The organism is Klebsiella sp. HMSC16C06 (assembly GCF_001808325.1).
In the GTDB taxonomy this organism is placed as follows: domain Bacteria; phylum Pseudomonadota; class Gammaproteobacteria; order Enterobacterales; family Enterobacteriaceae; genus Klebsiella; species Klebsiella variicola.
Genome location: NZ_KV793024.1, coordinates 153,536 through 345,073, shown reverse-complemented (window position 1 = coordinate 345,073; position 191,538 = coordinate 153,536). Strand labels below are relative to the sequence as shown.

The following is a 191,538-nucleotide window of genomic DNA, read 5'->3' as shown; positions in this document are numbered from 1 at the left end:
GCTGTTTTGGCGGATTTGAGAGAAGATTTTCAGCGTGATACAGATTAATCGATGCGTCCGCAGGACGTGTTGAAAACAGAATTTGCCTGGCGGCGATAGCGCGGTGGTCCCACCTGACCCCATGCCGAACTCAGAAGTGAAACGCCGTAGCGCCGATGGTAGTGTGGGGTCTCCCCATGTGAGAGTAGGGAACTGCCAGGCATCAAACAAGTGAAGAGCCCATCCTGCCGGATGGGCTTTTTGCGTTTCAGTGGTCCGGCAACCGTGCCGGCATGTCTCCCCGGTGGCGCTGCGCTTACCGGGGCTACGGATTCGCACCCGCCCTGCACGACCTGTAGCCCGGACAAGGTGCGCAGCACCGCCTCCGGGGAAAACCCTGCCATACCCGCCCCATTATCTTCATTCAAAGCAACATAAAACCCCGTCATGGTAATCCCTTCATCATAATCTACTTTTTCCTTGCCCCTGCGCTGGCGTTAATCGCGAAAACCACTCTTACGAAAAAAAATGTGAATACAGTCACATATAAAGATATAACAATTATATAACATTTAGTTCACTAACTAATTTGTCTACGTGACGTGGTACGCCCGACAAGACAGATTGCAGTCTTTGCTGGAGCAATATAACAATGACAGAAAGTAGCATTACCGAACGGGGTGCGCCGGATCAGGCCGATACCCGTCGTCGTATTTGGGCAATAGTTGGCGCTTCCTCGGGGAATCTGGTTGAGTGGTTTGATTTTTACGTTTATTCATTCTGCTCGCTCTATTTCGCCCATATCTTTTTTCCATCTGGCAATACCACCACCCAACTGCTGCAGACGGCAGGCGTATTTGCCGCCGGATTCCTGATGCGTCCCATCGGCGGATGGCTGTTTGGTCGAATCGCCGACCGCCGCGGACGTAAAGCCTCCATGCTTATCTCGGTGTGCATGATGTGCTTTGGCTCACTGGTGATTGCCTGTCTGCCGGGTTATGCGGTCATCGGCACCTGGGCCCCGGCGCTGCTGCTGCTGGCGCGTCTGTTCCAGGGGCTGTCTGTTGGCGGAGAATACGGCACCAGTGCGACCTATATGAGTGAAGTCGCGGTGGAAGGTAAGAAAGGCTTCTATGCCTCCTTCCAGTACGTTACGCTGATTGGCGGTCAACTGCTGGCGGTATTAGTGGTTGTCGCGCTCCAGCAGGTGCTCAGCGATGAAGATCTCCATGCCTGGGGATGGCGTATTCCTTTTGCTCTTGGGGCGGTACTGGCTATCGTCGCGCTGTGGCTGCGTCGCCAGCTGGACGAAACCTCAAAGCAGGAGACCCGGGCGCTGAAAGAGGCTGGATCATTTAAAGGGTTGTGGCGCAATCGCCGGGCCTTCGTGATGGTGTTGGGCTTTACCGCCGCCGGATCGCTGACCTTCTACACCTTTACTACCTATATGCAAAAGTATCTGGTCAACACGGCGGGCATGACGGCTAGCACCGCCAGCGTGATCATGACCGCGGCGCTATTCGTTTATATGCTGGTTCAGCCGCTGTTCGGCGCCTTTTCGGATAAAGTTGGCCGTCGCACCTCCATGCTGTGCTTTGGCGTGCTGGCGACGTTATTTACCGTGCCTATTCTCAGTGCTCTGCAGAAGGTGAGCTCACCGTATGCCGCCTTCGGACTGGTGATCTGCGCCTTGCTGATCGTCAGTTTCTATACCTCTATCAGCGGCATCCTGAAAGCAGAGATGTTCCCGGCTCAGGTCCGCGCGCTTGGGGTAGGGCTTTCCTATGCCGTCGCGAACGCGCTGTTCGGCGGCTCTGCGGAGTATGTCGCGCTGTCGCTTAAGTCGGCGGGGATAGAGCACGCGTTCTACTGGTATGTGACGGTGATGGCGGCCATCGCCTTCCTGGTTTCCCTGATGCTGCATCGCAAGGGAAAAGGCCTGCGCCTGTGACGCTTACTGGTGCGCCAGTTGCCACACAGCATAGCCGGTGGTCGCACCGGCGACATCCCAGGCGAAATCTTTCCAGCTCCAGCCGCTCCCTGCCGGGCGGCTGTCCCAAAGCTCTTTTGATGCGCCAAGACTGATGGAAAACATCAGGCCAATGGCGGCGCTGCGGTCCCGGCTGTAACCCTGATGTTGCGCATACTCATTGCCGGCGGCAGACAGCATCGCCGAGGCCAGAAAATGCTGGGCTTTGTCCTGACCGGACCATGCATCATTTGCCATGTGGCTGCAGCCCGTTAACAGCAGCGATGTCATCACTATTATCGAACGCATAGCGCTTCCAGAAAAAAGCCCCGTCGACGCGGGGCTGATAGTCAGAGAATACGGCTGATCAACCGGTCAATGCGGATCCGTCGCAGGCGGCGGATCAGTTTTCGCACTTTCACCGGATAGTCGGCGATACTTTGCAGATCCCGATAATGTTTCACTACCGTGGTGTGGGTGCGGATGAGCTTCAGCTCTTTTTCCCGCATGGCCCCCAGCTGCCGCTTTGGATCGTGGATCAGAATGGCGTTTTCCAGATCGAGCCGCCAGGCGCGTGGGTTAAGGTTGTTGCCAGTGAGCAGCATCCACTCATCGTCAACCCACATGCCTTTCAGATGGTAGCTGTTATCGTCATCCTTCCACAGGCGAACGATCAGCTGATCGGTATTGACATAATATTGCAGTCGGCTGAGGAAACGCCGCAGGTTGATCTCATACAGATAGGGAAGCGCACCGATAATTTTAAACGGTTGATCTTCCGGAATGTAGAAATCGTTAGCGGTTTTATCGCCGACAATAATCTCCACCTGTTTACCGTCCCGCAGCAGCTGGATGATATTTCTCACCAGTACGGCAGGGAGGTTGAAGTAGGGGGTACAGATCGTCAGCTTGTGCTCGGCACAAGGCATCAGGTGAAAAATAGTTTTGTTCAGCAGGCTGGATTTCCCCAGTCCTACCAGCGGGGTGACGGAGAGTTCTTCGTCACCAGCGGTGCCGACAAAATGGTAGCTGCGGTCGCGGAGCTCCTGACGGTACTGGCGAATGTCGTTTTTGATTTCCGGGCTTTTTGGCCGATCCGGTCTGTCGAGACGATTAACGCCGCGCCCCTGAACCAGATTATTGTCGACCCAGTCGAACATGACGTCCGCCATTTTGCCGTTACGGATGCACTGATAGCGGTCATAACGGTACTTGTCGTGCTGATGCAGATAAACATCGTTCAGGCTGGCGCCACTGTAGAGGACGCTGTCATCGATAATAAAGCCTTTGAAATGGAGAACGCCGAGCGCCTCCCGGGTATTAATCGGCACGCCGTAAACGGGGATATCCACACCTGGGTTTTCATCGGCCATCCGGCAATACCAGTCGGCATTGGTGTTGGAGGCGGCGGCGCCGATACGACCACGTTGAGCACGGTGCCAGTCTACCAGAACGCGGACATCCAGTTCCGGACGCTGGCGTTTGGCGTCGTAGAGAGCCTGCAAAATTCCTTTTCCGCCATCATCTTGCTCCAGGTAGAGCGCAATAATGCATATACGCTGAGTGGCGTGGGCAATCCGGGTCAGTAACGCTTCCCTGAAATCCGCAGGGGCGTAAAAGAACTCTACATCATCAACTGACTGAGAAAGCTTAGGGAGTTGGGCAAGGTGTTGTTGATGTTTATTACGCTTAAATTTTGACAACATCACAGTGCGTTTCTTCTCTGTTTATTGAAGGGTCTTCTGTACCATGCAGACGACGTAAGCGGGCAATAATACCATTACTACCCGCTAATGTGGTCAACAATTGCGGTCAGCGTGACGCGATTATCCCTGATTCAGGGGCAGCGATAGACTGACAATCCCATCTTCCAGCTGAATATCAACGGTGAATCCCAGCTTTCTGGCCAGGCCGATCATGCCTCTGTTATTCGGCATCGTAATGCCATTAAGGCGTTGCAGGCCATGGCTTTGCGTATAGGCGATCAGCTTTTCCAGCAGCCTTCGCCCCAGGCCTAACCCTTTTAAATCTGAACGGACCAGAACGGCAAACTCGGCGTCAATATTGTCGGGATCGGAGATCGCCCGCGTCACGCCGAGAATTTCGCTCTTCTCTGCAGTGGTCCTGACGGCAACAAACGCCATTTCACGATCGTAGTCGATCTGCGTCATATTGGCTAAATCGTCATGGGTAAATTCGTTGATCTCACTAAAATAGCGATAATAGAGATCTTCTTTGGTGACCTGAGCGATAAACGCGAGCAGCTGCGGCTCATCTTCCGGAAGGATCGGCCGAAACAGGCAGCGATCGCCATTTTTCATCACCACCCACTCCTCCTGCTGGTGCGGATAGGGACGAATCGCAAGGCGGCTTTCACTGTCGCCGTCAAAGGGGGCCAGGCCCAGCGTGACGTCCAGCGCCGTAAACTCGTTGCCGGAGGCGAGCAGGGGATGAATGTCCAGGCGCTGGATCTCCGGGCAGTCGACGATCAGATTCGATACCTGAACCAGTAGCTGGCTCAGGCCCGCGATATCCAGCGGGCGCAATGCGCTGCGACCGCGGATCTTTTTATTTTTGATCGCCTGGATCACCAGATAACGCGCCAGGTTCATATTCAACGGCGGCAGCGCCACCGCGGCCTGATCCTCGGCCCGCCACTCCACGCCGCCTTCGCCCAGCATAATCAACGGGCCGAAGACGGGATCGTGCTCAACAACCACTCTCAGCTCCTGGGCGCCGGCGCGATTAGCCATACTCTGCACCAGCAGACCATGGATGCGCGCCTGGGGCCAGGCCAGTCTGACGCGATCGATCATCGCATCTGCCGCTTGCTGCACTTCGGCGGCGGTACGCAGATAGAGCATGACCCCCTGTACTTCCGATTTGTGCGGGATATCCGGAGAACGCAGCTTCAGCGCGACCGGATAGCCTATCTGCTCAGCGATATGCACTGCTTCTGCGCTGTCAGCGGCAATCCATGTCGGCAGAGTATGGATGCCATAGGCCCGGAGCACCGGGCTGACCTCATGGGTATCCAGCGTGGTGGCGCCGTCATCTATCGCTTGCTGCAGCAGAGCATGTGCTTCGCTGGTATTGGCGGTTAACGAATCCGGTAGCACCGGCGTCTCGCGCAGTTGTTTCTGGTTGCGACGGTATTCCACCATATGCATAAAAGCGGTGATCGTGCCCTCTGGCGTACGGTAGGTTGGGAGGCCGGCATCGCTGAATAAACGTCGCGCTTCCTGCGAGGAAAATTCGCCGCACCAGTTGGTCAGCACGGTGACATATTTACCGCGCGGATGATGCTTCAGAGCGTCAATCAGGGCCAGCGCACTCTCCGTGCCCGGCGCGGCCGCGCTGGGCGAGTGGATCACCAGCAGCGCGTCATAGTCCTGACTGTTGAGCAAAATATTCACGGCCTGCTGATAATGTTCGCTGCTGGCATCATCCCGCAGATCTAACGGGTTGGCGATCTCGACGCCAACCGGCAACGCCTGGCGCAGGGCGTCGCGGGTCTCCTCGCTGAGGACCGCCAGTTTGCCATTCCGCAGCCAGAGTTCATCCAGCGCCAGCGCCGCCGGAGCCGCGCCATTACTGACGATCATCAGCTTTTCACCGCGTAGCGGGCGCATATGGCTGAGCGTTTCCACGGCGGAGAACAGCTCATGGGTGTCCTGCACCCGCAGCAGGCCAGCACGCTGGATGGCTGCATCCCATGCCGGATCCATCCCGGAGTTGACGTGCAACAGCTTTTGCGCCGCGGGGCTACGGCCGCTTTTAATCACCAGGATAGGCTTGTTTCGCGAAGCGCTGCGCGCGGCGGAGACAAACCGACGCGCATCGCTTAGATGCTCGAGGTAAAGCAAAATGGCGCTGGTCTTGCTGTCGCGGGCCAGGAAGTCCAGCAGGTCATCGACATCAATGTCCAGGCTATCGCCCAGCGCGATGAAGTAGGAAAACCCCATCTCGCGCTGCTGCGCCCAGTCAAGGATGGTATTAGAGACGGCAGCCGACTGCGAGATAAAGGCCAGTTTACCGCGGTGGATCGCGACCGGCGAGAAGCTGGCGTTCAGGCCTTGCCACGGCGCCAGCAACCCCAGGCTGTTTGGGCCGAGCAGGCGCATCTGATAGCGGGCGGCGCATTCGAGCAGCGCCGGATACTGTTCCGGCTGCGAAGAGAGAATGATGCAGGTTTTACACCCTTTCTGCCCTAAGGCTTCGAGCAATTCGATATTACGCCGGGCGTTAGTACAGAGCACCGCCAGATCCGGCGTAAACGGCAGGCTCTCAATCGTGGGCCATGCCAGCACCCCGAGCACCGCCTTCCAGGCGGGGGTCACCGGCAGTACCGGGCCATTGAAACCGCCGGCTAACAGGTTGCGCATCATGAGATAGCCAGCGCGCTGCGGCTTCATTGATGCGCCAATAACGGCGATGGACTTTGGTCGCAGCAGTGCTTCCAGGCCTCGTTGGCTCATACCGGTCTCCTTTCATCCCAGTGACCGAATGATTTTAAACGTTTTCCACCTGGTCCGCTGTGATACTGCCCTTATGCTGGGTTTTTCCCGCCAGATAGCGGGTCCGGAAGCGGGTGAAGTGCTCGCCAAGCGCAGCGGCGGCCGGGGCATCGTCCGCCAGATCCAGCAGGGCGATGGCTACTTCCGCGGTACAGTATTGTCCGTCGGCGTGCGCCTCGCGCAGATGATAGGCAGAGATGCGTGACAGATCGACGGAGATTATCGGTAGCGCGTCAAGATAAGGGCTCTTGCGGAACATTTTGCGCGCTTCGGTCCAGGTGCCGTCGAGCATAATAAATAGCGGCGGCTTGCCGGACGGCGGCGCGCTCAGGATCTGGCGCTCCGGCCCGGCATAGGAGGCAGGGAAAACCACCATCGGTTGATAATCAGGATGCGCGACCAGATCGAGCAGCGCCTGCGGCGGCTCGGTTCTCGACCATTGAAAAGCCTCGGTATCAGGCAGAATATCGGCGATGAGCCGGCCGGTGTTGCTGGGCTTCATCGGTTCTGTATCAAACATCACCAGGCAGAAGCGGCTGGTGGCCTGCGCTGGCACTAATGTTGCGCACAGGCACTGCTTGAGCGGCAGCAGGCAGCGCTGACAGCGGCGGATGCGGTTGCCGCGAGCAAGGAAAGGCCGGGTAGCACGCGCGAGGCGTTCAGCGCGCAGGCGAAGGACTGCGTTTTCAATCATGGGAGTCGCTAGAGAAAAACGCTATTGTCGCAGAGGTGAAAACGGGGCACAAGCGGTGCCCCGGAAGGATTACTGTTGGCCGGCTTCGTTCAGCCAGCTATCAAATGGCGCTTTTGGCACCGCGCCATTGAGCATGTCGATCACTTCGCCATTTTTGAACATCATAATGGTCGGGATGCTGCGGATACGAAACCGGGCGCTAAGCTCACGTTCCGCTTCGGTGTTGACTTTCACAAAACGCATCTTCCCGCTACGCTCTTCCGCGACATCTTCAAAGATCGGCGCGAAGCTACGGCAGGGGCCGCACCATGGCGCCCAGAAATCGACAACGACCGGCAGATCGTCCTTTAAGAGTTTATCCAGCGTTGCCCCGGTCGCGTTGATGACGTCGCCGTCAAAAAGATCGTGACCGCAGCGTCCGCACTTTGCGCCATCCGCGCTACGATCGTCCGGGAGGCGGTTCAGAGCCTGACAACTGGCACAAACGGTATTCATAACTAACCTCTGGTTATGGGTTGCAACGTGGCACGTGGCCGATATGTTTCTGTGATGTTACATATTATCGATTAAGTGTTATTTAAGGACAATGCGTTTTGTTCGATGAGTGCAATAGAGGCCGGCTTTTAAACGAAATCATGGCGAAGCGATGACACATCGGGTAATCTGCGCGCTTCGCGCAGCGCAGGTGGAGAAAATTGATGAGCGACGAACTGAAAAATAAAAGCGGCAAGGTCAAAGTGATGTATGTCCGCAGTGATGATGATTCTGACAAACGCACCCATAACCCACGTACCGGGAAAGGGGGAGGTCGTCCAGGAAAATCTCGTGTTGACGGCCGCAGCCGCCCTGCGCGTGACGAACGAAACAGCCGCGGCGACGATCGCAAACGTGACGACCGTAAGCGTGACGATCGCAAGCGCGATGATTTTCATCGTGACGATGCGTCTCCGTGGCGTACCGTTTCCCGTGCTCCTGGCGATGAGACGCCGGTAAAAGAAGATCACGGCGGGATCAGCGGGAAGAGCTTTATCGATCCGGAAGTACTGCGTCGTCAGCGTGCGGAAGAGACCCGCGTGTATGGCGAAAACGCCTGCCAGGCGCTGTTCCAGAGCCGTCCGGAAGCTATCGTTCGCGCCTGGTTTATCCAGAGCGTCACGCCCCGCTTTAAAGAGGCGCTGCGCTGGATGGCGGCCAACCGTAAAGCCTATCATGTGGTGGACGAAGCCGAGCTGGCGAAAGCCTCCGGCACCGAGCACCACGGCGGGGTCTGCTTCCTGATCAAAAAACGCCACGGCACTTCTGTTGCCCAGTGGGTCGCGAAGGCGGCAGAAGACGATTGCGTTCTGGCGCTGGAAGACGTGGGTAACCCGCACAACCTCGGGGCGATCATGCGCAGCTGCGCGCACTTCGGCGTGAAGGGCGTGGTGGTTCAGGATGCTGGCGTGCTGGAGTCCGGGGCGGCGATCCGTACGGCGGAGGGCGGGGCGGAGCATGTTGAACCGATCACCGGCGACAGCTTTATCGATACCCTGGATCAGTTCCGCAAAGCGGGCTACGCGATTGTCTCAACGTCCAGCCATAATGGTACGCCGCTGTTTAAAGCCGAGCTGCCGAAGAAAATGGTGCTGGTGTTAGGCCAGGAGCGTGATGGTCTGTCCGATGCGGCGATTTCCAGCTCCGATCTCAGCGTTGCCATCAACGGTACCGGCAATGTCGAAAGCCTGAACGTCTCTGTGGCGACCGGCGTCCTGCTGGCAGAATGGTGGCGTCAGAACAAGGCGTAATTCGCCTGCCTGAATGCGAAAAAGCCAGCTGATGCTGGCTTTTTTTATGGCTGTCGATCACTCGCTTTCGGCGGGGAGGACCGGCATCCAGTCGATCGGCGCTTCGCCGCGGTCAGCCAGCCACTGGTTGGTCTGTACGAAATGGTTGCTGCCAAAGAAGCCGCGATGCGCAGAGAGCGGCGATGGGTGCGGCGCTTTCAGCACGCAGTGGCGCTGACGATCGATAATCGCGCCTTTCTTCTGCGCATGAGAACCCCACAGCAGAAAGACCACCCCCTCGCAATGCTCATTGATTAACGCGATAACTTTATCGGTAAAGGTCTCCCAGCCAAGGCTGGCGTGCGAGTGCGCCTGCCCGGCGCGGACGGTCAGGACCGTATTAAGCAGAAGTACGCCCTGACGCGCCCAGCTTTCGAGATAACCGTGAGTGGGGCGAGTAAAACCGGGGATCGTGGCCTCCAGCTCTTTGTACATGTTCAAGAGCGAGGGCGGGATCGCGACGCCCGGGCGAACCGAGAATGCCAGACCATGGGCCTGACCCGGGCCGTGATAGGGATCCTGGCCGAGAATGACGACTTTGACGTCGCCCAGCTCGGTAAAGCGAAACGCATTGAAGACGTCTTTTTGCGGTGGGTAGATGGTGATCCCGGACTGGCGCTCTTCGGCGACGGTCTTCAGTGTATTGAGAAAATAGGGTTGTTGCTTTTCATCCGCCAGCACGTCATGCCAGGTTAAAGAGGTGGTCATCTTGCTCTCCTGCAAAGGGTCATCGCTATAGCTTAACGGCTTCTTTCTACAGAACAAAATCGGCACGGCTTGATGTGGGCTTTTATGCAAAAAAAATTGAAAATTTACAAAATTATTTATGAGACCCCATGGCCTAACTTGATGTAAAACAATAAAATCCCCCTATACCCACTTTGTGTGAGTGGTTTTTATTGATTTATATCAAGGAATGCCGAGGGTGCGGCTGATATATATACACTCATACAACAATGGTTTTACCAATTGGCCGCGAAGAGGCCAAAATCGAATAAACACTGCCTGGGAGGCATCAAATGATTACTGGTATCCAAATTACTAAAGCGGCAAACGACGACCTGCTGAACTCTTTCTGGCTGCTGGACAGCGAAAAAGGCGAAGCGCGCTGCCTGTGTGCCAAAGGTGGTTTTGCGGAAGACGACGTGGTGGCGGTGAGCAAACTGGGTGAAATCGAATACCGTGAAATTCCGGTAGACGTGAAACCAGAAGTTCGCGTGGAAGGCGGTCAGCACCTGAACGTGAACGTGCTGCGTCGCGAAACTCTGCTGGACGCGGTTGAGCACCCGGAAAAATACCCGCAGCTGACCATTCGTGTTTCCGGCTATGCGGTACGCTTCAACTCCCTGACTCCGGAACAGCAGCGCGACGTTATCGCCCGTACCTTTACCGAAAGCCTGTAAGGCTGAAGCCAGATGTGAAAACGCCGGGATGTCCCGGCGTTTTTTTTACTCTTCAGTGGACGTTGATGGCGTCCCGGCCGCGCTTGGCTTACGGCGCTTACCGATATTTTTGGTGTCGCGGTGGCGTTTCTTCACCCGCGGTTTCTCTTTTTCTTTCTCTTTTTTCTCGGCGCGCTTCGCCAATACTTTCTTCGACGGTTTACCGGTTAACTTCTCGCTCGGCGCGCGGGTTTTCGGTCGCAATTCATCAATCACGCGGGCTTTCAGCGGTTCTTCAACGTAGCGGCCGATCTTGCCCAGCAGCAGGTGGTCATGCGCTTCAACCAGCGAAATGGCGATGCCTTTTTTACCGGCGCGGCCGGTACGACCGATACGGTGCAAATAGATATCGGCGGTGCGCGGCATGTCGAAGTTAAACACGTGGCTGACATCCGGGATATCAATACCGCGTGCGGCGACGTCGGTGGCGATCAGCACGTTCACGCGACCATCGGTCAGGCGTTTAATCGCTTCGTTGCGCTTAATCTGCACCATCTCGCCCTCCAGCCAGCAGGTGTTAATCCCTGCTTCGTGCAGCTTAGCGGCGAGTTCGTGAACGCGCTCGCGCTTACGCACGAAGACGATGGAGCGGGTTGCTTCCGGCTGCTTCAGCAAATGAATCAGCAGCGCGGTTTTATGCTCGATATCGTCGGCGCGATAGTACCACTGATGAATTTTTTTACGTTCGCGGGTCGATGGGGTAGCGGAGACTTCAACCGGCTCTTCCAGCAGGCGTTCGGCAAAATCTTTGATCGCATCGCCTTCCAGCGTGGCGGAGAACAGCATGGTCTGCTTACGCCAGCGGGTTTCACCGGCGATGGTTTCGATATCCTGAGCAAAGCCCATGTCCAGCATGCGGTCGGCTTCATCGAGGATCAGGGTCTCGACGGCGCGGCAGTCAAAGTTCTCTTCTTTAATATACTGCAGCAGGCGACCGGTGGTAGCGACCACGATATCCTGGTTTTCGCTGAACACTTCCGCGTGGTTCATGTACGCTACGCCGCCGGTAATGGTGGCGATATCCAGATGGGTATGCTTCGCCAGCTCGCGGGCGTGGTCAGCCACCTGCATCGCCAGCTCACGGGTCGGCGTCAGGATAAGAATGCGCGGCGGCCCGGATTTCTTACGCGGGAAATCGAGCAGGTGCTGCAACGCTGGCAGCAGATACGCCGCCGTTTTACCGGTGCCGGTCGGCGCTGAACCGAGAATGTCACGGCCATCGAGCGCAGGCGGAATAGCGGCGGCCTGAATGGCTGTCGGGCGAGTGAAACCTTTATCCTGGAGGGCCTCCAGCAGGTTTTCGTCGAGTTCAAGTTCGGAAAAAGTCGTTACAGTCATGTTCTACCTCTGAGTGGGCCGCCGATTATAGACGTTACTGACGTAATGTTCATCTGTTTGTAAGGCTATCTGTTCTCCGGTATTGTGCATAGCCTTACGTTCAGGAGTTTTGTCGGCAAGGTTATTGAGGATGTCTCAGTCGAAGTTTGCGCTGCCGCGCAATGGTTTTACCTTCAAACAGTTCTTTGTCGCCCACGATCGTTGCGCGATGAAGGTGGGCACTGATGGCATTTTGCTTGGCGCCTGGGCGCCGATTGCCGGGGTGAAGCATGTGCTGGATATTGGCGCGGGCAGCGGCCTGCTGGCGCTAATGCTCGCCCAGCGTACCGGTCACGATGTGCAAGTCGATGCGGTCGAACTGGACGAGGAGGCAGCCGCTCAGGCGCGGGAAAATGCCCTCGCGTCACCGTGGTCTTCGCGCATAGAAGTCTGCCAGGCCGATATCCATCAGTGGCAGCCGTCGCAAACCCGACGCTATGAACTGATAATCAGTAACCCGCCTTTTTTTGCCGAAGGCGTGCCATGCGCTACCTCGCAGCGGGAGCAGGCGCGGTATACCACGACGCTCGATCACGCCTCCCTGCTGACCTGTGCCGCAGAGCATATCACCGAAGAAGGTTTTTTTTGCGTGGTGCTGCCGGTGGATATCGGTAATGCGTTTATCGAGCGGGCAACGGCGATGGGGTGGCATTTGCGACTGCGCACTGACGTGGCGGAGACCGAACTGCGGCCGCCGCACCGGGTGCTGCTGGCGTTCTCCCCGACGGCAGGAGAGTGTTTCTGCGACAGACTGGCGATCCGCGGGCCAGAGCAGCAGTACTCTGAAGGGTTTACTGCTCTGACCGGGGATTTTTATCTCTTTATGTGAGCCAGGGGCGACAGTATCGACGGGCCGCTGTTCGGCAGCGGCTGCGGATAGTCGAGGGTATAGTGCAGCCCGCGGCTCTCCTTACGTAACATCGCGCAGCGTACGATAAGCTCCGCCACCTGCACCAGATTGCGCAGCTCCAGCAGATTATTCGAGACGCGGAAGCGGGCGTAATACTCATCCAGCTCCTGCTGGAGCATGGTAATGCGCCGCAGGGCGCGCTCCAGTCTGCGCGTTGTGCGCACAATGCCGACATAATCCCACATCAGCAGGCGCAGCTCGTGCCAGTTATGCTGGATAACCACCAGTTCATCCGGGATCTCCACCTGACTTTCATCCCACGCCGGCAGGGTGGTGACCTTCTGAGCCAGCGGCAGGCGCCGGGCGATATCCTCCGCGGCGGACCAGCCGTAGACCAGACACTCCAGCAGCGAGTTCGAGGCCATGCGGTTGGCGCCGTGCAGCCCGGTATAGCTGACTTCGCCGATGGCGTATAAGCCATCGACGTCAGTACGGCCATTATCATCCACCATCACGCCGCCGCAGGTGTAATGCGCGGCGGGGACGACCGGCACCGGATCTTTGGTTAAATCAATTCCCAGACCGAGCAGCTTTTCGTAAATCATCGGGAAGTGCTGGCGAACAAACGCCTCGGGTTTATGGCTGATATCAAGGAACATACAGTCAACGCCCAGGCGCTTCATTTCATGGTCGATGGCGCGGGCGACGATATCGCGCGGGGCCAGCTCGCCGCGCTCGTCAAAGTCCGGCATAAAGCGGGTGCCGTCCGGGCGTTTAAGGTGGGCGCCTTCGCCGCGCAGCGCTTCAGTAAGCAGGAAATTGCGTGCCTGTGGATGATACAGCGCGGTGGGGTGGAACTGGTTGAATTCGAGATTCGCTACCCGGCAGCCCGCCCGCCAGGCCATCGCAATGCCGTCTCCGGAAGAGACGTCAGGGTTAGTGGTATATTGATAAACCTTGGCGGCCCCGCCGGTCGCAAGCACCACCGCCTTCGCGCTGCAGGTTTCTACCCGCTCTTTATTGCGGTTCCAGATCCAGGCCCCGACCACCCGGCGCGTGCCCGGCAGGCCAATCTTGTCCGAGACAATCAAATCAACGGCATTGCTGCGCTCAATGATGCGGATATTAGGATGAGCAAGGGCTTTATCGACCAGCGTTGTCTCTACCGCTTTGCCGGTAGCGTCGGCGGCGTGAAGAATGCGTCGATGGCTGTGCCCCCCTTCGCGAGTGAGATGGTAGCTCTCTTCGCCATTGGCCTGGACCTGGGTGTCAAACAGCACGCCCTGATCGATAAGCCATTGTACGCACGGTCTGGCGTTGCTGGCGACGAAGGTGACCGCATGGCGATCGCAGAGTCCCGCGCCGGCGATCAGCGTATCTTCAACATGGGATTCGATACTGTCCGTCTCATCGAAGACGGCGGCAATCCCGCCCTGCGCATAGAACGTCGAACCTTCGCTGATCGGCCCTTTACTCAGCACCGTCACCGAACTGTGCTCCGCCAGGCGCAGCGCGAGGGAGAGACCGGCAGCGCCGCTGCCGATAATCAACACATCACAAGAGAAGTCAGGAGTGGTATTCATCGTCTTTGTTTAATTTACTAAACACATTTAGCTCACAATAGCACCAGCGCGTGAGGAATCGTACATATTTTTTTGCCTGGTGTTGTGACGGCTAAACAGAAGGGGCCGGGAAAAGGGGCGTTGTGCGGTAAAAAAGAGAAGTGGAGCAGGTTGTTAGCATTGGATTTTATAGTGAAATAAACACTGTGTTACGATACCCTTCAGTCGGGCCTGCGCTTTTTCTTATTGACTAACCTGTTGTTTAGCAACCTGGGCATATAATGATTGATAACGATCTGCCGCCGTTGCCAGACAAAAAACAAAAGCGTAACGGAACTTTATTGTTTTCATGCACTCCAACAGTCAGCTTGCTCATAATGCAGATTTTGGGTGGTGTTTTGAAGACGCATGGGAATTGGGTTTGGGGAGACATTACCTCGGATGAGCGAGCAGTTAACGGATCAGGTCCTTGTTGAACGGGTCCAGAAAGGAGATCAGAAAGCGTTTAATTTGCTGGTGGTGCGCTATCAGCATAAGGTCGCGAGTCTGGTTTCCCGCTATGTACCGCCGGGCGATATCGCTGACGTTGTTCAGGAATCGTTCGTTAAGGCATGGCGTGCGCTGGACTCTTTCCGGGGAGATAGCGCTTTTTACACCTGGTTATACCGTATCGCCGTCAACACGGCGAAGAATTATCTGGTTGCTCAGGGACGCCGTCCGCCGTCCAGCGATGTTGACGCCAACGAGGCGGAAAACTTCGAAAGCGGCGGGGCGTTGAAAGAAATTTCGAACCCTGAGAACTTAATGTTGTCAGAAGAACTGAGACAAATAGTTTTTCGTACCATTGAATCGCTCCCGGAAGATTTACGCATGGCAATTACGTTACGGGAGCTGGATGGCCTGAGCTATGAAGAGATAGCCGCTATCATGGATTGTCCGGTTGGGACGGTGCGTTCGCGTATCTTCCGGGCGCGAGAAGCTATTGATAATAAAGTTCAACCGCTTATCAGGCGTTGACGATAGCGGAATACTGGAAAAGGGTATCAGGCATGCAGAAAGAACAACTTTCGGCTTTAATGGATGGTGAAACGCTGGATAAAGAACTGCTCAACGAGCTGAGCCGTTCCTCTGAGATGCAAAAAACCTGGGAGAGCTATCACCTCATTCGCGATACGCTGCGTGGCGATACCGCAGAGGTGCTGCAATTCGATATCTCCGCCCGGGTGATGGCCGCCATTGAAAATGAGCCCGTTCGTCAGACGGCGCCGCTTATTCCTGAATCTCAGCCCGCACCCCACCAGTGGCGGCAGATGCCGTTCTGGAACAAAGTGCGTCCATGGGCCAGCTCACTCACCCAAATGGGCGTTGCCGCCTGCGTATCGCTTGCGGTTATCGTCGGCGTCCAGCACTATAATGGGCAATCTGATGCGACTCAGCAGCCAGAGGCGCCAGTGTTCAATACCCTGCCGATGATGGGTAAAGCGAGCCCGGTAAGCCTTGGCGTGCCGGCTGACGCATCAGCGGGTAGCGGCCAGCAGGCGCAAGTCCAGGAACAGCGCCGCCGGATTAACGCCATGTTGCAGGACTATGAACTGCAGCGCCGCCTGCACGCTGAGCAGCTGCAGTTTGGCCAGGCCCAGACTCAGCAGGCAGCAGTCCAGGTGCCGGGTTATCAAACTTTAGGAACGCAATCGCAGTAATGAAGCAACTTTGGTGTGCCATGTCGCTCATGGCAGGCAGCCTGTTGTTCTCTGTCAACGCCTCGGCTGATACATCGTCCGGGGCGTTGTTGCAGCAGATGAACCTGGCCAGCCAGTCCCTCAATTATGAGCTGTCTTTCGTCAGCATCAATAAACAAGGCGTTGAGTCGCTGCGCTATCGTCATGCGCGACTGAACAATCAACCGCTGGCGCAACTGCTGCAGCTGGACGGTCCGCGCCGGGAAGTGGTCCTGCGCGGCACGGAAATCAGCTATTTTGAACCCGGTCTCGATCCTTTCACCCTCAACGGCGACTACATCGTCGATTCGCTGCCATCGTTGGTTTATAGCGATTTCAAACGCCTCTCCGCTGCGTATGATTTTATCTCCGTTGGCCGTACCCGTATCGCTGACCGCCTCTGCGACGTGATCCGCGTCGTAGCTCGCGACGGTACGCGCTATAGCTTTATCGCCTGGCTGGACGCCGAGACCAAACTGCCGCTGCGCGTCGATTTGCTCGACCGCGACGGTGAAACGCTGGAGCAGTTCCGGGTTGTCTCCTTCAACGTTGGCGATAACGTCAGCGCCAGCATGGAGACGCTGGCAAAAGCGAATCTACCGCCGCAGCTGTCCGTCCCTGAAGGGGGCGACAAAGCCAACTTCAACTGGGCGCCAACGTGGCTTCCCCAGGGGATGGCTGAAGTTTCCAGCAGTCAGCGCCGTTTGCCCACTTTTGACGGTCCAGTCGAATCACGTCTCTATTCCGACGGCTTGTTCAGCTTCTCGATCAATATCAACCGCGCCACGGCGGCCAGCAGCGACCAGCTGTTGCGCACCGGCCGACGTACCGTCAGCACGACGGTACGCGATAACGCGGAGATCACCGTGGTGGGCGAACTGCCGCCGCAGACGGCGAAGCGTATCTCTGACAGTATTAAATTCAAGGCAGTACAATGATTAAAGAGTGGGCCACCGTGGTTTCCTGGCATAACGGCGTGGCGCAGGTGCACTGCGACGTTAAAGCCTCCTGCAGCAGCTGCGCTTCCCGTGCCGGCTGCGGTAGCCGGGTGTTAAACAAGCTGGGGCCGCAGACCAGCCATACCATTAGCGTGCCCTGCGAGCAGCCATTGGCCGCGGGGCAAAAAGTGGAGCTGGGGATCGCTGAAAGTAGCCTGCTGGGCTCAGCGCTGCTCGTCTATATGGCGCCGCTGGTGGGGCTGTTTGTGATGGCGTCCATTTTCCAGGTGCTGTTTGCCAGCGATATCGCGTCACTTTGCGGCGCGCTGCTGGGCGGCGTCGGCGGCTTCCTGGTGGCGCGCGGTCTGTCGCCGCAGCTGGCTGCTCGCCAGTCATGGCAGCCGGTGATTTTAAGCGTCGGTTTGCCGCCGGATCTGCTGCGTGTTGATACGCCCTCCTCTGAAATGGGGCAGTGATTTCACTGCCCCTCATCTTTATTTACTCTTCCTGTAACAACGCCACAATTTCTGCCGTTATGCTGGATCTAACAGCATTTCCTGGTTTCACGGATGTAGTGTAGAATGCGGCGTTTTCGGATTAAAAAACGTCAGGCACAGTACAGCGGCCTCATGATACTCGTAAGGCATAATTAACTCTAAATATGAAGAATATACGTAACTTTTCGATCATCGCTCACATCGACCACGGTAAGTCGACGCTGTCTGACCGTATCATCCAGATTTGCGGTGGCCTTTCTGATCGCGAAATGGCGGCCCAGGTTCTGGACTCCATGGACCTTGAACGTGAGCGCGGGATTACCATCAAGGCGCAGAGCGTCACCCTGGACTATAAAGCCAGCGATGGTGAAACTTATCAGCTCAACTTTATCGACACCCCGGGCCACGTTGACTTCTCCTATGAAGTATCGCGCTCCCTGGCGGCGTGCGAAGGCGCGCTGCTGGTGGTTGACGCCGGGCAGGGCGTAGAAGCCCAGACCCTGGCGAACTGCTATACCGCCATGGAAATGGACCTCGAAGTCGTTCCGGTGCTCAACAAGATCGACCTGCCTGCGGCCGATCCGGAGCGCGTAGCGGACGAGATTGAAGATATCGTCGGTATCGATGCTCACGACGCGGTTCGCTGCTCGGCGAAAACCGGCGTTGGCGTGCCGGACGTGCTGGAACGTCTGGTGCGCGATATTCCGCCGCCGGAAGGCGATCCGGACGCGCCGCTGCAGGCGCTGATCATCGACTCCTGGTTCGATAACTACTTAGGCGTCGTGTCGCTGGTGCGTATTAAAAACGGCACCATGCGCAAGGGCGATAAAATTAAGGTGATGAGCACCGGCCAGGTCTATAACGCTGACCGTCTGGGCATCTTCACCCCGAAACAGGTCGACCGTACCGAGCTGAAATGCGGCGAGGTAGGCTGGCTGGTCTGCGCGATCAAAGACATCCTCGGCGCGCCGGTGGGCGATACCCTGACCGCGGCGCGTAATCCAGCGGATAAAGCGCTGCCGGGCTTCAAAAAAGTGAAGCCGCAGGTCTATGCCGGTCTGTTCCCGGTGAGCTCTGATGACTATGAAAACTTCCGTGATGCGCTGGGTAAACTGAGTCTGAACGATGCTTCCTTGTTCTATGAGCCGGAAAGCTCAACGGCGCTGGGCTTTGGCTTCCGCTGCGGCTTCCTCGGCCTGTTGCACATGGAAATCATTCAGGAGCGTCTGGAGCGTGAGTACGATCTTGACCTGATTACCACGGCGCCGACGGTAGTCTATGAAGTGGAAACGACCTCCAAAGAAGTTATCTACGTCGATAGCCCGTCCAAGCTGCCGCCGCTGAATAATATTCAGGAGCTGCGTGAGCCTATCGCCGAGTGTCACATGCTGCTGCCGCAGGAGTTCCTCGGCAACGTGATCACCCTGTGTATCGAGAAGCGTGGCGTGCAGACCAACATGGTTTACCACGGTAAACAGGTGGCGCTGACCTACGAAATCCCGATGGCGGAAGTGGTTCTCGACTTCTTCGACCGCCTGAAGTCTACCTCCCGTGGCTATGCGTCGCTGGATTATAACTTCAAACGCTTCCAGGCCTCGAACATGGTGCGCGTTGACGTGCTGATCAACGGCGAGCGTGTCGATGCGCTGGCGCTGATCACCCACAACGACAACGCCCCTTATCGTGGTCGCGAACTGGTCGAGAAGATGAAAGAGCTGATCCCGCGTCAGCAGTTCGATATCGCCATTCAGGCGGCTATCGGCAACCACATCATCGCGCGCTCTACTGTGAAACAGCTGCGTAAAAACGTCCTGGCGAAATGCTACGGCGGCGACGTCAGCCGTAAGAAAAAGCTGCTGCAGAAGCAGAAAGAAGGTAAGAAGCGTATGAAGCAGGTCGGTAACGTTGAACTGCCGCAGGAAGCGTTCCTCGCCATTCTGCACGTTGGTAAAGACGGCAAATAATTAAGGAGTTGGCATGGCGAACATGTTTGCCCTGATTTTGGTCATTGCGACCCTTGTGACAGGGCTGTTGTGGTGTCTGGATAAGTTCATCTTCGCACCAAAACGTCGTGAGCGTCAGGCCGCTGCTCAGGCAGCGACCGGCGAGCAACTGGATAAGAAAACGCTGAAGAAAGTGGGCCCGAAACCGGGCTGGCTGGAAACTGGCGCCTCGGTCTTCCCGGTGCTGGCGATTGTGCTGATTGTGCGTTCGTTTATCTATGAACCTTTCCAGATCCCGTCAGGTTCGATGATGCCGACCCTGCTGATTGGCGATTTCATCCTGGTGGAGAAATTCGCTTACGGCATTAAAGATCCGATCTACCAGAAAACGCTGATCGAAACGGGTCATCCAAAGCGCGGCGACATCGTGGTGTTTAAATATCCGGAAGATCCGCGTCTCGACTACATTAAGCGCGCGGTGGGATTACCGGGCGATAAAGTCACCTACGATCCGGTTGCCAAGCAGGTCACTATTCAGCCGGGCTGCAGCTCCGGACAGGCCTGCGGCAACGCGCTGCCGGTGACCTATTCCAATGTTGAGCCGAGCGATTTCGTTCAGACCTTCTCCCGCAGCAACGGCGGCGAAGCGTCCAGCGGTTTCTGGCAGTTGCCGAAGGGCGAAACCAAAGCGGACGGCATTCGTCTGACCGAGCGTCAGGAGACGCTGGGCGACGTCACGCACCGTATTCTGATGGTGCCGATCGCCCAGGATCAGGTTGGGATGTACTACCATCAGTCCGGCCTGCCGCTGGCCACCTGGATTGTACCGCCCGGTCAGTATTTTATGATGGGTGACAACCGGGATAACAGCGCCGACAGCCGCTACTGGGGCTTTGTGCCGGAAGCGAACCTGGTCGGAAAAGCGACCGCTATCTGGATGAGTTTTGAAAAACAGGAAGGTGAATGGCCGACCGGCGTGCGGTTATCGCGCATTGGTGGAATTCATTAATTTCCCCTGTTGAATTCACGTCGCTGCGATAACCGCAGCGACGTGAATTATTTAATATTTAAATCCATTCAAACTAACGACATCACGTGTCGTTGCGTATAGAATATCCCCCCGAAGTTTTTGGTTGTCGCTCTGCCGGGTGACACTGCACACGAAAGCGTATTGGACTGTTTCAACTTGCTGTATGAAGCGTATGCTCAGGTCGGTTTCGTGTGCTGCATCTTTGACGCATTCATTTATTGGTAACGCATGAACCCCATCGTAATTAATCGGCTTCAACGAAAGCTGGGCTACACTTTTCATCATCAGGAGCTGTTGCAACAGGCATTAACTCACCGCAGTGCCAGCAGCAAACATAATGAGCGCCTGGAGTTTTTAGGTGACTCCATTTTAAGTTTTGTGATCGCGAATGCGCTCTATCATCGTTTTCCTCGCGTAGACGAAGGCGATATGAGCCGCATGCGCGCGACGCTGGTGCGTGGCAACACGCTGGCGGAGATCGCTCGCGAGTTTGAACTGGGTGAGTGTCTGCGCCTCGGGCCGGGCGAACTGAAAAGCGGCGGTTTCCGTCGCGAATCCATTCTCGCGGACACCGTTGAAGCGTTAATTGGCGGGGTTTTCCTCGACAGCGATATTCAGAACGTTGAACGCTTAATCCTCTCCTGGTATCAGACCCGTCTGGACGAAATCAGTCCGGGCGATAAGCAAAAGGATCCGAAGACGCGTCTGCAGGAGTATCTGCAGGGACGTCATCTGCCGCTGCCGTCCTACCTGGTGGTCCAGGTGCGTGGCGAAGCGCACGATCAGGAATTTACTATCCACTGCCAGGTCAGTGGCCTGAGTGAACCGGTGGTTGGCACAGGTTCCAGCCGTCGCAAGGCGGAGCAGGCTGCCGCCGAACAGGCGCTGAAAAAACTGGAGCTGGAATGAGCGAAGAAAAAAGTTATTGCGGATTTGTCGCCATCGTTGGTCGTCCAAACGTTGGCAAATCCACGCTGTTGAATAAGCTGCTTGGGCAGAAGATTTCGATCACTTCCCGAAAAGCGCAAACGACGCGTCACCGCATCGTCGGTATCCATACCGAAGGGCCGTATCAGGCGATTTACGTCGATACCCCGGGCCTGCATATGGAAGAGAAGCGTGCCATTAACCGCTTAATGAACAAAGCGGCCAGCAGCTCAATTGGCGATGTTGAACTGGTCATTTTCGTGGTGGAAGGCACTCGCTGGACGCAAGACGACGAGATGGTGCTCAACAAGCTGCGTGACGCGAAAGCGCCAGTGATCCTCGCGGTCAATAAGGTGGATAACGTGCAGGACAAAGCGGAGCTATTGCCGCACCTGCAGTTCCTCGCCAGCCAGATGAACTTCCTCGACATTGTGCCGATCTCTGCGGAAACCGGCACCAACGTCGATACTATCGCGGCGATCGTGCGTAAGCATCTGCCGGAAGCGATCCATCACTTCCCGGAAGATTATATTACCGATCGTTCCCAGCGCTTTATGGCCTCCGAGATCATCCGTGAAAAACTGATGCGTTTTCTCGGTGCTGAGCTGCCGTACTCCGTCACTGTGGAAATCGAACGTTTCGTAACCAATGAGCGCGGCGGCTACGATATCAACGGCCTGATCCTTGTCGAGCGCGAAGGGCAGAAGAAGATGGTGATTGGCAATAAAGGCGCCAAAATTAAAACCATCGGTATCGAAGCGCGTAAGGACATGCAGGACATGTTTGAAGCGCCGGTACACCTCGAGCTGTGGGTCAAAGTGAAATCCGGCTGGGCCGATGACGAGCGCGCCCTGCGCAGTCTCGGTTACGTTGACGACCTCTGAGTTAACGCAACGTGGATGGATGGCAGCGCGCCTTTGTCCTGCATAGCCGACCGTGGAGCGAAACCAGCCTGATGCTGGACGTCTTCACGGAAGAATCGGGTCGTGTGCGCCTGGTGGCCAAAGGCGCACGCTCCAAACGCTCTAATCTCAAAGGCGCTTTACAGCCCTTTACCCCCTTACTGGTTCGCTTCGGCGGCCGCGGCGAAGTCAAAACCCTGCGCAGCGCGGAAGCCGTCTCGCTGGCGCTGCCGCTCAGTGGTATCACGCTCTACAGCGGTCTCTATGTGAACGAGCTTATCTCCCGCGTGCTGGAGCACGAAACACGCTTCTCCGAACTCTTTTTTGACTATCTGCACTGCATTCAGGCGCTTGCCGGAACCAGCGGCTCGCCGGAGCCCGCGTTGCGACGTTTTGAGCTGGCGCTGCTCGGGCACCTGGGCTATGGCGTGGATTTTCTTCACTGCGCGGGCAGCGGTGAGCCGGTGGATGACACCATGACCTATCGCTATCGCGAAGAAAAGGGCTTTATTGCCAGCCTGGTGATTGATAACAACACGTTTACCGGGCACCATTTGAAAGCGTTGGCGAGTCGCGAATTTCCAGATGTTGATACGCTGCGCGCCGCGAAGCGCTTTACCCGTATCGCCCTGAAGCCCTATCTTGGCGGCAAACCGCTTAAGAGTCGGGAATTGTTTCGCCAGTTTATGCCCGCGCGAAAGGTGCGGGCGGATAATACGAATAATGATTAATGAGGATTGTCATGGCTGAATTACTGTTAGGGGTCAATATTGACCATATCGCGACCTTGCGTAACGCGCGCGGCACCGCCTATCCGGATCCGGTTCAGGCAGCGTTCATTGCCGAGCAGGCCGGCGCTGACGGCATCACCGTGCATCTGCGCGAAGACCGTCGCCATATTACCGATCGCGATGTGCGTATCCTGCGCGAGACGCTGCACACCCGGATGAATCTTGAAATGGCGGTCACCGAAGAGATGCTGACGATCGCCTGCGAAACCAAACCACACTTCTGCTGCCTGGTGCCGGAGAAACGTCAGGAAGTCACTACCGAAGGCGGACTGGACGTTGCCGGGCAGCGCGACAAGATGCGCGATGCCTGCCAACGTCTGGCGGATGCCGGTATCCTGGTCTCTCTGTTTATCGATGCGGATAACGAGCAGATCAAAGCGGCGGCAGACGTTGGCGCGCCCTATATCGAAATTCACACCGGCTGCTATGCCGATGCCAAAACCGATGCTGAGCAGGCGAAGGAGCTGGAACGTATTGCCAAAGCGGCCACCTATGCCGCCAGCCTTGGCCTGAAGGTGAATGCCGGCCACGGTCTGACCTATCACAACGTGAAAGCGATTGCTGCGCTGCCGGAAATGCATGAGCTGAATATCGGCCATGCGATTATCGGTCGCGCAGTGATGAGTGGCCTGAAAGAGGCGGTCGCGGAAATGAAGCGTCTGATGCTGGAAGCGCGCGGCTAATGGCCATTCTCGGGCTGGGTACCGACATCGTCGAGATCGCCCGCATCGAAGCGGTGATCGCCCGCAGCGGCGATCGCCTTGCCCGCCGGGTGCTGAGCGACCATGAATGGAGCATCTGGGAGCAGCACCAGCAGCCGGTGCGTTTCCTGGCGAAACGCTTTGCGGTCAAGGAAGCGGCGGCGAAAGCGCTGGGAACCGGGATCCGTAACGGACTGGCGTTTAATCAGTTCGAGGTATACAACGACGAGCTGGGCAAGCCGAAGCTGCGGCTATGGGGCGAAGCAAAGCTTTTGGCGGAACGAATGGGGGTAAGGGCTATTCATGTCACCCTCGCCGATGAACGCCACTACGCCTGCGCCACGGTGATTGTCGAAAGCTAGCCAGGATGGCGGTTAAATTTTATCCGCGTGGTGCATCAGCACGAATTTGTCCCACAGCTGTTCTTCACTCTCGACGTGTGCCGGATCTTTCAGGATCGTATTCGGGATCGGGCACACTTTCTGGCAGGTTGGCGTGTCGTAATGACCCACGCACTCGGTGCAGCGGTCGCTGTTAATTTCATAAATGCTATCACCCATCGAAATGGCCTCATTCGGGCACTCCGGTTCGCACATATCGCAGTTGATGCATTTTTTGGTAATTAACAGCGCCATCAGGAAAGTCTCAGAAACAACACAAACAGGGCGGGCATTATACGCCCATTTTCTGCTCAGACCAGCTTTTTCACCAGCGCTTCGCTATGGCGAATGCGCTCCGGCGCCCGCTCCAGATCCTGCTGCACCAGCCCCATAAACAGCAGGTCGGTGAGCATCATTTGCGCGCTGGTGGAGGAGATGGCCGCGCTGCGCGTCGCCTGCTCTTCGGCAATGGTATACAGGCAGTGGGTTGCCTGCTGCTGCAGGGCGTTAGGGCTAAAGCCGGTGATCGCCAGGATCTTGCAGCCCACGCGCAGCGCTTCACCTGCCGCCATATTGATCTCCCGGCGCTCGCCGGAGTAAGAGATCGCCAGCAGCAGATCGTCGCTGGACATGGCCTGCACTGTCGCCAGCAGGGCGTGCATATCCTGCTCAGAAACCGCGTTGATGCCGATCTTCATCAGCTTCCAGCTAAAGTTACGCGCCACCAGACCGGACGCGCCGATGCCGGTGACGATCACCCGCCGGGCGTTGCGCAGCAGCGTGACGGCTTCCCGCAGCGTCTCTTCAGTATTGACGTCCAGCGAGGCATGCATGGCGGCGACATTGTCTTTAATGAGTTTCTCGCCGACCAGACGCAGCGGGTCGTCACCGCGAATGTGGTTATGTACCGGAACCGAGTGCGGATCCGGGCTGCTGGCCAGCGCTTCACTCAGCGCCAGCTTCAGCGCCGGAAAGCCTTTGAACCCCAGTTTCTGGGCAAATTTAACCACGCTGGACTGACTCACACCGGCTTCCGCCGCCAGCTGCTGCGAGCTGAGGTGCCGGGTCTCATCGGGCTGGCTCAGAATATAATCGGCCAACTTTTTGTCGCTCGCCGCCAGGGTGGGATAGCGCTGACGAATACGCGTTAAACAGTTCATTGGAGCTCCGCTGGAGCCGTCCGGCTCGTGACTGACAGAATTTTTATTCGATTATAAGGGGTATACCACGAATTAAAAATTCTTGAGCCACAATTTTTCCTTCGCCTGCTAATTTAATTGTTCCTTAACGGCAGGGGATGTTTTCCCTCTTCGCGGCGTAAGGCTGTTAAGCTTAACCTAACGAGAAGCGAGTCCTGACATAAGGAGGCAGTTTGCAGCACAATGAACGGAAAGTGGTGTTTTTCGATCTGGACGGAACCTTGCATCAGCAGGATATGTTCGGCAGTTTCCTGCGCTACCTGCTGCGTAATCTGCCGCTAAACCTGCTGCTGGTGGTGGCGATGGGGCCGGCGATCCTTGCCGGGCTGGCGGTGTGTGGGCGGGCGGCGCGCTGGCCAATGAGCCTCCTGCTGTGGGCGTCAACCTTTGGCCGTCGCGAGGCGGTACTGAAGCGGCTGGAAGCGGAATTTGTCGGCTGGTTTCGCCATCATGTGACGGCGTTTCCGGTGGTTCATGCGCGGCTCACGGCCTACCTGACCAGTACCGATGCCGACGTCTGGTTGATCACCGGCTCGCCGCAGTCGCTGGTGGAGCAGGTCTATCGCGATACTCTCTGGCTGCCGCGGGTGAATCTGATAGCCAGCCGCACCGCGCGCCGCTGGGGCGGCTGGGTATTGACCCTGCGCTGCCTGGGGCATGAAAAAGTGGTGCAGCTGGAGAAAAAGATTGGCGCGCCGCTGCGGCTGTACAGCGGCTATAGCGACAGCGAGCAGGACAACCCGTTGCTCGGCTTTTGCCAGCATCGCTGGCGGGTAACGCCTCAGGGAGAGCTCCAGCAGCTGGAGTAATAGTGTGTAATTGATAGCGCCCATGTATAATGCGCCCCGCTTTTTCTGCTGGAGTGGCCGCTGTGTCTGACCTCGAACTCAATGATGAATACTGGATGCGTCATGCCCTGACGCTGGCAAAGCGCGCCTGGGAAGAGGGCGAGGTGCCGGTGGGCGCGGTGCTGGTGTATAACAACCAGGTCATCGGCGAGGGCTGGAACCGGCCGATCGGCCGTCACGACCCCACCGCTCACGCGGAAATTATGGCTTTACGCCAGGGCGGGCTGGTGCTGCAAAACTATCGCCTGATCGACGCCACGCTGTACGTGACCCTGGAGCCTTGCGTCATGTGTGCTGGCGCCATGGTGCACAGCCGTATCGCCCGCCTGGTCTTTGGCGCCAGGGATGCCAAGACCGGCGCCGCTGGCTCGCTAATAGATGTCCTGCACCATCCGGGAATGAATCATCGGGTTGAAATAAGCGAAGGTGTGCTGGCGGAGTCCTGCTCTACCATGCTGAGCGACTTCTTTCGCTGGCGGCGGGAAGAGAAAAAAGCGCTGAAGAAAGCCCGGGAGCAGACCGGAGAAGGTTAATACAGGTGGCCGGGGAGTTTTAACCGGGCATTATCCATCTGCTTATCGGCGCGAAACTTGAAAAAGGGCAGGGTGGTCTCCTGCGGCTGTTCGAGTTCATTCGGGAGCACGGCCGGGTAATCCTCCGCCAGGGCCAGCGTTTGCTGTTGCTGGCGCTCCTTCTCTGACAAATAGCCGACAAGGCTTATCTGATATTTGCGGATGTTTTCCACATAGGCGTAGGCCTCATGGCCGCGCGCGTAGCCGTATTTAAGTTTGCTGTAATAGGGCTTCTGGCTCAACAGGGGTAAACGCAGCTTAACGTCTGCCCAGCTGTTGGGATTGCCTTTTTGTTTGCGGGTGAGCGCCATGGCGTCCAGCATATGGGCATAGCCCATATTGTAAGCAGCCAGCGCAAACCAGATGCGTTCGTCTTTCGGAATCGAATCCGGCACTTTATCCATCATATCCTGCAGATAGCGCATGCCGCCGTCGATACTCTGCGCCGCATCGGTCCGGTCAGTCAGTCCCAGACTTTGCGCGGTGTTGCGCGTTAGCATCATCATGCCGCGCACGCCGGTGGGGGAAGTGGCCTGCGGATCCCAGTGGGATTCCTGCCAGGCGATCGCGGCCAGCAGGCGCCAGTCAATCTCGCGGGCGTACTTTTCAAATAGTGGCTGCACGTCCGGGAGAATATTTTCCACTGCACGGAGGAAGGTGCGGGTGTCGACATAATCGAAGTCGTTGCCGTGGCCGAGGTATTTCTCCTCCAGGCGCGCCAGCGTCCCGTCTTCATTAATGTTATTGAAGAAATCAAGCATTGCGGCCGACAGCGAATTATCTTCGCCCCGGGCGCTAAACCAGGTGACCGGCTGTTCGTCGGTGATATCCAGGGCCACCGCCAGCTCCGGATGGACGCGCTGAAACAGGCTGACGGCCACCGAATCGGCGACGGTGTAATCGAGTTTGCCGTCAATCACCGCCTGCATCAGCGCCGTGGTACCGCGCTTCTCGTCCACGCGCCAGGTAAGATCCGGATATTTCTCCGCTTTTAAGGCCTGCAGGTCGTTGATCGCCACGTGGCCCGGAGCGATAGTGAGTTGCTCGGCGGTTAGCGACGCGAGAGTGCGCGGCCGGATATTACCGACACGATAGACCAGCTGTTGGGAAACAGAATAGTAGGTGGGGCCAGCCTGGTAGTTTTTCACCCGCTCCTGGTTATAAACCAGACCGGCAGCCAGCATATCGGCCTGACCGTCGTCGAGGTCGTCAAACAGCTGGCTGATATTCTGCCGGACGGTTATCTTAAGCGTCACGCCCAGATAGTCAGCAAACTGCTTCGCCAGTTCATAATCCAGACCGAACGTTTTATCGTTCATGGTGGCGAAGGTCATCGGCGAGTTGATGGTGCTGATGCGCAGCTCGCCGCGAGCGATAATACCCGCCACCCGGTTCTCGGGTTTACTGGACCAGGGGATTGACGGCCACAGGGCCGCCGCCAGCAAAAGGGTGACAATGCCGATCAGCAGATAATTAATCTTTAATTTTTTCAGAGCGTTAATCTTCTGCAGCTTCAGGTTCCTCAGCAGGCGATGTCCGGAAAAAACGCAAGGTTGTCGTCGAATGTGCGGCATTCTGCTTAAGAATGCGCCAGTTGGCAACTTATTCGCGATGGTCGTCACATTTATTGATAAACAGCATCAATGATTTTATTTCTACGCAAACGGTTTCGTCGGGGCGCAGGATTCACTATAATGACGCCCGTTTCCCCCCCTGGCTCACCCTGAAAGCTTCGAAGACGAGAGACTTATGATGGAAATTTTGCGTGGTTCACCTGCACTGTCGGCATTCCGTATTAATAAACTGCTGGCACGATTTCAGGCGGCCAACCTTCCGGTAAGCGCCATATATGCCGAGTATATTCATTTTGCCGATCTGAACGCTCCGCTGAGCGCTGACGATCGCGAGCGCCTGGCGCGACTGCTTCAGTATGGCCCGAGCTTAAGCAGCCATACCCCGACCGGTAAATTACTGCTCGTGACCCCTCGCCCTGGCACCATCTCTCCCTGGTCTTCTAAAGCTACCGATATCGCTCACAACTGCGGTCTGACTCAGGTCGTGCGCCTGGAGCGCGGCGTGGCGTATTACGTTGAAGCCTCAACCCTGACCGAAGCGCAGTGGACCGCGGTGGCGGCGGAACTGCACGACCGCATGATGGAGAGCGTCTTCGACGCCCTGGAAGCGGGCGAGACGCTGTTTGCCCATCATCAGCCGACGCCGGTCACCAGCGTTGACCTGCTGGGCGAAGGCCGTCAGGCGCTGATTGACGCCAACCTCCGTCTGGGGCTGGCGCTGGCAGATGATGAAATTGACTACCTGCAGGATGCGTTTACCCGTCTGGGCCGCAACCCGAACGATATTGAGCTGTATATGTTCGCCCAGGCGAACTCTGAGCATTGCCGCCACAAGATTTTCAACGCCGACTGGATCATCGACGGCGAACAGCAGCCGAAGTCGCTGTTCAAAATGATCAAAAACACCTTCGAAAAAACGCCGGACTACGTCCTGTCGGCCTATAAAGACAATGCCGCGGTGATGGAAGGGTCTGAAGTGGGGCGCTATTTTGCCGACCACCAGACCGGGCGCTACGACTTCCATCAGGAGCCGGCGCACATTCTGATGAAGGTGGAAACCCATAACCACCCGACGGCCATCTCTCCATGGCCGGGCGCGGCAACCGGCTCCGGCGGCGAAATCCGTGATGAAGGCGCCACCGGCCGCGGCGCGAAGCCGAAAGCGGGCCTGGTGGGCTTCTCGGTTTCCAACCTGCGTATTCCGGGCTTCGAGCAGCCGTGGGAAGAAGATTTCGGTAAACCGGACCGCATTGTCACGGCCCTGGACATCATGACCGAAGGCCCGCTGGGCGGCGCGGCGTTTAACAACGAGTTTGGTCGTCCGGCGCTGAACGGCTACTTCCGCACCTATGAAGAGAAAGTCACCAGCCACAATGGCGAAGAGCTGCGTGGCTACCACAAACCGATCATGCTGGCCGGCGGTATCGGCAACATCCGCGGCGAGCATGTGCAGAAGGGCGAGATTACCGTCGGGGCGAAGCTGATCGTGCTGGGCGGCCCGGCGATGAACATCGGCCTCGGCGGCGGCGCGGCCTCTTCTATGGCCTCCGGCCAGTCCGATGCCGACCTCGATTTCGCCTCCGTACAGCGTGACAACCCGGAAATGGAACGCCGCTGTCAGGAAGTGATCGACCGCTGCTGGCAGCTGGGCGACGCCAACCCGATCCTCTTTATCCACGACGTTGGCGCGGGCGGTCTCTCCAACGCCATGCCGGAGCTGGTGAGCGACGGCGGCCGCGGCGGTAAATTCCAGCTGCGCGATATTCTCAGCGATGAGCCAGGGATGAGCCCGCTGGAGATCTGGTGTAACGAATCGCAGGAGCGTTATGTTCTGGCGGTCGCCCCGGAGCAACTGCCGCTGTTCGACGAACTGTGCCGCCGCGAACGCGCGCCTTATGCCGTTATCGGCGAAGCTACCGCGGAGCAGCACCTGAGCCTGAGCGACAGCCACTTTAACGATCAGCCGATCGACCTGCCGCTGGACGTTCTGCTCGGCAAAACGCCGAAAATGACCCGCGATGTGCAGACCCTGAAAGCCCAGGGCAGCGCGCTGGATCGCCAACCGATTACCCTTGCTGATGCGGTAAACCGTGTTCTGCACCTGCCGACGGTGGCCGAGAAAACCTTCCTCGTGACCATCGGCGACCGCACCGTGACCGGTATGGTCGCCCGCGACCAGATGGTCGGCCCGTGGCAGATCCCGGTGGCCAACTGCGCGGTGACCACCGCCAGCCTCGACAGCTACTACGGCGAAGCGATGGCGATGGGCGAGCGCGCCCCGGTTGCCCTGCTGGACTTCGCGGCCTCTGGCCGTCTGGCCGTCGGCGAAGCGCTGACCAACATCGCCGCCACGCAGATTGGCGAGCTGAACCGCGTGAAACTGTCAGCTAACTGGATGGCCGCCGCAGGTCACCCGGGCGAAGACGCTGGCCTGTATGAGGCGGTGAAAGCGGTAGGCGAAGAGCTGTGTCCGGCGCTGGGCCTGACCATTCCGGTCGGTAAAGATTCGATGTCGATGAAAACCCGCTGGCAGGAAGGCAGCGAGCAGCGCGAGATGACCTCCCCGCTGTCGCTGGTGATCTCCGCTTTCGCCCGTGTCGAAGATGTTCGTCATACCGTCACGCCGCAGCTTTCTACAGAAGATAACGCTCTGCTGCTGATCGACCTCGGTAAAGGGCACAACGCGCTGGGCGCGACGGCGCTGGCGCAGGTCTATCGCCAGCTCGGCGACAAGCCGGCAGACGTGCGTGATGTCGCTCAGCTGAAAGGCTTCTGGGATGCGATGCAGGCCCTGGTGGCGCAGCGTAAACTGCTGGCCTATCACGACCGCTCCGACGGCGGCCTGTTGGTGACCCTGGCGGAAATGGCCTTTACCGGCCACTGTGGCCTGGAAGCAGATTTCGCCGCGCTGGGCGATGACCGTCTGGCCGCGCTGTTCAACGAAGAGCTGGGGGCGGTGATCCAGGTGCGCGCTGCAGACCGTGAGGCGGTGGAAGCCATTCTGGCGGTTAACGGCCTGGCAGACTGCGTGCATTACCTTGGTAAAGCGGTCGAGGGCGATCGCTTCGTGCTGACCGCCAACGGTCAGACGGTGTTTAGCGAGAGCCGCACTACGCTGCGCATGTGGTGGGCGGAAACCACCTGGCAGATGCAGCGTCTGCGCGACAACCCGGCCTGCGCCGATCAGGAGCACGAGGCGAAAGCCAATGACGCCGATCCGGGCCTCAATGTGAAGCTTTCGTTTGAGATTAATGACGACATTGCGGCGCCGTACATTGCCACCGGCGCGCGTCCGAAAGTGGCCGTCCTGCGCGAGCAGGGGGTGAACTCCCACGTTGAAATGGCGGCAGCCTTCCATCGCGCCGGCTTTGACGCCATCGACGTGCATATGAGCGACCTGCTGGCGGGCCGCACCGGTCTGGGGGATTTCCATGCCCTGGTGGCCTGCGGCGGCTTCTCCTATGGTGACGTGCTGGGCGCGGGTGAAGGCTGGGCGAAGTCGATTCTGTTCAACGAGCGCGTGCGCGATGAGTTCGCGACGTTCTTCCATCGTCCGCAGACGCTGGCGCTCGGCGTGTGCAACGGCTGTCAGATGATGTCCAACCTGCGCGAGCTGATCCCGGGCAGCGACCTGTGGCCGCGCTTTGTGCGTAACCAGTCTGACCGCTTCGAAGCGCGCTTTAGCCTGGTGGAAGTGACGCAAAGCCCATCCCTGCTGCTGGAAGGCATGGTTGGCTCACGGATGCCGATTGCGGTCTCCCACGGCGAAGGTCAGGTGGAAGTGCGCGACAGCGTGCATCTGGCCCAGCTGGAGAGCAAAGGTCTGGTGGCGCTGCGCTTCGTGGATAACTTTGGCAAAGTGACCGAAACCTATCCGGCGAACCCGAACGGTTCCCCGAACGGTATCACCGCGGTGACCAGCGAAAGCGGGCGCGCGACCATCATGATGCCGCACCCGGAACGCGTCTTCCGCACCGTAAGCAACTCCTGGCACCCGGAGAACTGGGGCGAGGACAGCCCGTGGATGCGTATCTTCCGTAACGCGCGTAAACAGCTGGGTTAACCTTCCGGCAGCGCCTCATGTGAATGTATCAGCCCCCTGCTCAGGCAGGGGGCTTTTTTTATCTGTGATGGCCGGCACGCCAGGGTGTCGGGAATTGCCGACAACCCCTATGTTATGGTGTCGTCAATAGGAGACACTTAACATATTGATTTTATTGAGCAGTGGTGCGACGCCTGTTTAGTGTCGTCAATTAGCGACAATATGAATAAAAAATGTACGGTTCCGGTATGGCAATGATCGTGAGCTAATATCATATATATCAGCGTGTTAATAAAATGTTTTGAAAGGTGGCATAGTTCATGCATAATATTAACCAGTGGCTCATTCACCTTCTTATGTCAGCCCCTTCGGGACGCGCTACATAAACTTCGAATGACGCACAAACAGGTGCCTGCCGTCCAACTCCTGATAACAGCCTGGCTTTATCAGACATCGGGCGAAACGTCGAGTAAGGCACCGCCTCATTCCTGAACAAAGCCAGGCCTTGCGCCTGGCTTTGTTGTTTCTGCGGCGCAGTAACCAGCGGTAGCGCTTTTCTCCGGCGCGCTCCTCAGTTAGCATCGACCAGAGCTAATGATTGAGACAACATCCTTGAAGCGACTCTCTCTTTTTCCCCGTTCGCTGCGTCAACTGGTGACGCTCTCCTTTGTGCTGATCCTGCTGCCGCTGTTGGTGCTGGCGTGGCAGGCCTGGCAGAGCCTGAATGCCCTTAGCGCCCAGGCGGCGCATATTAACCGCACTACGCTGGTCGATGCCCGACGCAGCGAGGCGATGATCAATGCTGCGCTGGAGATGGAGCGCAGCTATCGCCAGTACTGCGTGCTGGACGATCCGACGCTGGCGCGGGTGTATCAGAATCAGCGACAGCGCTACAGCCAGATGCTGGATGCCCATGCCGGCGTGCTACCGGACGAGAAACTCTGGCAGGCGCTGCGTCAGGACGTCAGCGATCTGGCGCAGTTGCAATGTAAAAATAGCGGCCCCGATGCCCAGGCGGCCGCCAGACTGGAAGTTTTCGCCAGCAATAACAGCGATATGGTGCAGGCGACCCGGGCAGTCGTCTATTCCCGCGGCCAGCAGCTGCAGCAGGAGATTGCCGAACGCGGCCAGTTTTTCGGCTGGCAGGCGCTGGTGCTGTTTCTGCTGAGCCTGGCGCTGGTGCTGCTCTTCACCCGCATGATTATCGGTCCGGTGAAAGGCATAGAAAGAATGATCAATCAGCTGGGAGCAGGGAAGTCGCTGGACGACGCCGCATTGTTTACCGGCCCGCGCGAGCTGCGCTCGGTGGGCAAGCGCATCATCTGGCTCAGCGAGCGCCTGGCGTGGCTGGAGTCGCAGCGGCATCAATTTCTTCGTCATCTGTCGCATGAGCTGAAAACCCCGCTGGCCAGTATGCGTGAAGGTACCGAGCTGTTGGCCGACCGGGTCGCCGGGCCACTGACCCCTGAGCAGCAGGAGATCGTCGAGATCCTCGACAGCAGTAGTCGTAACCTGCAAAAGCTGATTGAACAGTTGCTGGATTACAACCGAAAACAGGCCGACAGCCCGGTGGCTCGCGAAGCGGTGGATCTGGTGGACCTGGTGGAAAACGTCGTGGCGGCGCACAGCCTGCCCGCGCGGGCTAAACTGATGCATACTGAACTGACGCTGCAGGCGCGGCGTTGCCTGGCAGAGCCTGCACTATTGATAAGCGTAATGGATAATCTCTACTCCAATGCGGTGCACTATGGCGCTGAATCCGGTAACATCCGTATCCACAGCTACCGGCACGGAGAGCAGGTGCGTATTGATGTCGCCAACAGCGGCGAACCGATCCCGGCCGCGGAAAAGAATATGATTTTCGAGCCTTTTTACCAGGGGAGTCACCAGCGTAAAGGGGCCGTTAAGGGCAGTGGGCTGGGGTTGAGTATCGCCCGCGACTGCGTCCGGCAGATGCAAGGGGAGCTCAGCTTAGTTGACGCGCCCGCCGGGCAGGTCTGTTTTCGCATTACGCTTCCCTCAGCGCCGGAATAATCCAACTTATGAATCGATATCGGGGAACTATGTCCCAATTCCTGGCCTGGCGCCGTTCCCTTCGCGGATGGCTGCTTTCAGGCATTGCTTGTCTGACGCTGGCGGGGTGTTCCGCCGGCTTTTCACCGCATACCGCGGAAGGTACCGCCGCCCCCGGGCAGGCGCAGCATCAGGTGGCCGATTTTGTCGCGGTAGACTGCGCGGACATCTGGGCCCACAGCAGCGATGCCAGCGACAAAAATCCCCTCTACTGGCTGCGGGGCATTGACTGTGCCGATCGCCTCGCACCGGCGCAGGCGCGGGCGGAGGCGAAACGCCATACCGACGACAGCTGGCAGGACGCGTTCCGTCGCGGCATCCTGCTTGCTGATGCCAAAATTACTCCCGACGAGCGTCGCGACCTGGTGGCGCGTCTCGATACCTTCAGCCCGCAAATCGCCGTTCAGGTCCGCCCGCTGTATCAGCTTTGGCGCGACGGCCAGACCCGTCAGCTGCAGCTGGTGGAAGAGCGTGCCCGTTACGCGAAGCTTCAGCAGTCCAGCGATAGCGAACTGGAGACGCTGCGACAGCAGGAGCAGGCGCTGCGCGAACAGCTGGAGCTGACCACCCGTAAGCTGGAGAACCTGACGGATATCGAACGCCAGCTCTCCAGCCGCAAGCCGGGCGGCAACTTCGGCAGCGAAAAAGTGCCGGAGGTGATCCATGACGATCCGTAAACCGGCGCGTTTGCTGCTGGTGGATGACGATCCGGGGCTGTTGAAGCTGCTGGGCATGCGCCTGGTCAGCGAAGGCTACAGCGTGGTCACCGCCGAGAGCGGGCCGGAAGCGCTGCGCGTGCTGGGGCGTGAGAAAGTGGATCTGGTGATTAGCGATCTGCGGATGGATGAAATGGATGGCCTGCAGCTGTTCAGCGAGATCCAGAAGGGGCTGCCCGGCATGCCGGTGATTATTCTCACCGCCCATGGTTCGATTCCCGACGCCGTGGCCGCGACCCAGCAGGGGGTGTTCAGCTTCCTGACCAAGCCGGTCGATAAAGATGCCTTGTATAAAGCCATTGATGAGGCGCTGGAGCAGCGCTCGCCGGCCACCGACGAAGCCTGGCGCCAGGCGATTGTGACCCGCAGCCCGCTGATGCTGCGTCTGCTTGAGCAGGCCGGGATGGTGGCGCAATCGGATGTCAGCGTGCTGATTAACGGCCAGAGTGGGACCGGGAAGGAGATCGTCGCCCAGGCAATCCATAACGCCAGCCCGCGTCATGATAAACCGTTCGTGGCGATCAACTGCGGCGCGCTGCCGGAACAGCTGCTCGAATCCGAACTGTTTGGCCATGCGCGGGGCGCCTTTACCGGCGCGGTCAGTAACCGTGAAGGATTATTCCAGGCCGCTGAGGGCGGTACGCTGTTTCTCGACGAGATCGGTGATATGCCGGTTGCGCTGCAGGTGAAGCTGCTGCGCGTCCTGCAGGAGCGTAAGGTGCGTCCGCTGGGCAGCAACCGCGATATCGAGATCAACGTGCGGATCATCTCCGCCACCCATCGCGACCTGCCGAAGGCGATGGCCCGCGGCGAGTTCCGCGAAGATCTGTTTTACCGACTCAACGTGGTGAATCTGAAGATCCCACCGCTTTCCGAACGGGCTGAGGATATCCCGCTGCTGGCTAATCATTTGCTGCGCCAGTCCGCCGATCGCCATAAGCCGTTTGTCCGGGCGTTTTCCAGCGATGCGATGAAGCGGCTGATGGCCGCCAAGTGGCCGGGTAACGTGCGCCAGCTGGTGAACGTGATTGAGCAGTGTGTGGCCCTGACCTCGTCGCCGGTGATTGGCGACGCGCTGGTGGAGCAGGCGCTGGAAGGAGAGAATACCGCGCTGCCGACCTTCGTGGAGGCGCGCAATCAGTTTGAGCTGAACTACCTGCGCAAGCTGCTGCAAATTACTAAAGGCAATGTCACCCACGCCGCGCGGATGGCAGGGCGCAACCGCACCGAATTCTATAAACTGCTGTCGCGCCATGAGCTCGACGCCAACGACTTTAAAGAGTAGCTCCGCAACATAGCGCAAGTTATGATACGGTAAGCAACCGGTTACGCGACTAAGACAGGAACACCATGAAAAAGATTGATGCGATTATTAAACCTTTCAAACTGGATGACGTGCGTGAAGCGCTGGCCGAAGTCGGCATCACCGGGATGACGGTGACGGAAGTGAAGGGCTTTGGCCGCCAGAAAGGTCATACCGAGCTGTACCGCGGTGCGGAGTACATGGTGGATTTTCTGCCAAAAGTAAAAATTGAAATCGTGGTGACCGACGATATCGTCGATACCTGTGTGGATACCATCATCCGTACGGCGCAGACCGGCAAGATTGGCGACGGCAAGATCTTTGTCTTCGACGTCGCGCGGGTCATTCGTATCCGTACCGGTGAAGAAGACGACGCGGCGATTTAATCCTCGCCGCTCGCTGCAGTATTGCCGGGTGAGGCTGCGCTTACCCGGCCTACAAATCCCCGCGTCGTCGGGGCTTACAGGACCTTATGCGGGCCGAAACATTCGTAATGAATGTGGTCTTTATTAACCCCTAATTCTACCAGCTGCTTCGCTGCAAACTGCATAAACGCTACCGGGCCGCAGAGATAGAACTGCATCTGCGGGGCGCGAATATTGTCCGCCACTGCCGCTAAATCCATCAAACCTTCGCTATCAAAACGTCCAGTCTGACGGTCGGCTTCGCTCGGGTTGCGATACCACACGTGAGAGGTAAACGCCGGCAGCGCCGCGCCAAGCGCACTCACTTCATCGGCAAAGGCGTGAACGTCGCCATTTTCCGCCGCATGGAACCAGTTCACCTGACCCTGATGACCGCTCTTCGCCAGCGCATCCAGCATCGCCAGCATCGGCGTTTGCCCGACGCCCCCGGAGAGCAGGGTGACCGGCGTCTGCGGTTCAACGTTAAGGAAGAAGTCACCCGCCGGGGCGGCTAAATAGACCACATCGCCTTCGCTGGCATGGTTATGCAGCCAGCTGGAAACCTGACCGCCGTCCTCACGTTTTACCGCGATGCGGTAGCCTTTGCCGTCTGCTTTGCGGGTTAAAGAGTATTGACGAATTTCCTGATATTCGAAGCCTTCCGGTTTCAGCCAGATGGCCAGGTACTGGCCAGGCTGGTAATCGGCGACCGGCTGGCCATCAACCGGTTCGAGCTCAAAGCTGGTGATAAGCTGGCTGCGCGGGGTTTTCTTCACGATGCGGAACGCGCGGGTCCCTTCCCAGCCGCCGGTTTTACTGGCGTTTTGCTGATAGATCTCGGCTTCGCGGCCGATAAAGACGTTCGCCAGCACGCCGTAAGCTTTTCCCCAGGCATCAAGCACGTCCTGACCCGGGCTGAACATTTCATCGAGGGTCGCCAGCAGATGGCTGCCAACGATGTTGTACTGCTCCGGTTTGATCTGGAAGCTGGTGTGTTTCTGGGCAATTTTTTCCACCGCCGGCAGCAGGGCGGGCAGGTTATCGATATTGCTGGCGTAGGCGGCAATGGCGTTGAATAACGCTTCGCGCTGATCGCCGTTGCGCTGGTTGCTCATGTTGAAAATCTCTTTGAGCTCCGGATTATGCGCGAACATACGATCGTAGAAATGGGCGGTGAGCTTTGGGCCGGTCTCTACCAGCAGGGGGATGGTGGCTTTGACCGTGGCGATGGTTTGAGCGTCGAGCATAGCGTGCTTCCTTGTGTGTTATCTTATTGATGCATTTTAAATGCATCTTATAGAAATAACCCTGCTATGTAAATGGTTCTTTAACACTTAACCCCGATGCCGTTACAACATGAAGAATTTGCATCACAAACCTGAAAAGAAATCCGTTGATAATGAGAGAGACGTTATTGCTCAAAGCCTTGTGTCATGCGGAGCCAATCGTTTGCGTAAAATCCTTTGTCAAGACCTGTTATCACAGAATGATTAGGTTATACTGTGGGCCGTTGTCCAATCGGACCGCCTTTTTAGGCCGAAATTTTATTGTTAGCTGAGTCAGGAGATGCGGATGTTAAAGCGTGAAATGAACATTGCCGATTATGATGCCGAACTGTGGCAGGCTATGGAGCAGGAAAAAGTACGTCAGGAAGAGCACATCGAACTGATCGCCTCCGAAAACTACACCAGTCCGCGCGTCATGCAGGCGCAGGGCTCTCAGCTGACCAACAAATATGCTGAAGGGTATCCGGGCAAGCGTTACTACGGCGGCTGTGAATATGTCGACGTGGTTGAGCAACTGGCTATCGACCGCGCGAAAGAACTGTTCGGCGCTGACTATGCTAACGTCCAGCCGCACTCCGGCTCTCAGGCTAACTTTGCGGTCTACACCGCGCTGCTGCAGCCGGGCGATACCGTGCTCGGTATGAACCTGGCGCAGGGCGGCCACCTGACTCACGGCTCTCCGGTGAACTTCTCCGGCAAACTGTACAACATCATCCCTTACGGTATTGATGAGTCCGGTAAAATTGACTATGACGACATGGCGAAGCAGGCTCAGGAACACAAACCGAAGATGATCATCGGTGGTTTCTCCGCTTACTCCGGTATCGTTGACTGGGCGAAAATGCGTGAAATCGCCGACAGCATCGGCGCTTACCTGTTCGTCGATATGGCGCACGTGGCTGGCCTGATTGCCGCGGGTGTGTATCCGAACCCGGTTCCGCATGCTCACGTTGTGACCACCACCACCCACAAAACCCTGGCGGGTCCGCGCGGCGGCCTGATCCTGGCGAAAGGCGGTAGCGAAGAGCTGTACAAAAAACTGAACTCTGCCGTGTTCCCAAGCGCGCAGGGCGGCCCGCTGATGCACGTTATCGCGGCGAAAGCGGTGGCGCTGAAAGAAGCGATGGAGCCAGAGTTTAAAGTTTACCAGCAGCAGGTTGCGAAAAACGCCAAAGCGATGGTGGAAGTGTTCCTGAACCGCGGCTACAAAGTGGTTTCTGGCGGTACTGAGAACCACCTGTTCCTGCTGGATCTGGTGGATAAAAACCTGACCGGTAAAGAAGCTGACGCCGCCCTGGGCCGCGCCAACATCACCGTGAACAAAAACAGCGTGCCGAACGATCCGAAGAGCCCGTTCGTGACTTCCGGTATCCGTATCGGTTCTCCGGCTGTGACTCGCCGCGGCTTCAAAGAAGCGGAAGTTAAAGAGCTGGCTGGCTGGATGTGTGACGTGCTGGACAATATCAATGACGAAGCGGTCATTGAACGTGTGAAAGGCAAAGTGCTGGATATCTGCGCCCGTTTCCCGGTTTATGCGTAAGCGTTAACGTTGCAATAAAAAAGGCCGCGATTGCGGCCTTTTTTGTGCCTGCCGATTAGCGGCGGTCGAGCGAAATCGCGCCGGGGCCGGTAATCGCCAGCAGCAGAAAAGCGCCGGCAATACTGACGTTTTTCCAGAAATTAATCATGTTCGGCAATACCGCATCGCCGGTCATATCCCAGTAATGATGGCCAATCACCGCCGTACCCAGCGTATAAAAAATAAAGATGACCGCCAGCGGGCGGGTGAAAAAGCCCAACACAATTAAGATCGCCGCAGGGACCTCCATTATCACAGCGATAATCGCCGCCAGCGTCGGCATCGGCGCGCCGGAGGCGGCCATGTACTGCACCGTACCGCCAAAGCCTAACAGTTTCGGATAACCAAAAAGGATAAACAGGACCACCACGGCGATGCGGGCGATGAGCAGCAGCAAGGAGCGGGAAGCGCCAAAATCAAAATAGCGGAGTGTGTTCATAATCAGCTCGTTATGAGAGAAGTGTGATCTAAACGTAATACACAAATTTGCCCGCCGCCATGGTGAGAAAATAATAATGTTGCGCGTCGTTTCATCAGGATTTGGCTGCGGGGTTGCTCGCACTTTGATACCCGGTTATCGGATTTTATTTAATACAACCGGCGATGGGATGGTGCTCGCTCTGTGATGTGCGTCACGATTTAAAGACAAATGTACTCAACTTCCATATAGAGAGTGAGACACCGGTTTACTCAAGATGGGGTTTGTCGCCAGACTGTCGCCACCATTCGGGAGGAAATCATGGTCTTGCACTCCACGCGCTGGCTGGCGCTCAGTTATTTCACCTACTTTTTTAGCTACGGTATTTTTCTGCCCTTCTGGAGCGTCTGGCTGGCCGGAAACGGGCTGACTCCGGAAACCATCGGCCTGTTGCTTGGCGCTGGCCTGGTGGCTCGTTTTCTTGGGAGCCTGCTGATTGCCCCGCGGGTCAGCGATCCCTCCCGGCTCATTGCCGCGTTGCGCGTGCTGGCCCTGTTAACCTTACTTTTCGCGCTGGCCTTCTGGGTCGGCAGTCACGTGGCATGGCTGCTGGCGGTCATTATCGGCTTCAACCTGTTCTTTTCGCCGCTGGTGCCGCTGACGGATGCCCTGGCCAATACCTGGCAAAAGCAGATCACCATGGACTATGGCCGGGTGCGGCTATGGGGCTCCATTGCCTTTGTCATCGGTTCGGCGCTGACCGGCAAGCTGGTCAGCCTGTTTGATTATCGGGCGATCCTGCTGATGTTAAGCCTGGGTGTCGCCTCGATGCTGCTGGGTATGCTGCTTAAGCCGTCGGTGATGCCCCACGGGGAGTCGCGCCAGCAGCAGGGAGCAGGACTGACGGCCTGGCTGACGCTGGTACGCCAGAGCTGGCGCTTTCTCGCCTGCGTCTGTTTGCTACAGGGGGCGCACGCCGCCTACTACGGCTTTAGCGCCATCTACTGGCAGCAGGCCGGCTATTCTGCCTCGGCGGTCGGTTATCTGTGGTCGTTAGGCGTGGTGGCGGAAGTGGTGATCTTCGCGTTGAGTAAAAAGGTGTTCCGCCGCTTCAGCGCACGCGACCTGCTGCTGCTCTCCGCCGTCTGCGGGCTGATTCGCTGGGGACTGATGGGCTGGACCACGGCGCTGCCGGGACTCCTCCTTGCGCAGATCCTTCACTGTGGCACCTTCACGGTGTGTCACTTGGCGGCGATGCGCTATATCGCCGCCCGTCAGGGCAGCGAAGTGATCCGCCTGCAGGCCGTCTACTCCGCGGTGGCGATGGGCGGGAGTATTGCCATCATGACCGTCTTCGCCGGTTTCCTCTATCAGCACCTGCACCAGGGCGTGTTCTGGGTAATGGCCCTGCTGACGATCCCGGCGCTGATTATCCGGCCAAAAGCGGTGGCGGCCTAGTCCTCAAGCATCGCGCAGATATGCTGCTGTTGGCGTTCAGTGAAGCAGTTCTCCGCGTGGATCAGCGGCGGCGAAAACAGCGGTAGCGCCGTCGCATAAGGGGTGACGATAAGCGTCACCCCTTTGGGCGCACCTTCCTTCTGAAAGCGCTCTACGGTCTGGTATTTGATATTCAGCGGCAGCAGCGTGAGTTCGCGCAGCTGCTGTTCCAGAGCCTCTTCTATAGCCGGGTTGTCATCGGTTAGCAACAGCACCTGTTTTTCGTGCAGGTCGCTTTTCTGCATCAGCCAGGCGCCAAAGATCACCGCGATTAAGCCAGTCTCTTCCTCATTAAAACGGATGTGCCAGGCTTCCTCGAATTCGCTCAATGCCGCCTGGGTGGTACGCAGTAAGCGAGGATAGAGCCGGCTCACTTCCTCCGTGAGCGTGCTGTCGATGCCGATGGCAAACACGCTGCGGATCAACGCCTGCGATAAATGAATATAGAGTTGATCGCTGAGCCCCTGCTCATCACTGAAAGCCCTGCCGGCGAGGACCTGGAAGCGATGGATCAGGCAGGAGATAGCCAGTCGCAGGCGGCGATCGTGCGGGTGACCGTCGCGGACCGGGTCGGGGGTTTTGAGCAACATAAACAGTAGCGAGAGGAAGAAGGGCTCTCCAACATGCGGCGGAGCGCCGACCCGGCGCTGCCAGTGGCGGACAATCTCCTGCGCCAGGGTAAACTCGGCGGCGGTCTGGGCCCAACGCTGCTGTTCATCATTGAAGTCCGGAGAGTATCCCCGGTGATGCTCAAGCAGACAGTACTGCAGATATAAGCGCAGAAACTGCACGTCGCGGCAGTCAAACTGGCGATTGAGCGCCCGCGCGCAGCGGTTCACCAGCGCCTGCAGATTGGTATCATCGTATAAGGTACGGGCAATGCCTTCCTGTTTAAGCTGCGTTTTCAGGGCAGGGGTAAAATGATGATTGACGAACTGCGGGCAGAGGCGTAGCCCCCGCCGCAGCGCATGCAGCAGACATAAACGTTGGTCGAGCGCGGCGCCTTCAATCCGATAGCTGCCGTCCACCTCTGACCGGAGGGTCAAACGGTGGTAACGCTGAATTTCGCGTCCGGTCTCCTCAATATCCTGCCGGGCCGTGGTCTCATCAACGAGGTTGATCCTGCCAAGCCGTTCAGTCGTCACCGACTGTCCGGGCAGATAAAACATCAGGAGCACCTGGCTACGGCGCTGTGGACTGGAAAGCGCAGATGGTGGTTCAATGACGGTCATCATCTGGTAAGTTCCAGTTAGGGTTTTCGCTAAGAATAGACAATGGCAGAGGCGGGGGCAGGGCGAAACGCCCGCTTTAGCTCAGGATTGCTGGTGAAGTTCACAGAATTTTTCACGTGAGGAACAGATGAACAGAGTGAAACAATGCACCAGCGCGGCGTTTTTCATGGTTTTATCATTTTCAGCCGCCGCGCATCCGCATAGCTTCATTAGTTTGCAGAGCGAGCCGGTGGTTAAAGATGGTCTGCTGAGCGGGTTTAAAATGCGCTGGACCATGGATGAAATTACCTCATCGGATCTGCTCTATGACGCCGGTAACGCCAAACCGGGCAGCGAAGTATGGAAAAAGCTGGCGGCGGAGGTGATGGCCAACGTACTCGGCCAGCACTATTTCAGCGAGCTGTGGCACAACGGCCAGCGGGTGAAATTTGAAAATCGTCCCGACGGCTATGGCCTCGAGCGTGACGGACTGCAGGCGGTACTGACCTTTACGCTGCCGCTGGCGACGCCGCAACCCGTTGCCGGGCAGACGTTTACCTTTTCCACCTTCGACCCGACCTACTACGTCGACATGTTTTATGACAAGGATAGCGATTTTTCCCTGCCCGCCGCGCTGCGGGCCGCCTGTAAGGCAACGGTGATGACGCCAAAACCGAACGACAAAATGCTCTCGTACGCTCAGTCGCTGGATAAAGCGGATGCGCCGCCGGAGGATATGGCGCTGGGCAGCTATTTTGCCCAGAAGGTGACCCTGACATGTCAGTAATTTTCACCCCCCGCGCGCGATCCTCGCGCTGGAAAGCGCTGTGGCCGCTGGCGCTGTTGCTGGCTGTGAGCATCATCGGCGGCATTTGGCTATGGCGGGTGTGGCCGCAGGTGCTGATGCAGAGCGCGGTCTGGCAGCGCTCGTTGAATCTGGAACTCAGCCGCCTGCTGCAGGCGGTGGCGGAGAACCCGGCAGCGGCGGGCCTGTCGCTGCTCGGGTTCAGTTTCGTTTATGGTGTAGTGCATGCCTTAGGGCCCGGCCATGGCAAAATTGTCATTACTACCTGGCTCGCCACCCATCCCTCGAAGCTGAAATCAAGCATTAACCTGACGCTGGCCGCCTCTTTATTACAGGGGCTGGTGGCCATCGCGCTGGTGGTCGTGGTGCTGGCGCTGCTGCAGCTGCCGGCGCGCCAGCTGCATCTCAGCAGTTTCTGGCTGGAGAAGGGCAGCTATCTGCTGGTGGGCGCATTAGGCTTGCTGCTGTGCTGGCGGGCGTTAAAAAAGCTGCGTCTGCTGCTGAGCCGGCCAACGTTTACCGCTTTTACCCCACATCATGTTCATCACGAGCATTGCGGCTGCGGGCATCAGCATCTCCCGGCGCCGGATCAGCTTCAGAGCGGCGACGACTGGCGGGCACGCGCCGCGATCGTCCTGTCGATGGGCATGCGCCCCTGCTCGGGAGCGATCATGGTGCTGCTGTTCAGCAAGGTGATCGGGGTGTTCAGTTGGGGAATGGCGGCGGCGCTGGCGATGGCGGCGGGAACCTCGTTGACCATCACGGCGCTGGCGCTGCTGGTGCACAGTTTTCGCCAGCTGGCGGTGAAGTTGGGTCAGCATCAGGCGCCGCCGCTGTGGCGTCAGGTGGGCTGGCTGACGCTGGCGCTGGCCGGCGGCGTGATTTTGCTGGCGGCGGCAGGAGTGATGTGGTTCACCGCGGTCCCGGCCGGCGGTGGGATCCGCCCGTTTTAGTCAGACGCCGGGCGCAAATCCGAAAGTGGGCGCCTGTGCTTGCCGCTGGCGAAGCGATGCTCTAGTTTTCCGCTTTTCGGCGGATGACAAGGAGTCGCTATGGCCGCAAATATCGTTTCTTCCGCACCGAGCGGGCGGTTTTATTATGGCTGCGCCGGTGCCGCCGGGCTGCTGGCGGGCCTGGCGATCGTCTACTGGTTTCCGGCGCTGGCCAGCTGGTGGCCGTCAGATCTGGTGCGCGTTTACCACGCCATGTCGTATGTCATGGGATTCGGGGTGTCGCGTATCGGGGATATCCCGCTGGTGGCCTACGCCACCTTAACGCTGTCGGGTTTCGTCATGGCTTTTTGCCACCCCGGGCACAGTAAACTGCCCATTGTTGCCTGGGCTGTGCATAATCAGCCTTCGCCACGGGAGATGGTCGATTGGATCCTGCGCAGCTGGGTATTGCAGTTCGGTTTCCTGGTGATCATTTTCTGGCGTTTTGCTTTCATGGGGAAGCTGACCAGCTATCGGCTGATGCAGTTCGTGGGCATCTTTAACGACGTCTGCTATCTGGCCACGCTGGTGCTGGCTGGGATACTGCTGCGCGATAGCTGGCGAGACTTTCAAGGCGTTTCCGCACCGGCAAGCAATATTCGCATTCCGCTGATCTTTGCCCTGAGCTTTTATCTGCCGTTTCAGCTGGTATGGATTTTACTCAGTGCGCAGCAGTTCGAGTTGCCGCTGTGGGGATGGCTGCTGCTGGTTCCGGCGATGGTCGGCGTGCTGTTAGCCCGCCTGGCGACAGTAGGAATAGCGTTGTGTTTCCGGCGCTGGCTGGGACCGCAGGGCTGCCTGCGCTGGCGCGGGCCGCTGGCCTTGTTTAGCGGCCTGACGGTACTGTGCATCGGCGGCAATGCGGTGATTCGCCAGATCCTCAACATGATAAAATGACATAAAAAAAGGAAGCCGCGGCTTCCTTTTTGACATCTGTAAGAGATTAACGCTTCAGCGCATCGCTCAGCTGCTCACGCATATTCGCCAGCATCGCTTTCACCACGCGCGGGTTACCGGCAACGATGTTGCCCGTCAGCAGGTAGTTATGGCCACCGGTGAAGTCGCAGACAATCGCGCCAGCTTCACGGGCGATCAGCTCGCCTGCGGCGAAATCCCAAGGCTTCAGGGCGATCTCAAAGTAACCGTCAACGCGGCCGGCGGCTACATAGGCCAGATCCAGCGCGGCAGAGCCGGTGCGACGGAAGTCGGCACATTCGGTAAACATGTTGCCGAGAATATTCATGTAAGTGGTGGCGTGCTGCTTCGCTTTGAACGGGAAGCCGGTCGCGATGATGGTGCCGTCGAGGTCGCGAGCGTTGCTGCCGCGCAGACGGTAGCCGTTCAGCTGCGCGCCCTGGCCGCGGGTCGCGGTAAACAGTTCGTTACGCATCGGATCGTAAACCACCGCGACTTCAGTACGACCTTTGATGCGTACGGCGATGGAAACAGAGAAGTGGGGCAGACGTTTAACGAAGTTGGTGGTGCCATCCAGTGGATCGATAACCCATTGAACATCCTGCTCTTCACCAGCGTGTTCACCGCTTTCTTCGGTGATAATGGTGTGCTGCGGGTAAGATTTGCGAATGGTTTCGATAATAATCGCTTCAGCGGCTTTATCGACGTTGGTCACAAAATCATTGCTGCCTTTCTGGCTGGTTTCTACGGTGTCTGGCGTTTCGTAGTGCTTGGCAATTAAATTACCCGCCTTGCGCGCGGCGCGCACGGCGATGTTCAGCATCGGATGCATCGGTCTCTCTCACTGGATGTTAAAGAACGGGAAAAAACGGCGCATATAATAACAGCGAAATCTGCTTATGTCTCCGTTTTATGGTAGCATGCCCGAATAATCTTTAGCCGAAGAACCATAATGCTGCAAAATATTCGAATCGTACTGGTAGAAACCTCCCACACCGGCAATATGGGCTCTGTAGCCCGCGCGATGAAAACCATGGGCTTAACTAACCTGTGGCTGGTCAACCCACTGGTCAAACCCGATTCACAGGCGATAGCCCTCGCCGCGGGCGCCAGCGATGTGATCGGCAACGCGCAGATCGTCGATACCCTTGATGAAGCCCTGGCGGGCTGCAGCCTGGTGGTGGGTACCAGCGCGCGCTCCCGCACACTGCCGTGGCCAATGCTCGATCCGCGCGAATGCGGCCTGAAAAGCGTCGCCGAGGGGCAGCATGCGCCGGTGGCGCTGGTCTTTGGCCGCGAACGCGTTGGCCTGACCAACGAAGAGCTGCAGAAGTGCCACTACCACGTGGCGATCGCCGCGAACCCGGAGTACAGCTCGTTGAACCTGGCGATGGCGGTGCAGGTTATCGCTTATGAAGTGCGGATGGCATGGCTGGCGACGCAGGAGCAGGCGCAGCCTGCGGTTGACCATGAAGAGGCGCCGTACCCGCTGGTGGACGATCTGGAGCGTTTCTACGGCCATCTTGAGCAGACGCTGCTGGCGACGGGCTTCATCCGCCCGAATCATCCGGGGCAGGTGATGAACAAGCTGCGTCGTCTGTTCACCCGCGCGCGTCCGGAAAGTCAGGAGCTGAACATTCTGCGCGGCATGCTGGCGTCTATTGAGCAGCAGAATAAAGGTAAGTAAGCGCGTTAACGCCGGATGGCGCTTCGCTTATCCGGCCTACGAATCTACATCTCTGTTGTAGCCCGGGCGAGGCCTTTGGCCGACCCCGGGAGCGGCTCGAAATTAATAACGGCACGGAAAGCCAAATACCTGACTAAAACAGTCAAGTAAATAGTTGACCAAATTACTCGGGAATGTCAGACTTGGCCCTGCTATGCAATACCCATATTAATAAAAAGCCCGGCCAGGGGCGAGTTTGAGGTTAAGTAAGACATGAGACTGACATCTAAAGGGCGTTATGCCGTGACCGCGATGCTTGACGTTGCGCTCAACTCTGAAACGGGCCCGGTGCCGTTGGCAGATATTTCAGAGCGTCAGGGAATTTCGCTTTCCTATCTGGAACAGCTGTTCTCTCGCCTGCGTAAAAATGGCCTGGTTTCCAGCGTTCGTGGTCCAGGCGGTGGTTATCTGTTAGGTAAAGATGCCAGCAGCATCGCCGTCGGCGAAGTGATCAGCGCGGTAGACGAATCCGTTGACGCGACCCGTTGCCAGGGCAAAGGCGGCTGTCAGGGCGGCGATAAGTGCCTGACTCACGCGCTGTGGCGCGATTTGAGCGAACGCCTGACCGGCTTCCTGAACAATATCACCCTGGGTGAACTGGTGAATAACCAGGAGATCCTTGATGTGTCCGGCCGTCAGCATCAGCACGAAACCCAGCGCAATGCGCGCACCCAGGACGCGATCAACGTTAAGCTGCGCGCCTGAGTGACCCGTCCCGTTTCGGACTGCGGCTGACAGGGCGAGGCAGCACGAAACGGTCGGGACAACGATTATAAAGAGCTTTCAGAATCAGGCCGGGATGCGCCAGCATTCCGTGTACTCGGTCGTACATCAAGCCGGTTGCCTGATTCCTTGCATTGAGTGATGTACGGAGTTTAAGAGCAATGAAATTACCGATTTATCTCGATTACTCCGCAACCACGCCGGTGGACCCGCGTGTTGCCGAGAAAATGATGCAGTTCCTGACCATGGACGGGACCTTTGGTAACCCGGCCTCCCGTTCCCACCGTTTTGGCTGGCAGGCTGAAGAGGCGGTTGATATCGCCCGCAATCAGATTGCCGAGCTGGTCGGTGCCGACCCGCGCGAAATCGTCTTTACCTCTGGTGCGACTGAATCCGACAACCTGGCGATCAAGGGTGCAGCCAACTTTTATCAGAAAAAAGGCAAGCACATCATCACCAGCAAAACCGAGCATAAAGCGGTTCTGGATACCTGCCGTCAGCTGGAGCGTGAAGGCTTCGAGGTGACCTACCTGGCGCCGCAGCGCAACGGGATTATCGATCTCAAAGAGCTGGAAGCGGCGATGCGTGACGACACCATCCTGGTTTCCATCATGCATGTGAATAACGAAATCGGCGTGGTGCAGGATATCGCTACCATCGGCGAGATGTGTCGCGCCCGCGGTATCATTTACCACGTAGACGCCACCCAGAGCGTGGGCAAGCTGCCTATCGATCTGAGCCAGCTGAAGGTGGACCTGATGTCCTTCTCCGGCCATAAAATCTATGGTCCGAAAGGCATTGGCGCGCTGTACGTTCGCCGGAAACCGCGTATCCGTATCGAAGCGCAGATGCACGGCGGTGGCCACGAGCGCGGTATGCGTTCTGGTACTTTGCCTGTTCACCAGATCGTCGGCATGGGTGAAGCTTACCGTATCGCCAAAGAAGAGATGGAAAGCGAAATGGCGCGTCTGCGCACGCTGCGCAACCGTCTGTGGAACGGCGTGAAGGATATGGAAGAAGTTTATCTCAACGGCGACCTCGAGCAGGGCGCGCCGAACATTCTTAACGTCAGCTTCAACTACGTTGAAGGTGAGTCGCTGATTATGGCGCTGAAAGACCTGGCGGTTTCCTCCGGTTCAGCCTGTACTTCCGCGAGCCTTGAGCCATCCTACGTGCTGCGCGCGTTAGGCATGACTGATGAACTGGCGCACAGCTCTATTCGTTTCTCTTTAGGTCGTTTCACTACCGAAGAAGAGATTGACTACACCATCAAACTGGTTCGTAACTCCATCGGCCGTCTGCGCGATCTTTCTCCGCTGTGGGAAATGTTTAAGCAGGGCGTGGATTTGAACAGTATTGAATGGTCACATCACTAATTCGGCACCGATAAGGAGAATTCAACATGGCATACAGCGAAAAAGTTATCGATCATTACGAGAATCCGCGCAACGTCGGCTCTTTTGACAACAGCGACGAGAACGTCGGCAGCGGTATGGTCGGCGCGCCGGCCTGCGGCGACGTGATGAAGTTGCAGATTAAAGTCAACAATGAAGGTATCATTGAAGACGCGCGCTTCAAAACCTACGGCTGCGGTTCCGCCATCGCTTCCAGCTCCCTGGTCACCGAGTGGGTGAAGGGCAAATCCCTGGACGAAGCGCAGGCGATCAAGAACACCGATATCGCCGATGAACTGGAACTGCCGCCGGTGAAAATTCACTGCTCTATTCTGGCGGAAGACGCGATTAAAGCCGCGATTGCGGATTACAAAAGCAAACGTGAAGCAAAATAATTAGTTGAGGTTTTGTTATGTCGATTACTCTTAGCGACAGTGCTGCAGCGCGAGTCAATGCCTTTCTGGCGAACCGCGGTAAAGGGTTTGGCCTGCGCCTGGGCGTGAGAACCTCCGGCTGCTCGGGAATGGCCTATGTACTGGAGTTTGTTGACGAGCCGGCGGCAGAAGACACCGTGTTTGAAGACAAAGGCGTGAAGGTCGTGATCGACGGCAAAAGTCTGCAATTCCTCGACGGCACTCAGCTGGACTTCGTCAAAGAAGGCCTCAACGAAGGGTTCAAGTTCACCAACCCTAACGTCAAAGACGAGTGCGGCTGCGGCGAAAGCTTTAACGTATAATCGGTCATCCCCAACCCCACCGCGGTTACGCCGCGCGTGGGGTTTTCATTTAGATGCATGACCCTGAGGTTACTATGGACTATTTCACCCTCTTCGGGTTACCAGCCAGCTATACCCTCTCGCTTGAACAACTGGCTGTCCGGTATCAGGATCTGCAGCGCCAGTACCATCCGGATAAATTTGCCAGCGCGCCTGCTGCGGAACAGCTTGCGGCGGTTCAGCATTCCGCGACCATAAACCAGGCCTGGCAGACGCTGCGCCATCCGTTGACCCGGGCGGAATACCTCCTCTCGCTTCATGGCTTCGATCTGGCTAGCGAGCAGCATACCGTTCGCGATACCGCATTCCTGATGGAACAGCTGGAGCTACGCGAAGAGCTCGACGAGATCGGTAAGGCGAAAGACGATGCGCGGCTGGAAGCCTTTATCAAACGAGTGAAAGCGCTGTTTGATACCCGCCATCAACTGATGGTTGACCAATTGCATAATGAGAGCTGGGAGGCGGCGGCGGATACGGTACGTAAGCTCCGTTTTCTTGATAAACTGCGCAGCAGTGCTGAAGAACTCGAAGAAAAACTGCTCGATTTTTAATTTTCGGAAGCAATTATGGCCTTATTACAAATTAGTGAGCCCGGCCTGAGCGCCGCGCCGCACCAGCGTCGTCTGGCGGCCGGTATCGACCTGGGCACCACCAATTCTCTGGTGGCTACCGTGCGTAGCGGCCAGGCCGAAACCTTGCCCGACCATCAAGGCCGCTATCTGCTGCCGTCGGTGGTGAACTACCACGCTTCGGGGCTGACCGTCGGCTATGATGCCCGGCTTAACGCCGCCCAGGATCCTGCCAATACCATCAGCTCGGTGAAGCGAATGATGGGGCGCTCCCTCGCCGATATTCAAAACCGCTACCCGCATCTGCCGTATCAGCTGCAGGCCAGTGAAAACGGCCTGCCGATGATCCAGACCGCCGGCGGCCTGCTGAACCCGATTCGCGTCTCCGCCGACATCCTGAAAGCGCTGGCTGCCCGGGCAACCGAAGCGCTGGCTGGTGAACTCGACGGCGTGGTGATCACCGTTCCCGCTTATTTCGACGACGCTCAGCGTCAGGGGACCAAAGACGCGGCGCGTCTGGCGGGGCTGCACGTGCTGCGCCTGCTCAATGAGCCGACCGCGGCGGCTATCGCCTACGGCCTCGATTCCGGTCAGGAAGGGGTAATTGCGGTCTACGATCTCGGCGGCGGCACCTTTGATATTTCCATTCTGCGCTTAAGCCGCGGGGTGTTTGAAGTGCTGGCGACCGGTGGTGACTCGGCGCTCGGCGGCGATGATTTCGACCATCTGCTGGCCGACTATCTGCGCGAGCAGGCGGGCTTCAGCGACCGCAGCGATAACCGCCTGCAGCGTGAGCTGCTGGATGCCGCCATCGCGGCGAAAATCGCCCTCAGCGATGCCGAGGCAGTGCACGTCGAGGTCGGCGGCTGGCAGGGCGATATCACCCGCAGCCAGTTTAACGATCTGATTGCCCCGCTGGTAAAACGCACTTTACTGGCCTGCCGTCGCGCGCTGAAAGACGCCGGCGTTGAGGCGCAAGAGGTGCTGGAAGTGGTGATGGTCGGCGGTTCCACTCGCGTGCCGCTGGTGCGCGAACGCGTTGGCGAATTCTTTGGCCGCACCCCGCTGACCTCCATCGACCCGGACAAAGTCGTCGCCATCGGCGCGGCGATTCAGGCGGATATTCTGGTCGGCAACAAGCCGGACAGCGAACTGCTGCTGCTCGACGTTATCCCGCTGTCGTTAGGGCTGGAGACCATGGGCGGCCTGGTGGAGAAAGTGATCCCGCGTAATACCACCATTCCGGTGGCCCGCGCGCAGGAGTTTACCACCTTCAAAGATGGTCAGACGGCGATGTCCATTCATGTGATGCAGGGCGAGCGTGAGCTGGTGCAGGATTGCCGCTCGCTGGCGCGTTTTGCGCTGCGCGGGATCCCGGCTCTGCCAGCGGGCGGGGCGCATATTCGCGTCACCTTCCAGGTCGATGCCGACGGTCTGCTGAGCGTCACGGCGATGGAAAAATCGACCGGCGTGGAAGCCTCTATCCAGGTGAAACCGTCTTACGGTCTGACCGATGGCGAAATCGCCACCATGATTAAAGATTCGATGAGCTACGCCGAACAGGATGTCCAGGCGCGCATGCTGGCTGAACAGAAAGTGGAAGCAGCCCGCGTCCTGGAGAGCCTGACAAGCGCGCTGGCCGCCGACGCCGCGCTGTTAAGCGCCGCGGAGCGTCAGGTTATCGATGCCGCTGCGGAGCAGGTACGCGCCGCGGCGGCAGGCGACGACGCCGACGCCATTAAAGAAGCGATTAAAAATATCGACACACAAACCCAGGAATTCGCCGCCCGCCGTATGGATCAGTCGGTCCGTATCGCGCTGAAAGGCCAATCCGTGGACGAGGTTTAAAATGCCAAAAATTGTATTTCTGCCCCACCAGGACCTGTGTCCGGATGGCATCGTTGTGGAAGCTGAGACTGGTGAAACTATTCTGGATGCGGCGCTGCGTAGCGGCATCGAGATTGAACACGCCTGCGAAAAATCCTGTGCCTGCACCACCTGCCACTGCATCGTGCGTGAAGGCTTTGACTCGCTGGCGGAAAGTACCGAAGATGAAGACGATATGCTGGATAAAGCCTGGGGACTGGAACCGGACAGCCGCCTGAGCTGTCAGGCGCGCGTCACCGACGAAGATCTGGTCGTTGAGATCCCGCGTTACACCATCAACCACGCACGCGAGCATTAATATGGCACTGAAATGGACCGACAGCCGTGAAATCGGCGAAGCGCTGTACGACGCTTATCCGGATCTCGATCCGAAAACCGTTCGCTTTACCGACATGCATCAGTGGATTTGCGATCTGGAAGAGTTCGATGACGACCCAAACGCATCCAATGAAAAAATTCTCGAGGCGATTCTGTTAGTCTGGTTAGACGAAGCCGAATAATTTTCGCGTTATGATTTATGCGACGGTATTAAGTCGGATAAATCATCGAGCGAGAGAACATTACGGGCTGCCATACGGTGGCCCGTTTGCTAAGAAGGATAATGATAATGACCGAAGCCATGAAGATTACGCTTTCTACTCAGCCAGCCGATGCGCGCTGGGGAGAAAAGGCGTCTTACAGCATTAATAACGACGGCATCGCCCTGCACCTCAACGGCAAAGACGACCTGGGCCTGATTCAGCGCGCGGCGCGTAAAATTGACGGTATGGGCATCAAACATGTCGCGTTAAGCGGCGAAGGCTGGGACACCGACCGCGCGTGGGCGTTCTGGGCGGGTTATAAAGGTCCGAAAGGCACCCGTAAAGTTGAATGGCCGACCCTGGACGATGCGCAGCGTAGCGAGCTGGACAACCGTCTGACCATTATTGACTGGGTGCGCGACACCATCAACGCGCCGGCGGAAGAGCTGGGCCCGGAGCAGCTGGCACAGCGCGCCGTGGACCTGCTGTGCAGCGTGGCGGGCGAGCAGATGAGCTATCGCATCACCAAAGGCGAAGATCTGCGTGAGCAGGGCTATCTCGGTCTGCACACCGTAGGCCGCGGCTCCGAGCGTCCGCCGGTCCTGCTGGCGCTGGATTATAACCCGACCGGCGATAAAGAAGCCCCGGTATACGCCTGCCTGGTGGGCAAAGGCATCACTTTTGATTCCGGCGGCTACAGCATCAAACAGAGCGCCTTTATGGATTCAATGAAATCCGATATGGGCGGCGCGGCGACCATCACCGGCGCGCTGGCTTTTGCCATTACCCGCGGGCTGAACAAGCGCGTGAAGCTCTACCTGTGCTGCGCCGACAACCTGATCAGTGGTAACGCCTTTAAACTCGGCGATATTATTCATTATCGTAACGGCAAAACCGTTGAAGTGATGAACACTGACGCCGAAGGCCGCCTGGTGCTGGCGGATGGCCTGATTGACGCTTCGGCGCAGAAGCCGGCGCTGATCATCGATGCCGCCACCCTGACCGGCGCGGCGAAAACCGCGTTGGGTAATGACTACCACGCGCTGTTCAGCTTTGACGATGCGCTGGCGAATCGCCTGCTGGCGAGCGCCCAGGCGGAAAACGAAGCCTTCTGGCGTCTGCCGCTGGCCGAGTTCCACCGCAACCAGCTGCCGTCGAACTTCGCTGAACTGAACAACACCGGCAGTGCCGCCTATCCGGCTGGCGCCAGTACCGCGGCGGGTTTCCTGTCCCACTTCGTGGAAAACTACCATCAGGGCTGGCTGCATATCGACTGTTCGGCAACCTACCGTAAATCTGCCGTTGAGCAGTGGTCGGCGGGCGCGACGGGTCTTGGCGTGCGTACCATTGCTAACCTGCTGACGGCTGAGTAACGGCCTTGCCGGGGGCGCTACGCTTACCCGGCCAGGAAAACCGTATGCCCGCGTGGACGAATGGCCGCCGGGCAATTCATTGTGAAGTAGCCAAACTATGTCTGATACGAAAAATGAATTAGAAACCCTGCTGGAGAAAGCGGCGACCGAGCCTGCCCACCGTCCGGCATTTTTCAGCGCGCTGCTGGAGGCGACCGTCTGGGTACCCGGCAGTGCAGCCGATGGTGAGCAGATTGTCGAAGACAGCGCGCTGGATCTGCAGCACTGGGAAAAAGATGACGGCAGCTCGGTGATCCCGTTCTTTACCTCGCTGGAGGCGCTGCAGCAGGCGGTGGAAGACGAACAGGCTTTCGTGATGATGCCGGCCCGTACGCTGATGGCGATGACGCTGGGCGAATCGCTGTTCCTCAACCCGAAGCTGCCGAGCGGCAAAGAGTTCACCCCGCGTGAAATCAGCCATCTGCTCGGGGAAGAGGGCAGCCCGCTCAGCACCCAGACGGTGCTGGAAGGGGGCGAAGCGCTGTTATTGTCTGAAGTCGCTGACCCGCCGGCGCAGATGGTCGATTCGCTGACCACGCTGTTCAAAACGCTGAAAACCGTCAAGCGGGCGTTCCTGTGCTCGATCAAAGAGCACGCCGACGCGCCCGCTAATCTGCTGATCGGTATTGAAGCGGAAGGGGATATCGAGTCCATTATTCAGACCACCGGCAGCGTGGCGACCGATACCCTGCCCGGCGATGAGCCGATCGATATTTGTCAGGTGGTGGAAGGCGAGAAGGGCATCAGCCACTTTATGATTGCCCATATCACACCGTTCTATGAAAAGCGCTGGGGCAGCTTCCTGCGCGATTTCAAACAAAACCGCATTATCTGACAGCGGGGGCGGCTGCCCCCGCTGTTTCTTTATGCTTCCAGTGTGAGGCCGAAAATCGGCTTTGCCAGGGTTAATGCAGCGCAGCAAAGATCCGCGGATAGGCTGACACCATGTTATAGATAAGGAATCCCGTCACACACAGCGTGACAATGCCGTTGAAGAGCGCCATATCCCCACGCCATGCCCGACATCTCTCCTCACCCAGCAAAGAACGTAGCGCTGCCACCAGCCCGCCGATCAGCATAAACGCCAGTAACACCCCTGCCATCTGGGCGATAACAATGTACCAGCCCAGCGGCGTATTCACGCCCCTGGCGCTCATCAGCGCGATCTGTGCCGGCAAAATCGTCTGGAACCCCAGCGTGAGTATCATGAGAAGGCGCAGGTCCGCCAGCTGAGCGTCGAACGTGCGGGCCAGACGCCGGGCGTCACGCAGGAGCAGCACCCCTGACGCCACCGCCGCGGCAACGCTGACGTGCTGGAGAATAAAAATATATAACGCCAGGGTCCCGGATCCGACCCGGGATAAAAAGAACAGATTGCAAAAGACGATGATCAGCAGGCCAAATTTTATGCCCCAGGCACGGAGTACCTCGCCGGGCCAGCGCCGGCTTGACGCAGGGTTATGCATCATCCACGCGGCAAGGGTCGACTTACCGTAACCGGGCGCGAGCAGCACCATCAGAAAACCCAGCAGCGCCTGATGGCCATAGGTGATCAGCGGGACCTCTTCCAGAGTGACCCCGAGAAAGCGGGTATAAACAGAAACCGGCGCAGGCACCAGGCTTAACCATGTCCGGTTCCATTGCGGCCAAAAATAAAGAATGACGCCGCCCGCCAGCAGGCCAGCTATGCCTCCCAGCCAGGGACGGCGCGGTGAATCAGCAGAATGTGGGTTGGAGACTAATGCCATTTTCACTCCTTGTGGTGACATCAGGTTACGGATAAAACGCTCCCTCCTGGAGCAGGCCCCGGCGGCGCGCGTTAATCGCGTCATCCGGGGTGAGATAGTGAATTAGTCAGGACAGCCTTCGAGCCTGGCGTAAAGATCCTCATGAATATATTCCAGCTCCAGCAAGGCGCCATCGCGTGCCTCATTGAGGGTCTGCTGATGCTGCCATTTGTCGTGACTCTCCTCGCTGCCGGCAAAGATCCCCTGCAGATATTCAATCAGTGACGATTCTGCCAGCCAGAGATCATTCTCTTTACCCTCGAAGCGGACAACAGGATATTCACCTTGTTCATCACGTTCAGTGACATAGATAAATACCTGCTGATCGCCGGCGTGGCTGATGCGAATCAGGGCAGGAAGACGCGGATCGTCGTTCCAGACGGGCATCAGCTCTTCAAAGTCCAGTCCGGCCATATCAAGACCATTCATGTAATAAGCATCTTCATCCAGCGAGTCGGAAAGCAGGACGCCATGTTCATCAATGGAGTCCACAACCCATTCCAGTACCAGCTGTCCGTGGGGGCTTTTCAGTTGGCAATCGTAGACCAACAGCGCTTTCAGACTCTCCGGAAGCGCCACGGTTTCGCTATTTTGCGGGTTACGATATTTCCGTACCCGCAGGCGATCCACTTCATCTACGGGCATCGGTTTCGGAGTGGGATTGCGGTTGTACTTATGTACGACATCCATGAGATCCGGTAATGAAAATGCCATTATTCAATTTCCTTATATAGTGAGTGGCAGTAAAGCGAATACGGCAGGTACAAACCCTGCGGCAGCACAGAGTAACCGGTTTAGCGAGAAGCAGAAGGAAGGGAGAGGGAAAATCAGAAATTATTTAGTGACCGCGGGACGGGAGGCCCGCGGTCACGCCGTGTTTACGGAGCGGCAGGGGCCGGTTCAATCGGCAGATCGCTCCGCGCGCCCCATTCGCTCCAGGAGCCGTCGTACAGGCAGACGCCGTTCACGCCAAGCGTGGTGAGCGCCAGCACGACCACCGCCGCCGTCACCCCCGATCCGCAGCTGGCGATGATTGGCCGTTCAAAATCGACACCCTGACGTAAAAAGATGTCGTTCAGCTCGTCGACGGTTTTCAGTTCGCCGTTAATCACCAGCTCCGTCCACGGCACGTTAAGCGCGCCAGGGATATGCCCGCGACGCAGGCCCGGGCGCGGTTCGTCGGCCTGGCCGTTAAACCGGGCCGCCGGACGCGCATCGACAATCTGCGCCGACCCTTCATGGCTGACCAGCAGGACGTCGGTCAGGCGCTTAATTTGTTGGGGATCGAAACGCACGTCGAATTCCCCTTCGGCCACCTCGGGCACGCCTTGCTCCAGCGGCAGTTCGTCACGTCGCCAGCCCTCCAGCCCACCGGCCAGTATGGACACCTTCTCCACGCCAAAGGTGCGCAGCATCCACCAGGCGCGAGGCGCGGAAAACAGATTGCCTTCGTCATAAACCACCAGGTGCTTATCGCTGCAGACGCCCAGCTCGCGCATGGCGACGGCAAACGCCTCGGCGCGCGGCATCATATGCGGCAGCGGGCTGGTGTGATCGGACAGCGCCTCGATATCGAAAAACAGCGCGTTCGGCACGTGGCCGGCGCGGTATTCCGCGGCCATATCGCGCAGGGCCTCCTGCCCGGCGGGCGCCATACGGGCGTCGATAATCTGGATCTCCGGGTCATCAATATGTTCTGCCAGCCAGTCGGCGGCGACAAAAAACGAGGTGGACATGGGTGCCTCCGTTTTACAATTCATGACTGAATTGTCGGCGTTTTATCTCACGCTGACAAGTTAAGGACGTCAGAGTGGGGACGACGTCACGGCACTTTTCTGATTAATCGGCAGAAACCCGCGTCATCACTGTTGAGAAGTGCCGCCTTAACGCATAATAAAAAGTGATAATTTGCATCAGGCCCACCGGCCGAGGGGTTAGAAGGATGAAACCATTTCGTTTAGCGGCGCTGTCACTGGCGCTCCTTACCGCATTTTCATTAACCGGGTGTGATGACAGCGGTACGCCGCAGGCCACGGCCCCGGCGCCAGCTGCGGATAGCAACCCAGGCGCGACGGCAAAACCGGACCGCGCCCAGCTGGCGGCGCTGGCGGAAAAAAGCCAGGGCAAAGCGCTGACGCTGCTCGACGCCTCGGAGGTGCAACTGGATGGCGCCGCGACCCTGGTGCTGACGTTTTCCGTGCCGCTGCAGCCGGACCAGGATTTCTCCCGCAGCGTGCATCTGGTCGACAAGAAAAGCGGTAAGGTGGACGGTGCCTGGGAGCTGGCGCCGAATCTGAAAGAGCTGCGTCTGCGTCACCTTGAGCCAAAGCGCGAGCTGATTGTCTCGGTCGACCCGACGCTGACCGCCCTGAACAAGGCCACGCTCGACAAACCGTTCGAGAAGACCCTGACCACCCGCGATATCGCACCGAGCGTTGGTTTCGCCAGCCGCGGCTCGCTGCTGCCGGGCAACGTGGTCGCCGGGCTGCCGGTGATGGCGCTGAACGTTGATAATGTCGACGTTAACTTCTTCCGTATTAAGCCGGAATCACTCTCCGCGTTTGTCAGCCAGTGGGAATACCGTAACTCGTTAAGCAACTGGGAGTCTGACGAGCTGCTGAAGATGGCGGATCTGGTCTATACTGGCCGCTTCGATCTCAACCCGGCACGCAATACCCGCGAAAAGCTGCTGCTGCCGCTGAACGATATCAAGCCGCTCCAGCAGCCGGGCGTCTACGTGGCGGTGATGAACCCGGCGGGCCATTATAGCTACAGCAACGCGGCGACGCTGTTTACCCTCAGCGATATCGGCGTCTCGGCGCATCGCTACCACAATCGGCTGGACGTCTTTACCCAGAGCCTGGAAAACGGCGCCGCCCAGTCTGGTATCGACGTCCAGCTGCTCAACGCCAAAGGACAGACCCTGGCGGAGGCGAAAAGCGACAGCCAGGGCCACGTTACTCTGCAAACCGATAAAGAAGCCGCGCTGCTGCTGGCGCGTAAAGAGGGGCAGACGACGCTGCTCGATCTCAAGTTGCCGGCGCTGGATCTGGCGGAATTCTCTATCGCAGGGGCGCCCGGCTTTAGCAAACAGTTCTTTATGTTTGGCCCGCGCGATCTCTATCGGCCGGGCGAAACGGTAATCCTCAATGCGCTGTTGCGCGATAGCGACGGCAAGCCGCTGGCGGAGCAGCCGGTGAAGCTGGAGGTGGTTCAGCCGGACGGCCAGGTGATCCGTTCGGTGATGAGCAAACCGGTGAATGGTCTGTACCAGTTCACTTATCCGCTCGACAGCGGCGCGGCTACCGGCATGTGGCACATTCGCGCCAGCACCGGCGATAACCAGCCGCGCGAGTGGGACTTCCACGTCGAAGACTTTATGCCGGAACGCATGGCCCTGAACCTGACGCCGCAGGCTGCGCCAGTCGCGCCGGATGCCGACGTCACCTTTGCCGTCAGCGGCGCTTATCTCTACGGCGCGCCGGCCAGCGGCAACCAGCTGCAGGGCAAGCTGTTCCTGCGCCCGCTGCGCGACGCCGTCGCCGCGCTGCCGGGCTTCCAGTTCGGCGATATTGCGGAAGAAAACCTCTCCCGTAGTCTGGATGAAGTCCAGCTGACGCTGGACGAAAAAGGCCATGGCGAAGTGACCACCTCAAGCCAGTGGCAGGATAGCCATTCGCCGCTGCAGGTGGTGTTGCAGGCGAGCCTGCTGGAATCCGGGGGGCGTCCGGTGACCCGTACCGTACAGCAGCCGATCTGGCCCGCCGGGGCGCTGCCGGGGATCCGCCCGCAATTTACGCTGAAGGACGTTTACGATTACCGCACCGATACCACCGTGAAGCAGCCGGTGGTCGATGAGAACAGTAACGCTGCGTTTGATATCGTCTATGCCGACGCCAAAGGCGAGAAAAAAGCGGTCTCGGGCCTGCAGGTACGGCTGATCCGCGAGCGCCGCGACTACTACTGGAACTGGTCCGATAGCGAAGGCTGGCAGTCGCAGTTCGATCAGAAAGATCTGCAGGAGGGCGAGGAGTCGCTGGATCTGCAGGCCGGACAAACCGGCAAAGTGAGCTTCCCGGTAGAGTGGGGCTCCTATCGCCTGGAGGTGAAAGGGCCGGACGACGTGGTCAGCAGCGTGCGCTTCTGGGCCGGCTATAGCTGGCAGGATAACAGCGAAGGTACCGGCGCGGCGCGTCCTGACCGGGTCACCATGAAGCTGGATAAACCGAGTTATAAACCGGGCGACACCATCAAGCTGCATATTGCCGCCCCGGCGGCGGGTAAAGGCTACGCGATGGTGGAATCCAGCGAAGGGCCGCTGTGGTGGCAGGAAATTGACGTCCCGGCGGAGGGGATGGATCTGTCTATTCCGGTGGATAAAGCCTGGAACCGCCACGATCTCTACCTCAGCACGCTGGTGGTTCGCCCCGGCGATAAATCCCGCTCGGCGACGCCGAAACGCGCGGTGGGTCTGCTGCATCTGCCGCTGGGCGATGAAAACCGCCGCCTGACGCTGGCGCTGGAAGCGCCGGACAAAATGCGCCCCAACCAGCCGCTGACGGTGAAAGTGAAAGCCAGCGTCAAAGAGGGCGAGGCGCCGAAACAGGTCAACGTCCTGCTCTCGGCGGTGGATAGCGGGGTACTGAATATCACCGATTACGCTACCCCGGATCCGTGGAACGCCTTCTTTGGCCAGAAGCGTTACGGCGCAGATATCTATGACATCTACGGCCAGGTGATCGAAGGGCAGGGACGTGTGGCCAGCCTGCGCTTCGGCGGCGATGGCGACGAGTTAAAACGCGGCGGCAAACCGCCGGTCAACCACGTGACGATCGTCGCCCAGCAGGCGCAGCCGGTGGTATTGAACGATCAGGGCGAAGGCACGGTGACGTTACCCATTGGCGATTTTAACGGCGAGCTGCGGGTGATGGCCCAGGCGTGGACGGCGGATGACTTCGGCAGCAGCGAAGATAAAGTGGTGGTGGCCGCCCCGGTCATCGCCGAACTGAACACCCCGCGCTTCCTCGCCAGCGGCGATACCACACGGCTGGCGCTGGATCTCAGCAATCTAACCGATAAACCGCAAACCCTGCAGGTACATCTTACCGCCAGCGGGCTGGTGACCTTGACCGATGGCCAACTGCCACCGGTGCAACTGGCGCCGGGGGCGCGCAGCACGCTGTTTATACCGGTGAGCGCGCTGGCGGGATTCGGCGATGGTCAGGTCAATGCTACTATCAGCGGCCTGAGTCTGCCGGGAGAAACCTTCGCCCCGCTGCAGAAACAGTGGAGAATCGGCGTCCGTCCGGCGTTCCCGGCCCAGACTGTCAACAGCGGCGCGGTGCTACAGCCCGGCGAAAGCTGGCAGGCGCCGGCGGCGCAGAGCCAGGGGTTCGCCCCGCAAACGCTGCAGGGCCAACTGCTGCTCAGCGGGAAACCGCCGTTGAACCTCGCGCGCTATATCCGTGAGCTGAAAGCCTATCCTTACGGCTGCCTTGAGCAGACCGCCAGCGGCCTGTTCCCGTCGCTGTACACCAGCGCGGCGCAGCTAAAAGCGCTGGGCATCAGCGGCGATAGCGATGAAAAACGCCGCGCGGCAATCGATGTTGGTATCTCACGCCTGCTGCAGATGCAACTGGAAAACGGCGGCTTTGCGTTGTGGGATAAAGAGGGGCCGGAAGAGTACTGGCTGACCGCCTACGCCATGGACTTCCTCGTCCGCGCGGGCGAGCAGGGCTATAGCGTACCGGTCAACGCCATTAATAAAGGTAACGAACGCCTGCTGCGCTATCTGCAGGAGCCGGGGCTGATGACCGTGCGCTACAGCGATGACGCCCAGGCCAGCCGCTTTGCCGCCCAGGCATACGCCGCGCTGGTGCTGGCGCGTCAGCAAAAAGCCCCGCTCGGCGCATTGCGTGAAATCTGGAGCCGTCACGACCAGGCGCGATCCGGCTTGCCGCTGCTGCAGCTCGGCATTGCGCTGAAAACCATGGGCGATGCGCCGCGCGGCGATGAGGCCATGAAGCTGGCGGTTGCCACCCCGCGCCAGGATGAGAATCGTTGGCTGGGCGATTACGGTAGCCCGCTTCGCGATGACGCCCTGAAGCTGGCGCTGCTGGAAGAGAACAGGCTGCTGCCGGAGGTGCAAAACACGCTGTTGAGCACGCTGTCGGAAGAGGCCTACGGCCAGCGCTGGCTGTCGACCCAGGAAACCAACGCCCTGATCCTTGCCGGACGTACGCTTGCCGACCTGCCGGGCAACTGGCAGGCGCAAACCTCGCTGCAGGCTGAGCCGCTGGCCGGCGACAAAGCGCAAACCCGTAACCTCGACGGCGATCGGCTGGCGACGCTGCAGGTGAGTAATACCGGCAGTCAGCCGCTGTGGCTGCGTCTCGACAGCAGCGGTTATCCGCAAAGCGCGCCACAGCCGGGTGGCAACGTGTTGGGGATTGAACGCGCTATTTTCGATACCCACGGCCAGCAGAAATCGCTGACCTCGTTGCGCAGCGGCGAACTGGTGCTGGTGAAGCTGGAGGTGACCGCCAAACGCAATGTGCCTGACGCGCTGGTGGTCGATCTGCTGCCGGCCGGTCTGGAGCTGGAAAACCAGAATCTGGCCAACAGCAGCGCCAGCCTGCAGGAGAATGGCGACGCGGTGCAAAATCTCCTTAACCAGATGCAGCAGGCGGATATTCAGCATATCGAGTTCCGTGACGACCGTTTCGTCGCCGCTGTCGCTGTCAATGAAGGCCAGCCGGTGACGCTGGTCTATCTGGCGCGGGCGGTGACGCCGGGCACTTATCAGGTCCCGCAGCCCCAGGTGGAATCGATGTATGTGCCGCAGTGGCGGGCGACCGGGGCGGCCAGCGGTCCGCTCACCGTGACGCCGTAAATGCGCGTATTGTCTCGGGTTAAACGCCGCTGGCGCTGGCTGGCGGCGTTTATTTTTCTGCTGTGGCTGGCGGTGCTGGCCGCCGATCGCCTGTGGCCGCTGCCGCTGCAGGACGTCACGCCTGCCCGCGTGGTGGTGGCGGAAGACGGCACGCCGCTCTGGCGCTTTGCCGATACGCAGGGCGTCTGGCGTTATCCGGTGACTCTCGCCGACGTGTCGCCGCGCTATCTGCAGGCGCTCATCCAGTATGAAGACCGCTGGTTCTGGAAACATCCAGGGGTCAATCCCTTCGCGGTGCTGCGCGCCGCCTGGCAGGATTTAACCTCCGGGCGGGTCATTTCCGGCGGCAGCACGCTCACCATGCAGGTCGCGCGTCTGCTCGACCCTCATCCGCGCACCTTCGGCGGCAAGCTACGCCAGCTATGGCGAGCGCTGCAGCTGGAGTGGCATCTGTCAAAAAACGACATTCTTACCCTCTATCTGAACCGCGCGCCGTTTGGCGGCACCTTACAGGGGATCGGCGCGGCCAGCTGGGCTTATCTTGGCAAACCGCCCGCTCAGCTCAGCTACGGCGAGGCGGCGCTGCTGGCGGTGCTGCCCCAGGCGCCCAGTCGTTTGCGCCCGGACCGCTGGCCGCAGCGGGCCCAGGCGGCGCGCGATAAAGTCCTCACGCGTATGGTCAGCCAGGGCGTCTGGCCGCAACGGCCGGTACAGGAAGCGATGGAAGAACCTGTATGGCTATTCCCGCGGCAGATGCCGCAGCTGGCGCCGCTTTTTTCACGCCGGGCGCTGGCGACCAGTGGCGACGAAAAGGTGACGACAACGCTCGATGCCGGGCTCCAGCGGCAGCTTGAGGATCTGGCGCTGAACTGGAAATCGCGCCTGCCGCCGCGCAGTTCACTGGCGATTGTTGTCGTCGATCACACGGATATGAAAGTCCGCGGCTGGGTGGGATCGGCGGATATCACCGACGACAGCCGCTTCGGCCATATTGATATGGTCTCGGCGGTGCGTTCGCCGGGATCGGTGCTGAAACCCTTTGTCTACGCGATGGCGATGGATGACGGGCTGATCCATCCGGCGTCGTTATTACAGGATGTTCCACGACGCTTTAGCGATTATCGTCCCGGCAATTTTGACAGCGGATTTCATGGCCCGGTGAGCGTCAGCGAGGCGCTGGTGCGCTCCCTGAATCTGCCGGCGGTGCAGGTGCTTGAAGCCTACGGGCCCAAACGTTTCGCGGCGAATTTACGCAACGCCGGGCTGCCCCTGACGCTGCCCGCGGGCGCAGAGCCGAACCTGTCGCTGATCCTCGGTGGGGCCGGGGCACGGCTGGAAGATATCGTCGCGGCGTACAGCGCCTTTGCCCGTCACGGCAAGGCGGCGTGGCTGCGCCTGAAGCCCGACGACCCGCTGGTGGAAAGATCGCTGATGTCACCCGGCGCGGCGTGGATTGTCCGGCGCATTTTGGCCGGCGAAGCGCAACCGGTTCCCGATGCCTCACTGCCGCAAGTGGTGCCGCTGGCGTGGAAAACCGGTACCAGCTATGGCTATCGCGATGCGTGGGCGGTCGGCCTCAATGCGCGATATCTGATAGGTATCTGGACCGGACGGCCCGACGGTACGCCGGTGGTGGGCCAGTTTGGCTTCGCCAGCGCCGTGCCGCTGTTAAACCAGGTCAATAATCTGTTGCTGGCGCGCCAGGCGATGAGCCGCGGCGGGCTGCCGGTCGACCCGCGCCCGCAAACGGTGAGCCGCGGGGCTATTTGCTGGCCAGGCGGGCAGGATCTACCGGCCGGTGACAGCAACTGCCGCCGGCGCTTAGCCAGCTGGCTGCTGGATGCCAGCCAGCCACCGACGCTGCTGCTGCCCGGGCAGGAGGGCGTGCGCGGGATCCGCTTCCCGGTGTGGCGCAACGCAGCAGGGGAAAGGGTGGCCGCGGATTGTCCGGGTGCGACTGAAGTCGTTATTGATGTCTGGCCGCTGCCGCTGGAACCGTGGCTGCCGGCCAGGGAGCGCCGTCGCGCGCGTCTGGGGCCGGTATCGAAAGTGTGCCCACCGTTGCAAACTCAGAATGCCGCGCCGCTGGTGTTGTCAGGTATTCGCGAAGGGGCGTTAATAAAACGTCTGCCGGGCGAGGCGCGGGTGATGTTACCCGTGCAAACCAGCGGTGGAGAAGGGCGGCGCTGGTGGTTTATCAACGGCCAGCCGTTAGACGCCGCCGGTGCGACAACCACGCTAACGCTGGATAAGCCTGGCGAGTGGCAGCTGGTGGTCATGGATGAGGCTGGGCAAACGGCGGCCGCCAGTTTCACCTTGCAATAACCAGGGTAAATTTGTTGTTGGCGGTTTGTGTTTCCAATACTCATCTTATTTTAACAAAATGTTACCTTCATCCGTAGGCATCGCCGACGTTGCTCATTATAATGCGCGCCAGGCCATACGATCGTATGCGCAACAACAGAACATTTAATTAGAGGTAATCATGGCTATTGAACGTACTTTTTCCATCATCAAACCAAACGCGGTGGCAAAAAACGTTATTGGCAGCATCTTTTCTCGCTTTGAAGCTGCAGGGTTCAAAATCGTCGGCACCAAAATGCTGCATCTGACCGTTGAGCAGGCTCGCGGTTTCTATGCTGAGCACGAAGGTCGTCCGTTCTTCGATGGTCTGGTTGAATTCATGACCTCCGGCCCGATCGTGGTTTCCGTACTGGAAGGCGAAAATGCGGTTCAGCGTCACCGTGACCTGCTGGGCGCCACCAACCCGGCGAACGCTCTGGCCGGTACCCTGCGCGCTGACTACGCTGACAGCTTCACCGAGAACGGCACCCACGGTTCCGATTCTGTAGAATCCGCTGCTCGCGAAATCGCGTTCTTCTTTGCTGAAGGCGAGGTTTGCCCGCGCACTCGCTAATCTCCTGCGTCTTTCATGCCACAGCATTGTTGGCTTCCTTCGCGCACCCCGGTCACATAGTTATCTATGCTCCCGGGGATTTGCGAACTCGCCGCCTCGCTGTGACCTGAAATACTTTGGAGATACAAACCTCGTCTTTTCGACCGTCGCGGCGTTGGCTGCGCGCGTTCACCCCGGTCACATAGTTATCTATGCTCCCGGGGATTAATGAGAGGCTCCTGCCTCTCACCGGAGGCCAGCCTACGGCTGGTCAAATTCGTTCCCGACGAATTTGTCACTTGCTTGCCGCCTTGCGACAATCGAAAAGCCTTAGAGGATTGAGCAGTCAGTAACAGATTTTTTTTCATTGCTTTGTGCAAACGTGGCAATGATGCGCCAGAATTTGTAGAATATAGCGCCCCTGGACGAGCAGTCGCTCTCCGGGGCGTTTCTTTTTTCAACCCACCTGGGGCCATAACGTGTAATAACGAGGCCGGAAAACATTATGTCTGAACAAATTGTCACGCCTGATACCGCCGCTCTGACGGTGCCGAACAAAGATGCCAAAATCAACCTGCTGGATTTAAACCGTCAGCAGATGCGCGAGTTTTTCAAAAACATGGGCGAGAAGCCTTTCCGCGCCGATCAGGTGATGAAATGGATGTATCACTACTGCTGCGACGACTTTGATGAAATGACCGACATCAACAAAGTCCTGCGCGGCAAACTGAAAGAAGTCGCCGAGATCCGTGCCCCGGAAGTGGTGGAAGAGCAACGCTCAACCGACGGCACCATCAAGTGGGCTATTGCCGTTGGCGATCAGCGCGTCGAGACCGTCTATATCCCGGAAGAAGACCGCGCCACCCTGTGCGTCTCTTCTCAGGTAGGCTGCGCGCTGGAATGTAAATTCTGCTCCACCGCTCAGCAGGGCTTTAACCGCAACCTGCGGGTTTCCGAAATTATCGGCCAGGTCTGGCGCGCGGCGAAAATCGTCGGCGCGGTGAAGACCACCGGCGTGCGTCCTATCACCAACGTGGTAATGATGGGCATGGGCGAGCCGCTGTTGAACCTCAACAACGTCGTCCCGGCGATGGAAATCATGCTGGATGACTTCGGTTTTGGTCTCTCCAAACGTCGCGTCACCCTGTCGACGTCTGGCGTGGTGCCGGCGCTGGATAAGCTCGGCGATATGATCGACGTTGCGCTGGCGATTTCCCTGCACGCGCCGAACGACACCATTCGTGACGAAATCGTCCCGATCAACAAAAAATACAACATCGAGACCTTCCTCAACTCGGTGCGTGGTTATATTTCGAAGTCCAACGCCAACCAGGGCCGGGTGACCATCGAGTACGTCATGCTGGATCACGTCAACGACGGTACCGAGCATGCCCACGAGTTGGCGGCGCTGCTGAAAGACACCCCGTGCAAGATCAACCTGATCCCATGGAACCCCTTCCCGGGGGCGCCTTACGGCCGTAGCTCCAACAGCCGCATCGACCGTTTCTCCAAGGTCCTGATGGAATATGGATTTACGACCATCGTGCGTAAAACCCGCGGTGACGATATTGATGCCGCCTGCGGCCAGTTGGCGGGCGATGTTATTGACCGTACCAAGCGCACGCTGCGTAAGCGGATGCAGGGTGAAGCGATTGACGTAAAAGCGGTCTGACAAATGATGACCCGTGCAGCACAGGCGGCGCGGGTCATATTTATGACCAATAACCAGGCGAAATACGCTGATTCAGTTAATAATTACGGTGCGTTTTTGTCGACTTTGAGGCAGTATGTAGCGGCACAACAACCGCTTAGCATTCAATTTTGATTCGTCTCTGTGATCGCGCGCCTGACAGTCCTATACTGTGAGGCTGACGTACCACAGATGTCTCGCGGCGCCGGCGTTTTCCCGCGCTGAACTTTAAATTTCACGTACCAGTAGTTGTAGCGAATGAATACTGAAGCCACTCAAGATCATCAAGAAGCAAACACCACGGGCGCGCGTTTGCGTCACGCCCGCGAACAACTCGGACTTAGCCAGCAAGCGGTGGCCGAACGCTTATGCCTGAAGGTGTCCACGGTTCGTGATATTGAAGACGATAAGGCACCTGCCGACCTCGCCTCCACCTTCCTGCGCGGTTACATCCGCTCCTACGCTCGCCTCGTACATATCCCTGAAGAAGAACTGCTGCCGATGATGGCCAAGCAAGCACCTATCCGTGCGGCAAAGGTCGCGCCAATGCAGAGCTTCTCTTTAGGCAAGCGTCGCAAAAAGCGCGATGGCTGGCTGATGAGCTTTACCTGGCTGGTGCTGTTTGTGGTTATCGGCCTGAGCGGTGCCTGGTGGTGGCAAGACCATAAGGCGCAGCAGGAAGAGATCTCGACCATGGCCGATCAGTCTTCCGCTGAGCTGAACGGCGGTGACGCCAACAACCAGAACGTGCCGCTGGATACCAGCGCGCCGGTAGACTCAGGCACCGATAGCGCCGCGAACAGCGCGCCAACCGATACCGCCAGCGCACCGACCACCAGCGCCCCGGCTCAGACGCCAGCGGACAATAACGCGGTCGTGGCACCTTCTCAGGCTAATGTCGATACCGCCGGAACGGCCCCGACGACCCCGGCAACGCCGGCCTCGCCGTTACCGACCGATCAGGCGAACGTCACGACCCCAGCGGCGTCGGCACAGGATCTGGTGATGAACTTTTCCGCCGACTGCTGGCTGGAAGTGAGCGATGCCACCGGTAAAAAACTGTTCAGCGGCCTGCAGCGTAAAGGCGGCAACCTGAATCTGAGCGGTCAGGCGCCGTATAAACTGAAAATTGGCGCCCCGGCAGCGGTACAGATCCAGTTCCTCGGCAAGCCAGTCGATTTGAGTCGTTTTATCAGAACTAACCAGGTTGCGCGTCTGACCCTCAATGCCGAACAATCACCGGCGCAGTAACAGACGGGTAACGCGGGAGATTTTTCATGCATAACCAGGCTCCGATTCAACGTAGAAAATCTAAACGTATTTACGTTGGTAATGTGCCAATTGGCGATGGGGCCCCCATCGCCGTCCAGTCAATGACCAATACGCGCACCACCGATGTGGCCGCGACGGTAAGCCAAATCAAAGCGTTAGAGCGCGTCGGCGCGGACATCGTCCGCGTCTCTGTTCCGACGATGGATGCCGCCGAAGCGTTCAAACTGATCAAACAGCAGGTCAACGTCCCGCTGGTCGCCGATATCCATTTTGACTACCGTATCGCGCTGAAAGTCGCCGAATACGGTGTTGACTGCCTGCGTATCAACCCGGGCAACATCGGCAACGAAGAGCGCATTCGCACGGTTGTGGACTGCGCACGCGATAAAAACATTCCTATCCGCATCGGCGTCAACGCCGGCTCGCTGGAAAAAGATCTGCAGGAAAAATATGGCGAGCCGACGCCGCAGGCGCTGCTCGAATCTGCTATGCGCCACGTCGATCATCTCGATCGCCTCAACTTCGATCAGTTTAAAGTCAGCGTTAAAGCCTCCGACGTCTTCCTGGCGGTAGAGTCTTATCGCCTGCTGGCGAAACAGATCGATCAGCCGCTGCATCTCGGGATCACCGAAGCGGGTGGGGCACGCAGCGGCGCGGTGAAGTCCGCGATCGGCCTGGGCCTGCTGTTATCCGAGGGGATCGGCGATACGCTGCGCGTCTCGCTGGCGGCGGATCCGGTGGAAGAGATCAAGGTCGGCTTCGATATCCTCAAGTCCCTGCGCATTCGTGCTCGCGGCATTAACTTCATTGCCTGTCCAACCTGCTCGCGTCAGGAGTTTGACGTTATCGGTACGGTCAACGCCCTGGAGCAGCGTCTGGAAGATATCATCACCCCGATGGATGTTTCGATCATCGGCTGCGTGGTGAATGGTCCGGGCGAAGCGCTGGTCTCCACCCTCGGCGTGACCGGCGGCAACAAGAAAAGCGGCCTTTATGAAGACGGCGTGCGTAAAGATCGACTGGACAACGACGACATGATCGACCAGCTGGAAGCGCGTATTCGTGCCAAAGCCTCGATGCTCGATGAAGCCCGTCGTATTGACGTTCAACAGCTTGAAGCAAAATAACGTGTTGGGAAGCGATACGCTTCCCGTGTATGATTGAACCTGCGGGCGCAAGGCGCCGGGGTTCATTTTTGTATATATAAAGAGAATAAACGTGGCAAAGAACATTCAAGCCATCCGTGGCATGAACGATTATCTGCCGGGCGAAACCGCTCTCTGGCAGCGCATTGAAGGCTCACTGAAGCAGGTGCTCGGTAGCTACGGTTACAGCGAAATCCGTTTGCCGATTGTAGAGCAGACCCCGTTATTCAAACGCGCGATCGGCGAAGTGACCGACGTGGTTGAAAAAGAGATGTACACCTTTGAGGACCGCAACGGCGACAGCCTGACGCTGCGTCCGGAAGGGACGGCGGGCTGCGTACGTGCCGGCATCGAACATGGTCTGCTGTACAATCAAGAACAGCGTCTGTGGTACGTCGGGCCAATGTTCCGCCACGAGCGTCCGCAGAAAGGTCGCTACCGCCAGTTCCACCAGATCGGCGCCGAAGTGTTTGGCCTGCAGGGCCCGGACATCGATGCCGAGCTGATTATGCTGACCGCGCGCTGGTGGCGTGAGCTGGGCATTGCCGATCACGTCAGCCTTGAGCTGAACTCCATCGGTTCGCTGGAAGCGCGTGCCAACTACCGCGACGCGCTGGTAGCTTACCTGGAGCAGTTTACCGATAAGCTGGATGAAGACAGCAAACGCCGGATGTACACCAACCCGCTGCGGGTGCTGGACTCCAAGAACCCGGACGTGCAGGCGCTGCTGAACGACGCGCCGGCGCTCGGCGACTACCTCGACGAAGAGTCGAAAACCCACTTTGCCGGCCTGTGCGTGCTGCTCGACGATGCCGGGATCCGCTACACCGTCAACCAGCGTCTGGTACGCGGCCTCGACTACTATAACCGTACCGTGTTCGAGTGGGTAACCACCAGCCTCGGTTCCCAGGGCACTGTCTGCGCCGGCGGCCGCTACGACGGTCTGGTTGAGCAGCTTGGCGGTCGTGCCACCCCGGGCGTGGGTTTTGCTATGGGGCTGGAACGTCTTGTTTTACTGGTCCAGGCAGTGAATCCGGAATTTAAAGCCGATCCTGTTGTCGATATATACCTGGTAGCCTCCGGGACCGATACTCAGTCTGCTGCAATGCGTCTGGCTGAGCAGGTTCGCGATGCGCTGCCCGGCGTGAAGCTGATGACCAACCACGGCGGCGGCAACTTTAAGAAGCAGTTTGCCCGCGCCGATAAGTGGGGCGCCCGTATCGCCCTGGTGGTCGGTGAGTCAGAGATCGCTGACGGAAACGTGGTAGTGAAGGATTTACGCTCAGGTGAGCAAACTACCGTAACGCAGGAGAGCGTTGCCGCGCATTTGCGCACACTTCTGGGTTAATCTCCCGGGAATTATTAGTCAGGAGAAGGACTGCGTGGAAACTTTTAACAACGAGAACGATCAGGTCGATGCGCTGAAGCGCTTCTTTGCCGAAAACGGCAAAGCGCTGGCGGTCGGGGTGATTTTAGGGATTGGCGCGCTGGTTGGCTGGCGCTACTGGACCTCCCATCAGCAGGATACGGCCAGAGACGCGTCTCTGGCTTACGAACAGGCGACTTCCGCGCTGAAATCGAATACGCCAGAAGTACTGTCAGGGGCGGAGAAATTCGCGGCTGACAATAAAAATACCTACGGCGCCTTCGCCTCTCTCGAGCTGGCACAGCATTTTGTTGAACAGAACGATCTGCCTAACGCTGAAAAGCAGCTGCAGCAGGGGCTGGCGGCCGCGTCTGATGATAACCTGAAATCGGTTATCAGCATGCGTCTTGCCCGCGTTCAGCTGCAGATGAAACAGGCTGATGCGGCGCTGAAAACCCTCGACAGCATCAAAGGTGAGGGCTGGACCGCCATTGTGGCCGATTTGCGCGGCGAAATTCTGTTGAGCAAAGGCGATAAGCAAGGGGCCCGTGCGGCGTGGGAAGCTGGCGTGAAAAGCGATGCTTCTCCTGCGCTCAGCGAAATGATGCGTATGAAAATGAATAATTTGTCCATCTGAGAGGGACTCGATGCAATTGCGTAAATTACTTTTGCCAGGGCTGCTTTCCGTTACCTTGCTGAGCGGGTGTTCGCTGTTTAATAGCGAAGAAGATGTGGTGAAAATGTCACCGCTGCCGACGGTAGAAAACCAGTTTACGCCGTCCACGTCCTGGAGCACCTCGGTTGGCGATGGTATCGGCGAATTTTACTCTAACCTTCATCCGGCCTTCGCCGACGGCGTAGTGTATGCTGCTGACCGTAAAGGCACCGTCAAAGCGCTGAACGCGAACGACGGCAAAGAGGTGTGGTCTGTGAACCTGGCGGAGAAAGATGGCTGGTTCTCGCGCGTGCCAGCGCTGCTTTCCGGCGGTGTGACCGTCTCTGGCGGCCATGTTTATATTGGCAGTGAGAAAGCGCAGCTGTATGCGCTGAATACCAGCGATGGTACCGTTGCCTGGCAAACCCGCGTTGCTGGCGAGGCGCTGTCGCGTCCGGTGGTGAGCGATGGCATGGTGCTGGTGCATACCAGTAACGGCCAGCTGCAGGCGTTGAATGAGACCGATGGTGCCGTGAAGTGGACCGTTAACCTCGATATGCCGGCACTCTCCCTGCGCGGCGAGTCTGCGCCTGCGACCGCTTATGGCGCGGCGATCGTCGGCGGCGACAACGGCCGCGTCAGTGCAGTATTGATGCAGCAGGGGCAGATGATTTGGCAGCAGCGTATTTCTACGGCCACCGGCCCGACGGAAATTGACCGCCTGAACGACGTCGACACGACGCCGATCATCGTTAACGGTGTGGTTTATGCGCTGGCTTATAACGGTAACCTGACCGCGCTGGACCTGCGTAGCGGCCAGATTATGTGGAAACGCGAGCTGGGTTCGGTGAATGATTTCATCGTCGATGGTAACCGTATCTACCTGGTTGACCAGAACGATCGCCTGCTGGCACTGACCACCGATGGTGGGGTGACCCTGTGGACGCAAAGCGATCTGCTGCACCGTTTGCTGACCGCGCCGGTGTTGTATAATGGCAATCTGGTCGTCGGTGATAGCGAAGGCTACATGCACTGGGTGAATCCGGAAGATGGCCATTTTGTGGCACAGCAGAAAGTCGATAGTTCCGGCTTCCTGACCGATCCGGTGGTCGCAGATGGTCGACTGCTGATCCAGGCGAAAGACGGTACGCTGTACGCGATTACGCGTTAATTACCGCTGTCGTGAATGATTAAGAAACGGCCCCTGGCAGACAGGGGCCGTTTTGACTTTTTTAAAAACGTCGTTAAGACGATGTTGCTTAGTGATTGTATGAGGCATTTAACATGATACCTGTGGTCGCGCTTGTCGGGCGCCCTAACGTTGGAAAATCCACGCTCTTTAACCGCCTGACGCGCACTCGTGATGCGCTGGTTGCGGATTTCCCGGGGCTGACTCGTGACCGTAAGTACGGTCGGGCCGAAGTCGAAGGCCGCGAATTCATCTGTATCGATACCGGTGGTATTGATGGTACGGAAGAGGGCGTGGAAACCCGGATGGCGGAGCAGTCGCTGTTGGCTATCGAAGAGGCCGATGTGGTGCTGTTTATGGTCGATGCGCGCGCAGGCCTGATGCCGGCGGACATCGCCATCGCTAAACATCTGCGCTCTCGTGAAAAGCCCACCTTCCTGGTGGCCAATAAAACCGACGGCATCGATGTCGACCAGGCGATGGCGGACTTCTGGTCCTTAGGCCTGGGTGATATCTATCCTATCGCTGCTTCGCACGGCCGCGGCGTGACCAGCCTGCTGGAACAGGCCCTGCTGCCATGGGTGGATGAGATCAGCCCGCAGGAAGAGGTGGATGAAGACGCCGAATACTGGGCAAAATTCGAAGCCGAGCAGAATGGTGAAGCGGAAGAAGAGCCGGAGGACGACTTCAATCCGCAGGATCTGCCGATCAAGCTGGCGATTGTTGGACGCCCTAACGTCGGTAAATCAACCCTCACCAACCGCATCCTCGGTGAAGATCGCGTGGTGGTTTACGATATGCCGGGCACCACCCGCGACAGTATTTACATCCCGATGCAGCGTGACGAGCGTGAATATGTGCTCATCGATACCGCCGGGGTACGTAAGCGCGGGAAAATCACCGACGTCGTGGAAAAGTTCTCGGTGATCAAAACGCTGCAGGCGATTGAAGACGCCAACGTCGTGCTGCTGGTGATCGATGCTCGCGAAGGGATCTCCGATCAGGACCTCTCGCTGCTGGGCTTTATCCTCAACAGCGGTCGTTCTCTGGTGATCGTTGTCAACAAGTGGGATGGCCTGAGTCAGGAAGTGAAGGAGCAGGTGAAGGAGACCCTCGACTATCGTCTGGGCTTTATCGACTTTGCACGGGTGCACTTCATCTCCGCCCTGCACGGCAGCGGCGTAGGCAACCTGTTTGAATCAGTACGCGAAGCCTATGACAGCGCCACCCGCCGCGTAAGCACCGCGATGCTGACCCGGATCATGAACATGGCGGCGGAAGATCATCAGCCACCGCTGGTGCGTGGCCGTCGCGTGAAGCTGAAATATGCCCACGCCGGGGGCTACAACCCGCCTATCGTGGTGATCCACGGTAACCAGGTGAAGGATCTGCCGGATTCCTACAAGCGCTACCTGATGAACTACTTCCGTAAATCCCTGGACGTGATGGGTACGCCAATCCGGATCCAGTTCAAGGAAGGGGAAAACCCGTTCGCCAACAAGCGCAACACCCTGACGCCGAACCAGATGCGTAAACGTAAGCGCCTGATCAAGCACATCAAGAAAAGCAAATAAGCTATCAGCAAGATTTACTCACCAACATGAATCCTTCAAAGCCCGCATCTGCCGGGCTTTTTTATTAAGGGCGATCGTAACGACGCATCAACGCGCATGTTTGGCATGTATATCTGCACGTACCTATGAAATTTCTCATTTGTTAGCTTCGCTTGCTCAAGCAATCGTTTGAGTACGCTTTGATAATATATACGTAGAAAGTTATCGTAATGATAAGAGAGAAAACGCATCTGGATATGTTGGGGGAATTCCACGGTGCCGATTTCCTGTAATGCGGGAGAAACTGGAGAGTCTACTTTATGGCTGAGTATTATGGTAAGTTAGGTTTGTTCACAGGATGGTGAAATTAATCAGCAAGGAGTGATAATGTATTACAACAATGTCGTCATCAGCTATTTACAGGCCAATAAAATTCTCGCAAGAAAACTTGAACGCGCTGTTTCAGGCATAGAACAACGGGTTTCCAGTCAGGTTAAAACAATAGGCGCTGGCGTAACTCGGGCCCTGTATTATACATCCTGTTTTACTGATGAGTATCAGGATGTATGTAAAAAGCAGAAGAATGAGGATGTTAGATTTGCTAAAGGTATCTACCATCTTTTACAGCGTAATGATATTGTATATGAAATGCTTCAAATATATTTTGAAGAAATATTTAGGCACAAAACAACAGAGCAGTTAGAGCATATTAAAAGAATTCTGATGGCTGTTAATATTCATATCGCTGCAGACTCTCTAACCAAATCTGGATTTGTTTTAGCTACGGCTACCTGTGTTTCGGTAGGCATGAAACTAAGCCTAGATATGGGAGCGCTTGCTGGGCGTTCTGCGGGGGTCGCCGTTACAGTGGCTGGCGTGTATGGTGTTGTGCAGAAGGCTGCAGATAGCGCTGAGCGTCTCCGAATCTGTTATCCTGCATTCTTTTCTATACTATACGAACAAGAACTTGAAATGATGTATTTTCTGGTGGCGCCGTTATTTGAACATGCCGACGCTTTTAAAGCTCAATGGGCCTCAGATGCAGAGATCGCTAATATCATCGAAAGAATGATTAGGTAGTGATGATGTCATTTATTAAAAGAGCGCTTTTGTGGTTGTTCCAGCAATTAATTTCGCTGTATGCCCCACCGCTTTGCATTGTCATATTTGCAGTGGTTTTTTTTCAAATTTTCCCTGAGGGGCCGGTTTGGCCTGTTGGTATATTCGCTGTACTTATGATTATTATCGTTGGGCGCTATGTGAAATGGTAATTCTAACGTTATTTATGATAAGGAAATTGTATGTCTACTCCCGCACATTTATGGCTTGAAGATGAAAACGGTTCTCCGATCATTGGAAGCTGCATGATGCCAACGCGTCTTGGATCTATTGAGTTAAAATCATTCTCTCATGGTATTACTATTCCAGTTGATCCAAGCTGGGGAAAACTGACAGGTACGCGTATACATCGTCCTGTGTCGATAGTAAAGGAATTCGATCAGACAACACCGCTTTTGTATCGTGCCGTGTGTGAGGGGCGCCCGATGAAGAAGGCGATTATAAAGATGTACCGCATTCTGGAGGCGGGCATTGAGGCTGAGTATTTCAACATCATCCTGGAGAACGTCAAAGTCACTACGGTTGCGCCGTATTTATCACCTACTGGTATGAGCAGTACCCACCTGGAAACGCTCGAGATGCGTTATGAGGCGATCACTTGGAAATACATGGACGGAAATATTTACTACCGCGACTCATGGAATGACCGTTGTTGTGCATGACTCCATTATTTTCACGCAAAAATGCCAAGTATCTCGTAGTAGGTACAATTTTATACATCATTTCAAAATTGAAATTCATATTGGCGGGTTTTTTGTGGCCGCCATGCCGGTAAATGTCAAAACCTTCCGTCATAATCCCGCGATACTTCGCGGGGAACAGAGCGGCTCAAAGGTGGACTTACTATGCAGATTGGTTTTATCGGCCTCGGCGCGGTGGTGGAAACCGCCTATTTACCGGCGCTGCGTCGCCTGGGATACCGTATTGACAGCTGCCATGGCTATGATCTGGACAGCAGCAGAGCGCTGCCGGGGATCCAGCGCTGTAATTCGCTGTCGGCACTGCTGGCCAAACCTCTGGATACGCTCTTCATTACCACCTCATCACTTCAGCATCTGCCCGTGCTGGAGAGAGCGTTAGCCAGCGGCATTTCCCGCATCGTGGTGGAAAAGCCGATCGTGGCCAACCTTGAGCAGGCCGCCCGACTGCGGGCGCTGCTGGCACCGCCTGAGCAGGCCGCGCGGGTGCTGGCTCTTGACCACTGGATGGCGCGAGGCGTTGCGCTGAACGCTCCTGGCCCACGGTGGCGGGCGGAAGGGGAGGCCAGCCGCCAGCCGCCGCCGCACCTGTCAGCGCAGGATATCGTCTGGCTCGAAGGCTATTTACAGGAGCCAAGCGGCTTTAACGCTGCCGGAGAGCCGGTCGCGCTCAATTTTGCCACCGGGGAGCTGGATACCCGGCAGCTGCGTCACCCTGATGGGGTGATCCTTGATATCGGCACCCATGTCCTGGCGATGCTCCGCGAAACCCTGCACGCCAGCGGAAGCGATACGGCGCTGAGCCTTTCCCTTCGGGTGGCGAAAGACCGCCTCGGCCATGACATTGCCCCTGGGGATACGGTCACCGCAGAGGGGGAGGCGCATCTGCAGGGAACCCTCGGAACTATCCCGCTTAATATCTGGCTAAACAAATACGCGGGCCCCGCGGGCGGGCAAAAGGGAATGCGGATAGGGCTGCGGGACGGGCGAATCCTCATCCTCGACCGCTCCCCTGAGGGCGAAGTGGTGACGCTGCACGACGGCGAGCGGATCCAGCGCTGGACCCGCCCCGGGACGATCTATTCGCACTGCCTCGATGAGCAGATCCTCGGCGCGGATAATCTGTTTATCCGGGCGCCCGACAGCGTGGCCGGGTTGACGCGACGTCGGCTTGAGGAAGTGGAATGGCTGCTCCGGCTACAGCAGCAATTACGCGGCCCTCATTAAACCCGGAACATGATAAAATAGGTGCAGATAAACGTTGAAAGGAATGGTTATGGAACTTGATTGCCCTCTGTGCCACGCGCCGTTAGATGTCAAAGGCAGCAGCGCGCATTGCGCCCAGTGCGAAAGGGTATTTGCCCTCGAGGCCCGCTGCCCGGAATGCCACCAGCCGCTGGAGGTGCTCAAGGCGTGCGGCGCGGTGGATTACTTTTGCCAGCATGGGCATGGCCTGATCTCGAAAAAACGGGTGGAATTTATTCCGCTGGTTTAGCGGGTGAAGGCTTTCTGGCCCGCGTTTTTTTCACCGGCGCGATCTGCTTCACTTCGCTTTCGACCCAGCCGTCTTTCAGGCGGGTGGTGAGCAGATCGCCGGTTTTGACCTGTTTTGTCTGCTTTAGCACCGTACCGTCGCTCACCGAGGTGACGCTGTAGCCGCGCGCCAGAGTGGCTAAGGGACTCACCGCCTCCAGATGGGTCACCGCGTTGCCAAACCGTTCACGCCGCTCGCTGAGGCGGCCACGCATATTTTCCGCCAGCCGGTATTCCAGCTGCAGGATCCGCGATTGCGCCCGGTGGATCCGTGGCTGCGGGTTGTAGTGATCCAGACGTTGAACGGTGCGCTTTTGCCGCTGTTCGGCGCGCTTAATCTGTGACTCCACGGCGATGCGCATCCGCTGGCGCAGGCGTTCCAGGGCGGTCTGCTGGCGGGCCAAGCGCAGCTGCGGATGCTGTTGCTGCAGGCGATGGAACAGCTGGGTAAAACGGCGCTGGCGACTGGCGAGGAAATAGTCCATCGCCATCTCCAGACGCTGCTGTCCGGACTGCAGCTGGCGCAGCAGCTCCTGCTGATTGCGGCTGACGATCTCCGCGGCGGCTGAGGGAGTCGGTGCTCGCAGGTCGGCAACAAAATCGGCGATCGTGACGTCGGTTTCATGGCCGACGGCGCTGACGATAGGGATCTGGCTGGCGAAAATAGCCCGCGCCACCCGCTCATCGTTAAAACTCCACAGATCCTCCAGCGAACCGCCGCCGCGCCCGACAATCAGCACGTCACACTCCTGGCGCGCGTTGGCCAGCGCGATGGCGCGCACAATCTGCCCTGGGGCATCGTCACCCTGGACCGCGGTTGGGTAGATGATCACCGGCAGCCCGGGATCGCGGCGCCTGAGGACATGGAGAATATCGTGCAGCGCCGCACCGGTTTTCGAGGTGATGACGCCGACGCAGTGGGCGGGTGAGGGGAGCGCCTGCTTATGTTTTTGCTCGAACAGTCCTTCCGCCGTTAACTGTGCTTTGAGCTGCTCATACTTCTGCTGTAATAACCCTTCGCCGGCGGGTTGCATGCTTTCGACAATAATCTGGTAGTCGCCGCGCGGCTCATACAGGGTGATGTTGGCGCGAACCAGCACCTGCTGCCCGTGCTGTGGGCGAAACGTCACCCGGCGGTTGCTGTTGCGGAACATCGCGCAGCGCACCTGGGCGTTATCGTCTTTTAAGGTGAAGTACCAGTGGCCGGAAGAAGGCTGGCTGAAGTTAGAGATCTCGCCGCTGATCCAAACCTGGCCCATTTCGCGCTCAAGCAGCAGACGCACCGTCTGATTGAGGCGGCTTACGGTAAAAATTGCGGGGGATTGAGAGGGTAACATGTGAGCAAGATCAAACTTTAAATCAGCAGGTTATTCAGTCGATAGTAACGCGCTCAGAGGGGATGGCAAGTATTATTTGCAAAAAAGGGTAGATGCAATCGGTTACGCTCTGTATAATGCCACGGCAATATTTATCCACCCTGGTCGAGATATTGCCCATGCTACGTATCGCTAAAGAAGCCCTGACGTTTGACGACGTCCTCCTCGTTCCCGCTCATTCTACCGTTCTGCCGAATACTGCCGATCTCAGCACTCAGCTGACGAAAACCATTCGTCTGAATATTCCTATGCTCTCCGCAGCCATGGATACCGTAACGGAAGCGCGTCTGGCTATTGCCCTGGCACAGGAAGGCGGCATCGGCTTTATTCACAAAAACATGTCCATCGAGCGCCAGGCGGAAGAAGTTCGTCGCGTGAAGAAACATGAGTCCGGCGTGGTCACCGACCCGCAGACCGTTCTGCCAACCACCACCCTGCGTGAAGTGAAAGAGCTGACCGAGCGTAACGGCTTCGCCGGCTACCCGGTGGTTACCGAAGAGAACGAGCTGGTCGGTATCATCACTGGCCGCGACGTGCGTTTCGTCACCGATTTGAACCAGCCGGTCAGCGTCTATATGACCCCGAAAGAGCGTCTGGTTACCGTACGTGAAGGCGAAAGCCGCGAGGTGGTCTTCGCTAAGATGCATGAAAAACGCGTTGAGAAGGCGCTGGTCGTGGATGAGAGCTTCCACCTGCGCGGCATGATCACCGTTAAAGATTTCCAGAAAGCAGAACGTAAACCGAATGCCTGTAAAGATGAGCAGGGCCGTCTGCGCGTAGGCGCGGCGGTCGGCGCCGGTGCCGGCAACGAAGAGCGCGTAGACGCGCTGGTAGCCGCGGGCGTTGACGTTCTGCTGATCGACTCCTCGCACGGTCATTCTGAAGGCGTCCTGCAGCGCATTCGTGAAACCCGCGCGAAATACCCGGACCTGCAGATCATCGGCGGCAACGTGGCCACCGGTGCAGGCGCGCGCGCGCTGGCGGAAGCCGGTTGCAGCGCGGTGAAAGTGGGTATCGGCCCGGGCTCCATCTGTACGACCCGTATCGTCACCGGCGTAGGCGTGCCGCAGATCACCGCCGTTTCCGACGCGGTGGAAGCACTGGAAGGGACCGGTATTCCGGTTATCGCTGACGGCGGTATCCGTTTCTCCGGCGATATCGCCAAAGCCATCGCTGCCGGCGCGGCCGCGGTGATGGTCGGCTCTATGCTGGCGGGTACCGAAGAGTCCCCGGGTGAAATCGAACTCTACCAGGGCCGTTCTTACAAATCTTACCGCGGCATGGGCTCTCTTGGCGCGATGTCTAAAGGCTCCTCTGACCGCTACTTCCAGAGCGATAACGCTGCTGACAAACTGGTGCCGGAAGGTATCGAAGGCCGCGTGGCCTATAAAGGTCGCCTGAAAGAGATTATTCACCAGCAGATGGGAGGTCTGCGTTCCTGTATGGGGCTGACCGGCTGTGGTACCATTGACCTGCTGCGTACCAAAGCTGAATTCGTACGCATCAGCGGTGCGGGCATTCAGGAAAGCCACGTTCACGACGTGACCATCACCAAAGAGTCCCCGAACTACCGTCTGGGCTCCTGATTTCTTCGCCCGACCTAGCGTCGGGCGATTTATTTACTCTGTTTCACTTGCCTCGGAATTAGCGTCAATGACGGAAAACATTCATAAACATCGCATTCTCATCCTCGACTTCGGCTCTCAGTATACTCAGCTGGTGGCGCGTCGCGTGCGTGAGCTGGGCGTCTACTGTGAGCTGTGGGCGTGGGATGCCACAGAAGCACAGATCCGCGAATTCAATCCAAGCGGCATCATTCTTTCCGGCGGCCCGGAAAGTACTACCGAAGAGAACAGCCCGCGCGCGCCGCAGTATGTGTTTGAAGCCGGCGTGCCGGTATTTGGCGTCTGCTACGGCATGCAGACCATGGCGATGCAGCTGGGCGGCCATGTGGAAGGTTCTAACGAGCGTGAGTTTGGCTACGCGCAGGTTGAAGTGGTTAACGACAGCGCGCTGGTGCGCGGTATCGAAGACTCCCTGACCGCAGACGGTAAACCGCTGCTGGACGTGTGGATGAGCCACGGCGACAAGGTCACCGCCATCCCGTCTGACTTCGTCACCGTCGCCAGCACCGACAACTGCCCGTTCGCCATTATGGCCAACGAAGAAAAACGCTTCTACGGCGTGCAGTTCCACCCGGAAGTGACCCACACCCGTCAGGGGATGCGTATGCTGGAGCGCTTCGTGCGCGACATCTGCCAGTGCGAAGCCCTGTGGACCCCGGCGAAAATCATCGACGACGCCGTCGAGCGTATCCGCCAGCAGGTTGGCGATGACAAAGTGATCCTTGGCCTCTCCGGCGGCGTGGACTCCTCAGTGACCGCGATGTTGCTGCACCGCGCCATCGGCAAAAACCTGACCTGCGTATTCGTGGATAACGGCCTCCTGCGTCTGAATGAAGCGCAGCAGGTGATGGACATGTTTGGCGACCACTTTGGCCTGAACATTGTTCACGTCGAAGGCGAGCAGCGCTTCCTCGATGCGCTGAAAGGCGAGAACGATCCGGAAGCGAAACGTAAAATCATCGGCCGCGTCTTCGTGGAAGTGTTCGACGAAGAAGCGCTGAAGCTGGACGACGTCAAATGGCTGGCGCAGGGCACCATCTACCCTGACGTTATCGAATCTGCCGCTTCCGCTACCGGTAAAGCACACGTCATTAAATCTCACCACAATGTGGGCGGCCTGCCGAAAGAGATGAAGATGGGGCTGGTTGAGCCGCTGCGTGAGCTGTTCAAAGACGAAGTGCGTAAGATCGGTCTGGAACTGGGCCTGCCGTACGATATGCTCTACCGTCACCCGTTCCCGGGCCCGGGCCTCGGCGTGCGCGTGCTGGGCGAAGTGAAGAAAGAGTACTGCGACCTGCTGCGTCGTGCGGACGCTATCTTCATCGAAGAGCTGCACAAAGCTGACCTGTACAACAAAGTGAGCCAGGCGTTTACCGTGTTCCTGCCGGTTCGTTCCGTCGGCGTAATGGGCGATGGCCGTAAATACGACTGGGTCGTTTCCCTGCGTGCGGTGGAAACCATCGACTTTATGACCGCGCACTGGGCGCACCTGCCGTATGATTTCCTCGGCCGCGTCTCTAACCGCATTATCAATGAAGTGAACGGTATCTCCCGCGTGGTGTATGACATCAGCGGTAAGCCGCCAGCAACGATTGAGTGGGAGTAGGACTGGCTATAAATAGTAATTAAGCTTTTTCAACTAACTTTAATGCCAGTCAGTTTTCTGACTGGCATTTTTTTTATTGGTTTTTCATTGAGTGTATGACTTCTATTTCTAAGGCCGTAACTCTATAACATCGGCTATGGCCTAAAGATAAAAGCCATTACCAACAAAATGGCGGTATTCCAAAACAGTCTAGCCGGAAGTGCTTACAAGGGTATGATGAGATCGATCAAATCGACAAATGAGATACTGGCCGTTGTGAGCGTCCGGCAACCGTAGCCGTAGGGGGCGAATTTAATGGCTTTGTTATGAGCCATTGGTAATCGCACCCATGACAATTTGAAAGAGTTCTTCTGCTCGATTAGTGGAGCCAATTGCACCTCTTTCTCTCGCCATTCTCTTGTGCTCTGGTAGATCTGAGGACGCATAGATCATAAAAGGAGTTTTGTCTCCCATTGCGCGTAATCTTTCTAGTAAGACATAACCTTCTTGCGCCCCTTCTTTGCGATCCATATCCGAAATAATAGCTGCAAACTTATTTGTTTTTAACAATTCCAAGGCTTCGTCAGTTGAAAGAGCTAAAGCGAACTCTATTCCCTGTGCCTCAAATGCCTGTCTTTCGTAAACATTATTTTCTGGTCGATCATCCACCCATAAAATACGATTTCGCCATTTTTCATGCTTACTCTGCCGTTTTGCATTGGATACAACGTTGACGATTTTTCGCAGTTGGCTTTCAGTGACCCCTGCACTATTTTCAGGCTGTTTTGCTGTGGCGGCGGTCAATGATGCTGCTGTAGCTATTTGCGCTCTTAAAAAATTATTTTCATCTTTGAAATCTGACGGCCCGTAAAGCTTATTATGATGTTTCGCAACAAGCCAGAGAAAGCCAAGAAACACAATGACAGGAAAGAAAACCATGAAATAAATAAGGGGAGCTATATGCTCTGATAAGCCATTACCAAAGCCAACGACGAAAGAGGCAAATCCATAAACGAGAACAATAAAGAGTGCAATGATACCAAGAGGGCTTTTGGTAAATCCTATTGCAGTTTCAGCAAATTTCTCTGGTTCCATATCCATCCTCAGTATTGCTCATAACACAGTTAAGTTGTATTAGATCAGACCTGATCTGACAATTACCGGCTATTTATAAAGGTATCTGTCAGATTACATCTGGCTTGAGTTTTTCTCATCCCAGATGTGCTTTCCATCAAGTAACGTTTCCATCGGTGTTCGGCCACTGCACATTTTTCCCTGATGGGTTCGCTCATTATTATAGTGAACCAGCCATTCATCAAGAACCGATTGTAATGCTTCAAGATCATCATATAACTTTTTGCGGAACGTCACCTGATAAAACTCGTTCAGTATCGTTTTATGGAACTGCTCGCAGATACTATTGGTCTTAGATGACATTGCCTTCGTTTTCGTATGCTCAATATCATTTATCGCCAGATAAAGCTGGTAATCATGCTGCTCCACTTTACCGCAATCTCTTGGTGTATTGAGAGGCGGGTTATAAAATAAATACTGATACCATGAGGGCGGATCAATCGTGGTCATGGTATCAGGTCATTCTCATGGGTTTATTGCGTCCCTGAAGATGACGTCGCTGACCATCTCTCCTCCAAGAAAATCGATCAACATATTCGAGTTTTCAAGGTCTTCTCTGGTCAATGCCCCGATTGCTTGTCCAACTACTACCTCCCAAGGTTTTTTACACTCAACAATAGCACAGACGAGTTGGCGGATTTTCTTGATCTTCTTGTGACGCAATCGGTCGCTCGATTCCATTAGTTCTGCAATCAACGCTATGTCGGAGTGTGTTTGATTATCCTCAACCCATTTTTTGGCTGCGTCTACAAATTCCGCCCATGTAACATTCATTACTGCAAGGCATGAATCAGTCAAAAGAACATTTTCGATAGCGTAGCATCGTAAGCGATAGCGTTTAAGAGGTAGGCGATGTTCAAGCGACTCGTTGATTACACCATCGCCATCACGAAGGGAAAAGGCGATTGGATTGTCATAGAGTGTACTAAGGAGGTCTACGCAAAAATCCTCAAGTTGACTCTGTTGATCTACGCTACCTGCTAGTACGGGAAAGATTTTTATTCGACCCTGTGATGTTCTGGCCGCTTGTTGCCAGACTCGTTCGTCGTCCTCTCCTTCCAAAATTAATGCAGCGTCTTCGCTAAGAGAAAGCGATAGGGGGTGCCCGAAGAATGGTGCAATCTTTCGAAGTTCATCGCTGGCCGGTATCAATGAGATTTCATTCACTGCAAAGCTCTTCGTGCCGATTGATACATATGGGGAGGCGGCAAGAGAACAGACGAGCGGGGAACTATGGGTGGATAAGCATATGGCAATACTGTTCGCGTGTGTTCTGAATTCGTCGAGCATACTGATTATCAGCTTGCCCAGTCTAGCTTGGAGGTCGGGGTGCAGATGTACATCAGGCTCATCGAGGAGGAGTACGTTGAATTTCTCCGGATCTATTGTGTCGAAGAAATAGATGATTTCCGCGGCTAATGCAACCGCTTCCGATTCACCGCTACTGATTTGGGCCGGATCAATAATCTGACCATCTACAAGTGATCGAAACTCATAATCAGCATTACCCATCTCGAGCGAAATGTTAGTGAGAAGCTGATTAATTTTACTTAATCGGTCTGTCTGAAAGTTTCGCGTTAGATCAGTTCGAATTTCCGGAGTATTGGCAAGTCGACGTAAGTAAAGCGTCTCGGCCTCGCGAAATAGCATAGCCGATGCAGCTTTGAAGTTGCTTGCCTGATTAACTGCCCGAGTGTGCCTCAGCCATTCGGGGTTGTCGCTCATATTTGTGAGGATGGTGCCATCACGCTTGAACGACCCTGCTCGCTCTGGACTTACATACCGGACATAAAATTGCTGCTTGTTCTGGCTGATTGTTTGTTCGATATCGCGAAGGAAACGACTTTTTCCCGCACCGTTTCGGCCCATAATTATGTTGATGTTGTTTAAGCCGTAAAGTCGGCCAATTTGGCTAGATAACTCGCTTACTTTCAAGATTGTAACTCCATTTTTCGTTGCCACATACGATATCAAATACACTAACTGAATAGGTGCGTTGATGCCTCATTTTGTTCACATCTATGTTGAAATTAGTGATGTTACCGAGCTAAGGACTCTAGTAGGAGTAGAGCGGCCATATTGTTCGTCTGAACAGCCTGTAGACAGCTCTATTATTGAGACATGGTATTTTTCGTGGTATCAGCTAAGTGGTTTGTTTCAACGCATTGATTTGTTTGAATTTTATTTTCTCATTGATAGCTGAGTGGGAGTCATCCCCGGTGTTAGCTGAATAAAACAAAACCCTCTGTATTTACAGAGGGTTTTTTATTTTAGACATCCCTTCAATCCCGTCGTCCCAGAAGATTATCTGGCAGGGTGAGGTTTCCCTGTGAATTCCCCGTTTGCGGTTCCGGCAGATGTTCAGCTGGCCCATTTTTTGCCGCCGTCGGATGAAGGGCGGGAAATTTGCCCGGCTGTGCCTTGCCCGCCCCGCGCACCATCGCCAGCGCCAGTCCGGCAACGATCAGCGTTAACCCGGTGGACACCCACATTCCGCCGATAATGCCCAGCCGGTGGTTCAGCCATGCGTAGGCAAAGGGTGAGGCAGCCGCCATCAGTTGCCCGGGGATTAGCAGGATACCGGTGCGGCAGGCATAGCTTTCTGCGCTAAACAGCGCCAGCGGTAGCGTCGCTTTGACAATCGTCACCAGCCCGTTAATCGCGCCATACCCCAGCACAAACCCGGCTGCGAACCCGGCATAAGCCGTGCTGCTCAATCCAAGGAGAAAACAGAGTGGCATGGCGAGCGCAGTAAAACGCGTCAGCGTGAGTGGGGTGACCCGGGGACCGGCCAGCACTTCCCCCAGCCGGGCGCCGGTCTGGCCGAATCCCCACAGCATACCGACGGCAACCGGCAGACCAAAGTGGCTGATAAACTCCGGCAGATGGGTGGAGGTGCCGTTAGAGATGAAGGTGATCAGCGCAATGAAGATCGCGTAACGCACTCCGTTACGCCGGTCGCCCTCTGCTGTCGCTTGCGAGGCTGGTGATTTCGCCGGTGAACTGAGCCGCTGGCGAGGCAGTTGATAACTCAGCCATGCGCTCAGCAGGCCAAACAGCGCATAGATCCGCAAGGCATTCTGCCAGGGCATGATGGTTAATAACGCCTCGCCCAGCGGCCAGAAGAGGGCAGAGGCCAGACCGCCAGCGAGAGTGATATGAGAGATAGTTTTCCGCGCCTGCTGACCGTACAGATTCACCACTGTGGCGAACAGCGCATCATACAGCGAAAGCCGCATGCCGATGCCGGTCAGCAGCCAGGCGCCGTACCAGCCGGCCAGCGAAGGGCGCCAGGCCATCATGGCGCAGCTGGCGGCTATCAGTAAGGTTCCGCTGGTGACCACCAGCCTTCCGCCAAAGCGAGCCAGCAGCCTGGCAACGAACGGAGAAACAGCGGCCATCATCAGCATGGCGAGCGTCAGGCCGAGATAGATCTGCGGCAAGGACCATCCTTTGTCGGCGGCGATAGCCCCGGCAAAGGTGCCGGGCATATAAAAAGAGATCCCCCAGTTGATCAGTTGCTGACCGCCCGCGGTGAAGGCGAGCCGTCGGGGAATAGCGCGTGTTTCCATGGTTTTCATTCCGTTAAGGCAGTTGTCCTGAGCATACCCGGCAGGCTATTGTTCTGGCAGAGCGGCCACCTTATGCGCGGTATAAGAGAAACTTTGTATGACAACACTGAACCTGGGAAACCTGGCGACCTTCCGGCTGGTCGTACAGCGCGGCAGCTTTTCTGCCGCCGCCGACGCGCTGGGGATCTCCCAACCTGCCGTTAGCCTGCAGGTGCGTCAGCTGGAGCAGTTTTTACAGACCCGTTTGCTGGAGCGTACCGGCCGCGGGATCAAGGCGACGGCGGCGGGAATGGCACTGCTGGCCCACAGCGAGCAGATCGATCGGGCGGTGAATAGCGCAATGCAGTCGGTCAGCGCATTCAGTCGGGAAGTTAATGGGGCGGTAACGCTGGGGACCGGCGCGACGGCCTGCATTCATCTTCTCCCGCCGCTGCTGCAGCATCTTCGTCAGCAGCATCCGCTGTTGACGGTGGGGGTGACCACCGGCAACACGCTGGATATCGTCCGGGCGGTGGAGGAAAATCGCCTCGATCTCGGGCTGGTTACCTTGCCCGTACAGGGGCGCAGTCTGGCGGTGACCTCAGTGGTTGACGAGGAGTTCGTGGTTATCCATGCCAGTCACGAGACGGGGACGCTGGCGGATTATACCCCTGCTGAACTGCTGGCGCTGCCGCTCATTGCCTTCGAAGCCGGCAGCGGCACCCGGGATCTGATTGACCGCTGGTTCCGCTCGGCGGGAGTTGCGGTCACGCCGGTGATGCAGTTGGGCAGCATCGAGGCGATTAAACGGATGGTGCGGGCAGGGCTGGGCTACAGCATCGTGCCCCGCATGGCGGTGGAGCAGGAGAAGGATCGCGACGGATTAAGCGTGCACTCGCTGGCGCCGCGGCTATATCGACAGCTGGCGGTAGTCATGCGTCAGGACAAAATTGTGACAAAAGGTATCGCGGAAATGCTGCGCCTGCTGCATGCCGTGCGCTGATAAATCGCCGACGGCAAAATTACCGCATCAAAGACAATACATCAGCAGCGAGCGACTCTGTCTGCGGAGTGTGGCGCTTCCAGTATTAGAATCAAAGGATTACTCGCGAGCGGAGGGCTCGACGGTGAGTGAAGACTCCTGCGACGCTTTTTTATCCTGGTGATGGTACCAGGCGCCGATGGAGGAGTAGACAAAGCGTCCAAAGAAGAAGAGAAAGCTGATAAGCAGTACGATACGGGTCATGCGACGGTTAAATCGATGTCGTTTACGCATACTGGGTGCCTGACTCACAAAAGGTTCCTTGAAGTATACCCGAAGATGGGCGATGGGGGTATTAAGGCACAGGAACGAGGTGGGGTCAATTGATGCAGATGTAAAAGTGCCGCAGTGAAAACATTAATTAATGTTATATAAGATAATCATCGTATTTACATGCTCACTTTATTAGCAATAAAAAGGTAAAAAAATAAGTTTTATTAATGTTAGCGTCAGTATTTGTTGATTTATATCAACAGTCCCATTCTCTTGACCACTAAAATCAGCGAACATTACCGTATCGTTATTACTTATGCGGTCAGCATGGGGTGGTTGGATGCCTGCCTGAATATGCCTCGCAGGAGCAGAGGCTCTCTGTAGAGCACCTATGAATTTATTAAAATATTATCAACAATATCGCGACAAGTGGTGGGCTTTACCGCTTGTTCTGCCCTCGCTGTTATTACCCTTCGCCAGATGGGCGAATACCTACACCATGCTCAATGGCCACATGGTATTCCTTTATTATCTTCCTCTGGCATTAGTACTCAGCCTGATGATGTTTTTCGGTTGGGCGGCGATCCCGGGTATTATTATTGGCCTGCTGCTCACGCTGGCCCGAGGAATGACGCCCGAGCAGGCTATCGGCGTGTTGTTTCATTTTCTCATCCCCTGCGTGCTGTGCTGGGGCGGATATCGCATCTTTGTACCCCGGCGCCAGCAGGTCTCGCACGGTAACGTCAAACTGATGCCGCACCGTCTGTTCTGGCAGATGCTGCTTCCCTCGGTCATTTTTCTTATTCTGTCACAGATCGCTGAGTATCTGGGACTGCATCCACGTACGACGGAGATGACGGGGATTACGCCCTTTAGTTTACGGTCGTTAGTCACCTTTCAGGCGTTGATGGTGGGGTGTCTGACGGGCGTGCCGCTGTGTTATTTTCTGCTGCGGATAATTCGGAACCCTTTTCATGTTCGCGGATTTATTTCTCAGGTTCGCTTACAAATTGATCCAAAAATAAAAACAATTGAAATCATTTGCTGGGCGGCGATATTAATCCTGCTGCTGGGGCTATTATTGATGCCGCTTAATGATACCAGCACCATATTTAGTACGAATTATACGTTATCATTACTTATGCCGGTCATGCTCTGGGGAGCCATGCGTTTTGGTTATCGTTTTATCTCGCTGATCTGGACGCCGGTACTGATTGCCGTGATCCATTTTCATTACCGTTACTTACCGGTTTATCCAAGCTATAACACCCAACTGGCGATCACCTCGTCAAGCTATCTGGTCTTCTCGTTTATTGTCGCCTACACGGCGATGCTGGCGACACAGCAGCGGCTGATCTACGCTCGCGTCCGGCAGATGGCTTTCCTCGACCCGGTCGTACATATGCCTAATCTGCGGGCGCTGAGTCGGGCGCTCAATGGCACGAGCTGGTCGACGCTCTGTTTTTTGCGCATTCCTGAGCTGGAACTGCTGGGCCGCCACTACGGCGTATTGTTACGCATTCAGTATAAGCAAATGCTGGCGAACCACCTGAGCGCGTTACTGCAGCCTAACGAAGCGGTGTATCACCTTGCCGGCCATGACTTGGTTTTTCGCCTCAACAGTGAAGGGCATCAGGCGCGTATTCATTTGATCGACCGCTCCCTGCGGCAGTTCCGTTTCTACTGGGACGGGGTTCCCCTCCAGCCGCGGATCGGCATGAGCTATTGCAACGTGCGCTCACCGGTCAAACATCTGTATTTGCTGCTTGGCGAACTAAACACGATTGCCGACATGTCGCTGGCAAGCGGCCATCCGGAGAATATGCAGCGCCGCGGCGCCGGCCATGTTCAACAGGATCTGAAAGATAAAGTGGTGATGATGAATCGCATCCTCAAGGCGCTGGAGCAAGACCACTTCGTCCTGATGGCGCAGCCTATCCAGGGCATCCGCGGCGATAACTACCATGAAGTGTTGCTGAGGATGGAAGGGGAGTTGGGCGAACTGACGGGGCCAAACGCGTTCCTGCCGGTGGCGCACGAGTTTGGCCTCTCCTCTCGTGTGGATCAGTGGGTCATTGAGCACACGCTAGCCTTTATGGATACCCACCGGCGGGCACTGCCCGGTCTGCGGCTGGCGATCAATCTCTCTCCGGTCACGTTGAGCCGCAGCCAGTTTCCTCAGGAAGTCGAAGCGCTGCTGCAGACGTACAACATTGAGCCATGGCAGATTATTTTCGAATTGACCGAGAACTATGCACTCAGTAACCCTGAGCTGGTCTGTCAGACTTTAGAGCATCTGCGGGCGCTGGGCTGCCGGGTGGCGATCGATGATTTTGGTACCGGCTACGCCAGCTACGCCCGGTTAAAAACGATGAACGTCGACATTCTTAAAATCGACGGCAGCTTTATTCGCAATCTGCTTGCCAGCAGTCTCGATTACCAGGTGGTGGATTCTATTTGTCGTCTGGCGCGTATGAAGAACATGCAGGTGGTGGCTGAATATGTCGAGTCGCCGGAGATACGCCAGGCGGTCATCGCGCTGGGGATCGATTATTTGCAGGGCTACGATATCGGCGTACCGGTACCACTGGCGCAGCTGGCGGAAGGGATGACTGCCTGAAGCAGAAAAAAGCCGGGCGCGATGGCCCGGCCTGGGGAATATTCAGGAGCGCGGCTCAGGCGTCTGGCTCTTCTTCTGCAATCTTCAGCAGCCATTCCGGCACACCTTCCCAGTACTGCTGCTCTTTTTCCAGATCCAACAGCACCAGCGCATTCTGGCTAAACCAGTTGTGCGGGAAGGTCAGCGTCCAGTGGTGAGCTTCCGTCTGCAGCCGCAGGGTCGGCGGCGTGGTGGTGGCCTGACGCTGGTTATTCAGCAGCACGCCCAGGCGCAGCAGCTGGATCAGCGGCAGAAACTGCTTTTTCCTGAACAGCGTAAAGCGCGGCAGGTCGTCGAGTTTTATCGCTTTGCGATGATAGCGCACCAGGGTGGCCATCAGCATCTGCTGCTCCTGGTTGAAGCCCGGCAGGTCGCTGTTCTGCAGAATGTAGGCCGAGTGGCGATGCATACCGCTATGGTTGATATTCAGCCCTACCTCATGGAGCATCACCGCCCACTTCAACAGCGCCGCAAGGTGCGGATTGGCCAGCTTGGGGTTCTGTTCCTGCCACTGTTCCAGCATATGGGTGGTGGTTTCCAGCACCCGGCGTGCCTGTTCGCGATCGATATTGTACTGATTCGCCAGACTCTGCGCTGTGCGGCTACGAATATCCTGGTGGCGGAAGCGGCCTTCCATTTCGTACAGCACGCCCTCACGCAGGGCGCCATCGGACAGACGAAGTTCTTTAATGGCTAGCGCGTCAAACACGCCGCACAGAATCGCCAGCCCCGGTGCAAAGACCGCTTTACGATCTTCAGAGAGGCCTGGCAGACTGAGCGCGTCGAAGTTTTTATGCTTCAGCAGCTCACTGACCAGCATTTCGAGGCGTTCCGGCGTAATAAACCCGTCCTTCTCACCCATGGCCACCAACACTTCCTGCGCAGCTTTAATGGTGCCGGAGGCGCCCAGCGCCACGGTCCAGCCCTGAATACGGAACTGCCAGGCCAGGGTTTCCAGTTTTTGTACCGCCGCAAGACGAGCACGCTGGAAATTTTCTTTATTGATTGTCCCGCCAGGGAAGTAGGCTTGCGAGAAGCTCACGCAGCCCATGCGACGGCTTTCCACCAGGCGGGGCTCAAAATCTTCACCGATGACCAGCTCGGTCGAACCGCCGCCGATATCAATCACCAGCTTACGACCGCGCTCCGGCTGCGTATGCTCAACGCCCATAAAAATCAGGCGCGCTTCTTCATTGCCGGAGATGATCTCGATCGGGTAGGGGATCACTTTTTCCGCGCGTTTAAGAAACTCTGCCGCGTTGGTCGCCTGACGCAGCGTATGCGTCCCGACGATGCAGACGCTGGAAGGGGAGAACCCTTGCAGACGTTCAGCAAACAGCGACAGGCAGTTCAGCCCGCGGGTCATCGCTTCTTCGCTCAACACCGAGTTTTCATCAAGGCCATCGGCCAGATGTACGCGCTGTTTCAGGCGTCCAATGATCTGCATGGCGCCATCGACGACACGGGCGATCACCATATGAAAACTGTTCGAACCAAGGTCGACCGCAGCGAATTCCTGCGGCCGAGGGGTTATTTCGTTTATTGGCATAGGTTAGTCGGGTTGTTCGAGTGATTTGAGATAATCGTAAATCGCCATCTGTGCACGCACTTTACGGCGATTGCCGCGCGGCACATAGCGATTACTCAGTTCTTTATCAAGATAGCGCGCTTTTACCGTATCGTTGAACAAGATATCAAAAATATCCAGCACTCGCTGTTTCAGACGCGGGTCGAGCAGCGGGGCGGCAACTTCTATACGGTAATCGATGTTACGCGTCATCCAGTCGGCAGAGGAGAGCCAGACCTGTTTATCGCCACCGTTTTCAAAACAGTAGACCCGGTCGTGCTCGAGGAAACGGTCAACGATGCTAATGACGCGGATATTCTCGCTGATGCCTTCCAGTCCAGGGATCAGCGAGCACATGCCGCGGATCAACAGATTGACCGGCACGCCGGAGCTGGAGGCGGCGTACAGTCTGTCCACCAGCCCTTTATCCACCAGGTTGTTCAGCTTCAGCGTAATCCCGGAGGGTTGCCCGTTCTGCGCATTGGCGATCTCGCGATCGATCATCTCATACAGCAGACGGCGCGAGTTCTGCGGCGACACCAGCAGGTAATCGAAGCTGACCGGGCGGTAGGGGTTTTCAATAAAGTTAAACACGCGGCGGACTTCATTGGTAATGCGCGCATCGGCGGTTAACAGCGAATAGTCGGTGTAGATCCGCGCGGTCTTCTCGTTAAAGTTACCGGTACCGATATGGGCGTAGCGCACCACCTCATCGCCTTCTTTACGCGAGATAAGGAACAGCTTGGCGTGGATCTTCAGACCCGGCGCGGAGAAGATCACGTGGACCCCCGCTTCCGTCAGGCGTTTCGCCCAGTGAATGTTAGCCTCTTCATCGAAGCGTGCCTGCAGCTCCACTACCACGGTGACTTTTTTACCGTTGTGGGCGGCGTGGATCATCGCGTCAATGATGCGCGAATCTTTGGCTACACGGTAGATGTTGATTTTGATCGCCAGTACGCTGGGGTCGAACGAGGCCTGACGCAGCAGCTCCAGCACATGCTCAAAAGTGTGATAGGGATAGTAGAGCAGGACGTCGCGTTCGCGGATGGCGTCGAAGCCGTTGCGGAATTTATCAAACCACAGATGACGCAGGCGCGGCATAGGCTTATTGACCAGATTAGCCTTACCCACATTCGGGAAGCCGATAAAGTCTTTAAAGTTGTGGTAGCGGCCGCCCGGCAGCATCGAGTCGTAGTTGGAGATGGAGAGCTTATCGCGCAGCATTTCGACCATCGCGTCCGGCATATCGCGCTGGTAGACGAAGCGAACCGGCTCGGCGGTCAGGCGCTGCTTGAGGCTGGAAGACATCAGCTCCATCAGGCTCGACTCCATCTCGTGCACCAGATCGTACTCGGCGTCACGGGTCATTTTCATCGAGTAAGCGTTCAGCGCATCGTAATCAAAGAAGCCTTTAAAGATATCATCCAGGCAATAACGCAGGATGTTATCCAGCAGGATCATTGGCTTACGGCGGCGCGGCGCCTCCGGCGGCAGATTTACGAAGCGCGGCACTTTGTCTGACGGAATTTCCAGCAGGGCATAGTTGATGTTTTCCCCGCGGATAATCTCTACCGCCAGATAGGTGTAATCATCTTTCAGGAACTGCACGAGGTCCGTTTCGCGGTTAATCAGGATCGGCGAGATATGCTGACGCAAATACTGTTTGAAGTAGTTGCGCAGCCAGGCCTGCTGATTGACGGACAGCTGGCGCTCGTTGATGAGGAAGATCTGGTTGCGCGCCATCTCCAGCAGCAGTTCGTTATACAGACTATCGAATTCCTGATCGGCCTTCAGAACGCGGGCCTGGATTTTGCCTAACAGGTGGCGAGAATGGGCGGTACTGCCTTGTTCTTCACTGATAATAATCCGGCGCTTAAGCTCAGCGAAGCGCACTTTGTAAAACTCATCAAGGTTGTTGGAGTAGATCCCTAAGAAGCGCATGCGCTCAATCAGCGGGTTACTTTTGTCCGCCGCTTCCTGCAGCACGCGTTCGTTAAAAGACAACCAGCTGAGTTCTTTTTCGATGTATAGCTTTTCCTGGCCCATTACCGCTCACACTCCGTTTTACTCACAGGACGTAGACTATTATGACGAATTTTTCTGCATAGCGATTTACTGTGTCACAACAATATGACAGTAAGAAGAAATATTTCTGTGAGATGATTGATTAATAAACAATTTTAATTAAAAAAAAGCCCCGCGACAGGAAAAGGCGGGGCTGTTGTTCATTCTTCAGCGGCATAGCCCTGGGGCGGAAGTTGTCGTTCATCCAGCCAGGCGTGGTTGCCTGCCATGCGCAGACGCCCATCGACGAACCAGCTGATGACCAGCGGATAAATGGCATGTTCCTGGGCCTGAACCCGCGCCGTCACCTCATCTTCGCTGTCGCCAGCGAAGACCGGCACCTTGGCTTGCAGGATAACCGGACCGCCGTCCAGCTCATCAGTGACGAAGTGCACCGAGGTCCCATGTTCCTCATCACCGTTTTCCAGCACCTGACGATGAGTATGCAGGCCAGGATACTTCGGCAGTAACGAAGGATGGATGTTCAGCAGACGTCCCTGATAATGGCTGACGAACGCCGGGCTCAGGATACGCATATAGCCCGCCAGCACTACCAAATCCGGGGCGTAGGCGTCGATTTCATGCATCAGCTGACGATCGAATGCTTCCCGGTCGGCAAACTGACTTTGCGCCAGCGCGTGGGCCGGGATGCCGGCCGCGCGCGCGCGTTCAAGGCCGAACGCATCAGCCTTGTTACTGAATACCGCCCGCAGGGTGCCGTTTATCTGTTTCCGGCCGCAGGCGTCGATGATCGCCTGCAAATTGCTGCCGCTACCGGAAATCAGCACCACGATGTTTTTCATGCAATGACCACACGCTGTTCGGAATCGGAAGCTTTGATATACCCGATTTTCCACGCGTTTTCACCTTTCTCGTTCAGCAGGGCAATGGCCTTGTCTGCTTCTGCAGCCGGCAGGGCGATAACCATCCCCACGCCGCAGTTAAAGGTACGGTACATTTCATGCTGGCTGACGTTACCGGCGGTTTGCAGCCAGTTGAAGACGGACGGCCACTGCCAGGAGGACTCATCAATGATCGCCTGGGTGTTATCCGGCAGCACGCGCGGAATATTTTCCCAGAAACCGCCGCCGGTCAGGTGGGCGATAGCGTGGACGTCAACGCTGGCGATCAGATCGAGCACCGATTTCACATAGATGCGGGTTGGCGCCAGCAGATGGTCGGCCAGCGGTTTGCCGTCAAGGTCGGTGGTCTGCGGGTCAACGCCGCTAACCTCAATGATCTTACGCACCAGTGAATAGCCGTTAGAGTGCGGGCCGCTGGACGCCAGCGCCACCAGCACGTCGCCGTCGGCCACTTTGCTGCCGTCGATGATTTCTGATTTTTCCACCACCCCGACGCAGAAACCCGCTACGTCGTAATCTTCACCGTGATACATCCCCGGCATTTCTGCGGTTTCACCGCCCACCAGCGCGCAACCGGACTGCAGGCAGCCTTCGGCGATGCCGTTAATGACGCTGGCCGCGGTATCGACGTCCAGTTTACCGGTCGCGTAATAATCCAGGAAAAACAGCGGCTCAGCACCCTGAACCACCAGGTCGTTCACGCACATGGCGACCAGGTCGATGCCGATGGTGTCGTGACGCTTCAGATCCATTGCCAGACGCAGCTTGGTACCGACGCCGTCGGTGCCGGAGACCAGTACCGGCTCGCGGTATTTCTGCGGCAGTGCGCACAGCGCGCCGAATCCGCCCAGTCCCCCCATCACTTCCGGGCGACGGGTTTTCTTCACCACGCCCTTAATACGGTCGACGAGAGCGTTGCCTGCATCAATATCCACGCCGGCATCTTTATAGCTGAGAGAGGTTTTGTCGGTCACTGCGAAGTCTCCACGCGTTTGCGGTAAGCAAGAAAAATCGGCGCAATTCTAACAGGGAAAGCAAACGTTTGCGAGCCTGCTTTACAGTCGGCGTGAAACAGCGGATAGATGGTCAAATTTGATACTGCTCACGAAAATGAAACCGGGTACAGTCTTGTGCTTGCCTCAGCCTTAAGGAATCCTCATCATAATACTGAAACCGGTTTCTGTGTTGGTTTGCCACGCATTTTGCCAGTGATTGACGCTGGTCAGGAGAGGGATGAATGAAAATTGCGGCATTTGATATCGGTGGCACCGCATTAAAGATGGGCGTGATGACCCGCGATGGCAGGCTACTGGAAAGCGCGAAGCAGTCGATCAATGACAGCGATGGCGATCATATCTTACAGGCAATGCTGCCATGGCTGGCGGCCCACCCGTCGTGTGAAGGGGTAGCCATCAGCGCGCCAGGCTATGTTGATCCGCACAGCGGCTTTATCACCATGGGCGGCGCTATTCGTCGATTTGATAACTTCGCCATGAAAGCATGGCTTGAAGCCCGGACCGGACTGCCGGTCTCAGTTGAAAATGATGCCAACTGTGTGCTGCTGGCCGAGCGCTGGCAGGGCAAAGCGGCGGAAATGGCCAATTTTCTGGTACTCACCATTGGCACCGGCATTGGTGGCGCGATTTATTGCCATCATCAGTTGGTTCACGGGGCGCGTTTTCGCGCCGGTGAGTTCGGCTACATGCTCACTGAGCGTCCCGGCGGGCGCGATCCTCGTCGCTATTCGATGAATGAGAACTGCACCCTCAGAGTGCTGCGCCATCGCTATGCGGAACATATCGCTGCGCCGCTGGAGAGCGTGACAGGCGAAATGATTTTTGACCGCTATGACGCCGGCGACCCGGTTTGCCAGCGTCTGGTCGCCGAGTTCTTCAATGGCCTGGGCCATGGCCTTTATAACCTCGTTAATATCTTCGATCCGCAGACCATCTTTATCGGCGGCGGCATTGTGGAACGTCCAGGATTTCTGGCGCTGCTGCGCCAGCATCTGGCCTGGTTTGGCATTGCCGACTATCTCGATACCGTCAGTCACGGCAACGATGCCGGCCTGATTGGCGCGGTTTACCATTTCAATCAGCACTATCGTTCGCCTGGCGACGATCGACATTAGGGAGAGACTATGTCCGGATTTAAAGCAGGTTTTCTGTGGGGCGGCGCGGTCGCCGCGCATCAGTTAGAGGGCGGCTGGCAGGAGGGCGGCAAGGGGATCAGCGTGGCGGACGTGATGACTGCCGGCGCCCACGGCGTGCCGCGTGAAATTACCGACGGCGTGGTAGCGGGGAAAAACTACCCGAACCATGAGGCGATCGATTTTTATCATCGTTATCCGGAGGACCTGGCGCTGTTTGCCGAGATGGGCTTCAAATGTTTTCGCACCTCGATTGCCTGGACGCGTATTTTCCCGCAGGGCGATGAGCTGGAGCCCAACGAGGCTGGCCTGCAGTTTTATGATGATCTGTTCGACGAATGCCTGAAGCACGGCATTGAGCCCGTGATTACGCTGTCGCATTTTGAAATGCCTTATCACCTGGTCACCGAGTATGGCGGCTGGCGCAACCGGAAGCTGATCGACTTTTTCGTGCGCTTTGCCAGGGTCGTCTTCACCCGCTATCAACATAAAGTGAAGTACTGGATGACCTTTAACGAGATCAACAACCAGGCCAACTTCCATGAGGACTTTGCCCCCTTCACCAACTCCGGTTTGAAATATTTGCCGGATGAAGACCGGGAACCGGTGATGTACCAGGCCGCGCACTATGAGCTGGTGGCCAGCGCCCTGGCGGTGAAAGCGGCGCGCGAGATCAACCCTGCACTGCAGATTGGCTGCATGATCGCTATGTGTCCGATCTATCCGCTGACCTGCGCCCCGGACGATATGATGATGGCGATGAACGCCATGCACCGCCGTTACTGGTTTACCGACGTTCACGTGCGCGGCCGCTATCCGCAGCATCTGCTCAACTATTTTGCCCGCCGCGGCTTTACCCTGGATATCACCGAAGCCGATCGCCTGGCGTTAACCGAGGGCTGTGTCGACTACATTGGCTTTAGCTACTATATGTCGTTCGCTACCAAAGCCACCGAAGACAACCCCTTGCTCGACTATGATGAAACCACCAGCCTGGTCTCCAACCCGTACGTCAAAAAGTCGGACTGGGGCTGGCAGATTGACCCGGTTGGCCTGCGCTATTCGCTGAACTGGTTCTGGGATCACTACCAGTTGCCGCTGTTTATTGTCGAAAATGGTTTTGGCGCGATCGATGTCCGTGAAGCGGACGGCAGCGTCAATGACCAGTATCGTATCGATTATCTCTCCGCCCATATCGCGGAGATGAAAAAGGCGGTGGTCGAGGATGGCGTTGATCTGATGGGCTACACCCCGTGGGGCTGTATCGATCTGGTTTCCGCCGGCACAGGGGAAATGAAAAAACGCTACGGCTTCATTTATGTCGATAAAGATAATGAAGGCAATGGCTCGCTGGCTCGCAGCCGGAAAAAGTCCTTTGCCTGGTATCAACAGGTGATTGCCAGCAACGGGGAGAACCTGTCGTAGTCGGGTGGCGCTAACGCTTAACCGACCTACAATACACGTAGGCCCGCGTAAGCGTATGGACTGCACCCCGCACCCAAGCCGGAGCCTTGCCTCCGGTTTTTTTGTCTCTAAATCACTTTGCTTGATATACGTCAAGCAAGATGGGTATGGCACAATCCGCAAAAAGCGGTATAATCCCGCGATTTTTTTTGTGGCCGCCCCTCAGAGGAGAAAGAGAATGAAGATTGTGGAAGTCAAACACCCACTCGTCAAACACAAGCTGGGCCTGATGCGCGAGCACGACATCAGCACCAAACGCTTCCGTGAACTCGCCTCAGAAGTGGGCAGCTTACTGACTTATGAAGCCACCGCCGATCTGGCGACCGAGAAAGTGACCATCGAAGGCTGGAATGGCCCGGTGGAAGTTGAGCAGATCAAGGGCAAGAAAATTACCGTTGTGCCTATCCTCCGCGCAGGCCTTGGCATGATGGAAGGGGTACTGGAGCATGTCCCCAGCGCGCGTATCAGCGTGGTGGGTATCTATCGTAATGAAGAGACTCTCGAGCCGGTACCTTACTTCCAGAAGCTGGTGTCCAACATTGATGAGCGTATGGCGCTGGTGGTTGACCCGATGCTGGCCACCGGTGGGTCGATGATCGCCACTATCGATCTGCTGAAAAACGCTGGCTGCACCAGCATCAAGGTGCTGGTACTGGTGGCGGCGCCGGAAGGGATTGCCGCGCTGGAGAAAGCGCACCCGGACGTTGAGCTGTACACCGCCTCTGTCGATAAGGGACTGAATGAACACGGGTATATCATTCCCGGTCTCGGCGATGCCGGCGACAAGATCTTTGGTACGAAATAATCGAATAACGATAAATAAGCCGACTTTGAAAGTCGGCTTTTTTTTGAATAAAACACACATAACTAACCATCTCAGAGGAAAACACTATGACGCGCCGTGCTATCGGGGTGAGTGAAAGACCGCCGCTTTTACAGACTATCCCGCTTAGTTTGCAGCACCTGTTTGCTATGTTTGGCGCAACGGTGCTGGTGCCAATCCTGTTCCACATCAACCCGGCCACCGTCCTGCTGTTTAACGGTATTGGTACGCTGTTGTACCTCTTTATCTGTAAAGGCAAAATCCCGGCGTATCTGGGATCGAGTTTCGCCTTTATTTCTCCAGTACTGCTGCTGTTGCCGCTGGGCTACGAAGTGGCGCTGGGTGGTTTTATTATGTGCGGCGTGCTGTTCTGCCTCGTCTCCTTTATTGTCAAAAAAGCCGGTACCGGCTGGCTGGATGTGATGTTCCCGCCGGCGGCGATGGGCGCCATCGTGGCGGTTATCGGCCTCGAACTGGCGGGTGTGGCGGCTAATATGGCCGGGCTGCTGCCAGCCGACGGTCAAGCCCCCGACAGCAAAACCATTATTATTTCGATGGTAACGCTGGCGGTGACGGTATTTGGTTCTGTGCTGTTCCGCGGCTTCCTGGCGATTATTCCAATCCTGATTGGTGTGCTGGTGGGCTATGCGTTGTCGTTTGTGATGGGCGTGGTCGATACCACCCCGATCGCCGAGGCGCACTGGTTCGCGCTGCCGACCTTCTACACGCCGCGCTTTGAGTGGTTTGCTATCTTCACCATTCTGCCCGCCGCGCTGGTGGTGATTGCTGAGCACGTCGGGCACCTGGTGGTGACCGCCAATATCGTTAAGCGCGATCTGATCCGCGACCCGGGTCTGCATCGTTCGATGTTTGCCAACGGCCTGTCGACGATCATCTCCGGCTTCTTCGGTTCGACGCCCAACACCACCTACGGTGAAAATATCGGCGTGATGGCGATTACCCGGGTTTACAGTACCTGGGTTATTGGCGGCGCGGCGATCATTGCGATTCTGCTCTCCTGCGTCGGCAAACTGGCGGCGGCTATCCAAATCATTCCGGTACCGGTGATGGGGGGCGTTTCGCTACTGCTGTACGGGGTGATCGGCGCCTCGGGGATCCGCGTACTGATTGAATCGAAGGTGGATTACAGTAAAGCGCAGAATCTGATCCTCACCTCCGTGATCCTGATCATCGGCGTCAGCGGCGCTAAAGTACACATTGGCGCCGCCGAGCTGAAAGGGATGGCGCTGGCGACCATCGTGGGCATCGCGCTGAGCCTGATTTTCAAGCTTATCAGCGTCCTGCGTCCGGAAGAGGTGGTCCTCGACGCGGCGGATAGCGAAGAGGTTAAATAACGATCTCCTGACCGGGCGGCGATCCCGCCCGGTTCTCTCCTGACCTAAATCTGTGGTAAACTCTCCGCGTTTTTCTGTAAGCCTATGTTGAGGTCCATCTGAACGCACCGGCACAGCTCTCTTTGCCACTGTATCTTCCTGACGACGAAACCTTCGCAAGTTTCTGGCCGGGTGATAATCCTTCCCTACTTGCTGCCCTCCAGAACGTACTGCGCCAGGAACACAGCGGGTACATTTATATCTGGTCACGTGAAGGGGCAGGTCGCAGCCACCTGTTACACGCCGCCTGCGCCGAGCTTTCCCAGCGCGGGGATGCGGTGGGCTACGTGCCGCTGGATAAACGGACGTGGTTTGTGCCCGAGGTACTGGAGGGGATGGAACAGCTGGCGCTGGTCTGCATTGATAATATTGAATGCGTCGCCGGGGATGAGCCCTGGGAAATGGCCATCTTTAATCTCTACAACCGGATCCTGGAATCAGGCAAAACCCGACTGCTGATCACCGGCGATCGGCCGCCGCGGCAGCTGAATCTTGGTCTGCCGGACCTCGCCTCACGGCTGGACTGGGGGCAGATCTATAAGCTGCAGCCGCTGTCGGATGAAGACAAACTGCAGGCGCTGCAGCTACGCGCCAGACTGCGCGGCTTCGAGATGCCGGAAGACGTGTGCCGCTTCCTGCTGAAGCGGCTGGATCGCGAGATGCGCTCGCTGTTTATGACCCTCGATCAGCTGGATCACGCCTCGATTACCGCCCAGCGCAAGCTGACGATCCCCTTCGTGAAAGAGATCCTTAAGCTCTAGTCCGCCAGTGGGGCCAGCTCCTGCTCCGTCAGTCCGGTCAGATGAGCGACCAGATCGCGCGCCAGGCCACAGTGTAGCATGGCGGCGGCGATACGCTGTGCCTCTTCTTTCCGGCCTTCCTGTCGCCCCTGCGCCAGTCCCCGCTCCAGTCCCTGTTGCTCGAGATATTCCGCAATCGTCATCAACGTCTCCTTATGTTGCGGCGTACGTAACGCCAGTTCGCGTATGAACTTGATCGGCTCGCGCGTATTGCCTGCCTGCACCAGATAGTGCATCAGGGCTTGTACCTGCGATTGTGTCGCCAGTCCAGTCAATAATAATTCGCTCAGCTTGTCGAGGAGCTGCGCCAGATCGCGTTGTCGAATATGTTTTTGCAGTAACTCCAGCGTTGCCATGCGCTGGTGGGTGGCAATGTCGTCATCCGGAATGACGGTAATGTCCGCCAGCGGAAACGCTTCGTGATAAAGACGGCTGGCCAGTTCCGGGGCGGCGAATTCATCGAGCCAGCGTAGAGAGTATGGGTAGGGGCTGGCCAGACCGTGGTAGAAGAGGACAGGGATCACCAGCGGTAGTTGATCGTGACCGGCATCGAGATGACGCTGCATGGCGGCGATGGCATAGCGCATCAGACGAAAGGCCATATGCCGGTCGGGCGTGCTCTGGTGTTCGATAAGCGCATAAATATAACCGTCTCCCGCCGTGGTTTTCAGGGAATACAAAATGTCGGCATAAAAGGGGCGCAGATCGTCTTCGACAAAATGCCCCGACTCGAGATGCAGCGTACGCAGATCGCATACTTTAAGCAGCGTTTCGGGCAGATACAGTTGCAGGAAATCGCGGGCGGTATCGGGATGGGAGAGGTAGGTTTTAAACACCGCGTCATGGGGCGTGGAGGTCGGTTTTTTCATGTTCATCCGTCCAGTGGATTGAGCGATAGATGAACAGTAGCATCGTCCGGCGGGCGGGAGGGATTGGCGTGGAAGATCTGGAATCGGCCACGTAAAAAAAAGCGCCGCGAAAGCGCGGCGCAGGTGGGTTAGCTTACGATCTCAAGGACCTGCTCCGGCGGGCGGCCAATACGCGCCTGGCCGCGGCTGACGACGACAGGGCGTTCAATGAGCTTAGGATTGTCGACCATCGCCTGAATCAGCGCCGCGTCGCTAAGCGCCTGGTCGGCAAGATTGAGCGATTTGTACAGATCCTCCTTCTGGCGCATGAGCTCGCGGGGGCTCTCCATACCCAGCAGCTGCAGCAGCTCACGCAGCGTATCGGCATCCGGCGGTGTGTCGAGATAAAGCACCACCTGTGGATCGATGCCGCGGCTCTGCAGCAGGCTCAGCGTTTCGCGGCTCTTCGAGCAGCGTGGGTTATGGTAAATTGTTACCGCGTCGGTCATGGGGTCTCCTTACATTTTTTGATAGGGGCGGAAGCGGGCCTGCAGATCGCGTAGCTGGTCGATACGGGCATCGTAACGCGCCTGCTGCAGGCTACCAAGTTTCACCTGCGAGCTGGCGCTGCTGAGCAGGGAAATCGCCTGTTCCAGCTGACCGACGAGCGCCATGCTTTCTGCCCGCGCCGCCAGCTCCTGGTCGCGATTGCCCAGCGCACCTTCCGCCTGGGCCAGCAGATCCCAGCCGTTGCCATCCTCTTTATTGGTAAAGGTATACCGGTTCAGAATGGTCGCCGCTTCCCCGGGCTGTCCACCCTGCAGTAAGGCGTTGGCCAGGTTCAGCTGCAGTACCGGATTGGTGCGCAGCTCGCGGGCGTTTTTAAGGCGATTGATGGCGTCGCTGGTTTTCTTCTGCCCGAGGTCGATATCCGTGGCCAGGTCGAGATACCAGGCATTTTGCGGGTCGGCGCTGAGCAGCGGCTGCAGCGTTTTGCGTGCCTGGTCAAAGTTGTTGCTTTCCATCGCCAGCAGAGCGCGACCATACTGGGCGGCATGCTGTTGGCGAATATTGCCCTTATCCCAGGCGTTCAGCAGATCGGTGCCCAGCTTGTTGTCGCCGTTGGTGTACATCCCGAGGGTACGCGCCTTCGCCAGATAGAAGTCCGCTGAGGACTGTACCACCACCGGGCGCATCTGGTTGGCGCGGTTACGGGCATCGGCCAGTCGGCTTTCCGGCAGGGGGTGGGTGAGCAGCATTTCCGGCGGTCGCGTCGAGTAGCGCGACTCGTCAAGCAGTTTACCCATAAACATCGGCATAGCCTGTGGGTCGAATCCCGAGCGTTGCAGAACCTGAATGCCAATCCGGTCGGCCTCTTCTTCGTTCTGGCGGGTGAAGCTGATCATGCCCTGTTGGGTACCGGCCAGCGTCCCGGTCAGCGCCGCCATCCCGGCCTGCGGGCTGGCCATCGCCAGCAGAATCGAACCCAGGGCACCGACCCAGGTGAGCGGCGCATTGCGCTTCTGATCTTCCATCGCGCGGGCGAGATGCCGCTGCGTAACGTGGGAGATTTCGTGCGCCATGACAGAGGCCAGTTCGCTCTCATTATCAGAGTAGCGGAACAGGGCGGAGTGGAGGACCACGTTGCCGCCAAAGAAGGCGAAGGCGTTGATTTGGTCGTTATTAATCAAATAGAAATGGAACGGGGTGCGCACTGAGTTGGCGTGTGCCACCAGACGCATGCCCAGCCCGTTGATATATTGCACCAGCAGGGGATCGTTAATCAGCGGCGCACTGCCGCGCAGCTGGCGCACATAGTAATCCCCCATCTGCATTTCCTGACCAATCGACAGCGTGCTTCCTGCAGAGGTCCCCATGTCCGGCAGCGTATCTGCGGAGTCAGCAAAAGCAGGGCCTATCGAACCCAGCGTCAGCGAGGCGATGACGGTCGCCACCAGCGTTTTCTTCAACTGCCTGAACATAACCTCTGTCCTGTAATGTGGGTGTGCCAGTTTGACCGATTGTGCGACGCAATGTTCCCTGGCCGCATCCCAGCGAGTTTAGCTGGCGTTGGCCGCCTTGAAAATATGATCTTCACGGCGGAGAACGGTTTGTCTGCGGCGCATCAAAAAGCGAAGTCTTTTTTGTGACATTTCGATACAATTCCCCGGATTGTCGCCGCTTGGCCCTTCAGGGAAGGTTTTATGCTTGAGATGTTAATGCAGTGGTACCGCCGTCGATTCAGCGACCCTGAGGCGATAGCGCTGCTGGTTATTTTGCTTGCCGGTTTCGGCATCATGTTCTTTTTCAGCGGTCTGTTAGCGCCGTTACTGGTGGCTATCGTACTGGCCTATCTGCTGGAGTGGCCGACGGTTCGTCTGGAACGGATTGGCCTGTCGCGCACCTGGGCCACCTCGCTGGTGCTGATCCTCTTTGTGGGCATCCTGCTATTGCTGGCCTTTGTGGTGATGCCGGTGGCCTGGCAGCAGGGGATCTATCTCATCCGCGATATGCCGGGTATGCTCAACAAACTCTCTGATTTTGCCGCTACGCTGCCGCGGCGCTATCCGGCGTTAATGGATGCCGGCATCATCGATGCTATGGCGGAAAATATGCGCAATCGGATGTTGACGGTGGGCGACTCGGTAGTGAAGTACTCTCTGGCCTCGCTGGTGGGGCTGCTTACCCTGGCGGTCTATTTGGTGCTGGTGCCGCTGATGGTCTTCTTCCTGTTGAAGGATAAAGAGCAGATGCTCAACGCGGTGCGCCGCGTACTGCCGCGTAATCGTGGCCTCGCCGGGCAGGTCTGGAAGGAGATGAATCAGCAGATCACCAACTACATTCGCGGCAAGGTGCTGGAGATGATTGTCGTCAGCGTCGCCACCTGGATCGGCTTTATTCTCTTTGGCCTCAACTACTCGCTGCTGCTGGCGGTGCTGGTGGGCTTCTCGGTGCTGATCCCCTATATCGGCGCGTTTGTGGTGACCATTCCGGTGGTGGGGGTGGCGCTGTTTCAGTTTGGCGCTGGCACCGAGTTCTGGAGCCTGTTCGCGGTCTATCTGATTATTCAGGGGCTGGACGGCAACCTGCTGGTCCCGGTGCTGTTCTCGGAAGCGGTCAATTTACACCCGCTGGTGATTATCCTGTCGGTGGTGATCTTTGGCGGGTTGTGGGGGTTCTGGGGCGTCTTCTTCGCCATTCCGCTGGCCACGCTGATTAAAGCGGTAGTGCATGCCTGGCCGGATGGCCTGGTGGTTGACGACGACTGACGTGTTCGGGATAAAAAAGACGCCGGGTGAGGATCTCCTCCCCCGGCGTCTTGCTCTGCATCAGGCGTTTTCTTTCAGCCAGTTCAGCACCACGTCGTGGTGATTGCTGGTCTTGAAGTCATCAAAGACGTGTTCGATTTTGCCATCGGCATCGACGAGGAAACTAATACGGTGAATACCGTCGTAGGTTTTCCCCATGAAGGATTTTTCGCCCCAGACGCCAAACTGCTCGCAAACCTGATGGTTTTCATCAGACAGCAGCGTGAAGTTCAGCAGCTCTTTCTCGGCGAAACGGGAGAGCTTTTCCGGTTTATCGGTGCTGATGCCCAGCACTTCTACACCGGCTTTCTTCAGGTCGTCCATATTATCGCGCAAGCCGCACGCCTGGACGGTGCAGCCCGGGGTCATGGCTTTCGGGTAAAAATAAACCAGGACACGTTGTCCCTGGAAGTCGGTTAAATTTACTTCCTCGCCGTCCTGGTCCGGTAAGCTAAATTTCGGTGCGATATCACCGGCTTTCAGTGGGGTCATGGGTTAAACTCCATCCTGTTCATCATGCTGTGAATAATTAACGATGTTAATACTGCCTTGTGCGTTCAGTTCTGTACATAGGGCTTTGAACGCTTGTTCGATATTTGCTGCATTTTGCGTCGCAGGACTGTGGGCAGTTATCTGGATAAAAAGCTGCGCGGAATCGCCGTCTCCCGGCTGAGTGCGGGACACCAGTTCCGCAATATTCATATTCCAGGTATCGCACAGGGCAGTGAAGCGCTCGATGATATGCGGTGAGTCCGGCACCTCAACCTGGACCCAAACGGTGTTTGGCATGGCCTGCGGCGGGCGCGCAGTGGTGCGTTTCATCACGATCAACAATTCCAGCTCCGCACCTTTCAGCGGCAGGGTTGATTCGATCAGGTTAATCGCATTCCACGACCCGGAAAGCAGCATGATAAACGTAAACTCATCACCGAGCATGGCCAGCCGGCTGTCTTCGATATTACAACCGCAGCTGCTGACGTGGCGAGTGATCGTATTCACGATGCCGGGACGGTCAGCCCCCAGGGCGGTAATAACCAGATAGTGTTGTAATGAGGCTGTCAAACCTGTTCTTCCTTTAAAAAGGTGAGGTAACATTAGGAAAGCATAAAAAAAACCGCCATACAACATCCCTGATGGCGTCGGGTCTCTTGCTTTTATTGCAGCTCCAAACGTAACATTGAGAATCTTGTCGCACTTCTGCTCTGAGGATGGCCCATGTTCACGGGAAGTATTGTAGCGCTTGTCACGCCGATGGATGAAAACGGTAATGTCTGCCGGACAAGCCTGAAAAAACTGATTGATTACCATGTCGCCAACGGAACCTCGGCGATCGTTTCGGTAGGGACTACCGGTGAATCCGCAACGCTGAGCCATGAAGAGCATGGCGACGTAGTGATGATGACGCTGGAACTGGCCGACGGGCGTATTCCAGTTATCGCTGGCACGGGAGCCAATGCAACCGCAGAGGCGATTAGCCTGACCAAACGTTTTAACGACAGCGGTGTTGTCGGCTGCCTGACGGTCACTCCTTATTATAACCGCCCGACCCAGGAAGGCCTGTTCCAGCACTTTAAAGCTATCGCTGAACATACTGACCTGCCGCAAATTCTGTATAATGTGCCGTCCCGTACCGGTTGCGATATGCTGCCGGAAACCGTTGGCCGTCTGGCGGAAATTAAAAATATTGTCGGTATTAAGGAAGCTACAGGGAACTTAAGTCGCGTTCACCAGATCAAAGAGCTGGTTTCAGACGACTTTATTCTGCTGAGCGGTGACGATGCGACCGGTATGGACTTCATGCAGCTCGGCGGCGTGGGCGTGATTTCCGTCACCGCCAACGTGGCGGCGCGCGAAATGGCCGACATGTGCCGTCTGGCGCTGGCGGGTCAATTTGCCGAAGCGCGTGCGATTAATCAGCGTCTGATGCCACTGCATACAAAATTATTTGTCGAACCCAATCCTATCCCGGTGAAATGGGGATGCAAGGCGTTGGGTCTTGTGGCGACCGATACGCTGCGCTTGCCGATGACGCCCATCACCGACCATGGTCGTGAAGCCGTCACCGCCGCGCTGAAGCATGCCGGTTTGCTGTAAAGTTTAGGGAGATTTGATGGCTTACTCAGTACAGAAGTCGCGCCTGGCGAAGGTTGCGGGTGTTTCGCTGGTTCTACTCCTCGCGGCCTGTAGTTCCGACTCGCGCTATAAGCGTCAGGTGAGCGGTGATGAGGCCTATTTACAGGCGTCACCGTTGAGCGAACTTCACGCGCCGGCGGGGATGATCCTGCCGATTCAGGTGGGCGATTACAACATTCCGGTGGCCAACAGCACCGGCGCGGTGGGCAAAGCGCTGGACATTCGCCCGCCGGCGCAGCCGCTGGCGTTGGTCAGCGGTGCGCGGACCCAGTTTAATGGCGATACCGCGACGCTGATGGTTGAGAACGGCCGCAGCGGCTCGCTGTGGGCGCAGGTCACCAGTATCCTTCAGTCGAAGAACTACGTTATCGCGAAACGCGATGATGCGAGCCAGACGCTGAACACCGACTGGGTTGAGTGGAACCGCCTTGATGAAGATCAGCAGTATCGCGGTCGTTATCAAATCTCCGTCAAACCGCAGGGCTATCAGCAAGCGGTGGTCGTTAAGCTGGTGAATCTGGAGCAGGCGGGTAAACCGGTTGCCGATCCGGCGTCACTGCAGCGCTACAGCACCGCCATGCTGAACGTCATTTCTGAAGGCCTTGATGCGAGCGCCACCAGCGCCCAGAACGCGGCCCAGCGCAGTGCTGGCGCCACCTTCGACGTGCAGAGCGCTGCCGATGACACCGGCCTGCCGATGCTTGTCGTTCGCGCGCCGTTTAACATGGTGTGGCAACGTCTGCCGGGCGCCCTCGAAAAAGTGGGAATGAAAGTGACCGACAGCACGCGCTCTCAGGGCAGCATGGCGCTGACCTACAAGCCGCTGTCTGACAGCAGCTGGCAGGAGCTGGGCGCACGTGACCCGCAGCTGGCCTCCGGTGACTACAAACTGCAGGTCGGTGACCTCGATAACCGCAGTAGCCTGCAGTTCATCGACCCGAAAGGTCACACTCTGACGCAGTCGCAAAATGACGCCCTGGTAGCCGTATTCCAGGCCGCATTTAACAAGTAATCAAAAGGGCTGGAGCAATCCGGCCCTTTTAATATATAGTGACGCAAACGTGTGCGTATACACATCATCCTTCAAATTGCCTCTTTGTTGGCCGCCTTCGTTCACCCCAGTCACTTACTTTTGTAAGCTCCTGGGGATTCGCTCAGTTGCCGCCTCGATGCACTTTGAATGATTTTGTGTATAGGTGGAAACGTATTTTTAGGCTCAATATCACTGGAGTAGTGAAAGATGAAAAAGCAAGCTGAGTTGTATCGTGGTAAGGCGAAGACAGTATACAGCACCGATAATCCGGACCTGCTGGTACTGGAATTCCGTAACGATACGTCAGCAGGTGATGGCGCGCGCATCGAGCAGTTCGATCGTAAAGGCATGGTGAATAACAAGTTCAACCATTTCATTATGAGCAAACTGGCAGAAGCGGGCATCCCTACCCAGATGGAAGCGCTGCTTTCCGATACCGAATGTCTGGTGAAAAAACTGGATATGGTGCCGGTAGAGTGCGTGGTGCGTAACCGTGCGGCAGGCTCGCTGGTAAAACGTTTAGGCATTGAAGAAGGTATCGAGCTGAACCCGCCGCTGTTCGACCTGTTCCTGAAAAACGATGCTATGCACGATCCGATGGTCAACGACTCCTACTGCGAAACCTTCGGCTGGGTAAGCAAAGAAAATCTAGCGCGGATGCGCGAGCTGACCTACAAAGCCAACGACGTGCTGAAAAAGCTGTTCGATGACGCCGGTCTGATTCTGGTGGACTTTAAGCTGGAGTTTGGTCTGTTCAAAGGCGAAGTGGTGCTGGGCGACGAGTTTTCGCCGGACGGCAGCCGTCTGTGGGATAAAAATACCCTCGATAAAATGGACAAAGACCGCTTCCGCCAGAGCCTTGGCGGCCTGATCGAAGCCTACGAAGAAGTGGCTCACCGCCTGGGCGTTAAGCTCGACTAACCCGCCCGCCGCCAGAAGATGGCCTCATCTTCTGGCGTCTCTTGCTGTTTCCTGTGGTAATCCTGCGCTGAACCGCCTACGATCTCTGCTATTGATACATAACAGGGAATGAGGTGCTTATGCGCTGGCAAGGGCGTCGCGAAAGCGACAATGTTGAAGATCGACGTGGTCAATCAGGCTCGCCGTTTGGCGGCAGCGGGGGCGGCGGTTTCCGTCTGCCGAGCGGGAAGGGCGGCATTGTACTGCTGATTATTGTGCTGGTGGCGGGCTACTACGGCGTGGATTTGACCGGCATGCTGACCGGGGAGCCGATGCCGCAGCAGCAGACCTCCACGCAGCGCTCCATCAGTCCGAAAGACGATGAAGCGGCGAAGTTTACTTCCGTCATTCTGGCCACCACCGAAGATACCTGGGGACCGATCTTTGAAAAGATGGGCCGCCAGTACCCCCAGCCAAAACTGGTGCTCTACCGCGGCGCGACACGTACCGGCTGCGGCACCGGTCAGTCGGTGATGGGGCCGTTCTACTGTCCTGCCGACAGCACGGTCTATATCGACCTGTCCTTCTACGATGAGATGAAAAATAAACTGGGCGCCGACGGCGACTTTGCTCAGGGGTACGTCATTGCTCATGAGGTGGGCCACCACGTGCAAAAACTGCTGGGCATTGAGCCGAAAGTTCGCCAGCAACAGCAGCATGCCACCGAGGCCGAAGCCAACCGTCTGTCGGTTAAGATGGAGCTGCAGGCGGACTGCTTCGCCGGCGTCTGGGGCCATAATATGCAGCAGCAGGATATTCTGGAAACCGGCGATCTGCAGGAGGCGCTGAACGCTGCCGAAGCCATCGGCGACGACCGTCTGCAGCAGCAGAGCCAGGGGCGCGTGGTACCGGACAGCTTTACCCACGGCACGTCAAAACAGCGCTACACCTGGTTCAAACGCGGTTTCGACAGCGGCGATCCGGCGCAGTGCAATACCTTCGGCAGCGCGCTGTAATCGCCACCGATGATGGACGCGCTGCTTGACCTCACCGCGCAGATGGCGCGGGAGGGGATCCGTCGCCTGCTGGTGCTCAGCGGCGATGAGGCCTGGACGCTGCAGCAGGCGCAGGCGCTACGGGAGCGGCTCGGCGGCGATGGTCTGTGGGTAGGCTCCGATCCGGTTTCTGCGCCCTGCGTGGCGCCTGGCGCCCTGAAGACGCTGCTGGGTCGGGAAGTGATGCACGCCTTTTTCGATGCCCGGCGCGGGTGTGACGTGGCGGCCCTGGCGGCCCTGAGCGGTACGCTGCGGGCGGGAAGCTGGCTGGTGCTGCTGACGCCCCCCTTCGCCGACTGGCCGACCCGGGCGGATGAGGACTCCCTGCGCTGGAGCGATACTCCCGACCCTATCGTTACCCCCAACTTTGTTCACCGCTGCTGCCGGCAGTTTATCGCCGATCCGGAGGTGCTGCTCTGGCAGCAGTCGGACCGGCCGCGCTTCCCGCTGGCCGCCCCCCGCCCTGACTGGCATCCCGCCGATGGCCACCCCCAGGCCGAGCAGGCGCTAATCCTTGAGCAACTGTTGCGGCTGCCGCCCGGTATCGCGGCGGTGACGGCAGAGCGCGGGCGAGGGAAATCCGCTCTCGCGGGCATGCTGCTGCGCCAGCTTGGGGGCGAGGCCATCGTCACCGCCCCAACGCGTAGCGCCGTCGAGGTGCTGGCGAGCTTTGCCGGCGAGGCGTTCCGCTTTATGGCGCCCGATGCGCTGTTGGCGTCGCAAGAAACGGCGGCCTGGCTGATTGTCGATGAGGCCGCGTCGATCCCAGCTCCGCTTCTCCGGCAGCTGGTGAGCCGTTTTCCCCGCACGCTACTCACCACGACGGTGCAGGGTTATGAAGGCACCGGTCGCGGATTCCTGCTGAAATTTTGCGCCAGCCTGCCCCGTCTGCTGTCATTCAGCCTGAGCGCCCCGATCCGCTGGGCGGCGGGCTGTCCGCTGGAGTCAGCCATCCGTCAGTTGCTGATCTTTAACGATGAGGCATTTCGCGACGCGCCGACGGGGGAGGTGGTGCTGGAAGCGGTTAATCAGTCCTGCTGGCAATCGCAGCCAGCGCTACCGGAGGCGATGTACCAGCTATTGTCCGGGGCGCACTACCGGACTTCCCCGCTCGATCTGCGGCGCATGATGGATGCCCCCGGCCAGGCTTTTCGCTGCGCTCGCGCCAGCGGCGCGGTGGCGGGCGCGCTATGGCTGGTGGCCGAGGGGGGACTTTCTCCCGAACTTAGTCGGGCGGTGTGGGCAGGGTTTCGCCGGCCGCGCGGGAATCTGGTCGCCCAGTCGCTGGCGGCGCATGGCGGCAGTCCCCTGGCGGCGACGCTGTCCGGGCTGCGGGTCAGTCGGATTGCTGTCCATCCTGCCCGTCAGCGCGAAGGTCTCGGGCAGAAGATGATCGCCAGTATCGCCGCCGATGCCGCGGGCTATGACTATCTGTCCGTCAGCTTCGGCTATACCCCTGAGCTGTGGCGCTTCTGGCAACGCTGCGGGTTTATCCTCGTGCGGCTGGGAACCCATCGCGAGGCCAGCAGCGGCTGCTATACCGCGATGGCTCTGTTCCCGCTGACTGCGGCGGGGCACCAGCTCGCGCAGCGGGAGACGCAGCGGCTGCTGCGGGATGAATATTGGCTTCGCCCGTGGCGGGACGAATCCGCGCCGCTGCCGGCCGTCGCAGACGCTATGCTTAGTGATGAGGACTGGCTGGAAGCGGCGAGCTTTGCTTTCGCCCATCGCCCGCTGGCCGCGGCGCTGGGCTGCCTCAACCGCCTGCTGATGCAGGCCGACATGCCGTTGCCGGCTCTGCGCGGACGTCTGCAGGGGGAAGAGGAAGCCGCGCTGTGTGCTGCGCTGCGGCTGACGGGGCGTAAAGCCCTGCTGGCGAGATGGCGTGTTGAGGCCGCTGACGCCTTGCGCTTCCTCGATGCAGCGCGTGCTGAGGCGCTGCGTCAGCAGGTGGCGCATCTGCAATTATTTTAACTAACTCATTCAGTTAAATGACATGGTCATATCTGGCGAGCGGCGTAAACTGCCCGCATACACTAAGGAGACAGCCATGAAACACGATCATTTTATTGTTCAAAGCCCTGCGACGCCTGCGCAACAGCTGTTGCTGCTGTTTCATGGTGTGGGTGATAACCCAGTCTCTATGGGGCAAATCGGCAGCTGGTTCGCGCCGCAGTTTCCCGATGCGCTAATTGTCAGCATCGGCGGGGTCGAACCTTGCGGTCCCAACGGTCGGCAGTGGTTTTCGGTGCAGGGAGTGACGGAAGAGAATCGTCAGCAGCGCATCGATGCCATTATGCCGACCTTCATTGACATTGTGCGCTACTGGCAGGAGAAAAGCGGCGTCAGTCCACTGGCCACCGCGCTGATCGGTTTCTCTCAGGGGGCGATTATGTCGCTGGAGAGTATCAAAGCGGCGCCAGATCTGGCTTCAAGAGTGATCGCCTTTAATGGCCGCTACGCGACGCTGCCGATGACGGCAACGACGGCCACCACCATTCACCTGATCCACGGGGGGGAAGATCGGGTTATCGACCTGGCGTGGGCGGTGTCGGCTCAGGAGGCATTACAGCAGGCGGGCGGCGACGTGACCTTAGATATTGTTGACGATCTGGGGCATGCCATTGACGATCGCAGCATGCAGTTTGCCATCGAGCGTCTGCGTTATACCGTGCCGAAGCACTATTTTGATGAGGCGCTGAGCGGCAGTACGCCAAAAGGGGACGATATCATCGAAATGCTGTAACCCCGGCGGACGGGGTTACAGGCGGGCAGTACCGCGATAAAGGCAAACTTACGGTTTCTTCGACTGGTCGTGCTTTGGCCAGTCGTCGTCATCGTCCCATTTATCGTTAAAATCGCGGTGCGGCGGCAGATCGGGTTTGTTGTTAAGGAATTTTTTGTGGTCAACGCGGTTCAGATCTTTGATCACGTTGATAATCACCCCCACCAAAAAGACCAGAACCAGAATCCACCAGTGTTTAATAAGCCATTCCATGCGCGCTTCCTCTTTACGTCAATTCGTCAGGCGACCAGCTGTTCCATTATGCGTTGATACATCCGTGCCAACAGCTGCAGGTCGGCGGCGTTCACACATTCATTAATTTTGTGAATGGTTGCGTTCACGGGGCCCAGCTCAACCACCTGCGCCCCCATGCGGGCGATAAACCGACCGTCAGAGGTGCCGCCGTTGGTCAACAGCTGCGGTTTGATCTCATTATAGTGCTCAATTGCGCTCACCACCGCATCCACCAGTTTACCGCGCCCGGTGAGGAACGGCTGGCCGGAGAGCCACCACTCCACGCTGTAACGCAGCTGGTATTTTTCCAGCAGGGCGACCACGCGGGCTTTGATCATCTCGTCCGTCAGTTCCGTACTGAAGCGGAAGTTGAACTGGACGAACATATCGCCGGGGATCACGTTGTTGCTGCCGGTACCGGACTGTACGTTGGCGATCTGCATGCTGGTTGGCGGGAAAAATTCATTGCCTTTATCCCACTCGATATTGACCAGCTCCGCCAGCATCGGCGCCGCGCGATGGACAGGGTTATCGGCAAGGTGCGGATAGGCAACATGGCCCTGCACGCCGTGAATGGTCAGGTTGCAGGTCAGCGAGCCGCGGCGACCATTTTTCACCACATCGCCGACCACTTCGGTACTGGAGGGTTCGCCGACCAGACAGTAATCCAGACGTTCGTTACGCGCCATCAGCGTTTCCACTACTTTGACGGTGCCGTTTTTGGCGCTGGCCTCTTCATCGGAGGTGATCAAAAACGCCAGTCTGCCGCGATGATTCGGGTACTGCGCGACAAAACGTTCCGCCGCCACCACCATCGCTGCCAGCGAGCCTTTCATATCAGCTGCGCCGCGGCCGAACAGCATCCCGTCGCGGATGGTCGGTTCGAACGGGGGGTTGATCCAGCGGTCGGCGTCGCCTGCCGGGACCACGTCGGTGTGGCCGGCGAAGGCCAGCGTCTCGCCGTGGCCGCGCCAGGCCCAGAAATTCTGTGTATCGCCGAAATCCATCGGTTCAACGGTAAAGCCGATCGCACGCAGGCGTTCAATCATTAACGCCTGGCATCCCGCATCATCGGGGCTAAGGGAAGGGCGGCGAATAAGCTGCTGAGCCAGCTCAATGACCGGGCAAGACATAGACTATACCTCGTTAAACTGCTGATAACTTGCTTCACTAAAACCCAGCAGCATAGGACGACCGGGCGCACAGAGCAATGGGCGTTTGATAATCGCCGGTATTTCCAGCATCAATGCGGCGGCGGCGTCGGCATTATCGATGCTGTTGCGCAGCGACTCGTCGAGTTTGCGCCAGGTGGTGCCGCGGGTGTTCAGCAGCGCCTGCCAGCCCAGTTCGGCAATAAAGGTATCCAGTTGCGCGCGGTCAAGGCCATCGGCGCGGTAGTCATGAAACTGATACGCAATCTGATGCGCTTCCAGCCAGCGACGGGCTTTTTTAATGGTATCGCAGTTTTTAATTCCGTACATGGTGAGCATAGATAAACCTTTCACATTCAATTAAGCGGTTAACTCAGATATTTCCGAATATATAAGTCTTACTGAAATAATACGTGATTCAGATGAATAAATATAACTTTTTACCGGGTATCTCATTCAATTGACGGCGTGGTGAAATTTTGCTCATTCGCGGAAGTGATGTGAGGCTATTAACAATATTGCGAAAATGTTGCCTGAGAGTGCTCTGCGTCACATAATTTTTACATACGAAACGGCATAGTGGCGGCAACCAGAGGTTTTATCTCTGTCAGACGTCCACAAGACAATCAGAGCAATAGGGGAGCCCAACTTCCCATCAGCAATGAAGTTATATAGAATCGACCATAATAATAAGAGAGGCTATTATGATTGAACATGAACTGGGGAACTGGAAAGATTTTATTGAAGGCATGCTTCGTAAATAAATTTCCGCAATGTGAGCAGGGGAATAACGCGAAGTAAATAAGCGCGTCATCGTTCTGAACACATAAAGAAGGCGACCTTAAGGGTCGCCTTTTCTGTTATTAAGGCTCGCCGCCAACGCCCGACGGCTTATTGCGGACGCTCCTTCAGCGGAAAGCGGCGACGTACCAGCACAAAAAACAGCGGCACGAAAAAGATGGCCAGCACGGTGGCGGAGATCATCCCGCCCATCACCCCGGTACCGACCGCATGCTGGCTGCCGGAACCGGCCCCGGTGCTGGTCGCCATCGGCAGCACGCCGAAGATAAACGCCAGCGAGGTCATCAGGATAGGGCGCAGGCGCTGACGGCAGGCCGACAGCGTGGCGCTGAGCAGATCCTGGCCTTTCTCGTTCAGCTCGTTGGCGAACTCAACGATCAGAATGGCGTTTTTCGCCGACAGGCCGATCACCGTCAACAGGCCCACCTGGAAGTAAACGTCATTCTCCAGGCCGCGCACCCAGGTCGCCAGCAGGGCGCCAATCACCCCGAGCGGGACCACCAGCATCACCGAGAACGGCACCGACCAGCTCTCGTACAGCGCCGCCAGGCACAGGAACACCACCAGCAGCGAAATCGCGTACAGTGCCGGCGCCTGAGCGCCAGAGAGGCGTTCCTGGTAGGACATGGCGGTCCATTCGAGGCCAAAGCCGGTTGGCAACTGCGCGGCCAGCTTCTCCATCATGTCCATCGCGGTACCGGTACTGATACCCGGCGCCGCCTCACCGACGATCTCCACCGCCGAGTAGCCATTGTAACGCTCCAGCCGCGGCGAGCCGGTCTCCCAGCGCGAGGTGGCGAAGGCCGAGAACGGCACCATCGTGCCGCTGCTGTTGCGGACATACCAGAGATTGATATCGTCAGGCAGCATCCGGTATTTCGCCGCTGCCTGGACGTAGACTTTCTTCACCCGGCCGCGATCCATAAAGTCGTTGACGTAGCTCGACCCCCACGCGGTTTGCAGCGTATCGTTGATGTCGTCAATGGAGACGCCCAGCGCCTGCGCTTTACGCTGATCGATATCGACCTGCAGCTGCGGACTGTCGTCGAGCCCGTTATGGCGGACCCGGGTCAACAGTGGGTTTTTGCCGGCCAGCTCAAGCAGCGTATCGCGTGCCGCCATCAGCGCATCGTGCCCCTTACCGGCGTGATCCTCAAGCTCCATATCGAAGCCTGCCGAACTGCCGAGGCCGCTGATGGCCGGCGGGCTGCTGGCGATGACCCGCGCTTCGTTGATCTGATTAAACGCTTTGGTGGCGCGTTCAATAATGGCAAAGGAGGAGCCGGTTTCCGGGTCGCGCTGGTCCCAGTCTTTGAGACGCACAAACATGCGGGCCACGTTCTGCCCGTTGCCGCCGGGGCCGGAGCCAACGGTAGCGAACACCGACTCGACGTTCTGCTTCTCATTATTGAGGAAGTAATCTTCCGCTTTTTGCACTACTTTCAGCGTCTGCTGCTGAGTAGCGCCGCTCGGCAACTGGACCGAGGTGGTGAACATCCCGCGATCTTCCAGCGGCAGGAACGAGGTGGGCAGATGCAGGAACAGGAACACCATCCCGCCGAGCAGGACGACGTAGATCAGCATCCAGCGCAGCGAGCGGTGAAGAATTTTGCCGACAAAGGTTTCGTAGCGGCTGGCGCTGCGGTTGAAGGTGCGGTTGAACCAGCCGAAGAAGCCTTTTCTTTCATGGGATTCACCTGGCTTAACCGGCTTGAGCAGCGTGGCGCAAAGGGCCGGAGTGAGGATCATGGCCACCAGCACCGAGAGGACCATCGCCGCGACGATAGTGATTGAGAACTGGCGATAGATGGCCCCGGTGGTGCCGCCGAAGAAGGCCATTGGCACAAACACCGCCGACAGCACCATGGCGATCCCCACCAGCGCGCCCTGAATTTGCCCCATCGATTTGCGGGTCGCCTCGCGGGGCGACAGGCCCTCCTCGCTCATGATGCGCTCGACGTTCTCCACTACCACGATGGCGTCATCCACCAGCAGGCCGATCGCCAGCACCATCGCGAACATCGTCAGGGTGTTGATGCTGTAGCCACAGGCATACAGCACCGCAAAGGTGCCCATCAGCACCACCGGCACGGCGATGGTCGGGATCAGGGTGGCGCGGAAGTTCTGCAGGAACAGATACATCACGAGGAAGACCAGCAGGATCGCCTCCAGCAGCGTTTTGACCACATCAGTGATGGAGGCCTTTACGAAGGAGGTTGTCTCGTAGGCGACTTTATATTCCAGACCGTGAGGAAAATACTGCGACAGTTCATTGAGGCGATTGATCACGCGCTCCGCCGTGGCCATTTCGTTGGCGCCGGAAGCAAGCTTAATTCCCAGGCCCGAAGCGGCCTGCCGGTTGTAGCGGCTGAGGTAGTCGTACTTCTCCGCCCCCATCTCGACGGTGGCGACATCGCCCAGCGTCACCTCTGAACCATCCTGATTGACGCGCAGGGTGATATTGCGGAACTGCTCCGGGGTTTGCAGCAGAGATTGCGAGTTGATGGTGGCGTTCAGCGCCTGCTTATCGACCGAAGGCGTCCCGCCAAGCTGGCCGACGGCAATCTGGGCGTTCTGCGAACTGATGGCGTCGGTCACATCCTTGGTGGTCAGCTGGTAGCTATTGAGCTTCGCCGGGTCGAGCCAGATGCGCATTGAGTATTGCGAGCCGTAGGCGTCGATATCCCCCACGCCGTTGACGCGGCTGAGCGGGTCCTGAATGTTACTGGCGACGTAGTCGGCAATATCTTGTTTATCCATGCTGCCGTCGGTGGAGACGAAGGCGAGGGTCAGGATATTGGTGTCGCCGGTTTTGCGCACCGTCACCCCCTGGTTTTGCACTGCCTGCGGCAGTTTACGCATCGCCGACTGCAGCTGGTTCTGAACCTGCTGCACGGCTTCGTCCGGGTCGGTACCGGCGGTGAAGCTGAGGGTGATCGTCGCCTGGCCAGTGGCGCTGCTCTGGGATGACATATACATCAGGTTATCGAGGCCGGTCATATTCTGTTCGATAACCTGGGTGACGGTATTCTCCAGGGTTTGCGCGGAGGCGCCGGGATAGTTGGCGGTGATCCGCACGTTCGGCGGGGCGAGGTCGGGATACTGTTCAACCGGAAGCGACAAAATGGCAAGGGTGCCCGTCAGACATAACAGGATTGCCAGCACCCACGCAAAAATGGGGCGATCGATAAAGAAATTCGCCATCAGAATAAAGACCTCATATGCACATTTTTTTGTTATTGCACAGCCTGTGCCACTTTAGCGCCAGCGCCTCCGGCAATCGTGGAGAAATTAAGGAGATAGTGTAATTTATCATGTTGCTTTTGCCGTATCGTAAAGAAACCTCGAACTTTCCTGCCAGCAGGCAGTGAGCCTGCTTTGCAGCCTCAGACAGGCGCATTATCCCTTGCCGGTGTGAAACCTCATTTCATTTAAGTCAAAAAAATTGATCCAAAACGGATTCTCTCCAGAAAAAGTTTATCCTGGGCATTTGGACATTGTTCCGGCGCCGTCTTGTCGGGTAATAAATAGTCATGCGCATTGAGGGGTTATTCACCAAGAAGACAAAAGGAAGCCATGAACCACTTTATTTTGAGCGATAGTCGAAAATGTATCGGCTGCCAGGCCTGCGAAGTGGCCTGCGTAATGGCGCATAACGAGGAGCAACACGTGCTGACCCCGCAGCGCTTTTTACCTCGTATCACCGTCATCAAAGCGGCGGGCCAGCGTAACGCTATCACCTGCCGCCACTGTGAAGACGCCCCCTGCGTCCGCAGTTGCCCCAACGACGCCATTGCCCAGTCCGGCGACAGCGTTCAGGTCAGTCAGGAGAAATGCATTGGCTGTAAATCCTGCATGGTGGCCTGCCCGTTCGGGGTGATGCAGGTGGTGGTGACGCCGCAGGCTGCGGGCCTGGTAAAGGCCAGCGCGCAGAAATGCGATCTGTGCCAGGGCCGCGAGGCGGGACCGGCCTGTGTGGAAAACTGTCCCGCGCAGGCACTGACCCTCGCCGACGATGAGACGTTGACCGCGCTGGCGAAGCAGCGGCGACTGCGCTCGGCATGCCAGGAGGTGCAGCCGTGGCAGCGCGGTACGCCGACCTGCAGCCAGCCCAATGTTGGCGCGAAGGTCAGGCAAATGGCGATGACGCCGCCGCGCGGGGAGCCGGATAAGCTGGCGGCGAAGGCGCGTAAGAGCCACTTTGAGGAGATCTATCAGCCGTTCACCCCGGCGCAGGCGCAGCAGCAGGCCGCCCGCTGCCTCACGTGTGGGGAACACAGTATTTGCGAATGGACCTGCCCGCTGCATAACCATATCCCGCAGTGGGTCGAGCTGGTTAAGGCGGGGGATATCGCCGCCGCGGTCGCGCTTTCCCATCAGACCAACTGCCTGCCGGAGATCACCGGTCGCGTCTGCCCCCAGGACCGGCTGTGTGAAGGTGCCTGCACCCTGCGCGATGAAAGCGGCGCAGTCACCATCGGCAACATTGAGCGCTATATTTCCGACCAGGCGCTGGCCAGCGGCTGGCGTCCGGACCTCTCGCAGGTTAAGCCGAGCGGTAAGCGGGTGGCGATTATCGGCGCCGGGCCGGCCGGGCTGGCCTGCGCCGATGTGCTGGTGCGTCACGGCGTCCAGCCGGTGGTTTTTGACCGTCATCCGGAGATTGGCGGTCTGCTGACCTTCGGCATCCCGGCGTTCAAGCTGGATAAATCGCTGCTGGCCCGGCGGCGGGCCATTTTCAGCGAGATGGGTATCCGCTTTGAGCTCAATTGCGAGGTGGGGAAAGATATCCCCATGGCGACGCTGCTGGCCGACTATGACGCGGTGTTCGTCGGCGCCGGAACCTATCGCTCCATGAAGGCGGGGTTGCCGAACGAAGAGGCCCCCGGCGTTTACGATGCGCTGCCGTTCCTCATTGCCAACACCAAACAGGTGATGGGGCTGGCGGCATCGGCTCAGGAGCCTTATATCAACACTGCCGGGCTGAACGTCGTCGTGCTGGGCGGCGGCGATACAGCGATGGACTGCGTGCGCACCGCGCTGCGTCACGGCGCCCGCCAGGTGACCTGCGCCTATCGGCGGGATGAAGCCAACATGCCGGGCTCGAAAAAAGAGGTCAAAAACGCCCGCGAAGAGGGGGCGGTCTTTGAGTTTAACGTCCAGCCGGTGACCCTGGAGCTGGACGAAAGCGGGCGAGTGAACGGGGTACGCTTTTTGCGCACCGAGCTGGGCGCCCCGGACGCGGGAGGAAGACGCCGCCCGACGCCGATCCCCGGCAGTGAGTTTGTTATGCCGGCGGATGCGGTGATCATGGCCTTTGGCTTCCACCCGCACCGCATGCCCTGGCTGGAAGCGGCGGGCGTGGCGCTGGACAGCCAGGGGCGCATCAAAGCCGGCGTCGAGAGCCGTTACCGTTACCAGACCAGTCAGGAGAAGATCTTTGCCGGCGGCGATGCCGTGCGCGGCGCAGACCTTGTAGTGACGGCGATGGCGGAAGGCCGTCACGCGGCGCAGGGGATTTTGGACTATCTGGCGCTGAAAACGACGCCGCTTCACTGACGACAAACCCGGCCCCGCAGCGTAGTATGAGGGCGTCCTTTTACGCTGTGGGGTCGGTATGTCACTCAATATTCACGTCATTAAAGATAAAATCCTCTCTGAGAACTGGTTCGTACTACGCAACATGACTTATGAGCTAACGCGGGCGGACGGCAGCGTCGTGCGCCATAAGCGCGAAGTCTACGATCGCGGCAATGGCGCCACCGTACTGCTGTATAACCGCCATAAGCAGACGGTGGTCCTGGTGCGGCAGTTCCGGGTCGCCACCTGGGTCAATGGCAATCATGACGGCATGCTGATTGAAACCTGCGCCGGGCTGCTGGACAACGACGAGCCGGAAGCCTGCATTCGTAAAGAGGCGGTGGAAGAGACCGGCTACGAAGTGGGCGAGGTGCGTAAGCTGTTTGAGCTGTTTATGTCGCCAGGGGGCGTCACCGAAGTGGTGCATTTCTTTATCGCCGAGTACAGCGACGCGCAGCGAACCACCAGCGGCGGCGGGGTGGATGATGAAGCCATCGAGGTGCTGGAGCTGCCTTTTAGCCAGGCGCTGCAGATGGTCGCTGACGGTGAGATCCGCGACGGTAAGGCGGTCATCCTGCTGCAGTATCTGCAAACCTCCGGCCTGATGTCGGGGAACTCTGACAAATCCGATTGAGTAAGCGGCTGCCGTTGTCCAGGATAGGCGCCGTGGTCGGGTTTATCTGGGGTCGGGCGGTTCATGCTTTTTCGCATCATTTTTTTCCTCTTTCTGGCGGTGCTGCCTTGCTCGCAGGCATGGTCGGCACCGACGCAGCAGCGCTTCAACGACTGGCAGGTCACCTGTAACAACCAAAATTTCTGCGTCACCCGTAACGTGGGGCTGCATTATGGGCTGGTGATGACCCTCAGCCGCAGCGCCGGAGCAGTGACTGACGCCAGCCTGCGTATCGAACTGGGGGGCACCGGTAATCCGGTGGCGACGCTAGCGCCGATAGCGCCGCGCCTGCTGCTGGATGGCAAACCGGTGTCCCTGACCGACAAGCGCTGGCACATTGAAGATAAGCTCATTAAAACCGCCGACAGCGTGACGATCGATGCATTTCTCCAGCAGGTTCAGGAGGGGAAAGCTCTCTCGCTGGCCAATGGCCTGCAGAGCATCTCCCTGCAGGGGTTGAAAGCGGCTCTGTTTTTTATCGACGATCGGCAAAAGCGGGTAGGCAGTGAAACGGCCTGGGTCGGCAAAGGGGAAGAGCCGCCGCTCAGCGTACCGCCGGCCCCGGCGCTGCGCGCAGTGGCGACCGCGGAAACAGCGCAGTCGCCGCTGGGGCGTGAGGAGCTCAACGATCTGATGGACTACGGTAATGAGCGGATGACCAACAGCAACTGCTCCCTCGATCCCTTCCGCCGTGAAATTCGCGTTACTGCGCTGACGGATGACAAAGTGCTGCTGATGACCAGCTGCGAATCCGGCGCGTACAACACCGTCTGGCTGGCCTGGCTGGTCTCCCGCCAGCGGCCCTATGTCGCCCGTCAGGTGCGGCTGACGCTGCCGTTTCAGCCGCCGGGCGAGGCACCGCGGGAGATCGAGCTTATCAACGCCAGCTACGATGATCGCCGCCATGAGCTGGTGACCCTGGATAAAGGCCGCGAGGCCGGCGATTGCGGGATCCAGACCCGCTGGCGTTTTGACGGCCAGCGGTTCAGTCTCTCCCGCTACGCGCAGCAGCCGACGTGTGATAACTGGCAGGGGCCAGACGCCTGGCCCACGCTGTGGATCACCCGTTAAGCACCTGCTCCGCGGTGGCGACGATATGGTCGACCGTAAAGCCAAAGAACGGAAACAGCTGCTCTGCCGGGGCGGATTCGCCATAGCCGGTCATGCCGACGATCTTGCCTTTTAAGCCGACATATTTATACCAGTAGTCCGCTATCCCGGCCTCGACCGCCACCCGCGCGCTGACGTCCGACGGCAGCACCGACTCGCGCCAGGCCTCATCCTGGGCATCAAACACATCGGTGGAAGGGAGCGAGACGACCCGCACATTCACCCCGTTCGCCAACAGTTTTTCTGCGGCCAGCACAGTGATCTCCACTTCCGAGCCGGTGGCGATGAGGATCAGGTCGGGCTTCCCGCCGGCATCTTTCAGCACGTAGCCTCCCCGGGCAATAGCCTGCACCTGTTCCGGGGTGCGCGGCATCTGCGCCAGGTTTTGCCGCGACAGGATCAGCGCCGTTGGTCCGTTCTGGCGCGCAATGGCCGCCTGCCAGGCGACGGCGGTCTCCACCTGGTCGCAGGGGCGCCAGGTGCTGAAGTTGGGCGTCAGTCGCAGACTGGCCAGCTGTTCCACCGCCTGGTGCGTCGGGCCATCTTCCCCGAGACCGATGGAGTCATGGGTATAGACCATGATCTGCCGGGCCTTCATCAGGGCCGCCATGCGCGCGGCGTTGCGGGCGTATTCCACAAACATCAGGAAGGTCGAGGTATACGGAATGAAGCCCCCGTGCAGGGCGATGCCGTTGGCCACCGCGGTCATGCCAAATTCGCGCACGCCGTAGTGGATATAGTTGCCCGCAGGATCGTCTTTAATCGATGTCGAGCCAGACCAGATGGTCAGGTTACTCGGCGCAAGATCCGCCGAACCGCCCAGCAGTTCCGGGAGATGCGGGCCGTAGGCGTTCAGCGCGTTTTGCGAGGCCTTGCGGCTGGCGATTTTCGCCGGCTCGGCCTGCAGTTTCGCCACGTAGTCGCGGGCGGTCGCGGCAAAGTCTTCCGGCAGGGTGCCATCCATGCGGCGAGTCAGCTCAGCGGCCAGCTCCGGAAACTGCTGCTGGTAGGCGGCGAATTTCTCGTTCCAGGCGTGCTCGGCTTTTTCGCCGCGCGGACGCGCATCCCAGCCCTGATAGATCTCTTTCGGGATCTCGAAGGGCGGATATTTCCAGCCCAGCTGCTGGCGGGCCAGGGCCACCTCTTTTTCGCCCAGCGCCGCGCCGTGAGACTCTTCCGACCCCGCTTTGTTGGGCGAACCGAAGCCGATGATGGTCCGACAGATAATCAGCGACGGCTTATCTTTCACCGCCTGCGCTTCCGCAATGGCCTGTTTAATGGCCTGCGGATCGTGACCATCAATGTCACCGATCACATGCCAGTGATAGGCGCGGAAGCGTTCGGCCGTATCATCGGAAAACCAGCCTTCGGTTTTGCCGTCGATGGAGATGCCGTTGTGATCGTAAAAACCGATCAGCTTACCCAGTCCGAGCGTACCGGCCAGCGAACAGGCCTCATGGGAGATCCCCTCCATCAGACAGCCATCGCCCATGAAAACCCAGGTGTGATGGTCGATAATCTCATGACCGGGGCGGTTAAACTGTGCCGCCAGGGTGCGTTCGGCGATGGCCATGCCGACGGCGTTCGCCAGCCCCTGGCCCAGCGGGCCGGTGGTGGTCTCCACCCCGGGGGTATAGCCATGCTCCGGGTGGCCCGGCGTTTTTGAGTGCAACTGACGGAACTGCTTGAGTTCTGACAGCGGCAGATCGTAGCCGGTCAGGTGCAACAGGCTGTAGAGCAGCATCGACGCGTGGCCGTTGGACAGAATAAAGCGGTCGCGGTCCACCCAGCCAGGGTTCTGCGGATTGTGCTTGAGAAAATCGTTCCACAGCACTTCGGCAATGTCTGCCATCCCCATTGGCGCACCGGGGTGGCCGGAATTGGCTTTCTGCACCGCGTCCATACTCAGGGCGCGGATGGCGTTGGCAAGCTCTCTTCGGGACATAGTTTTCTCCGTGAGACTAAAGTGACAGTTTGGCGGCAAGCAGATCTTCCAGTTTGCGCTGATCGACGGCGAACAGGCGGATCCCCTCCGCCAGCTTTTCGACCGCCATCGGGTCCTGATTATGTTCCCAGCGGAACTCCGCCTCGCTGAGCGGCACCGGGCGCGGCAGGATCTGGCTGGCAGGGATCAGTTTGCGCACCACCGGGGCGTCGCTGGCCTGCAGCTCTTTTAACAAGGGCGGGGCGATGGTCAGCCGGTCGCAGCCGACCAGGGCGAGGATCTGTTCGGTGCGGCGGAAGCTGGCGCCCATCACGATGGTGGTGTATTTATGCTGTTTGAAGTAGTCATAGATATTGCGCACCGATTTCACCCCCGGATCTTCCTCCACCACGTAAGGATCCAGCGGCTTACGCGCCTGATACCAGTCATAAATACGCCCGACGAAAGGGGAGATCAGATAGACCCCGGCTTCGGCGCAGGCCCGGGCCTGGGCGAAGGAAAACAGCAGCGTCAGGTTGCAGTGGATGCCTTCTTTTTCCAGCGTCTCGGCGGCGCGGATCCCCTCCCAGGTGGATGCCAGTTTGATCAGGATCCGCGACTTATCAATGCCCATCTCCTGATACAGCGCCACCAGATGGCGCGCCTTCTCGATGCTCTTCTCCCGGTTGAAGGAGAGCCGGGCGTCCACCTCGGTGGAGACCCGGCCCGGAATGCTTTTGAGGATCTCCGCGCCAAAATTGACCGCCAGCTTATCGCAGGCGTGAGTCACCTGCGCTTCACGGCCGCCTCCTTGCTTTTTCGCCCAAGCGATGGCGTCGTCAATGAGTCCGCTATAGGACGCCAGGCCGGCGGCCTTCAGCAGCAGGGAGGGGTTAGTGGTGGCATCTTCCGGATGATAGTGGCGAATGGATTCGATGTCGCCGCTGTCGGCGACCACGGTGGTGAACTGCTTGATGCTGTCTAGCTGATTCATAGATAAGTCCTCCTGGAACAAGGTGTTACATGAGTGCTTGCCGGTATGCGGTATAAATAGTGATGAGGTACATAACCAAAAAGCATAGCAGACGGGGCTATTATTGGCGGCGAATCCGGGTAACATAACCGCTATAAATTGATAACAACCAGATCATAGCGATGGCCAGAGTTTGGCGGTGTTCAAAGTTTATCGCCCCGCCAGGAGGGATACTGTCTGCCACTGAAAGGTGAACGACAGGATGGTCATCACGCTTTTCCCCTACGAACGATACGTGAAAGAAAGGAATAGAAAATGGATGAGCAGTTAAAACAGAGCGCCCTCGACTTCCACGAATTTCCGGTTCCCGGAAAAATCCAGGTCTCGCCGACCAAACCTCTCGCCACCCAGCGCGATTTGGCGCTGGCCTACTCGCCGGGCGTCGCGGCCCCCTGTCTGGAAATCGAAAAAGATCCGCTGGCCGCCTACAAATACACTGCCCGCGGCAACCTGGTGGCGGTCGTCTCCAACGGCACCGCGGTGCTGGGGCTGGGGAATATCGGCGCGCTGGCCGGCAAGCCGGTGATGGAGGGCAAAGGCGTCCTGTTTAAGAAATTCGCCGGCATCGATGTGTTTGATATCGAAGTCGATGAGCTGGATCCGGACAAATTCATTAACGTCGTCGCCGCCCTCGAGCCGACCTTCGGCGGTATCAACCTGGAAGATATTAAAGCGCCGGAGTGTTTCTACATCGAGCAGCAGCTGCGCGAGCGGATGAATATTCCGGTTTTCCATGACGATCAGCATGGCACGGCGATCATCAGCACCGCGGCGATCCTCAACGGTCTGCGCGTCGTCGAGAAGAATCTGTCCGACGTGCGGATGGTGGTCTCCGGCGCGGGCGCGGCGGCGATCGCCTGCATGAACCTGCTGGTGGCGCTGGGGATGCAAAAGCACAACATCGTGGTCTGCGATTCGAAAGGCGTCATCTATAAAGACCGTGAACCGAACATGGCGGAAACCAAAGCCGCCTACGCAGTGGAAGACGACGGCAAACGTACGCTTGATGATGTGATCGACGGCGCCGACATTTTCCTCGGCTGCTCTGGCCCGAAAGTGCTGACTCCGGAGATGGTGAAGAAGATGGCGCGCGCGCCGCTGATCCTTGCCCTGGCCAACCCGGAGCCGGAAATTCTGCCGCCGCTGGCGAAGCAGGTCCGCGATGACGCCATCATCTGTACCGGTCGCTCCGACTACCCTAACCAGGTCAACAATGTGCTCTGCTTCCCGTTCATCTTCCGCGGCGCGCTGGACGTCGGCGCGACGGCGATCAACGAAGAGATGAAGCTGGCGGCGGTGCACGCCATTGCCGAGCTGGCCCATGCCGAGCAGAGCGAAGTGGTGGCCTCCGCCTATGGCGATCAGGATTTAAGCTTTGGTCCGGACTACATCATTCCGAAACCGTTCGACCCGCGGCTGATCGTCAAGATTGCCCCTGCGGTGGCGAAGGCGGCAATGGATTCCGGCGTGGCAACGCGCCCCATCGCTGATTTTGACGCCTATATCGAGAAGCTGAGCGAGTTCGTCTATAAAACCAACCTGTTTATGAAGCCTATCTTCTCTCAGGCGCGCAAAGAGCCGAAGCGCGTGGTGTTGGCGGAAGGGGAGGAGACCCGGGTGCTGCACGCCACTCAGGAGCTGGTGTCGCTGGGGCTGGCCAAACCGATTCTGGTGGGGCGCCCTAGCGTGATTGAAATGCGCATCCAGAAGCTGGGTCTGCAGATCAAGGCCGGCGTTGACTTTGAGATCGTCAATAATGAATCCGACCCGCGGTTTAAAGAGTACTGGAGCGAGTACTACCAGCTGATGAAGCGCCGCGGCATTACCCAGGAGCAGGCGCAGCGGGCGGTGATTAGCAACACCACGGTGATTGGCGCCATCATGGTTCATCGCGGTGAAGCGGATGCGATGATCTGCGGGACTATCGGCGAGTACCACGACCACTACCGCGTGGTGCAGCCGCTGTTTGGCTATCGCGACGGCGTCAGCACCGCCGGGGCGATGAATGCGCTGCTGCTGCCGAGCGGCAACACCTTTATCGCCGACACCTATGTCAATCACGATCCCTCCCCGGAAGAGCTGGCGGAGATCACCCTGATGGCGGCGGAAAGCGTGCGTCGCTTCGGTATTGAGCCGCGGGTGGCATTGCTGTCGCACTCCAACTTTGGTTCCGCCGACTGCCCGTCAGCCAGCAAGATGCGCAAAACCCTTGAACTGGTGAAGGCGAGCGCCCCGGAGCTGATGATCGATGGCGAAATGCATGGCGACGCCGCGCTGGTGGAAAGCATCCGCAACGACCGCATGCCGGACAGCCCGCTGAAGGGATCGGCCAATATTCTGGTGATGCCGAATATGGAAGCCGCCCGGATCAGCTATAACCTGCTGCGTGTCTCCAGTTCGGAAGGGGTGACCGTCGGACCAGTGCTAATGGGGGTGGCGAAGCCGGTGCATATTCTGACGCCGATCGCCTCCGTACGCCGCATTGTGAATATGGTGGCGCTGGCGGTTGTCGAAGCGCAAACCGAACCGCTGTAATCTCGTTTTTTTCCCATTAACGCGCGGAGAGTTTTCCGCGCACAATATCAGGCAGGCCGGCGAGTAAAAACGCTGAGCCTGCCTTTTTAATTCCGCCGCATTATTATTTTCTCTCCTGAGTGATCCACTTCACCTTTTAACCCCACTTGCCGAAATTTGTTATTTGCCGCGCTGAAATACCGTCACCATGAGGACAGATTTCAGGGGGGCAATCAGTCATGGATAAAGAACGCATTATTCAGGAATTCGTACCAGGCAAACAGGTCACACTGGCGCATCTGATTGCCCACCCGGGAGCGGAGCTGGCGAAAAAGATCGGCGTACCCGAATCCGGCGCGATCGGCATTATGACGCTGACACCGGGGGAAACAGCGATGATCGCCGGCGATCTGGCGATGAAGGCCGCCGATGTGCACATCGGTTTTCTCGACCGGTTTAGCGGCGCGCTGGTGATCTACGGTCCGGTCGGCGCGGTGGAGGAGGCGCTCCTGCAGACCATCGGCGGGTTAGGCCGCTTATTAAATTATACCTTGTGCGAATTAACGAAAAGTTAATTGAGAGCGACCATGAAGCGTATTGCCATTGTCGGCGCCGTCGGTGCAGGAAAAACCACATTATTTAATGCCCTGCAGGGAAATTATTCCCTCGCCAGAAAAACGCAGGCGCTGGAATTTAACGATCGTGGCGACATCGATACACCCGGGGAATATTTCAGCCATCCTCGCTGGTATCACGCCTTAATTACCACCCTGCAGGATGTGGACACCCTGATTTATGTCCATGCGGCCAATGATACCGAAAGTCGCCTGCCTCCCGGGTTACTGGATATTGGCAGCCGAAAGCACCTTATCGTGGCGATCAGCAAAACGGATCTGCCGGATGCCAACGTCGCCGCGGTGCGGCAGCTGCTGGACGGGATGGGGTTTCAGGCGCCGGTTTTCGCCCTCAACGGTTGCGATCCGCAAAGCGTCGCGTCGCTGGAAAATTATTTGAGTGAGCTCAGCCAAAAGGAGGAAGGGCCAGGTGAAGAAACTCATTACCGCTAACGATATTCGTGCCGCCCACGCGCGCGGCGAACAGGCGATGTCAGTTGTTCTGCGCGCCAGCATTATCACCCCGGAAGCGCGCGAAGTCGCCGAGCTGCTGGGATTCACTATCACCGAGGATGATGGCGCCGCGCCGGCGGCGACAGCGGCGAACAGCGACAAAACGGAAAGCCAGCGGATCCGCGAAACCATCCTGGCGCAGTTGCCGGAAGGCCAGTTTACCGAAAGCCTGGTGGCGCAGCTGATGGAAAAGGTGATGAAGGAGAAGCAGTCCCTGGAGCAGGAGGCGATGCAGCCAGGATTTGACTCCGTGACCGGCAAAGGCGGCATCAAAGTGATCGACGGCAGCAGCGTGAAGTTTGGCCGCTTCGACGGCGCCCAGCCGCACTGCGTCGGCTTAACGGACCTGGTGACCGACTAGGATGGCAGCAGCATGGCCGCCGGATTTATGCAGTGGGAGAACGCCTTCTTCCCGTGGACGCTGAACTACGACGAAATCGATATGGTGCTGGAGGGCGAGCTGCATGTGCGCCATCAGGGGGAAACGCTGATTGCCAAAGCAGGGGACGTGATGTTTATCCCGAAAGGCGCCAGTATCGAATTCGGTGCCCCGTCGACGGTGCGCTTCCTGTACGTCGCCTGGCCGGCAAACTGGCAATCGCTATGAACGATTTCATTACCGAAGCGTGGCTCAGAGCGAATCATACGCTCAGCGAAGGCGGTGAAATCCATCTTCCTGCCGACGCTCGCCTGACGCCCTCGGCGAGGGAGCTGCTGGAAAGTCGGCATCTGCGGGTCAAATTTCTCGACCGCCAGGGGCGCCTGTTTGTCGAGGATGACGAACAGACGCCGCAGCCGGTGCATGCCCTGACCAGCCGCGACCATCCGCCCCAGGCCTGCTGCGAGCTCTGTCACCAGCCTGTGGATAAAAAGCCGGACACCCTGACCCACCTGACGGCCGATACCCTGGTGGCGAAAAACGATCCGCGGCTGGCCTTCCGTGCGGTGCTGGACAGCACCATCGCTCTGACGGTGTGGCTGCAAATTGAACTGGCGGAGTCCTGGCAGCCGTGGCTGATGGATATCCGTTCGCGGCTGGGCAACATCATGCGCGCCGACGCGCTGGAGGAGCCGCTGGCGGCGCAGTCGATAGCCGGATTCAGCGAGGGACAGCTACACCGTCTGTCCCATCAGCCGCTGCGCTTCCTGGGCCACGATCACCTGGTGCCGGAGGCCCGCCATGGGCGCGAGGTCGCGCTGCTTAATCTGCTGCGCGGCAAAGTCCGCGAGGCGGAGGTGACCGCGGCGCAGGTGTTTATCACGCCGCAATTTGCGGTCCGGCGCGCCGATATTATGCAAGCGCTCAACCGTCTCTCCAGCGCGGTCTACGTGATGATGATCCTGGGCGTGACGGATTCGCCGCCAACCCTCAGCCAGCTGCAGCAGCAGCTGGGAGGTGAAGATGATCATTGACCAATGCCGCAAACTGGCGCTGCGCGCCCCCGCCCGAGTGGTGTTCCCGGATGCGCTGGACGTCCGTGTGCTGAAGGCGGCGCATTATCTGCAGCAGCAGGGCCTGGCGCGTCCGATCCTCGTCGCCAGTCCCTTCGCGCTGCGGCAGTTCGCCCTTGGCGAACGTCTGCCGCTGACCGGAGTGCAGATCATTGATCCGCACAGCAACCTGGCGATGCGCGAGGCGTTTGCCGCCGCCTGGCAGGCGCGCGCCGGCGATAAAGCGCCCGCTGACGCCGTCGACAAGCTGGCCGACCCGCTGATGTTCGCCGCGGCGATGGTCAGCGGCGGTGAGGCCGAGGTGTGTATCGCCGGGAATCTCTCGTCAACCGCCAGCGTGCTGCGCGCCGGTCTGCGCCTTATCGGCCTGCAGCCGGGGTGTAAAACGCTCTCTTCGCTGTTTCTGATGCTGCCGCAGTATGCCGGCCAGCCGCTGGGGTTTGCCGACTGCAGCGTGGTGCCGCAGCCGACGGCGGCGCAGCTGGCGGATATCGCGATTGCTAGCGCCGAGACCTGGCAAGCGATCGCTGGCGAAGCGCCGAGGGTGGCAATGCTGTCCTTCTCCACGCACGGCAGCGCCCGGCATCCCTGTGTGGCTAACGTCCAGCAGGCCACGGAGATCGTGCGTCAGCGGGCGCCGCAGCTGATGGTCGATGGCGAACTGCAGTTTGACGCCGCCTTTGTACCCGACGTCGCTGCGTACAAAGCGCCCGGCAGCCCGCTGCGGGGGCGGGCCAATGTGCTGGTCTTCCCATCGCTGGAGGCGGGCAACATCGGCTACAAAATCGCCCAGCGATTGGGTGGATATCGCGCCATCGGGCCGCTGATCCAGGGCCTCGCCGCCCCGCTTCACGACCTCTCGCGAGGCTGTAGCGTAGAGGAAATTATCGAACTGGCGCTGGTGGCGTCGGTACCGCGCCAGACGGACGCAAGCCGGATCCCCGACTCGTCCACGCTGGTTGAATGAATGGTCCCCTTCAGGACCCCTTATGAGAGGAAAACACAATGGAAGCATTAGGAATGATTGAAACCCGGGGCCTGGTTGCACTGATTGAGGCCTCCGACGCCATGGTCAAAGCGGCCCGCGTCAAGCTGGTAGGCGTGAAACAGATCGGCGGCGGCCTGGTGACCGCCATGGTGCGCGGCGATGTCGCGGCGTGCAAAGCCGCCACGGATGCCGGGGCGGCGGCGGCTCAGCGTATCGGTGAGCTGGTCTCTGTACATGTCATCCCGCGCCCGCATGGCGATCTGGAAGAGGTCTTCCCGATCAGCTTCAAGGGCGATAGCAACATCTAACGGGAGAGGGGGTGCCGGACAGTCCGGGTCGGACAGGACGCTAGCGCGTCGCTATCTGGCAATGACAAGGCATGAATGCCGGATGGCGCTGCGCTTATCCGGCCTGCACATCACACGCGGAGACGGACATGAAGCTGGCTGTTGTTACCGGATATGTGGTCTGCACCGTACGCCATGAAGGGCTGGCCCACGACAAACTGCTGATGGTGGAGATGCTCAATGCCCGCGGCGAACCCGACGGGCAATGCGCGGTCGCCATCGACAACATCGGCGCGGGATGCGGGGAGTGGGTGCTGCTGGTCAGCGGCAGCTCGGCGCGACAGGCGCACGCCCATGGCGCCTCTCCGGTCGATCTGTGCGTGATTGGCATCGTGGATGAGGCTGCGGCCGATGGTCAGGTGCTCTTCCATAAGTAGGGTGAAAAATCATGAATCAACAGGACATTGAACAGGTAGTGAAAGCGGTACTGCTGAAAATGAAAGACAGCAGTCAGCCTGCTGACGCCGTTCATGATAGGGGCGTTTTTGCCTCACTGGATGACGCTGTCGCGGCGGCAACGGCGGCCCAGCAGGGATTAAAGCGGGTGGCGATGCGTCAGCAGGTGATTCAGGCCATTCGTGAGGCGGGTGAAAAGCATGCCCGTGAACTGGCGGAGCTTGCGGTGACGGAGACCGGCATGGGACGCGTTGAAGATAAGTTTGCCAAAAACGTGGCGCAGGCACGGGGTACGCCAGGCGTGGAGTGTCTGACTCCGCAGGTGCTGACCGGCGATAACGGCCTGACGCTGATTGAAAACGCGCCCTGGGGCGTGGTGGCCTCGGTCACGCCCTCGACCAATCCGGCGGCGACGGTGATTAACAACGCCATCAGTCTGATTGCCGCCGGCAACAGCGTAGTCTTTGCCCCCCATCCGGCGGCGAAACAGGTCTCGCAGCGGGCGATCACCTTGCTTAACCAGGCGGTAGTGGCCGCCGGCGGCCCGGCCAACCTGCTGGTGACCGTGGCGAACCCGGATATCGACACCGCCCAGCGGCTGTTTAAGTACCCTGGTATCGGCCTGCTGGTGGTGACCGGCGGCGAAGCAGTGGTCGAGGCGGCGCGCAAACATACCAACAAACGTCTGATTGCCGCCGGGGCCGGCAACCCGCCGGTGGTGGTGGATGAGACCGCCGATCTGCCGCGCGCCGCGCAAGCGATCGTCAAAGGCGCCTCGTTTGATAACAACATCATCTGCGCCGACGAGAAGGTGCTGATCGTGGTCGATAGCGTCGCCGACGAACTGATGCGCCTGATGGAAGGCCAGCAGGCGGTGAAACTCACGGCGGCGCAGGCCGAACAGCTCCAGCCGCTGCTGCTGAAAAATATCGACGAGCGCGGCAAAGGCACGGTCAGCCGCGACTGGGTCGGCCGCGATGCGGGCAAAATCGCCGCGGCGATTGGCCTGCAGGTGCCGGCGCAAACCCGTCTGCTGTTCGTGGAAACCCCCGCCAGCCATCCGTTTGCGGTGACTGAACTGATGATGCCGGTGCTGCCGGTGGTGCGGGTGGCGAACGTCGAGGAGGCCATCGCCCTGGCGGTGCAACTGGAAGGCGGCTGCCACCATACGGCGGCGATGCACTCGCGCAACATCGACAACATGAACCAGATGGCGAATGCCATCGACACCAGCATCTTCGTCAAAAACGGGCCGTGCATCGCCGGGCTTGGGCTGGGCGGTGAGGGCTGGACCACCATGACCATCACCACCCCAACCGGGGAAGGGGTAACCAGCGCGCGGACCTTCGTTCGTCTGCGCCGCTGCGTGCTGGTGGATGCGTTTCGAATCGTATAAGGGATGAACATGGCGCACGACGAACAACGCTGGCTTTCGCCGAGACTGCAAAAAGCCGCTGCCCTGTGTAACCAGGCACCCGCCGCCAGCGAGTCGCCGCTGTGGCTGGGCATCGATTTGGGCACCTGCGACGTGGTGTCGATGGTGGTCGACCGCGATGGCCAGCCGGTTGCGGTATGTCTTGACTGGGCCGATGTGGTGCGCGACGGCATCGTCTGGGACTTCTTCGGCGCCGTCACCCTCGTGCGCCGTCATCTCGCGACCCTCGAACAGCAGCTGGGCTGCCGCTTTGCGCATGCGGCGACCTCGTTTCCGCCCGGCACCGATCCGCGCATTTCGATCAACGTCCTGGAGTCCGCCGGGCTGGAGATCAGTCATGTGCTGGATGAGCCCACCGCGGTGGCGGATCTGCTGCAGCTCGATAATGCCGGGGTGGTGGACATCGGCGGCGGCACCACCGGGATCGCCATCGTTAAACAGGGCAGGGTGACGTATTCGGCGGATGAAGCCACCGGCGGACACCATATCTCCCTGACTCTGGCCGGGAATCGCGGCATCGGGCTGGAAGAGGCTGAGCAGTACAAGCGCCGCCATGCCGGAGAGATCTGGCCGGTAGTGAAACCGGTGTACGAGAAGATGGCTGAGATTGTCGCCCGACATATTACCGGACAAGGGATTGGTGATTTGTGGCTGGCAGGCGGCGCCTGCATGCAGCCGGGCGTCAGGGCGCTTTTTTGCCAATGTTTCCCGACGCTGAAGGTGCATTTACCCCGGCACAGCCTGTTTATGACCCCGCTGGCAATCGCCAACAGCGGGAGGGAAAAAGCGGAGGGGATCTATGCAAGCTGAACTGCAGACGGCGCTGTTCCACGCCTTCGATACGCTGAATCTTCAGCAAGTGAAAAGCTTCAACGTGCCGCCGGTGACGCTGCACGGCGTCGGCGCGCTGGCGGCCTGCGGCCCGCAAGCGCAGGCCCGGGGCCTGAAGCATCTGTTTGTCATGGTTGACCGTTTTCTCCATCAGGCGGGAATGACCGCCGGGCTGGAGCGTAGCCTGGCGATGAAAGGAGTCGCTATGACCCTCTGGCCCTGTCCCGCCGGCGAACCCTGCGTCACTGATGTCTGCGCTGCGGTCGCCCAGCTGCGGGACGCGCGCTGCGACGGCGTGGTGGCCTTCGGCGGCGGCTCGGTGCTGGATGCGGCGAAAGCGGTGGCGCTGCTGGTCGCCAACCCTGAGCAGACGCTGGGGGAGATGACGGAGCACAGCGAATTACAGCCACGTCTGCCGCTGATTGCGGTGCCGACCACCGCCGGCACCGGGTCAGAAACCACCAACGTGACGGTGATTATCGATGCGGTGAGTGGACGCAAACAGGTGCTGGCGCATGCCTCGCTGATGCCGGATGTGGCGATCCTCGACGCCGCCCTAACTGAGGGCGTTCCCCCGTCTGTCACGGCGATGACCGGGATTGATGCGCTGACCCACGCCGTCGAGGCCTACAGCGCCCGTCACGCCACGCCGTTTACCGACAGTCTGGCGATGGGGGCGATAGCCATGATCGGCGAAGCGCTGCCGAAAGCGGTGGGCTGCGGCCAGGATCTGGCGGCGCGGGAGAACATGCTGCTGGCCTCCTGCATGGCGGGGATGGCGTTTTCCAGCGCCGGGCTGGGGCTATGCCATGCCATGGCGCATCAGCCGGGGGCGGCGCTGCATATTCCGCACGGTCTGGCCAACGCCATGCTGCTGCCAACGGTGATGGGCTTCAACCGTATGGTGTGCCGGGGGCGCTTCAGCCAGATCGGCCGGGCGCTGACCGGCAGGAAAACCGATGACCTTGAGGCAATCGCCGCCGTGCGCGAACTGATTGCGGAAGTCGGTCTGACGATGCGGCTGTCGGATGCCGGCGCGACGCCCGCGCACTACGCCACCTGGGCACAGGCGGCGCAGGACGACATCTGTCTGCGCACCAATCCACGCACCGCCACCCGGGAGCAGATTATCGAGCTGTACGCGGCGGCGCAATAAATGCGGATTTTCCCGGAGGCGTGTGGCTGTGGCTTTCCCGGCTCGCGCTGCGCTTAGCCGGGCTACAGGATCACAGCCGTCTGCTATGCCGTAGCCCGGGTAAGGCGTTCACGCCGCGACCCGGGAAAGTTCCCCGAGTGCGGCTAATGTCCCCGTATTCACAGTATCTACCAATCATAAATGACAGGGAGTAAGGGCTATGGGAATTAACGAAATCATCATGTACATCATGATGTTCTTTATGCTGATTGCCGCCGTGGACAGGATCCTGTCGCAGTTCGGCGGCTCGGCGCGCTTTCTCGGCAAACTGGGGAAAAGCATTGAGGGATCCGGCGGTCAGTTTGAAGAAGGGTTTATGGCGATGGGCGCGCTGGGCCTGGCGATGGTCGGGATGACCGCCCTGGCGCCGGTGCTGGCCCATCTGCTCGGTCCGGTGATTATCCCGCTGTATGAGATGCTCGGCGCCAACCCGTCGATGTTTGCCGGCACGCTGCTGGCGTGCGACATGGGCGGTTTCTTCCTCGCCAAAGAGCTGGCGGGCGGCGACGTGGCGGCCTGGATGTACTCGGGCCTGATCCTCGGCTCCATGATGGGGCCGACCATTGTGTTCTCCATTCCGGTGGCGCTCGGCATTATCGAACCTGCCGATCGCCGCTGGCTGGCGCTCGGCGTGCTGGCGGGCATTGTCACTATTCCTATCGGCTGTATCGCCGGCGGTCTGGTGGCGATGTATTCCGGGGTGGAGATCAACGGCCAGCTGGTAGCGTTTACCTTCGCGCTGATCCTGATGAATATGATCCCGGTGATCATCGTCGCCGTGCTGGTGGCGCTGGGGCTGAAGTTCATTCCGGAAAAAATGATCAACGGCTTCCAGATCTTCGCCAAATTCCTCGTGGCGCTGATCACCATCGGCCTGGCGGCGGCGGTGATCAAGTTCCTGCTCGGCTGGGAGCTGATCCCAGGACTCGACCCGATCTTTATGGCGCCTGGTGACCAGCCCGGCGAGGTGATGCGCGCCATCGAAGTCATTGGCTCTATCTCCTGCGTGCTGCTCGGCGCTTACCCGATGGTGCTCCTGCTGACCCGCTGGTTTGAAAAGCCGCTGATGCGTGTCGGTAATCTCCTCAAAATCAACAATATGGCTGCCGGCGGCATGGTCGCTACCCTCGCGAACAATATCCCGATGTTCGGCATGATGAAGCAGATGGATACCCGTGGAAAAGTGATCAACTGCGCCTTCTCAGTGTCAGCGGCGTTCGCCCTCGGCGACCATCTCGGTTTTGCGGCGGCCAACATGAACGCCATGATCTTCCCGATGATCGTCGGCAAGCTGGTCGGCGGCGTTACCGCGATTGGCGTGGCGATGCTGCTGGTGCCAAAAGATGAAAACGTACCGGCGCCTGCCAACACCGAAGCGGAGGCGCACTCGTGAACACGCGCCAGCTGTTGAGCGTCGGTATTGATATCGGCACCACCACCACGCAGGTGATCTTCTCGCGCCTCGAGCTGGTGAACCGCGCGGCGGTCTCCCAGGTGCCGCGCTACGAATTCATCAAACGCGACATTAGCTGGCAAAGCCCGGTCTTTTTTACGCCGGTTGATAAGCAGGGAGAACTGAAAGAGGCCGAGCTTGAGGCGCTGATTCTGGCTCAGTATCGGGCCGCCGGGATTGCCCCGCAAGCGGTGGATTCCGGGGCGATCATCATCACCGGCGAAAGCGCGAAAACCCGCAATGCCCGCCCGGCGGTGATGGCGCTCTCGCAGTCGCTGGGCGATTTTGTCGTCGCCAGCGCCGGGCCGCACCTGGAGTCGGTCATTGCCGGACACGGCGCCGGGGCGCAAACCCTGTCGCAGCAGCGGATGTGCCGGGTGCTTAATATCGATATTGGCGGCGGTACCTCGAACTATGCCCTGTTTGACGCCGGTAACCTCAGCGCCACCGCCTGCCTCAACGTCGGCGGCCGCCTGCTGGAAACCGACGCTCAGGGGCGCGTGGTCCACGCGCACTCGCCAGGACAGCGGATTGTCGATGCGGTATTCGGCCCGGGAACCGATGCTTTATCGTTGACTGCGGGTCAGCTGGCGCAGGTGGCGCGTCGGATGGCGGGGCTGATCGTTGAGGTGATCGATGGCAGGCTCTCACCGCTGGCGCAGGCGCTGATGCAAACCGAAGTACTGCCTGCAGGTGTTCAGCCAGAGGTCATTACCCTTTCCGGTGGGGTGGGGGAGTGCTACCGCCATCAGCCCGCCGATCCTTTCTGTTTTTCCGATATTGGGCCGCTGCTGGCCACGGCCCTGCACGAGCATCCGCGCCTGCGTGAAATGAACGTGCAGTTTCCGACGCAAACCGTGCGCGCCACGGTGATTGGCGCCGGGGCGCATACGCTGTCCCTGTCCGGGAGCACCATCTGGCTGGAGGGGGTTCCATTGCCGCTGCGCAATCTGCCAGTGGCTATCCCGCAGGATGCCGCCGATCTGCCGAACGCCTGGCGGCAGGCGCTGACGCAGCTCGATCTGGCCCCCGAGGCGGACGCTTACGTGCTGGCGCTTCCCGCTGCGCTACCGGTGCGTTACGCCACCTTACTGACCGTAATTGACGCCCTGCTGGCGTTCGTCGCCCGCTTTCCCAATCCGCGTCCGCTGCTGCTGGTGGCCGAGCAGGATTTTGGCAAAGCGCTGGGCATGCTGCTGCGGCCGCAGCTTCCACACCTTCCGCTGGCGGTCATCGATGAGGTGAGCGTCCGGGCGGGGGACTATATCGACATTGGTACGCCTCTTTTTGGCGGATCGGTTGTGCCGGTGACGGTGAAATCACTCGCATTTCCTTCCTGAGGGAACGACTTATGAAACTAAAGACCACATTGTTCGGCAATGTTTATCAGTTTAAGGATGTTAAAGAGGTGCTGGCGAAAGCCAACGAACTGCGTTCGGGGGATGTGCTGGCGGGCGTGGCAGCGGAGAGTTCGCAGCAGCGCGTGGCCGCCAAGCAGGTGCTCTCCGATATGACGGTGGCCGATATCCGCAATAACCCGGTGATCCCCTATGAGGAGGATTGCGTGACGCGCCTGATCCAGGATGACGTGAACGAAACCGCCTATCAGCGGATCAAACACTGGACCATCAGCGACCTGCGCGAATACGTGCTCAACGACGAGGTCACCAGCGACGATATCGCGTTTGTCCGCAAAGGGCTGACCTCCGAGGTGGTGGCGGCGGTGGCCAAGATCTGCTCCAACGCCGATCTGATCTACGGCGGCAAAAAAATGCCGGTGATCAAAAAAGCCAATACCACCATCGGTCTGCCGGGGACCTTTAGCTGCCGCCTGCAGCCGAACGATACCCGCGACGACGTGCAGAGTATTGCCGCGCAAATCTACGAAGGGCTCTCCTTCGGTGCGGGCGACGCGGTGATTGGCGTCAACCCGGTCACTGACGACGTGGAGAACCTGAGTCGCGTGCTGGATACGGTGTACGGGGTGATCGACAAGTTTACCATCCCGACCCAGGGCTGTGTGCTGGCGCACGTCACCACCCAGATCGAAGCTATCCGCCGCGGCGCGCCGGGGGGGCTTATCTTCCAGAGCATCTGCGGCAGCGAAAAAGGGCTAAAAGAGTTCGGCGTCGAACTGGAGATGCTTGATGAAGCGCGGGCGGTGGGGGCGGAGTTTAACCGCATCGCCGGGGAGAACTGTCTTTACTTTGAAACCGGGCAGGGCTCGGCGCTCTCCGCGGGCGCTAACTTCGGCGCCGACCAGGTGACGATGGAAGCGCGTAACTATGGCCTGGCGCGGCACTACGATCCGTTCCTCGTCAACACCGTGGTGGGCTTTATCGGGCCGGAGTACCTCTATAACGACCGACAAATTATTCGCGCCGGGCTGGAAGACCACTTTATGGGCAAGCTGAGCGGCATCTCGATGGGCTGCGACTGCTGCTACACCAACCATGCCGATGCCGATCAGAACCTCAACGAAAACCTGATGATCCTGCTGGCGACCGCTGGCTGCAACTACATCATGGGCATGCCGCTCGGCGACGACATCATGCTCAACTACCAGACTACCGCCTTCCACGATACCGCGACCGTGCGCCAGCTGCTGGGTCTGCGTCCGTCACCGGAGTTCGAAGGCTGGCTGGAACGGATGGGCATTATGGCAAATGGTCGTCTGACCAAACGGGCGGGCGATCCGTCACTGTTCTTCTGATGACGCGGGGATGACACATCATGGATCAAAAACAGATTGAAGACATTGTACGCAGCGTAATGGCGTCAATGGGACAGCCACAGACACAGCCAGAGGCCCCCGTAGCGACGACGCCGGCCTGCCACGCTGCCGCGTGCGCCACCGACGCAACAGTGGAAAGCTGCGCGCTGGATCTGGGCTCTGCGGAAGCGAAAGCCTGGATTGGCGTACAACATCCGCACCGCGCCGAAGTGCTGACCGAACTGAAACGCAGCACCGCGGCGCGCGTCTGCACCGGTCGCGCCGGTCCGCGTCCGCGCACCCTCGCGTTGCTGCGCTTCCTGGCGGATCACTCGCGCTCGAAAGATACGGTGCTCAAAGAGGTGCCGGAGGCGTGGGTGAAAGCGCAGGGGCTGCTGGAAGTGCGTTCGGAAATCAGCGACAAAAATCGCTACCTGACGCGCCCCGATCTGGGACGCCGTCTCAGTCCGGAGGCCATCGATGCGCTGAAGGCGCAGTGCGTGATGGATCCGGATGTGCAGGTGGTGGTGTCCGATGGCCTGTCGACGGATGCCATCACCGCCAACTACGAAGAGATCCTGCCGCCGCTGCTTGCCGGCCTGAAACAGGCGGGTCTGAAGGTCGGGACGCCGTTCTTCGTGCGCTATGGCCGCGTCAAGATTGAAGATCAGATCGGCGAGATCCTCGGCGCGAAGGTGGTGATCCTGCTGGTTGGCGAGCGCCCGGGACTTGGCCAGTCAGAGAGCCTCTCCTGCTACGCGGTGTACTCCCCGCGGGTGGCGACCACCGTCGAGGCCGACCGGACCTGTATCTCCAATATTCACCAGGGCGGCACCCCGCCGGTAGAAGCCGCCGCGGTGATCGTGGATTTAGCCAAACGCATGCTGGAGCAGAAAGCCTCCGGTATCAACATGAGCCGTTAAGGAGGCATCATGCCCGCATTAGATTTGATTCGACCCTCGGTCACTGCCGTGCGCGTAATTGCCTCGGTGAATGACGGTTTTGCCCGGGAGCTTAAATTACCGCCACATATACGTAGCCTCGGACTCATCACGGCAGATTCTGATGACGTGACGTATATTGCCGCCGATGAAGCGACAAAGCAGGCGATGGTGGAGGTGGTCTATGGCCGCTCCCTGTATGCCGGAGCGGCTCACGGCCCGTCGCCTACCGCCGGTGAAGTGCTGATTATGCTCGGCGGCCCGAACCCGGCGGAAGTTCGCGCCGGGCTGGATGCCATGATGGCGCATATTGAAAGCGGGGCGGCGTTCCAGTGGGCTAACGACGCGCAAGATACCGCGTTTCTGGCGCACGTGGTGTCGCGTACCGGCTCTTATCTTTCATCGACCGCTGGCATCGCGTTGGGCGATCCGATCGCTTATCTGGTGGCGCCGCCGCTGGAGGCGACGTACGGCATCGATGCGGCGATGAAGTCTGCCGACGTTCAGCTGGTGACCTACGTCCCGCCGCCGTCGGAAACCAACTATTCGGCCGCCTTTTTGACGGGAAGTCAGGCCGCCTGTAAAGCCGCCTGCAACGCCTTTACCGATGCCGTTCTCGATATTGCCCGTCATCCTGTTCAGCGTGCGTAACGGAGGGAGCGATGATCAATGCGCTGGGATTGCTGGAAGTGGAGGGCATGGTCGCCGCTGTAGACGCCGCGGATGCCATGCTCAAGGCGGCCAATGTGCGCCTGCTCAGTCATGAAGTGCTCGACCCCGGCAGATTGACGCTGGTGGTGGAGGGGGATCTGGCGGCCTGTCGTGCCGCGCTGGATGCCGGAAGCGTAGCGGCGGAGCGAACCGGATGTGTGATCAGCCGTCGGGAAATCGGCCGTCCGGAAGAGGATACCCAGTGGCTGATCGGCGGCTTTCAGCCACCGCCGCCAGCGCCCCTGCCGCCTGCTGACCCGGCATCATCGGAAGCGTTACTGACGCTGTTGGCATCAGTTCGTCAGGGCATGACGGCCGGCGAGGTCGCCGCGCATTTTGCCTGGCCGCTGGATAAGGCCCGCCAGGCGCTGGATCAGCTCTTTTCCGCAGGGACGCTACGCAAACGCAGTAGCCGCTATCGTCTCAAAAATCCATAACCTGTCGGAGGTGCCGGGAGCGGCTTGCCCCCGGCTTTAACGATTATGAAAAAGCGTCGTTCTGCAAATTTGCACCATCTCTGTTGCGAGGCGTTGCCGGAAGACACCAGGCTGACGCCCCAGGTTGAAATTGACAATATTCATCAACGACACACAACCGATGTGTATGAGCACGCCCTGACCATTACCGCCTGGCAACAGATTTACGATCAGCTGCATCCGGGGCAGTTTCGCGGCGAGTTTACCGAAATTCTGCTCGATGAGATCCAGGTCTTTCGCGAATATACCGGGCTGGCGCTGCGCCAGTCCTGCGTGGTCTGGCCGAACTCCTTTTGGTTTGGTATTCCGGCGGCGCGGGGAGAGCAGGGGTTTATTGGTTCGCAGTGCCTGGGCCGGGCAGAAATCGCCACCCGTCCCGGCGGTACGGAGTTCGAGCTCAGCACGCCGGATGATTACACCATCCTCGGTGTGGTGATTTCAGAGGAGGTGATTTCTCGCCATGCCAGTTTCCTGCACCACCCGGAGCGAGTGCTGCATATGCTACGCAACCAGTCAGCGCTGGCAGTTCGGGAGCCGCATAAGGCCGCGCTGTGGGGGTTTGTGCAGCAGGCGCTGGCCACCTTCAGCGAGCATCCGGATACCCTTCATCAGCCGGCCGTGCGTAAAGTCCTGCGGGATAATCTGTTGCTGGCGATGGGGACGATGCTCGAAGAGGCGCAGCCGATGGTGAGCGCGGAGAGTATCAGCCACCAGAGCTACCGCCGTCTGCTGGCGCAGGCCCGCGAATATGTGCTGGAAAACAGCGCGGAGCCGCTAACCGTTCTCGACCTGTGCCAGCAGTTGTACGTCAGCCGTCGCACCCTGCAAAACGCCTTCCATGCGATTCTGGGGATTGGCCCCAACGCCTGGCTCAAACGGATCCGTCTGAACGCCGTACGCCGGGAGCTGATAAGTCCCTGGTCAGAGCGGGAGACGGTCAAGGAGGCGGCCATGCAGTGGGGATTCTGGCATCTGGGGCAGTTCGCCACCGACTATCAGCAGCTGTTTGCTGAGAAACCGTCGATGACGCTGCACCATCGCCTGCGCCAGTGGGTGTGAGCGAAGCGACGCCGCTGCCGGGTGGCCAGCCGCCATCCGGCCGTTACAGCCAGTCGCGCACCTGAATAAACTCGCTCAGCGCCGCCTCGGGACTGCCGGGCTCGGGCTGATAATCATATTCCCAGCGCACCAGCGGCGGCATCGACATCAGAATCGACTCCGTACGCCCGCCGGTCTGCAGGCCGAACAGGGTGCCGCGGTCCCAGACCAGATTGAACTCGACGTAGCGGCCGCGGCGATAGAGCTGAAAGTGGCGCTCGCGCTCGCCGTACGGCGTGGCTTTTCGGCGTTCGACGATGGGTAAATAGGCGTCAGCATAGCCGTTCCCGACCGCTTGCATAAAGGCGAAGCAGTGGTCAAAATCCGGGGTATTCAGGTCGTCAAAGAACAGACCGCCGATACCGCGCTGCTCCTGGCGGTGCTTGAGATAGAAGTAATCATCGCACCATTTTTTATAGCGCGGATAGACGGCTTCGCCGAACGGCAGACACAGATCGCGGGCGGTACGATGCCAGTGGACGGCATCCTCTTCAAAGCCGTAGTAAGGGGTTAAATCGAAGCCGCCGCCGAACCACCACACCGGGTCGGCGCCAGGCTTTTCGGCAATAAAGAACCGCACGTTGGCATGGCTGGTGGGCACATAGGGGTTAAGCGGATGAACCACCAGCGAGACGCCCATGGCTTCAAAGCTGCGTCCGGCCAGCTCCGGGCGATGGGCCGTTGCCGAGGCGGGCATCGCATCGCCATGGACGTGAGAAAAGTTAACCCCGGCCTGTTCGAACACGTTGCCGTCGCGCAACACCCGGCTGCGCCCGCCGCCACCGCCTTCCCGCTGCCAGGCGTCTTCAATAAACGGTGCGCCATCGACAGCGCTCAGCTGCTGGCAAAGGTTGTCCTGGAGCTGGAGCAGAAAAGTTTTAACCTGCGCGGCATCGGGTTTCATTAACGTCTCTTCGAATGGGCTTTCTGGTTATCGAACCAGTGGAAATAGCTGATAATGCCGTTGGCAATCGCGGTGGCGATTTTCTGCCGGAAAGCGGTGGTGCCGAGCAGTTTCTCCTCGTTCGGGTTGGTGATAAACGAGGTTTCCACCAGCACGGACGGAATGGACGGCGACTTCAGCACCACGAACGCCGCCTGCTCGGTATTGCGGCTGTGCAGCTTATGCACCGGTTTGATCTTTTTCAGGATATGCGAGCCCAGCGTCAGGCTGTTTTTAATGGTGTCGGTCTGCACCAGATCGAACAGCACCTGCTGTAGCAGATGATCTTTATCGGTCGCTTTCTTACCGGCAACTTCATCGGCGCGGTTTTCGCGATCGGAGAGGTATTTTGCCATGGCGCTACTGGCGCCGCGGTTTGACAGCGCAAACACCGAGGCGCCGGCGGCGCTCGGGTTGGTGAAGCCGTCGGCATGGATCGACATAAACAGATCGGCGCCGTGCTGATGGGCAATCTCCACGCGGTCGTACAGCGGGATAAAGGTATCGCCGGTACGGGTCAGGCGGGCGTCGATGCCGTTGCTGCGCAAAATGCTGCGCACGTTCTTAGCGATCGCCAGCACCACATGCTTCTCTTTCGAACCGTTATGGCCGATAGCCCCGGTGTCGATACCGCCGTGGCCCGGATCGAGCATCACAACGCGGCGGGCGCCGGCCTTTTTAGCGGCGGGTTTGCTGTGTCCATTTGATGTTTTCAGTGGCTGCTCTTTTGCGCTGACCTGCGCGGCGACGCCGCTCAGCGTCATCGCAGCCAGCCCGGCTTTCAGCACCTGACGGCGCGAAGCAAGTATTTTTAAGGGTTTAAAAGTGCTCATTCGGCCTGAATTGTAAACAAGTGATGTCCAATGTTATATCGTATCGCGTTTGCCGTTACGACCATTCAAAATAAGAATTGTTTTACTTTTCATTTCAATACATGACAAAGTCATATTATGCCATTTTTTGTCGCTGATTTCGCCTGATATTGGCTATCAGTTATATTCGCGCCATAATCACTGTTTTTAACCGTCAATGGTGGGGAATACCATGGAGATTCGCGTTTTTCGCCAGCAGGATTTCGAAGAGGTTGTGACGCTGTGGGAGCGCTGCGATCTGCTGCGCCCGTGGAACGATCCGGAGATGGATATTGAGCGCAAGCTGAATCATGACGTTAGCCTGTTTCTGGTGGCGGAAGTGAATGGCGAAGTGGTCGGCACGGTGATGGGCGGATATGACGGTCATCGCGGATCGGCCTATTATCTCGGCGTCCATCCGGAATATCGTGGCCGGGGTATCGCGAACGCGCTGCTCAACCGGCTCGAGAAAAAGCTGATTGCCCGCGGCTGCCCGAAAATCAACATTATGGTCCGTGAAGACAACGACGTGGTGCAGGGAATGTATGAGCGGCTGGGCTATGAATACGCCGATGTCCTGACCCTGGGCAAGCGCCTGATCGAAGATGAAGAATACTGAGTTTATCCCCGCCGATTTTGATGCCCATGGCCGTCTGCGTCTGCCTTTGCTCTTCTGGTGCGTGCTGTTATTGCAGGCGCGCACGTGGGTGCTGTTTTTGATGGCCGGCGCATCGCGCCAGCAGGGCGACGCGATTCTTAATCTGTTCTATCCCGATCACGACCGCTTCTGGCTCGGTTTACTCCCCGGCGTGCCGGCGGTGCTTGCCTTTTTGCTTAGCGGCTATCGTCAGCGCCTGCCGCGCGTGTGGCGGGCGATGCGCTGGCTGCTGGTGCTATCGCAATTGCTGCTGTTGCTGTGGCAGCCGATGCTATGGCTGAGCGGCGAATCTCCCTCCTCGCTAACTATCGGGCTGCTGGTGGCGGATGGCTATGCCCTGTGGTGGCTGTTAACCAGCCGTCGCCTGGGCGCCTGTTTTCGCCAGACCACCTTTTAAGGGCACTTTTTGCCGATCGTGAACTCCAACATGCGTTGAATGACTCAGAAAGGATTGTGATATGAAATCGCTACGTTTAATGCTCTGTGCGCTTCCGCTGGCGCTGACCGGCTGCTCCACGATGAGCGCAGTCAACTGGTCGGCGGCCTATCCGTGGAACTGGTTTGGCGCTTCCACCGAGGTGACCGAGCAGGGAGTGGGTAAACTGACGGCCTCCACGCCGCTCAATGAACAGGCTATTAGCGATGCGCTGGGGAGCGACTACCGTTTACGCAGCGGGATGAAGACCGATAAGGGCAATATCGTCCACTATTTTGAAGCGCTGAAAGACAACAGCGTGGCGCTGACCATCAATGGCGACAACGGTACCATCAGCCGGATTGACGTGCGTGATGCCGAAATCAAAACCGCCAGCGGCGTGAAAATTGGCACACCGTTTAGCGACCTGTACAGCAAAGCCTTCGGCAACTGCCAGAAAGGCAGCAATGACAATGGCGCGGTCGTCGAGTGTCAGGCCGAGGGGAGCCAGCATATCAGCTATGCCTTTACCGGCCACTGGAGCGGCCCGGACGAGCTGATGCCCTCCGACGATACCCTGAAAAACTGGAAGGTCAGCAAAATTATCTGGCGTCGCTAAATTGATCTGAAGAGACACGACAGTCCTGAAAAACGGTTACAATGGCGCGTTAGCAACGCGACAGCGTTGCGGTTGCATCATTTCAGGAGGAGCGATGTCTCAGGTTCAGAGCGGCATTTTGCCGGAACATTGCCGCGCGGCGATTTGGATTGAAGCCAATGTCAAAGGGGACGTTAACGCCCTGCGCGAAGCGAGCAAAAATTTTGTCGATAACGTGGCCACCTTCCAGGCTAAATTCCCCGACGCCAAACTCGGGGCGGTGGTGGCGTTCGGCAATAACGTCTGGCGTCAGCTGAGCGGCGGCCAAGGGGCGGAAGAGTTAAAAGATTTTCCGGTCTACGGCAAAGGGCTGGCGCCGTCCACCCAGTATGACCTGCTGATTCATATTTTATCCGCCCGCCATGAAGTTAACTTCTCGGTAGCGCAGGCCGCGATGGCCGCCTTTGGCGATGCTATCGACGTGAAAGAAGAGATCCACGGTTTCCGTTGGGTGGAAGAGCGTGATCTCAGCGGCTTCGTCGACGGCACCGAAAACCCGGCGGGGGAAGAAACCCGCCGCGAAGTGGCAGTCATTAAAGACGGTGTGGACGCGGGCGGCAGCTACGTGTTCGTCCAGCGCTGGGAGCATAATCTCAAACAGCTGAACCGCATGAGCGTACCGGATCAGGAGATGATGATCGGCCGTACCAAAGAAGCCAACGAAGAGATCGATGGCGACGAGCGTCCGGTCACGTCGCACCTGAGCCGCGTGGACTTAAAAGAAGATGGCAAAGGGCTGAAAATCGTCCGTCAGAGCTTGCCGTACGGCACCGCCAGCGGCACCCATGGTCTCTATTTCTGTGCCTACTGCGCGCGCCTGTATAACATCGAGCAGCAGCTGCTGAGCATGTTCGGCGATACCGACGGCAAACGCGACGCGATGCTGCGCTTCACCAAACCGGTGACCGGCGGTTATTACTTCGCGCCGTCGCTGGAGCGTATCCAGGCGCTGTAATTTTCCCCCTCACCCTAACCCTCTCCCCAGGGGGGAGAGGGAACCGTTCGGTGCGGTTATGGAATCTGCGTGCGGACTCTCTTTCTCCCTCTCCCTCAGGGAGAGGGGCGGGGTGAGGGCATCGGCGACTCAAGCGCTTCAAGTATTCTCTGCATCACCGCATCTTCATACTCTTCAAACTCATTATTCCAGAAGCGTAAAACCCGCCATCCCTGGCTCTGTAGCCAGCGGGTGCGGCGAACATCGTAGGCACGCCTCCATCGTGTTGGCCGCCGTCCAGTTCAATCGCCAGCCGTGTTGCGCAGCAGGCAAAATCGAGAATATAGGGACCAACGGGATGCTGGCGGCGAAACTTATAGCAAGCAAAATGGCGGTTGCGCAGTCAGTACCCTGGTCGACGTTCTGCGGGCGTTAAGCTACGTCTGAGCTGATGAGCAAATATCTGTGTGTTTTTCATATAAACACAGTGCACGCCTGGCTGCTGTTTGTCACAATGACACGTCTAATCTGCGAGCCGCTTTCAGCAAAGCTTTGCCAGTTGCTTATTCTCTTTTCGACTTCCAAATCGCCAAACGGTATATAAAACCGTTACTCCTTTCGTACCTGTTATAAATATGATGATCATCAGAAAATGTTCAACGTTGATAAGGGTGCGCAATGGCCGTTAAATCACTGAAAAAAGGATATCTGGCGCTGGCGGCTTCCATGCTGCTGGCCGCGCAGGCGCAGGCGACGGAGCTGCTGAACAGCTCCTATGATGTCTCCCGCGAGCTGTTTGCCGCCCTTAACCCGCCTTTTGAGCAGCAGTGGGCGAAGGACAATGGCGGGGACACGCTGACGATTAAGCAGTCGCATGCCGGTTCATCCAAGCAGGCGCTGGCTATTTTGCAGGGTCTGAAGGCGGACGTGGTCACCTACAACCAGGTGACGGACGTGCAGATCCTGCATGACAAAGGCAACCTGATCCCGGCCGACTGGCAAAGCCGCCTGCCGAACAACAGCTCACCGTTCTATTCGACGATGGGTTTCCTGGTGCGTAAAGGCAACCCGAAAAACATTCATGACTGGAACGATCTGGTTCGCTCTGACGTCAAGCTGATTTTCCCGAACCCGAAAACCTCGGGTAACGCCCGATACACCTACCTGGCGGCATGGGGCGCGGCGGATAAAGCCGACGGCGGCGATAAAGCCAAAACCGAACAGTTTATGACCCAGTTTCTGAAGAACGTCGAAGTCTTTGATACCGGCGGACGCGGGGCGACCACCACTTTTGCTGAACGCGGCCTGGGCGATGTGCTGATTAGCTTCGAATCGGAAGTGAACAATATTCGTAAGCAGTATGAGGCGCAGGGATTTGAAGTGGTGATCCCGAAAACCAACATTCTGGCGGAGTTCCCGGTGGCATGGGTGGATAAAAACGTCAAAGCCAATGGCACGGAAAAGGCGGCGAAAGCCTACCTGAACTGGCTCTACAGCCCGCAGGCGCAAACCATCATTACCGACTACTACTACCGGGTAAACAACCCGAAAGTGATGGACGCCCTGAAGGATAAATTCCCGCAGACCGAGCTGTTCCGCGTAGAGGACAAGTTTGGCTCCTGGCCTGAGGTGATGAAAACCCACTTCGCCAGCGGCGGCGAACTGGACAAACTGCTGGCGGCGGGGCGTAAGTAATGTTTGCTGTGTCGTCCAAGCGCGTGCTGCCGGGCTTTACCCTGAGCCTCGGCACCAGCCTGCTGTTTGTCTGTCTGATTTTGTTATTACCACTCAGCGCGCTGGTGATGCAGCTGGCGCAGATGAGCTGGGCGCAATACTGGGATGTGATCACCAATCCGCAGGTGGTGGCGGCCTATAAGGTGACGCTGCTGTCGGCGTTTGTGGCCTCGATTTTTAACGGCGTCTTTGGTCTGCTGATGGCCTGGATCCTCACTCGCTATCGTTTTCCTGGCCGCACGCTGCTGGATGCCTTAATGGATCTGCCGTTTGCGCTGCCGACGGCGGTGGCCGGCCTGACACTGGCTTCGCTGTTTTCGGTTAACGGAATTTACGGTGAATGGCTGGCGAAGTTCGATATTAAAGTGACCTATACCTGGCTCGGCATCGCCGTGGCGATGGCCTTCACCAGCATCCCGTTCGTGGTACGTACCGTGCAGCCGGTGCTGGAGGAGTTGGGACCCGAGTATGAGGAAGCGGCGGAAACGCTGGGCGCGACGCGCTGGCAGAGTTTCCGCAAAGTGGTGCTTCCGGAGCTGTCGCCGGCGCTGCTGGCGGGCATTGCCCTGTCGTTTACCCGTAGCCTCGGCGAGTTTGGCGCGGTGATTTTTATCGCTGGCAACATCGCGTGGAAGACAGAGGTGACCTCGCTGATGATATTTATTCGTCTGCAGGAGTTTGACTATCCGGCGGCGAGCGCGATCGCCTCGGTGATCCTGGCCGCCTCACTGCTGCTGCTCTTTTCCATCAATACCCTGCAGAGTCGCTTTGGTCGACGCGTGGTAGGTCACTAATGGCGGAAGTTACTCAATTGAAACGCTACGACGCGCCCCGCATCAACTGGGGGAAATGGTTTCTGATTGGCGTCGGGATGGTGGTCTCCGCCTTCATCCTCGTCGTGCCGATGCTCTATATCTTTATCCAGGCCTTCAGCAAAGGGCTGATGCCGGTGCTGGAAAACCTGGCCAACCCGGACATGCTGCATGCCATCTGGCTGACGGTGATGATTGCGTTGATTACCGTACCGGTGAACCTGGTGTTCGGTACGCTGTTGGCCTGGCTGGTGACACGTTTTACTTTTCCCGGCCGCCAGCTGCTGCTGACGTTACTGGATATCCCGTTCGCCGTCTCGCCGGTGGTGGCCGGTCTGGTGTATCTGCTGTTTTATGGCTCTAACGGCCCGCTGGGCGGTTGGCTTGATGCGCATAACCTGCAGATCATGTTCGCCTGGCCGGGCATGGTGCTGGCGACCATCTTTGTCACTTGTCCGTTTGTGGTGCGCGAGCTGGTGCCGGTGATGATGAGCCAGGGCAGTCATGAAGATGAAGCCGCGGTGCTGCTGGGCGCTTCCGGCTGGCAGATGTTCCGCCGGGTGACGTTGCCGAATATTCGCTGGGCGCTGCTGTACGGCGTGGTATTGACCAACGCCCGCGCCATCGGCGAATTTGGCGCAGTGTCGGTAGTCTCCGGTTCGATTCGTGGAGAAACGCTGTCGCTGCCGCTGCAAATTGAACTACTGGAGCAGGATTACAATACCGTTGGCTCGTTCACCGCTGCGGCCCTGCTGACGTTAATGGCTATTCTGACCCTGTTTTTAAAGAGTATGTTGCAATGGCGTCTGGCCAATCAGAAAGAACGCGCGCAACAGGAGGGAAATCATGAGCATTGAGATTGCCAATATTAAGAAATCGTTTGGTCGCACCCAGGTGCTGAATGATATCTCGCTGGATATCCCTTCCGGACAAATGGTTGCGCTGCTGGGGCCCTCGGGCTCCGGAAAAACCACCTTGCTGCGAATTATCGCCGGGCTGGAGCATCAGACCAGCGGTCATATCCGCTTCCACGGCACCGACGTCAGCCGGATGCACGCCCGCGACCGTAAAGTGGGCTTCGTCTTCCAGCACTATGCGCTGTTCCGCCATATGACGGTGTTCGATAACATCGCCTTTGGCCTGACCGTGCTGCCGCGCCGTGAACGACCCAATGCGGCGGCGATCAAAGCCAAGGTGACCAAACTGCTGGAGATGGTGCAGCTAGCTCATCTGGCGGATCGCTATCCGGCGCAGCTGTCCGGCGGCCAGAAGCAGCGTGTGGCGCTGGCGCGCGCCCTGGCGGTGGAGCCGCAAATTCTGTTGCTGGATGAACCCTTCGGCGCGCTGGATGCGCAGGTGCGTAAAGAGCTGCGCCGCTGGCTGCGTCAGCTTCATGAAGAGTTAAAATTTACCAGCGTGTTCGTCACCCACGATCAGGAAGAGGCGCTGGAAGTTGCTGACCGGGTGGTGGTGATGAGTCAGGGCAACATCGAACAAGCCGATGCCCCGGAGCGCGTGTGGCGTGAACCGTCGACCCGTTTCGTACTGGAGTTTATGGGCGAAGTAAACCGCCTACAGGGCATTATCCGCGGTGGACAGTTCCACGTTGGCGCGCACCGCTGGCCGTTAGGCTATACCCCAACATACCAGGGGCCGGTGGATCTGTTCCTGCGTCCGTGGGAAGTGGACATCAGCCGCCGGACCAGCCTGGATTCCCCGCTGCCGGTGCAGGTGCTGGAAGCCAGCCCGAAAGGGCACTACACCCAATTAGTCGTTCAGCCTCTGGGGTGGTATGACGAACCGCTGAGCGTGGTGCTGGCAGGCGATGAGGCCCCGTCCCGCGGCGAACGGCTGTTCGTTGGCCTGCAAAACGCGCGCCTGTATAACGGTACCGAGCGTATCGAGCCGCGCGGCGAGCTTGCTCTGGCGGAGTCGGCCTGATAGCTTATTGAGCAGGTCTATCGCCCGGTAAGGCTACGCTTTCCGGGCCTGGAATTTTTACGCGTCTTGTAGGCCGGGTAAGCGAAGCGCAACCCGGCTTTTTTATTGAGTAAAAATCGTGAATACACTCGAACACACCATCGGCAATACCCCTCTGGTCAAGCTTCAGCGTCTGGGTCCGGACAACGGCAGTGAAGTTTGGGTCAAACTCGAAGGCAATAATCCGGCAGGCTCGGTGAAAGACCGCGCCGCGCTGTCGATGATCGTCGAAGCGGAAAAGCGCGGCGAAATTCAGCCCGGCGACGTGCTGATCGAAGCGACCAGCGGTAACACCGGTATTGCGCTGGCGATGATCGCCGCGCTGAAAGGCTATCATATGAAGCTGCTGATGCCCGACAACATGAGCCAGGAGCGCCGGGCGGCGATGCGTGCCTACGGCGCCGAGCTGATTCTGGTCACCAAAGAGCAGGGAATGGAGGGGGCCCGCGACCTGGCTCTTGAGATGGCGCAACGCGGAGAGGGCAAACTGCTCGATCAGTTTAACAACCCGGATAACCCCTACGCCCACTACACTACCACCGGGCCGGAAATCTGGCAGCAGACCGCGGGACGTATCACCCACTTTGTCTCCAGCATGGGGACCACCGGCACCATTACCGGCGTATCGCGCTTTTTGCGCGAACAGAGTAAACCGGTGGCCATTGTCGGCCTGCAGCCGGAAGAGGGCAGCAGTATTCCCGGGATCCGTCGCTGGCCGGCAGAGTATATGCCGGGGATCTTTAACGCTTCGCTGGTGGATGCGGTGCTGGATATTCATCAGCAGGATGCCGAGAATACCATGCGTCAGCTGGCGGTGCGGGAAGGCATTTTCTGCGGGGTCAGTTCCGGCGGCGCGGTGGCGGGCGCGTTACGCATTGCCCGTGAAAATCCTGGCGCGGTGGTGGTGGCGATCGTCTGCGATCGCGGCGATCGTTACCTTTCCACCGGCGTGTTCGGCGAAGAACATTTTAGCCAGGGGGCTGGCATTTAATCATCAAGCAGGTCGGTGCCGTAGGAGTTATCGACCGTACACAGCCAGCGCTCGCCCTGCTTCTGAAAGACATAGGTGGCGCGCCGTGTGACCTGGGATATCCCGTCCGCCGTCGGGATATCCAGCCGGGTCTCCATAATCACCAGCGCATTGCCGCCGCCTTCAATAACCTCCATTTTCCCCTGAGTCACCACCAGTCGGTGCTGGAAATAGTCGGCAATGGCGATAAAGGCTTTGCGGATATTCTCTTTCCCTCTGACCACCATGCCCGGTTTGACGACCAGCGCGGCGTCTTCTGCGTAATAGGCCATCAGGGTATCGTAATCTTCCTGTGAGATAGCGCGGTCGCAGGCTTCAATGACCGCCTTCAGTGCCAGGTCAGTGTGATGCATCTCTGGTGCTCCTTCTTGTGAGCGATTTTTCCGCCACCGGGACTGTTTTATTCGTCCGGGCGAGCAGGGTATGCAGGTAAGACTGTGCCTGCTTTCGTTTATTTTTTCATTAGTTTATCGGCAGCTGCCATCACTCACCTGTGCGGCAGATGCTTCAACATGCCGAATGATACGGCCTGCATCAGGGTTGGTTTAAGACCAGCGCAATATCAGCCGCCAGGCGGGAAATCTCAGCGTCACTCAGACGGCCCAGCGACAGGCGCAGCCCGTGCGCAGGCGTTCGGACACCAAATATTTCCCCCTCCCGGACCAGCCAGCCGGCGCGGGCCAGGCGTAAGGCGTAGGGCTGGCTCGCCGCTGGCAGCGGCAGCCAGAAATTGAGTCCATCGCCAGGCGTAGCATGGCTGTGGCCGTGCCGGGCCAGCGCCGCCGCCAGTTTCTCATTCTGCTGGCGATAATGACGACGGGTCTCCGTCATCGAGGCGATAAACGCCTCATCGGTCAGACAGGCCAGCGTCAGGTCCTGCAGCAGATGGCTGACCCACTGGCTGCCGGCGTTAAGCCGCAGGCGCAGCGCCGCTGAGGTATCGGCATCGCTGGCGATAAAGGCCAGCCGCAGGTCTGGCCCGAGGGTTTTTGACATTGAGCGCACCAGCGCCCAGCGTTGCGTGCTTGCAGGAAGAGGGGAGTACCATGGCGTGGCCGACAGCAGGGCAAAATGGTCATCGACGATCGCCAGCACCTGCGGATAGCGGGCCAGCACCTCCCGCAGGGCATGCGCCCGGGTTTCCGTCAGGCTACAGCCGGTAGGATTATGCGCGCGCGGGGTTAAGATCACCGCCCGTGCGCCGTTGCGTAACGCCTCCTCCAGGCCCTCAGGATCCATCCCCTCAGCATCCACCGCCACCGGGCAGGGGGTAAAGCCGGCGTAACGCACCATATTGATGCTGCTGAGAAAACAGGGATCTTCGACCACCACGCCGTCGCCGGGCAGCAGCAGAGCGCACAGCAGACGCTCCAGGGCGTCAATCGCTCCGCTGGCGAGATTCACCGCAAAGGGAACCGCTATCTCTTTGGCAAACCACGCCTCGGCCCATTGACCAAGCCGCGGCTCGATGGGAGCATCGCCATACAGGCGTGGTGTGCGGGCAAGCTGGCTCAGATAACGGGTTAATTCAGGCAGTCTGGCGGGGTCCGGATTGCCGCTGGAGATATCGTTCAGCGGCGTCGTTGGGTCACCGCCCTCCAGCGCCGGCAGCGGATCCCGTGCTTTAATGGCCGTGCCGTTCCGTCCCTGGCTGACGGCCAGCCCGGAGGTGACCAGCCGTTTATAGGCGGCGGCGACGGTATTGCGATTCACCTCCAGCTGGCTGGCGAGTTCGCGTACCGGCGGCAGAACCTCTCCGGGCTGCAACCCGCCGCTTTGCACCAGATGGCGGATATGATCGAAGATATCGCTGGCGGTTTTTCCGGCAAACATTATTGACCTATGACAAAATGAAATTTAGCATAGGACGAATCATAATCAGTGCGTGACCCGCTGTCCAGCGGGGGGAGAAAAGATGGGCCAGCAAGATGACATACAATCAGTGCTCTTTCACGACAAAAGCCGGGCGTCGGAAGTCGATATCGTCGCTGTGCAGTCCCAGGTAGTCTACGGCAGCGTTGGCAATAGCATCGCGGTTCCGGCGATTAAACAGCACGGCTTGCGCGTGCTGGCGGTGCCGACGGTACTGTTCAGCAATACGCCCCATTATGAGACGTTCTATGGCGGCATTATTCCGGAGGAGTGGTTTGTCGGGTATCTGCAGGCGCTGGAGGAGCGCGACGCGTTGCGCGAACTGCGTGCAGTGACCACCGGCTATATGGGCAACGCCGTGCAAATTGAACGTCTGGCGCAGTGGTTGACGCGGGTGCGGGCCCGCCATCCCGGGCTGTGCATTCTGGTGGATCCGGTCATCGGCGATGTCGACAGCGGCATCTACGTTAAGGCTGAGATCCCGGATGCCTATCGTCAGCATCTTCTGCCACTGGCGCAAGGGATCACCCCCAATCTGTTTGAGCTGGAAACGCTGAGCGGCCAGCGCTGTCGCAATCAGCAGGAGGCGGTCGCCGCGGCGCGAAGCCTGCTGTCAGATACCCTCAAATGGGTGGTGATCACCAGCGCGCCGGGAGAGGCGCGTTCGACGATAAATGTGCTGGTGGTGACGGCCGATGCGGTGGAGGTGGTGGCCCACCCGCGGGTGGAAACGGACCTGAAGGGAACGGGCGATCTGTTCTGTGCAGAGCTGGTGAGCGGTCTGCTCACCGGCCTGGCGCTGGGGGCGGCGACGCAGGCTGCCGCCCGGCGCGTGCTGGAGGTCATGAACTGGACTGCCGCGCAGGGGTGTGACGAACTGATCCTGCCGCCACGGGAGAAAAACTGATGAAAAGCTATCGGTTAGTGATCCGCCAACAGGGGCGTATTGTCGGTCATTTTGATACCACAGGGGAGGCGGCGCTGGAGGATGCCTGCGTAGCGCGGTCGCTGTTCGGCCTGGCCGGAGGGTACCAGTGCGATCTGCTGGTCTCTGACAGTGAGCGTCGTATTCTGGAGAGCACGCCGGAGGGATTGCGCATCTTGTCCCGGGAGAAGTGCTATCAGCCGGTGACCAGCGCGATATAAAAAAATGGCGCCTTTCGGCGCCATTTTTATGCAGCAAGCATTACTTCTTGATGCGGATAACCGGGGTTTCACCCACAGTCACGCTACCGGACAGTTTGATCAGCTCTTTGATCTCGTCCATGTTGGAGATAACCACCGGCGTCAGGGTAGACTTGGCTTTCTCTTCCAGCAGCGGCAGATCGAATTCGATAACCGGGTCGCCGACTTTCACGCGCTGGCCTTCTTCAGCGATACGCTTGAAGCCTTCGCCTTTCAGTTCAACGGTATCAATACCGAAGTGAACGAACAGCTCGATGCCGCTATCAGATTCAATAGAGAACGCATGGTTGGTTTCGAAAATTTTACCAATGGTACCGTCTACCGGCGCGACCATTTTGTTGCCGGTCGGTTTGATGGCAATCCCATCGCCCACAATTTTTTCCGCAAAAACCACATCCGGCACGTCTTCGATGTTGACGATCTCACCGGAGAGGGGAGCAATAATCTCAATAGTTCCGGTGTCTTTCTTGTCATCAGAAACCAGAGATTTCAATTTATCAAACAAACCCATGATCTTCTCCTAAGCAGTAATTTGGGCCGCGCATCTCTTGGATTAGCAGATTGTTTTTTCTTCAATGAACTTGTTAACCAGCGTCATTAACTCGTCCGTTGTCGGTTGAGCAAGAGCCTGCTCTGCTAATACTTTCGCATCTTCGAAGTTCGTATTACGAATAATCTTCTTGATGCGCGGGATGGAAATGGCGCTCATAGAGAATTCGTCCAGCCCCATACCCAGCAACAGAAGTGTAGCACGTTCATCGCCCGCAAGCTCACCGCACATGCCAGTCCATTTACCTTCAGCGTGAGAAGCATCAATAACTTGCTTAATCAGATTCAGTACAGACGGTGACATCGGCTGGTAAAGATGTGAAATCATATCATTACCACGGTCAACTGCCAGAGTATATTGCGTTAAATCATTGGTGCCGATACTAAAGAAATCAACTTCTTTGGCCAGATGACGAGCAATGGTCGCCGCAGCCGGTGTTTCCACCATCACGCCGATCTCAATGGATTCGTCAAATGCTTTACCTTCGTCACGCAGTTCCTGTTTGTAGATTTCGATCTCTTTCTTCAGCGCACGCACTTCTTCAACAGAGATGATCATCGGGAACATAATGCGCAGTTTACCGAAAGCGGAGGCACGCAGGATGGCGCGCACCTGATCGCGCAGGATTTCTTTACGATCCATCGCGATACGCACGGCACGCCAGCCGAGGAACGGGTTCTCTTCTTTCGGGAAGTTCATGTACGGCAGCTCTTTGTCGCCGCCAATGTCCATGGTACGCACGATAACGGCCTGAGAGCCACAGGCTTCAGCCACCGCTTTATAGGCCGCAAACTGCTCTTCTTCAGTTGGCAGCGCGTCACGGTCCATGAACAGGAATTCGGTACGATACAGGCCAACGCCTTCGGCGCCGTTGCGCTCAGCACCTTCGACATCGCGAACGGTACCAATGTTGGCGCAGACTTCAACCTGATGGCCGTCGAGGGTAATCGCCGGCAGATCTTTCAGTTTCGCCAGTTCGGCTTTTTCTTCCGCAACCTGAGCCTGCAGATTACGCAGCGCTTCAATTTGCTCGTTAGACGGGTTGACCAGAACCTGGTTGTTCACCGCGTCGAGAATCAGATAATCGCCGTTTTTCACCTGCGCCGTGATGCTGCCGGTGCCCACGATGGCCGGCAGTTCCAGGGAACGCGCCATGATGGAGGTGTGAGAGGTACGGCCGCCCGCGTCGGTGATGAAGCCCAGCACTTTTTTCAGGTTCAGCTGTGCGGTTTCAGACGGGGTCAGATCGGCGGCGACGAGGATGACTTCATCCTGAATCGCGCTCAGATCGATAATCGACAGACCAAGGATGTTGCGCAGCAGGCGCTTACCGATGTCGCGTACGTCAGCCGCACGTTCTTTCAGGTATTCATCGTCCAGCTCTTCCAGGGCAGTGGCCTGACCTTCGATAACTTCATTGGCTGCCGCGTCGGCAGTCATGTGCTTATCTTTAATCAGGGCTATGATTTCCTGCTCAAGCTCCTCATCTTCCAGCAGCATGATATGCCCTTCGAAGATGGCTTCTTTTTCTTCACCGAAAGTTTCACCAGCTTTGGTTTTGATGACCTCCAGCTGGGCGGAGGCCTTGGCGCGGCCGCTCAGGAAACGTTCGACTTCCTGATCAACCTTATCGGCAGAAATTTTCTTCCGGTCGATGACAATTTCATCTTCCTTCAGCAGCAGTGCTTTGCCGAAGGCGATACCCGGGGATGCTAAAATGCCTGAAATCATAACCCTACCTTACTTGTGACTGATATGAAAAAGAACCCGTGAACTTACTCGAGTTCAGCCATCAGTTTAACCAGATGCTCAACAGCTTTCTGCTCATCTTCGCCTTCAGCGGAGAGGGTCACTACGGTGCCCTGGGTCAGGCCCAGAGTCTGCAGTTTGAACAGGCTTTTGGCGCTGGCGCTTTTGCCGTTGGAGGTTACAGTGATCTCAGAAGTGAAGCCTTTAGCTTCTTTAACAAACTGAGCAGCAGGGCGGGTGTGCAGACCGTTCGGAGCGGTAATGGTAACTTCTTGCTGGAACATTATATTTCCCCAACTTATAGGTTTAGTGTTGTGGACCTAAAGTCTAGTCTAACGACTCGACTTTAGCCTGTATTGTTAGCGCCGGCGTTACGTTTCCGGCCTTGGCGTCGGCAGCGCCTGGCGCTGCGAAGACCTGCGGGCCATTGACGTCTAGCACGTCATTAAACATTATGCCGCGAAAGGAAGACTTGAACCAAATCATAAAATCGATTCAGCTGGCGGAAATCCTCTTCTGAATAATTTCGCGCATCAAAATAAATGTGCTGGTTAAATACCAGACCCTACGAGGTGAATCAATGCCAGGAGGGGTAAAACTTTGACGTATGCCACAAAAAAGCACCTGAAAAGGTGCTTTTTTACACATTATTTACAAGCTGGCACTACTGTTGCAGTTCTTTCTCAGTGAAGAGATCGGCGAACAGCGCGGTGCTTAAATAACGCTCACCTGAGGAAGGCAGGATAACCACAATATTCTTATTGGTAAAGGCCTCATCTTCCTGCAGCTTCAGCGCGGCGGCAACAGCGGCCCCGGAAGAGATACCCGCCAGGATGCCTTCTTCTTCCATCAGACGGCGCGCCGTGGAGATAGCTTCCTCGTTGGTAATGCCGATCACTTTGTCCACCAGCTTTAGATCCAGGTTGCCAGGAATGAAGCCGGCGCCGATACCCTGAATTTTGTGCGGGCCTGGCTTGAGCTCTTCACCCGCCAGCGCCTGGGAGATGACCGGCGAATCGGTCGGTTCGACCGCGACGGTGATCAGATCTTTTTTGCCCTTGGTATTTTTAATGTAGCGGCTGACGCCGGTCAGCGTACCGCCGGTGCCTACGCCAGAGATAAAGACGTCCACCTGACCATCGGTGTCTTCCCAGATTTCCGGGCCGGTGGTCTTTTCGTGGATTTCCGGGTTAGCCGGGTTGCTGAACTGCTGCAGCAGCAGGAATTTTTCCGGGTTGCTGGCGACGATCTCTTCCGCTTTCTGAATAGCGCCTTTCATGCCTTTTGCGCCTTCGGTCAGTACCAGGTTGGCGCCCAGCGCTTTCAGCAGTTTGCGGCGCTCAATGCTCATGGTTTCCGGCATGGTTAGCGTTAGCTTGTAGCCGCGGGCCGCCGCCACGTAGGCGAGGGCGATACCGGTGTTGCCGCTGGTCGGTTCGACCAGTTCCACGCCAGGTTTCAGAACGCCGCGCTTTTCAGCATCCCAGATCATATTGGCGCCGATACGGCATTTTACGCTAAAGCTCGGGTTACGAGATTCTACCTTTGCCAGGATACGGCCGTTACCAATGCGGTTCAGTCGTACCAGCGGCGTGTGACCGATAGTCAGGGAGTTGTCTTCAAAAATCTTACTCATGGCCCGTCCTTAACTGTATGAAATTTGGGGGTACGGCATCAGCATACCCGCTTAAAGAATATGCGGAAGTAAGGATTTAGCATATCTATATGCGGAAGGGAAATAATGATAAGCAAGAAGGAATAAGCGAGATATAAGGAGCGGCCTCAGCCGCTCCCGGGGTGAACATGTTGGGGCTATTTCCAGACCGCGTGTTTATCGCGATAACAATCGACCCACATTGCGGTGGCGCCGCAGATGGCCACTGGCAGGATCACCAGGTTTAACACCGGGATCATGGTAAACAGACTGGTGAGCGCCCCAAACTGCATATTCATCACTTTGCGGCTGCGCAGCGCTTCGCGCATGGTCCTGAAGGGGACCTTGTGATTATCAAAGGGGTAATCGCAGTATTGAATTGCCAGCATCCATGCGCTGAACAGGAACCAGAGTACCGGGGCCACCGTCTGGCCAACGCCGGGTATAAAGTAGAGCAGCAACAGCACGATGGCACGGGGCAGGTACCAGGCCAGCTTCTGCCACTCACGTTTCATGATGCGCGGAATATCCTTCATGATGCCAAAGACGCCGACATCCGGCGGGGTGGCGCCAGTCAGACGCGCTTCAAGTTGTTCCGCCAGCAGGCCGCTGAACGGCGCAGCTATCCAGTTGGCGATAGTCGAAAAGAAGTAACCAAACACCAGCAGAATCGAGAGCACCACTACCGGCCACAGCAGGTAATTCAGCCACTGCAACCAGTCCGGCACATGGCTCATCAGCGAGGGGATCCAGCTGTCGAGACGGGTAAACAGCCACCAGAAGGCTCCGCCCATCAGCAGCACGTTAACCAGCAAAGGCAAAAAGACATAACGCCGTATGCCAGGCAGCCCGATGAGTTTCCAGCCCTGCGAAAAATAATAAACGCCGCTACGCGGGGTCGGTGCGGATGATGAAACCATAGCCAGGCAATGCTCCTTTTTTAACATCCAGTGTGAATGCTCGCTTATTTTATCGGGTCGCCAGACAATAACCAGTTAGGAAATGTTCGAAAAAACAGCAAAAAGCACGATTTAGTTCATCTTTATGTGGTGAAAGCGACCGACGCACTTGCACTTGAGGTAATCGGCAAATACTCTTAGTGAGTAAATGTTTGCCGTGGTGGCAAGGTGTTAGAACAACAGAGAATATAATGATGCAGGATTTGCGTCTGATATTAATCATTGTTGGCGCGATCGCCATAATCGCTTTACTGGTACATGGTTTTTGGACCAGCCGTAAAGAACGTTCTTCGATGTTTCGCGATCGCCCACTGAAACGTATGAAGTCGCGCGACGATGAGTCGGAAAACGAAGACTTTGATGATAATGTTGAAGGCGTAGGTGAAGTCCGCGTTCATCCGGTCACTCACGCCCCGCACGGCGCGCATGGGGAGCATGAAGCCCCTCGTCAGGCGCCGCAGCACCAGTACCAGCCGCCTTACGAGCGCCAGATGCAGCAGCCTGTGCGTCCTGATGAACCGGTTCGCCAGCCGCAGCAATCGCCGCGCCAGGCCCCGGTTCAACCGCAGGGACAGCAGCATGCGGCTGCGCAGCCTGGCTGGCAACAGCCGCAGCCCGCGCAGCCGCCCGTGCAACCCCAACATCAGCCGCAGCCCGTTGTGCAGCAGCCCGTCGCACCGCAGCCGGTGACGCCGACCGTTGCCCAGCCGCAGCCAGCCGCCCCACAGCAGCCTGTGCCACAGCCTGTTGCCGCGCCGCAGCCCGCCGTCGCCGAGCCGCAGCCGGTAGAGCCGCCGCAGCCTGCCGCGCCGCAGCCGAAAGAGCGTAAAGAGACGGTCATTGTGATGAACGTCGCCGCCCATCACGGCGCACAGCTTAACGGCGAGGTGCTGATCAACAGCATCCAGCAGGCCGGCTTCAAGTTTGGTGAAATGAATATTTTCCACCGCCATTTGAGTCCGGATGGCAGCGGCCCGGTTCTGTTCAGTCTGGCCAACATGGTGAAGCCGGGGACCTTCAATCCGGACAGCATGGCGGATATGATGACCCCTGGGGTGACTATTTTTATGCAGGTCCCTTCCTACGGTGATGAACTGCAGAACTTCAAGCTGATGCTGCAGTCTGCGCAGTATATCGCCGATGAAGTGGGCGGCGTGGTGCTTGACGATCAGCGTCGCATGATGACGCCGCAAAAACTGCGTGAATACCAGGATCGTATTCGCGAAGTGAAAGACGCGAACGCCTGACGTCCCGCGTTATCTCAACTCCTTCTCAACCCCCGCCTGTCGGGGGTTTTTTATCATTGATGGTGTGATATGGAACCGATCGAACAACAACTGACTGAACTGCGAACCACGCTTCGCCATCATGAATATCTGTACCACGTTATGGACGCGCCGGAAGTGCCCGATGCGGAATATGACCGCCTGATGCGCGAGCTGCGCGAGCTGGAGAGTCAACATCCGGAGCTGATTACCCCGGACTCGCCGACTCAGCGGGTGGGGGCGGCGCCACTAACTGCCTTCAGCCAGATCCGCCATGAAGTGCCGATGCTGTCGCTGGACAACGTGTTTGATGAAGAGAGCTTTCTCGCCTTCAACAAGCGGGTACAGGATCGCCTGAAAAGCACTGACGATCTCACCTACTGCTGCGAGCTTAAGCTCGACGGCCTCGCGGTGAGTATTCTCTACGAATACGGCGTACTGATGCAGGCCGCGACCCGCGGCGACGGTACCACCGGCGAGGATATTACCTCCAATGTGCGAACCATTCGCACTATCCCCCTCAAGCTGCATGGCGAGAATATCCCGGCACGTCTTGAGGTGCGTGGTGAGGTTTTCCTTCCGCAGGCCGGGTTTGAAAAAATCAATGAAGAAGCGCGCCGCACCGGCGGAAAAGTGTTTGCTAACCCGCGTAATGCGGCGGCGGGTTCGCTGCGCCAGCTCGATCCGCGCATCACGGCGAAGCGACCGCTTACTTTCTTCTGCTACGGCGTTGGCGTGCTGGAGGGCGGTGAGCTGCCGGCCAGCCACTCGGCCCGTTTGCAGCAGTTCAAAGCATGGGGACTGCCGGTGAGCGATCGCGTCACCCTGTGTCATACTCCCGAGGAAGTGCTCACTTACTATCGTAAAGTCGAGGAAGATCGTCCTCATCTGGGCTTTGACATTGATGGCGTGGTGATCAAAGTCGATTCGCTGGCGCTGCAGGAGCAGTTGGGTTTTGTGGCCCGCGCGCCGCGCTGGGCCGTGGCCTTTAAGTTCCCGGCACAGGAGCAGATGACTTTCGTCCGGGATGTGGAGTTCCAGGTAGGGCGCACCGGGGCGATCACGCCAGTGGCGCGCCTGGAGCCGGTCCATGTCGCCGGCGTGCTGGTGAGCAATGCCACCCTACATAACGCCGATGAAATCGAACGCTTAGGTCTGAAAATCGGCGACAAGGTAGTGATTCGTCGGGCAGGCGATGTGATCCCGCAGGTGGTCAATGTGGTGCTTTCCGAGCGTCCGGCGGATGCCCGGGATGTTGTCTTCCCGACCCACTGCCCGGTATGTCAGTCCGACGTTGAGCGAGTGGAGGGCGAGGCGGTAGCCCGCTGTACGGGCGGCCTTATCTGCGGCGCGCAGCGTAAAGAGTCGCTTAAGCACTTCGTCTCCCGTCGCGCGCTCGACGTTGACGGCATGGGCGACAAGATCATCGACCAACTGGTGGAGAAAGAGTATGTCCATACGCCGGCGGATCTGTTCCGCCTGAGCGCCGGGAAACTCACCGGGCTGGATCGGATGGGGCCGAAGTCCGCGCAAAATGTGGTCAATGCTTTGGAAAAAGCCAAAGAGACGACCTTCGCACGCTTCCTCTACGCTCTGGGTATTCGCGAGGTAGGCGAAGCGACAGCGGCGGCCCTGGCGGCGCATTTCGGCACTCTTGAAGCCCTGGAGCAGGCTTCCATTGAGGAGCTGCAAAAGGTCCCTGATGTTGGCATCGTGGTTGCCACCCATACCTTCAACTTCTTTGCCGAAGAGAGTAACCGGGATGTCATCGCGCAGCTGCTGGCCGAAGGCGTTCACTGGCCGGCGCCAGTCGTGGTGAAGGCGGAAGAGATTGATAGCCCGTTTGCGGGTAAAACCGTGGTCCTGACCGGCAGCCTGAGTCAGCTATCGCGGGATGACGCCAAAGCGCGTCTCGTCGCGCTGGGGGCGAAGGTGGCAGGCAGCGTGTCGAAGAAAACTGACCTGGTGATTGCCGGCGAAGCGGCGGGTTCTAAGCTGGCGAAAGCGCAGGAGCTGGGCATTGAGGTGATTGACGAAGCCGAAATGATGCGTCTGCTGGGAGAATAACGTGGATAAAGCGCAGCTGGTCGAAATAGCCAATACCGAGATGCCGTTCGGTAAATACAAGGGACGTCGTTTAATCGACGTCCCGGAAGAGTATTTACTGTGGTTTGCGCGTAAGGATCAGTTTCCTGCCGGCCATCTCGGCGAGCTGATGGCGTTGACCCTGCTGATTAAAACCGAGGGGCTGAGCGATCTGGTTCAGCCCCTGAAGAAAGCGCGTTAAGCTTTAGCGGCGTTGGCCTTTTCCTCAGCGAGACGCGCATCGGTTTGCTGCTTGTAGCGCCGCGCCAGCACCGCGCAGACCATCAGCTGGATTTGGTGGAAGATCATCAGCGGCAGCACCATGATGCCGAGGATGGAGGTCGGGAAGAGAATATTGGCCATCGGGATGCCGTTGGCCAGACTCTTTTTCGAACCGCAAAAGACGATGGTAATCTCATCGGCTTTGTTAAAGCCGCAGCGGCGGGCGACGAACACGTTAACGGCGATGACAATGGCCAGCAGCACCAGGCTGACCACCACGATAAACAGCAGCGATCCCAGACCGACTTTATGCCAGATGCCATTCACCACTGCCTCGCTAAAGGCGGAGTAAACCACCAGCAGAATCGAGGTCTGGTCGGTCTTACCAATCCACTTCTTATGCTTCGCCACCCAGTTGCCGATCCACGGCCGTGATAAGTGACCGAGTACGAAAGGCAGCAGCAGCTGCAGCATGATTTTACCGACCTGCTCCAGGCTGCCGCCTGCGCCATGAAGGTTCATCAGGACGCCCACCAGCAGCGGTGAAACAAAGATCCCCAGCAGGCTGGAGGCCGAGGCTGAGCACACCGCCGCCGCGACGTTGCCTCCGGCCAGCGAAGTAAAGGCGATAGCGGATTGCACGGTGGCCGGCAGAATGCACAGATAGATAAAGCCGCTGTAGAGCATCGGATCGACATTCACCGGCGCCCACCAGGCAAACAGAACCCCGAGTACCGGGAAGAGTATAAAGGTGCTGCACATCACCCACAGATGCAAACGCCAGTGGCTGCCGCCGGCGATAATCGCTTCCCGGGAGAGTTTAGCGCCGTGCATAAAAAACAGCAGGGCAATGGCGGCGGTGGTCAGATGTTCAAAGAAGGGAACGAAAGCGCCACGGGCGGGGAAGAATGAGGCCAGCAGGACAACGGTGACCAGGGTTGCCGTAAACGGATCGAGAATGCGGAAAAGTTTCATAAACGCTCCTGAAAAGAGATGCGCTATTGTGCTTTTTTTCATTTGAGAAATAAAATTGATTTATTGCATCTATTCATGAATAAAAAAGATGAATTACTCTCTGCGTCAGTTAAAAGTATTCGTCACCGTCGCCCGGGCCAGAAGCTTCAGCCGGGCAGGGGAGATGATTGGCTTAAGTCAGTCGGCCGTCAGCCATAGCGTTAAGGAGCTGGAGCATCAGACTGGCGTCCGGCTACTCGACCGTACCACTCGCGAAGTCGTGCTCACCGAAGCGGGTCAGCAGCTGGCGGGGCGGCTGGAGCGTTTGCTCGATGAGTTGACGATTACCCTGCGCGACGCCGGGCGCGTCGGCCAGCAGATGAGCGGTACCGTCAAGGTCGCCGCCAGTCAGACGATTTCCGCCCACCTGATTCCGCAGTGTATTGCTCACAGCAACCGTCGTTATCCTGATATCGATTTTGTGTTGCACGATCGGCCCCAGCAGTGGGTGCTGGAGAGTATTCGCCATGGGGAAGTGGATTTCGGCATTGTGATCGACCCCGGCCCGGCGGCAGATCTGCAGTGTGAAGTGGTCCTGGCGGAACCTTTTTTGCTGCTTTGCCGGGAGGATCATACTTTTGCCGGCCTGACGGAGGTGCCGTGGCAAGCGCTGCAGGATGAGAGACTGATCCTGCAGGACTATGCCTCCGGCAGCCGTCCGCTGATTGATGCGGCCCTTAGCCGGCTGGCTATCCGGGCGAACATTGTGCAGGAGATTGGTCACCCGGCAACGCTGTTTCCGATGGTAGAATCGGGAATTGGCATCAGCGTTCTGCCGGCGCTGGCGCTGCCGTTACCGCAGGGGAGCCATCTGACGGTGAAGCGGCTGACCCCGGTGATGGAGCGGCAGCTGATGCTGGCATGCCGGAAAAATCGCTCGCTGTCGACCGCCGCTCAGGCGTTATGGGAAATTGTGCGTGAAGAAGGGGCAAATTTAACCGCTGCGAGGGTGGAAGATCCGCTGTATCAGCGCTGACAGGGGGAGTGCTGCGGGGGAACTCGCGGCCAGACCGCAAACTGCGCATAGCAAAAAGGCGCCTTTAGGGCGCCTTTTTACATTGGTGGGTCGTGCAGGATGACTCGGCTTCGCCTCGCCCTTCGGGCCGTCGCCGCAAGCGGCTCCGTTGTCTCACTGCGTTCGACCCGAACCTGCTGCAGAGAAACTCGTCTCATCCTGAGACTCGCCCTGCGGGCCAACGCTGCCGCGTCGTTCAAAATTGTTCCCGACAATTTTGTCGAATCGTTGAGTTCGGCGCATAGCAAAAAGGCGCCTTTAGGGCGCCTTTTTACATTGGTGGGTCGTGCAGGATTCGAACCTGCGACCAATTGATTAAAAGTCAACTGCTCTACCAACTGAGCTAACGACCCGAAGTGGTGGGTGATGACGGGATCGAACCGCCGACCCCCTCCTTGTAAGGGAGGTGCTCTCCCAGCTGAGCTAATCACCCACTTCTCAATTTTCTGTTCTACACGGCGGAGACTACGTTAAGTAGTGGTGGGTGATGACGGGATCGAACCGCCGACCCCCTCCTTGTAAGGGAGGTGCTCTCCCAGCTGAGCTAATCACCCACTTCGGTACTTCACATTTTGACAGAAAATCCAGCTGGCGAGAAAGTGGTGGGTGATGACGGGATCGAACCGCCGACCCCCTCCTTGTAAGGGAGGTGCTCTCCCAGCTGAGCTAATCACCCCCGCTGTGTGGAGTCGCATTATAGGGAGAGTTGAAAATGAGTCAACGCCTTTTCTAAAGAATTCGTTCGTTCGTCGTAAAATTAAACAAAGCGATCGTAAAACCGGCGGCGTAGCATGATTTATAAACAAAAATGGCAAACCGTGACGTTCCGACGGGATCAACATTGAGGAATCAGCCCACGGTGTTAGAATATTGACCCATAATTTCCACCGGACATTGCCGGCTATCGGCATCTTTATTAAACGTAAGGCCAATTCATGAAAATCAAAACTCGCTTCGCGCCAAGCCCAACAGGCTATCTGCACGTTGGCGGTGCGCGTACTGCTCTCTATTCCTGGCTTTTTGCTCGTAACCACGGCGGTGAGTTTGTGCTGCGTATTGAAGACACCGATCTCGAACGCTCCACCCCGGAAGCAATTGAAGCCATCATGGATGGCATGAACTGGCTGAATCTGCAATGGGATGAGGGCCCTTATTACCAGACCAAACGTTTCGACCGTTATAACAACGTGATCGATGAGATGCTGGAAGCTGGCACCGCTTATAAATGTTATTGCTCGAAAGAGCGTCTGGAAGCGCTGCGCGAAGAGCAAATGGCGAACGGTGAGAAGCCGCGTTACGATGGCCGCTGCCGCCATAGCCACGAGCATCATGCCGACGATGAGCCGTGCGTGGTGCGTTTTGCCAACCCGCAGGAAGGGTCGGTGATCTTTGACGATCAGATCCGCGGACCTATCGAGTTCAGCAACCAGGAGCTTGACGATCTGATCATTCGTCGTACCGATGGTTCCCCGACCTATAACTTCTGCGTGGTGGTAGATGACTGGGATATGGCGATCACCCATGTGATCCGTGGTGAAGATCATATCAACAACACACCGCGCCAGATCAACATCCTCAAAGCGCTGAATGCGCCGGTGCCGGTTTACGCCCACGTGTCGATGATCAACGGCGATGACGGTAAAAAACTGTCCAAACGCCACGGTGCGGTGAGCGTGATGCAGTATCGTGACGATGGCTACCTGCCGGAAGCGCTGCTTAACTATCTGGTACGTCTGGGGTGGTCCCATGGCGATCAGGAGATCTTCACCCGCGAAGAGATGATCGAGTTCTTTTCGCTGGGGGCGGTCAGCAAATCCGCGAGTGCGTTCAACACCGACAAACTGCTGTGGCTGAACCATCACTACATCAATACGCTGCCGGCGGAATACGTGGCGACGCATCTGCAGTGGCACATCGAGCAGGAAAATATCGATACCCGTAATGGCCCACAGCTGGCCGAGCTGGTGAAACTGCTGGGCGAGCGTTGCAAAACGCTGAAAGAGATTGCTCAGAGCTGCCGCTACTTCTATGAAGAGTTCGCTGAGTTCGACGCCGATGCGGCGAAGAAACATCTGCGTCCGGTGGCGCGTCAGCCGCTGGAAGTGGTTCGCGACAAGCTGGCGGCGATCGGCGACTGGACAGCGGAGAACGTCCACCATGCAATTCAGGCAACCGCTGATGAGCTGGAAGTCGGCATGGGTAAAGTCGGCATGCCGCTGCGCGTGGCGGTTACCGGGGCAGGGCAGTCTCCTGCGCTTGACGTCACCGTCCACGCTATCGGTAAATCGCGTAGCGTTGAGCGTATCAACAAAGCGCTGGCTTTTATCGCTGAACGTGAAGGTCAGGCGTCCTGATTGGGACGTGGATGAAACAACGGCAGGTTACTCCTGCCGTTTTTTTTGTCTGTTACGCCGGGCTGGCGATGCCGAGGCGGGCAAGAAAGCCGCTAATCCCTTCCCGGGCCAGCAGATCGCGAAGCTGCAGCTGTTCGGCCGGAGTCATCAGTTGCAGGGTTTCCGTGATTTGCCGCCAGACCACGTCAGCCTCATTGACCAGATAAGTGCCGGGCGATTCCGCCAAATGATTGTCGGTAAACAGATGGCGCCTGGCAGGCGCATTGGTCAGAAATTCGAGTACCGATTTGTCGATGACCACCAGTCGCGCGCGTCCTCCTTTGACGCCGGGTATCGCTTCCGTGCGCCATTTTTGCTGGCGAACCCAGCGATTGATCGTTTGTCTGGCCAGTCCCAGGCAGTCGGCGAGCTCTGCGGGTGTCATTTTATCTTTCAGTTTCATCATGCTTTACCGATCGCGGATCCCTAACCGAAGTAGTAACCCGGTGATCCCTTCGCGCAGCAACAGCGACATCAGCTGCTTCTGCTCGCTGGGAGTGAGCTCTTTGCTAAGGGTCAGCAGCAGCGATTCCAGATCGCTGTCGTGGGTAGAATAGGCGCCTGGTGTCTCTGCCACGCGCTGAGCGCTGCGGATAAACTCCCTGACTTGCTCATTGACATGGACCAGCCGCGCTTTGCCACCCTGGACGCCAGGCCGCGGAGAGGTTTGCCAGCCTTCTTTCCGCACCCACTTATTGATAGTTTGCCGGCTGTAGCCGGTCAGATGGGCGATTTCTTCAGGTGTCATTCGTTCCTTGAGCATACTATTTCCTGAGTAAATGTATGGGAATTAGCTGCTCATGTTATAGCATCCTTTTACGTGAAAAAGTGACCTGTTTAACTTCTGGCTGCGATAAGGCTCGCAATGTCAGCAAGTTGCCTGCTTTTTCAGCGATTGAATTGCGAAGGATAATTTTGCCGTTGACACCTGAGCGAGGAATTCATATTATGCCGCCCGTCAACACGACACGCTTTACGTTACGGGGCTATAGCTCAGCTGGGAGAGCGCTTGCATGGCATGCAAGAGGTCAGCGGTTCGATCCCGCTTAGCTCCACCAAATTCTGCACCCAGCAGATTTGGTTCGTAAAGAGGTCCTGTGGGGCTATAGCTCAGCTGGGAGAGCGCTTGCATGGCATGCAAGAGGTCAGCGGTTCGATCCCGCTTAGCTCCACCAAAATTCAGAACCCTCGCCTCGGCGGGGGTTTTTGTTTTTAGCTGTTTTCATGTAAAGCACTTTCTGGTTAAGTCAGTTAATCTCCAGCTATTAAAATCGAAAGTAATTTCAGACTTTTTCCTGATAATTCACCTTGCCTGCCCTAAATAAGCAACATAACATTTCCCCCATTAAACGTAATGAGGTTGCCGGAGTTTTAATTAACAATAATGCTTGATAAAATTAACATTAATATCAAAAAAACTCTGTTGGCCTTTCTCGTCAGTTTAGTCGCTATTCCGCTGGCTCGTTTTATTTCACCGCAAACGGTTATTGATGGCAATCTTATTTATATTGCCTGGCTGCCAATCAGCGTGATGTTTTCTGTTATTTTTATCTTTGGCCGCTATGCGATCGCACCATTAATTCTCGCGTTTGCCATTACCAATAGCTTTCTCATTGAATTAACGCTGTCACAGGCGCTTATTCTGCTCTTTTGTCAGCTGTTTGCTGTGTTTGTCTCCTGCGCTGTTTTACGCCTGATGGTGGGCAAGCGCTGGCGGTGTGGCCCCACGGCGAAACATATGGGGGCGCGGATCTTCTGGGGCGGCTTCTTCGCGCCGGTGCTGTTGAAAATCACCATGTACCTTGCCGGGCAATATTTTGCGTTTCCATTATCTATTACCAGTTACTTTGGTAGTATGCCGTTGATTTATACCGTAATAGATATCCAAAGTTTAATCAGCGCGGCATTAATTTTTACGACGTTTCTTTATTATCCAATGCGGATGATTATCAGTCCGCACTATGCCCGACGTTTCTGGCGTCAGGAATGTTTACCATGGCTGGCACCCAAACATCGTTCTTTTACCCTATATTGGTTTATCTCGCTGGCGCTTTTATTAACTTTACTGTGTGCGCCGTATCAGTCTGAATTTATTGCCGGTTATTTAGTTCCGGTGATATTTATTGTCTACTTTATCGGGATTAGCCGGATTGGTCATGCGCTGCTGCGTATTTCATGGTCTGTCTCAGCCTTTTTGCTGGTGGTGTATAATAAAAACTTTCTCCAGGGCGTCCAGAGCGAGTATTCATTATCCTTTGTGCTGTCAGTCCTGATCTCCTTCACTATCTGTTTGTTTTATATGGCAGACACCTATGCCCGCAGCGATCGCAATAAACGCCGCTGGCGTAGCCAGGCGGAAGAGGATCCGCTGACGGGCTTACCTAATCTGCGCGCGCTGGTGAGCCATTTACAGAGCAGTCCTCTGCAGGCTATCTGCAGCTTGCGTATCGATAATCTCGATTTTCTTAGCCGACATTATGGGCTAATGATGGGCGTTGACTGTAAACGGCAAATCATCCGGGCGCTTCAGCCGCTGTTGGGGGCAACGGATAAAGTCTTCCAGGTTCCCGGCAGCGAATTGATCCTCGTGCTTGACGGGCCGGACCCTGCGGCGCGGCTAAACCATATGGTCGCCATCCTCAACCACAAAAAGTTCAGCTGGCATAATCAGCCGCTGGATCTTGAGTTTGGCGCGGCATGGAGCCGTGATGACGGTCAGGGTGAGACGCTGCACCAGATGCTGGGCCAGCTCAGCTGGCTTTCCGAACAGGCGGGCAGTGAACGCCGGGTGCTGGCGTTGGATGAGGAGCAGGAACTGGTGGTGGATCAAACCACCGAGCAGGTACGCCTCCTGATGCGCGTCAAGCAGGTTCTCAAAGAGCGGGCGCTGGTGCTCTATGCGCAACCGATTCAAAATGCGGAGGGGGAGGGCTATCATGAAATCCTCACGCGCATGCGCTGTGGCGATAGCGTCATTATGCCGGATCAGTTTATCCCGCTGATTGTGCAGTTTAACCTCAGCCAGCGTTTTGACATGCTGGTGCTTGAGACCCTGTTCAGTTCGCTCCATCAGCATCCCGGCCAGCGGTTCTCGGTCAACCTGCTGCCTTCAACCCTGATGCAAAAGGATAGCGCGGCGCAGATTATCGCGCTCTTTCAACGCTATCGCATTTCGCCAGATCTTATCACCATTGAGGTGACCGAAGAGCAGGCTTTCTCCAATGCCGACACCAGCCAGCAAAATCTCGACGCGCTGCGCGCGTTTGGCTGCGCTATCGCCATTGATGACTTTGGCACCGGTTATGCGAACTATGAACGACTGAAGCATCTGCAGGCCGATATCATTAAGATTGACGGCTGCTTCGTCCGCGATATTCTGACGGACCCGCTGGACGCCATTATGGTGAAATCGATTGTCGAAATGGCGCGGGCGAAACAGATGAGCGTGGTGGCGGAATATGTCGAAAGCGAACCGCAAAAAGCGCGCCTGCTGGAACTGGGCGTGAATTATCTGCAGGGTTACCTGGTCGGTAAGCCTCAGCCGTTGGGCGAATGACGGGTAAAAAAAAGCCGGGCGTTGCCCGGCTCAGATGACAGGCGCCTGTTACAGAACCAGTGCCGCAATCGAAGCGGACAGCACGCTAACCAGCGTGGAGCCGTAGACCAGCTTCAGACCGAAGCGAGAAACCACGTTACCCTGTTCTTCGTTCAAGCCTTTGATCGCCCCGGCGATGATGCCGATAGATGAGAAGTTGGCGAAGGAGACCAGGAAGATAGAGATAATGCCTTCCGCACGCGGAGAGAGCGTCGAGGCGATTTTCTGCAGATCCATCATGGCGACGAATTCGTTGGAGACCAGCTTGGTGGCCATAATACTGCCCACCTGCAGCGCTTCGCTTGCCGGCACACCCATCACCCAGGCAACCGGGTAGAAGATATAGCCGAGGATCCCCTGGAAGGAGATGCTGTAGCCGAACCAGCCGGTCACGGTGGCGAACAGGGCGTTCAGGGCCGAGATCAGTGCGATGAAGCCGATCAGCATCGCCGCCACGATAATCGCGACTTTAAAGCCCGCCAGAATGTACTCGCCCAGCATTTCGAAGAAGCTCTGGCCTTCGTGCAGATTCGACATCTGCAGATTTTCTTCGCTCTCTTCCACGCGGTACGGGTTAATCAATGACAGAACGATAAAGGTGCTGAACATGTTGAGCACCAGCGCCGCGACGACATACTTCGGCTGCAGCATGGTCATGTACGCGCCTACGATCGACATCGACACGGTGGACATCGCCGTCGCCGCCATGGTGTACATGCGGTTGCGCGACATTTTGCCGAGAATATCTTTATAGGCGATAAAGTTTTCCGACTGACCGAGGATCAGCGAGCTCACGGCGTTGAAGGATTCCAGCTTGCCCATGCCGTTGATTTTCGACAGAACGGTACCGATGGCGCGGATGACAATCGGCAGGATACGAATATGCTGCAAAATACCGATCAACGCGGAAATGAAGACGATAGGGCACAGAACCTTAAGGAAGAAGAAGGCCAGACCTTTATCGTTCATGCTGCCGAACACGAAGTTTGTCCCTTCGTTGGCAAACCCGAGAAGCTTTTCAAACATCTCAGAGAAGCCTTTCACAAAACCCAGACCAATATCGGAGTTCAGGAAGAACCAGGCCAGCAGGACTTCGATGACAAGCAGTTGAACAACATAACGAATACGGATCTTTTTACGGTCGTGACTGACCAACAGGGCCAGTATAGCCACCACAACGATCGCGAGGACAAAATGCAAGACGCGGTCCATAGTTGCTCCAAATATGAGGCAGGTTAAATTTCCGTGCACATTCTATGCAACGGCTTTAAAGAAAACGAGATCAATTGCACACTATTGCAAGGAACTGTGACCAATGGCAAAAATAGTGATCAAACATCCACTTTTGTTATGTTACGTAAAGGTTTTAAAAGTTGCATTCTTGTACTACTCTTAGTACTGGGCACGCTCTCGTGTTCTAACGCCCGTTTCTCATTTCCGGCCAGCTATTGTTCCCGCCTATCACAGCAATCATTATCTCCATTTTAAATGAACTTGATAATCATTCGCATTTTGATAGCATGAAACATAGCAAAGGCTATATTTCCAGAGGCAGAAGATGACTAGCAGTCGCGTTGAGAATAGCAGTAGTCGCGCCGCGCGCAAGGTGAAGCTCGCCCTCATGGGGCCCGCTTTCGTCGCTGCCATTGGCTATATCGATCCCGGTAATTTCGCCACTAACATTCAGGCTGGCGCCAGCTTTGGCTATCAGCTGCTGTGGGTCGTGGTATGGGCCAACCTGATGGCGATGCTGATCCAGGTGCTCTCTGCCAAACTGGGCATTGCCACCGGCAAAAATCTGGCCGAGCAGATCCGTGACCATTACCCGCGCCCGGTTGTGTGGTTCTATTGGGTGCAGGCGGAAATCATTGCGATGGCCACCGACCTGGCTGAATTTATCGGCGCTGCGATTGGCTTTAAGCTGGTACTGGGCGTGTCGCTTCTGCAGGGGGCGGTGCTGACCGGGGTGGCGACCTTCCTGATCCTGATGCTGCAGCGGCGCGGGCAAAAGCCGCTGGAGAAGGTGATCGGCGGGCTGCTGTTGTTTGTCGCTGTGGCCTATGTCGTGGAGTTGATCTTTTCTCAGCCCGCGCTGGCCCCCCTGACAAAAGGGCTGGTGATCCCTACGCTGCCCAACGGCGAGGCGGTATTCTTAGCCGCCGGGGTACTGGGGGCGACCATTATGCCGCACGTTATCTACTTACATTCCTCGCTTACCCAGCATCTGCACGGCGGTACGCGGAAAGAACGCTATAACGCGACCCGCTGGGATGTGGCGATCGCCATGACCATTGCCGGGTTTGTCAACCTGGCGATGATGGCGACCGCCGCGGCGGCATTCCATTTCAACGGCCATACCGGCGTCGCCGATCTCGATCAGGCTTACAGAACGCTGGAGCCACTGCTGAGCCACGCGGCGGCGACCATCTTTGGTCTGAGCCTGGTCGCTGCAGGTTTATCATCGACGGTAGTGGGTACCCTGGCAGGGCAGGTCGTCATGCAGGGGTTTATCCGCTTTCATATTCCGCTGTGGTTTCGCCGGGCGGTCACCATGCTGCCGTCGTTTGTGGTGATCCTGCTGGGGCTGGATCCTACGCGTATCCTGGTGATGAGTCAGGTGCTGCTGAGCTTTGGTATTGCGCTTGCTCTGGTGCCGCTGCTGATATTTACCAGCAATGCGCAACTGATGGGCGACCTGGTGAATACCCGCTGGGTGAGAGTCACTGGCTGGGTGATTGTCGTCATTGTGGTGAGTCTGAACGGCTGGTTAATTGTGGGATCGCTGCTCGGCGTGGCGTAGTTCTTGACCCGCGCTGGTTAAAGCAAAGGGGAGCCAATGGGCTCCCCTTTTCGTCTGTTAGTGATGACCATGGCCATGGCCACGTCCGCCCGGGCCTCGTCCCCAGCCGCCGCGGTGGTCGTCGCGGTCGCTCCAGCCAGCACGATAGCCGCGCTCCCAGGCTTTATTTTTACCCTTGTCCCAGCCGCGGTGCCAGCCGTTGTCATGTCGATGCCAACGGTTATCACGCCATTCATAGTGACGACGCCAGTAATCACGGTCGCGCCAGCCGCCACCGTCCCAGTAGTTACCGTAATTGTCACGATCGCCTATTTGTAATTTTACCGATGGCAGCAGGGTGATTTCACCAGCGTTAGCGACTAGTGGCGCTGCGGCCAGCAGTACTGCTGCCAGAATCAGTGACCTGAACATACTCTTCTCCTTCACGATCGGGGCCGTAAGCGGCCTGTTAACCTGATATTACGGGCCGGTAAAGACCCGCCGCATCGGACGAACTCCGAAAGCGCAGAAAAGAGCACTTTTTGCTAAAGTAACATTTGCTTTACAGCGCAAGGATGGCGTCGATGGCCGCGCACTCTTCGGTGCTGAAATGGCGATTCTGCAGCATGCCGACGGCATCATCCAGCTGCGCGGTTTTGCTGGCGCCGATCAGCACGGAGGTCACTTTCTCCTCGCGCAGAACCCAGGCCAGCGCCATCTGCGACAGCTTCTGCCCGCGCTCTTCCGCTATCGTATTTAGCTGACGAATTTTTTCTAATCGCGCGGCGGTCAGTTGCTCCGGCTGCAGAAAACGACTGCTGCTGGCGGCGCGAGAGTCGGCCGGGATACCGTTCAGATAGCGATCGGTAAGCTGTCCGCCCGCCAGCGGTGAAAACGCTATACTTCCCACCCCTTCCGTCTGCAGAAAATCCAGCAGCCCCTCTTCCGCACTGCGTTCGAACATCGAATAGCGGGGCTGGTGAATGACGCAGGGCGTACCGAGGTCGTTAAGGATCTTCACCGCCTCCTGCGCCTGGGCCAGCGGATAGTTGGAGATCCCGACGTACAGCGCTTTACCCTGACGGACAAGATGAGCGAGCGCACGCATTGTTTCCGTCAGTGGGGTCTGCGGGTCCGGGCGGTGATGATAAAAAATATCGACATACTCCAGCCCCATGCGCTGCAGGCTCTGGTTAAGACTGGCCACCAGATATTTGCGTGAACCCCAGTCGCCGTACGGGCCGTCCCACATGGTGTAGCCCGCTTTGGTGGAGATGATCAACTCATCGCGATAGGGCTGGAGCGCCTCTTTCAGAATGCGGCCAAAATTGCTCTCTGCTGAACCCGGCGGCGGCCCATAGTTGTTGGCGAGGTCGAAATGAGTTATGCCAAGGTCAAACGCGTGCAGGAGCATCTGCCGGCTGATCTCCACGCGCGTTTCGTCGCCAAAGTTGTGCCACAGGCCGAGAGAAATCGCCGGGAGCTGAAGGCCGCTGCGCCCGCAGCGACGATACTCCATCGTTTGATATCGCGTCGTGCTTGCCTGGTAAACCATTCTTCCTCCGCAGATAAACTAGGGTGTGTATACGTTTACACTAATCAATGTTCTGCATGGAGTACACTGCTTTTTGGGCGTAACTATTGCTTTACACCGGCTTTATCGTCCCCCTTCTGGACAGGCGGATCGCTTATTCAATACTCAAATTACACCTGCACCAAAATGAGGATAATGGACATGCAACCGACCTACACTATTGGGGATTATCTGCTGGATCGCCTCGTTGACTGCGGTATTGACCGCTTGTTCGGCGTACCAGGAGATTACAACTTACAGTTTCTCGATCGCGTCATCGCGCACAGCGCATTAGGCTGGGTCGGCTGCGCCAACGAGCTGAATGCGGCCTATGCCGCTGACGGATATGCGCGCATCAAAGGGGCCGGTGCGCTGCTGACCACCTACGGCGTCGGCGAACTGAGCGTGCTGAACGGCATTGCGGGTAGCTATGCGGAACATATTCCGGTATTGCATATCGTCGGCGCGCCCTCTACCGGCGCTCAGCAGCGTGGCGAACTGCTGCACCATACCCTCGGCGATGGCGATTTTCGCCATTTCGCCCGCATGAGCGAGCAGATCACCTGCAGCCAGGCGCTGCTGACCGCCGGCAACGCCTGCCATGAGATCGACCGTGTCCTGCGCGATATGCTGACGCATCATCGGCCCGGCTATCTGATGCTGCCGGCCGATGTCGCCAGAGCGGCAGCGATTGCCCCGGCCCTGGGCTTGCTGGTGGAGCCTGCTCCGGCGGATGAAAACCAGCTCGCCGGGTTCCGCGAACATGCCAGCCGCCTGCTGCGGGGCAGCCGACGCATTTCTCTGCTGGCGGATTTCCTGGCGCAACGCTATGGCCTGCAGAACACGCTCCGGGAGTGGGTGGCGAAAACCCCCATCGCTCACGCCACCATGCTAATGGGCAAGGGGTTGTTCGATGAGCAGCTGAACGGGTTTGTCGGGACCTATAGCGGGATCGCCAGCGCCCCGCAGACCCGGGAGGCGATTGAAAACGCCGACACCATCATCTGCATTGGTACGCGCTTCACCGACACTATCACCGCGGGATTCACCCAGCATCTGGCGCGGGAGAAGACCATTGAGATCCAGCCCTTCGCCGTCAGGGTGGGCGACCACTGGTTCAGCGGCGTGCCGATGGATCAAGCTCTGGCTGCATTAATGACGCTTTCCGCCCCGCTGGCGGCGGAGTGGGCGGCGCCTCAGGTCGTGGCGCCGGAAGTGGAAGAGGAGGCCGAAGGCGAGTTAACCCAGAAGAATTTCTGGTCGACTGTGCAGGATGCGCTGCGCCCCGGCGATATTATCCTCGCCGATCAGGGGACGGCGGCATTTGGCATCGCGGCGCTTAAGCTTCCCTCTGAGGCATCGCTGATCGTTCAGCCGCTGTGGGGGTCGATTGGTTTTACCCTCCCGGCCGCCTATGGCGCGCAAACCGCGGCGGAAGAGCGGCGGGTGGTGCTGATTGTCGGCGATGGCGCCGCCCAACTGACGATTCAGGAGATGGGCTCTATGCTTCGCGATAAGCAAAAACCGCTTATTCTGTTGCTGAATAACGAAGGGTATACCGTGGAGCGGGCGATTCATGGCCCTGAGCAGCGCTACAATGACATCGCCCTGTGGGACTGGCAGCGGCTGCCGGAAGCCTTCGCCCCGGACGTTGTTTCTCGCTGCTGGCGGGTCACGCACACGGCTGAGCTACGGGAAGCGATGGCGGAAAGCATCACCTCCGATACCCTTACCCTGGTCGAAGTGATGCTACCGAAAATGGATATCCCCGATTTCCTGCGTGCGGTGACGCAGGCGCTGGAGGAACGAAACAGCCGCGTTTAGTCGGTATGTCGTTTGGCAATCATCAACGGCCTCCCGGCCAGCAGCAGCCAGGCCGGGAGCATCACAATGCACAGCAGCGGTAGCAGCGTCGTATCCGGGACCACCACGGCGGCCATAAACAGGCTAAGCCAGCCGTCGCGGGTGACGACCAGCACCATGCCGAGGATCGCGCAGGAGACGGTGATCGCCGCTGGCACGGCATCCACGTGGGCATGCAGCATCAGCCCCAGCGCCACCCCGACGAAGACCGCCGGGAAAATCCGCCCACCGCGGAAACCGCTGGCGGAGGCGAGCACCAGGGCAGCCAGTTTGACCAGCGCGATGAGCAGAAAATCCGCGGCGGTTAGCGTCTGGCTGAAAGCCAGTTGCTGCATCTCATCCAGCCCCTTAAACAGCGTTAAGGGTCCGCCAATGGTCCCGAGGATCCCCAGCAGCAACCCACCGATGCCCAGCGTCAGGATGGGATTTCTCAGGCGATGCATCAGGGCGTGCAGGCGCGGCAGACACCAGACGGCCACCATGCCGACGGCGATAGCAATCAGGGCGACGATCATGCCGCTGATGATATCGACGAAGTGCATCTGGCCATAATGGGGGATCGGCAGCGTGAAATGCGGGTGGAAAAACAGCCCGGTCGTCAGCGCGCCCGCGGCGGCGGCAAGCAGCGGCGCAAAAAGGCGATCCCATAGCGGCGACTCGTTGCTGCTGTTGAGGGTTTGCGAAAAAATCAGCGCGGCGGCCACCGGGGTGCCAAAGAGGGCGCCGATGGTGCCTGAGGCCGCGAGGATGGTCCAGTCCAGCGAGCTGACGCGCGGAAACAGCCGTGAACCGACGGCGACGGCCAGCGCAATATTCACCACCATAATCGGATGCTCCGGGCCGAGACTGACGCCGCCGGCAAGGCCGAGGATCAGCGCGGCCAGCAGCCCAGGCAACGCGCCGGTGGCAATGGGGGCGCCAATGAGCGATTCGGTGGCCGGATCCGGCCCGGCGTGTCCTGGGCTGTAGCGGACTATCAGGCCCACGGCGATCCCTGTCGCCGTGAGCATGGCGATAATCCATAGCGGGCTGTCAGCGCTGATCCCCAACTGGATGGGCAGATTGCTCCACAGCACGCGCTGTAGCAGCGCGGCAACCTTCATCGCGCCGATCAGGATCAGACTGCAGGCGATACCTATCAGGATGGCCGGCACCGACAGGATCAGCATTGTTCTGGCGCGAGGATGGAGCATGAAAATGTCCTTGTCAAAGTTCTGAAGCACTACTTTGCCTTCGTCGGCAGGGGCCGTCGATGCAAATGGTGCTGAAACGATAAAGTTAAGGCGGCGTCTGATTCCCGTGGCGTCATTTACAGACTACCTTGCATAGATTACAAACTAAATGTGACCTGTGTCGCTAAACAAGGGGCGTCTGCGCGTTGGACGTTGTTGTTAAGCCGCCATGAATTTACAGTGTGCCAAAAGAATTATTTTGACTTTAGCGGAGCCGTAACGGAATGACAAAATTTGCTTTAGTAGGAGATGTCGGGGGGACCAACGCCCGCCTGGCGCTATGTGATCTGGCGAGCGGAGAGATCTCTCGTGCTAAGACCTATTCCGGGCTCGATTATCCCAGTCTGGAGGCGGTGGTGCGCGTCTATCTGGAGGAGCACCAGGTGACCGTCAACGAAGGCTGTATCGCCATTGCCTGCCCGATCACCGGCGACTGGGTAGCGATGACCAACCATACCTGGGCCTTCTCCATCGCTGAAATGAAGCGCAACCTTGGCTTTGCCCATCTGGAGATAATTAACGATTTTACCGCCGTTTCCATGGCCATCCCGATGCTGAAAGCCGAGCACCTCATTCAGTTTGGCGGCAGCGCTCCGGTAGCGGGCAAACCGATCGCCGTTTATGGCGCCGGAACCGGGCTTGGCGTGGCGCATCTGGTGCACGTTGACAAGCGCTGGGTCAGCCTGCCGGGCGAAGGCGGTCACGTCGATTTTGCGCCGAACAGCGAAGAAGAGGGGATTATTCTGGAAGAGCTGCGCGCCGAGCTGGGGCATGTTTCCGCAGAACGCGTGCTCTCGGGTCCCGGACTGGTCAATTTGTACCGCGCGATTGTGAAGTCTGATGGCCGCCTGCCGGAAAACCTGCAGCCACGCGAGGTCACCGAGCGAGCGCTGGCGGACAGTTGTACCGACTGTCGCCGGGCGCTATCGCTGTTCTGCGTCATTATGGGCCGCTTCGGCGGAAACCTGGCGCTGACTCTCGGGACCTTTGGCGGCGTGTATATCGCCGGGGGCATCGTGCCGCGCTTCCTGGAGTTCTTTAAAGCCTCCGGCTTCCGCGGCGGTTTTGAAGACAAAGGCCGTTTCAAAGCTTATGTTCAGGATATTCCGGTTTACCTGATCGTGCATGAAAACCCGGGCCTGCTGGGCTCCGGCGCGCATCTGCGTCAGACGCTGGGCCAGGTGTTATAAGCGCATCCCTCCCGGGCTACCGTCGTAGCCCGGATGGCGGGACTTCCCGCCTCTACAGATTCATCAGCTGGCGAAACTCTTTCACTTTACTGCGGCTCACCGGCACCTGAAATTCAAGGTCGCGCAGGCGCAGCACATAGGTATTGTTAAACCACGGCTCAATTTCCCGAATTTTGCTGAGATTTACGCAATACGAGCGGTGGCAGCGGAAGAAATGCGCGGTGGGCAGTTTGCTGCAGAATTCAGTAATGTTCATCGGCATGACGAATGACTCCCGGCGGGTATAGACGAACGTCATCTTTTCATGCGCCTCGGCATAATAAATATCATGGATGCTGGTGACGATTATTCGTTCATCTTTTATCAGATTGATGGTGTCGTTTTCTCGTGGCGCCGCGTTGGTCGCTCCCGCAGCGACGTTATTTTGCTGCTGCCAGGCGGCGGTTAGCTTTTGTAGCATATTGATGATGCGTGACTCCTGGTAGGGCTTCAGGATGTAGTCAAACGCCTCCAGCTCAAAGGCTTCCACGGCGTGCTCTTTCCACGCGGTGATAAAGACGATAAAAGGCTTATGGGCAAACTGGCTGATGTTTTGCGCCAGCAAAACCCCGTCCAGCGACGGAATATTGATATCGAGAAAAATGGCATCGACCTTGTTGTGCTGGAGAAATTTCAGCACGTCCAGGCCATCGTCAAAGCTGCCGACGATCTCCATCTGGCTGTGGGTATTGATAAGCCAGGAGAGCTCCTGCTGAGCCAGAAACTCATCTTCCACAATAATAACTTTCATCTTTTCTCCGCTCATGACAACAGAGACTCCGTCAGCGCCTGCGGCGTGTGGTGATTGGGGACATAAAAGGCGATTTCTGTTCCTGGCGTCAGGGTGCGGATATGCAACCCCTCGCCGTAGAGGAGCTTCACCCGGTGATGAACGTTAAGCAGGCCGATTTTATTTCCCGGCATTTCGTCGGCTTCCACGCGAGCGACCACGGCGGGATCGATGCCGTTGCCAGTGTCGCGAACGCTGATGCGAACCCGATTGCCGCACTCGTTAATGCCGATCGTCACCACCCCCTTGCCTTTACAGGGCTGGATACCATGAACGATGGCATTTTCCACCAGCGGCTGGATAAGCAGGCTCGGGATCACGCAGCTGACGTCGTCGTCAATATCATAGATGACCGTCAGCTTGTCGCCGAATCGCGCCTGTTCAATGGCGATATAATCTTTGATCTGATACAGCTCTCGTTTGATATCAATCTGCTCATCGTCTTTTAATTCGATGTTATAGCGCAGGTAGCGCGACAGATTAAAAATGAGCTGGCGCGCGGTGTCTGGATTAAGGCGAATCGAGGAGGAGATCGCGTTCAGCGCATTAAATAAAAAATGCGGGTTAATTTTGCTTTGCAGGGCGCGCAGCTCCGCTTTATTGGCCATCTCGCGCAGCTGTTCGGCGCGGGAGACTTCCAGCTGGGTGGAGATTATTTGCGACAGGCCAATCGCCATCTCCTGCAGCGTCGAAGTGATGCGATGGGCGTGGCAGTAATAAATTTTTAGCGTGCCGGTCACCACCCCTTTTTCCCACAGCGGGATCACCATCAAGGAGTGGATCTCCGGCGTGCGGTGGGCTTCATCATTGTTTTTTATAATGATTTTCCCATAACGAATCGCCTGCCGGGTGGTAGGGCTGATGACATCGTCGTGGTGTTGATAGTTGGCCTCCCCCACGCCCACGTAGGCCAGCACATGCTCGGTATTGGTGATCGCCACCGCGTCGGCGGTAATGTCGCGGCGGATAATCTCGCATACCTGGCGCAGAGAATCGCTGTTAACGTGACGAAACAGCGGCAGGGTTTTGTTAGCGATATCGAGCGCCAGTTTTGCCTGCCGCGCCGCGCTGGCCTCCTTTTCCCCTTCCACGCTCTGCACCAGCAGCACGATAAAACCGATGCAGACGCTGCCGAGGATCATCGGGATACCAATTTTAGAGACGATATCCAGGCCGAGGCTCAGGGAAGGCGCCCAGACCACCACCAGAATCATGGTCAGAGTCTCACACACCATGCCGGCCAGAATGCCGATTTTCCACCGTTGATTGCGGGCCACTTTACGGTTAATCAATCCTGACAGCAGGCCTGCGACAATGCTGGTGATAAAGCAGGGCACGGCGGTGACGCCATCGATATCAATCAGGTAGCGGTGTACGCCGGCAATCACCCCGACAATTGCCCCTACCCACGGACCAAACAGGATCCCGCCGGACATGACGGCGATAATGCGCACATTCACCAGCGAACCTTCCACCGGGACGCCGGACCAGGTGCTGAACAGGGCAAACAGCGAGAAAATGGCGGTCACGGCCAGCAGCTCTTTCGGCGTATGGGCCGACTTATGCAACAGTTCGCGGAACAGGCGCAGGCGAATGAGGAAAAACAGGCAAATAAGCATCAGGGCCGCACGATCATAGACCGCCAGCATCATCGTGAAAATTTCGTGCATGGGTGTGCCGCGTCAGTGGCCAGAAAAGAACATGATAAAAAACCTGACGGCAGAAGACCAGCCGCAGAAATATAATGAGGAAAAGGCATACTTTTTAAAGGGGATTGGTGGGGGACCACCGCGAGAGCGGCAGCCCTGGCTTTTAACGATAAAATTCTGTGTTAAGAAAGATATCAATATGTTACCACTCTTATACAACTCTGGACTATTCCGGCGATGAACAGCCGTATTTAGCGCCGTCGATACCCGTTTTATATGCCAGGGAAAATTTTTTACCGGCCCTCTCGACAACATGTTTTTTTTCAGGTTATTTTCTAAACGAGCCGCAACAGCGGCAGCGTCGCTCGGACGGTCCGGGCGCTAACGTTAATCAGAGGAACCTATGGCTGAATCCAGTCCTGAACGCCGTTTTACGCGTATCGATCGTCTCCCCCCGTACGTTTTTAATATTACTGGTGAACTGAAAATGGCTGCGCGCCGGCGCGGCGAGGATATTATTGATTTCAGTATGGGCAATCCCGATGGCGCGACGCCGCCGCATATCGTGGAAAAACTTTGCACCGTTGCCCAACGGCCTGATACCCATGGTTACTCTACCTCGCGGGGGATCCCGCGCCTGCGTCGCGCCATTTCACGCTGGTATGAAGAACGCTATAACGTTGACATCGATCCGGAATCGGAAGCGATCGTCACCATTGGTTCGAAAGAGGGGCTGGCGCACCTGATGCTGGCGACCCTGGATCATGGCGACACGGTGCTGGTGCCAAACCCCAGCTATCCGATTCACATCTATGGCGCGGTGATTGCCGGGGCGCAGGTGCGCTCGGTGCCGCTGGTGGAAGGGGTGGATTTCTTTAACGAGCTGGAACGCGCCATCCGCGAGAGTTACCCGAAGCCGAAGATGATGATCCTTGGCTTTCCCTCGAATCCAACGGCGCAGTGTGTGGAGCTGGACTTCTTTGAAAAGGTCGTCGCCCTGGCGAAGCAGTATGACATCCTGGTCGTCCACGATCTGGCCTATGCCGATATCGTGTATGACGGCTGGAAAGCGCCCTCCATCATGCAGGTGCCCGGCGCGCGTGATGTCGCCGTCGAGTTCTTTACCCTGTCGAAAAGCTATAACATGGCCGGCTGGCGCATTGGCTTTATGGTCGGCAACAAGACCCTGGTGAATGCCCTCGCTCGCATCAAAAGCTATCACGACTATGGCACGTTTACGCCGCTGCAGGTGGCGGCGATCGCTGCCCTTGAGGGCGATCAGCAGTGCGTGCGTGAAATTGCCGAACAATATAAGCGCCGTCGCGATGTGCTGGTGAAAGGGCTCCACGAAGCCGGCTGGATGGTGGAATGTCCGAAAGCGTCCATGTACGTCTGGGCGAAAATACCGGAACCTTACGCTGCCATGGGCTCGCTGGAGTTTGCGAAAAAGTTGCTTAATGAAGCGAAGGTCTGCGTCTCGCCGGGGATAGGCTTTGGCGACTATGGCGATACTCACGTCCGCTTCGCGCTGATCGAAAACCGGGACCGTACGCGCCAGGCGATCCGCGGCATCAAGGCGATGTTCCGCGCCGATGGCTTGCTGCCCGCCGCGAGCTAGCGCTTCGGCGAATACGCCATAACAAAAACGGGAGCCAGTGGGCTCCCGTTTTTTTTGACACCGCTGCAGTCTAGATCATCAGGGCAAAAGTACCGGCCCAAACGATGACCATAAAAGAGAGGCCCATAAAGAAGTATTTCACGATTCATCACTCCACGCGCTTGTGCGACGTTCAAATGAATTAATTGTTCTGTTATTCCTGGGCTGTCGCAGGTGAAAAATCACGTTGCGGCAGCTCGCAATTCTGTGCGCTTTGTGCTCCAGATGGCGCTAATGTACGCCTAAAAAATGAGGGAAACAAGTGGCATTTTTTTATTAATTTTTAGTTACTTAGGAGTGTCGTGATTCGGCGACACATTAATTTCACCCGGTAATAAATTTCACGCCAGCGACGCTGTTAAAACGGATTTTGGCGATGGGCAAAATGGAGGACGGCCAGCGAGGGCGCACGCAATTTCTTTGCTACGCGCCGCCGCCGATTTAATGCTGGTCAGAGGCGCGCGGCCGCCACTCGGCCGGGTAGTGAGCTGGTATAAAGCGCAGTGTGAGCGCCATGAGTAGCAGGACGCAGAGCGCATGCCAGGACCAGTCAAGCGTGTAGTTCCCGCTCAGGCTGCGCAACAGACCGGAAAGCCAGGGGGAGAGGCCTGCGATGATAAATCCGATACCCTGCATAAACGCCACCAGCCGGCCGGCTACCGCCGGTTGTCCCGCGTGATCCAGCGCCAGCACCAGGCACAGGGGAAAGGCGCCACCCAGACCCACTCCGCAGGCGATGGCCCACATCGCGGGGACGTGCTGCGGCAGCCAGATGAAGCCGCAGAAGCCAATGAGCTGTAGCGTCAGAGCGAACAGCAGAAGCTGGCGTCGATCATCCTGACGAGCCAGTGCTGGCAGCAGTAGCGCCCCCGCGGTTTGCCCGACGGTCAGCAGCGCCAGCAGTGAGCCGCTGTACTGGGCGCTATCGCCAAGCTGGATATAGTAGGGCGGCAGCCAGGCGATCAGACTGGCGTAACCGGCATTGATCAGTCCGAAATAGAGTCCCAGCGTCCAGGCGCGGCGCTGGCCAATAATCGCGACCCGGGGGGAAGCGCTGGTCTGATGCGGTGCGCGAGGCAATTGCCGGCAAATCGCCAGCCAGCCGAGCAGGGCCAGCAGGGCAGGGAGCGCCCACCAGGCCAGCGCCTGGTGCCAGACCGTACTGCGTGACGCCAGCCATGGCGTGAACGCAGCGCCTAACCCGCCGCCGCCCATCAGCGCCGCCGACCATAGTCCCATCACCAGCGGCGTACGCCGGGCGAACAGACGCTTTATCACCGCCGGGATGGCGGCCTGGATAATGCCGATGCCAATTCCCCCCGCAAGGGCGCTGCTGAGCAGCAAACCGCTATGTGGGGCGCTTTCCCGCAGCAGGGCACCCGCCGCGATAATCAGCAGGCTCAGCGCAATGCTGCGGTTTTGACCAACAGTGCGATCGACCCAGCCGCCGGCCAGCGCCAGCACGCCCATCGCGATGACCGGCAGGGCGGTGAGGAGCGCGACCAGGGTATAGCTCATCCCGCTGGCGGCGCGGATATCCGGCAGCAAGGGACCTATCGAGGTGAGCAGCGGACGCATGTTTATCCCAATGAGTACCAGGACACACAGCGTCAGATTCTGTCGCAGCATGGGCGTCATGGTTGCTGTTCCGCCCAGCGCTGATAAAGTGCCGGCCCCTCCGGCTGCGGGCAGTGGTGGATTGGCAGCGTCTGCCGGGACAGCGGCTGCTGCAGCTGCTGATAAATCGCGGTGGTTGAGAGCTGAAAGGGTTCGCCATCCTGATTACTGTTGGCGAAAAATACTTCCCGCACGCCGGTTAAATAGAGTGCGCTCAGGCACATAGGACAAGGTTGCCCGCTGGCATAGATAACGCATTCGCGCAGCACCTCGCTTCCCAGTCTGGCGGCAAGCTCGCGAACGGCATTCAGTTCGGCATGCGCCGTTGGGTCACCGTTCAGATGAAAGGTATTGACGGCTTCGGCGACAATCTCATCATGCCGCACCAGAACGGCGCCGAAGGGGCGGCCACCGTCAGCAATATTTTGTTTTGCCAGCGCTAATGCGCGCTGGAGATAGCGATCGTCAGCGGACATAGTCACTCCTGCATAAGATGATGTTGATGGTGAAAAACGCAGAGGATGGTAGGTAGAGAGTACGTATCTTGTTTCATAAGTTAAAAGACTTATTTATGATGAACCCTATTTGAATTGCTTATAGGTAAGCGGATGCTCCTGCGCCATCTTTCCTACTTTATCGCCGTGGCAGAACATCGTGGATTTACCCGCGCCGCCGCGGCGCTCCATGTCTCCCAGCCTGCGCTGTCACAGCAGATCCGCCAGCTGGAAGCGATGCTGGAGGTTCAGCTCTTTGACCGCTCTGGTCGTTATACCCGCCTGACCGATGCCGGAGAGATCTGGCTGGAGTATGCCCGCCGCGTGTTACGCGATCTTGAGGAGGGGCGGCGCGCCCTGCACGACGCAGAAGATCTGCAGCGTGGTAAACTCCGCATCGCCATGACGCCGACCTTTACCACTTACATGCTGGGGCCGCTGGTGGAGGCGTACTATCGACGCTACCCCGGAGTGAAATTGCTTATCCAGGAGATGAACCAGGAGCGGATGGAAACGATGCTCCTGGAGGATGAACTGGATGTGGGAATTGCCTTTGGCGAGAGCCTCTCGCGGGATATTGTGGTTCAGCCGCTGCTGACGGAAACCCTCGCGCTGGTGGTGAGCCGTGCGCATCCGCTGGCTCATGAAAGCCACCTGCAGCTGCAGGCTCTTGACGCACAGCCGCTGATTTTACTGAGCAGCGAGTTTGCCACCCGGGAGCAAATCAACCGCTATTGTCGCCGCCATCGGCTCGAACCTGACGTGCGGATGGAGGCCAACTCCATCGGCGCCGTACTAACGGTTATTCGCGGCACGCCGCTTGCGACGCTGCTGCCAGCGGCGATCGCCGGACAGTATGATGACCTCGTGGCCATTGAGCTTAAGCCCGCGCTGCTGCAGCGCACGGCCTGTTTGCTGCAGCGCCAGGGCGCATGGCAGAGCGCTGCGGCGCGCGAATTCATTGCGCTGGCGCGGGAGATCGCGGTAACGCTTGAGCAGGAAAACGGCCAGGCCCTGTATGAGGACCTGCGTCACTTGCCGACGAGCCTGGACTAACGATCGGCTTCGCTGAGGATATCGGCCTCATCGGGCAGGGTATTCTCCCGGAGCATGCCCTCTTCTTTGAGCCTTTCCAGTACGTGATGAAAGAGCTGAGTCTTGTCTGGCTCGGCCATATTCTGTAATTTCTCATTAAATACGGTATGGGACTGAATAAGGTAATGGATAAATTCCAGCAATACCTCATTTTGCGGCAGGACGGTTAATTCCTGATGGATGTAACTGGTTTGTTCCAGCAGCGAATTTTTTGTCACGTCCATAGGCCGGGCGCTAATACTGTGAGCGTATATTTTCTCAATGGCCTGGCTGGTGATATAGATGCGGTTCAATGATATAGCAGAGTATTCGTCTTCATCCGGAATGAAATGACAATAGACAAACGGTTTGTCGGGCAGCATCATGCTGAGTCTGTTTTCGTAAAGAATATCATCAGGCGTCTCCAGTAGCGCCATTAAATTCCGACTGTGTGGGTGCCAGAGTCCGGATGCGGACACTTTTACGTTAAACTGCGTCACCGTATTTCCGCGTAATGTTTCCACCATCGGAATATCGTCATCAAGCCGCAGAATGCTGCGGATATGGGAGTGGGGTGACCAGAAAGTCTCCACTTCCTCGGCAGAGGTAAGCGGATTAAGCGCGGTGGTCACGTCTTTTTCCTGATGAGAAAGGACGGCTATTTTTAATGTTCCCCGCGTCGGATTAAGCTTCAGACAGAGATTGATCGCACCAATATCATGCCAGTGAAGAATGTCTTCAAGTTCGCAGTTTAATAATTTTTGCGCCCGCGCCAGAGAGCAATACTCCATTGGCGGTAAATTATTTAGCTTCCAGATATTCCGTTCTGTAATATTCATAAGAATTGTACGTCGATGAAAAAATAAATCGCCATGGTGAGCAAAAAGCATCGATGACAAGGATTTATTCTTCCCGCTGACTTCCTTTACCTGATTAAAAAAAACCATTCACATTGAGAATAATATGTCGATAAGTTGGCTGTTTTTATTGTTTTGCTGCCGCGTATTTACTTTATCCCGTTATCTTATCATCTCTTATTCGTAGAGAAAAATAGTTTGCTCAATATAAGCATTTCTTTCTGGCAGGAATCTTTTTGCAGGAATGTTGAAGGCGAGCACGAGCGGAGTACGAAGAAAGGGACAGTCAATTGGCGACCTTCGTGGTCGGCAGGGGGGGGG

At 57.7% G+C, this 191,538-nt stretch carries 172 protein-coding genes, 6 tRNA genes, 1 rRNA gene, 1 other RNA gene and 6 pseudogenes; 118 read left to right on the top strand and 68 right to left on the bottom strand.

Annotated elements, in window-relative coordinates; genetic code table 11:
- The first annotated feature begins 85 nt into the window (after positions 1-85).
- A 5S ribosomal RNA gene (gene rrf, locus HMPREF3142_RS25945) occupies positions 86-201 on the top strand.
- A gap of 430 nt (positions 202-631) precedes the next feature.
- Positions 632-1,930 carry an MFS transporter gene (locus tag HMPREF3142_RS25940; protein WP_012540846.1) on the top strand — a complete coding sequence of 433 codons (1,299 nt, stop codon included), beginning with the start codon at positions 632-634 and terminating at the stop codon, positions 1,928-1,930.
- Between the two features lie 3 nt (positions 1,931-1,933).
- Here HMPREF3142_RS25940 and HMPREF3142_RS25935 read toward each other — a convergent pair whose 3' ends face one another.
- The 5 genes from HMPREF3142_RS25935 to trxC all read right to left on the bottom strand — a co-directional run bounded on the left by HMPREF3142_RS25935 (position 1,934) and on the right by trxC (position 7,654).
- Positions 1,934-2,257 carry a YfiM family lipoprotein gene (locus tag HMPREF3142_RS25935; RefSeq protein ID WP_008803753.1) on the bottom strand — a complete coding sequence of 108 codons (324 nt, stop codon included), beginning with the start codon at positions 2,255-2,257 and terminating at the stop codon, positions 1,934-1,936.
- 41 nt (positions 2,258-2,298) lie between these two features.
- Complete coding sequence (gene pssA, locus HMPREF3142_RS25930; protein ID WP_008803754.1) at positions 2,299-3,654, bottom strand: CDP-diacylglycerol--serine O-phosphatidyltransferase; 1,356 nt, start codon at positions 3,652-3,654, stop codon at positions 2,299-2,301.
- Between the two features lie 120 nt (positions 3,655-3,774).
- Positions 3,775-6,426 carry a bifunctional acetate--CoA ligase family protein/GNAT family N-acetyltransferase gene (locus HMPREF3142_RS25925; protein WP_012540847.1) on the bottom strand — a complete coding sequence of 884 codons (2,652 nt, stop codon included), beginning with the start codon at positions 6,424-6,426 and terminating at the stop codon, positions 3,775-3,777.
- A 34-nt stretch (positions 6,427-6,460) separates the two neighbouring features.
- Positions 6,461-7,159: a tRNA-uridine aminocarboxypropyltransferase gene (gene tapT / locus HMPREF3142_RS25920; RefSeq protein ID WP_064170353.1), complete on the bottom strand. Its 699-nt coding sequence runs from the start codon at positions 7,157-7,159 to the stop codon at positions 6,461-6,463.
- Between the two features lie 69 nt (positions 7,160-7,228).
- A complete protein-coding gene (gene trxC / locus HMPREF3142_RS25915; RefSeq protein ID WP_002914091.1) occupies positions 7,229-7,654 on the bottom strand; it encodes a thioredoxin TrxC in 426 nt (141 codons plus the stop codon).
- A 203-nt stretch (positions 7,655-7,857) separates the two neighbouring features.
- Here trxC and HMPREF3142_RS25910 point away from each other — a divergent pair, with 203 nt between their 5' ends.
- Positions 7,858-8,943, top strand: a complete 1,086-nt coding sequence (locus tag HMPREF3142_RS25910) for a tRNA/rRNA methyltransferase (protein WP_022064862.1) — start codon at positions 7,858-7,860, stop codon at positions 8,941-8,943.
- A 57-nt stretch (positions 8,944-9,000) separates the two neighbouring features.
- Here HMPREF3142_RS25910 and ung read toward each other — a convergent pair whose 3' ends face one another.
- The gene (gene ung / locus HMPREF3142_RS25905; RefSeq protein WP_012540850.1) at positions 9,001-9,690 is read right to left on the bottom strand and encodes a uracil-DNA glycosylase; all 690 of its coding nucleotides are present in this window, start codon (positions 9,688-9,690) and stop codon (positions 9,001-9,003) included.
- A 311-nt stretch (positions 9,691-10,001) separates the two neighbouring features.
- On the opposite strand from ung, the gene grcA reads away from it, so the two are divergent.
- Positions 10,002-10,385 (top strand): autonomous glycyl radical cofactor GrcA, encoded by a 384-nt coding sequence (gene grcA / locus HMPREF3142_RS25900; RefSeq protein WP_002914084.1) that lies wholly within the window; start codon positions 10,002-10,004, stop codon positions 10,383-10,385.
- Positions 10,386-10,430: 45 nt separating this feature from the next.
- On the opposite strand, the gene srmB is transcribed toward grcA, so the two are convergent.
- Positions 10,431-11,762, bottom strand: a complete 1,332-nt coding sequence (gene srmB, locus HMPREF3142_RS25895; RefSeq protein ID WP_012540851.1) for an ATP-dependent RNA helicase SrmB — start codon at positions 11,760-11,762, stop codon at positions 10,431-10,433.
- 130 nt (positions 11,763-11,892) lie between these two features.
- On the opposite strand from srmB, the gene trmN reads away from it, so the two are divergent.
- Complete coding sequence (gene trmN / locus HMPREF3142_RS25890) at positions 11,893-12,630, top strand: tRNA(1)(Val) (adenine(37)-N(6))-methyltransferase TrmN (protein ID WP_012967430.1); 738 nt, start codon at positions 11,893-11,895, stop codon at positions 12,628-12,630.
- Here the strand turns inward: trmN and nadB are convergent.
- Complete coding sequence (nadB, locus tag HMPREF3142_RS25885; RefSeq protein WP_008803761.1) at positions 12,615-14,234, bottom strand: L-aspartate oxidase; 1,620 nt, start codon at positions 14,232-14,234, stop codon at positions 12,615-12,617. The genes trmN and nadB overlap by 16 nt on opposite strands.
- 328 nt (positions 14,235-14,562) lie before the next feature.
- On the opposite strand from nadB, the gene rseD reads away from it, so the two are divergent.
- From rseD to acpS, 12 genes are all read left to right on the top strand, one after another.
- Positions 14,563-14,658 carry a rpoE leader peptide RseD gene (rseD, locus tag HMPREF3142_RS30265; RefSeq protein WP_121980491.1) on the top strand — a complete coding sequence of 32 codons (96 nt, stop codon included), beginning with the start codon at positions 14,563-14,565 and terminating at the stop codon, positions 14,656-14,658.
- Positions 14,655-15,230 carry an RNA polymerase sigma factor RpoE gene (gene rpoE, locus HMPREF3142_RS25880; protein WP_002914074.1) on the top strand — a complete coding sequence of 192 codons (576 nt, stop codon included), beginning with the start codon at positions 14,655-14,657 and terminating at the stop codon, positions 15,228-15,230. Before rseD ends, rpoE begins: the two co-directional genes overlap by 4 nt.
- Positions 15,231-15,262: 32 nt before the next feature.
- A complete protein-coding gene (rseA, locus tag HMPREF3142_RS25875) occupies positions 15,263-15,913 on the top strand; it encodes an anti-sigma-E factor RseA (protein WP_008803762.1) in 651 nt (216 codons plus the stop codon).
- Positions 15,913-16,869: a sigma-E factor regulatory protein RseB gene (rseB, locus tag HMPREF3142_RS25870; protein ID WP_012540854.1), complete on the top strand. Its 957-nt coding sequence runs from the start codon at positions 15,913-15,915 to the stop codon at positions 16,867-16,869. Before rseA ends, rseB begins: the two co-directional genes overlap by 1 nt.
- Complete coding sequence (rseC, locus tag HMPREF3142_RS25865; RefSeq protein WP_008803764.1) at positions 16,866-17,345, top strand: SoxR-reducing system protein RseC; 480 nt, start codon at positions 16,866-16,868, stop codon at positions 17,343-17,345. Before rseB ends, rseC begins: the two co-directional genes overlap by 4 nt.
- 185 nt (positions 17,346-17,530) lie before the next feature.
- The gene (lepA, locus tag HMPREF3142_RS25860) at positions 17,531-19,330 is read left to right on the top strand and encodes a translation elongation factor 4 (protein WP_008803765.1); all 1,800 of its coding nucleotides are present in this window, start codon (positions 17,531-17,533) and stop codon (positions 19,328-19,330) included.
- Positions 19,331-19,343: 13 nt separating this feature from the next.
- Positions 19,344-20,318, top strand: coding sequence for a signal peptidase I (gene lepB / locus HMPREF3142_RS25855; protein ID WP_008803766.1), 975 nt, complete (start codon positions 19,344-19,346; stop codon positions 20,316-20,318).
- 249 nt (positions 20,319-20,567) lie between these two features.
- Positions 20,568-21,248 carry a ribonuclease III gene (gene rnc / locus HMPREF3142_RS25845; protein ID WP_002914065.1) on the top strand — a complete coding sequence of 227 codons (681 nt, stop codon included), beginning with the start codon at positions 20,568-20,570 and terminating at the stop codon, positions 21,246-21,248.
- A complete protein-coding gene (gene era / locus HMPREF3142_RS25840; RefSeq protein ID WP_008803768.1) occupies positions 21,245-22,150 on the top strand; it encodes a GTPase Era in 906 nt (301 codons plus the stop codon). The genes rnc and era overlap by 4 nt, the downstream gene beginning before the upstream one ends.
- Before the next feature lie 11 nt (positions 22,151-22,161).
- Entirely contained in the window at positions 22,162-22,899 is a 738-nt protein-coding gene (recO, locus tag HMPREF3142_RS25835; protein WP_039102425.1) for a DNA repair protein RecO, read from the top strand.
- Positions 22,900-22,910: 11 nt separating this feature from the next.
- Positions 22,911-23,642, top strand: a complete 732-nt coding sequence (pdxJ, locus tag HMPREF3142_RS25830) for a pyridoxine 5'-phosphate synthase (protein ID WP_016161646.1) — start codon at positions 22,911-22,913, stop codon at positions 23,640-23,642.
- Positions 23,642-24,022 (top strand): holo-ACP synthase, encoded by a 381-nt coding sequence (gene acpS, locus HMPREF3142_RS25825; RefSeq protein WP_008803771.1) that lies wholly within the window; start codon positions 23,642-23,644, stop codon positions 24,020-24,022. Before pdxJ ends, acpS begins: the two co-directional genes overlap by 1 nt.
- A 12-nt stretch (positions 24,023-24,034) precedes the next feature.
- Here acpS and HMPREF3142_RS25820 read toward each other — a convergent pair whose 3' ends face one another.
- On the bottom strand, positions 24,035-24,295 hold the full coding sequence (locus tag HMPREF3142_RS25820; protein ID WP_004144350.1) for a YfhL family 4Fe-4S dicluster ferredoxin: 261 nt from the start codon (positions 24,293-24,295) through the stop codon (positions 24,035-24,037).
- A gap of 56 nt (positions 24,296-24,351) precedes the next feature.
- Positions 24,352-25,200, bottom strand: a complete 849-nt coding sequence (locus HMPREF3142_RS25815; RefSeq protein WP_004144349.1) for a MurR/RpiR family transcriptional regulator — start codon at positions 25,198-25,200, stop codon at positions 24,352-24,354.
- A 212-nt stretch (positions 25,201-25,412) separates the two neighbouring features.
- Here HMPREF3142_RS25815 and yfhb point away from each other — a divergent pair, with 212 nt between their 5' ends.
- Together yfhb and tadA are read left to right on the top strand one after the other, a co-directional pair.
- Positions 25,413-26,048, top strand: coding sequence for a phosphatidylglycerophosphatase C (yfhb, locus tag HMPREF3142_RS25810; RefSeq protein ID WP_008803773.1), 636 nt, complete (start codon positions 25,413-25,415; stop codon positions 26,046-26,048).
- A gap of 62 nt (positions 26,049-26,110) precedes the next feature.
- Positions 26,111-26,620: a tRNA adenosine(34) deaminase TadA gene (tadA, locus tag HMPREF3142_RS25805; protein WP_032700879.1), complete on the top strand. Its 510-nt coding sequence runs from the start codon at positions 26,111-26,113 to the stop codon at positions 26,618-26,620.
- On the opposite strand, the gene mltF is transcribed toward tadA, so the two are convergent.
- Positions 26,617-28,233 carry a membrane-bound lytic murein transglycosylase MltF gene (gene mltF / locus HMPREF3142_RS25800; protein ID WP_008803775.1) on the bottom strand — a complete coding sequence of 539 codons (1,617 nt, stop codon included), beginning with the start codon at positions 28,231-28,233 and terminating at the stop codon, positions 26,617-26,619. The genes tadA and mltF overlap by 4 nt on opposite strands.
- Positions 28,234-28,408: 175 nt before the next feature.
- Between mltF and purL the strand changes: the two genes are divergently transcribed.
- The 5 genes from purL (at position 28,409) to glnB (ending at position 36,753) form a co-directional block, all read left to right on the top strand.
- A complete protein-coding gene (gene purL, locus HMPREF3142_RS25795; RefSeq protein WP_070612880.1) occupies positions 28,409-32,296 on the top strand; it encodes a phosphoribosylformylglycinamidine synthase in 3,888 nt (1,295 codons plus the stop codon).
- Between the two features lie 591 nt (positions 32,297-32,887).
- Positions 32,888-34,309, top strand: coding sequence for a sensor histidine kinase (locus HMPREF3142_RS25790; protein ID WP_012967434.1), 1,422 nt, complete (start codon positions 32,888-32,890; stop codon positions 34,307-34,309).
- A 29-nt stretch (positions 34,310-34,338) separates the two neighbouring features.
- Positions 34,339-35,025 (top strand): two-component system QseEF-associated lipoprotein QseG, encoded by a 687-nt coding sequence (gene qseG / locus HMPREF3142_RS25785; protein ID WP_023298077.1) that lies wholly within the window; start codon positions 34,339-34,341, stop codon positions 35,023-35,025.
- A complete protein-coding gene (gene glrR / locus HMPREF3142_RS25780) occupies positions 35,012-36,349 on the top strand; it encodes a two-component system response regulator GlrR (protein ID WP_008803779.1) in 1,338 nt (445 codons plus the stop codon). The genes qseG and glrR overlap by 14 nt, the downstream gene beginning before the upstream one ends.
- A gap of 65 nt (positions 36,350-36,414) precedes the next feature.
- Positions 36,415-36,753, top strand: a complete 339-nt coding sequence (glnB, locus tag HMPREF3142_RS25775) for a nitrogen regulatory protein P-II (protein WP_002914032.1) — start codon at positions 36,415-36,417, stop codon at positions 36,751-36,753.
- Between the two features lie 74 nt (positions 36,754-36,827).
- On the opposite strand, the gene hmpA is transcribed toward glnB, so the two are convergent.
- Positions 36,828-38,018: an NO-inducible flavohemoprotein gene (gene hmpA, locus HMPREF3142_RS25770; RefSeq protein ID WP_048267967.1), complete on the bottom strand. Its 1,191-nt coding sequence runs from the start codon at positions 38,016-38,018 to the stop codon at positions 36,828-36,830.
- Between the two features lie 325 nt (positions 38,019-38,343).
- On the opposite strand from hmpA, the gene glyA reads away from it, so the two are divergent.
- On the top strand, positions 38,344-39,597 hold the full coding sequence (gene glyA, locus HMPREF3142_RS25765; protein WP_008803781.1) for a serine hydroxymethyltransferase: 1,254 nt from the start codon (positions 38,344-38,346) through the stop codon (positions 39,595-39,597).
- 55 nt (positions 39,598-39,652) lie between these two features.
- Here the strand turns inward: glyA and HMPREF3142_RS25760 are convergent, their stop codons facing one another.
- Positions 39,653-40,075 carry a DoxX family protein gene (locus HMPREF3142_RS25760; protein ID WP_012540860.1) on the bottom strand — a complete coding sequence of 141 codons (423 nt, stop codon included), beginning with the start codon at positions 40,073-40,075 and terminating at the stop codon, positions 39,653-39,655.
- Positions 40,076-40,375: 300 nt separating this feature from the next.
- On the opposite strand from HMPREF3142_RS25760, the gene HMPREF3142_RS25755 reads away from it, so the two are divergent.
- Entirely contained in the window at positions 40,376-41,512 is a 1,137-nt protein-coding gene (locus HMPREF3142_RS25755) for a 3-phenylpropionate MFS transporter (protein WP_008803783.1), read from the top strand.
- Here HMPREF3142_RS25755 and csiE read toward each other — a convergent pair.
- Positions 41,509-42,786, bottom strand: a complete 1,278-nt coding sequence (gene csiE, locus HMPREF3142_RS25750) for a stationary phase inducible protein CsiE (protein ID WP_070612878.1) — start codon at positions 42,784-42,786, stop codon at positions 41,509-41,511. The two genes, HMPREF3142_RS25755 and csiE, sit on opposite strands and share 4 nt — an antisense overlap.
- A 124-nt stretch (positions 42,787-42,910) precedes the next feature.
- Here csiE and HMPREF3142_RS25745 point away from each other — a divergent pair, with 124 nt between their 5' ends.
- The 3 genes from HMPREF3142_RS25745 to HMPREF3142_RS25735 all read left to right on the top strand — a co-directional run bounded on the left by HMPREF3142_RS25745 (position 42,911) and on the right by HMPREF3142_RS25735 (position 45,456).
- Positions 42,911-43,549, top strand: a complete 639-nt coding sequence (locus tag HMPREF3142_RS25745) for a DUF1007 family protein (RefSeq protein ID WP_012967437.1) — start codon at positions 42,911-42,913, stop codon at positions 43,547-43,549.
- Positions 43,540-44,520: a nickel/cobalt transporter gene (locus HMPREF3142_RS25740; RefSeq protein ID WP_023298076.1), complete on the top strand. Its 981-nt coding sequence runs from the start codon at positions 43,540-43,542 to the stop codon at positions 44,518-44,520. The genes HMPREF3142_RS25745 and HMPREF3142_RS25740 overlap by 10 nt, the downstream gene beginning before the upstream one ends.
- A gap of 99 nt (positions 44,521-44,619) precedes the next feature.
- Positions 44,620-45,456, top strand: coding sequence for a hypothetical protein (locus tag HMPREF3142_RS25735; RefSeq protein WP_022064874.1), 837 nt, complete (start codon positions 44,620-44,622; stop codon positions 45,454-45,456).
- A gap of 46 nt (positions 45,457-45,502) precedes the next feature.
- On the opposite strand, the gene suhB is transcribed toward HMPREF3142_RS25735, so the two are convergent.
- Positions 45,503-46,306 (bottom strand): inositol-1-monophosphatase, encoded by an 804-nt coding sequence (gene suhB / locus HMPREF3142_RS25730; RefSeq protein WP_008803788.1) that lies wholly within the window; start codon positions 46,304-46,306, stop codon positions 45,503-45,505.
- A gap of 120 nt (positions 46,307-46,426) precedes the next feature.
- On the opposite strand from suhB, the gene trmJ reads away from it, so the two are divergent.
- The 11 genes from trmJ to sseB all read left to right on the top strand — a co-directional run bounded on the left by trmJ (position 46,427) and on the right by sseB (position 55,316).
- A complete protein-coding gene (gene trmJ / locus HMPREF3142_RS25725; RefSeq protein ID WP_008803789.1) occupies positions 46,427-47,161 on the top strand; it encodes a tRNA (cytosine(32)/uridine(32)-2'-O)-methyltransferase TrmJ in 735 nt (244 codons plus the stop codon).
- Between the two features lie 252 nt (positions 47,162-47,413).
- Positions 47,414-47,905: a Fe-S cluster assembly transcriptional regulator IscR gene (gene iscR / locus HMPREF3142_RS25720; RefSeq protein ID WP_008803790.1), complete on the top strand. Its 492-nt coding sequence runs from the start codon at positions 47,414-47,416 to the stop codon at positions 47,903-47,905.
- 179 nt (positions 47,906-48,084) lie between these two features.
- Positions 48,085-49,299 (top strand): cysteine desulfurase, encoded by a 1,215-nt coding sequence (gene iscS / locus HMPREF3142_RS25715; protein WP_008803791.1) that lies wholly within the window; start codon positions 48,085-48,087, stop codon positions 49,297-49,299.
- A gap of 26 nt (positions 49,300-49,325) precedes the next feature.
- Positions 49,326-49,712 carry a Fe-S cluster assembly scaffold IscU gene (iscU, locus tag HMPREF3142_RS25710; protein ID WP_002913991.1) on the top strand — a complete coding sequence of 129 codons (387 nt, stop codon included), beginning with the start codon at positions 49,326-49,328 and terminating at the stop codon, positions 49,710-49,712.
- A gap of 17 nt (positions 49,713-49,729) precedes the next feature.
- Positions 49,730-50,053, top strand: coding sequence for an iron-sulfur cluster assembly protein IscA (gene iscA, locus HMPREF3142_RS25705; RefSeq protein ID WP_002913979.1), 324 nt, complete (start codon positions 49,730-49,732; stop codon positions 50,051-50,053).
- A gap of 74 nt (positions 50,054-50,127) precedes the next feature.
- Positions 50,128-50,643 (top strand): co-chaperone HscB, encoded by a 516-nt coding sequence (gene hscB / locus HMPREF3142_RS25700; RefSeq protein ID WP_008803792.1) that lies wholly within the window; start codon positions 50,128-50,130, stop codon positions 50,641-50,643.
- Positions 50,644-50,658: 15 nt separating this feature from the next.
- On the top strand, positions 50,659-52,509 hold the full coding sequence (gene hscA, locus HMPREF3142_RS25695) for a Fe-S protein assembly chaperone HscA (RefSeq protein ID WP_070612876.1): 1,851 nt from the start codon (positions 50,659-50,661) through the stop codon (positions 52,507-52,509).
- Between the two features lies 1 nt (position 52,510).
- Positions 52,511-52,846, top strand: coding sequence for an ISC system 2Fe-2S type ferredoxin (gene fdx / locus HMPREF3142_RS25690; RefSeq protein WP_004201872.1), 336 nt, complete (start codon positions 52,511-52,513; stop codon positions 52,844-52,846).
- A gap of 1 nt (position 52,847) precedes the next feature.
- Positions 52,848-53,048 carry a Fe-S cluster assembly protein IscX gene (gene iscX, locus HMPREF3142_RS25685; protein WP_002913954.1) on the top strand — a complete coding sequence of 67 codons (201 nt, stop codon included), beginning with the start codon at positions 52,848-52,850 and terminating at the stop codon, positions 53,046-53,048.
- Positions 53,049-53,155: 107 nt separating this feature from the next.
- The gene (gene pepB / locus HMPREF3142_RS25680; protein WP_012967441.1) at positions 53,156-54,442 is read left to right on the top strand and encodes an aminopeptidase PepB; all 1,287 of its coding nucleotides are present in this window, start codon (positions 53,156-53,158) and stop codon (positions 54,440-54,442) included.
- Positions 54,443-54,539: 97 nt separating this feature from the next.
- A complete protein-coding gene (sseB, locus tag HMPREF3142_RS25675; protein ID WP_008803795.1) occupies positions 54,540-55,316 on the top strand; it encodes an enhanced serine sensitivity protein SseB in 777 nt (258 codons plus the stop codon).
- A gap of 70 nt (positions 55,317-55,386) precedes the next feature.
- Here sseB and HMPREF3142_RS25670 read toward each other — a convergent pair whose 3' ends face one another.
- From HMPREF3142_RS25670 to sseA, 3 genes are all read right to left on the bottom strand, one after another.
- Positions 55,387-56,229, bottom strand: coding sequence for a hypothetical protein (locus tag HMPREF3142_RS25670; RefSeq protein WP_043876192.1), 843 nt, complete (start codon positions 56,227-56,229; stop codon positions 55,387-55,389).
- A 102-nt stretch (positions 56,230-56,331) separates the two neighbouring features.
- Complete coding sequence (locus HMPREF3142_RS25665) at positions 56,332-56,982, bottom strand: DUF5066 family protein (RefSeq protein WP_070612874.1); 651 nt, start codon at positions 56,980-56,982, stop codon at positions 56,332-56,334.
- Positions 56,983-57,146: 164 nt separating this feature from the next.
- Positions 57,147-58,004: a 3-mercaptopyruvate sulfurtransferase gene (gene sseA / locus HMPREF3142_RS25660; RefSeq protein ID WP_042947025.1), complete on the bottom strand. Its 858-nt coding sequence runs from the start codon at positions 58,002-58,004 to the stop codon at positions 57,147-57,149.
- 206 nt (positions 58,005-58,210) lie between these two features.
- Here sseA and HMPREF3142_RS25655 point away from each other — a divergent pair, with 206 nt between their 5' ends.
- The 14 genes from HMPREF3142_RS25655 to HMPREF3142_RS25585 all read left to right on the top strand — a co-directional run bounded on the left by HMPREF3142_RS25655 (position 58,211) and on the right by HMPREF3142_RS25585 (position 78,238).
- Positions 58,211-63,160, top strand: a complete 4,950-nt coding sequence (locus HMPREF3142_RS25655; protein WP_070612872.1) for an alpha-2-macroglobulin family protein — start codon at positions 58,211-58,213, stop codon at positions 63,158-63,160.
- Entirely contained in the window at positions 63,161-65,485 is a 2,325-nt protein-coding gene (gene pbpC / locus HMPREF3142_RS25650) for a peptidoglycan glycosyltransferase PbpC (RefSeq protein ID WP_070612870.1), read from the top strand. It abuts the gene before it with no gap.
- A 160-nt stretch (positions 65,486-65,645) separates the two neighbouring features.
- Positions 65,646-66,077 (top strand): nucleoside-diphosphate kinase, encoded by a 432-nt coding sequence (gene ndk / locus HMPREF3142_RS25645; RefSeq protein WP_004144312.1) that lies wholly within the window; start codon positions 65,646-65,648, stop codon positions 66,075-66,077.
- Between the two features lie 484 nt (positions 66,078-66,561).
- Entirely contained in the window at positions 66,562-67,728 is a 1,167-nt protein-coding gene (locus HMPREF3142_RS25640) for a dual-specificity RNA methyltransferase RlmN (protein WP_008803802.1), read from the top strand.
- Positions 67,729-68,004: 276 nt separating this feature from the next.
- Complete coding sequence (gene rodZ, locus HMPREF3142_RS25635) at positions 68,005-68,997, top strand: cytoskeleton protein RodZ (protein ID WP_064144481.1); 993 nt, start codon at positions 68,005-68,007, stop codon at positions 68,995-68,997.
- A gap of 26 nt (positions 68,998-69,023) precedes the next feature.
- Positions 69,024-70,145, top strand: coding sequence for a flavodoxin-dependent (E)-4-hydroxy-3-methylbut-2-enyl-diphosphate synthase (gene ispG / locus HMPREF3142_RS25630; RefSeq protein ID WP_008803805.1), 1,122 nt, complete (start codon positions 69,024-69,026; stop codon positions 70,143-70,145).
- Between the two features lie 91 nt (positions 70,146-70,236).
- Entirely contained in the window at positions 70,237-71,511 is a 1,275-nt protein-coding gene (hisS, locus tag HMPREF3142_RS25625) for a histidine--tRNA ligase (protein WP_064144480.1), read from the top strand.
- A gap of 34 nt (positions 71,512-71,545) precedes the next feature.
- Entirely contained in the window at positions 71,546-72,166 is a 621-nt protein-coding gene (locus tag HMPREF3142_RS25620; RefSeq protein WP_004201892.1) for a YfgM family protein, read from the top strand.
- A gap of 10 nt (positions 72,167-72,176) precedes the next feature.
- A complete protein-coding gene (gene bamB, locus HMPREF3142_RS25615) occupies positions 72,177-73,355 on the top strand; it encodes an outer membrane protein assembly factor BamB (RefSeq protein WP_064144479.1) in 1,179 nt (392 codons plus the stop codon).
- 113 nt (positions 73,356-73,468) lie between these two features.
- On the top strand, positions 73,469-74,947 hold the full coding sequence (gene der / locus HMPREF3142_RS25610; protein ID WP_008803808.1) for a ribosome biogenesis GTPase Der: 1,479 nt from the start codon (positions 73,469-73,471) through the stop codon (positions 74,945-74,947).
- Positions 74,948-75,313: 366 nt separating this feature from the next.
- Positions 75,314-76,006 (top strand): hypothetical protein, encoded by a 693-nt coding sequence (locus HMPREF3142_RS25605; RefSeq protein ID WP_048267960.1) that lies wholly within the window; start codon positions 75,314-75,316, stop codon positions 76,004-76,006.
- A gap of 221 nt (positions 76,007-76,227) precedes the next feature.
- Positions 76,228-76,707, top strand: a complete 480-nt coding sequence (locus tag HMPREF3142_RS25595; protein ID WP_020317242.1) for an Hcp family type VI secretion system effector — start codon at positions 76,228-76,230, stop codon at positions 76,705-76,707.
- Positions 76,708-76,890: 183 nt separating this feature from the next.
- Positions 76,891-77,970, top strand: a complete 1,080-nt coding sequence (locus HMPREF3142_RS25590) for a Gfo/Idh/MocA family oxidoreductase (protein ID WP_070612869.1) — start codon at positions 76,891-76,893, stop codon at positions 77,968-77,970.
- Between the two features lie 49 nt (positions 77,971-78,019).
- Positions 78,020-78,238 carry a zinc ribbon domain-containing protein gene (locus tag HMPREF3142_RS25585; RefSeq protein WP_004201901.1) on the top strand — a complete coding sequence of 73 codons (219 nt, stop codon included), beginning with the start codon at positions 78,020-78,022 and terminating at the stop codon, positions 78,236-78,238.
- Here the strand turns inward: HMPREF3142_RS25585 and xseA are convergent.
- Positions 78,222-79,613, bottom strand: coding sequence for an exodeoxyribonuclease VII large subunit (xseA, locus tag HMPREF3142_RS25580; protein ID WP_048267957.1), 1,392 nt, complete (start codon positions 79,611-79,613; stop codon positions 78,222-78,224). The two genes, HMPREF3142_RS25585 and xseA, sit on opposite strands and share 17 nt — an antisense overlap.
- Positions 79,614-79,771: 158 nt before the next feature.
- Here xseA and guaB point away from each other — a divergent pair, with 158 nt between their 5' ends.
- Positions 79,772-81,238 carry an IMP dehydrogenase gene (gene guaB, locus HMPREF3142_RS25575; protein ID WP_004151980.1) on the top strand — a complete coding sequence of 489 codons (1,467 nt, stop codon included), beginning with the start codon at positions 79,772-79,774 and terminating at the stop codon, positions 81,236-81,238.
- A 67-nt stretch (positions 81,239-81,305) separates the two neighbouring features.
- On the top strand, positions 81,306-82,883 hold the full coding sequence (gene guaA / locus HMPREF3142_RS25570) for a glutamine-hydrolyzing GMP synthase (RefSeq protein WP_070612867.1): 1,578 nt from the start codon (positions 81,306-81,308) through the stop codon (positions 82,881-82,883).
- Between the two features lie 303 nt (positions 82,884-83,186).
- Here the strand turns inward: guaA and HMPREF3142_RS25565 are convergent, their stop codons facing one another.
- From HMPREF3142_RS25565 to HMPREF3142_RS25550, 4 genes and pseudogenes are all read right to left on the bottom strand, one after another.
- On the bottom strand, positions 83,187-83,957 hold the full coding sequence (locus HMPREF3142_RS25565; RefSeq protein ID WP_000433086.1) for a response regulator: 771 nt from the start codon (positions 83,955-83,957) through the stop codon (positions 83,187-83,189).
- Between the two features lie 93 nt (positions 83,958-84,050).
- A pseudogene (locus HMPREF3142_RS25560) lies at positions 84,051-84,374 on the bottom strand (integrase core domain-containing protein); the annotation flags it as partial.
- Positions 84,375-84,461: 87 nt separating this feature from the next.
- Complete coding sequence (locus HMPREF3142_RS25555) at positions 84,462-85,931, bottom strand: AAA family ATPase (protein ID WP_038421643.1); 1,470 nt, start codon at positions 85,929-85,931, stop codon at positions 84,462-84,464.
- A gap of 347 nt (positions 85,932-86,278) precedes the next feature.
- A complete protein-coding gene (locus HMPREF3142_RS25550) occupies positions 86,279-87,568 on the bottom strand; it encodes an MFS transporter (protein ID WP_023340610.1) in 1,290 nt (429 codons plus the stop codon).
- Positions 87,569-87,640: 72 nt separating this feature from the next.
- Here HMPREF3142_RS25550 and HMPREF3142_RS25545 point away from each other — a divergent pair.
- Positions 87,641-88,550 (top strand): annotated as a pseudogene (locus HMPREF3142_RS25545) (LysR family transcriptional regulator).
- Between the two features lie 99 nt (positions 88,551-88,649).
- On the opposite strand, the gene HMPREF3142_RS25540 reads toward HMPREF3142_RS25545, so the two are convergent.
- Entirely contained in the window at positions 88,650-88,823 is a 174-nt protein-coding gene (locus tag HMPREF3142_RS25540) for a YfgG family protein (RefSeq protein ID WP_012967451.1), read from the bottom strand.
- A 370-nt stretch (positions 88,824-89,193) separates the two neighbouring features.
- Between HMPREF3142_RS25540 and HMPREF3142_RS25535 the strand changes: the two genes are divergently transcribed.
- Positions 89,194-91,422 (top strand): sensor domain-containing phosphodiesterase, encoded by a 2,229-nt coding sequence (locus HMPREF3142_RS25535; protein WP_070612863.1) that lies wholly within the window; start codon positions 89,194-89,196, stop codon positions 91,420-91,422.
- Between the two features lie 55 nt (positions 91,423-91,477).
- Here the strand turns inward: HMPREF3142_RS25535 and ppx are convergent, their stop codons facing one another.
- From ppx to purM, 4 genes are all read right to left on the bottom strand, one after another.
- Positions 91,478-93,010, bottom strand: coding sequence for an exopolyphosphatase (gene ppx / locus HMPREF3142_RS25530; protein WP_008803823.1), 1,533 nt, complete (start codon positions 93,008-93,010; stop codon positions 91,478-91,480).
- 3 nt (positions 93,011-93,013) lie between these two features.
- Positions 93,014-95,074: a polyphosphate kinase 1 gene (gene ppk1, locus HMPREF3142_RS25525; protein ID WP_002913838.1), complete on the bottom strand. Its 2,061-nt coding sequence runs from the start codon at positions 95,072-95,074 to the stop codon at positions 93,014-93,016.
- Between the two features lie 179 nt (positions 95,075-95,253).
- The gene (purN, locus tag HMPREF3142_RS25520) at positions 95,254-95,895 is read right to left on the bottom strand and encodes a phosphoribosylglycinamide formyltransferase (protein WP_012540904.1); all 642 of its coding nucleotides are present in this window, start codon (positions 95,893-95,895) and stop codon (positions 95,254-95,256) included.
- Positions 95,892-96,929 carry a phosphoribosylformylglycinamidine cyclo-ligase gene (gene purM, locus HMPREF3142_RS25515; protein ID WP_008803825.1) on the bottom strand — a complete coding sequence of 346 codons (1,038 nt, stop codon included), beginning with the start codon at positions 96,927-96,929 and terminating at the stop codon, positions 95,892-95,894. The genes purN and purM overlap by 4 nt, the downstream gene beginning before the upstream one ends.
- Positions 96,930-97,192: 263 nt before the next feature.
- Between purM and bglK the strand changes: the two genes are divergently transcribed.
- From bglK to HMPREF3142_RS25490, 5 genes are all read left to right on the top strand, one after another.
- Positions 97,193-98,086 (top strand): beta-glucoside kinase BglK, encoded by an 894-nt coding sequence (bglK, locus tag HMPREF3142_RS25510; protein ID WP_070612861.1) that lies wholly within the window; start codon positions 97,193-97,195, stop codon positions 98,084-98,086.
- Between the two features lie 9 nt (positions 98,087-98,095).
- Positions 98,096-99,529: a 6-phospho-beta-glucosidase gene (locus tag HMPREF3142_RS25505; protein WP_012967454.1), complete on the top strand. Its 1,434-nt coding sequence runs from the start codon at positions 98,096-98,098 to the stop codon at positions 99,527-99,529.
- A gap of 217 nt (positions 99,530-99,746) precedes the next feature.
- A complete protein-coding gene (gene upp, locus HMPREF3142_RS25500) occupies positions 99,747-100,373 on the top strand; it encodes a uracil phosphoribosyltransferase (protein ID WP_004201927.1) in 627 nt (208 codons plus the stop codon).
- Between the two features lie 86 nt (positions 100,374-100,459).
- Positions 100,460-101,746 (top strand): uracil permease, encoded by a 1,287-nt coding sequence (gene uraA, locus HMPREF3142_RS25495; RefSeq protein ID WP_012540908.1) that lies wholly within the window; start codon positions 100,460-100,462, stop codon positions 101,744-101,746.
- A 98-nt stretch (positions 101,747-101,844) separates the two neighbouring features.
- The gene (locus tag HMPREF3142_RS25490) at positions 101,845-102,546 is read left to right on the top strand and encodes a DnaA inactivator Hda (RefSeq protein ID WP_020947395.1); all 702 of its coding nucleotides are present in this window, start codon (positions 101,845-101,847) and stop codon (positions 102,544-102,546) included.
- On the opposite strand, the gene HMPREF3142_RS25485 is transcribed toward HMPREF3142_RS25490, so the two are convergent.
- The 3 genes from HMPREF3142_RS25485 to bepA all read right to left on the bottom strand — a co-directional run bounded on the left by HMPREF3142_RS25485 (position 102,543) and on the right by bepA (position 105,415).
- Positions 102,543-103,454 carry an Rpn family recombination-promoting nuclease/putative transposase gene (locus HMPREF3142_RS25485; RefSeq protein ID WP_077270074.1) on the bottom strand — a complete coding sequence of 304 codons (912 nt, stop codon included), beginning with the start codon at positions 103,452-103,454 and terminating at the stop codon, positions 102,543-102,545. The genes HMPREF3142_RS25490 and HMPREF3142_RS25485 overlap by 4 nt on opposite strands.
- A gap of 128 nt (positions 103,455-103,582) precedes the next feature.
- Complete coding sequence (gene arsC, locus HMPREF3142_RS25480; protein WP_048267952.1) at positions 103,583-103,942, bottom strand: arsenate reductase (glutaredoxin); 360 nt, start codon at positions 103,940-103,942, stop codon at positions 103,583-103,585.
- Positions 103,943-103,951: 9 nt separating this feature from the next.
- Entirely contained in the window at positions 103,952-105,415 is a 1,464-nt protein-coding gene (bepA, locus tag HMPREF3142_RS25475; protein WP_008803831.1) for a beta-barrel assembly-enhancing protease, read from the bottom strand.
- Positions 105,416-105,466: 51 nt separating this feature from the next.
- Between bepA and HMPREF3142_RS29620 the strand changes: the two genes are divergently transcribed.
- Positions 105,467-105,583, top strand: coding sequence for a hypothetical protein (locus HMPREF3142_RS29620; RefSeq protein ID WP_012540910.1), 117 nt, complete (start codon positions 105,467-105,469; stop codon positions 105,581-105,583).
- Between the two features lie 54 nt (positions 105,584-105,637).
- A complete protein-coding gene (locus HMPREF3142_RS25470; protein WP_012540911.1) occupies positions 105,638-106,702 on the top strand; it encodes an AI-2E family transporter in 1,065 nt (354 codons plus the stop codon).
- A 60-nt stretch (positions 106,703-106,762) separates the two neighbouring features.
- On the opposite strand, the gene bcp is transcribed toward HMPREF3142_RS25470, so the two are convergent.
- Together bcp and HMPREF3142_RS25460 are read right to left on the bottom strand one after the other, a co-directional pair.
- Positions 106,763-107,233 carry a thioredoxin-dependent thiol peroxidase gene (gene bcp, locus HMPREF3142_RS25465; RefSeq protein WP_008803833.1) on the bottom strand — a complete coding sequence of 157 codons (471 nt, stop codon included), beginning with the start codon at positions 107,231-107,233 and terminating at the stop codon, positions 106,763-106,765.
- Between the two features lie 3 nt (positions 107,234-107,236).
- The gene (locus HMPREF3142_RS25460) at positions 107,237-107,803 is read right to left on the bottom strand and encodes a glycine cleavage system transcriptional repressor (RefSeq protein ID WP_002913804.1); all 567 of its coding nucleotides are present in this window, start codon (positions 107,801-107,803) and stop codon (positions 107,237-107,239) included.
- Between the two features lie 153 nt (positions 107,804-107,956).
- Here HMPREF3142_RS25460 and dapA point away from each other — a divergent pair, with 153 nt between their 5' ends.
- The 6 genes from dapA (at position 107,957) to ypfH (ending at position 114,608) form a co-directional block, all read left to right on the top strand.
- Positions 107,957-108,835, top strand: a complete 879-nt coding sequence (gene dapA, locus HMPREF3142_RS25455) for a 4-hydroxy-tetrahydrodipicolinate synthase (RefSeq protein WP_002913803.1) — start codon at positions 107,957-107,959, stop codon at positions 108,833-108,835.
- Between the two features lie 16 nt (positions 108,836-108,851).
- Positions 108,852-109,886 (top strand): outer membrane protein assembly factor BamC, encoded by a 1,035-nt coding sequence (bamC, locus tag HMPREF3142_RS25450; protein WP_008803834.1) that lies wholly within the window; start codon positions 108,852-108,854, stop codon positions 109,884-109,886.
- Between the two features lie 228 nt (positions 109,887-110,114).
- Positions 110,115-110,828 carry a phosphoribosylaminoimidazolesuccinocarboxamide synthase gene (purC, locus tag HMPREF3142_RS25445; RefSeq protein WP_002913801.1) on the top strand — a complete coding sequence of 238 codons (714 nt, stop codon included), beginning with the start codon at positions 110,115-110,117 and terminating at the stop codon, positions 110,826-110,828.
- 119 nt (positions 110,829-110,947) lie between these two features.
- Positions 110,948-111,823 (top strand): KPN_02809 family neutral zinc metallopeptidase, encoded by an 876-nt coding sequence (locus tag HMPREF3142_RS25440; protein WP_012540912.1) that lies wholly within the window; start codon positions 110,948-110,950, stop codon positions 111,821-111,823.
- Positions 111,824-111,832: 9 nt separating this feature from the next.
- Positions 111,833-113,836: a tRNA(Met) cytidine acetyltransferase TmcA gene (locus HMPREF3142_RS25435; RefSeq protein WP_070612859.1), complete on the top strand. Its 2,004-nt coding sequence runs from the start codon at positions 111,833-111,835 to the stop codon at positions 113,834-113,836.
- Between the two features lie 76 nt (positions 113,837-113,912).
- Positions 113,913-114,608: an esterase gene (ypfH, locus tag HMPREF3142_RS25430; protein WP_008803836.1), complete on the top strand. Its 696-nt coding sequence runs from the start codon at positions 113,913-113,915 to the stop codon at positions 114,606-114,608.
- A gap of 48 nt (positions 114,609-114,656) precedes the next feature.
- Here ypfH and HMPREF3142_RS25425 read toward each other — a convergent pair whose 3' ends face one another.
- From HMPREF3142_RS25425 to HMPREF3142_RS25415, 3 genes are read right to left on the bottom strand one after another with little or no spacing between them, the layout of a single operon-like run.
- Entirely contained in the window at positions 114,657-114,860 is a 204-nt protein-coding gene (locus HMPREF3142_RS25425; RefSeq protein WP_002913768.1) for a YpfN family protein, read from the bottom strand.
- A gap of 26 nt (positions 114,861-114,886) precedes the next feature.
- Positions 114,887-116,014 (bottom strand): succinyl-diaminopimelate desuccinylase, encoded by a 1,128-nt coding sequence (dapE, locus tag HMPREF3142_RS25420; protein WP_070612858.1) that lies wholly within the window; start codon positions 116,012-116,014, stop codon positions 114,887-114,889.
- A gap of 3 nt (positions 116,015-116,017) precedes the next feature.
- On the bottom strand, positions 116,018-116,371 hold the full coding sequence (locus HMPREF3142_RS25415) for an ArsC family reductase (RefSeq protein ID WP_070612856.1): 354 nt from the start codon (positions 116,369-116,371) through the stop codon (positions 116,018-116,020).
- A 365-nt stretch (positions 116,372-116,736) separates the two neighbouring features.
- On the opposite strand from HMPREF3142_RS25415, the gene ypfM reads away from it, so the two are divergent.
- Positions 116,737-116,796 (top strand): protein YpfM, encoded by a 60-nt coding sequence (ypfM, locus tag HMPREF3142_RS29190; protein WP_100181659.1) that lies wholly within the window; start codon positions 116,737-116,739, stop codon positions 116,794-116,796.
- 127 nt (positions 116,797-116,923) lie between these two features.
- Here the strand turns inward: ypfM and acrD are convergent, their stop codons facing one another.
- The gene (gene acrD, locus HMPREF3142_RS25410; RefSeq protein ID WP_008803839.1) at positions 116,924-120,037 is read right to left on the bottom strand and encodes a multidrug efflux RND transporter permease AcrD; all 3,114 of its coding nucleotides are present in this window, start codon (positions 120,035-120,037) and stop codon (positions 116,924-116,926) included.
- Positions 120,038-120,409: 372 nt separating this feature from the next.
- Between acrD and aegA the strand changes: the two genes are divergently transcribed.
- The 3 genes from aegA (at position 120,410) to HMPREF3142_RS25395 (ending at position 124,157) form a co-directional block, all read left to right on the top strand.
- On the top strand, positions 120,410-122,392 hold the full coding sequence (gene aegA, locus HMPREF3142_RS25405; RefSeq protein ID WP_070612854.1) for a formate-dependent uric acid utilization protein AegA: 1,983 nt from the start codon (positions 120,410-120,412) through the stop codon (positions 122,390-122,392).
- Between the two features lie 58 nt (positions 122,393-122,450).
- On the top strand, positions 122,451-123,047 hold the full coding sequence (gene nudK / locus HMPREF3142_RS25400; RefSeq protein WP_002913754.1) for a GDP-mannose pyrophosphatase NudK: 597 nt from the start codon (positions 122,451-122,453) through the stop codon (positions 123,045-123,047).
- A gap of 63 nt (positions 123,048-123,110) precedes the next feature.
- Positions 123,111-124,157: a DUF1176 domain-containing protein gene (locus HMPREF3142_RS25395; RefSeq protein WP_008803841.1), complete on the top strand. Its 1,047-nt coding sequence runs from the start codon at positions 123,111-123,113 to the stop codon at positions 124,155-124,157.
- On the opposite strand, the gene tkt is transcribed toward HMPREF3142_RS25395, so the two are convergent.
- Together tkt and tal are read right to left on the bottom strand one after the other, a co-directional pair.
- On the bottom strand, positions 124,147-126,141 hold the full coding sequence (tkt, locus tag HMPREF3142_RS25390; protein ID WP_008803842.1) for a transketolase: 1,995 nt from the start codon (positions 126,139-126,141) through the stop codon (positions 124,147-124,149). The two genes, HMPREF3142_RS25395 and tkt, sit on opposite strands and share 11 nt — an antisense overlap.
- 16 nt (positions 126,142-126,157) lie before the next feature.
- Positions 126,158-127,114, bottom strand: a complete 957-nt coding sequence (gene tal, locus HMPREF3142_RS25385; protein ID WP_008803843.1) for a transaldolase — start codon at positions 127,112-127,114, stop codon at positions 126,158-126,160.
- Positions 127,115-127,408: 294 nt separating this feature from the next.
- Between tal and maeB the strand changes: the two genes are divergently transcribed.
- The 18 genes and pseudogenes from maeB (at position 127,409) to eutR (ending at position 144,791) form a co-directional block, all read left to right on the top strand.
- Positions 127,409-129,688: an NADP-dependent oxaloacetate-decarboxylating malate dehydrogenase gene (gene maeB / locus HMPREF3142_RS25380; RefSeq protein ID WP_008803844.1), complete on the top strand. Its 2,280-nt coding sequence runs from the start codon at positions 127,409-127,411 to the stop codon at positions 129,686-129,688.
- 218 nt (positions 129,689-129,906) lie between these two features.
- Positions 129,907-130,242, top strand: coding sequence for an ethanolamine utilization microcompartment protein EutS (gene eutS, locus HMPREF3142_RS25375; RefSeq protein ID WP_012540919.1), 336 nt, complete (start codon positions 129,907-129,909; stop codon positions 130,240-130,242).
- 12 nt (positions 130,243-130,254) lie between these two features.
- On the top strand, positions 130,255-130,734 hold the full coding sequence (eutP, locus tag HMPREF3142_RS25370) for an ethanolamine utilization acetate kinase EutP (RefSeq protein ID WP_023323086.1): 480 nt from the start codon (positions 130,255-130,257) through the stop codon (positions 130,732-130,734).
- Positions 130,712-131,401: pseudogene (gene eutQ / locus HMPREF3142_RS25365) on the top strand (ethanolamine utilization acetate kinase EutQ). The gene eutP and the pseudogene eutQ overlap by 23 nt, the downstream one beginning before the upstream one ends.
- Positions 131,398-132,207 carry an ethanolamine utilization cob(I)yrinic acid a,c-diamide adenosyltransferase EutT gene (gene eutT, locus HMPREF3142_RS25360; protein WP_070612851.1) on the top strand — a complete coding sequence of 270 codons (810 nt, stop codon included), beginning with the start codon at positions 131,398-131,400 and terminating at the stop codon, positions 132,205-132,207. The pseudogene eutQ and the gene eutT overlap by 4 nt, the downstream one beginning before the upstream one ends.
- Entirely contained in the window at positions 132,197-133,213 is a 1,017-nt protein-coding gene (pta, locus tag HMPREF3142_RS25355; protein WP_070612850.1) for a phosphate acetyltransferase, read from the top strand. Before eutT ends, pta begins: the two co-directional genes overlap by 11 nt.
- Before the next feature lie 38 nt (positions 133,214-133,251).
- The gene (gene eutM, locus HMPREF3142_RS25350; RefSeq protein WP_000387720.1) at positions 133,252-133,542 is read left to right on the top strand and encodes an ethanolamine utilization microcompartment protein EutM; all 291 of its coding nucleotides are present in this window, start codon (positions 133,252-133,254) and stop codon (positions 133,540-133,542) included.
- Positions 133,543-133,670: 128 nt separating this feature from the next.
- Positions 133,671-133,958 carry an ethanolamine utilization microcompartment protein EutN gene (eutN, locus tag HMPREF3142_RS25345; RefSeq protein WP_012967466.1) on the top strand — a complete coding sequence of 96 codons (288 nt, stop codon included), beginning with the start codon at positions 133,671-133,673 and terminating at the stop codon, positions 133,956-133,958.
- A gap of 11 nt (positions 133,959-133,969) precedes the next feature.
- Complete coding sequence (locus HMPREF3142_RS25340) at positions 133,970-135,373, top strand: aldehyde dehydrogenase family protein (protein WP_016161620.1); 1,404 nt, start codon at positions 133,970-133,972, stop codon at positions 135,371-135,373.
- Between the two features lie 9 nt (positions 135,374-135,382).
- Positions 135,383-136,222: an ethanolamine utilization protein EutJ gene (gene eutJ / locus HMPREF3142_RS25335; RefSeq protein WP_008803851.1), complete on the top strand. Its 840-nt coding sequence runs from the start codon at positions 135,383-135,385 to the stop codon at positions 136,220-136,222.
- Positions 136,212-137,399: an ethanolamine utilization ethanol dehydrogenase EutG gene (eutG, locus tag HMPREF3142_RS25330; protein ID WP_012967468.1), complete on the top strand. Its 1,188-nt coding sequence runs from the start codon at positions 136,212-136,214 to the stop codon at positions 137,397-137,399. Before eutJ ends, eutG begins: the two co-directional genes overlap by 11 nt.
- Before the next feature lie 199 nt (positions 137,400-137,598).
- Positions 137,599-138,831, top strand: coding sequence for an ethanolamine utilization protein EutH (gene eutH / locus HMPREF3142_RS25325; protein WP_070612848.1), 1,233 nt, complete (start codon positions 137,599-137,601; stop codon positions 138,829-138,831).
- Positions 138,828-140,231 carry an ethanolamine ammonia-lyase reactivating factor EutA gene (eutA, locus tag HMPREF3142_RS25320; RefSeq protein ID WP_064144458.1) on the top strand — a complete coding sequence of 468 codons (1,404 nt, stop codon included), beginning with the start codon at positions 138,828-138,830 and terminating at the stop codon, positions 140,229-140,231. Before eutH ends, eutA begins: the two co-directional genes overlap by 4 nt.
- 11 nt (positions 140,232-140,242) lie before the next feature.
- Positions 140,243-141,604, top strand: a complete 1,362-nt coding sequence (gene eutB, locus HMPREF3142_RS25315; RefSeq protein ID WP_008803855.1) for an ethanolamine ammonia-lyase subunit alpha — start codon at positions 140,243-140,245, stop codon at positions 141,602-141,604.
- Positions 141,605-141,624: 20 nt separating this feature from the next.
- Positions 141,625-142,527, top strand: coding sequence for an ethanolamine ammonia-lyase subunit EutC (gene eutC / locus HMPREF3142_RS25310; RefSeq protein ID WP_012967471.1), 903 nt, complete (start codon positions 141,625-141,627; stop codon positions 142,525-142,527).
- A gap of 9 nt (positions 142,528-142,536) precedes the next feature.
- Positions 142,537-143,196 (top strand): ethanolamine utilization microcompartment protein EutL, encoded by a 660-nt coding sequence (gene eutL / locus HMPREF3142_RS25305; RefSeq protein ID WP_049152911.1) that lies wholly within the window; start codon positions 142,537-142,539, stop codon positions 143,194-143,196.
- Between the two features lie 11 nt (positions 143,197-143,207).
- Complete coding sequence (eutK, locus tag HMPREF3142_RS25300) at positions 143,208-143,693, top strand: ethanolamine utilization microcompartment protein EutK (RefSeq protein ID WP_008803858.1); 486 nt, start codon at positions 143,208-143,210, stop codon at positions 143,691-143,693.
- Positions 143,694-143,738: 45 nt separating this feature from the next.
- Positions 143,739-144,791, top strand: a complete 1,053-nt coding sequence (gene eutR, locus HMPREF3142_RS25295; RefSeq protein ID WP_046881853.1) for an HTH-type transcriptional regulator EutR — start codon at positions 143,739-143,741, stop codon at positions 144,789-144,791.
- Between the two features lie 43 nt (positions 144,792-144,834).
- On the opposite strand, the gene hemF is transcribed toward eutR, so the two are convergent.
- Both hemF and amiA read right to left on the bottom strand, forming a co-directional pair.
- Positions 144,835-145,734, bottom strand: coding sequence for an oxygen-dependent coproporphyrinogen oxidase (gene hemF / locus HMPREF3142_RS25290; protein ID WP_023298048.1), 900 nt, complete (start codon positions 145,732-145,734; stop codon positions 144,835-144,837).
- Positions 145,734-146,606, bottom strand: coding sequence for an N-acetylmuramoyl-L-alanine amidase AmiA (gene amiA, locus HMPREF3142_RS25285; protein ID WP_008803861.1), 873 nt, complete (start codon positions 146,604-146,606; stop codon positions 145,734-145,736). The genes hemF and amiA overlap by 1 nt, the downstream gene beginning before the upstream one ends.
- Positions 146,607-146,817: 211 nt before the next feature.
- Here amiA and HMPREF3142_RS25280 point away from each other — a divergent pair, with 211 nt between their 5' ends.
- The 4 genes from HMPREF3142_RS25280 (at position 146,818) to HMPREF3142_RS25265 (ending at position 149,310) form a co-directional block, all read left to right on the top strand.
- Positions 146,818-147,243 carry a GNAT family acetyltransferase gene (locus tag HMPREF3142_RS25280; protein ID WP_002913637.1) on the top strand — a complete coding sequence of 142 codons (426 nt, stop codon included), beginning with the start codon at positions 146,818-146,820 and terminating at the stop codon, positions 147,241-147,243.
- Positions 147,230-147,679, top strand: coding sequence for a DUF2919 domain-containing protein (locus tag HMPREF3142_RS25275; protein ID WP_012540932.1), 450 nt, complete (start codon positions 147,230-147,232; stop codon positions 147,677-147,679). Before HMPREF3142_RS25280 ends, HMPREF3142_RS25275 begins: the two co-directional genes overlap by 14 nt.
- A gap of 61 nt (positions 147,680-147,740) precedes the next feature.
- Entirely contained in the window at positions 147,741-148,316 is a 576-nt protein-coding gene (locus HMPREF3142_RS25270) for an RpoE-regulated lipoprotein (RefSeq protein WP_008803863.1), read from the top strand.
- Between the two features lie 94 nt (positions 148,317-148,410).
- The gene (locus HMPREF3142_RS25265) at positions 148,411-149,310 is read left to right on the top strand and encodes a Dyp-type peroxidase (protein ID WP_064144455.1); all 900 of its coding nucleotides are present in this window, start codon (positions 148,411-148,413) and stop codon (positions 149,308-149,310) included.
- Between the two features lie 95 nt (positions 149,311-149,405).
- On the opposite strand, the pseudogene HMPREF3142_RS28690 reads toward HMPREF3142_RS25265, so the two are convergent.
- Positions 149,406-149,767, bottom strand: a pseudogene (locus tag HMPREF3142_RS28690) (endonuclease domain-containing protein).
- Positions 149,768-149,967: 200 nt separating this feature from the next.
- On the opposite strand from HMPREF3142_RS28690, the gene cysP reads away from it, so the two are divergent.
- The 5 genes from cysP (at position 149,968) to cysM (ending at position 154,806) form a co-directional block, all read left to right on the top strand.
- Entirely contained in the window at positions 149,968-150,984 is a 1,017-nt protein-coding gene (gene cysP, locus HMPREF3142_RS25260; RefSeq protein WP_008803866.1) for a thiosulfate/sulfate ABC transporter substrate-binding protein CysP, read from the top strand.
- Positions 150,984-151,817: a sulfate/thiosulfate ABC transporter permease CysT gene (cysT, locus tag HMPREF3142_RS25255; RefSeq protein WP_002913626.1), complete on the top strand. Its 834-nt coding sequence runs from the start codon at positions 150,984-150,986 to the stop codon at positions 151,815-151,817. The genes cysP and cysT overlap by 1 nt, the downstream gene beginning before the upstream one ends.
- Positions 151,817-152,692: a sulfate/thiosulfate ABC transporter permease CysW gene (gene cysW, locus HMPREF3142_RS25250; protein ID WP_008803867.1), complete on the top strand. Its 876-nt coding sequence runs from the start codon at positions 151,817-151,819 to the stop codon at positions 152,690-152,692. Before cysT ends, cysW begins: the two co-directional genes overlap by 1 nt.
- Positions 152,682-153,776, top strand: a complete 1,095-nt coding sequence (gene cysA, locus HMPREF3142_RS25245; protein ID WP_012540937.1) for a sulfate/thiosulfate ABC transporter ATP-binding protein CysA — start codon at positions 152,682-152,684, stop codon at positions 153,774-153,776. The genes cysW and cysA overlap by 11 nt, the downstream gene beginning before the upstream one ends.
- 118 nt (positions 153,777-153,894) lie before the next feature.
- A complete protein-coding gene (gene cysM / locus HMPREF3142_RS25240) occupies positions 153,895-154,806 on the top strand; it encodes a cysteine synthase CysM (RefSeq protein WP_012540938.1) in 912 nt (303 codons plus the stop codon).
- Here the strand turns inward: cysM and HMPREF3142_RS25235 are convergent.
- Positions 154,803-155,198: a YybH family protein gene (locus tag HMPREF3142_RS25235; protein WP_008803870.1), complete on the bottom strand. Its 396-nt coding sequence runs from the start codon at positions 155,196-155,198 to the stop codon at positions 154,803-154,805. The genes cysM and HMPREF3142_RS25235 overlap by 4 nt on opposite strands.
- Before the next feature lie 181 nt (positions 155,199-155,379).
- Positions 155,380-156,678 carry a MocR-like B6 salvage transcription factor PtsJ gene (ptsJ, locus tag HMPREF3142_RS25230; RefSeq protein ID WP_063106011.1) on the bottom strand — a complete coding sequence of 433 codons (1,299 nt, stop codon included), beginning with the start codon at positions 156,676-156,678 and terminating at the stop codon, positions 155,380-155,382.
- 82 nt (positions 156,679-156,760) lie between these two features.
- Here ptsJ and pdxK point away from each other — a divergent pair, with 82 nt between their 5' ends.
- Positions 156,761-157,624, top strand: a complete 864-nt coding sequence (gene pdxK / locus HMPREF3142_RS25225) for a pyridoxine/pyridoxal/pyridoxamine kinase (protein WP_048267944.1) — start codon at positions 156,761-156,763, stop codon at positions 157,622-157,624.
- Complete coding sequence (locus tag HMPREF3142_RS25220) at positions 157,624-157,863, top strand: hypothetical protein (protein ID WP_012540941.1); 240 nt, start codon at positions 157,624-157,626, stop codon at positions 157,861-157,863. Before pdxK ends, HMPREF3142_RS25220 begins: the two co-directional genes overlap by 1 nt.
- Before the next feature lie 40 nt (positions 157,864-157,903).
- On the opposite strand, the gene crr is transcribed toward HMPREF3142_RS25220, so the two are convergent.
- The 5 genes from crr to cysZ all read right to left on the bottom strand — a co-directional run bounded on the left by crr (position 157,904) and on the right by cysZ (position 162,775).
- A complete protein-coding gene (crr, locus tag HMPREF3142_RS25215; protein WP_008803873.1) occupies positions 157,904-158,413 on the bottom strand; it encodes a PTS glucose transporter subunit IIA in 510 nt (169 codons plus the stop codon).
- Between the two features lie 42 nt (positions 158,414-158,455).
- Positions 158,456-160,183, bottom strand: coding sequence for a phosphoenolpyruvate-protein phosphotransferase PtsI (ptsI, locus tag HMPREF3142_RS25210; protein WP_008803874.1), 1,728 nt, complete (start codon positions 160,181-160,183; stop codon positions 158,456-158,458).
- 44 nt (positions 160,184-160,227) lie between these two features.
- Positions 160,228-160,485 carry a phosphocarrier protein Hpr gene (gene ptsH, locus HMPREF3142_RS25205; RefSeq protein ID WP_002913505.1) on the bottom strand — a complete coding sequence of 86 codons (258 nt, stop codon included), beginning with the start codon at positions 160,483-160,485 and terminating at the stop codon, positions 160,228-160,230.
- Between the two features lie 380 nt (positions 160,486-160,865).
- The gene (gene cysK / locus HMPREF3142_RS25200; protein ID WP_012540942.1) at positions 160,866-161,837 is read right to left on the bottom strand and encodes a cysteine synthase A; all 972 of its coding nucleotides are present in this window, start codon (positions 161,835-161,837) and stop codon (positions 160,866-160,868) included.
- Between the two features lie 176 nt (positions 161,838-162,013).
- Entirely contained in the window at positions 162,014-162,775 is a 762-nt protein-coding gene (cysZ, locus tag HMPREF3142_RS25195) for a sulfate transporter CysZ (RefSeq protein ID WP_008803876.1), read from the bottom strand.
- Positions 162,776-163,005: 230 nt separating this feature from the next.
- Between cysZ and zipA the strand changes: the two genes are divergently transcribed.
- From zipA to HMPREF3142_RS25180, 3 genes are all read left to right on the top strand, one after another.
- Entirely contained in the window at positions 163,006-164,061 is a 1,056-nt protein-coding gene (zipA, locus tag HMPREF3142_RS25190; protein ID WP_046621668.1) for a cell division protein ZipA, read from the top strand.
- Between the two features lie 69 nt (positions 164,062-164,130).
- The gene (gene ligA, locus HMPREF3142_RS25185) at positions 164,131-166,146 is read left to right on the top strand and encodes an NAD-dependent DNA ligase LigA (protein ID WP_049155351.1); all 2,016 of its coding nucleotides are present in this window, start codon (positions 164,131-164,133) and stop codon (positions 166,144-166,146) included.
- A gap of 1 nt (position 166,147) precedes the next feature.
- On the top strand, positions 166,148-166,366 hold the full coding sequence (locus tag HMPREF3142_RS25180; RefSeq protein WP_002913440.1) for a DUF3820 family protein: 219 nt from the start codon (positions 166,148-166,150) through the stop codon (positions 166,364-166,366).
- Here HMPREF3142_RS25180 and HMPREF3142_RS25175 read toward each other — a convergent pair.
- The gene (locus tag HMPREF3142_RS25175) at positions 166,363-167,361 is read right to left on the bottom strand and encodes a bile acid:sodium symporter family protein (RefSeq protein WP_008803879.1); all 999 of its coding nucleotides are present in this window, start codon (positions 167,359-167,361) and stop codon (positions 166,363-166,365) included. The genes HMPREF3142_RS25180 and HMPREF3142_RS25175 overlap by 4 nt on opposite strands.
- A gap of 88 nt (positions 167,362-167,449) precedes the next feature.
- Here HMPREF3142_RS25175 and HMPREF3142_RS25170 point away from each other — a divergent pair, with 88 nt between their 5' ends.
- Positions 167,450-168,376, top strand: a complete 927-nt coding sequence (locus HMPREF3142_RS25170) for a LysR family transcriptional regulator (protein ID WP_012540947.1) — start codon at positions 167,450-167,452, stop codon at positions 168,374-168,376.
- An 83-nt stretch (positions 168,377-168,459) separates the two neighbouring features.
- Here the strand turns inward: HMPREF3142_RS25170 and HMPREF3142_RS25165 are convergent.
- The 5 genes from HMPREF3142_RS25165 to HMPREF3142_RS25145 all read right to left on the bottom strand — a co-directional run bounded on the left by HMPREF3142_RS25165 (position 168,460) and on the right by HMPREF3142_RS25145 (position 169,091).
- Positions 168,460-168,597: non-coding RNA, RtT sRNA (locus HMPREF3142_RS25165), on the bottom strand.
- A gap of 95 nt (positions 168,598-168,692) precedes the next feature.
- A tRNA-Lys gene (locus HMPREF3142_RS25160) sits at positions 168,693-168,768 on the bottom strand.
- A 4-nt stretch (positions 168,769-168,772) separates the two neighbouring features.
- Positions 168,773-168,848 (bottom strand) — tRNA-Val (locus tag HMPREF3142_RS25155).
- Positions 168,849-168,893: 45 nt separating this feature from the next.
- Positions 168,894-168,969, bottom strand: a tRNA-Val gene (locus HMPREF3142_RS25150).
- A 46-nt stretch (positions 168,970-169,015) separates the two neighbouring features.
- Positions 169,016-169,091, bottom strand: a tRNA-Val gene (locus HMPREF3142_RS25145).
- A gap of 259 nt (positions 169,092-169,350) precedes the next feature.
- On the opposite strand from HMPREF3142_RS25145, the gene gltX reads away from it, so the two are divergent.
- Positions 169,351-170,769, top strand: a complete 1,419-nt coding sequence (gene gltX / locus HMPREF3142_RS25140; protein WP_008803881.1) for a glutamate--tRNA ligase — start codon at positions 169,351-169,353, stop codon at positions 170,767-170,769.
- Between the two features lie 52 nt (positions 170,770-170,821).
- Here gltX and HMPREF3142_RS25135 read toward each other — a convergent pair whose 3' ends face one another.
- Both HMPREF3142_RS25135 and HMPREF3142_RS25130 read right to left on the bottom strand, forming a co-directional pair.
- Positions 170,822-171,214 (bottom strand): MerR family transcriptional regulator, encoded by a 393-nt coding sequence (locus HMPREF3142_RS25135; protein WP_050888059.1) that lies wholly within the window; start codon positions 171,212-171,214, stop codon positions 170,822-170,824.
- 3 nt (positions 171,215-171,217) lie between these two features.
- Positions 171,218-171,571, bottom strand: a complete 354-nt coding sequence (locus HMPREF3142_RS25130) for a YfeC-like transcriptional regulator (protein WP_008803883.1) — start codon at positions 171,569-171,571, stop codon at positions 171,218-171,220.
- A gap of 219 nt (positions 171,572-171,790) precedes the next feature.
- Between HMPREF3142_RS25130 and HMPREF3142_RS25125 the strand changes: the two genes are divergently transcribed.
- The 3 genes from HMPREF3142_RS25125 to HMPREF3142_RS25115 all read left to right on the top strand — a co-directional run bounded on the left by HMPREF3142_RS25125 (position 171,791) and on the right by HMPREF3142_RS25115 (position 174,364).
- A tRNA-Ala gene (locus HMPREF3142_RS25125) sits at positions 171,791-171,866 on the top strand.
- A 41-nt stretch (positions 171,867-171,907) separates the two neighbouring features.
- A tRNA-Ala gene (locus HMPREF3142_RS25120) sits at positions 171,908-171,983 on the top strand.
- A 209-nt stretch (positions 171,984-172,192) separates the two neighbouring features.
- Positions 172,193-174,364 carry an EAL domain-containing protein gene (locus HMPREF3142_RS25115; protein WP_023340589.1) on the top strand — a complete coding sequence of 724 codons (2,172 nt, stop codon included), beginning with the start codon at positions 172,193-172,195 and terminating at the stop codon, positions 174,362-174,364.
- A 48-nt stretch (positions 174,365-174,412) separates the two neighbouring features.
- Here HMPREF3142_RS25115 and nupC read toward each other — a convergent pair whose 3' ends face one another.
- On the bottom strand, positions 174,413-175,615 hold the full coding sequence (nupC, locus tag HMPREF3142_RS25110) for a nucleoside permease NupC (RefSeq protein ID WP_012540950.1): 1,203 nt from the start codon (positions 175,613-175,615) through the stop codon (positions 174,413-174,415).
- Between the two features lie 346 nt (positions 175,616-175,961).
- Here nupC and HMPREF3142_RS25105 point away from each other — a divergent pair, with 346 nt between their 5' ends.
- On the top strand, positions 175,962-177,203 hold the full coding sequence (locus tag HMPREF3142_RS25105) for an Nramp family divalent metal transporter (protein ID WP_008803886.1): 1,242 nt from the start codon (positions 175,962-175,964) through the stop codon (positions 177,201-177,203).
- A 57-nt stretch (positions 177,204-177,260) separates the two neighbouring features.
- Here HMPREF3142_RS25105 and HMPREF3142_RS25100 read toward each other — a convergent pair whose 3' ends face one another.
- Positions 177,261-177,614 (bottom strand): DUF2502 domain-containing protein, encoded by a 354-nt coding sequence (locus HMPREF3142_RS25100; RefSeq protein WP_008803887.1) that lies wholly within the window; start codon positions 177,612-177,614, stop codon positions 177,261-177,263.
- A gap of 130 nt (positions 177,615-177,744) precedes the next feature.
- On the bottom strand, positions 177,745-178,737 hold the full coding sequence (mgrA, locus tag HMPREF3142_RS25095; RefSeq protein WP_070612846.1) for an L-glyceraldehyde 3-phosphate reductase: 993 nt from the start codon (positions 178,735-178,737) through the stop codon (positions 177,745-177,747).
- A gap of 180 nt (positions 178,738-178,917) precedes the next feature.
- Here mgrA and HMPREF3142_RS25090 point away from each other — a divergent pair, with 180 nt between their 5' ends.
- On the top strand, positions 178,918-180,579 hold the full coding sequence (locus tag HMPREF3142_RS25090) for an alpha-keto acid decarboxylase family protein (RefSeq protein WP_070612883.1): 1,662 nt from the start codon (positions 178,918-178,920) through the stop codon (positions 180,577-180,579).
- On the opposite strand, the gene HMPREF3142_RS25085 is transcribed toward HMPREF3142_RS25090, so the two are convergent.
- Positions 180,576-181,811 carry an ion channel protein gene (locus HMPREF3142_RS25085; RefSeq protein WP_070612882.1) on the bottom strand — a complete coding sequence of 412 codons (1,236 nt, stop codon included), beginning with the start codon at positions 181,809-181,811 and terminating at the stop codon, positions 180,576-180,578. The genes HMPREF3142_RS25090 and HMPREF3142_RS25085 overlap by 4 nt on opposite strands.
- Before the next feature lie 263 nt (positions 181,812-182,074).
- Here HMPREF3142_RS25085 and glk point away from each other — a divergent pair, with 263 nt between their 5' ends.
- Positions 182,075-183,040 (top strand): glucokinase, encoded by a 966-nt coding sequence (glk, locus tag HMPREF3142_RS25080; protein WP_012540954.1) that lies wholly within the window; start codon positions 182,075-182,077, stop codon positions 183,038-183,040.
- A gap of 52 nt (positions 183,041-183,092) precedes the next feature.
- Here glk and HMPREF3142_RS25075 read toward each other — a convergent pair whose 3' ends face one another.
- Both HMPREF3142_RS25075 and HMPREF3142_RS25070 read right to left on the bottom strand, forming a co-directional pair.
- Positions 183,093-183,830 carry a LytR/AlgR family response regulator transcription factor gene (locus HMPREF3142_RS25075; protein ID WP_023323074.1) on the bottom strand — a complete coding sequence of 246 codons (738 nt, stop codon included), beginning with the start codon at positions 183,828-183,830 and terminating at the stop codon, positions 183,093-183,095.
- Between the two features lie 11 nt (positions 183,831-183,841).
- Positions 183,842-185,539 (bottom strand): sensor histidine kinase, encoded by a 1,698-nt coding sequence (locus tag HMPREF3142_RS25070; protein ID WP_070612844.1) that lies wholly within the window; start codon positions 185,537-185,539, stop codon positions 183,842-183,844.
- Between HMPREF3142_RS25070 and HMPREF3142_RS30145 the strand changes: the two are divergent.
- A pseudogene (locus HMPREF3142_RS30145) lies at positions 185,538-185,645 on the top strand (hypothetical protein); the annotation flags it as partial. The gene HMPREF3142_RS25070 and the pseudogene HMPREF3142_RS30145 overlap by 2 nt on opposite strands.
- 14 nt (positions 185,646-185,659) lie before the next feature.
- Here the strand turns inward: HMPREF3142_RS30145 and HMPREF3142_RS28680 are convergent.
- Positions 185,660-185,833: pseudogene (locus tag HMPREF3142_RS28680) on the bottom strand (phytanoyl-CoA dioxygenase); the annotation flags it as partial.
- An 88-nt stretch (positions 185,834-185,921) separates the two neighbouring features.
- Between HMPREF3142_RS28680 and alaC the strand changes: the two are divergent.
- Positions 185,922-187,136, top strand: a complete 1,215-nt coding sequence (gene alaC / locus HMPREF3142_RS25060; RefSeq protein WP_070612842.1) for an alanine transaminase — start codon at positions 185,922-185,924, stop codon at positions 187,134-187,136.
- 70 nt (positions 187,137-187,206) lie between these two features.
- Here alaC and ypdK read toward each other — a convergent pair whose 3' ends face one another.
- The 3 genes from ypdK to HMPREF3142_RS25050 form a co-directional block, all read right to left on the bottom strand.
- On the bottom strand, positions 187,207-187,278 hold the full coding sequence (gene ypdK, locus HMPREF3142_RS29185; protein ID WP_099119320.1) for a membrane protein YpdK: 72 nt from the start codon (positions 187,276-187,278) through the stop codon (positions 187,207-187,209).
- A gap of 338 nt (positions 187,279-187,616) precedes the next feature.
- On the bottom strand, positions 187,617-188,813 hold the full coding sequence (locus HMPREF3142_RS25055) for a cyanate transporter (RefSeq protein WP_023298042.1): 1,197 nt from the start codon (positions 188,811-188,813) through the stop codon (positions 187,617-187,619).
- A complete protein-coding gene (locus HMPREF3142_RS25050) occupies positions 188,810-189,268 on the bottom strand; it encodes a nucleoside deaminase (protein WP_008803896.1) in 459 nt (152 codons plus the stop codon). Before HMPREF3142_RS25050 ends, HMPREF3142_RS25055 begins: the two co-directional genes overlap by 4 nt.
- A 132-nt stretch (positions 189,269-189,400) precedes the next feature.
- Here HMPREF3142_RS25050 and cynR point away from each other — a divergent pair, with 132 nt between their 5' ends.
- Positions 189,401-190,342 carry a transcriptional regulator CynR gene (cynR, locus tag HMPREF3142_RS25045; protein WP_008803897.1) on the top strand — a complete coding sequence of 314 codons (942 nt, stop codon included), beginning with the start codon at positions 189,401-189,403 and terminating at the stop codon, positions 190,340-190,342.
- Here cynR and HMPREF3142_RS25040 read toward each other — a convergent pair.
- The gene (locus HMPREF3142_RS25040) at positions 190,339-191,199 is read right to left on the bottom strand and encodes a hypothetical protein (protein ID WP_023323072.1); all 861 of its coding nucleotides are present in this window, start codon (positions 191,197-191,199) and stop codon (positions 190,339-190,341) included. The genes cynR and HMPREF3142_RS25040 overlap by 4 nt on opposite strands.
- Positions 191,200-191,538: the final 339 nt, after the last annotated feature.

Bases quoted from the DNA above. Each gene is read 5' to 3' on its own strand.
- HMPREF3142_RS25940 (WP_012540846.1), top strand. From the start codon at position 632: ATGACAGAAAGTAGCATTACCGAACGGGGTGCGCCGGATCAGGCCGAT.
- HMPREF3142_RS25935 (WP_008803753.1), bottom strand. From the start codon at position 2,257: ATGCGTTCGATAATAGTGATGACATCGCTGCTGTTAACGGGCTGCAGC.
- pssA (WP_008803754.1), bottom strand. From the start codon at position 3,654: ATGTTGTCAAAATTTAAGCGTAATAAACATCAACAACACCTTGCCCAA.
- HMPREF3142_RS25925 (WP_012540847.1), bottom strand. From the start codon at position 6,426: ATGAGCCAACGAGGCCTGGAAGCACTGCTGCGACCAAAGTCCATCGCC.
- tapT (WP_064170353.1), bottom strand. From the start codon at position 7,159: ATGATTGAAAACGCAGTCCTTCGCCTGCGCGCTGAACGCCTCGCGCGT.
- trxC (WP_002914091.1), bottom strand. From the start codon at position 7,654: ATGAATACCGTTTGTGCCAGTTGTCAGGCTCTGAACCGCCTCCCGGAC.
- HMPREF3142_RS25910 (WP_022064862.1), top strand. From the start codon at position 7,858: ATGAGCGACGAACTGAAAAATAAAAGCGGCAAGGTCAAAGTGATGTAT.
- ung (WP_012540850.1), bottom strand. From the start codon at position 9,690: ATGACCACCTCTTTAACCTGGCATGACGTGCTGGCGGATGAAAAGCAA.
- grcA (WP_002914084.1), top strand. From the start codon at position 10,002: ATGATTACTGGTATCCAAATTACTAAAGCGGCAAACGACGACCTGCTG.
- srmB (WP_012540851.1), bottom strand. From the start codon at position 11,762: ATGACTGTAACGACTTTTTCCGAACTTGAACTCGACGAAAACCTGCTG.
- trmN (WP_012967430.1), top strand. From the start codon at position 11,893: ATGTCTCAGTCGAAGTTTGCGCTGCCGCGCAATGGTTTTACCTTCAAA.
- nadB (WP_008803761.1), bottom strand. From the start codon at position 14,234: ATGAATACCACTCCTGACTTCTCTTGTGATGTGTTGATTATCGGCAGC.
- rseD (WP_121980491.1), top strand. From the start codon at position 14,563: ATGCACTCCAACAGTCAGCTTGCTCATAATGCAGATTTTGGGTGGTGT.
- rpoE (WP_002914074.1), top strand. From the start codon at position 14,655: ATGAGCGAGCAGTTAACGGATCAGGTCCTTGTTGAACGGGTCCAGAAA.
- rseA (WP_008803762.1), top strand. From the start codon at position 15,263: ATGCAGAAAGAACAACTTTCGGCTTTAATGGATGGTGAAACGCTGGAT.
- rseB (WP_012540854.1), top strand. From the start codon at position 15,913: ATGAAGCAACTTTGGTGTGCCATGTCGCTCATGGCAGGCAGCCTGTTG.
- rseC (WP_008803764.1), top strand. From the start codon at position 16,866: ATGATTAAAGAGTGGGCCACCGTGGTTTCCTGGCATAACGGCGTGGCG.
- lepA (WP_008803765.1), top strand. From the start codon at position 17,531: ATGAAGAATATACGTAACTTTTCGATCATCGCTCACATCGACCACGGT.
- lepB (WP_008803766.1), top strand. From the start codon at position 19,344: ATGGCGAACATGTTTGCCCTGATTTTGGTCATTGCGACCCTTGTGACA.
- rnc (WP_002914065.1), top strand. From the start codon at position 20,568: ATGAACCCCATCGTAATTAATCGGCTTCAACGAAAGCTGGGCTACACT.
- era (WP_008803768.1), top strand. From the start codon at position 21,245: ATGAGCGAAGAAAAAAGTTATTGCGGATTTGTCGCCATCGTTGGTCGT.
- pdxJ (WP_016161646.1), top strand. From the start codon at position 22,911: ATGGCTGAATTACTGTTAGGGGTCAATATTGACCATATCGCGACCTTG.
- acpS (WP_008803771.1), top strand. From the start codon at position 23,642: ATGGCCATTCTCGGGCTGGGTACCGACATCGTCGAGATCGCCCGCATC.
- HMPREF3142_RS25820 (WP_004144350.1), bottom strand. From the start codon at position 24,295: ATGGCGCTGTTAATTACCAAAAAATGCATCAACTGCGATATGTGCGAA.
- HMPREF3142_RS25815 (WP_004144349.1), bottom strand. From the start codon at position 25,200: ATGAACTGTTTAACGCGTATTCGTCAGCGCTATCCCACCCTGGCGGCG.
- mltF (WP_008803775.1), bottom strand. From the start codon at position 28,233: ATGCCGCACATTCGACGACAACCTTGCGTTTTTTCCGGACATCGCCTG.
- purL (WP_070612880.1), top strand. From the start codon at position 28,409: ATGATGGAAATTTTGCGTGGTTCACCTGCACTGTCGGCATTCCGTATT.
- qseG (WP_023298077.1), top strand. From the start codon at position 34,339: ATGTCCCAATTCCTGGCCTGGCGCCGTTCCCTTCGCGGATGGCTGCTT.
- glrR (WP_008803779.1), top strand. From the start codon at position 35,012: ATGACGATCCGTAAACCGGCGCGTTTGCTGCTGGTGGATGACGATCCG.
- glnB (WP_002914032.1), top strand. From the start codon at position 36,415: ATGAAAAAGATTGATGCGATTATTAAACCTTTCAAACTGGATGACGTG.
- hmpA (WP_048267967.1), bottom strand. From the start codon at position 38,018: ATGCTCGACGCTCAAACCATCGCCACGGTCAAAGCCACCATCCCCCTG.
- glyA (WP_008803781.1), top strand. From the start codon at position 38,344: ATGTTAAAGCGTGAAATGAACATTGCCGATTATGATGCCGAACTGTGG.
- HMPREF3142_RS25760 (WP_012540860.1), bottom strand. From the start codon at position 40,075: ATGAACACACTCCGCTATTTTGATTTTGGCGCTTCCCGCTCCTTGCTG.
- HMPREF3142_RS25755 (WP_008803783.1), top strand. From the start codon at position 40,376: ATGGTCTTGCACTCCACGCGCTGGCTGGCGCTCAGTTATTTCACCTAC.
- csiE (WP_070612878.1), bottom strand. From the start codon at position 42,786: ATGATGACCGTCATTGAACCACCATCTGCGCTTTCCAGTCCACAGCGC.
- HMPREF3142_RS25745 (WP_012967437.1), top strand. From the start codon at position 42,911: ATGAACAGAGTGAAACAATGCACCAGCGCGGCGTTTTTCATGGTTTTA.
- HMPREF3142_RS25740 (WP_023298076.1), top strand. From the start codon at position 43,540: ATGTCAGTAATTTTCACCCCCCGCGCGCGATCCTCGCGCTGGAAAGCG.
- HMPREF3142_RS25735 (WP_022064874.1), top strand. From the start codon at position 44,620: ATGGCCGCAAATATCGTTTCTTCCGCACCGAGCGGGCGGTTTTATTAT.
- suhB (WP_008803788.1), bottom strand. From the start codon at position 46,306: ATGCATCCGATGCTGAACATCGCCGTGCGCGCCGCGCGCAAGGCGGGT.
- trmJ (WP_008803789.1), top strand. From the start codon at position 46,427: ATGCTGCAAAATATTCGAATCGTACTGGTAGAAACCTCCCACACCGGC.
- iscR (WP_008803790.1), top strand. From the start codon at position 47,414: ATGAGACTGACATCTAAAGGGCGTTATGCCGTGACCGCGATGCTTGAC.
- iscS (WP_008803791.1), top strand. From the start codon at position 48,085: ATGAAATTACCGATTTATCTCGATTACTCCGCAACCACGCCGGTGGAC.
- iscU (WP_002913991.1), top strand. From the start codon at position 49,326: ATGGCATACAGCGAAAAAGTTATCGATCATTACGAGAATCCGCGCAAC.
- iscA (WP_002913979.1), top strand. From the start codon at position 49,730: ATGTCGATTACTCTTAGCGACAGTGCTGCAGCGCGAGTCAATGCCTTT.
- hscB (WP_008803792.1), top strand. From the start codon at position 50,128: ATGGACTATTTCACCCTCTTCGGGTTACCAGCCAGCTATACCCTCTCG.
- hscA (WP_070612876.1), top strand. From the start codon at position 50,659: ATGGCCTTATTACAAATTAGTGAGCCCGGCCTGAGCGCCGCGCCGCAC.
- fdx (WP_004201872.1), top strand. From the start codon at position 52,511: ATGCCAAAAATTGTATTTCTGCCCCACCAGGACCTGTGTCCGGATGGC.
- iscX (WP_002913954.1), top strand. From the start codon at position 52,848: ATGGCACTGAAATGGACCGACAGCCGTGAAATCGGCGAAGCGCTGTAC.
- pepB (WP_012967441.1), top strand. From the start codon at position 53,156: ATGACCGAAGCCATGAAGATTACGCTTTCTACTCAGCCAGCCGATGCG.
- sseB (WP_008803795.1), top strand. From the start codon at position 54,540: ATGTCTGATACGAAAAATGAATTAGAAACCCTGCTGGAGAAAGCGGCG.
- HMPREF3142_RS25670 (WP_043876192.1), bottom strand. From the start codon at position 56,229: ATGGCATTAGTCTCCAACCCACATTCTGCTGATTCACCGCGCCGTCCC.
- HMPREF3142_RS25665 (WP_070612874.1), bottom strand. From the start codon at position 56,982: ATGGCATTTTCATTACCGGATCTCATGGATGTCGTACATAAGTACAAC.
- sseA (WP_042947025.1), bottom strand. From the start codon at position 58,004: ATGTCCACCTCGTTTTTTGTCGCCGCCGACTGGCTGGCAGAACATATT.
- HMPREF3142_RS25655 (WP_070612872.1), top strand. From the start codon at position 58,211: ATGAAACCATTTCGTTTAGCGGCGCTGTCACTGGCGCTCCTTACCGCA.
- pbpC (WP_070612870.1), top strand. From the start codon at position 63,161: ATGCGCGTATTGTCTCGGGTTAAACGCCGCTGGCGCTGGCTGGCGGCG.
- ndk (WP_004144312.1), top strand. From the start codon at position 65,646: ATGGCTATTGAACGTACTTTTTCCATCATCAAACCAAACGCGGTGGCA.
- HMPREF3142_RS25640 (WP_008803802.1), top strand. From the start codon at position 66,562: ATGTCTGAACAAATTGTCACGCCTGATACCGCCGCTCTGACGGTGCCG.
- rodZ (WP_064144481.1), top strand. From the start codon at position 68,005: ATGAATACTGAAGCCACTCAAGATCATCAAGAAGCAAACACCACGGGC.
- ispG (WP_008803805.1), top strand. From the start codon at position 69,024: ATGCATAACCAGGCTCCGATTCAACGTAGAAAATCTAAACGTATTTAC.
- bamB (WP_064144479.1), top strand. From the start codon at position 72,177: ATGCAATTGCGTAAATTACTTTTGCCAGGGCTGCTTTCCGTTACCTTG.
- der (WP_008803808.1), top strand. From the start codon at position 73,469: ATGATACCTGTGGTCGCGCTTGTCGGGCGCCCTAACGTTGGAAAATCC.
- HMPREF3142_RS25605 (WP_048267960.1), top strand. From the start codon at position 75,314: ATGTATTACAACAATGTCGTCATCAGCTATTTACAGGCCAATAAAATT.
- HMPREF3142_RS25595 (WP_020317242.1), top strand. From the start codon at position 76,228: ATGTCTACTCCCGCACATTTATGGCTTGAAGATGAAAACGGTTCTCCG.
- HMPREF3142_RS25590 (WP_070612869.1), top strand. From the start codon at position 76,891: ATGCAGATTGGTTTTATCGGCCTCGGCGCGGTGGTGGAAACCGCCTAT.
- HMPREF3142_RS25585 (WP_004201901.1), top strand. From the start codon at position 78,020: ATGGAACTTGATTGCCCTCTGTGCCACGCGCCGTTAGATGTCAAAGGC.
- xseA (WP_048267957.1), bottom strand. From the start codon at position 79,613: ATGTTACCCTCTCAATCCCCCGCAATTTTTACCGTAAGCCGCCTCAAT.
- guaB (WP_004151980.1), top strand. From the start codon at position 79,772: ATGCTACGTATCGCTAAAGAAGCCCTGACGTTTGACGACGTCCTCCTC.
- guaA (WP_070612867.1), top strand. From the start codon at position 81,306: ATGACGGAAAACATTCATAAACATCGCATTCTCATCCTCGACTTCGGC.
- HMPREF3142_RS25565 (WP_000433086.1), bottom strand. From the start codon at position 83,957: ATGGAACCAGAGAAATTTGCTGAAACTGCAATAGGATTTACCAAAAGC.
- HMPREF3142_RS25550 (WP_023340610.1), bottom strand. From the start codon at position 87,568: ATGGAAACACGCGCTATTCCCCGACGGCTCGCCTTCACCGCGGGCGGT.
- HMPREF3142_RS25540 (WP_012967451.1), bottom strand. From the start codon at position 88,823: ATGCGTAAACGACATCGATTTAACCGTCGCATGACCCGTATCGTACTG.
- HMPREF3142_RS25535 (WP_070612863.1), top strand. From the start codon at position 89,194: ATGAATTTATTAAAATATTATCAACAATATCGCGACAAGTGGTGGGCT.
- ppx (WP_008803823.1), bottom strand. From the start codon at position 93,010: ATGCCAATAAACGAAATAACCCCTCGGCCGCAGGAATTCGCTGCGGTC.
- ppk1 (WP_002913838.1), bottom strand. From the start codon at position 95,074: ATGGGCCAGGAAAAGCTATACATCGAAAAAGAACTCAGCTGGTTGTCT.
- purN (WP_012540904.1), bottom strand. From the start codon at position 95,895: ATGAAAAACATCGTGGTGCTGATTTCCGGTAGCGGCAGCAATTTGCAG.
- bglK (WP_070612861.1), top strand. From the start codon at position 97,193: ATGAAAATTGCGGCATTTGATATCGGTGGCACCGCATTAAAGATGGGC.
- HMPREF3142_RS25505 (WP_012967454.1), top strand. From the start codon at position 98,096: ATGTCCGGATTTAAAGCAGGTTTTCTGTGGGGCGGCGCGGTCGCCGCG.
- upp (WP_004201927.1), top strand. From the start codon at position 99,747: ATGAAGATTGTGGAAGTCAAACACCCACTCGTCAAACACAAGCTGGGC.
- uraA (WP_012540908.1), top strand. From the start codon at position 100,460: ATGACGCGCCGTGCTATCGGGGTGAGTGAAAGACCGCCGCTTTTACAG.
- HMPREF3142_RS25485 (WP_077270074.1), bottom strand. From the start codon at position 103,454: ATGAAAAAACCGACCTCCACGCCCCATGACGCGGTGTTTAAAACCTAC.
- arsC (WP_048267952.1), bottom strand. From the start codon at position 103,942: ATGACCGACGCGGTAACAATTTACCATAACCCACGCTGCTCGAAGAGC.
- bepA (WP_008803831.1), bottom strand. From the start codon at position 105,415: ATGTTCAGGCAGTTGAAGAAAACGCTGGTGGCGACCGTCATCGCCTCG.
- HMPREF3142_RS29620 (WP_012540910.1), top strand. From the start codon at position 105,467: ATGTTCCCTGGCCGCATCCCAGCGAGTTTAGCTGGCGTTGGCCGCCTT.
- HMPREF3142_RS25470 (WP_012540911.1), top strand. From the start codon at position 105,638: ATGCTTGAGATGTTAATGCAGTGGTACCGCCGTCGATTCAGCGACCCT.
- bcp (WP_008803833.1), bottom strand. From the start codon at position 107,233: ATGACCCCACTGAAAGCCGGTGATATCGCACCGAAATTTAGCTTACCG.
- dapA (WP_002913803.1), top strand. From the start codon at position 107,957: ATGTTCACGGGAAGTATTGTAGCGCTTGTCACGCCGATGGATGAAAAC.
- bamC (WP_008803834.1), top strand. From the start codon at position 108,852: ATGGCTTACTCAGTACAGAAGTCGCGCCTGGCGAAGGTTGCGGGTGTT.
- purC (WP_002913801.1), top strand. From the start codon at position 110,115: ATGAAAAAGCAAGCTGAGTTGTATCGTGGTAAGGCGAAGACAGTATAC.
- HMPREF3142_RS25440 (WP_012540912.1), top strand. From the start codon at position 110,948: ATGCGCTGGCAAGGGCGTCGCGAAAGCGACAATGTTGAAGATCGACGT.
- HMPREF3142_RS25435 (WP_070612859.1), top strand. From the start codon at position 111,833: ATGATGGACGCGCTGCTTGACCTCACCGCGCAGATGGCGCGGGAGGGG.
- ypfH (WP_008803836.1), top strand. From the start codon at position 113,913: ATGAAACACGATCATTTTATTGTTCAAAGCCCTGCGACGCCTGCGCAA.
- HMPREF3142_RS25425 (WP_002913768.1), bottom strand. From the start codon at position 114,860: ATGGAATGGCTTATTAAACACTGGTGGATTCTGGTTCTGGTCTTTTTG.
- dapE (WP_070612858.1), bottom strand. From the start codon at position 116,014: ATGTCTTGCCCGGTCATTGAGCTGGCTCAGCAGCTTATTCGCCGCCCT.
- HMPREF3142_RS25415 (WP_070612856.1), bottom strand. From the start codon at position 116,371: ATGCTCACCATGTACGGAATTAAAAACTGCGATACCATTAAAAAAGCC.
- acrD (WP_008803839.1), bottom strand. From the start codon at position 120,037: ATGGCGAATTTCTTTATCGATCGCCCCATTTTTGCGTGGGTGCTGGCA.
- aegA (WP_070612854.1), top strand. From the start codon at position 120,410: ATGAACCACTTTATTTTGAGCGATAGTCGAAAATGTATCGGCTGCCAG.
- nudK (WP_002913754.1), top strand. From the start codon at position 122,451: ATGTCACTCAATATTCACGTCATTAAAGATAAAATCCTCTCTGAGAAC.
- HMPREF3142_RS25395 (WP_008803841.1), top strand. From the start codon at position 123,111: ATGCTTTTTCGCATCATTTTTTTCCTCTTTCTGGCGGTGCTGCCTTGC.
- tkt (WP_008803842.1), bottom strand. From the start codon at position 126,141: ATGTCCCGAAGAGAGCTTGCCAACGCCATCCGCGCCCTGAGTATGGAC.
- tal (WP_008803843.1), bottom strand. From the start codon at position 127,114: ATGAATCAGCTAGACAGCATCAAGCAGTTCACCACCGTGGTCGCCGAC.
- maeB (WP_008803844.1), top strand. From the start codon at position 127,409: ATGGATGAGCAGTTAAAACAGAGCGCCCTCGACTTCCACGAATTTCCG.
- eutS (WP_012540919.1), top strand. From the start codon at position 129,907: ATGGATAAAGAACGCATTATTCAGGAATTCGTACCAGGCAAACAGGTC.
- eutP (WP_023323086.1), top strand. From the start codon at position 130,255: ATGAAGCGTATTGCCATTGTCGGCGCCGTCGGTGCAGGAAAAACCACA.
- eutT (WP_070612851.1), top strand. From the start codon at position 131,398: ATGAACGATTTCATTACCGAAGCGTGGCTCAGAGCGAATCATACGCTC.
- pta (WP_070612850.1), top strand. From the start codon at position 132,197: ATGATCATTGACCAATGCCGCAAACTGGCGCTGCGCGCCCCCGCCCGA.
- eutM (WP_000387720.1), top strand. From the start codon at position 133,252: ATGGAAGCATTAGGAATGATTGAAACCCGGGGCCTGGTTGCACTGATT.
- eutN (WP_012967466.1), top strand. From the start codon at position 133,671: ATGAAGCTGGCTGTTGTTACCGGATATGTGGTCTGCACCGTACGCCAT.
- HMPREF3142_RS25340 (WP_016161620.1), top strand. From the start codon at position 133,970: ATGAATCAACAGGACATTGAACAGGTAGTGAAAGCGGTACTGCTGAAA.
- eutJ (WP_008803851.1), top strand. From the start codon at position 135,383: ATGGCGCACGACGAACAACGCTGGCTTTCGCCGAGACTGCAAAAAGCC.
- eutG (WP_012967468.1), top strand. From the start codon at position 136,212: ATGCAAGCTGAACTGCAGACGGCGCTGTTCCACGCCTTCGATACGCTG.
- eutH (WP_070612848.1), top strand. From the start codon at position 137,599: ATGGGAATTAACGAAATCATCATGTACATCATGATGTTCTTTATGCTG.
- eutB (WP_008803855.1), top strand. From the start codon at position 140,243: ATGAAACTAAAGACCACATTGTTCGGCAATGTTTATCAGTTTAAGGAT.
- eutC (WP_012967471.1), top strand. From the start codon at position 141,625: ATGGATCAAAAACAGATTGAAGACATTGTACGCAGCGTAATGGCGTCA.
- eutL (WP_049152911.1), top strand. From the start codon at position 142,537: ATGCCCGCATTAGATTTGATTCGACCCTCGGTCACTGCCGTGCGCGTA.
- eutK (WP_008803858.1), top strand. From the start codon at position 143,208: ATGATCAATGCGCTGGGATTGCTGGAAGTGGAGGGCATGGTCGCCGCT.
- eutR (WP_046881853.1), top strand. From the start codon at position 143,739: ATGAAAAAGCGTCGTTCTGCAAATTTGCACCATCTCTGTTGCGAGGCG.
- hemF (WP_023298048.1), bottom strand. From the start codon at position 145,734: ATGAAACCCGATGCCGCGCAGGTTAAAACTTTTCTGCTCCAGCTCCAG.
- amiA (WP_008803861.1), bottom strand. From the start codon at position 146,606: ATGAGCACTTTTAAACCCTTAAAAATACTTGCTTCGCGCCGTCAGGTG.
- HMPREF3142_RS25280 (WP_002913637.1), top strand. From the start codon at position 146,818: ATGGAGATTCGCGTTTTTCGCCAGCAGGATTTCGAAGAGGTTGTGACG.
- HMPREF3142_RS25275 (WP_012540932.1), top strand. From the start codon at position 147,230: ATGAAGAATACTGAGTTTATCCCCGCCGATTTTGATGCCCATGGCCGT.
- HMPREF3142_RS25270 (WP_008803863.1), top strand. From the start codon at position 147,741: ATGAAATCGCTACGTTTAATGCTCTGTGCGCTTCCGCTGGCGCTGACC.
- HMPREF3142_RS25265 (WP_064144455.1), top strand. From the start codon at position 148,411: ATGTCTCAGGTTCAGAGCGGCATTTTGCCGGAACATTGCCGCGCGGCG.
- cysP (WP_008803866.1), top strand. From the start codon at position 149,968: ATGGCCGTTAAATCACTGAAAAAAGGATATCTGGCGCTGGCGGCTTCC.
- cysT (WP_002913626.1), top strand. From the start codon at position 150,984: ATGTTTGCTGTGTCGTCCAAGCGCGTGCTGCCGGGCTTTACCCTGAGC.
- cysW (WP_008803867.1), top strand. From the start codon at position 151,817: ATGGCGGAAGTTACTCAATTGAAACGCTACGACGCGCCCCGCATCAAC.
- cysA (WP_012540937.1), top strand. From the start codon at position 152,682: ATGAGCATTGAGATTGCCAATATTAAGAAATCGTTTGGTCGCACCCAG.
- HMPREF3142_RS25235 (WP_008803870.1), bottom strand. From the start codon at position 155,198: ATGCATCACACTGACCTGGCACTGAAGGCGGTCATTGAAGCCTGCGAC.
- ptsJ (WP_063106011.1), bottom strand. From the start codon at position 156,678: ATGTTTGCCGGAAAAACCGCCAGCGATATCTTCGATCATATCCGCCAT.
- pdxK (WP_048267944.1), top strand. From the start codon at position 156,761: ATGGGCCAGCAAGATGACATACAATCAGTGCTCTTTCACGACAAAAGC.
- HMPREF3142_RS25220 (WP_012540941.1), top strand. From the start codon at position 157,624: ATGAAAAGCTATCGGTTAGTGATCCGCCAACAGGGGCGTATTGTCGGT.
- crr (WP_008803873.1), bottom strand. From the start codon at position 158,413: ATGGGTTTGTTTGATAAATTGAAATCTCTGGTTTCTGATGACAAGAAA.
- ptsI (WP_008803874.1), bottom strand. From the start codon at position 160,183: ATGATTTCAGGCATTTTAGCATCCCCGGGTATCGCCTTCGGCAAAGCA.
- ptsH (WP_002913505.1), bottom strand. From the start codon at position 160,485: ATGTTCCAGCAAGAAGTTACCATTACCGCTCCGAACGGTCTGCACACC.
- cysK (WP_012540942.1), bottom strand. From the start codon at position 161,837: ATGAGTAAGATTTTTGAAGACAACTCCCTGACTATCGGTCACACGCCG.
- cysZ (WP_008803876.1), bottom strand. From the start codon at position 162,775: ATGGTTTCATCATCCGCACCGACCCCGCGTAGCGGCGTTTATTATTTT.
- zipA (WP_046621668.1), top strand. From the start codon at position 163,006: ATGATGCAGGATTTGCGTCTGATATTAATCATTGTTGGCGCGATCGCC.
- ligA (WP_049155351.1), top strand. From the start codon at position 164,131: ATGGAACCGATCGAACAACAACTGACTGAACTGCGAACCACGCTTCGC.
- HMPREF3142_RS25175 (WP_008803879.1), bottom strand. From the start codon at position 167,361: ATGAAACTTTTCCGCATTCTCGATCCGTTTACGGCAACCCTGGTCACC.
- HMPREF3142_RS25170 (WP_012540947.1), top strand. From the start codon at position 167,450: ATGAATTACTCTCTGCGTCAGTTAAAAGTATTCGTCACCGTCGCCCGG.
- gltX (WP_008803881.1), top strand. From the start codon at position 169,351: ATGAAAATCAAAACTCGCTTCGCGCCAAGCCCAACAGGCTATCTGCAC.
- HMPREF3142_RS25135 (WP_050888059.1), bottom strand. From the start codon at position 171,214: ATGATGAAACTGAAAGATAAAATGACACCCGCAGAGCTCGCCGACTGC.
- HMPREF3142_RS25130 (WP_008803883.1), bottom strand. From the start codon at position 171,571: ATGCTCAAGGAACGAATGACACCTGAAGAAATCGCCCATCTGACCGGC.
- HMPREF3142_RS25115 (WP_023340589.1), top strand. From the start codon at position 172,193: ATGCTTGATAAAATTAACATTAATATCAAAAAAACTCTGTTGGCCTTT.
- nupC (WP_012540950.1), bottom strand. From the start codon at position 175,615: ATGGACCGCGTCTTGCATTTTGTCCTCGCGATCGTTGTGGTGGCTATA.
- HMPREF3142_RS25105 (WP_008803886.1), top strand. From the start codon at position 175,962: ATGACTAGCAGTCGCGTTGAGAATAGCAGTAGTCGCGCCGCGCGCAAG.
- HMPREF3142_RS25100 (WP_008803887.1), bottom strand. From the start codon at position 177,614: ATGTTCAGGTCACTGATTCTGGCAGCAGTACTGCTGGCCGCAGCGCCA.
- mgrA (WP_070612846.1), bottom strand. From the start codon at position 178,737: ATGGTTTACCAGGCAAGCACGACGCGATATCAAACGATGGAGTATCGT.
- HMPREF3142_RS25090 (WP_070612883.1), top strand. From the start codon at position 178,918: ATGCAACCGACCTACACTATTGGGGATTATCTGCTGGATCGCCTCGTT.
- HMPREF3142_RS25085 (WP_070612882.1), bottom strand. From the start codon at position 181,811: ATGCTCCATCCTCGCGCCAGAACAATGCTGATCCTGTCGGTGCCGGCC.
- glk (WP_012540954.1), top strand. From the start codon at position 182,075: ATGACAAAATTTGCTTTAGTAGGAGATGTCGGGGGGACCAACGCCCGC.
- HMPREF3142_RS25075 (WP_023323074.1), bottom strand. From the start codon at position 183,830: ATGAAAGTTATTATTGTGGAAGATGAGTTTCTGGCTCAGCAGGAGCTC.
- HMPREF3142_RS25070 (WP_070612844.1), bottom strand. From the start codon at position 185,539: ATGCACGAAATTTTCACGATGATGCTGGCGGTCTATGATCGTGCGGCC.
- alaC (WP_070612842.1), top strand. From the start codon at position 185,922: ATGGCTGAATCCAGTCCTGAACGCCGTTTTACGCGTATCGATCGTCTC.
- HMPREF3142_RS25055 (WP_023298042.1), bottom strand. From the start codon at position 188,813: ATGACGCCCATGCTGCGACAGAATCTGACGCTGTGTGTCCTGGTACTC.
- HMPREF3142_RS25050 (WP_008803896.1), bottom strand. From the start codon at position 189,268: ATGTCCGCTGACGATCGCTATCTCCAGCGCGCATTAGCGCTGGCAAAA.
- cynR (WP_008803897.1), top strand. From the start codon at position 189,401: ATGCTCCTGCGCCATCTTTCCTACTTTATCGCCGTGGCAGAACATCGT.
- HMPREF3142_RS25040 (WP_023323072.1), bottom strand. From the start codon at position 191,199: ATGAATATTACAGAACGGAATATCTGGAAGCTAAATAATTTACCGCCA.